This is a genomic window from Paenarthrobacter nitroguajacolicus (assembly GCF_029952445.1).
GTDB classification, from domain to species: Bacteria; Actinomycetota; Actinomycetes; order Actinomycetales; family Micrococcaceae; genus Arthrobacter; species Arthrobacter nitroguajacolicus_B.
Genome location: NZ_JAQPPK010000001.1, coordinates 1 through 230,686 on the forward strand (window position 1 = coordinate 1; position 230,686 = coordinate 230,686).

Genomic DNA, 230,686 nt, shown 5'->3' on the forward strand with positions numbered 1-230,686 from the left:
CGCAGCTTGAGTGCGCCAGCGAAGGCCGACTCGACCAATTTCTGTTCTTTCCACACGGGTTATTCTGCAGCATGGGTACGTCCGAATAACCGAATACGTCCACATCTAATCCGCAGGGACGCCACTAGGATGGCGATCATGCATCTGATGCAGGATCATCTTCCCCTCCGCCCACTGGCACTCGGTGCCGCACCCTTGAAGCGCAAGCGACATAGGGAAACGCCGCACTGCGCGCGCTCGTCAACGGAGCGCCTGGCCGATCCGCTGTCACGTCAATTCCGGCAGCAGGGGTCTCACCATCCCATGTCACGGGAAACCTCTGCTCGTGCGACGTCGATGTCCGTCTGAGTGACCCCAGGTATGTCGGTGTCAGTTTCAATGCAAGACAGGAGATCCGCCAAGGCCTGTTTCTCCGCCGGGTGCGTTATCGGCACCGAGTTCAGATCAACTGACATCAGCCAGTCGTAGAGAACAACAACGTCCGCGCGCCAGAGATTGACGCTAACAGTTGGCATCGAAGGATCCATTTACCGAACTCCCCGGCTCGAGTCCGCCCCAAAATGGGGGACGCTAGAACAGAATAGCCTGGAATCGAAAACGCACGGTTCCCAGCCGTACACTGCGTATCACATCGGATGAATCATTCAGACTGAGATCTCCAGCCAACAAGGCCGTCGGGTCACAGAGTCAAGCGACGGGAACACACCACTTCGATCGACTCGAAGACAATTGCCTCATATCGACGTCGCTCCTAACTCGGTATCGTCCTGCATTCACACGACCTCGCAATTTTGACCAAGTAGTCTGATAAACAATTAGCCGACATTTTGTTTCAAAACTGTAGATATCTGGCCACGCAACTCAGATTGCATTTTCCAAACACCGCCCCTCTCCCCCGCGGCCCAAAAGCCGGTATCCGCCTTCCTCTAGTGGCAACGCAAGGCAGGGTGGGTATTCCCCCAAAGGAAACACCCACCCTGCTACAAAGGCGACGCTTAGTCTGACGGATTTGCGCCGGACCGTCGGCGTGCGACAACAACCGAAGCGGTACCTGCCGCAAGCACGCCGGCACCAACCAGCCCCCAAATCATCAGGCCGGAGTCAGCAGTGATATCCGCAGGCCCCGCTGCCGTACCAGCGTCAGTCACGCTGGAGACAGCAACAAGGTCCGCACCACCCTTGCCATTGCCGGCGCCGTGATTGCCAACGCCGTTCCCGTTATTTCCGCGTCCGTGATTGCCATTGTTGACCGCCACACGCGCGGAGCGGATGTTGCCCGAAGTGGCACCGGTAGCAGCAATCAAGTAGTTTCCAGCGTCTTCGAAGGTGATGCTGGTGGAGATTGCGCCATTGCCGTCCGCGGTAATGCTGAAGTTGGCCGGAGCGCTCCCCTGCGGGCCACCCTTCTTCTCAAAGGTGATGTTGACGGTTTCGCCTGGGATGTATCCACTGCCGGAGAAAGTGATGGATTCGCCACGATCAATAGTGCCGTCCGAAACGGTTCCCTGCTCATTGCCTGGCGCCGGGTAGGTGCCGGCCATGGCCGGCGTTATGCCTGCGAACGTGACTACTCCAGCAAGCATAAGTGTTGCAATGGTTTTTTTCATTGGGTTCCCTTGCGATGAATTAGGAAATTATGCGATATCTGCGGAATAGTCCGCAAATATAATATCCAGCCAAACCCCCCATATGTGCAGCCAGCGAAACGGTATCACTCCCCCTTCGTGAGCAGCAAGACATAAGCGCAACGGTTACACAAGATTAACCAGCGATTTACTTGACAGCATGATCTCAGTTTTTTCACGATCTATACGTCATTTATGACAACATCTACACCATGCATGACAAGCCCGTCAGCAGGCCCTGGACCATAGGTTACGTCAGGGAAACCAAAAAAGGATGCCCATCCGGTGATCCGGACAGGCATCCTTGCAGTGTCTTACGTCGGCCGGACTTTCGGCCGGCCGCTAGATGGGTGTTACTGGGCTTGCTGCTCCCCTGCGATGTTGACCAGCCAGGCAATACCAAATTTATCGACGCACATTCCGAAGGTGTCGCCCCACGGCGCGCTCTCGAGCGGCATGGTGACCGTGCCGCCGTCGGCAAGCTTGTCCCAGTAGCCACGGAGTTCGGCTTCGTCAGAGGCCTCGCCGCTCAGGGATACGGAGATATTGTTGCCCGGGTTGTATTCCATGCCGTTCGGGGTGTCGGCAGCCATAAGAGTCAAGCCATTCGGCGACACAAGCATGCCGTGCATGACCTTGTCGGCCTCGGCTGGATCCTGGCTGGCCTGGTAGTCGCCGAAGGTGCTGATGTTCAACTCCCCGCCGAAGACGGACTCGTAGAAGGTGATGGCGTCCCGGGCATTATCGCGGAACGAGATGTACGGGTTGAGGCGCGATGTCATAACGGTGTTCTCCTCATGGTTGTGGTGGGCGCACATGTCGCCGTGCGGTCATGCTAGCAGCGTCATTGGGGGCGTGTCCCCCAAACTTTTAGTCGCCGTCGTAAGCCTTTTGCAGGGCCACGATGTCCAGCTTCCTCATCTTCATCATCGCTTCCATCGCACGCCGGGAGCCGTCCGGATCCGGTCCGCTGAGGATCTGCGTAAAGCCCTTTGGAATCACCTGCCAGGACAATCCGAACTTGTCCTTCAACCAACCGCACATGCTTTCTTCCCCGCCCACCAGCAGGGCGTCCCAGTAGCGGTCGACTTCTTCCTGGGACTCACAGTTGACCACCAGCGAAACGGCCTCATTGAACTTGAAGGCGGGACCGCCGTTCAACGCCATGAATTGCCGCCCCTCCAGCTCGAACTCCACCGTCAGAGGACTGCCGTCAGGGCCGGGCATGGATCCGCCCAACGACGCATTGTCAAAGGTCGAGGTATAGAACTCGGCCGCCTCGGCCGCCTGGCCGTCAAACCACAAACAGGTCGAAATCTTCTGCATTGTCTCAGTCCTCCACGTTGTCGGGAACCGGTTGTCCCAGAACCGAGGCTAGTGGCCCAGTTGCACCCAGACAACGCCCGACGGCGCGTGGAGGCTGGGCGCCCGATCCCGCCACGCGGCTGCAGCCAAGCGCAGCGCCTCAGTCGCCTGACGCCCGGACCCGGCTGACAAGCCCGACGGTGTTGCCCTCACTGTCCTCGACGAACGCCATCCATTCCTCCGAGTCCGCGGGACCCAGGAGATCGTCTTCATGGGTGTAGATCATTCGGGGTTCAGCAATGACGTGCACACCCCGGCTCCTCAGGCTTGCAACTGTGCCGTGGAGGTCGCCGACCTCCAGATAAAGCAGCGACGACGGCGCTCCCTTCTCAAGAAGGAGCCGCACCCCGCCCACATCGAAGAACAGAAGTCCGGGAGGATCGAAAAGTGCTTGAGGCTCAGCACCCAACAAGGCCGTATAGAAGGCAGCGGCCCGTTGCAGGTCCTCGGCATGCTGGGCCACCTGAACAAATTTCATTCATCCTCCCAGGACTGCCGATGACCGCGGACTGCAGGGACCGCTTCGGCCCCTGTGAGCCATGGTGGCCGCAAGGGAGACCAACCGCAAGAGTCCCGATTTCCGTCAACTTCGCGGCAACCCCTCTGGCCGGATAATGTCAGGATCATGCCTTCACCCTCGAAATCCTGGATTGCAGCCGCTGCCGGAGACCTTGTCCTGATACTTGTCTTTGCCGCAATCGGCCGGGATGCCCATGCCCGCGGAGACATTATCTCCGGTGCCTTCATCACGGCGTGGCCGTTCCTGGCCGGTGCGCTGGTTGGCTGGATAGCCCTTCGGGTGTGGCGTGCGCCCTTTTCCCTCTGGCCATCCGGAGTGGCAGTATGGCTCTCTGCCGTGATCGTTGGGATGTTGTTGCGGGCTGCAACCGGACAAGGCGTTGCCCTCCCGTTCATTATTGTTGCGCTGATAAGCCTGGGCGTTTTCCTGCTCGGCTTCCGGGCAGTGATTGCCTTGGTTCGCCGGATTTCAGCCAGGCGGCAACACCAGGGCTGATCCGATCGGCCAACCCGTGGATGCACTAGGCTGGGAAACGTCCGCAACGCTGCTTTTCCGGAAAGGCCCCACGTGATCACCGCTTTTGTCCTGATCAAGACCGATGCCTCACGCATCCCGGAAACTGCCGAGCAAATTTCGGCCATTCAGGGCATCAGCGAGGTCTATTCAGTCACCGGCGAATGGGACCTGATCGCTGTGGCCCGGGTGTCAAAGCACGAGGACCTCGCAGACGTTATTGCCGACCGCCTGTCGAAAGTGCCCTCCGTGGTGCACACCACCACGCACATCGCTTTCCGCGCCTACTCGCAACATGACCTTGATGCTGCGTTTGCGCTCGGATTTGAATAGAGCCTGGGCGCTCGGGGGCCAAGCCTCCCGGATCAGCTTTGGCTAAGAGCCGTCCATTTGGCCAGCACTTCGGCGGCCTGACCTGAATCTACTGACTCGGTTGCCCTGCCGAGTGCCGAGCGCATGCGATCCAAAAGGCTGCCCTCGGCGTGGAGGTCGAACGCCACCAGGCCTGCGGCCGCGTTGAGGAGAACTGCGTCCCTGACCGGACCACCCTTGCCGTTGAGCACTTCCCGAACAACGCCGGCGTTGACCGTGGCATCTCCGCCTCGGAGATCCGCCACTGTGGACGGTTTGATGCCGAGCTCAGCAGGCGTAAACACCTGTTCAGTCACGGATCCATCCCTGATCTCCCACACCGTGGATGGCCCAGTGGGTGTGAGCTCATCAAGTCCGTCATCACCACGGAACACAAGGCCACGGCTTCCGCGGCGGGCCAGGACCCCGGCAACAAGCGGGGCCATCCGCACGTTCGCCACACCAACAGCGGATGCCTGGACATGTGCCGGATTGGTCATGGGACCCAGGAAATTGAACGCCGTGGGAACAGCCAATTCACGCCGAGGCACTGCAGTATGCCTGAAAGAAGGGTGGAACACCTGGGCGAAGCAGAACGTGATTCCGGCTTCTTCGGCGTTTCGGGCAACCTGCTCGATGGAAAGGTCCAAGCGGACACCAAGCGCTTCCAGCACATCTGCCGAACCCGACGTTGATGAAGCAGCCCTGTTGCCGTGCTTGACAACCTTGGCTCCGGCACCGGCCGCAACAAGGGCTGCCATAGTGGAGATGTTCACCGTATTGAGCCGGTCACCTCCCGTGCCGACGATGTCCAGCTTTTCCCCGGAGATCGAAATCGGATTGGCATGCTGGACCATGGCCTCCACCAGGCCGGCCAACTCCTCCACCGTTTCACCCTTTGAGCGCAGGGCCACCAGGAAGCCTGCGATCTGTGACGGGGTAGCCTCACCGGACATGATCGTGTTCATGGCCCACTCTGTATTGCCCACTGCAAGGTCGTCGCCGTTGATCAGTGCTGAGATGAGCCCTGGCCAGGTGTTGCTGGCTGCAGGTGCCGATGCCGGAGAAGTCACTCCCTGATGCTATCGAGCCAGCCACGCCGATGACCAATGTGAACCCGGCCGGGAACTTTTCCGCGCGATTTCGCGTCTTTGTAGAAAAAGTCTCCCGAATCGGTGGTTTGCATTGGGAACTCTGGACTTTTACAGACATAATGTCCTTGTGACATCTGCGACCCATGCCCCCAGTACCCCGGCGCACCCGACGCTGAACCGCCCCAACCTGGTTTCTGTTGGAACCGTTGTTTGGCTGTCCAGTGAGTTGATGTTCTTCGCCGGTCTCTTTGCCATGTACTTCACCCTTCGCTCCACATCAGGACTGATGTGGGCAGAAGAGACGGCCAAGCTCAACTTCCCGTTTGCGCTCGTCAACACCATCGTCCTTGTGGCAAGTTCGTTTACTTGCCAGATGGGTGTCTTTGCCGCCGAGCGGCTCGAACCGCGCCGCACCGGCGGGCTCTTGCAGTTCACCCGCTGGGGCATGACCGAATGGTTCACCCTCACCTTCATCATGGGTGCCTTCTTCGTTGCCGGGCAGACCACGGAATACGCCATGCTCGTATCCGAGCACGTATCCCTGTCGTCCAACGCCTACGGCTCCGCCTTCTACATGACCACGGGCTTCCACGGCCTCCACGTCATCGGCGGCCTGATCGCTTTCCTCTTCATCATCGGTCGTGCATTTGCGGCCAAGAAGTTCGGACACTTTGAAGCGACGTCGGCAATCGTCACCTCGTACTACTGGCACTTCGTTGACGTTGTTTGGATTGGCCTCTTCCTGGTCATCTACGTCCTCAAGTAAGCCCGGCTTGACTCTTTTTCTACAAGAGGCAGAATTTCAAGAAGCGGCTCGCGGAGCCGACGCAGGATCGAATAAAGGAACCACCACGTGAAGGCACTCTCGCAGAAGCGACGTCACCCACTGGCAGCAATTGCGCTGCTGTTGATGGGCCTCCTCCTCACTGGTGGGCTGTACGCCGTTGCCACATCCGTCAACCAAGCCAAGGCCGACACCACAAGCTACAGCGCCAGTGACGTAGAACAAGGCGGCAAGCTTTTTGCCGCCAACTGCGCCACCTGCCACGGCATGGGTGCCAGCGGATCCCAGGACGGACCCTCGCTGGTCGGTGTGGGTGCTGCCGCCGTTGACTTCCAGGTTGGTACCGGTCGTATGCCCATGCAGATGAATGGCCCGCAGGCCCAGCAGAAGCCCGCCCAGTTCAATGAAGAGCAGACCAAGCAGCTCTCTGCCTATGTCGCATCCCTCGGCGCCGGCCCGGCCATCCCCGAGGAGCACCTCCTCGACGGCAAGGGTGACGCTGCCAAAGGTGGCGAACTCTTCCGGGTCAACTGCGCCATGTGCCACAACGCAGCTGCTGCTGGTGGCGCCCTGACACGAGGCAAGTTCGCCCCGGCCCTTGCAGGCGTAAGCTCACAGCACATCTACGAAGCAATGGCCACGGGTCCCCAGAACATGCCTGTGTTCAACGACTCAAACGTCACCCCTGAAGACAAGCGCGACATCATCACCTTCCTGAAGACCATTGAAGCCAATGGTTCCCCGGGTGGTGCTGACCTTGGATCCCTTGGTCCGGTCTCTGAGGGCCTGTTCGTCTGGGTTGCCGGTCTGGGTGTCATCATCGCGTTCACGATCTGGCTGACGTCCCGTACGTCCTGATCGAGACGCAACAAAAACTTCTGCTGCACGTTCAGCAGTTTGAAACTGAAAATAACTCGGCCCCGGCCGAGACAACGAGAGAAGGATGAGGCGAATTATGGGCAACCATAGTGACGGCAGTCCGAACCACTCGGGCACCGTAGCTACGGCTGGTCAGAATGAGGTGGAGAAGTTCCAGGATCCTGGACTGCCTCCGCATCGTTTGCGCCTGGCTGACACGGACCCGGTAGCCGCGAAGCGCGCCGAGCGTCAGGTAGCCATTCTGTTTGGCACCTCCGTCATCGGAACGCTGGTCTTCCTGGTGGCGTACTTCGCCATCGACCTGGGCGACGACACCACCATTGCGACCATCCGCACCCAGAACCTCCTTTTGGGTCTCGGCACGGCCTTTGCAATGCTCGGTATCGGTACCGGCATCGTGCATTGGGCCAAGGCCCTGATGCCCGACCACGAGGTGTCCGAAGAGCGCCATGCCATCCGTACCGAAGAGGATCGCCAAGCTGCAGTCCGCATCGTCGACGACATCGTCGAGGAAACCGGCATCAAGCGCCGTCCGCTGATCCGCAACACCCTTCTTGGTGCTGTCGCCTTGGCTCCCCTGCCTGCCCTCGCCATCTTTGGCGACCTGGGCCCGCGTCCGGACAAAGCCCTCGCACACACCATGTGGGCTCCCCAGGACGGCAAGCTCAAGCGCCTGACCCGCGACCCCGATGGCACTCCCATCAAGGCCTCGGACGTCACCATCGGCTCTGCCTTCCACGTGATTCCGGAGGGCCTCAACGAGCTCCACGAGGGCAAGTTGAACGAAAAGGCCAAGGCCGTCGTCCTCCTGATGCGCCTGGACCCGAATTCACTGCACCCTTCCGAGGGCCGTGAAAGCTGGAGCTACAACGGAATCGTTGCCTACTCCAAGATCTGCACCCACGTCGGTTGCCCGGTTGCTCTTTACGAGCAGCAGACGCACCACCTTCTGTGCCCGTGCCACCAGTCCACTTTTGACCTTACGCAGGAATGCAAGGTCATCTTCGGGCCGGCAAGCCGTCCGCTTCCTCAGCTGCCCATCGCAGTCGATGCAGAGGGCTACCTCGTCGCTACCAGCGACTTCAGAGAACCTGTAGGACCGAGTTACTGGGAGCGTGACGAGCATGAGCGCCTCATCAACAGCTGAAGCCCCCTTCGTTCCGAAGACCAAGGTTGGTAGTTTCACCAACTTCGTAGACGAGCGTGTGGGCGGCTCCGGCATCCTGCGTGAGTTCGGCCGGAAGGTCTTCCCCGACCACTGGTCGTTCATGTTCGGTGAGGTGGCGCTGTACTCCTTCGTCATCCTGCTGATGTCGGGTACCTTCCTGACCTTCTTCTTCGACCCGTCCATGGCAGAAACCCACTACCAGGGTTCCTACACGCCGTTGTACAACGTCGAAATGTCAGTGGCCTACAACTCATCGCTGAACATCTCCTTCGATGTCCGCGGTGGGCTCTTCATGCGCCAGGTTCACCACTGGGCGGCCTTGCTGTTCGTGGCATCCCTTGGTGTGCACATGCTGCGCGTCTTCTTTACGGGTGCTTTCCGCAAACCCCGTGAAATGAACTGGGTTGTTGGCGGCGTCCTGCTTATCCTGGCCATGGCTGCAGGCTTCACCGGCTACTCACTCCCCGATGACCTGCTTTCCGGCAACGGCCTGCGCATCATCGACGGCGTAATCAAGTCGATTCCGGTCATCGGAACCTACATCTCGTTCTTCCTCTTCGGTGGAGAATTCCCGGGTACGGCCATCATCGGCCGCCTGTACGTGCTGCACATCCTCCTGGTTCCCGCCCTCATCCTCCTGATGATCGTGATCCACCTGTTCATGGTGGTTGTCCACAAGCACACGCAGTACCCCGGCCCGGGCCGCAACGACGGCAACGTCGTCGGTTACCCCCTCGGCCCGGTTTACGCGGCCAAGGCCGGTGGCTTCTTCTTCATCGTGTTCGGTGTCCTGGCGCTCATGGCGGCAGCATTCACCATCAACCCGATTTGGAACTACGGTCCATACGACCCCTCCCCTGTTTCGGCAGGTACCCAGCCTGACTGGTACATCGGATTCGTCGATGGTGCGCTGCGGCTTATGCCTGGCGTGGTCAATAACTTCCACTTCGAATGGATTGTCTTTGGCCACACACTCACGCTGAACGTACTTCTACCGGCTCTCGTGCCGGCTGGAATCATCTTCACCGTCCTGTTCATGTACCCGTGGATCGAACGCTGGGTGACCAAGGACAACCGCGAGCACCACGTTCTGGACCGCCCCCGCAATGCGCCTACCCGCACTGCGATCGGTGTAGCCGGATTCACCTGGTACTGCGTCATGTGGGCCGCTGCAGGCTCGGACCTTATCGCCACCCACTTCCATGTGTCCCTGAATGATGTGACGTACTGGTTGCGGACGCTGTTCTTCATCGGCCCGATCATTGCTTTCATTGTGACGAAGCGAATTGCGCTGGCTCTGCAGCGCAAGGACCGCGAAATTGCACTCCATGGTCGCGAAACCGGACGCATCGTCCGACTCCCGCACGGTGAGTTCATCGAGGTCCACGCTCCCCTGGACGAGTACAAGCGCTACAAGCTCGTAGGCTTCGAGTCACCGGCTCCCCTGCCGGCGCAGCCCAACGAGCACGGCGTTGTCACCCGCAAGGAAAAGCGTCGCGCGGCACTTTCCCGGTGGTTCTTCGAAGACCGCGTTGCTCCGGCAACACCTGCAGAACTCGAAGCAGCACACTCGCATGGCCATCACGAGGCCATCGCAGCTGGCGACGAACAGAAGAGCCTGAGCCACTAACGGCCCGGTCCTCAACGTAAAAGAAGGGGCACAGTCCAAATGGACTGTGCCCCTTCTTTTTTCATTTCCACTATTACTGCGTCCGGTATCCCGACGCATAGTTGCGCGTAGGCCGCACGCCGGGCCGTTGCAGGGGAACCCACAACTTGTACCTGTCCGCCCGATAGTAGGAGACGGAGTAGTCCACCATGGCACGAGCAACAAAGGCGTGCCGCTGGATCTTCAGCAACGGCGAACCCACGTCTACGTTCAGGAGCCTGGCCGTAGATGGCGATGCCGCAGTTGCCTCGATCATGTCCTCGCCCCACTCCATGACCAGGCCATACCGTTCACTCAGTACGTTGTACAAGGACGTTGGGGGCGCTTCATCGAGGAGACCCGGCACACGGTGTGCCGGAATGAAGTTCTCATCCACGCTCATGGGCTCGTTATCGGCCAGCAGGAGGCGGCGGAACCGCACCAAGGGTGTGCCTTCGTCGAGTTGCAGTTCGCGGGCCAGGAACGCACTGGCCGCAATCTGCTCGAAGCTCAGCACTTTAGCTGCAGGGACCATGCCACGACGCTGCATTTCCTCGCTGTAGGACGTCAGCTTCACCTGGAGGTCGAGCTTCGGCTTCCTGACAAAGGTCCCCAGGCCCACAACACGCTCGATGACTTCCTCACCAACCAACGCATCAATGGCCTGTCGGACAGTCATCCGGGCCAGGCCAAAGCGCTCCGAAAGATCCCGCTCAGAAGGAAGGGCCGAGCCAGGCGGACAGGACTGCGCAATGAAGGTCCGAAGGATCTCACGCAGTTGAATGTAGATGGGCGTGCTGCTTGACCGGTCAATCTCGCCGGCGATGCCCGCTGCGTCAGCCACGGCAGAATTCGAGCAATTGAGTCATGGTTCAAATATAAAACAGACGGGCCACAGGTCTAGACCAGCAGCCGGCAACTGGTTACCGTCCCACATTGGCGGCTACTCTTGTAGGGATCAATTTCCGGCGAAGTAACCGCCGTAGCAAAGGAGCTGGCTTGCCGCAGCAGAAAGCGTTAGTAGCCGCCGAGATCGGCCTTCATGCCCGGGCGGCAGCAGTTTTCGTCCGGGCTGTCACCGAGACAGGGCTTCCGGTGACCATCCGCAAGTCGGGCGGACAACGGGTAGATGCCCGCTCACTGTTGGAAGTCATGACAGAAGACTTCGGGCATGGTTGCGAAGTACTCCTGGAGGTCGCTCCTGACGCCCTCACAAGCTCTCAGACACTGGCAGCGGCAAAGAATGCGCTTGCCGTCCTGTCGTCCGTTCTGGAGGCCCCGGAGGCCCGCTGAGGACTGCTCCACGTCCGGACGCCAGCGCACGCTGTACAGCACCGGCTTGGGGCAGTGTGGTTGTATGCAAAATGAGGATGGGCCCCACCTTTCGGTGGGGCCCATCCTCATGTGTATCTAGGTTGTGCTCTGTAGTGCTAGTGGGCGTGATCGCCGCGGCTGTATTCGAAGACCCAGCCAATCAGGGCAACAATCGCCAGGCCACCGGCAACATATGTCACCCAGAAACCAATGGCCAAGCCCAGGAATCCACCTGCGCAGGACAGACCGAGTACCAAGGGCCACCAGCTCCAGGGGCTGAAGTGACCCTGCTCCCCTGCGCCCTCGTGGATCTCGGCGTCAGGACGGTCCTCCGGACGCATTCCGATGCGCCGTCCGGTGAATCCGAGGTAGGCGCCGATCATGCCGGCCAGGCCACCGACGAGCAGGATGCCGAGCACGCCTACCCATTCTTTCCATTCGGTCAGGAAGCCGTACGCAATAGCTACTGGCACGAAGAAGAAGACTCCGGCTCCGAAGAGCCACGATTCAATTTTCATTTGCTGACGTCCCTCTGGTCGGCGTTACCCAAAACTGCTGCTGCGGGTGACGGAGCCTCGGCGGTGTGCACCTGGGCCAACTCCGGGTGGTGGAGATCCAGGGCCGGGCGTTCGGAGCGGATACGGGGCAGGGAGGTGAAGTTGTGGCGAGGCGGCGGGCAGGACGTTGCCCATTCCAGCGAAGCACCGAAGCCCCACGGGTCATCAACTTCAACCTTCTTGTCGCTGCGCCATGTGATGTAGACGTTCCAGAAGAACGGCAGCAACGAGGCGCCCAGGACGAAGGAGGAGATGGTGGAGAACTGGTTCATCCACGTGAAGTTATCCTGCGGCATGTAGTCGGCGTAACGGCGCGGCATACCTTCCACACCCAACCAGTGCTGGATGAGGAACGTGCCGTGGAAGCCGAGGAACAGCAGCCAGAAGTGGATCTTTCCGAGCCGTTCGTTCAGCATCTTGCCGGTCCACTTGGGCCACCAGAAGTAGAACCCGGCGAACATGGCGAATACAACGGTGCCGAACACCACGTAGTGGAAGTGGGCGACCACGAAGTAGGAGTCGGAAACGTGGAAGTCCAGCGGCGGCGATGCCAGGATGATGCCGGTCAGGCCACCGAAGAGGAAGGTCACCAGGAAGCCAATGCTCCACAGCATGGGCGTTTCGAAAGTGATGGATCCCTGCCACAAGGTGCCGATCCAGTTGAAGAACTTCACGCCCGTCGGAACTGCGATCAGCATTGTCATGAACGCGAAGAACGGCAGCAGGACTGAACCGGTCACGTACATGTGGTGCGCCCACACCGTCACGGACAGCGCTGCGATGGCAATGGTTGCGTACACAAGGCCCTTGTAGCCGAAGATCGGCTTCCGGCTGAAGACCGGGAAGATCTCGGAGACAATACCGAAGAACGGCAGGGCGATGATGTACACCTCGGGGTGGCCGAAGAACCAGAACAGGTGCTGCCAGAGGACGGCACCGCCGTTTTCGGGATCGAAGATGTGAGCGCCGAACCGGCGGTCAGCGCCAAGGGCGAACAGGGCAGCAGCCAGCGGCGGGAAGGCCATGAGGACCAGGATCGCCGTCACCAGGGTGTTCCAGGTGAAGATCGGCATACGCCACATGGTCATGCCCGGGGCGCGCATGCAGATGATGGTGGTGATGAAGTTGACGGCACCAAGGATGGTTCCGAAGCCTGAGAGCGCAAGTCCAAAGACCCACAAGTCCCCACCAACGCCAGGGCTGAATGTTGTATTCGACAACGGGGCATAGGCAAACCAACCGAAGCTGGCAGCACCCTGCGGGGTGATGAAGCCGGAGACGGCGATGGTGGAACCGAAGAGGAAGAACCAGAAAGCCAGTGCGTTCAGACGCGGGAATGCAACGTCAGGCGCACCGATCTGCAACGGCATGATCACGTTGGCGAAGCCGGCGAACAGAGGAGTTGCGAACATCAGCAGCATTACTGTGCCGTGCATGGTGAACATCTGGTTGTACTGCTCTTTGGTCTGCAGGATCTGCATACCGGGCTCGAACAGTTCTGCGCGGATCAACAGCGCCATGACGCCACCGAGGCAGAAGAACACGAACGACGCAATGAGGTACATGTACCCGATGGTCTTGTGGTCCGTGGAGGTGATCCAGTTGACGACGATGCGTCCCTTGGATTTAGGAACTACGGGAGCCTCGAGGGTCCCGGCGGATTGAGTGTAAGTAGCCACGTCGCTCCCCTTACTTTTCGTTCAGGTTCGGATTGCGGTCATATTCCGCACCGAGCAGGCCCGTGTTGCCATCCTGGCGGAGCTTGTCCATGTGGGCCTTGAACTCAGACTCAGAGACAACCTTGACGCGGAAAAGCATTTCGGAGTGGTATTCACCGCAAAGTTCAGCGCACTTTCCATCGAAGGTGCCTTCCTTCGTGGGGGTGAAACGGATGTAGTTGGTCTTGCCCGGGATCATGTCGCGCTTCTGGAGGAACGCGGGGACCCAGAAAGAGTGGATGACATCGCGGGAGTTCAGTTCCAGGTCGACTGACTTGTTGACCGGCAAGTAGAGCGTGGGAAGCAGGTCCTTGTCGACCTCGTTGCCGGTCAGGTGAGCCTGAACGCCGGCCTCGTGGAGGTCCTCAGTGATGACCTGGCCCTGCTTGTAGTTGAAGTCCCAGGCCCACTGCTTGCCGCGGACGTCAACAACGACGTCGGCAGGCTGTGAACGATCGTCGATCGCGCGCTGGTCCTGGTCGGTGAAGTAGAAGAACACCAGCACCATGAACAGCGGGATGGTCAAGTAGAAGACCTCGAGCGGCAGGTTGTAGCTGAGCTGCTTGGGGAATCCCGTGGTGCCCTTGCGGCGACGGTAGGCAATGATGCACCAGACCAGGAGGCCCCACGTGATGATACCGACTGCCAAGGCGGCGATCCATGAGTTGACCCAGAGGTCCATGATCCGGTCAGTGTGGTTGGTCGTGCCGCGCTCTGTAGGCAGCCAACCCTTCTCTACCTCTGGTGAACATCCGGTCAAAACCAACGCGCCGGCGAGTGCCAAGCCAGTGATCGAGGTGATCTTTATGCGTCGGCTGCCGGTTCGGTTCTGCGAACTCACAGACGGCCCTTCCTCTTGTTGCTGTCTCCCGGCAGGCCGAAGGCTCACCGGGCACACTAAAAGTTTTACTACCCGATGTAGAGCTTACCGCTATCAGGCGGTTTTCGCGCACATGTCAGCGCCGTGGCTCCGATCGCTTTTAAAGCGGACCGGAGGGGCGCCGACATGCGGCGATGGCTCACATCAGTGGAACGAATCACCGCAGGCGCAAGACCCGCCGGCGTTCGGGTTGTCAATGGTGAAGCCCTGCTTCGAAATGGTGTCCTCAAAGTCGATGCTTGCACCGCTGAGGTAAGGGACACTCATCTTGTCCACGACGACCTCAACACCGTCGTAGTCCCGCACAGCGTCTCCGTCGAGCATCCGCTCGTCGAAGTACAGCTGGTAGATCAAGCCGGAGCATCCGCCAGGCTGGACTGCAACGCGCAACCGAAGATCGGTGCGCCCTTCCTGTTCGAGGAGGCTGCGGACCTTGCCTGCTGCCACGTCGGTCAGATTGACCTCGTGCGTGGGCAGTTCGTCACTTGCGACGACCTGTGCTCCGGTGCTGTTTTCGTTGGTTGCAGTGCTCATTGGCCTACCTTCTTATGAAGCTTCTGGCGGCGGCGCCGGGACGCTGCCTGCCCTTACCCAATTACTTACGGGTTATAGCTAATGCTACGTCGCGCAGACGCTTACCTATAACTCCTGACGTAACCACAGACAGCATTTCGTTGTTCCCGACCCGCTATGCCCCAAGCCCTTCGGCGTTAAGCCTCGCGAGCATCAGCGCTTCGGCCAGCACGGCGTGACGGAAGTCGCCGATGTGGAGTGATTCGTTGGCACTATGTGCCCGGGAATCAGGGTCCTCCACACCTGTTACAAGGATCTGAACGTCCGGATACATCTCCAGGAGGTCGGCAATGAACGGGATGGATCCGCCGATGCCCATCTCCACGGGCTTGACGCCCCACGACTCCTCCAGGGCCCACAAAGCGAGCTTCGCAGCGACAGAAGAGGTGTCGGTGGCGAACGGGTTACCCCGCTCCCCCGGAGTGAACGTCACCTTCGCTCCAAATGGCGCCTTCGATTCGACGTGGCTCTTCAGGGCATCCATCGCAGCATCAGGATCCTGTCCGGGAGCCAGGCGCATGCTGAACTTGGCCCGCGCTGCGGGAATCAAGGTGTTGGAAGCAACGTCGACGGCCGGGACGTCCATGCCGATGATGGACAGTGCAGGCTTGGTCCACAGGCGCGAACCGATGGTCCCGCTGCCGGCGAGACGCACGCCGTCGAGCACCGAAGCATCGGCGCGGTAGTCCTCCTCGGTGAGGTCGACCGCCACGTCGTCACGCCCTACCAGCCCGGCGACCGCCACGTTGCCGTCGTCGTCGTGGAGTGTCGCTATGAGCCGGGACAGAAGAGTGGGGGCGTCCAGCACCGGTCCGCCGAACATACCCGAGTGGACGGCATGGTCCAGTACTCGAACTTCGAACGTGCCATCCACCAGGCCACGAAGGCTGGTTGTCAGGGCCGGCACACCCACTTTCCAGTTGCTGGAGTCCGCCACAACGATCACGTCTGAGCGTAAAAGCTCCTGGTGCTCCTCGAGGAACGCGCGGAAGGTAGGCGAACCGGCTTCTTCCTCGCCCTCGAAGAAGAAGGTCACGCCAAGGCCGAACTCTTCGCCAAGGACTTTGCTGACTGCACTGTAAGCGGCCAAGTGCGCCATGATGCCCGCCTTGTCGTCAGCCGCACCGCGTCCGTACAAGCGGCCGTCCCGCTCTTCGGCAACGAAGGGTTCGGACAGCCAAAGACTCCGGTCCCCAGGCGGCTGCACGTCGTGATGGGCGTACAGCAGGATGGTGGGCTTTCCCGCCGCGGCGGGCCTGCGGGCGACGACGGCGGGACCACCGGGGGTACCGTCGGCTTTGTCGCATCTCAAGACGCGGACGTCCGTCATGCCGGCGGCCTCCACCAGCGAAGATACGGCCTCGGCACTGCGGTCGAGTTCCTTGGGGTCGAAACTGGGCCACGCAATGCCGGGGATGGACACCAGGTTCCTCAGGGATTCCATCGTGGCGTCGAAGGACTCATTGACGGCCATAGTCAGTGCTTCCACCGGGATCCCGCCAGAGTACGGTTGCTTGTTCTGCGGGGTGTCCGCATGTGCTGAAGTCATGGCCCACACTTTACCTCCGGGGAAACGGCCATCCCGGGACGCGCGGCCCGGCAAAGCAGACGCATCACGGGGTCGACGTAACGTACGCCACCTCGCCGAGGGGTATTCTGTATGGGTGTTCGGACGTAAAAAGGAAGAGCCCAGCGCTCAGTCAGTAGTAGACCAGGCCTACGCCACTGCCCCGGGACCGGGTGCCGGCAAGGGCACCCCTACGCCCAAGCGGAAAGCCCAGGAAGCAGCCCGGAAGCGCCCTTTGGTGCCCACCGACCGTAAGGCCTCCAAGGCCGCGGAAAGGGTGGCCATCCAGGACCAGCGCCAAAAAATGCGGCAGGCCCTGGATACCGGTGACGAAAAGTTCCTCCCCTTGCGGGACAAGGGCCCCCAGAAGCGGTACGTGCGTGACTACGTTGACGCCCGATTCAGCCTGGGTGAATACCTCATGTTCGGCGCCCTGCTGTTCGTAGTAATCTCCCTGATCATTCCGCCGACCAGCGCAGGTATCAGCTACGTCCTTGTGGGCTTCTGGATCATGTTCCTTGCCGTCTTCGTGGATGTTTTCATTCTGTCGCGCAAGCTCCGCAAGCAGCTGACCGCAAAGTTCGGCGAGGTTGAGCGCGGATCCGTCTGGTACGGCTGCATGCGTGCCCTGCAATTCCGCAAGCTGCGTTTGCCCAAGCCGCAGGTGAAGCGCGGACAGTACCCGGCCTAGGCGCCACCACCATCCAAAAAGAAGACCCCGGACCATCGGTCCGGGGTCTTCTGTTGTCAGGCCACCTTAGCGCGATGCCCGCTGGCGCAGCTTCACCAAGCCCTTGTTGATGCGGGAAGCCCAGAACGGGCCTTCATAAAGGAACGCGGTGTATCCCTGCACCAAGGTCGCGCCGGCGTCCAGGCGGTCCTGCACGTCGCGGGGGGTTTCCACACCACCAACAGCGATGAGTACCAGCTGATCCCCCACAGCATCCTTGAGCCTGCGAAGGACCTCCAAGGAGCGCTGTTTGAGCGGAGCTCCGGACAATCCACCGGCACCGAGCGCCTCGACCATTGCTGGATCGGACGTGAGGCCGGCTCGTGAAATCGTGGTGTTCGTGGCGATGATTCCGTCGAGCTTAAGGTCCAAGGCCAGACGGGCGACATCGTCCACGTCTTCATCGGACAAGTCCGGAGCAATCTTGACCAGCAGGGGAACGTGCCTTCCCGCAGCCTCGTCCGCAGCGTCCCCGACTGCCCTCAGCAGCGGACGCAGGGTTTCAACGTTCTGAAGCAAGCGGAGTCCGGGCGTGTTCGGCGAGCTCACGTTCACCACAAGATAGTCGGCCGCCGGAGCGAGGCTGCGGGCACTCACAAGGTAGTCGCCTGTGGCCTCATCCAGGTCGACAGCCTTGGTCTTGCCGATGTTGACCCCGATGACCGGCCGGGTGTCAGGGTAAAGCCTTTGCAAAGCAGCCCGCGCCGACTTGAGCCGCGGCGCAACTGCAGCGGCGCCGTCGTTATTGAATCCCATGCGGTTGACGACCGCCCGGTCCTCAACAAGACGGAACAGACGCGGCTTCTCATTGCCCGGTTGTGCCTGGCCGGTGATGGTGCCCACTTCGACGTGGCCAAAACCGAGGTCAGCCAAGGCCTCAATGCCGTGGCCTTCCTTGTCGAATCCGGCCGCCAGTCCGAAGGGCGACGGGAAAGTCAGGCCCAGGGCTTCAGTCCTCAAGGAGGCGTCGGGGGCAGTCAACCTGGCCAGGATCCGGCCGGCACCTGTGCGGTGCGCTGCCCGGATCGCCTGGAAACCGATCTTGTGGGCTTTCTCGGCATCCATCCAGGAGAAGGCCAACTTGAAGAATGTGGGGTAAACACGCATGTTCCTAGTTTTGCTGTTCCGGGACATCTCACCAAACCCATGACTGTGCAAGCCGCTAGCATGTACGCATGCCAACGGAGGATAGTGACGCACATCATGGACATGGGTCGATTTCTGCCGACATCGCAGTAGTTGGTGCCGGCTTGGCCGGGCTGGTGGCGGCAGCCACCGCATACGCGGCGGGCAAGAGCGTTGTTGTGCTCGACCAGGAGCCGGAAGCGTCCGTTGGAGGCCAGGCGCATTGGTCCTTCGGCGGCCTGTTCATGGTGGATACCCCGGAGCAGCGCAGGCTGGGTGTCAGGGACAGCGCAGACCTTGCCTTGTCCGATTGGCTTGCTTCGGCTGCTTTCGACCGGCCCGCCGACGTTCAGGCGCGCGCCTGGGCTGAGGCCTATGTCCATTTCGCGGCGGGCGAGAAACGGAGCTGGCTCAAGAGCCTCGGCGTCGGTATCTTTCCCCTGGTCCAGTGGGCGGAGCGGGGAGGCTACGGGCCACAGGGACATGGCAACACGGTTCCCCGCTTCCACGTGACCTGGGGAACGGGCCCGGCACTCGTAGAACCGTTCCTTGCCAAGGTGCAGGAGGGCGTGGCGGCCGGGCGGGTGCGGATGTGCTTCAGGCACAAAGCGGGATCGTTAACGACGACGGCGGGCAAGGTCACCGGCGTGTCCGGCCAGGTCCTTGAACCGTCGACGGCGGTGCGGGGCCAGGCCTCCTCACGCGTCGCCGTCGCAGATTTCGAGGTGAATGCCGGGGCCGTCGTGGTGACCACCGGCGGGATCGGCGGCAACCACGCACTCGTGCGTCGGCAATGGCCTGGCGGAAACGCCCCCGCGGAGATGCTCAGCGGTGTTCCGGCATCCGTGGACGGTGAATTCCTTCCGGCCGTAGCGGCAGCAGGCGGATCATTGATCAACGGGGATCGGATGTGGCACTACCCCGAGGGCATCCACAATTACGATCCCGTATGGCCCAAGCACGGCATCCGCATTCTGCCTGGCCCATCAGCGCTATGGCTCGACGCCACCGGCTCCCAATTGCCGGCACCGCTCTTTCCCGGCTTCGATTCCCTCGGGGCCTTGCGCCACATTCTCTCGACCAACCACGGATACTCGTGGTTCGTCCTGAACAGGACCATCGCACTCAAGGAACTTGCCCTGTCCGGATCGGAACAGAACCCCGACCTTACCGGCAAGGACGTGCGGCTCCTGGCCTCGCGCCTGAAACCAGGCAGCGACTCCCCCATCCAGCGTTTCATCGAAAGAGGCGAAGACTTCATCCAGGCCGCGTCGGTGCGGAAACTCGCGGCAGGGATGAACCACTTGGCCGAAAACCAGTTGATCGACGCCGGCTCCCTGGAGGCTTTGGTCCAGGCCCGCGACCGCCAGGTATCCAGTGGCTTGGGCAAGGACCCCCAACTTGCCGCCATAAGGTCAGCCAGGCGCTTCGCCACCGACAAACTGATGCGCGTGGCGCCCCCGCACCGCCTGAGCGATCCCGCACACGGACCTTTGATAGCCATCCGCCTGTCGGTTTTGACCAGGAAGAGCCTCGGCGGTCTTCAGACAGACCTGAGATCAAGGGTGCTCGGCGGTGACGGCAAAGCCGTACCTGGTCTTTACGCAGCTGGCGAAGCTGCGGGGTTCGGCGGTGGGGGCATCCACGGATACCGCGCCCTGGAAGGAACGTTCCTCGGTGGTTGCCTCTTTTCCGGACGGGCAGCGGGACGGGACGCCGCTGCCCGTGTCTAAGCTAAAGCCATGGAGTGGACCCATGACATTCTGGGAAAGGACTTTCAGTCCTGCGGCTTCGACGCCGCGGGGCCGGATGGCGTGCTCCGCCACGCCACGCTGATCCGGCATCGAACCGAGACGGCTGCCCGTCCGGAGAGTGGCCAGCCTGTTACTGCGCCGGGAAACGGCACGGGGCCCGATGGAGCCGTACTTTTCCTCCATGGTTGGAGCGATTACTTCTTCAATACGGAACTTGCCAGGTTCTGGGCGGCCCAAGGCTATGACTTCTATGCATTGGACATGCATAACCACGGACGAAGCCTGCAGTCGGACAACCCCGGCGGCTATGTAGCTGATTTGAGCTACTACGACGCTGAAATCAACGGGGCAATGGACCTCATCCGTGCTGACCGGCCCGGTCCGCCGGGCAGCCTCACGTTGATGGGACATTCCACAGGAGGATTGGTGGCCGCCCTGTGGGCAAGCCGGCACCCCGGCGAAATCCAATCCTTGGTCCTGGACAGTCCATGGCTTGAAATGCACGGGAACTCACTGGTCCGCCGCGCCGCCCAAGCCATGGTGGCGCCCCTTGCCAAGCTTCGTCCGGAGACCGTGCTGCGATTGCCCGAGAGGGGTTTCTACTTCCGCAGCATCAGCAGCACCGCCGAAGGAGAATGGGCCTTGGACGAGAAGTACCGGCCCCCGCTTGCCTTTCCCGTGCGGGCAGGGTGGCTGAGCGCCGTCTTCGCGGGCCACTCGCAGGTATCCCGCGGGTTGAACCTTGAGATACCGGTGCTGGTCCTGACCTCAGCGGCCAGCGCCAATGGCATGGTGTGGCAGGAGTCGATGCGTCGCTCCGATGCCGTCCTGGATGTGGGCATCATCGCCCTCCGCGCCATGGCGCTCGGGCGGACAGTCACGTTGGAACGCATTGATGGCGGCCTGCATGATGTTTTCCTTTCCGCCCCGGCGGTGAGGAAGGATGCCTACGCAAGGCTCGCCCGCTGGATCAGCGGATACATGCGCTATGGCGCTACGGACCATCAACAGGAAGGGGATGCATGACGACCACAGGAAAACCCGACGCCGAGTGGAGGCCAGATGTCCTGGGCCATAATTACGAATGTATGGACCTGCCGCTGAAGCCGGACGAAGAAGGGCCGGTCAAAGCCACGCTTGTGCGGCATGCCCCACCCGTGGAGGACGCAGCTCCCCACGGCATCCTCGATTTCCTCACTACCTTCGCCAAGCGAAAGCGACGCACACCCCTTGCACCGGGCGGGGCACCCAGGGTAGTGCTCTACCTCCACGGCTGGGCCGACTACTTCCTCCAGACCGAACTGGCCGAATACCTCACGGCGTCCGGTTTTCTGTTCTATGCGTTGGATTTGCGCAAATTCGGTCGAAGCCTGCTTCCAGGGCAGACACCGGGTTACACCTCCGATCTCGGCGTGTACGACGAAGACCTCTCGGCAGCCCTCAGGGAAATCGAAATCGACGTGGCCTCGCGGACCAGCAACCGGGTTCCGCCCACGGTCCACCTGATTGCCCACTCACTTGGCGGGCTCATCGCGGCGCTCTGGGCCAACCGCAATCCCGGCAAAGTGGGCACCCTGGTTCTCAATTCCCCGTGGCTCGAGCTCCAGGGCAGCAGTTTGGTCCGAAGCATCGCCATGCACTTGGTTGAGCCCTTCGCTCGTACGGACCCGAAACGTCCCTTCCGTTTCCCGGAAATGCCTGCCTACTGGGAGAGCGTCAGTATCGAGGCCCATGGCGAGTGGATGCTGGACCCGGTGTGGCGCCCGCGCGCTTCCTTTCCCATTCGCGCCGGCTGGACCAAGGCCGTCCTGGCAGGGCACGCGGCCGTGGAACGAAAGTTGAACATCGATGCCCCGGTCCTTGTCCTGCTCTCGGGGCGAACCAGGATTCAAGGCGAATGGACGGCGGACCTCATGCGCGCCGATGCCGTCATCGACGTCGAAGAAACCTCTCGACGCGCCCTTGGACTGGCGCGGCGAACCGCCGTCTTCCGGTACCCGGGTGCCCTCCACGACGTCTTCCTGTCCCGTCGCACCGTTCGCCAACAGGCGTACCGTGACGTGGCAGTGTGGCTGGCCGCTTACCCGTACTGAAATAGCACGCGCATGCTATTTCGCGGCAGGGGCTGCGTCCACGGCGCCGCCATAGCGCCTGTCGCGCTTGGCATAGATTTCGACGGCGTCCCACAACGTCCGCCTGTCGACGTCGGGCCACAGGGTGTCCATGAAGACGAATTCCGCGTATGCCGATTGCCACAGCAGGAAATTGGACAGCCGCTGTTCCCCCGAGCTTCGCAGGAAAAGATCGACATCGGGGAGATCGGGCTCGTCCAGGTACCTTTGAATGGTCTTTTCCGAGACAGCCCCGGGCTTCAGGCGCCCCGCCGCGACATCCTGGGCAATGGCGGACACGGCGTCGGCAATCTCGGCGCGGCCACCGTAATTAACACACATGGTCAGATGGCAGGTGTCGTTGGCACGGGTGTACTCCTCCGCCTCTTCCAACTCCTTGATGACCGAACCCCAAAGGCGGGGTCGCCGACCGGCCCACCGGATGCGCACGCCCCATTCGTCGAGCTGGTTCCGCTGCCTTCGAAGCACATCCTTGTTAAAACCCATGAGGAAACGTACTTCTTCGGGTGAACGCCGCCAGTTCTCCGTCGAAAAGGCATATACGCTGACGTACTTGATTCCGAGTTCGATGGCTCCAGCCATCACGTCCAGAAGGGCCGGCTCTCCGGCCTTGTGTCCCTCGATCCGGGGTAATCCGCGCTGGTTGGCCCAACGACCGTTGCCATCCATGACAATTGCCACGTGCTGCGGGATCAGCTCACTGGGAATTCTTGGTGGAACTGCTCCGGAGGGATGGCCATAGGGTGCGATGACGGGGGCAGTCCTTGCCGCTGTTGTCCTGCTCTTCTTACCAAGTGCCACTGTCAGCTTCGCTCCACGTGTTTGAGTGATTTCAAGGCCCGTTCCAAATGCCATTGCAGGTAGCTGGCTACCAGCCCGGCGGCTTCCCTGCGGTGCCGGGGGTCAGAAGCGTCGGCGACCTCCCAGTTTCCGGTCAGCAGGGCCCCCAGCAGCACCACGGTCTCGGCGGCCGGCGCCGGCGAACCCGGCGGCCTGCAGTCCCCGCAGACCATTCCGCCCACCGGAGCGGCGAATGCTGTGTGGGGACCTGGCCGGCCACACCGGGCACAAGCGGTAAAGCTGGGCGCCCAACCGCCAGTGGCCAGCGCACGGAGCAGATAGGAGTCCAGGATCAGCTCCGGCGGATGGTCCGAACGGCTCAGGGCTGCCAGCGCGCCCACAAGAAGGTTGTATTGGGCTGTACCTGATTCGGTGTCAGCATCCGTCAACTTTTCGGCCGTCTCCGTCATGGCGGCAGCCACTGTGAATCTGCCGTAGTCGGCCGCAATACTGCTTCCGTAGGCACCTTTTGCCACTGCCTGGGTGACGATGTCCAAGGTCCGACCCGCAACCAGTTGCAGGTCTGCCACCATGAAGGGCTCAAGCCGGGCTCCGAAGCGGCTGCTTGTCCTCCGGACTCCCTTGGCCACGGCCCGCACCTGCCCATGATGCTTGGTCAGCAAGGTAATGATGCGATCTGCCTCTCCCAGCTTGTGGGTACGGAGAACCACGGCATCGTCCCGGTAGGACCGTGCTGCAAACGATGGATTGGCCACAACTAATCTTCGCACTATGCCTGCACCCGGAACGGTTGCAGGACCGTGTGGTGACAGAGTTTCCTGTCACCACACGGCAGGGTGCTTAGGCCTGGGCGTCCCGGACAGCCCGGTTCACGGCCGAGATCAGTGCTTTGAGTGACGACGTCGTGGTGCTGGGGTCGATGCCCACACCCCACAGGACGCGCTCTCCGACCGCGCATTCAACGTATGCGGCTGCGCTTGCACTGCCGCCCTCGGACAAGGCGTGCTCGCTGTAGTCCAGGACCCGGACATCAACGCCATCCTGGTGCAGGATGTCCAACAGGGCCGCAATTGGCCCATTGCCGTGGCCGGTACGACGAACCTCGGCGCCGTCGATCCGCAGGTTTGCGTTCATGGTCATGGCACCGGCTTCATCAGTCTCGGTGCTCACGCTGCCCAGTGCATAACGGCCCCACTGGGCTTGCTCCTGGTCGGAGGGCAGGTATTCATCCTGGAAGATCTGCCACAACTGTGACCCGCTTACCTCGCCGCCCACGGCATCGGTCCGGCGCTGGATAACTCCCGAGAACTCGATCTGGGCTCGACGCGGCAGGTCCAGGTTGTGCTCATTCTTCAGCAAGTAGGCCACACCGCCCTTGCCGGACTGGGAATTGACCCGGATGACGGCCTCGTAGCTGCGACCCAGGTCCTTGGGGTCGATCGGCAGGTAGGGAACCTGCCAGGTGAAGTCATCCACGGACTTTCCGGCAGCTGCGGCGTCCTTCTCCAGGGCTTCGAAGCCCTTCTTGATGGCGTCCTGGTGCGATCCGGAGAAGGCCGTGAATACCAGGTCACCGCCGTAGGGAGAGCGCTCAGGAACAGGCAACTGGTTGCAGTACTCCACCGTGCGGCGGATTTCGTCGATGTCGGAGAAGTCGATCATGGGGTCCACGCCCTGGACAAACATATTCAGTCCGAGCGTCACCAGGTCCACGTTGCCTGTGCGTTCTCCATTGCCAAAGAGGCAGCCCTCAATGCGGTCCGCGCCGGCCAGGTAGCCTAATTCGGCGGCTGCTACCCCGGTCCCGCGGTCATTGTGCGGGTGCAGGGAAATGATGATGCCCTCGCGGGGATGCAGGTTGCGGTGCATCCATTCGATCGAGTCGGCGTAGACGTTCGGGGTAGCCATTTCAACCGTGGCAGGCAGGTTGATGATGACCTGCTTGTCGGCTGAAGCTTCAAAGACGTCTGCAATGGCGTTGCACACGCGTGCGGCGTACTCGAGCTCAGTTCCCGTGAAGGACTCCGGCGAGTATTCGTAGGTGATGTGTGTGTCCGTGAGGGTTTCTTCGTATTTCTTGCAGAGGCGGGCACCCTGCAGCGCAATGTCCAGAATGCCGTCTTCGTCCTGATTGAACACCACCCGCCGCTGCAACACGGATGTTGAGTTGTACAGGTGGACGATTGCCTGCTTGGCGCCTACCAGGGACTCATAGGTCCGCTCGATCAGGTGTTCGCGCGCCTGGGTCAGAACCTGGATGGTGACGTCGTCGGGAATGTGGCCGCCCTCGATGAGCTGGCGGACAAAGTCGAAGTCTGTCTGCGACGCCGACGGGAAGCCGACTTCGATTTCCTTGTAGCCCATCTTGACCAGCAATTGGAACATCTTCAGCTTGCGGGCCGGGCTCATGGGGTCAATCAGCGCCTGGTTGCCGTCGCGCAGGTCGACCGCGCACCACCGCGGAGCTTTGGTAATGACCTTGTCCGGCCACGTGCGGTCAGGAACCTCGACGTTGATCTGGTCCTGGAACGGCAGGTAGCGGTGAGTAGGCATACCGGAGGGCTTTTGTGCATTACGCATGACGTGTGGCCTTTTCTCTAAGAACTAAATGAAAGCTTAGCCGGACACAACGAAACTCCGCGGCGAGGATGGCCCAGCGTCAGATAGCTTTCAGGCCTCGCCGCGGCAGCTAAGAAGAAGCATTTCCGCACGCACAAAATTACAGTAACACGGTGCGTATGATGACAGTGCAACACCTCATGCAACGTCCACTATGCAGACGCCGCGACGGTGGCAACGCCGGCTGCAGCGTCCACACAAGGAGCCACAGTGCCACAGTCGGGGATCACACTTTCGAATATCGACAACAGCGTCCGGCCCCAGGACGACCTCTATCAACACGTCAACGGCGCGTGGCTCAACAGCACTACGATTCCGGATGACAGGCCGCTGGAAGGTACCTTCACCGCGTTGCGTGACGGGGCCGAGCTCGCCGTCAAGGCGATTATCGAAGAAGCAGCCGGCAAGGGTGAAGCGGCAACCGGCGTCGAACAAAAAGTGGGTGGGCTCTACGCCAGCTTCATGGACGAGGCTGCAGCGGAAACAAAGGGGCTCGATCCCGTGCGGACCCGCCTGGACGAAGTAGCCGCCGTGGATTCGCCCCGGGACCTGGCTGCCCTGATCGGCCGGCTTTTCCGCTCGGATGTGTCCGGGCTCTTTTCGATCTATCCCGCACCGGATGCCGGCAACCCCGAACGAATCCTGCTGTACATCGGGCAGGGGGGCCTGGGGTTGCCCGATGAGTCGTACTACCGGGATGAGAAGTTTGCCGGCATTGTGACTGCCTACAGCGGCTACATCGAAAAGCTGTTCACGCTCGCCGGCATAGCCGATGCCTCCAGTGCTGCACAACGTGTCGTCGCGCTTGAGACTGCACTGGCTTCCCACCATTGGGATAACGTCACGCTTCGGGATCCCCAGAAGACCTACAACCTCAAATCCGCTGAGGAGGCAACTGACCTCTTCCCGTTGCTGGACACGTGGTTCGAGGCGGCACGCGTGGATGCAGCAAAGCGGCGTGAGATTGTCGTGAGCACTCCCGACTTCTTCACGGGTGCCGCCGGATTGCTGGAATCCGAGCCCTTGCAGTCGTGGAAGGACTGGTTGACACTCCGCGTCCTCAGTTCGGCTGCGCCTTACCTGTCCTCCGAATTCGTGGACACGAACTTCGACTTCTACGGCACCACCCTCAGCGGTACGCCGCAAAACAAGGAGCGCTGGAAGCGTGGCGTGGCCGTGGTGGAAGCTGCGCTCGGTGAAGCGGTTGGACAGATTTACGTCGAACGGCATTTCCCTGCAGGCCACAAGGCCCGGATGGAGACCTTGGTAAGCAACTTGATCGAGGCCTACCGCGAAAGCATCTCTTCCCTGGCGTGGATGGGTGAGGAGACCAAGAAGGAAGCCCTCAAGAAGCTGGACGCCTTCCGTCCCAAAATCGGCTTTCCCGAAAAGTGGATCGATTATTCGGCCGTGGAGATCGACCCCAACGATCTTCTTGGCAATGTTGAACGCGCCCACGACGCCGACGTGGACCGGCACCTGGACGAGATCGGCAAGCCCGTTGACCTGACGAAGTGGCTCATGACGCCCCAGACGGTTAACGCCTATTACCACCCGATGTTGAATGAGATTGTTTTCCCGGCCGCCATCCTCCAACCTCCGTTCTTCACCGCGGAGGCCGATGACGCGGTGAACTACGGTGGAATCGGGGCAGTGATCGGACATGAGATCGGCCATGGCTTCGATGATCAGGGATCGCAGTTCGACGGCAGCGGGGCGTTGCGCAACTGGTGGACCGAGGACGATCGCCAGGCCTTCGATGCACTGACCGCCAAGCTCGTCGCCCAATTCGATGCCCTGTCCCCGTATGCGGCTCCGGATCACAAGGTGAACGGCAAACTCACCTTGGGCGAAAACATCGGAGATCTCGGCGGCCTGACCATTGCCTACAAGGCATACCTGTTGAGCCTTGACGGGAAAGAACCCGAAGTCATTGACGGCTTCACCGGACAGCAACGGTTCTTCATGTCGTGGGCTGCGGGATGGCGCCAGGTCATCCGAACGGAAGAAGCCATCCGTAGGCTGGCCACTGACCCCCACTCCCCCAACGAATTCCGCACGAATGCCATAGCCCGGAACCTCGACGCTTTCCATGAAGCCTTCGAAGTGACCGAAGCAGACGGCATGTGGACCGAGCCTGGGGAACGCGTCAGCATCTGGTAACAAACGCTGAGAAAAAGGCTGGGCCGGTCGTAGGACCGGCCCAGCCTTTTCGTTAGCTTTGTTTGTACGTGCTACTGATCAATGTAGAGCGGGTTCACCGATTGGCACACAGCGTCGCTGGCGGTCTGGTTGACCACGTTGGACGGCACCGAAGCTGCTCCGTAAGCTGTGCCCGTTGTGAAGTCCGTGCCCACGTAAAGCTGTACGCCGGCAACCCCCGGGGCTTCCTGGACCTGGGCCGCAGGGATGCCGTAGAGCTTGGCAACGTCGGCGGCTACATCGGCGAAGCCCTGGCCGTAGTAAAGCACCGTTTGGTCGACAGGGTTGGCCAGGTAGGAAACAGCCTGGGTAAAGCCGTTGCCCGTCAGGACGGTCAGCAGCTCCTGGGCCCTGGTGGCCACACCGCTGCCGTTGGCTACGGAGACAGGCTGAATAGCTTTGTCATAGGCAGGCGCTGCCGGCGTCGTGGCTGTTGGCTGGGGCGCCGGAGTCTCTGTGGGGGTGGGCGTGGACGTAGCTCCCGGCGTGGTCAGGTCAAGATCTGCACGCAAGGCGGCGAAGAGCTGGGACGCCTGGGGTTCCACAAGTTCCAGCCGGTTCAGATCAACTGCTGCGGCCTGGGTAGGCACCGCTACGAAAGCCACCTTGGACACATCAATGTCCTTCAGGCGCCCACCAATTGTCAGCAGCGACGGGACCGAGGCAAGGCCCTCATCAACGGTCAAGTTTTGGGTGACGACGTCGGCAATCTGGAGGAGCCGCTGCGGATTGCCCAACGTCCCTTCACTCTTGAGCTTTCGGGTCAACGATGAAAGGAACGCCTGCTGGCCCTTGATGCGGCCCAAGTCGCCTCCGTCGCCGAACGCATGCCTGGTGCGCAGGAAGGCCAAAGCCTGTTCGCCTTCTACAAGGGAGTCGCCCTTGGGCAGGCGCAGTCGGGAATCCGGGTCAAAGACGGGGTCGCTGACGCAGACATTGACGCCGCCCACAGCGTGCGACAGTTCCTTGACAGCATTGAAGTCCGCCATCATGAAGTGGTCGATTTCCAGGCCGGTCAGCTTGTTGACGGTATCCACTGCGCAACCGATACCGGCCTCGGCCATGGCTTCATTGATCATGACGCCGCTTCGGGCAGGAAAGGTCTGGTTGTTGGTGTGGTCGGTGCACTGGGGAACATCCACCAACAAGTCCCGGGGGAAACTGAGGACATTGACCCGCTTGTTGTCGGCGGAGATGTCCAGCAGCATCATGACGTCCGAGTGCCCATAGCCGGAGGAGTCCTCGGACGTACCGTACTCGGAGTTCTTGCCGTCACGGGTATCGGAGCCGAGGATCAGGATCTGCAGGCGGTCGGTCTTGTCATTGGCCAGGGCATCACCGGCATTACGGGTCTCCGCAGCGCTCAAGGGAGCTTTGGTGATGTTGCTCTGCAGCCGGATGAACCAGAAAGCAGCAAAGGCGACGCCAGCGACCAACGCAACGGAGACCACACCCGTGACAATCTTCAGCCAAAGCGGCAGTCCCTTGCGTTCATTCATATGGCGTGGAGTGCCGTCGGCATCCCCTCCATGGCGTGCCGCAACGGGGCCAGCGGTGCCGGTGCCCTGCGGGCGGGCGTCACGACGTCGCACTATTCGGTTTACCTTTCCTTAAACAGCTCGATCCCCGCAATCATAGTTGCCGTTTCTGGGAAGTTCCTTATCGGGCCGGGAGCCACGCCGGATCCAGCCTTGCGGCCTAGAATCCGAGTTTGACCAATTGCTTGGGATCACGCTGCCAGTCCTTGGCCACCTTGACGTGCAAATCGAGGTAGATCCGGGTACCGAGCAGCGTCTCGATGCCCTTGCGCGCGTTGGTTCCCACCTCACGCAGCCGGCTTCCACCCTTGCCGATAATGATCGCTTTCTGTGAGGGCCTCTCCACGTAAAGATTGACCCGTACGTCCAGGAGCGGATTGTCCTCGGTGCGCCCTTCACGGGGAACGATTTCCTCCACCACTACGGCCAGTGAGTGTGGAAGTTCGTCGCGGACACCCTCCAAAGCGGCTTCACGGATGAGTTCTGCGATCATGACCGCTTCCGGCTCATCAGTCAGCTCACCGTCCGGGTATAGGGGCGGCGAAGACGGCATGTGGCTGATCAGCACGTCCGCAACAGTGGAGACCTGGAAACCGTCGGCCGCCGAGACCGGGACAATGTCAGCCCAGCCTTGTTCACCCAGGACCTCCCGGCCCAACGCTGCGACAGCGAGCAACTGCTCAGTCAGTGCCTGACGGTCGACGAGATCGGTCTTGGTCACCAGGGCAACGATCGGCTTACGTCCGACGGCGGCCAGCTGGGCCGCGATGAATTTGTCGCCAGGGCCGATCTTTTCGTTGGCGGGCAGGCAGAATCCGATGGCATCGACTTCGGCCAAAGTGTCTGCAACGAGTTCGTTGAGCCGCTTACCCAAGAGGGTGCGGGGACGATGCAGACCCGGGGTGTCCACAAGGATCAATTGCGCGTCCTCGCGGTGGACGATACCTCGGATGGTGTGACGCGTGGTTTGCGGCTTGGCCGAGGTGATGGCGACCTTCTGGCCCACCAAGGCATTGGTCAGGGTGGATTTACCCGCATTCGGCCGCCCCACAAGCACCGAGAACCCCGCGTGAAAGCCGCCGAAGTCGCTATCGGCGTCGAATTTCTTATTTTGCTTGTTCACGTGGAACTCCCTGTTGCGTTGACTCGGCGTCGTCCAGAAGGTCTTCAAGGTCAGTGTCTTCCTTTGGCATGGCTGCCGCAATGATATGGCTGACCCTGTTTCGGCGACCCTCCAGCCTATCTGCCTTAAGGAACACCCCGTTCACTTCAACGGAGCTTCCAACGATCGGAACCTGGCCCAGGGCCTTGGCGAGGAGGCCACCAACGGTGTCCACCTCGTCGTCGTCGAGGTCGATGTCGAACAGCTCGCCCAGGTCATCGATACTCATGCGTGCGCTGACGCGGAAGTGACCGTCACCCAGATCCACTGCCTCCTCCGCGGCGGCATCGTATTCGTCCACGATTTCACCAACGATCTCCTCGATGAGGTCTTCCAGGGTCACCAAACCGGCGGTTCCACCGTACTCATCAATGACAATGGCCACGTGGGTGGACTCCTGCTGGAGTTCCTTCAGTAGATCGCTCACTGGTTTGGATTCGGGGACATAACGGACATCGCGGGCCAGCGAATCGACGTCGTGCGCCTGCAATCCCGGTTCACCGCGATGCATGGCCGCGGCAACATCCTTGAGGTACAGGATGCCGCGGATTTGATCGGTGTTTTCGCCTATGACGGGAATGCGTGAGTACCCGGACCGGAGGAACAAGCCCATGGCAGTCTCGAGGTCGGCGCCGGTTCCGATGCTGACGATGTCCGTGCGGGGAACCATGACCGAACGCACCAGGGTGTCGCCGAAATCGAAGACTGAATGGATGAGCTCGGCTTCGTTGTCCTCGATCATGTCCGACTCGGCAGCGCGGTCCACGAATTCACGGAACTCTTCTTCGCTGACGAAAGCGTCATCGCCGCTCGGGGCACCGGGGGCCACAGCCTGGCCAAGTGCCACCAACCAGCCCGGGATCGGGCCCAGGATCCAGCAGAGGAACCTGATCAGCGGTGCGGTGAAACGAACCACCGGCCCGGAGTGCGCCCGCCCCAGTTGACGGGGCGAAACCCCTACCAGAACAAAGCCGATGACAGCCATGATCCCTGTTGCGGCGAGCCCGGCAAGCCACACGTTATCCAACAAACTGTGGAGGACAACAGCAACCGCCACTGCCGCCGCCATCTCGAACCACACACGCCAGAAGCGCAATGCGCGCATGTGGGCAATCGGGTTTGCGAGGATGCCGGCCAGGGCTTTGCCTTTGTTCCGGCCAATGGACTGTTCGGCCTCATGCCGGGGCAGGAAGTTGAACGCAGCCTCGGCTGCTGTCAGCAAGGCAACAAAACTGAGGAAAACCAGCGCCATGCCGACCAGGATGATCGAGGTCACTGCATGGTCTCCATGGGGGCATCCTTGCCCAGGAATTCAGACAGCAGTTCCCGCTGCAAGCCAAACATTTCTTCTTTTTCGTCAGGTTCGGCGTGGTCGAAGCCCAGCAGATGGAGAATTCCGTGCGTGGTCAGCAACAACATTTCGTCCTGGGTGGGGTGGCCGGCGTTACGCGCCTGCACCTCAGCCACTTGGGGGCAGATTGCGATGTCCCCTAGCATTCCCTGCGGAGTCGGCTTGTCCGGGGTGCCGGGCGTGAGCTCGTCCATGGGCACGGAGAGCACATCCGTGGCTCCGGGTTCGTCCATCAGCTCAATATGAAGTTTCTCCATGGCCGGCTCGTCCACCAACAGGATGGACAGCTCTGCCTGTGGGTGGATGTACAAGCGCTCAAAGATGAAGCGGGACAACGTCACCAACTGAGCTTCATCCACTTCCACGCCGGACTCGTTGTTGACTTCAATGCTCATTTACGTTCTCCACGTTTATGGGTGTTGGCGGCCTCCGGGCGGTGGGCATCGTCCCATGCGCTGTAGGCGGAGACGATGTCGGCGACCAAGCGGTGGCGCACGACGTCGGCTGCTTCAAGGATCGAGAAATTGACGTCGTCGATGCCGGTCAGGATCTCGCGGACTATCCGCAGCCCCGATGTTGAACCGAAGGGCAGGTCGATCTGCGTAACGTCGCCAGTGACCACCATTTTGGACCCGAACCCGAGCCGGGTCAGAAACATCTTCATCTGTTCGGGAGTGGTGTTCTGGGCCTCGTCAAGGATGATGAAGGCATCGTTCAACGTACGTCCACGCATGTAGGCCAACGGCGCCACTTCGATGGTTCCTGCCGCCATCAAACGCGGAATGGATTCCGGATCCATCATGTCGTGCAGTGCATCGTAAAGGGGCCGCAAATAGGGGTCGATCTTGTCGCTGAGGGTGCCCGGCAGGAATCCCAACCTCTCCCCCGCCTCAACAGCCGGCCGCGTCAGGATGATCCGGCTGACTTCCTTCGTTTGGAGCGCCTGGACAGCCTTAGCCATTGCCAGGTACGTCTTGCCGGTTCCTGCAGGACCGATTCCGAAGATCACCGTGTTGTCGTCAATGGCGTCCACGTAGTTCTTCTGGTTCAGCGTCTTGGGCCTGATGGTCTTGCCCCGGCTGGAGAGGATGTTGTGGGTCAGGACATCCGCAGGATTCTGCACGGATTGGGTCCTCAGGAGGGACACAAGCTGCTGCAGCACGTCCGGCGTGACAACTGTTCCCTTCGCCACAAGGCCGCGCACTTCCTCCAGAAGGCGCATGATGCGGGGAATGACCGTGGAAGGCCCGGTCATGGAAAGCTCGTTGCCCCGGACATGGAAGTTAACGTCCTGGAATTGCTCCTCGATGTACCGCAAGGCTTCGTCGTGGCTGCCCAGCGAGTGAACCATCTGGTCGGAGTTCTCGAAAGTGACAACTTCCGTGCGCGTGCCCGGTAATGTGTGCGGGAACTCGGTGGGCGGTTGGTTCCCGTTGCCGGTCCTGAGCCGCCCGTTCAAAGATTCACTCATAGTGCTGGCCGTACGGCCTGTTCTCCTCCGGTTGATCGTATGACGCAATCCTACGCCAGGGCGGCCCGGGATGAACCTCTCCAAGTGGCCCAAACCGTGCCGGCAAGAGCAGGTCTGACATTTTGTCTCAACTCGGCATCAAGCCGGTATCAATCATGTTTCAGTTGGTCCGCCTCCCCGCAAACCCGGCCGGTCGGCGTCGACGATGTGCCAAGCTGGCAGGGAGGGTGGCTTGAGCCCCCACAGCCCGAACCCAAGCGGCCCACCCCAACAGTGGCCGTCATTTGCATCGTAAGACAGGAAACGCCATCACCAAGCCAGTGAGCAACGGGACTGGCGCACGCAAGCGGACAAGGTCCGCCGTCGCTGCGCCGGCGATGCTTGCTGTCCTGCTGCTGACGGGCTGCATCGCCAACGGCGGCGGAGGAAGCCAGGTTACGACGAGTTCGCCGCCGATGTCCGTCCAGGACGCCCCAGCGAGCAACGCCCCGCTGGAAACCACCCAGGCCTCAACCAAGATCCCGGTTTACTGGATTGGGCGGAGCAAGGAAGAGGTCTACCTCTATCGCGAATTCCGGGACATCTCCGGCGATGGCAACCCTGTGACCACCGCGCTTCGGATCATGATGGCCGAAAAGCCCCTGGATCACGATTTCTTCACGCCTTGGCAGGAACCGGGCAACCTGGCGACCTCGATTTCGGGCAAGAACGTGATCACTGTTGACGTTTCCCGTGACGCCTTCAACTCGAACCTGGACGCCGGGATGGCGCAGCGGGCCATCCAGCAGCTGGTCTACACGGCCACAGCGGCGGCCTCGTCCTCCGGACTTATCAACTCCGGGCAGCAGATCCAGGTAGTCATCCTGGTGGACGGGCACAAGGACTACATGGCATTTGGCCAGGTAAAACTTGGCGAACCCATGACCCGCGACGCCTCGCTGGTGGCGCCGCTGTGGATCATCGATCCCCAGGAAGACGTATCGCTGCCCCCTGGCCTGATTAAGTTCAATGGCCGTATCACGGACAATTCACGACCCATCAGCTGGCAGATCCTCCAGGACAACGGCAAGGGTGAGAAGTCGAGCCTGCTGACGGGCCAAACCAAGGCAACAGGCGAACCAGGGCAGTACGGTCTCTTCAGCTTCGGCGCCACGCTGAAGCCCGGCAAGTACGAGTTGCGTGTGTCAGAGGTGGACGACGCCGGCAAGGCCATCGAATCCAGCACGGACACACGGTTGTTCAACGTGGCCTAAGGCCCTTTGCGCCGGTCGGGGCGCCGGCTACCAGCGTCCGAGGACGTCACTGGCAAGAACGACGGCGGCCGGTCCCGCCGTCGAGGACCGCAGGACGTGGTGACCCAAGAGAGCCGTTACGGCTCCGGCATCGCTGAGCCGCGTCACTTCCCGCGGCGAGATTCCGCCCTCCGGCCCGACTATCAAAAGAACTTCGCGGGGCGAAGCACCATCAACTTCCAGCGTAGCCAGAACGTCCCGCAAGGGGTTCTTGGCATCCTCGTGAAGGATGATCGCCAAGTCGGCATCCGCTACGGCTTTGGCCAGCCCGCTGGAATCAACGATCGGACGGACCGGGGGTATCCAGGCCCGACGCGCCTGTTTGGCTGCCGCAGTGACCACCGACTGCCATTTCGCATGTGCCTTGGCCGCCCTGTCCGCCTTCCAGCGCACGATGGAGCGCTCCGACTGCCAGGGAACAACGGCATCAATTCCGAGCTCGGTAGCCGTCTCGATGGCAAGCTCATCGCGGTCGCCCTTGGCCAAAGCCTGGACCAGCACCAAACGGACCTGCGGCTGCTCTTCGAAAACGACCTCCGCCGCTGTGACCGTCAAGGTGCCGGGTCCGACGTCGGCGACCGTTCCGGTAAGCCTCGCGCCAGCGCCGTCGGCGATGTCAACGGACTCGCCGACGGCCAGGCGCTTAACCGTGACGGCGTGCCTTGCCTCAGACCCCTCCAGGACAAATGCTGACCCAGGGTCCACCTGGCTGAGACTACCGGCCGGTGTGAAGAAAACGGGGTTGCTCACCGCTACAGGTTACCGAGCTTGTCCCGGAGCTTCGCGAACATGCCGCCGCTGGCAACAAGTTTGCCTTCGGTGAACTGCTCCCCGCGAAGCTTCGCGAGCTGCTGCAGGAGTTCTTCCTGGGCATGGTCCAGCTTGGTAGGTGTTTCCACGTGCAGATGCACCTTGAGATCGCCACGTCCGTAGCCCCGGAGGTGCGTCACGCCGAGGCCACGAAGGGTAATGATCTCTCCGGACTGGGTACCGGCCTTCACCTCGATGTCCTGTGCGCCGTCGAAAGTTTCAAGCTGCACCTCGGTACCAAGCGCTGCGGCCGTCATGGGCACGCTCAGGGTGGCGTGAAGGTCATCGCCCTCACGAACGAACGTGGCATCGTTGTTGACGCGGATCTCCACGTAGAGATCACCGGCAGGACCACCCGCGGGACCCGCCTCGCCCTGACCGGACAGCTGAATGCGTGTGCCAGTAGCGACGCCGGCCGGAACCTTGATGGTCAGCGAGCGACGACTCCGGATGCGGCCCTGGCCGTTGCACTCGTTGCAGGGGTCCTTGATGACGGTGCCGAACCCTTCGCAGGAACCGCAAGGGGCTGTGGTGAGGACCTGTCCGAGGATGGAGCGAACGGCACGCTGCACCTGGCCGCTGCCACCACAGATGTCGCAGCGCTCCGGGTGCGTGCCGGGGCGGCAGCAGCTGCCATCGCAGGTGGGGCAGACCACGGCCGTGTCCACTTCAAGCTTCTTGTTGACGCCGAAAACGGCATCCTTGAGGTCAATCCGAACGCTGATGAGGGCGTCCTGGCCCCGCCGGACGCGGGAGGCAGGTCCGGTGTGGCCCCCACCGCCAAAGAAGTTATCGAAGATGTCCTGGAAGGCGAAGCCCTGGCCTGCGTATCCACCGCCGAAGCCGTTGTCAGTCCCATTCTCGTTGCCCGTGGCGTCGTAGACGCGGCGTTTCTGCGGATCTGAGAGGACTTCGTAGGCATGCGTCACGGCCTTGAACTGCTCCGCGACATCTTCACCGGGGTTTACGTCCGGGTGGAGTTTCCGCGCCAACTTGCGGTACGCCTTTTTGATCTCTTCCCCGGTGGCTTCCGGAGAGACTCCCAAAACGTCATAGTGGCTGCTCAAAGTCGGTATCTCTTCCTGGTTGTACTGCGGATGTTTTTTCGGGCCGGTGTTCAGCCGCCGAGAATGCGGGAAAGGTAGCGGGCCACGGCGCGGACTGCGGCCATGGTGGTGGGATAGTCCATGCGGGTTGGTCCGAGGATTCCCACTTTGGCACCAGAGCCATAGCCGGTGGCCACGACAGATGCCTCGGCGAGTCCGTCGTACGGATTCTCCCGGCCGATGCTGACCGTGACGCCCCGGGGATCGTCCCCCATGTCCGACAACAACCGGAGCATGACAACTTGTTCCTCGAGGGCTTCAAGCACAGGTCCGATGCTCAGCGGGAAGTCCACGTTGGAGCGTGCGAGGTTGGCCGTGCCGGCCATGAGGATTCGCTCTTCACGGCTGGTGTCGCTCAATGATTCCAGGCCGTGGGCCAGGGTCTGGGCAAGGGTGCGAAGGTCCGGCGGACAAAGGGCCACCACCGAAGGAAGCACCTGCGGCAACAGGGCCAGCTGGGTGCCGGCAATACTGCCGAGGAAACGCGACCTCAGCAGCATCAGTGCCTCGTTGGCCACCTCCGAGCCGACGTCGATGACTTTCTGCACGACGCTGCCAGTGTCCGCTATCAGGACAACGAGCACTTGCCGTGGTGCCAACAGTACGAACTCGGCGTGGCGGACCAACGCGCGGTTCGAGTGCGGGTACTGCACGACGGCGACCTGGTTGGTCAGCTGCGAAAGGAGCCTGACGGTGCGCTCAAGGATGTCATCGACATCGTCAGGGCCCTCAAGCAATGAATGGATGGCCCGCCGCTCGGCGGCGGACAACGGCTTGACCTGGGAAATGCGGTCAACGAAGAGGCGATAGCCCTTGTCTGTGGGAATCCGGCCCGCGCTGGTATGCGGGGCTGCAATGAGTCCTTCCTCTTCCAGGACGGCCATGTCATTGCGGATGGTGGCGCTGGAGACGCCGAGGTGATGCCTCTCAACGAGGGCTTTGGATCCCACGGGTTCCCGGGAATGCACGTAATCCTCAACGATGGCACGCAGCACTTCCAACTTGCGTGGCTCACTCATTGCTCCACCTCCTGACGACTGCCATGGTCCCTGGGACCGGTCCCCGCGGGACCGTCACGGATCACCGCACTTAGCACTCAACATGCCCAAGTGCTAACAAGTCTAGTATGAGCCACCACGTTGCTAGCATTGAAACCGTCCGCGGACTGCGTACAGGGTTGCACTCGATCACGGGTTGATAGCCGCCGAATCTGTCCCCGGGTCGCTGTCCCTTCGCACATCACCACAGAGGTAGGAATTCCTTGGCTTTTGACAATTGGGGCCCGCAGGACCTGACCGCTCCGGCCAAACGCCAACTCCCTGAGGTGCCCGTCCAACGCGGCATGGTGCTCGAAGACGTCCAGTCCGGTTGGGTGGGCGAAGTCACCCGCGTGGAAAAGACCGGCGGCATGCACATTGTGTCCCTCGAGGACAGGCGGGGAAAGACGAAATCGTTCCAACTCGGGTACGGATTCCTTCTCGAAGGACAGGCCATCCGGTTGATGCCTCCCGCCCCGCGGCAGCCCGCTTCGGGGGTATCGCCCGGCCGCACAGCCTCGGGCTCCGTCAAGGTCCAGGGGCAACGGGCGCAGGTTGCCAAGGCCAGCCGCATCTGGGTGGAAGGCAAGCACGACGCCGAACTCGTGGAGAAGGTCTGGGGTGACGATCTTCGCGTCGAGGGCATCGTGGTGGAACCGCTGCACGGCGTGGATGACCTCAAATCTGCCATTGCGGCCTTCCGCCCGGGCCCGGACCGCCGCTTGGGCATATTGGTGGACCACCTCGTTGCTGGCTCCAAGGAGTCCCGTATCGCAGCCGAGGCCATGACCGTCCCAGGCGCGGCCGGCAATGTCCTGATCGTTGGCCACCCCTATGTGGACGTATGGCAAGCGATCCGGCCCAAGGTCCTCGGCATCGAACAATGGCCCGCCGTGGCGCGCGGCACTGATTGGAAGACCGGAATACTCACCGCCTTCGGGTGGCCCCACGAAACAGCCGAGGACATAGGCTTGGGCTGGCAGCGGCTCCTGGGGGCGGTACGCAGCTATGCGGACCTTGAGGCCTCCTTGCTGGGCCGCGTGGAAGAAGTCATCGACTTCCTGACCGTCCCGTAATCCTCAGGCTGGCACATCAGGATCTCGCACCCTTCCGGGGCGTTGGTCCCGGGAAGGACGTGCGGGCCGGTATTCTTGGACAGCAACACCGCAGCATCTTTAAAGCATTTAAAGCAAAGGGAAGACACCGTGGCAGATAACGCTCCTGAAGAACCGGGCAGCGCCGCAGGCCGGCCCCAGTACCATGGCGCCCCTGCCAACGCGCTCCCATTGACGGCCAGTGAAGACAGGCAGTGGGCCACTTTGGCGCACTTCGGCGGCATCCTGGGATGCTTGCCGGCACTCTTGATCTACTTGATCTTCCGCGACCGTGGCCCGTTCACAGCGCAGGAATCCAAGGAAGCCCTGAACTTCACCCTGCCTCCCACGATCGCCGCCGTCCTGGCCAACATCCTGGTACTGCTGCCTGTTGTGGGAAACATCTTTGCGGTGATCGCCACCGGCATCTGGGTAGCGCTGACGTGCTTCTCTGTCTCCGCGGGTATCCGGGTCAACCACGGCCAGCCGCACCGCTACCGCTTCAACCTTCGCTGGATCAAGTAGGCTCCCGGGCCGCCCGCACGAGCGACGGCGGCCCAGTAAGGCGAGCAGAGCCGGAGTCTTAGTCAGGCAGGATTCTGCGTACTACGGCGTCAGCGAGCAAGCGGCCCTTCAAAGTAAGCACCAGCCGCCCTTTGAACGCCTGAACGGGATCGACCAGTTCATCTGCAATAAGGCCCGCCATCGCGTGGCGGCCAATCGAATCCAGGGCATCCACTGCCAGACCCGTCCCGAGCCGCGCCTCCAGCATGATCCGCTCGACTTCCCGCGTGCCGGCGTCGAGCGTTTCGCGTCCGGCGGCAGGTGAGGTTCCTGCACCCAACCGGGATGCGTACGCCGTGGGGTGCTTAACGTTCCACCACCGGACGCCACCCATGTGGGAGTGCGCACCAGGGCCGATCCCCCACCAATCATCTCCACGCCAATAGGCCAGGTTGTGCCGGCAAGCCTGCTCCGGCGTCCTTGACCAGTTGCTGACCTCGTACCAGTCCAGGCCCGCCGCCGAGATCATCTTGTCCGCCATCTCGTACTTGGCGGCGTGATCGTCGTCGTCGATTCCTGGCACTTGGCCGCGCCTTATCTGCGCGGCAAGCTTGGTGCCGTCCTCCACGATCAGCGCATAGGCGCTGATGTGGTCCGGTCCGTAGGACAGAGCTGTCTTGAGTGAGAACTCCCAGTCCTCCATGGACTCCCCCGGCGTCCCATAAATAAGATCCAGGCTGACAGAGAGTCCCGCCTCGCGGGCCCACTGCACCACGAGGGGTACCCGGCTGGGGGTGTGCGTACGGTCCAGCACTTTTAAAACGTGCGGAACGGCGGACTGCATGCCGAAGGACACGCGGGTAAAGCCGGCCTCTGCCAGTATTTTCAGGGATTCGGGCGTCACGGAGTCCGGATTGGCCTCCGTGGTCACCTCTGCGCCAGGCTCAAGGCCCCAATGCCCGACGGCGGCGCGCAGGATCTGCGCGAGGTCCGCGGCGGGTAGGAGGGTTGGCGTGCCACCGCCGAAGAATACCGTGCTCATAGGCCGGCGCGGAATGCCCGAAGCCTCAAGGGCCGTGGCCGCGAAGCCGAGTTCGGACACGGCAGTGGCAGCGTAGGCGTCCTGGGATGCCCCGCCGCCGAGCTCGGTGGCGGTGTAGGTGTTGAAGTCACAGTATCCGCACCGCACGGCACAAAACGGGATGTGCACGTAGAGCCCGAATTTACGTTGTTCGACGCCCTCCAGCACCTGCGGCGGCAATAATCCATCCGCAGGTGCCGGATCGCCCAAAGGTAGGACGCTGGGCATTTACTTCTTGGCCTTGTCCTTGGACTCGTCAGTGGTCAGCGCTGCGATGAAGGCTTCCTGGGGCACCTCGACGCGGCCCACCATCTTCATACGCTTCTTGCCCTCTTTCTGCTTCTCGAGCAGCTTGCGCTTACGGGTGATGTCACCGCCGTAGCACTTGGCAAGAACGTCCTTGCGGATGGCCCGGATGCTCTCGCGGGCGATGATCCGGGAGCCAATGGCTGCCTGGATGGGCACCTCGAACTGCTGCCGGGGAATGAGCTCGCGGAGCTTTCCGGTCATCATGACACCGTAGGCGTAGGCCTTGTCGCGGTGCGTGATGGCGCTGAAAGCATCCACTTGTTCGCCTTGGAGCAGGATGTCGACCTTGACGAGGTCGGCGACCTGCTCGCCGTCGGCCTTCCAATCCAGCGACGCATAACCGCGCGTCTTGGACTTCAGGAGGTCGAAGAAGTCGAACACGATTTCGGCCAGCGGGATCCAGTACCGGAGCTCGACCCGGTCCTCGGACAGGTAGTCCATGCCCTTCATCTGGCCGCGGCGGCTCTGGCACAGTTCCATGATGGCCCCGACAAACTCGTTGGGCGCCAGGACGGTAGCGGACACCATAGGCTCGCGGACTTCGGAGATCTTTCCCGTGGGGTACTCGCTGGGGTTGGTCACGTGGACAACCCGCTTGTCTTCCAGGGTGACCTCGTACTCCACGTTGGGTGCAGTGGAGATCAGATCCAGGTTGTACTCGCGTTCCAACCGCTCACGGGTGATCTCGAGGTGCAACAACCCAAGGAAGCCCACGCGGAAGCCAAAGCCCAGAGCGGCTGAGGTCTCAGGCTCGTAGACCAAGGCGGCGTCGTTGAGCATCAGCTTCTCCAGCGCATCGCGGAGTACTGGGTAGTCTGTGCCGTCCAAGGGGTAAAGACCGGAGAAGACCATCGGCTTTGCGTCGGCGTAGCCGCTAAGGGATTCCGACGCCGGCTTGGCCAGGTTGGTGACGGTGTCGCCCACCTTGGACTGACGGACATCCTTCACACCCGTGATCAAGTAGCCGACCTCGCCCACGCCCAAGCCCTTCGACGGCGTCGGCTCCGGGGAGCTCACACCGATTTCGAGGAGTTCGTGTGTGGCGCGGGTGGACATCATCTGGATACGTTCGCGGGGATGGAGCATGCCATCCACCACACGAACATAGGTGACGACGCCACGGTAGGTGTCGTACACGGAGTCAAAGATCATGGCCCGGGCAGGAGCATCAGGATCGCCAACAGGTGCCGGAAGGTCGCGGACGATCTTGTCCAGCAGCGCTTCCACGCCAACGCCTGTCTTACCGGAAACCTTGAGCACGTCTTCCGGATCGCCACCGATGAGGTTGGCGAGCTCGGCCGCGTACTTCTCCGGCTGGGCCGCCGGGAGGTCGATCTTGTTCAAGACCGGGATGATGGTGAGGTTGTTTTCCATCGCCAGATACAGGTTGGCCAACGTCTGGGCTTCGATACCTTGCGCCGCGTCCACGAGCAGAACTGCGCCCTCGCAAGCTGCCAGGGATCGGGAAACCTCATAAGTGAAGTCAACGTGGCCCGGAGTGTCGATCATGTTCAAGGCGTAGCTGGCGCCATCAAGTTCCCAAGGCATGCGGACGGCCTGGGATTTGATGGTGATGCCACGCTCGCGTTCAATGTCCATGCGGTCCAGATACTGGGCCTTCATGTCGCGTTGCTGAACGACGCCGGTGAACTGCAGCATGCGGTCGGCCAGGGTGGACTTACCGTGGTCAATGTGGGCAATGATGCAGAAGTTCCGGATGATGGCCGGATCTGTTGCGGCGGGCACCGGTGCGGTGCGGGCCATGGGAGACACGCAGGATCCTTACTGTCGACACTCACACGGCAAATCCCGGAACTGGGCATAAGCCAGCCCGAACACGCCGCGCATCTGATCCTCTAGTCTCCCACGAACCGGCGCTTCGCCGTACATTGCGTACCCTGTTGCTGGCCGGCGACGGATGTAGCGTGTTCTTATGGCTTTCGACGTGCGCCCCCTGGGCAAATTCCTGTTGCGTTCACTCAGGGCATTGGGAGGTGCCGGTTCAAAAACCGCCGCCCCGCAGCCCGTGACGAGGAAGCCCGCCCGGCGTACCGCCGTCGGACAATTACCGGGCGCTTACCCAGGCGACTTTAGTGGGGCCATCAGGCCCAGCTACTCCCCCAAGCCGGATGGCAAGCCGGATCCTGGCGAAATCGTGTGGGGCTGGGTCCCCTATGAAGAGGACCACTCGCAGGGCAAGGACCGGCCCGTGCTTCTGATCGGGCGTGACGGAGAATGGTTGCTTGGGTTGATGTTGACCTCGAAGGACCACGACAACGGGTCAAGGGCGAATAACTACGTCGATATTGGCGCGGGACCATGGGATCGGCAGGGCCGTCCCAGCGAGGTCAATGTGCAACGCATCATCCGACTGGACCCCAAGGCTGTCCGGCGCGAAGGGGCTGTCTTGGGGAAACGGCAATTCCAGGACGTTTGCCGGGGCCTCCAGTCCCAACAAAGCAGGCACTGAGCCCGGGTCTCCGTTCGCCCGCGTTATCTGCTATCCTTTATAGCTGTGTGTCCGTGCAGGTCGACGGCCACTCATGGTTGGCTGCCATAGGCATCCCCACGCCGCTCAGTCGATGGCCAACCTGAAAACCCTCTAGACCATTTCCGCATTAAAAAGAGAGTTCATACGTGGCTAATATCAAGTCCCAGAAGAAGCGCATCCTCACCAACGAGAAGGCTCGCCTGCGTAACAACGCTGTCAAGTCCGAGCTGAAGACGGCCATCCGCGCCGTCAACACCGCCGTTGAGTCTGCTGACAAGGATGCTGCTGGAACTGCGCTTGCTGCTGCCAGCCGCAAGCTGGACAAGGCTGTCAGCAAGGGCGTTATTCACAAGAACAACGCTGCAAACCGCAAGTCGGCGATCTCCAAGAAGGTCAACGCACTCTAAGGTTTTTCCAGTTCGACTGAGCTGATCAAAAGGCCGGCACCCATTGGGTGCCGGCCTTTGGGTTTAACAACCAGTGTTTCCCCGGTCGCTTTCTGCCCGGTCGCTGCCTGCCCGGTCGCATTCTGGCGGTTCAGCGACGACTGGCTGAGGTGGCGATCACCGTCACTGCGTGTTCAACGGCGTAGACCGGATCGCGCGACTCACCTTTGACCTGGGCGTCTGCTTCGGCAATGACCTGGATGGAACGGATCAGGCCCTCGGGTGTCCACCGACGCACGTCGCGTTGGGCCTGCTCCACCAGCCACGGCTGCATTCCCAGGTTCCTGGCGATCGTGGCGGAAGACCCATTCGCCCCGGCAACTTTCGCGAGGGTCCGAAGCTTGGCGGCGAGGGCCGCAACCAGAGGAACGGGATCGACGCCGGTTGCCAGCGCGTGGCGAAGCGTGGACAGGGCCACTGGTCCGTTGCCAGCCATGGCGGCATCGGCGACCTTGAAAGCTGTGGCTTCCACCCGCCCACCGTAGTAGCGCTCCACGGTTTCCGCTGTCACAGCGGTGGTGGCATCGGCAATGAGTTGGCCACACGCTGACGCCAGTTCCGAAAGGTTCGCGCCTACGGCGTTCACCAACGCCTGGACGGCTTCGCCTTCAATCCGGCGGCCGCCGGCCTTGAACTCGGAGACAACGAACGCGGTCTTGTCAGCGTCCTTCTTCAAGGGCTGGCAGTCGATGACCGGCCATCCCCCGGCCTTCACAGCATCCAGCAACTTCTTGCCGCGCACTCCACCGGAGTGGCGGAGGACAAGGACAACATCCTGATCAGGGTGCTGAAGATACGCCAGGCCATCTGCCAGGAACGCATCGTTCATGGCCTCAAGGCCCTCGACCTCAATGAGCTTGCCCTCCCCAAAGAGGGACGGCGTGACAGTCATCGCCAGCGTCCCTGACTCGTAGGGGCCGGCATTGAGACGGCTGAGCTCTACATCCGGCGTGGCGGTCCGCACCTGGGTGCGGATCCGGTCCATGGCGCGGATACCAAGATATTCTTCCGGCCCTGTTATCAGCACTACGGCGGCCGGGTTGGCGTCGCGCCAGCTGACGCTGTTGGCCGCGGTGCTCTTGGCCCGGGTGTTTTGGGCAGCAGCCACTGGTGTTTCCTTCCGGACGATTCCTTGCAGATATCAAGTCTGCCATGCCTGTGCCGGGCCACGTGCTCCAAGATCGAGACCACACGACCATGCAGCAGCATGACGCGCGCCAGTAATGGCTCCGGCTGCAACGACATCCAGACCGCCAGGAGGGTGACTGCGGAGCACACCACCATGGCAGCGATACCGGCCGGGCCTTCGGCCCACGGCAGCGCGGCCCCGGGCAGACCCGCAAAGAACCTGGAGACACCGGCAACAGCCGCTGCACACCCACCGGCGACTGCAACAGGCACCACCGCCAGCCAGGGCGCGAACGCCGTCAACGGCACGGCGATGGTTCCCAGAATGGTCACCGGCGCTACCAAGGGTCCAGCCACCACGTTGGCGATGAATGCGTATGGAGTGAATTGCGGCTGAAGTGCCACGATGACCGGTCCGCAAAAGAGCTGTGCAGACAGAGGGACGGCCACCCCGGCGGCGATCCATCGAGGGACGATTGAAGGTATCCACGATGCAATACGGCTGGCCATCAGCACGATGCCGAGGGTTGCCAGCACCGAAAGGAGAAACCCCACGCTCGCAGCCATGGCCGGGTCCAGCAGCAACAGAATTGCCGTAGCAACACAAAGGAAGGTTAGCGAACGCCCCCGCAAGCCGCCGATCATGGCAGCCAAGCCCACAGCTCCCATGACGGCGGCCCGCAGGACACTCGGGTCCGGACCAACCATGACAACAAATCCCGCCAAACCGCAGGCAGCAAAGACACCAGCCAGCGGGCGGGACAGCCTGAGCAACCGGGCCAGCAAGATGAATCCTCCCAGGACGAGGCTGCAATTGGCACCACTGACAGCCGTCAGGTGTGTGAAGAGCCAAATGTTAGTGTCGTGGTTATGAAGGCTGCCATCTATACGCGTGTCTCTGTCGACCGCACCGCAAATGCGCGCTCAGTCAGCTCCCAGGAGCAAGAGTGCCGCGCCGAGGTAGAGCGCCGAGGATGGGAAGCGGCAGCCATCTACACGGACAATGACAGGTCCGCCTCCCGCTATGCCCGGAAGAACCGCCCGCACTTTGACCAGCTCATGGCGGACATCGCAGTCAAGAAGTTCGACGTCGTTGTGACGTGGGAGGCCTCCCGCGCCACACGCGACCTCGAAGTGTACGTAGCCCTCCGGGCGGTCTGCAGGGCGGCCGGCGTGCAGTGGTGCTACTCCGGGAAACTCTATGACCTCTCCCGGCCCGATGACGCGTTCAGCACCGGCCTGGACGCACTCATCAGTGAGCGGGAGTCGGACCAGACCCGTGAACGGATCATGCGCGCGATGCGGCAGACGGCGGCAACGGGCAAGCCGCACGGGAAGATCCCTTACGGGTATGCCCGTGAGTACGACAACGCCACGGGCGCTTTGATTCGCCAGTACCCGCACCCTGAACAGGCACCGATAATTCAGGAGGCGGCCCGCCGCGTGCTGGCTGGCGAGTCCATGCGGAAGATCGCCCAGCACCTCAGAGCCCTCGGCCTGATGAGCCAATCCACGGCTTGGGCGCCGGCACGCCTCACTGAACTGCTGAAGTCCCCAACCCTCGCCGGGTACCGTGTGTATCAGGGAAAGATCATCGGTGACGCAGCATGGGAGCCTGTGATCGACCGGGAAACGTTCCACGCCCTGCAGGGCATCCTCAACGACCCGGCACGCACGACCCAACGCGGTAGCGACCCGGCGCAGCTGCTGACGGGCATTGCGACTTGTGGCGTCTGTGATGGATCCATGGTCCGGCGGCACACGCGCGGCAAGAACCAGTACCAGTGCCGGGTCAATTACTGCGCATCGAGGAATGTTGAGAAGACGGACTCGTATGTTGTCCATGCCTTACTGGAGAAGCTCCAGGAGAAAGCAGTGATGGACGCAGCGGCGGCCGTCGCCGACGATGACACCTCTCCCCTGCTGGATGAAATCAATGCGCTCGAGGCCCGCCTCAACGGCTTCTACCAGCAGGCCGCTGAGGGATCCCTGACACCCCAGGGCCTTGCTCGCGTGGAAACCTCCATACTTGATCAGGTGCAGTCGAAACGGCAGGCGATTGCGGCAGCCTCAAAGCCCAAGGCAAAAGCCCTTGACGCGGAGCGCATCGTCGCGGGTTGGGATGACTTTGAACTCACCGAACAGCGGGAAATTGTGCGGGCCATGATGAAGGTGCGGATCCTCCGGGCCGGGCGCGGGCACTCGACGTTCGACCCTTCCCTTATAGAGATCACCTGGCTGCCGTAGCCTGTTCCCGGACGATGGCCTCAGGTCTGCGCTTCGACAGTCTTTAGGGTGGCCCATTCTGCTGACGTGAGGGACGTGAGTCTGTCAAGCAGCACTTCCTCGGTTACCCAGAGTTCCTCCGCGAGTTCCGTGAGCGATCCGGACCAGGCGAGTTGCTCGGCAAGGTCATCAAGACGAATCAAGCGCCGAGCTGCTTCCACTCGAACCGCCTTTTCCACGGCGGCCGGTTGGCAGCTGGTATGGCCCCGCTCAATATGGACGAGCTCGTGAGTGAGCGTGCAGCGGCGCTCGACCTGACCGAGGGCACGGTCCAACCAGATAATGTCACGGCCGTTGGTGCGGCCGGGGGCGCCGTCGGGCATGACAACCCATGAAACCTGAATGCCGGGCCTATGCTTCAAAATCTCCCAAGGATGGAACACTCTGAGAAGTGCGTCCCAACAGTGATTTGTGACGCAACTTGGGCCGATTTGCTTGTCTATCCCCAGGAAGATGTTTGGCCGTAGGTGTTGGTGACTAGGTCACGCTGGCCGTCACTTCCCCTGCGGATAAACGCCGAGAGACTCAACTGCTGCTCGAACGACGCGACATGGGCAACTTCGGACAGCCTGTCAATGAGGCCGCGGGCGGCCCGGCGCTGGTTGTCCGTTTTCGGAACGAGATGCTCGACAACAATAAGCCTCGCATCCATGGGCCACTGCTCCGCATTGAGCCCTGTAAAGGCAAAGTACGCGTGTTCAGCCGGTCTCTTCAGATCTTGGACCCCCCGGCCTCCAGCAGCTTGAACCAGTATCTCGCGGTCGGGCGCCTCAACGATGGCCGTGAACTTCTGCTTGTTGCCAAATCGATCGCTCACTGAACTCTCGGTCTTGATGTTGAATCCAGCTTCGTCCTTCAGCCAGGTGCTCAACGTGGAAGCAAATGTCCGACGGGAGCCATCGCTTAGCAGACGCACACTGTCGAGCGCCAAGCAAACATCAGCGATTCGGCCAATGAGATCAGCTGCAGCGGACACAGGTCCGGTCGCATAGATCCGATCCGAGAATTCCAGAACACCGAAGTCCTGAATGATGTCGTCCCAGAGTGATTTGGCCGTCCGGCTTAGCTCTTCGGCGGCGTATAGGGACCTGCGCGAAAAGGTGAGACCGCCGTCGCTGACTGCCAGGCGATCTTTGTCCGGCTGCGGCCTGACATAAACCTCAACTGGATCGCCGTCGGAGTAGTACCGACCTGTAGCGACCACTAGCGTGGTCGAGTCGAAGCTCCGCGAACAGCTGAACTCGGCCCGCAAGGACTCCATAGCGGGGTTGAGAATCGTGCAGTCTGTCACGGTATCTCCTCTCCGTCAGGAAGCTTGAGGAATTCAGGAAACTCGGCCGCGGGTTTTGGCTGCCAGATCGCATCTACGTCACAGGTTACATGCATCATCTGACAGAACTGTTGGAAGATCAATCGAAGGTGATCGTCAGACATCGGGGTCCGGGAGTCGTCCTCCCAACCCATTGGCGGCCACGGCGGGACAAATGGGGCAATGGCCTGCTCATCTCGATGCTCACTGGTCCAACGGTGAAGATGGGTGCCCTCGTGCCGCACTCCGTCGCTTCTCCGATTGCGGTGTCGGTCTCTCACGCAAAGACGGAATAGATTTCCGACGGTACTTTCCGTGCAATGCAGAGCGAACGCGACGGCGTGCGGCTTCTTATGACATTGCTGACCAAGGAGAACGATGCGCCGGCCCATGTCATTCTTGACGTTGAGTGAAAATTCATAAGATGAGGGCTTAGGTCGCCACCGGACGCGGTCATTTACAGCCAGATTTGCGGCGCCAGACGAAATGAGCGCGATCATCCTGTCGTCCATTTAGTCTGCCGGACCTTCCTGTGACCCCTCTCCACGTTCGGACCATTCGCGTTCGCGGTCGCGGTGGCTGGTTGGGCCTTTGTAGGCCGCCATGTCTTCCCAGTTGTCCGGGAGCGGGATGGCTTGGTCGTCCACGGGTGTTAGATGCCGTTTAGCAGGGCTCTCCCCTGCTCGGTTCATGGGGGCGGGATGATCTGCATTGCCCACCACCTCCTGCCGCAGTTCATGAACCAGACGGTTCTGCTTGATGAACACACGGGTCAGATCAATCACCACGCGGCGCTGCTCAGGCGTCAGCGTATCCGCCTCGGGGGGCAGCTGCTGAGCCAAGGAAGCCTGCGGCGGCTCAAGGCCGGCCGCTCGAAACGCTTCCGCAACAGGCACCCCGGCGAGCTTGGCCAAGGCTTCCACAGTCTTGACTCCAGGTCGCGAGGTATAGGTGCCGGCAATGATCTTGTTGACCGTCGTGTAGGAGAGCGTCAGTCCCTTGCTCTTCGCGATGCGGTCGAGTTCTCGACCTTTCGCTCCCCCGTTGTTGTCAGTCGCCATCTGGGCGATCTGACGCAGCGTGAGGTGGGTGCTTTCCATGGCTCAATCCTTGCGGCAGTTGTACTACTTGTTGAAGCTCTAAATAGAGTTTCAGATACAAGTAAACCGTCTAGATTCCCCGCCTCCCAACGCATCCGGGTTGGGCGTGTTGACAAGTAGCTGACAATTGCGGCAAGCTCTACTTGTCAAACGAGTTCTAGGGGAGTAAACATGTACATACATCAAGGAACGGAGCGGTCACCGCTCCCCCACTATCGCCGCCCTAAACAGCGATTGAGGAGGGAAATCTACATGCAACCAATCAGCCGCGAGCGGCTCAAAGAGCGCCGCCTCCGGGAGGGATTCAACCAACGTCAGCTGGCGACGCTTTGCAATTGCAGTCAAGCGGCCATCTCAGCCCTGGAGACGGGAGTCATGCGGCAGTGCTCGGAAGACCTGGCCACGCAGATCTCCAAGTGGCTCAAGCGGGATGTCGACGAGCTCTTCACCCGCAAAGGGGACTCTCGCGTGCATCGAATGACAAACGCGGCAGGCTCCACGCGTCAGATGGCGGTTCTGTAGCCGTGAGCCGCCGGCCATCGCAGGCAATAAGCCGGACATACCGACAGGAGAAAATTCGTGGCACTAGTCAAGCCTTTTAGTTACGGGGAACAGATCGTTCGAACCGTTCTTATCGAGAACGATCCATGGTTTGTGCTCAGCGATCTGTGCAAAGTGCTCGGCTTGGTCCGAGGCGCCGCACAAGTCGGGGATCGTCTCGAAGACGGGGTACGTCAGACGTACCCCATCGCTGACAGCCTTGGGCGCACGCAGCACACGATACTCGTGAGCGAACCCGGCATGTACGAAGTCGTCATCCGATCAGACAAGCCAGAGGCTGTGGCGTTCCGGCGTTGGATCACCGGTGAGGTTCTGCCAGAGATCCGCAAGACGGGCTCATTCGGAGGCAGCCCAGCCCTGACCGGCAAGCAGCTGCTCGCCGCGGCGCTCCTTGAAGCGCAGGCAACCATGGCTGAAAAGGACTTCCAGATCCAAACCCAGGCGCTGCAAATCGAAGCCGCAGCCCCGAAGGTCACCTACGTGGATCAGTTCGTGGCCGAACACGACCTCCTGAGCTTCCGGACCGTCGCGGCGAGTCTCGACGTCGGAGAGCAAGAACTCCGCCAGTACCTGACAGCGAAGAAGTGGATCTACTGCCAAACAGATGAGAGCTGGTCCAGCACCCAGGGCAAGAAGGTCACGCGCAAACGCTACTCGGCCTACGCGGACAAGAAGCCCTACTTCCAGCCCGTGCTCAGTCACGAGGCCCCTCGCTTCCGTGGGGGCGAGGTCATGCACACCCTCAAATTCACCCCGGCCGGCGCGTCCGCCATCACCCGCCTATACGGCGCCAGCACGAAGGAACTCACGGCATGAAAAAGTCACCATTCACCCCGAAGGAACAGGAACTTGTGAACCGTCAGCTGGAGAGGATCCGGAAGGCCGGGTATCCCCCACTGAGTGCGGCCCAAGCACAGGTCATCCGGCGCACGTACGGCCGGCTGGTGGCGGAATGAGACTCCGTCACAAGCTACTGACGGCGAAGCCCCGCATCGTCAAGGAGTACAGGCACTGGTGGGCCGACCGCCTCAACCCGAAAACAGGCAAACCACAGTGCGAGCTTCACGACACGTTCCGTGAGGCCATAGCCACCGTGGACCTCTGGTCGAAGCAGGCCTCATGCTGAACGGCCCATTCCTGGTGGTGTTCGTCGGGGCGATCTTCGCCGGTCTCGCCATCATCCCAGCCCGACACCACGACCGCATGCTCGAACAACCCGATGACATCGACCACGACGCGCTTGCAGACGCTAACGATCAGCGCGCATCTGACGATGCCGATGCCTGGCGCAAGGGAGAGCGCTGATGGTTGCGAAGGAATCAGACCTGGTGCAATTGCCCGATGGGCGCCAGATGCCCGCGGCTGAGTACAACGAACGCCTGGCCCTGCTGTCCAAGCCGTTCACCTCGGATGAGATCGAGAAACTGCCCAAGCAGGTTCGGAAGAACGACGACGACCGAGGCAAGTGTGAACAAGGGTCCCGCTACTCGGCTGACGGTTTCTACTGTGGCGGCTGGCATGCCCGCTCGATGCACCTGGACTACGTAGGGCACGCCGGGATCACTGACCGGCTGAACGCTGTGGATCCGTTGTGGCACTGGGAGCCATTCGCTCTGTCAACCGCTGGCACTCCCCTGCTTTCTGATGGTGGGATGTGGGCGCGCATGACGGTGCTCGGCGTGACGCGTATCGGCTTCGGCGACCCCGGGCGTAACAGCGGCCCGAACGCCATCAAGGAAACCATTGGTGACTTCATCCGTAACGCGGCCATGCGCTTCGGTGTCGGCACTTATCTCTGGTCCAAGTCGGAGGCAGCCGCGGCCAAGAAGATCGCGGAAGAAGACCACGACGTCGAGCTCACCCAGCAGCGCCCCCCACAGCAGCAACCACAACAACAGCCCCCAAGCGTCGACTGGCAGCAGTCACTCATCGACGCCCGGGGCGACGCGGATCGGCTGGCCGCGCTCCGGGCAATGGCCGGGCGAGCCGGAGCCCCACCTCATTACATGGCGGCCGTCGACGCGGCAATTCAAGAATGCACACCTATCGAGGGGACGGTAACCAATGCCTGAACTGACTTTCAAAGAGAAGACCCTGCGCACGGCCGTCATGAACGCTATGACGTCCGTGATCGTGGACGCCAACAAGATCGGACGCGAGACCGCACTGACGGACCTCGTCACCCAGTACAAGGAGACCGGGAACAAGTCCTTCAGCGTGTTCAACCCGGACGGTGACAAGGTTGCCCAGATCACCCTGACCGAGCCCAAAGCCGAGACGGTGGTGACTGACCCCGGCGCGCTCCTGGACTGGTGCCGTAAACACCGGCCGGACCTCATCGAAACGGTGGAGCACCCGCCCGTCGAGGGCTGGACCGAGGTGAGGGTGAAGCCCTCCGCGCTGGAGCACATCGCTACGGACTGCAAGCTCGCCGGCGACGCCTTCATCACCGATGAGGGCGAACTCGTGGACGGCATCGAACACCGCCTGCCTGGCGATCCCACAAAGTTCACCGTCACATACACGGCCAAAGACAAGGGCCTCTCCCTTGTGCAGGCGTGGCGTGACGGCGGGATCCCGCTGCAGCTCGACCCAAACCTCCCGCAGATCGGCGGGCGACCATGAGTAACGAGGTACTGAACCCTGTTGCCATTGAGCAACGCATACGCGAAATCAGCGAGAGGATCGCTAAATCAGCGGCTGTCTGCAACGAGCGGTACATCACCTTCATGACCGCCGACCGGAACCATGACCTGGCCTACGCCGCCGCGTACATGGAGCACAAGGGCGCAGCCCATGAGAAGCGCTACGCAGCCGACTTGGCCACGGCTGAGACTCGCGGCGCCCGGGACGTCGCTGACGCCGCCTACAAATATGCGGACAGGCTGGCCAAGGCTCTGGAATCTGAGCTGCGCGCGTACCAGTCCATCGGCGCCAGCGTCCGGGCCATGTACCAGGTCGCGGGGCGTGGAGAATGAGCGGCCCAACATCGAAGACCCGGCGAATGGTCATAAAACGCGACGAGTCCACCTGCCAGTGGTGCGGCTCCCACGTCGACACCAGCAGCGGCTGGTACTCACTGCAGCACCGGCGGGCGCGCGGCATGGGCGGTTCGAAGCAGGCCTGGATAAACGGCCCCGCCAACTTGATAACCGTATGCGGAACAGGCACCACCCAATGCCACGGATACATGGAGGCCCACCCCATCGAAGCCGCCGGCCGCGGGTTCCGCCTCGGAATCGGGGAACACCCAGACCTCACACCAATTGAGGACTGGTCACGTTGCCGATGGCGACTTGAGGTCGACGGTTCCCGTACGGCGCTGGAGGTGGCACGTTGACCTCAGCGACTAATCCTGGAACTGTCATCAGCCTGTGCGACCTCACAGGCAACATGACCGAACCGTGGGTGGACGCCGGCTACCACGCTTTCCTAGTTGACCCTCAGCACGGAGAAACCAGCACGGAAACGAGACACAACGGCGCCGTCATCACGCGGTTCGCTGGCACTGTGGAAGGAGCCATCCCAGCCATCGCACGCATGATGAGCCGCGGGGCCGGCATTGCAATGGTGTTCGGATTCCCGCCGTGCACTGACATGGCTGTCAGCGGCGCCCGCTGGTTCAAGACAAAGCATGAGGCAGACAAGCTCTTCCAAGCTAAGGCCGTCATGGTGGCTGAACAGTGCCGCACAATCGGGCGGCTTAGCGGTGCTCCCTGGTTCGTCGAGAATCCGGTGTCGGTTCTCGCTTCCGCTTTCGGAAAGCCCCAATACACCTTCCACCCCGCCGACTTCACCGCCTACGAACCGTGCGACAACTACACCAAGAAGACGTGCCTCTGGACTGGAGGGGGATTCATCATGCCAGCTCCGCACAAGGACGAAACCTTAGGGGCTCCGGACAACCGCATCCATTTCGCGAGCCCTGGACCTGACCGCGCCAACTTCCGCAGCGCCACGCCTATGGGCTTTGCCCGGGCCGTCTTCGACGCTAATCGCGAAACATCATTATCCCTAAGGACGGCAGCATGAATTGGGCTAAACCCATCAGTGTGCAGGTCAGTGATTGGCGAGTTCAGCTCTCCGGCTCAGTAGCAACTTCGCTTTTGGCATCGGCTGCCTGCTCAACGTCATCATCCGATTGCCTGCTGCGTTTCTGGAGAACCTCACCCGCATCCTTCAGAACCTTCAGAACCTTGCTCCGCGACTCCTTATGTAGTAGCCACGCAGGCAAGAAGGTATGGAGTTTGGTTGCGGCAGTGTTCATTGCCTGCCAATCTCCACTTGCACGGTGTTGCTCCCGAGCGAAGGCGGAACTAATACAGAGCCGTCCAAGAGCATACGGCCAACTTTCGAGAACATCGCAAAGTTCATTCGTTTCCGGTGATGACATTCGAATCCTCGCCAGCCCGGCACGCAGCTCAGCAATGTGCCCGAAGGTGTCCTGTTCTTCCTTGGCTGGCCGATCCTCGTATACGAGCTTTTCCGTCACCTTGATGAATTCCATTATGGCCTCCGCCTGGCGCGCCCGTGCGGTTTCGGCTTGCTGCTCCTCCAATTGCCGGGTCAGTCCTGCTCGCTGTTCCACGAGCTGTTCAGCGTGCATCCGTTCCTGTGCTGCCAAAGCATTTGCAGCTTGCTTTTCTTGGGCTGACTTAGCAGCCTCAGCAATTTTGGTCTGGTGTTTGTTTGTCATCGTCACCACGAGGAGCGCAACACCCGCGGCGAGTACAGCGCTGATGGCTGCCCCAAAAACGCCGCTCCACAGCTGGAGCAGCCAAATCTCATCACTATTCACGTTTGAATCCTATTTGCAACCGGTGGTGATGCTCTGATGGAAGTCCCACCACCAACATTGTCGAACGGCGTCGTCACCTCGGGCCAAGTGTTGCAAGGCACCTTGCAACAGATCGAAGGAGCGTACCTGCAGCGCACCTCCGAGGAGGTGAAGCGCTGATGGCAAGCGTGATCTTTGCCCACGCCGCTGAGCGCTGGAAAGAGATGCGGGACGCCTATGACTGCTACTTAAAGCGCGCCTACGACCAGGCCTTGGAAGCCACCGGTGGCGTGCTGGTGAACAAGCTCGGACGGTCACTGCACATTGACGGGCTGGACCTCTTCACCGGCTCAGCCCACCGGGCCCGCCGTTATGCGTCCTGGGAGCTCATCGAGCACTGGCAGCACACACCGCGGGTGACGCTCGAAGAGTTCGAGGCCCGTTGGGTTGCTGGGGAGGTGGAATACGTTGGCGCGTGACCGGGCGAACATCAAGACCGCCATCCACACTGACGACGACTGGCGGGCGCTCACGATCATCGAGCAGCACCTGTACTGGCTGCTGATGACTCACCCGAAGCTGAGCTACGTGGGTGTAGCGGACTGGCGGCCGGCGCGCTTGGCAGCGATGACCAGGGACATGACGCCGCAGTCCATTCGGGCAGCAGCTGAGGGGCTCCAGGCTGCTCGGTTCGTGCTTATCGACGATGAGACGGAAGAGATCCTAATCCGGTCCTTCCTCCGCCACGACGGGCTGCTCAAGCAACCGAAGCTGTCCATCTCGATGGTGAATTCTTATGCGGATGTGGCTTCCAAACGCATCCGCGAGGTCATCACCTTTGAGCTGCAGCGCCTCAATGCTGAGTTCCCGGATTGGGCAGCGTTTAGGCAGGACAGAGTCATGTCGTTGGTCAAAGGTAAGGGCACCGACATTTCAGCCTTTACCCAAGGGCTTACCCTTCCGCTTACCCCTGAAGTTACCCCTCTGTTTAGGGTAAACGACGACCAAGCCCAAGGGTTGCCTACATCTACAGCTACTACTACAGCTACCTCACCTAGCGGTGAGGGGGTGCAGGGGGAACGTAAGAAGCAGGAGCGTCCACTCCCTGCCACCTGGCAGCCGAACGACGCGCACAAGAGCTACGCAGCATCTCGGAGCCTCGACTTTTCAGGTGAGGCAGAGAGGTTCAAGCTGCACGCCCAGGCCAATGACCGGCGCCAGCGTGACTGGGACGCGTCGTTCCGGATGTGGCTGAGCAAGGCCAAGCCTGTAGCGGCCACGAACTCGGTGCCCCAGCAGTATGGGTGGGCGAACCAATGACACCGGAGCACTACGTAGTTGGCGCTTGCCTTCTGTCCCGGGATGCTGTCCGGTTCGCTGCCGAGGTTGTCCAGCCGCTGGACTTCCAGACTCACGTCCTTGGTGAGGCGTTTGCAGTCATGCAGGAGATGCACCCGACCCCGGAGCCCATCGAGCCGGGATCGGTTTTCCTGAAGCTGAGGGCGCGCGGCCAGCACACTCTGCAAATCACCGAGGTGTTCGCCTGGATGGAGGGCACGGCCTCGGCTCACACTGTGGAGTTCTACGCCAAGCAGGTCCGGGAGGCGTCCGTGAAGCGGGCGCTCCGGTCTGCCGCGCAGCGGCTCATCCAGCAGGCCACGCAGGAGGGGCTGCCGCCGGCCAAGGCGCTGAGTGATGCGATGGATGACCTGAAGGGCATCCGGGACAACACCCCGGGCCAGGGCATCGAGTCGAAGAAGCTGGGCGATGTGCTGGCTGTCGAGGAGGATCACGACTGGCTGGTGCCGGGACTGTTCGAACGGGGCGACCGGATGGTCATCACCGGCTTCGAGGGGTTCGGTAAGTCCACCTGGATTCGGCAGATGGCGGTCCAGTTCGCCGCGGGTATCAACCCGATCAGCCTCGACCACATCGACCCGCTACGGGTGCAGGTGGTCGACGTTGAGAACACTGAGGGTCAGTGGCGCCGGGAGGTCCGCGGCATGGCAGCCAAGGCTCGCCAATACGGCTCCAATGACCCGTCCAACATCGACCTTGCCTGCACAGGCCGGATCGACATCACCAAGGACGCCGCTCTCGGTGCGATCCACCGCCTGGTGGACCAGAACAGGCCGGACGTCCTGTTCATCGGCCCGATCTACAAGATGGTCCCGAACGGCATCAACAACGACGACGACGCGGCTCCACTGATCACCGCGCTGGACTCATTGCGGGACCGCGGCTTGGTGATGGTCATGGAGGGCCACTCCCCCAAGGGCAACGGCCAGATGGCCCGCGACCTGTCCCCTCGCGGCTCGGCGGCGCTCATGGGCTGGCCGGAGTTCGGGTTCGGGCTCGCCCCGGACACCAACGGCACCAACTCCGCCACCATCCAGCGCTGGCGCGGCGACCGGAACCAACGCAACGACTGGCCCAAACGTCTGGAGCGCGGCGGCCCGTTCCCGTGGACCGCAGAAAACATCCACCCAGAAACCCGCCGCCGGTACTACGGCTGGGACCAACAACCACAGAAAGAGGCGGTCACGTGGTGATCAGCGCCGGATACGTCCCGGAAACCTTCGAGGAATTCACAACTAACCGAAAGGCGGCCTGAGCATGGCAGGCGAAACCACAATCACAATCATCGGGAACCTGACGAACGACCCGGAACTACGGTGGACCAACAGCGGGTCCGCAGTCGCTAACTTCACGATCGCTTCCACGCCTCGGACGTTCGACCGCCAGGCCAACGAATGGAAGGACGGCGAAACCCTGTTCCTCCGGGCCAATGTTTGGCGGGAAACGGCGGAGAACGTGGCCGAGACGCTGAAGAAGGGCATGCGCGTCATCGTGGAAGGCCGTCTGAAGTCCCGTAGCTACGCAACCAAGGAAGGCGAGAAACGCACGGTCATCGAGCTGGAAGTGGACGAGATTGGCGTGTCGCTGAGGAACGCCACAGCAAAGGTGAACCGCACGCAACGGAACGGTGGCGCCCAGGGCGCTGGCGGCTTTGGCGGTCAGTCCAACAACAACTGGGGCCACCAGCCCCCGCAGCAGGAAGACACGTGGGGAGTTCCTGGCCCCACGAGTGAAAGCTGGGGCACCGGCCCAACCGGGCAGGAGCCACCATTCTGATGATCCACACATTCATACCTGGAACCCCTGTCCCGCAGGGCTCAGTGAACAACTACCGCGGCCGGATCGTCGGCGTGACCCCGAAGCTGCGAGACTGGCGCCTGAAGATCCGCACAGCCACCCTGGCCCAGCACAAGGGCAAACCACTGGACGGGCCGATCACCGTGAGCCTCGTGTTCCAGCTCGCACCACCGCAGCGGCCCCGCTGGCCGCTCCCCGCCGTGAAGCCCGACCTGGACAAGCTCATCCGCGCAGTCATGGACTCCCTGTCCACCACCAAGCAGCTCCGCGGTGTCATCACTGACGATGCCCGCGTAGTGCACATCACCGCAGCGAAGACCTACCACGGCAACCCCGGGGTCATGGTCACCATCACACGCTCAGGAGTCACGGAGTGAACGCCCCTCAGCCGCCGCAATCCAGGGCAACCATGGTGAACGGGCTCGCATCGAACGTCCACCAGCTCACCATGGAAACCACGCACAAGCTAGACACCGACAACGGCCCTCAATGGGTGAAGGCACCACCGCTGCTGGACCAGCTGAGGGTAGCCTGCAAGGGCATCAGTGGATCTTCCACCGGTGGCGGATCAGGCACGCCCGCACCGCTGGCACTGTCCGCGTACGACTTGTACCTCCGCATCGAGTCCGTGGTGTTCTTCCAGCACGGCAAGTTCTTCCCGGGCGTCAAGCATGGGTCGCTGGAGGACTCAATGAAGGCGTGGGCCCGGGTGGCGTCTGTCAACGAGGGGCCGCGTAAGGAGGCCGAGCAGTTCACCGCTGAATGGGTGTCAGCCATCGAACAGGTGTTCCAACCAGCTAAACCCCTCGTGATCGACGCGCCCTGCCCACAATGCGGCGAGCTGTTTTACACCGCCGTCGAGGAAGGCGAGTCCCGGTGGAAGCGTTCCCTGACCGGCCACGCGGTCAACGGGCAGGCATGGGTGGAGTGCGGAAACTGCGAATCAGCATGGGTCGGGGCTGAGATGCACCACCTGAACGCAGCAATCAACACACCCACCCCGTGAGCTTTTAATCCTCACCGATCTGAATTAAACTAGTGGTACCGCCGCGGAAGTGTCTCTACTTTCAGGCAGAAGGCCGGACTGTTACCCCCATACAGTCCGGCCTTCGTCGTCCCTGGGGCAGGAGGCGACTTCTCCAACATTTTCGCCAATAAATAGGACCCTTCGGGATGGCGCGTGATCAGCCGGCGCGGGAAGTACCCACGCCCTGTCAAGTCGCCTTAGAATCCACTGGTTCAAAGCCGAGAACTGTAACCAAACCTTGTCATGACGAGTCACTTTTCCTTTCAGTTTCCGATGCTGCACGTCGTACCGTATTCTCCAAACCAGGATCAGGTATGAGCAGGGGGACATTTTGGCAACGCAGTATGGCTTTAAGCTCTGGGAAGTCACGGTTCATGATGGGTTTTCGCGAAGCCCGCTGGACCTCACTGAGGCCCAACTGGACAGCAAGGACACGGCGACCAAGCTTTTTCCTTCACTCCGGGCAATCGCCAAGAGCACTGCAGGCTTGACTCGGACCGAGGTGCTCCGCTATCGGACGTATTCACCCGAGGAAGACGCGGCCGGCGATAAAGAGGACACAACACCTTCGATTCGCCTCTTAAGCCATTCGGTAAGTGGTTCGAATCTCACTTTCGAGTACAGATTCGGACGGCGAGGAAGCCACGACATCGCCATTGCACCTGACGCAGGTCAAGATGCGAGCCTTGCGGATAAGGCTTCCTCAAACCGATTCCGCGCTTATCTGTTCCTACCGACGTCCGGAACCAAAGCTGTCTTTGCATCCGAAGCCCGCAACAGCATGTGCCCAGGCACTGATTTGCTGAAACTCTTGGGTGTCACGTCCAAAGAACAAGATGAAGCTCGGGAGACTAAGGATCAAATCGGGTGGTGGCGATTCCTTCCGAAGCAGGTCACAGATGAAGAGCAGTTGAAAAGCTTCATCCGCAGTGGGCACGCAAACGCAGTGAGACTGGAGAAGATCACTTCCAGCGGTTCTGGTGCGCGGGAACGCAAGGCAATCACTGTCCGTCAGTCAGGCCTAAGTGGAAGCAAGCTGGATCAGGCAAAGATACTCGGCGCTGAATGGTTTGGCGTCAAAGCGAAAGACCTCGGCTTGGACGGGAAACCTCCAAAAGGCAAGGACGACCTGGCCAAACTCGCGGCCCTTGTGGATTTGCAATTGAAGCCTGGACAGTTTGACGACGGCGGCCTTGAGTGGGAGGGACCCGATGGGAGCACACAATTCGTCAAGCCGGACGGCGCGAGAGACGTCTTCACCTACCGCGTAGGCAAACGAGGGTCTGCTCCCACCGACAAGGAACTCGAAAGAGCGATTAAGAATCGCGTGAAGCTTCTAGCGACATCAAGGAAGTGGCATCTGACAATCTAGGCCCGAAAGGAATATGACAGCATGGACCGTCTCTTTCCATGGTTCCTCCTCAAAGGCCACTTTCGGTCCTTATCGATTCGCACCGACACGGAACACCGGCAAAATTGGCCAGTCACGCTCTTGGTGTACGGAGCCCCATTCGTTGCTCTGGTAATTTACTGGGCCTTGGACGCGAACCTTTCCATGCCTGTTGTGATCCAGCGATCAGGTCCTGTCCTCACCGCAGTCGCGCTCCTTGCCGGAGGAACACTTACGGCCTTCACGCACATATCAACACTTCGCCTTAAACTCACCGAGAGAGCTGACTCGAGCGAATTGCCAGTCGAGGGTGAGAGTCTAGACGGAGAAGCTTCAGATAGAGCCATGGTGGATGAGGTGGCAACTCACCTGCTAATGGCATCTTTGTTTTCCACGCTGACAGCGCTGGTCCTCATCCTTGGCATGAACTTTGCGGCGGGCGAGCCGGGTTTGGACGAAATCCGGGGGCCCATGGCATGGATCATCAACGCCCTGTTGATTTTTGACGCAACGCTATATTGGATTGCCATCCCTCGTATCTACCTTGCATACGTGGAACTCAACAAAGTTGATCCCCGCATGGCAGGAAATGCCTCCGGCTACTAGCAGTCCCTAGCCAACCCGTCTAAAAGGCTCCGAATATTCGGAGCCCTTTTGTTGCCCCTCGTCCCTAGAAGGCCAGCATCTCCCGCACCGGTCACGTGCACCACCGCTCGTCGGTGACGAAGCCAGTACGAGGGAGTAGAAGATATGACCTCAGCAGACGCTGGACCTGGTCACCACACTGCGAGGACACATGCCACGAGCACCTAAGCAATGCGCTCAACACGACTGCTCAACACGAGTAACGGGCAAGTCGTACTGCGACGACCACACACCCATGAACTGGAAAGGTGAACGCCGCACAACAACAGCAGCACACAAGACATGGCGTCTCGCTGTGCTCCAACGAGACAACTTCACATGCCAACTCAAGCTCAACGGCTGCACGGTCAAAGCTACACAGGCAGACCACAAGCACAACGTAAAAAGCGGCGGCGCTGAGCACGACGTCAACAACGGGCAAGCAGCATGCACCAACTGCCACAAGCAGAAGACCCAGGCCGAGTCCCTACAAGCCAGACGGCGCCGGGGGCCGGGGACCCCTCCCCCCGGGTCAGCTTCTCTGCCGTAGAGGTGCTGTGGATTTCTCCGTGTACGGTTCCCCACGTTTCGGCGGGAGGCTTCACCTGCGGGCGATTTCTTGACTTTTAGGGCTTTGGCCGAAACGGCCGAGGCCCTTTTACCCGAAACGGGAGGATAGAAGATGCCTGCTGCGAAGAAGGATCCGTCAACGCGTGCCCGGCGGAACACGGCTTCGACGGCGTCCAAGTTGAAGGGTGCGACGGTTGAGGCGCCGAAGCTTCCGAAGCGTCCGAAGGTCTTCGACGATGAGGGCGACTTGCTTGCCGATGATTGGCATCCTGAGACTCTGGCTTGGTGGGAGGATCTTTGGGCTGCCCCGATGGCCGCGGAGTATCACTCTTCCGACCGGCACGCCCTGTTCCTCCTGGCGGTGCTGATGGATGATTTCTGGCTGAATCCGTCAACGAGGTTGGCATCGGAGATCCGATTGCAGCGGCAGGCGTTCGGGTTGACTCCTTACGACCGCCGGCGGCTTGAGTGGACGATTGAGTCCACGGAGGAAGCGAAGGACCGCGGGACGCAGCGGAAGGCCCGGCAGGGCACCCCGCAGCCTAGTCCCTCGGTGGACCCGCGTTCTGTGCTGCGTGCGGTGAACTGACGTGGCGGTCCTGATTGTCCCGGAGTTGGATGATCAGCCGTGGCCGACTCTTGGACCTGCCCTTGTTGAGTTCATTCATGAGCGTTGCGTGTTTGGTCCTGGCTCTTTGGCTGGGCAACCGGCGGTTTTGGATGCTGAGAAGCAGGCGGCTTTGTACCGCTTGTATGAGGTGTTCCCGCAGGGGCATGAGCTTGCTGGCCGTCGTCGTTTCAAACGTGGCGGTATCGAGTGGCGTAAGGGCATGGCTAAGACGGAGTTCATGGCGTGGGTGGGTTTTTGTGAGCTGCACCCGGAGGCGCCTGTCAGGTGTGACGGCTTTGACGCTTACGGGGATCCTGTTGGCCGGCCGGTGATGTTTCCGTACATCCCGTTTATGGCGACGTCGGAAGAGCAGGTTTCGGAGCTCGCTTATGGCGTGTTGAAGTACGTTGTTGAGGAAGGCCCGGACGCTGACCTGTTCGATTCTGGTTTGGACCGAATTATCCGTCTGAATCATCGTGGGCAAGATGAGGGCAGGGCTGTTCCTGTTGCGAACGCCCCGAACTCGCGTGACGGTGCTTTGACGACATTCCAGGCCTTTGATGAGCCCCACCGGCTGTACCTGCCGAATCAGAAGCACGCTCACGAAACCATGCAAGCAAACATGGAGAAGCGTGTACTTGAGGATCCGTGGTCTTTGTACACTTCCACGGCTGGGCAGCCTGGGCAGGGTTCCATTCAGGAGGATCTTCGGAAGGAAGCTGAGGACATTGGGCAGGGTCTGATCCGGGATCCGCAGTTGTTCTTCTTCGCCCGTTGGGCCGGGGATAACCACGTGGATTTGGAGCCTCGGGCGGCAACGCCCGGGAGTCCGGCTGTCACCCCGGAGCAAGCTTTGGAGAACCGCATCGCGGCTGTCGCTGAGGCTACTGGCCCGGTTGGTGAGTACGGGCCGGGGCAGTTCCTTTCCATTGCCCGTCAGTGGGACCGTAAGGGCGCTGACAAGTCGTATCTGGAACGTGTGTGGTTCAACCGTTGGCGCCGTTCCGCTTCCCAGGCGTTTGATATTGAGAAGTGGAAGAACCTCGGCCGGCCCGGCGAGACGATCCCGGCTGGCGCGTTTGTCACGGTTGGCTTCGATGGGGCACGGTTCCGTGATGCAACAGCGTTTGTGGTCACGGACATCCGCACTGGCCTGCAGATGGGCGACCACATGCTTTGGGAGCAGGATCCGTTGGACCCGGATTGGGAAGTTGACGAATCCGAGGTCACGGCAAAGCTCGAAGAGATCATGGAGCGCTTCGACGTCTGGCGTTTGTACGGCGACCCGCCCCACTGGACGGAAACGATGGGCTCATGGTCAGCGAAGTATCCGGACCAGATCGAAGAGTGGTGGACTGCCCGGAAGTCGCCCATGGCTTACGCGCTGCGTGAGTTCACGGAGGCTATTGACTCCGGGTCCGTGACGCATAGCAATTGCGAGGACTACAACCGCCACATTGGCAATGCCGGGCGTAAGGATCTGCGAATCCTTGACGATCACGGGGAGCCGTTGTGGGTGCTGAACAAGATGGAGATGGACCGCAAATTCGACCAGGCCATGGCCGGTGTTCTTTCGTGGAAAGCCTGCCTGGACGCCCGGAAGTCCGGGGCCAAGCCACGTCGGAAGACGCGGAGGGCACCGCGGCGACTTTACTAGGAGGCTGAACTATGCCGGTTACACCGGAGGAATGGCTGCCTGTGCTGGCGAAGCGTCTTGATGCGGCGTACCCGCGGATCGCCCGCCTTCGTCGGTACGCTACGGGTGATTCGGACTTGCCTGAGATGGGCAAGAACTTGAAGGCTTCGTGGCAGGCGTTCCAGAAGAAGGCCCGGACGGACTTCGGCGGCCTTGCTGTTGGTGCACTGGCTAACCGGATCCGGTTGAACGGCATTGCCATCGGCGGGAACCAGAATCACCCGGCCTTGGCTGTTGCCAGGCGCATCGCCCGTGACAACCGCCTAACGAGCCAATTCAAGAAAGCTGTCAAGGACTATCTGACGACGTCGTACGGCTACTTGGTGGTTTCCTCGGACGAGGGCCGGGCTGTGATTACGCGTGAGAAGCCGGAAATGTTCTATGCCGCCACGGATCCCATCCGGACTTGGAAGGCCGTCGCGACGCTGAAGGTGTGGCGGGATGAGTATGCCGGCAAGGATTTCGCCAGAGTGGTTGTCCCCGGCCGCGCAGTCTTGTTTTCCCGGGCTTCGAGGAACACCAACGGCCTGGCTGTGGTGGGCGCCTACAGCGATGACTGGTCTGTGGTCTCTGAACAGGAGTACGACGGCGACGTTCCGTGCATCGTTCTTCGTCGCGATGACGAGATGGGGCTTTTTGAGCCTCACATGGACGTCATCGACCGCATCAACCTGGGAAAGCTTCAGCGGCTCGTGACAACGGCGCTGCAGGCGTACCGGCAGCGGGCGTTGAAGTCCAGTGCCGACAGTCAAGGCCTGCCTGACAAGGACGCTGACGGCAACGACATCGACTTCCGGGCAATGTTTGAACCTTCCCCCGGTGCGATGTGGGAGCTCCCCGAAGGTCTGGACATCTGGGAATCCCAGTACACCGATACAACCCCGATGCTGAACGCTGAGAAGGCTGATGCGAGGGACTTCGCGGCCGTTTCGCGCACTCCGGTGTATGTGTTCACTCCTGAGAGCGCGAATCAGTCCGCAGAGGGCGCGGCAGCAGCCAAAGAGCAGCACGTTGCGCTGGCTGAAGACGAGATCGAGAACATCAAACCTGGTCTTGACGTGCTCATGATCTACGCGCTCCGTGTCGAGGGCGTGATCCTCCACGAGGACGAGACGTTGGACATGCTCTTCGTCCCCGCTGACCGCGTTTCCTTGTCGGAGAAGTACGCGGCCGCCGGGCAAGCGAAGGCGGCCGGCGAATCATGGGATTCCATTGCTCGGAACATTCTTGGCTACTCCCCTGAGCAGATCCGGCAGGACGCTTTGGCGCGGGCCACGGAGCAATTGGCAATCACGGCGTTGATGGGGGCACCGAATGGCGGACCTAACCCCGGCGCAGCGGCTTAGCGCGTACATGACGGCATCCACGCAGGTCCGCGAACGAGTAATGACGTTCGCGGACCTGCTGTGGGGCTCCATGGACTCTTACCGTGACGCCGACATCAACCGTTTGGTTGACGCCATCGTTCCCCGCGTCCAAGCCGGGCAAATCGCCATAGCGAACCTGACCGCAGCCTATGTCGCGGATGCGGCTGGTGCCGCTGGTGTCCCGGTCATCATTGCTGAGGTCACTGACGGCCGAGGTGTTGACCCTAATGTCGTCTACCGGCGCCCGGCCGTGACCGTGTATTCGGAGCTCGCCGCGGGCGCCCAATTCGCTGATGCTGTGAAGGCCGGCGGCCTGCGCCTGACGCAACTGATCGGCATGGACATGCAAATGTCCAAGGTCCGCCAGTTCCGGACCTCTGGAACCGCTGCCGGTTTCGATGGGTTCAGGCGCACCCTGACCGGCCGCGAGAACTGCGCGATGTGCGTCATCGCTTCCACGCAGCGTTACCACATCGGCAATTTGATGCCGATCCACCCGGGTTGTGACTGCGGTGTTACCCCGCTGAAACGCGGGGAAGGCGTCTCCCAGGTCATTGATGAGGCTCTGCTCGAGTCCACTCACGACCATGTGGCGGACTTCGCTGGCGTCGCCAACAGAGGCGGCAGGGCACCCGATTACCGGCAGCTCATCATCACCCAGGACCACGGAGAGTACGGCCCCACGCTGGCTTGGCGCGGGGACGCTTTCACCGGCCCTGATGATCTCTAAATTTCCCTGCTGACAAGCGGCGGGGCTTTGCCCGAAACGGGCAAACATCCAATACCCGAAACGGGAGTAGAAACGAATGTCCAAGACACCGGCACACCACGGCATTGATCTGTTCGCCCCCGGCGGCCTTACCGAACTGTTCGCTTTCCACCGCGCAACCTTTGGTGACGCGGTCATGGAAGGAGACGACGGCGGCGATACGGACAAGGGCAAGGACACCACTGTGGCCGAACTGCTCGCAGAGGTTGACAAGTGGAAGTCCCTGGCCCGCAAGAACGAGGACCGTGCCAAGGAGAACGCGGACAAAGCGAAACGCTTTGACGCGCTGGAAGAGGCGAACAAATCCGACCTCGACAAGGAAAAGGCCCGTGCTGACGCTGCCGAAAAGGCGCTTGCTGATCGCGACACCCAAGACGCCGTCACCAAGGACCGTGATGACGTCGCCAAGGAATTCGGCATCGACGCCGCGCTTCTGCGTGGTGCCAGCCGCGAGGAACTGGAAGATCACGCCAAAGCTCTCCAGCCCCTCTTCAAAAAGGACAACGCGCCCGGTTCTGTGGGCGCCGGCGACGCGGGCAGCTCCGTCCACGACAAGGAAGAGCTGTCAGCGGACGACGTCGTTGCTGCCGCTGTGAAGCGGTAACGAAAACAAACTCCCTAGCATGTCCAGCCACGGACCTGCTGGGCGCACACCCCTAAAGGAGGGACCGTGGCTAACATTTTCGAGAAGGGCACCAAGTTTGCCCAGACCGCACTGGCGCTTCTGCGTCGCGAGGTCAAGACCCCTGGCTTGTTCATTTACAAGTTCGGAAAAGCGGATTTCACGGGCGCTGCTGGTGACACCATCAGCATCAAGCGGCCCCCGCTGCTCCGGGCCCGGGATAAGGGCTGGCGCACGAACAACGCCATCATTGTTGACCAGTTGCAGCAGTCCCGCATTCAGGTCACCCTGAGCCAGCACCCGTACAACGCCGTCGCATTGTCTTCGGAAGAAGAAACCCTCGACGAAGTGGACTATGTCCGCGACGTCCAGGCCCCGCAGGTTCGTTCCGTCCTCGAGTTCTTCGAGGAAGTCATTGTTGCCGTGCTGGCGGCAGTCGAGTTCGCCTTCACCGTGGCCTTCGACCCTGCTGGTACGGGCGCGGTGGCTGATCCCCGCAAGGTGGCGATCAAGGCCCGCAAGCTCTTCCAGAAGGCGCACGTTCCGACCAGTGGCCGGTATTGGCTTGTTGGAGCGAACGTTTCGGAGGCTGTCGCGTCCTACGACAAGCTGCTTGAAGTGGACACGTCGGGACTTCCAGAGGCGCTGCGCGAAGGTGTTGTCGGCAAGCTCGCCGGTTTCGTCATTGTTGAAGTCGACGCGCTCGGCGAAGACGAGTCCTACTTCGTGCACGAGTCGGCAATCGCCATCGCGACTGTGGCTCCCGTTGTTCCCAACGGCGCTTCCAAGGGCGGTGGTGTGGCGGCCGGCAATGGCCTGGCAGTGACCCAGCTCTGGGACTACGACGGCGACCTGCTGTCCGACCGCTCCGTGGTGCACGCCTTCGTTGGCGCGTCAGCCGTTCTTGACCCGCAGGTCGAGGAAGACAAGAGCTCCGAGGACTACGGCCGTATCATCCTCGGTTCGGACGGCAAGCCGGTCATGGATTTCTTCCGCGCCATCAAGGTTGAGTTCGGCGCTGAGGACACAACGGACAGCGCCACGTGGACTATCCAGGTGACAGGCTCCCCGACTGACGGCACTTACCAGCTCTTAGTTGACGGTGAGGCCACGGGCCCGATTGCTTACAACGCCACCAACGGGGCAGTCGCTCAGGCTCTCAACGAGCTTGAGGGCGTAACCGGGGTGAAGGTCACCGGCAGCAGTGCCAAGACGCTGACTTTCCAGGAGGACGTCATCGTCGCGGCGGATGCCGCTGGTTTGGTTGGCGGCACCAGCCCCAACGTGACCGTCACGAAGGTCTAGCCAAGGAGGGAGAGGTCATGCCTGATCTCGCTAACGCGACTGATGTTGAAGCACTGCTTGGGCGTGACCTCTCCGACACTGAGACGCGAAGGGTGGAGGGCATCCTTGCGAAAGCCTCCGCCCTGTTCCGCCTCGAAGCCCGGCAGCAGTTCACTCCGGGCGAGTCGTTGGTGAGGTTGCGCGTCACTTACGGGCGCGTGTACCTGCCGGAGCGGCCCGTGGTGGAGGTTCATTCGGTGACGGATGATGCCGGTGCCGCTGTGGCCTACAAAAGGTTCAAGCAGTGGTTGACGGTCTGCCGTGGCTCCCACGCGTTCGTCACTGTGGCCTACAGCCACGGATCCGACACTGTTCCCGAGCTGGCTAAGTCGACGGTGGCGGACATCGCCCGGAAGGTGCTCAGCATCGCGCCTGAAGCCGTCACGGGTGTCACGCAAATGTCCACGACGTCCGGGCCTTTCACAGATTCGGCAACGTACGCGGCGTGGGCTGTGGGCGGGCAGACGATGCTTTCACCGGATGACCAGGCCACTGCCCGGTCGTTCCGTGCGAGGCCGCCCAAGGTCACGGTGATGGTTCCGTGACGGGCCGTCAGCCCGGCGAGGTGACGGTCCAATTCAAACGCCGGTTGCCGGGAACGGTCGTGGACGGTTTCGAGACGGTGGCGTACGGGCCGTGGTTCGACGTCGAGGGCTGTCTCGTGGAGTACGTGAACGAAGCATCCGAGGATGACCGGGCGGGCCGGGACAAGGTCGTGCACGCGGCCGTTGTTTATGCCCCGCCCCTAGATGACATGCCCCGCGAATACGACATGGCCCGGCTTCCCGACGATATGGCCGAATACGACGTCATCAACCGGCCGGCGCGATGGCGGCGGGTCGGGACTGAGATCCGCTTGGGAAGGGTGGCTGGCTGATGCCGAACATCAAGTTCAACGACAGGGAATTGTCGCGGCTGCTGAAAGAGACGGCAAAGAACGATGTGAAGAAACGCGCCGATCGTATCGCCGCCGCCGCGGGTGATGGCATGGAGTCCTCCGTCGTTATTGGTCGCACCCGCGCCCGGGCGTCAGTCATCACAGCCACCTACGCCGCACGGACAGCTGAGGCGCGTAACGCCGCACTGACCCGGGCAATTGACGCGGGCCGGTGATCGGATGCTTCCTTCGGCTCTTCTCTGGCTGATCCACTACCTGGACCAAAAACTGACGGAAACGGTGCGGGGCGAAGTGCCCCGTGACCGGCCCACCGAGTTCGTCCTCGTGTCAGTGGCTGGTGGTGACAATCGCACCGCCGTTACGGGCGCCGTCCAGGCGCTCATCGAGTCTTGGGCCGGAACCATCCTCGAAGCCGAGGCCTTAGCCCGTGAAGTTGACGGTCTTGTCAGGAAAGCGCCAGGCCAAACCGTTGACGGCATCTACTGCAAGGGCTCACGTGCCTTCGGGCTCCCGTATGAGTCCCCTGATCCAGATTCAGGAGCTGCGCGTTACCGGCAGCTCGTTTCTCTCACTTTCCGCAGAACGGAGTAAACCATGACCCGCGTAACTTTCGCGGTGGACCACGTCACCAGCCGGGGCCGCACCTTCAAACGGGGCAGCACCCATGACGTAAGTCCTGCCGAGGCACGCGAACTCATTTTCAACGCCAAGGCGGTCGCTGCCAGCCCCGCACCGGCGCCCGTCAAACCTGTTGCGGCCAAGCCCGCCGAAAAGTCCAAGGAGGGCTAAGAGCAATGACACTGAACAAGTCAAACGTCCGTATTTTCGGTGACCTCGGCACGGAAGTGTTCCTGGCGCCGAAGGGTTCCGTCCTCCCGGAAGACGTCAACATCGACCCCGACGCCCCGTTCGAGGGGCTTGGCTGGCTCTCGGAAGGCATCGACGTTGATATTTCCGTTGATGTTTACAAAGCCAAAGGTGTTGGTGGGGTGACGCTCCGCACGAAAGTTACAGGCACCGAACGCACCATCAAGTTCCAGTGCCCGGAGGACACGCCCGGCGTTCGTGACCTGTACTACGGCATCACAACCCCTGACGTGGTGACCGGTGCCGGCGCTGCCGCAGTCGCGAAGTCGCAGATCCTTCCCGAGCGTCTGCCCACGATCCAGCGTGCGGCCGTATTCAAGAACGTTGACGAAGGCATCACGGAATACCTGTGCTGCACGAACATCGAGATCACTGACCGCGGCACCCTCAGCTACAAGTCGGATAAGGAAAAGATCTACGAGTTCACGGTGGAACTCGTTGGCGATCTCTACATCCTGACCAACGATCCCGTCTTCACGGGCGTGTAACAGGCCGCTGCGGGGTGGGTTTGCTGACTCCCCACCCCGCAGCTTTCCACACATCAAAAAACAGTCAGCACACCTCTTTCTCAAACACATCCTCAAAGGAGTCAGCAAACTCATGGCTACAGCACGCAAAGAACTGTCCGAAATCAAGCAACCCGAAGACCACAAGGCCAAAGTCGAAGACTTCACCATCGAATTCTCCGGTGAGAAATTCACCGTGAAAGCCAAAGCCGTGAAGGACTACCGGATCCTGATGCTCCTTGCGAAGGTCGAAACTGATGCGTCCGCGCTGCCCGAAGCGCTTACCAAGCTTCTGGGTGCCGAGCAGCACGAGCGCATGATCGATGCCATCGAAGACAACGAAGGCTTCGTTGACATCGAAACGGTGGGCGAGTTCCTGCGTGAACTCATGCAGGCAGGTAACCGAAAAAACTCCTGATCCTCGCCCACTTCCTGGCTAATCACCCGTCCGAGCTACGCGCCGACCTTTATCGGTTCTATGGAATCGATTTGGGCGACATGCACGCTGGGCGGGTTTCTGCCTTAACGGTCGCTGATTGCGCAGCGCATATGCCGCGTGGAGGTGCGATCGGCCAGGCAGTGGGCGGGGCCATGGCCATCACAGGCGAGCAGGAGGCGCTGTGGGGTGTCGAGTACGCCGTGATCATGTCCGCGTGGTCGGCCGGTGGGGGTAAAGGCAAGAAGCCGAAGCCGCGCGACTACCCGGTAGGGACTGCGGCTGAGGAAGCCAAACGCGCACGAGTTCTCTCGCAGGCGAAGGCCTTCCAAGCCAAGCGCCGCTCCAAGACCTGACCCGAAGGAGGGTTCCGTGGCGTCTGAGCTTGCCGCTATGTACGTTTCGATCGCACCGAACATGTCCGGTTTCTTGACTGGGGTGCAGAAAGAACTGAAAGGCGTAGACGGATACGCAAGCGCAACGGGCACCAGCTCGGGCAGCGCATTCTCCAGCGCTTTCGGACGTGCTGTCAGCGGTGCCGGGGAGGCTTTGGCCACGGTCCTGAAGGTTGGCGCGGGCGCGGCCTTGGCAGGTATCGGGGCCGCCGGCGCGGTGGGCGTCAAAACCGCCGCGCAGCTCGAAACCGCGCAGATCAGTTTCACCACCATGCTCGGGTCCGGGGAGAAAGCCCAAGCTTTCCTCCAAGACCTGAGCAATTTCGCAGCGGCAACACCCTTCGAGCTCCCGGGGTTGGAGACTTCCGCGTCGGCGCTGGTTTCCGCTGGCATTGACGCTACCAAAGTCATCCCGATCATGACCAGCCTGGGCAATGCTACTTCCGGCATGGGCACCGGAGCCGAGGGCATTCAGCGGGCCACGGTTGCGCTCCAGCAGATGAACGCGGCGCAGAAGATCAGCGCCGAGGATCTCAATCAGCTCCGGGACGCAGGAATTCCCGTCTATGACCTGCTTGCGGCCGCGACTGGTAAGAGCGCCGTCGAAATCGCGGATATGGCGGCCAATGGCAAGCTGGGTCGCCAGGAGCTTGAACAGCTCATGACCGCCTTGGAAACCGGCAAGGGCTTGGAGCGGTTCAACGGCCTAATGGAGCAGCAGTCCAAGTCGCTGTCGGGCTTGTGGTCCACAGCCAAGGACACCTTCTCGACCGGCCTGGCCGACGTCGTGCAGCCAGCCATCCCCCTCATCAAGGACGGACTTGGCGGCGCCACAGGATTCCTCGCTGACGTTGTTCTCCCGAAAGCCAAAGTCGCACTTGCTGACACGGTGGGTGGTATCTCCGCCTTCCAAAGCGCGTGGACAGTCAACGACGGGATCTCGACGACCAGCGGTTTCCCGGGCCTTATGGAGAAGACTGCGTTCTTTCTTCACTGCGTCAGCGACGGTCTTGGGAAGCTAAACTTTTCCAGCCTTGACGGGTTCCTGTCGTCCGTAAAGAGCACCGGCGGCGAAGTCGGGCCGGTTTTGGCTGACGTGGGCAGCAGCCTTGCTGGGCTGTGGCCCGCTGTGAAGGAATTCTCCGCACAGGCACCCACACTCGCCACAGGCGGCCTGAAGCTCCTTGCCGGGGCGCTCGGATTCCTGTCCGACCATGTGCAAACAATCATCGATTGGATGCCGGCCATTGTGGCGGGCTTCGTCGCGTGGCGGGTGGCTCAGATCGCGCTCAACGCTGCAGCAGCAGTCACACCTGGGATCCAGTTGGCAGTGAACTTGACGCGGATCGCCGCTGCACGCGCTGAGATGGGCTTGACGGCAGCGCACAAAGCCTCGGCCGCGGCGGCCGCACTGTCCAGTGAGGCAACTGCTGTTCAAAGTGCAGTGACTCAGAACGCGACGAGGCAGACCATCGCACAACGGGTCGCCACTGTGGCAGCATCTGTGGCTCAGAAAGCGTCGGCGGCGGCCCAGTGGCTATGGAACGCCGCGATGTCCGCGAACCCGATCGGCATCGTCATCGCTGCCGTCGCAGCCCTCGTGGCTGGCCTTGTGTGGTTCTTCACTCAGACGGAGCTCGGCAAAGAAATCTGGGCGAACGTCTGGGGCTTCATCCAAACCCTCGTGGCCGGGTTCATGGACTGGTGGAACGGCTCCTTCGTTCCAGCGTTCTCCACCGGCGTTCAGGCTGTTGGCGCCTTCTTCACGTGGCTGTGGGAAACCAGTGTGAAGCCAACGATCGACGCCGTCGGCGCGGTCATCATGTGGCTGTGGGACAACGTGATCGTCCCGGCGTTCAACGCCTGGATGACGATCATCGGCGGTTTCATGGCGTTCTTCCAAGCCCTTGGGGAGATCGTCGTTGCCGTGATCCAGCAGTGGATCGCACCGATGTTCGTGTGGTTGTGGGAGCAGGTGATCGTCCCGGCCTGGAACGGGATCATGTCCGTGATTGGTGCGGCGTGGACGTGGATCAACGACAACGTTTTCGCGCCCATCGGTGTTGGCATCAGCGTGATGGGCCAGTTGTGGGACTGGTACTGGAATCAGGTCATTGTCCCGGTGTGGAACGGGATCATGTCCGCTCTGGGCGCTGCATGGGCCTGGATTGACGCCAACGTTTTCCAGCCTATCCGCGTGGGCGTTGATCTGCTCGGTCAGGGCTTCAATTACCTGTGGTCGAACGTGGTCGTGCCGGTGTGGCAGGGCATTCAGGACGCTATCGGTGGGACGTGGAACTGGATCCGGGACACCGTTTTCACTCCCCTGACTGACTTCATTCAGAAGACCATACCGGCGGCTTTCGAGGCCGGTAAGGACGCCATCGGCAGGGCGTGGGAACTGATCCGCGACGTGGTGAAGGCACCGATCGCTTTCGTCATCGACACGGTGATCAACAACGGCATCATCGGAGCGATCAACACCGTTCGTGGCTGGTTCCAGCTGGAAAAGCTCCCGACCGTGGCAATGCCGGCAGGATTCGCGACTGGTGGCTACACGGGCCCCGGCGGCGTAAACGACCCTGCGGGGATCGTCCACGCCGGCGAGATTGTGTGGTCCCAGGCTGACATCAGCCGTTGGGGTGGCGTCGGTGTTGTCGAAGCGCTCCGCAACGCCAAGGGCTACGCAAGCGGTGGGCTGGTCTCGCCGCTGGACAGTTACGTCCTCTCCCAAGGGTTCTCCGGGCTCTCCGGTCACAACGGCTTGGATATGGCGGCACCCACGGGGACGCCCATCCACGCGGCAGGCCCGGGTACGGTGTCGTTCGCTGCCTGGTCCGTTTACGGCGGCGGCAACGAAATCCACATCGATCACCCCAACGGGTTGCAGACGTGGTACGCGCACATGAACGGCTTCAATATCGGTCAGGGCGCACAGGTAAGCCAGGGTCAGACCCTTGGTCCGGTCGGCATGACGGGCCTCGCTACCGGACCCCACCTGCACTACATGGTCCTCGATGGTGGCTGGCCGAACGTGCTCGACCCGACGCCGTACCTGACCGGTGGTGGTTCAGCCGGGTCCGGTGCCGGGGCCGCCATGATCAACCCCTTGGCCGGTTTGCTGGATGGCTTCCTGAGCTCATTGAGCTCAGCGTTCCCCGACGCCGGTCCCATGCTCGAGGTCGCCGTCGGCGCCGTGAAGATGGTCTTCGACGACGCCATGAAAGGCCTCGGTGATCTGATCAGCGGGGCCGGGGACAGGTCCGGGGCTGTCAAAGGCTCCACACGCGGCCCCAGCGTAAGCCCCGTGCTCTTCGACAACGGCGGGTTCCTGGAACAGACAACAGAACCGTTCCTGATCCAGCACAAACGCACACGCCCTGACGCGGTCCTCACCGATTCGCAGTGGAAGATGATGTCGGCCACCAGTGATTCGGTGCGCGATCTGTCCTCCGCGTCCATCGGTGACGCCGTCGGGGCTGCTTTGGAAAACGCACGCATCGAGCTGGGCGGCGTGAATTACCTCGCTAACGCGGTGTCCGCCCGGATCGTGCTCGCGAAACAACGAAGGGTGTGAACATAGGTGGCTGTCTCGATACGGGCTTCGGCCGCATTCGTGGCGAATAACTCGCGCGGCTCGGTATCAATCAACTGGCCTGCCGGAACCGTCGCCGGTGACCTCGCCGTCGCGGAGATCGACTGGGCCAACCCGTCGCCCCCGGGTCCGGGCTGGTTGACGGTGGCTCCGAACATTTTCGCGAAAGTCGTCACTGCTGCTGACCTAAGTGCCGGGTCGTTCCAAGTGAAGACCTCCCTTTATGGGATGGTTGTTTTCGCTGGGGCGGCCCGCGCTGGCAGGGTGACGTGGCAGAACGGCGTGCGTGTCAGCGCTGGCGGCGCTGCAGTGTTCTTTGGCTGGTCCGACCCGTACGACAACGTCTCTGAGATGGGCGCCCCCGCCGGTCAGGTTGGGGCACCCGCGAAGGACTTCACGAACAGGTGGTCGTCGATCGCGGCACGGGCCGGGCTGACGGCTGGTTATGTCCAGTCCACGGCCTCTCCCCCGCATAGCCTTTCGGTGGAGATCATCGCCGCGGCCACCCCTCCCGCTCCTTTGCTGTCGGCTCCGGCCGCCGGCGAGGAAGTGGGCCGCGCTAACCCCATCACGCTTGTGTGGTCCCATCAGGGCCAGGGCACGCAGGAGGGCTACAGGGTTTCGATCCGTCAGGTCGGCGCGAGCGTGTGGTCTTATCTGACATCGGCCGGGGCGTTGTCGGCTTCGTTGCAGACAGTTGCTGGTTCGCAGCAGTCAGCCACGATCACGGCGGCGACGTTGACGGCCGGTGTGGCGTATGAGTGGCAAGTCGCCACACAGGAGAACGGCACTTTTTCGGCCTATTCGGAAGCGCGGCAGTTCATACCTCAGAACCCGCCGTCGGTTACTTCGGTAACGCCTTCGGTGACGGCCGGGCAACTGGCCGGCACGCTGTCATGGGCCGCGACGGCGACGGCCGGGTCTTTGGTGGCCTGGCAGGTCGCGATCACCACAGCGTCCCAGTCAAGCCCCGATTCGCCCATGTTTCTGTCGCCTGTCACCGCTGGAGCGTCCACAACAACGGGTGTGCCCGTGCTGACGTGGACGAACGGGGCATCGTACAAGGCATGGGTCCGTGTCCAGCAAGCGGGTGGTTTGTGGTCGCCGTGGAACAGTGGAACGTTCACCGTGTCATGGACCCCACCAGCGGCCCCGACAAGTGTTGCCGGTGCTAACACGCGGCCAATGCGGGCCAACGTCACCGGAGTCCCTGCCGGTCGGGACGTCGCCGCGCAGTGGTCCCGGGACGGTGGCGCCACGTGGACTGACCTTGGCTACAAGATCGCCCCCGGCACAACCGCCTTCTTTGACCATCCCCTCGCGCCGTTTAACGTCCCCGTCATCTTCAGGGCCAGGTCGTTGGAGATCGTCAACGGCGTTGGCTTGCCCTCAGCGTGGACTGTTTCGGCTGCCGTGGTGTCCACTGACCGGGGAGCGTATTTCGTCGCTGACGATGGGCCATGGGTCGCTGTGACCGTTGCGCAGGTCGGGCCGGTGGAGCACGTCCAGGGGGTTCAGGTGTCTTACGGGATGGGCGCTGACGGTGCTCGCGTGGATCGGTCACCGGTCCAAGGCAAACGCGGCTCCCTGACGCTCGATGTCGGCACACGAGAGGCGAGCACTGCGCTCACCGACTGGATCACCACGCGTGAAGCCTGGACGTTCCGAGGTCATCCGGAAACCGGGGACAACGCAACCGACAGGGACACCGGCACGCAACGCATGTCCCCCGCGAAATCTGTCACGTCCGAACTTCCCGTGCAGGCTCTCATCGAGGACCGGCACATTTCGTTCGACTGGGTCGAAAGGTAACACCATGGCTATCACAGCGGCGGACATCAAGATCCGTCTTTCGGTTACGAGCGGCTCGGCGGGGAACACCTCCACATCGTCGGGACCAGCGTCGTTGGGTAAGTACGTCTCAACGACTGACGTCCCTACGGGAACAAACCAGTTCTTCAACCAGGTCACAGGTACGGAGAATGCCGGGTCAGTCACTAAGTACCGGTGCTTCTTCGTTTACAACGCCCACGCCACCCTCACGCTCATGAACGCCGTTGTGTGGTTGCAGGGCGGTGACCCCGCCGGCGGAACGGCTGTGACGCTGGCTGTTGACTCGACGCCGGCTTCCGCTGTGGGTTCGGCGTCCGCCCAGGCGCTCACGGCAGCGTCGGAAACGGCCCCGGGAGCCCCTGTGACAGGACTGGCATATTCAGCCCCGTCAACCTCCGATGCTGGTCTCTCGCTGGGGAACATCGGGCCCGGACAGGTCCGTGCTGTGTGGATGAAACAGGCCGCACAGAACTCCACGGCCGTCACAGAGGCCGTGACACTAGCGGTCACGGGGTCGACTCTCGCCTAGCAGGGAAAGGGGGCCGCTGTGGCTGTCTCGTTTGTAGGGTCTGCCGCCTCGTCATATACAGGCACAACATCGCCACGAACCGCCACACTGACCGTTTCAGCGGGTGACGTCCTCGTTGTCCTCGGTGGAGGCTCCGATGGAACCACCCTGGGTTCCCCCACCAACACCGGCACGGCACTGGCATGGACCCTGAGGCAGTCATACAGCAACGGGACCAGTTGGGGCACCATCTACCTGTGGACGGCCGCCGCAGCTGAGACCGGTTCGCTCACGGTAACCATCGCCCGTAACACGTCAGGCTCAACCACGAACTACGGGTTCACGGTCCTGGCTTACAGCGGCGTAGGGGCCATCGGGAACACGGCGCTCAACAACAGCAGCTCAGGGGCGCCCGCCCTCTCCATGACTGTAGAGTCCGGCACCTTCGTGGCGTTCGGCGCTACGGACTTTAACGGCCAACCCGGTTCGGCTGCCTGGCTGAACTCCGGCACGACGGTTGTTGACGTGCTCAGCAACAACCACTTCTACGTCGGCCGGTACGGTTCGCAGACGGCGGGAACCCGCAGCTATGGCTTGTCCGGGCCTACGCCGCAGAAATGGGCCGCTGCCGCGGTTGAGCTGCGGCCCATTCTCGACGTATCAGCCACCCGAAATGTTGCTTGGGACGTGCAACAGCAAGTAACCACAACCCGTGACGTTTCGTGGGACGTGACCATGCAAACGGTCACAGCCTCACGCGCCGTGACATGGAACGTTCTCGGCAAAGTCGAGGTCACCCGCCAGGTCCGGTGGGAAACCAAATGGTTGGGCACGTGGCGGGAAATCGTCAACACCCCCGAGTGGTTGGCGATGGTGGACGCACCTTCCCGGACCATATCTTCCCGGGCAGAGCTCGTCGACGCGAACGGCAATTTCGTCCAAGACCTCATCTTCGATACAGCCAGCATCGACTACCGGGGCGAGGCGGCGGAAGCCTGGGCAGGGTCCGTGACTTTCACCGACCCGTCCATGGCCCCGAAGTCCCCCACAGACGTTCTGGATCCTCGGTCGGGGTTGCGGGCGCGGTTCTGGTGGCGGGTGCTTCATGAGGACCAGTGGTTTGAAGTGCCCGTCGGGACGCTCATCCTTGATGACCCGCAGATCGATGATTCGTGGGATTCGTGGGGTATCAGCGTCACAGCCAGGGACATCCTGTCCGTGGTTCGTCGCACGGGTTACGGGCAGGTCATCATCCCGGTGGGTGGGGTGACCGTGGATGTCGCTATCAAGCGCCTGTTCGCGGCCGTTGCCCCGTGGGTCACAGTGAAAGTACCGCCGTCGCCCATTGTGTTGCCGGGCGCCTACCAGCTTGGTCTGGACAACGCGGACCCCGCGAAGGACTGGACGAAACTCGCTGACATGGCCGGCTGGGTTGTCCGCACCGACCGGATGGGGACCGTCATCGTTGGTCCCCGCCCTGAGCGTGCCTGGCTGGTCGCGGACTGGCAGGAAGGCGCCGGCTGCCCCGTGTCGACACTGTCGCGAGGCATCACCCAATCGCAAATGTTTAACCGTGTCCTGGTCCGCTCCACCGCCCAAGACGCGGTGGGCGTGTACGCCGTCGCCGAAGACGATGACCCGGGTTCGCCCTCATGGGTTGGCCGGTTCGGGCCGTTCACGAAAGTCATCGAATCTGACGCGGTCAAAACCACGGAAGCAGCCCTGTCCATGGCAAAAATGCAGCTCGGCAGGTACCTCCGACCGGCCGAGTCCGTGCAAGTCACTGTGCCGCAACGACCCGACCTGGAATACCGCGATCAGATCGCTTTGGCCCGGGCCCGCTCCGGTGTCGCCGGGGTGTTCATGGTGTCCGGATGGACGTTGAAACTCGGACCCGCTGACCACGGCCCGGAACGAATGTCCGTGACCATGATGACCAGGAGCCTGCAATGACCGACGCCGTCGACCAACTAGCCGCGGAGATGGACGACGACGGTAGCCCATCAGGTAACCGGATTGTGAACGGGACGATCGTTGCCCGTACCGGGGATATCGTGAAGGTCGATATCGGCGGCCAAACCGTCGACGCCTATTCTCCGGTCACCGCCGGGCTGCCAGTAGATGCCACTGTCCAGCTAACCGTGCAGGGGGGCACCGCCTCGGTCACGGCTGTCATTAGCGGTCCGTCCGGCGGTGTTCCCGCTGGCGCGGGGGCCATCTGGTTCACCGACACGCCGCCTCCGGGGTGGCTGATCTGCAACGGGGCCACTTTCTCCGCCACGGACTACCCGGCCCTGTACGCGGCGCTCGGCAACGCCAATGTGCTGCCAGACATGCGGGACCGCTTCCCCATTGGAGCGTCGGCCAGCAAGTCGGTGAAGTCCACCGGCGGTGCTGCATCAATCACGCAGACCGTGAACCAAATGCCCTCCCACAACCACAACATCAGCGTGAACAACGCGACAATCCGTGAAGGCACGGCGGCGAACCCAACGACCATCGCCTACCCGGTGGTGAACGGCGCAGTGACAACGAACACCGGCGGCGGGGCACCGATGAACATCCTGAACCCGTACTTCTCCGTGAACTTCATCATCTACGCCGGAGCGGTTGCGGCATGAGACTAGGAGAGACGTGTGGAGCCAGCGCTCATCACTGCCATCGTCGGAGGCCTCGTTGCCTGCGGCGGAGGCGCATGGAGACTCATCGACCGGGCTGACAAGAAGCGTGAACGCAGGGAGGTGGCTGTGGAAGCACTCCTGACAGCCCGGATCGCGGAACTGGTCAAGAGGGTGAAGGCCCTCGCCCGGTACAACTCCCGAATCAAAGCGGCGGCTGGCAAGTGGCGGGAACAGCTGATCGCCAACGACATCCAACCCGATCCCGCGGACTGGCCGGAGGGTGACCATGACGACACTGAATGACCCGGAGCTCGAAGCGGCGCAGGCTGAGGTCGAGAAATCGAGACGAGCCGCAAAGCGCACGATGCTCATCCTGGCGGCGTTGTCGTTGGTGCTACTGGCCGTGGTGGTGTTTTCGGTGTGGCTCGCGTCGGATAATCACAGGCTGGCCGTCGTGAATGCCCAGTACGGCAACGAGCAGCGAACCGAAAAGCAGAACCTGGCGCAGGCGGCCACAGATACCCTGTGCAAGTCTGCGGATCAGACAGCGGCGGAGTCGGAGACGTGCCGCAGCTTGGAGAAGGCAGCGACCGAGCCGAGCACTGGCCCACAAGGCGTTCAAGGTTTGCAGGGCATACCGGGCCCGAAGGGTGACCAGGGTTTGCCGGGTACTCAGGGTGTCCAAGGGACGCAAGGAACCGCCGGACCAAAGGGCGATAAGGGAGACACTGGCACTGTTGGTGCCAGTGGAGCCGCTGGACCCGCCGGCGCCGATTCGAGAGTGTCTGGCCCTCCCGGGCCGCAGGGCGAACAGGGGGCTCCGGGACCGGCAGGACCGGCAGGACCACCCGGAACCAACGGCTCAGACGGAACCGACGGAGCCGACGGCCAAAACGGCACGTCGCCCAGCTCGTTCACGTTCACGGACACTTTCGGCACCACATACACGTGCACACCCAACCCGCCAGGCTCCAGCACCTACACGTGCACAGCAGTCCAACCAGTCCCAGCGACTTAGCAAAGGAAACCAGAATGAGCTACATATGGCCATTGGACGCGACAGTGCCTATCAGTGTCGTCGGCGGGATCGTCCGCGACTTCGGTTCTTCCCCGAACGACGGGATCAACCCTGCAGGCGGTCACACCGGCGACGATTACGCCGCGGTCATCGGCACCCCCGTCCGGGCACCCGGCGACGGCGTTATTGCCTTTGAGGGATGGGTCGAGGGCGAGTACTGGCAGAACCCGTGGTGGCTGGACGGCAAGGGCGGGATTGTCTGCGTGCTGGACTGCGGTGACAACGAACCGACGTTCATCATGGGCCACCTGTCCAGAACCGTGGTGGACAAGGGCCAGTGGGTGAAGAAGGGCGACATCATCGCCTACACGGGCAACACCACCACCATTCCAGGCGGCGTTGGGCCGCACCTCCACTTCGAGGCGCTCCCCCCGGGGTACATCCTGAACGGCCCAACCTACGGGCGCGTGGATCCTGCCCGGTACTGCGCAGGATATTGGGCAGATGCAGCGCCCGACCAGACCACCACATCGTCCGCGTTTGTCTTCGGCATCGACGTCTCCATGCACCAGGCAAGCATCGACATCAGTGCCACGGGCACGCGATGGGTTGCTATCAAAGCCACCGAAGGCATCGGGTACGCCGACACAGCCTTGGACAGCAACCTCGCCTCGGCCCGTGCCGCCGGCGTGCCGGTGTACTTTTACCACTTCGCCCGCCCTACCGCGGATAACGACGCCACGATTGAGGCTGACTGCTTCGTGCGGAACGTCCAACCCCGCTACCAGCCGGGTGACGGGATCGTCCTGGACTGGGAAGCGGAGAACCAGGACGACACCGCGTGGGCGAAGACGTGGCTGGACGCGGCAAGTGCCCGGCTCGGCTTGGACGCATGGATCTACATGAACACCTCCACGGCCACCACCCACGACTGGGCTGCGGTCCAAGCCAAGTACCCGCTGTGGCAGGCCGACTACGGGCCCAACACCGAACACGGATTCGGGACTGCCCGGACCCGGCCGGACGCCCCCGGGTGGAATGTGGCCGCGTGGCAGTACAGCAGCGTTGGACGCCTCCCCGGGTACGCCGGCGACCTTGACCTAAACATCATCTACCGAACGGAGAACAACATGGCCATCACAGAAGCGGACGCCAAGGCGATCGCGCATCAACTCCTGATCAAAGAGGCGTGGACGGGCGGCCCGCAAGTGTCCCTCGTCCTGAAAGCCCTTTACGAGGGGTTCTACGTGGGCGGCGACTCCACTGTTGACGGGGAATCTTTGATGACGACCCTGGGGAAGATCTTGACGAAGTCCGCAGACCCGGCCGCCATCGCGGCCGCCATGCCCACAGCATTGGCTCAGCAGGTCGCTGCTGAGCTCGGCAAGCGACTGCAAGGAGAAGCAGCATGATCATCAAGGACCCCGCCGTGCGGGCATGGATTTACGGCATCCTCGGCGCTGGAGCGGCTGTTGCTGTGACTTACGGGCTGTTGAGTGGTGAGCAGGTCACGGTGTGGCTTGCCCTCGCTGCTGCGGTCCTGGGCAACGGTCTGGCTCTCGCCAACACAGACAAGCCCGGAAAGCACGAGGCCGAATAGCGTATGTCGAGTCACGGCGTGACGGCCTGGCCCCTGGGTAACACCTAACCGTCAGGTCTAGCGGCCGAACCGACGCCGAACGTCATCAGCCTGCTCGCGAGTTAGCAGCCACCGTGGCTCATGCGGCGGAAGTACGCCGTATTTCTCCCGGAGGTAATGACGGATTCGCTTTGGGTTTACTCCGAGCTCACGCTTGAGATCAGCAGGGGTAACTCGAACATCTTCAGCCATGGACGTAAGCGTATCGAAGAACTGCTACAGCGATAGCAGAAGGCCCCCACCCTAGCAACTAGGGTGGGGGCCTTTTGTCGTAGACCGAAATGCTGCCCCATAATAGGGCTCGTGCAAAATCCCACCGCGCCCCCAGAACACCTGACCCAAGAACAGCAGCGGATGATCGTGTCAGCACTCAACGAACGGGGCGCGATGGGCCCATGTTACAGATGCGGTAACCGTTCGCACTCCGTGAATAGCGCGCTCACTAACTTCATATTGAACGGCGCTACTGCAGACCTCGACCTGGGTGGGCAGATCGTACCTGCCGCTATGGTCTTTTGTAACAAATGTGGTCTGATATCCTGCCACGCCCTCGGAACGCTCGACTTGATGGACAATCCCCTGTTTGGATTCCGCAGGGCTCAACCATGAGCGCGCTACAACCTTCACAAGCGCAGGGCGCGCCTGTAACGCTGTTAAACATCAGCGAGCACATGGCGGCTTCTGTCACGGTGACTACAAATCTCCAAACCGATGTGATAGTCACAACAAAGGACAAAGTTTCGCTTGCCCTGCATGACGTTCTTCCGAAATTCCGTCGGAGGGTCGCCTGGGTTGCTCCTGCGACCTTGGTATCGAGTCTGCTGGTGGCGCTCCTCTCCACAGACTTCAATCAAAGGCTTTTGGGAGTCTCCGCGGAGACATGGAAAACTCTTTTCGCTCTGGCAACGGTGGGGTCTGTGGTCTGGCTTGTTTGGGCTACCGCACGCGCTATCTTCAGGTCTGCCGATCATGACAAGGTTGTGGAAGCGATTGTGAAGACTCATCGCGTCGACCGGAGCGCGCCTTTGCAGGGGACCGTGGTCGAAGGCAACACCGAAAGTTAGCCCGACCGCCGCTTTAGTCCCGGCTGAATGACCCATGGGATGACCTCGGAACTTGGGCATGCCTGCAGACACAAAGAATGGGCAATTTTTCGACATTCCGCCCAAAAGTAACCGGTTAGTGCGTTACCAAGTCGTAATGTTGATTCGTCAAGGCCAGGTGCCCCTACGCCGCGAAACGTTCTGGGGCACCCGGCACCAGCGAAGCCATTAATCACGGGTCGCTGACAACAGACTAGCGATGCCGCGCGCCGGAAGGCAACGGTATCGGGCGCCGTGTTGCCGCAGGCCCAGAAGGGACTGGTCAACATGGCCGGTAAGCACTCACCAGATCCGCTCCCACGGCCAGCTTGGAAAGTACGGCTTTCCGAACTATCACTGAGGGTTGCCGCCCGCATCGGGGCGGACCTCTTGTGGGACTGGATCCAGCAGAACTGGCCGTGGCACTAGCGTGGGCATGAGCTGACACGGCAGCCTGCTCCGACAGGATGTCGTCGCGGCCGCCGGTGGCTCCCTTAAGCCAACCGCCACCGGGCATCATATTCGAGATTCAGGTGACAAGATGACTTCGTGGAGTTCATCCCTGCCGGTTTTGCGGGTTTTCCGGAGGACGTTGGAAATGTGGTTCTCGACGGTGCGGATGCTGATGTGTAGGCGTTCGGCTATGTCCCAGTTGGACAGGGTTGCGGTGAGGGCGGCGATTTCAGCTTCACGGGGCGTGAGAAGCGCTGCAGGCCCGTTGTGACCCGTTTCCTGGATCCGGCTAATACCGACAAGCGCTTCCTTCCGCGTGCTGAGGACAGCGAGGTGTTCGGCTGAAAGGTCTGCCTTGTTCGGTATTGTTATGATGACCGGGCTGTCAGTCCGTCGGAGTGCGTCTTCCAGTACTGCCAGAGAATGGGCGTCAACGTGATGGAAATCGTCAACCAACAGCACAGGCCGACCGCCGGCGGTCAATTGCGCCGCTAGGTTATCGGCTAAGCGGATGATTGGGTGGCCATGTCTTGTGGACAAGTCCAGACGACCTATTGCGGCGTAGGGAATGTTCCGGTGGGTGAATAGGGCGCGGATAAGGAAAACTGTGCGCCCGGAACGTTCGAGCCGGGTGAGGACTTCTGTGAGCACCCTTGTCTTACCGCTCCCCGGATCCCCCGTTATGCGTACCCCGCGCCCCGGACTGACGTACTCCAGCACGGCTTCCACGTCCCGCTTTCCGGTTCCAACCACTTCACACCCCACGACATCGAGCATTGGTACTGCCACGAACAGGCAGCAGGCACGTTTCCTATCGCCGTGCTTATTGTCAGTAGGGTCGGACGGCGAATCGTGACGTTTTTGTTGTCCTGCCCGCCCCGGTATGTTTAGTCAGAAACTGACCCGGACATCAAGGAGAAAACATTGGCGAACACAACTTGCGGCCGCTGCGGCCTGCACAGCCACATGACAGTGCTTGGGGCCGGGAACTGGGTCCCAGATGTCCACGGGGTGGGCGACGGATGGTACGAGTCATCCTTTAAGTGCGACAACTGCGGGCGCCTAAATGTAGGTGCAATTCGATATTCAAAGCGACCTACCACAGCTGGCGATGTTGGGAACAACGTAATCTTTTGGGGACAGAATGATCCGATTGAATGGGCCCCAAGGTACGTCCAGGGTCAGGATTTTCCGGATGTTCCTGAAGCTGTGGGGATTCCCGCTTCCGAGGCCCACAAATGTCGCAGCATCGACGCACTCATGTCATCCATCTTGATGGCCCGGGCGGTCATCGAATCCGTTGCGAAAGAGAACGGAATCACGACGGGCAGCCTTTACAACAAAATTGAGGCGATGTTCAAATCTGGACTCATCAACGAGTTCGCCAAGGACACAGCCAACACGGTTCGTGTCTTCGGAAATGATATGGCTCATGGTGATTTCACGACCCCAGTTGACGCTGAGGACGCGGATGGCGTCCTGACGTTCATGGATCTTATCCTTCACGATGTTTACCAGTCGAAGGCTAAGCTACAGCGCCTCAAGGACTCAGCCGCCGCACGGTTGGCCGCCCAGGGAAAATAAGGCCTCAGCGGCTATGCCTTTTCCTCGTGGCCCTTCGTGTGCCAGCTCCCTTGTTCGGTGCGCCACGTTATCAGGTGCTTAACCCCAACGCTGGAAGAGCCGTAGTAGTTGACCCCAATGGCGCGCATTTGCTGCTGGGTATCGCGGTTCCGTAGTGCCTTCGCCTTGGTTATCGCACTTATGTCCACCACTATGTCCTCGCCACCTTGGACACTGGTGGATTCCGAAACGATGCGATGCCCATCCACGTCCAGCACAACATGGGCGTCGTATGCAGTGTCGAGGCCCGTATTGGTTGCGACCCAATTGCCCGCAGCGGACTTACTTGCGATCTTCCACGCAACGTTGTTCCGCTCAATCTGCCGGCCTTCCACGCGTTCGGCGATATCCGCTGAGCGTTTGGCGTCTTTGGCGGACGCCTCCGCTGCAGCTGCCGACTTCTCGGATATGCTGTTTGCACCTCTCGCGAGGTCGTTGGCCTCCTCCGCGATTCCGTTGGCTTTGGTCGCCGTCGTCCGCGCTGACTTGGCGACCTCAACGGCGTTGGCAGCAGTCGCATTGCTTTTTCCAGCCCTTATCCAGGCGGCGACTACTCCCACAGCTGCTATTCCAGCTCCAATGATTTCGACTACATCCGGCCCTTGGGGTTGTTCACTCATTATTTGATCCTAGGCGAATGAAACAAACAATCTGTATTTGTGTTGTGTCATCCCCGTTGCCTTCATATCGGTTTCAAGGCTCTCGGGCAGGGCGCTGGTATCTCCGGTGACCATTCCCGGCAAGAGGCCTGCCGCGTCCGGAGGCAACCACTTTGCGGCGCTCCCGAAGGCAGCCTTGAGATGTCCTGCTGACTGCCGCAGGTCGAATTGGGTGCGGATCAGGACCGGTGCCGACGACGCCGACAAAAGGGCTGCCTGCGTTTGCCCATCACGTACTTCCTTAAGGATCCCGGTAGTCCTGACCAGTTGCCCGGGTTGTACGTCCTTCCACGTTTCGCTGCCGACCACCAGCACGTCTGCCGTCCCGCGAATTACCCTGCCCCTGGAAGTAACTTCCTGCACTGCGGCCGACACGGTCCATCTGTTACCGCCTGAATGGCCGGGGACCGGAATCGCTGTGGGGCTTCCCGTGATCAGGATCTGGATGACGACGCCGTCGTTGTCCGCAACCGCTTGCACCAGTGGTCTTCCCTCGCGATGGGCGGCTACAGCAGCACAATGGACTGCGACGGAAGCTCCCATGAAACAGGCCAAAGCAAGAGTGGCGGGTACTGTCCGGGCCCGCACTCCGGCAGACTGCCGCCGTCGCCCTTTGAGCATGAACAGGGCGCCCACGATCGACAATATGCCTGCCGTCGCCCAGGACCAGGCGGCTGCATTGAAACTGCCCACAAGGGCCGCGCCCCATGCAGTGACCACGGCTGGCACCAGCCTGAGATCGACCCGCTTTGCCGGGACCTTTTCGCTGCCTCCATCAGCCACCCTGCACCGTCACAAGATCCTTCAGTGACTCCATAAGCTTGGGACCGATACCGTCCACGGCATCGAGTTCGTCCACTGACGTGAATGCTCCGTGCTCCTTGCGCCAATCCAGTATCCGTTGTGCGGTGACCGGTCCGATCCGGGGCAAAGTTCCAAGTTCCTCCAAAGACGCTGTGTTGATGTTGACCTTGGCTCCGGCCGCCGCCGGTCCTGACGTTCCGCCAGTGCTCGCGGAACCAGCCCCCGCACCGGCTGTAGACGGCTCCGCGGGAAGGGGTGCTTCTCCTGCAACGGGGATGTAGAGCTTGGTTCCGTCGGTGAGAACCTCGGCCAGATTGAGGGAGGTGAGGTCGGCACCGGGCGCTACACCGCCTACGGCATCGATGGCTTGGAAGACGCGGCTCCCCTGAGGCAGCGAGACCACGCCGGGTTTGTTTACTGCTCCAGCCACGTGGACGACGACCACCCCTGGACCCCCTTCTGCCAGCGGAGCCGAGGAACTTGGAGGCTGCCCAGCGTCAGGACCGGTGGAATCAGAGCCATCTGCACTGCCCGACTCGGCGGAAGCGTTCAATGGCTCTGACGTTGGCTGGCCGTCCGAGAGTTGCCAGAAATACCAGGCAATGAGCACCGCTCCCATCACTGCAAGAAGGGCCGCAACCCGCCATGATGTCCGCCACCGTAGTCTGGCGCCGGACGGGCTTGAAGTTGTCTGCCCTGCGAAGAACGATTCCAGCTCCTCTCCCGCTTCGCCCGGATCTTCAGCATCAGATAACTCAAGCAAAGGCTGACGGGCGTGGTCAGGGATCATGCGGGAGGCAAATCGCTCCCGCGCGGCCCGCGCTGCGGCATCTGGGGATACGTCCCGGTTCCGGCGTGGCATGAATTGAGCCTAGGGCCGCCGCCCCATCACCGGAGCGGGCATTCACTGCTATGTGGATAACCCTGATGACTAGGACGATTTGCCACGAGCCTGCCTTGGTACGGGTGCTATGTGGAAATCAGAAGCGCCGTTCGACCCAGGTCTTGGTCAGGCTCGTTGACACCGGAGAGCAACTTCAAAACGTGGCTTCCTACTTCGCTCGGCTTGCTTTGCTGAGCCAGGATGAGATCTTTGGCAGCAAGCCTCGTTGAATAGTTAGCCTGTTCTGCAAATAGGCGGCGCGTCAGCGCGCCGACAGGTGTACCGGCAAAAACTGCCCGGAGCGTTTCCTCATCCAAGCCCAACGAAAGTCCCACGGCAATGCCCTCCCCGACCGCGATGATGCCAGGAATGACCGCAGACATGACCGCAATTTTTGCTGCTGAGCCGCTGCCTGGTCCGCCAATTCGAGTTGGATTTCCCAGACGCATCAGCACTTCCAGAACTTCCTCGAAGATTCCGTCATCGGCTCCGACCAATAGGCCCAGCGTCCCGGCGCGTGCAGCATCGGCGCTTCCCATGACGGGTGAGTCAATGACCGAGACGCCCTCTGGTACAAGGTGGTGCAAGTTCAGACTGGTTTCAGGATGCACAGTGGACAGGTCGACGACGACCGTGCCTGGCACAAGATCGCCCGCAACCCGCCGAACTACCTCCAGGACTGCAGCGTCATCGGCCAACATCAACAGGACAATCTCCGCCTGCCTCACGGCTTCGACGGGCGTCGAGGCCACGGTCACTCCCGACTCTGCTATTTTTGCGGCCCTCTGCTCTGAGCGGTTCCATACTGTGAGTATTCCGCCGGATGCAGCAAGTCGTTGTGCCATTGCGTAACCCATGACACCCAACCCGAGCAGGGCGATCCTGGGCGAAGCATTACGGACATTCGTATTGGTAGTTTCAGTCATGCAGTAAGCCAACTACCTAGAGCGCACTCTAAGGCAAGCTGCCAGCAGACTCCGGAGAAGGGCCCGGGGCTCAGCCCTGGTAGCCAGGCACAGCGGCGGTCGATTCGTCGTACAGCGAAATCTTCGCATCTACCGCACCAAGATGTTGCCGTATAACTTCCAGCTGCTTTTCGATTCGCTGCCTGTGCGCTTTCAGTAGCTCCACGCGTTGTCGCTCATTGCCATCACCAGCTTGGACAAGCACGATGTAATGTCGCAGGTCCCTAATGGGCATACCGGTTTCCCTCAGACGCCTCAGCATGCGAATCCAGCGAATATCGTGGTCTGAGTACTTTCGTCGCCCGACCGAATCGCGTTGAACAGCGGACACCAGAAGCCCGTCTTTCTCGTAGTACCTCAGCGTGTGCTCCGTCAGTCCAGTGAGCTCTGCAGCACGTGAAATTGAAAATCCCATGGCACCTCGTCACCTCTCCAGCCTTGCTGCTGCAATGCCTTGTTGACCCAATGGTGAAATATCCGTGGATACGGCGTCGATGAAGCGCTCTACGTCAGCGGTTCTCAGTCAACAACTTCTCGGCCGCGTCTACGTACTTAATACTCTGTTGACGAACCTCAGTAAGTGCTGCTTGGTTTGCCTTGATCAGCGGAACTTGAAAACTCGCCTGAATGTCACCGAGTCTTTGGGTAAGGTGCACTTCCTGATTGCATTGCGCTTCCACTGTGGCAATCGAAATTTCTTCCGCCATGCCTGAATCCACCTGATTTCCCGGGGCACGCCCATGCTGAAGGTCAAATCCCTGCTGGCTGGACCACGTCGCGAACCCGGGCATAGGGGTCAGACCTGCGGCCGTGATGCACGCACGCCAGTCTTCGCTGCCCTGCTTCCAGGTGTCTGTCTGCGAGGCTAATGTGAGGCTTCTTTGCGCAAGCCTGAACGCGACTCCACCATTGAACAACTCATCAGAAGGGGTTATTTGGTCCAGCTTGCTCTTCTCCTGGTCCAAGCATGCATATCTGGCGTCCCCCCAAGGCCCTGACTCCTGTTCAGCGCCGGACGTTCCAGAATTTTCGTTCACCAAGTGGAAGCCGAGACGCTTCACCCGTTCAACATTCCACACACCATAGTTCCGATTTTCAAACTGCGGATAGGCGAGGTTGGGGTCATCAATAAAGCCAAACTGCTTCATGCAGTTGGTCATGATGACTTCGCGGGCCAGTAGAATACGAGCTCTTTCCTGCGGCGAAATTCTGTAGGCATCCAAGGGAAAACTGATCAAAGATTTCTCGTAGTCAAGTTGGACCTTAGCTGAAGGATCCGGGGCTACGGCATCAGTCTCAGTCGAGCTGCACGAAGCCAGAAGCAGAGCCAGACACCCCACGAGAATGACGGAATACAAATCCACGCGAGTGCCACGTCGTTGTGGCAAGTTTGAAAACATATCAACTTCTAACATTCGAAGGAATTCAGCGCTCTTGAATTCCTTCAACATAGCTATGCATCATCGCATCAGTCAACACATTCATTGGATTAGCATTGACATTATCAACCAAGAAAAGAAATCTTATTTCACAATTCATGATGCAAGATTTGCCAAAAGTTATAAACTCGTTACGCTCACCTCCAGCAAGGACTCCGCCGTCGCCGATATTTCAACCCACCGGGGTGCTGCTCTCCCCCACGATGACAGCAAGAACGCCGAGCCCGGCATGCGCGGCCAAGACAGCCGGCAAAGCACTGATTTGGGGAGCCGGGCAGTCCGGACATGTCTCATTCAGGCGGGCTGCCAGCGCCTCAGCCTCGATCTGGTTCCCGAAATGGTGCACAGCCAAACGTTGCTGCCCAGCTGGGCGGGACGCCACATCGGCAGCAACGATCTCCTCAAGACGGGCTATGGCGCGCACGGCGGAACGGACCTTTTCAAGCGGCACTATCTTGCCGCCGTCGACCGCCAGAATTGGTTTGATGGCCAGAACCGTACCCAGAAGCGACGCTGCCGCTCCGATCCGTCCGCCGCGCCTCAACTGCTCCAGGCTGGGTACGTAGAAGTACACCTTGGTGCGTTCCATACGCTGTTCCGCGAAGCCACGGACTTCCGCGGCGCCTTGCCCGTCAGCGGCTGCGACCACGGCGCTTTGCACGCCCATCCCCTGTGCCATGCCGACCGTTCGGGAGTCCACGATTTCCACGGGAATCGACACGCGCGCGGCAGCGAGCCTGGCGGCGTCGGCGGTTCCGGAGAGTTCGGACGAAATGTGGATGGAGACCACGGCCTCGAACCCGCGACGTTGGGCGGCCAGGTATGCCTGCTCAAACTGTCCGGGCGAAGGCCGGGAAGTCCGTACGGAGGCACCCGAGGCAAGTGCCAGCGACAACGTTTGGGTGATGTCGTCTTCACCCTCGCCATAAATTTCGTTCCCCACCATCACTGGCATGGGCACAACCGCCAGGCGCCCATCGGCGGTAAAGGCCGACACCCAGTCGGCAGGGAGAGCGGCAGCGGAGTCGGTAACTACAGCAGTTCTTACGACGGCGGCGAGCGGCTCTTCAGCGGCAGGAACCGGCGTTGCTGGTTGCCGAAGGCGCGCGACCCGTTCCTTTAGCCATATCCAGGCGGGTGGTTCTCGCTCAGGCACGCAACCTCCAAAGATGATGGCCGGCCGCCGGCGAAGGGCCGGCGGCCGCACAATCCCTGCTAGGCAGGAACGATGTTCACCAGTTTAGGTGCCCGCACGATCACCGTGCGGATGCCGCGGCCGTCCAAGGCGCGCTGGACGTTCTCCGACGCCAAGGCGAGCTCGCGGAGATCGTCTTCGGCAATCTCCGGGGAGACTTCCAGGCGGTCGCGGACTTTTCCTTGGACCTGGACTACGGCGGTGACAGTGTCCTGGACCAGGAGCGCTTCGTCGTGGGTCGGCCAACCCGCGTTCGCCACGGACGCCGGGTGTCCCAGGGTGTTCCAGAGGTCCTCAGCGGTGTACGGAGCGAACAGGCTCAGGATGACCGCAACAGCCTCCACGGCCTCTCGGACTGCGGGGTCCGCCGCGCCTGCACCGGAGTCGATGGTTTTGCGCGTCGCATTGACCAGCTCCATGAGCCTGGCGACAACGACGTTGAACTTGTTGTTGTCCAGAAGTTCAGCGGCATCGGCGATCGTCTTGTGGGTCACCGTGCGCAAGGCCCGGTCGCCGGTAGCCGGGTCCACACCGGGCTCGCTGCTGACGTCCTGGCCAAGACGCCATGCGCGGGCCAGGAATTTGGCGGATCCCGACGGCGAAACGTCCGCCCAGTCGACGTCGTCTTCCGGTGGGGAGGCAAAGACCATGGTGAGGCGAACGGCGTCGACACCGAACTTATCCAGCTGCTCGCCGAGGTCCACACCGTTACCGAGGGACTTGCTCATGGCTTTTCCGCCGTTGAGCACCTGGCCCTGGTTCAACAACGCCGAGAAAGGCTCGTTCGCCTCAATCAGCCCGATGTCCTTGATGACCTTGGTGAAGAACCGCGCATAGAGCAGGTGCAGGATGGCGTGCTCGACGCCGCCAACATACTGGCCAACCGGCATCCACTCGTTGACCTTTTCAGGATCAAACGGGCCCTCGGTGTAGTCGGGCGACACGAAGCGGAGGAAGTACCAGGAGGAATCCACGAAGGTGTCCATGGTGTCCGTATCGCGCTGGGCAGCCCGGCCACAGTTGGGGCATTCAACGTTGACCCATTCGACGGCGGCGGCCAGCGGCGAGGTCCCCTTCGGGGCCAATGCTTCGCCACGCAGGTTATCGGGAAGCCGGACCGGCAGCTGGTCATCGGGGACGGGCACTTCTCCGCACTCACCACAGTGGATGATCGGGATGGGCGTGCCCCAGAAGCGCTGGCGGCTTAACAACCAGTCGCGCAGTCGGAAGTTGACGAATTTCTCGCCGGTTCCAAGCTTCTCGAGGATCCCGATGGCTGCCGGGATGGCTTCGGCCTTGGACAGCCCGTCCAGTTCGCCGGAGTTCTTGAGCGTGCCTTCGCCGGCGGTTGCAACACCGGTCTCGGCCGGATCTTCGCCTCCGGTCTCCAGCACGGCCCGGACGGGGAGGTCGAAGGCCTTGGCGAAGTCGAGGTCACGCTGATCGTGGGCAGGCACGGCCATGATGGCGCCGGTGCCGTAATCGGCCAGCACGTAGTCGGCAGCCCAGACCGGAAGCTTCTCGCCATTGAGCGGGTTGATGGCGTAGCGGCCGGTGAAGACACCCGTCTTTTCGCGCTCGGTGGACTGCCGCTCGATTTCGGAGAGAGCCTTGACCTTCTCGCGGTAGGCCATCAGTTCGTCGTGCTGTTCGGGGGTGACCAGGTCCAGCGCCAAGTGCGCGTCAGCAGCTACAACGAAGAATGTTGCACCGTGGAGGGTGTCAGGACGCGTGGTGAAGACGGTGACTTCGCGCTCTGCCCGGTCCTGGGTGCCCTCGATGACGAAACGTACGTGTGCGCCCTCGGAACGGCCAATCCAGTTGCGCTGCATGGCCAGCACGCGCTCAGGCCAGTGGCCCTGCAGCTGGTCCATGTCCTCCAACAGGCGATCGGCGTAATCGGTGATCTTGAAGTACCACTGGTTCAGCGACTTCTTGGTGACCGGCGTGCCACAGCGCTCACAGGCACCGTTGACTACCTGCTCGTTGGCCAGGACCGTGAGGTCCTTGGGGCACCAGTTAACCGGGGAGTCCTTGCGGTACGCCAGGCCGCGCTCGTAGAAGCGCTTGAACAGCCACTGGGTCCACCGGTAGTACTCCGGGTCGGAAGTGTGGATTCGCCGCGACCAGTCCGCGGAGATGGCGTAGCGCTTGAACGACGCCGCCTGGGTGTCGATGTTCGCGTACGTCCACTCGCTGGGGTGTGCATTGCGCTTGATGGCGGCATTTTCGGCGGGCAGGCCGAACGAGTCCCAGCCGATCGGGTGCAGGACATCGAAGCCCTTCTGGCGCAGGTAACGCGCGACGACGTCGCCCATGGCAAACGCTTCAGCGTGGCCCATGTGGAGGTCGCCCGAAGGGTAGGGGAACATGTCCAGGACATAGCGGCGTTCGCGCGAACCGTCGTCGGCAGGCGTGAAGACTTTGAGGTCCTCCCAGACCTGCGGCCACTTGGCTTCCATCGCAGCGAAGCTGTAGACGCCTTCTTCAGGCGCTTCGGCTGCGGCTGTCTGTGCTGTTCCGGTCTCTGTCTCCGGCTGAACGCTCACTGCTGCCCTCTTCTGTTCTTCGATGGCGGTATTGCCTCCTGCTGCGGTCCCGGGAAAGCCCCGGACACACAAAAGCCCCTCAACAATGGAGGGGCGGCCGCACGGCTAATAAAGCCGGGCGGCTAGCTAAGCAGAAGGATCGCACGCATAGATCTACAATAGCGCACGATCCAACAGCCCAGTCGCATCGAGCGGCTTAGGGAAGGCCAGCTCACTGACGCCGTGCCGTTATGGGGGCCCGGGAGCGGCTTCGGGCGTCCGCGAAGCGGGCGGGGCCCCCATAACGGCTAAGGCGTCGGGTCGCCGACCTTACTTAACGTCCTCGTCGACCCAGTCCATGGACTTGGTTACTGCCTTCTTCCACAGACGCAGCTGGCGCTCTTGCTCTTCGGCCGGAAGCTGCGGCTCCCAGCGCTTGTCCTCGTTCCAGTTGGCACTAAGCTCGCCCAGGTCCTTCCAGAATCCCACAGCCAGGCCTGCCGCGTAGGCAGCACCCAAGGCAGTGGTTTCGACGACCTTCGGACGCACCACCGGCACACCGAGAATGTCGGCCTGGAACTGCATGAGTGCCTCATTGGCGACCATGCCGCCGTCGACCTTCAACTCGGTGAGCGGTACCCCCGAGTCGGCGTTGACGGCGTCGAGCACCTCGCGGGTCTGGAAGGCGGTAGCTTCCAGGGCGGCACGGGCGATGTGGCCCTTGTTGGCGAACCGCGTGAGGCCGACGATCGCACCGCGGGCGTCCGACCGCCAGTACGGGGCGAAAAGGCCGGAGAATGCGGGAACGATGTATACGCCACCGTTATCTTCCACTGCGGCAGCGAGCTCCTCGACCTCAGGCGCTGAGCTGATCATGCCCAGGTTGTCGCGGAGCCACTGGATCAGGGAACCGGTGACGGCGATGGAGCCTTCAAGGGCGTAGTGCGGCTTGCCATCGCCCAGCTTGTAGCCGAGCGTGGTGAGGAGGCCGTTCTTGGAGTGGACGATTTCCTCGCCGGTGTTGAAGATCAGGAAGCAACCGGTGCCGTAGGTGTTCTTCGCTTCGCCGGGCTGGAAGGCGGCCTGGCCGAAGGTCGCGGCTTGCTGGTCGCCCAGGATGCCGGCCACCGGAGTCTCGCGCAGCAGCTGCGAGGTGTGGACCTGGCCGTAGACCTCGGAGGAGGACTTGATGGAGGGCATCATGGACGCGGGAACACCGAAGACGTCCAGGATTTCCTGGTCCCACTGCAGGGTTTCGAGGTCCATGAACAGGGTCCGCGAAGCGTTGGTGACATCGGTGACGTGAACGCCGCCGTCGACGCCGCCAGTCAGGTTCCAGAGGACCCATGCGTCGGTGTTGCCGAAGAGAAGGTCGCCCGCTTCGGCTTTTTCGCGCGCACCCTCAACGTTGTCCAGGATCCACTTGATCTTGGTTCCGGAGAAGTAGGTGGCCAAGGGAAGGCCCACCTTCTGCTTGAAGCGCTCAAGGCCTCCATCCTGCGCCAACTGGTCGACGATCGGCTGGGTGCGGGTGTCCTGCCACACAATGGCGTTGTAGACAGCCTCGCCGGTGTTCTTATCCCACACAACGGCCGTTTCGCGTTGGTTGGTAATGCCGACGGCGGCAATATCGTGCCGCGTCAGGTTCGCCTTTGACAGTGCAGAGGCAATGACTTCCCGGGTGTTGTTCCAGATCTCAGCGGGGTTGTGCTCAACCCAGCCGGCCTGGGGGAAGATCTGCTCGTGTTCCATCTGGCCGGTAGAGACGATGTTGCCCGAGTGGTCAAAGACGATGGCGCGTGAGCTGGTGGTGCCCTGGTCAATGGCGATGACGTATTGGTTCATGGTGACGTCCTTGTCTGCTGTTGTTGGTTATTCAGGTGATGGTCTGCAGTGCGGATGAGGGAGGTTTTGCAGGCTCAGCCGGCCAGCGCGGGCATGATGCCGGGCACCAGGAGGCCCACGAGTCCGGCGAGGGTACCGCCGACCAACGGACCCACAACGGGGATCCAGGAGTAGGCCCAGTCGCTGGAACCCTTGCCCTTGATGGGCAGGACGGCGTGTGCAATGCGGGGCCCGAGGTCACGAGCCGGGTTGATGGCGTAACCGGTGGGGCCACCGAGGGATACACCGATACCGACAACCAGCAAGGCAACTGCCAGCGGCCCGAGGCCCGAAGGGGTGCCGCCAAAGGTCAGGATGACGAAGACCAGGACAAACGTGCCGATGATTTCAGTGATGAGGTTCCACGGGGTCGAACGGATGGCCGGTCCGGTGGAGAATGTACCCAGCTTGTTTGCTGCCAGGGGCTCGTCATCGAAGTGCTGCTTGTAGGCGAGCCAGCAAACCACTGCGCCAAGGAAGGCACCCAGCAGTTCGCCGCCGAAGTACGTCAGGGTTGAGCCGAAAGTAACGGCAACGTCAGGCGCATACTCGCCCTTTCCGTTGACCAACAGGCCCAAAGTGACCGCCGGGTTCAGGTGCGCACCGGACTTTGCGGCCACGAAAACGCCCGCGAAGACCGCAATACCCCAGCCCCACGTCACCATAAGGAAACCAGCGTTGTTGCCCTTGGTGCCTTTGAGCGCAACGTTGGCCACGACGCCGCAACCCAGCAGGGTCAGCATCATGGTTCCGAATACTTCGGAAAGGAAAACAATTCCAAGAGACATCTTTGACTCCTCTATTTTCTGTTGTCAGCCCCCTCGCGGGTGAAGAGGCTGTTGGGACGGTTCCGTTGTCTCCGGAACCGTCCCGGTGTGGTGGTCCCCTGTCGGGCCCACCTACCCCATTGCGCCCCTGCCGCACGCAGGGACGGTCAAGCTGTTTCGGCTGACGGCCTCAGGCTACGAGGCTGTGCACGTCAACCTTGTGGAACCGTTGCAGGACTTCCTGCGCGTGCCGGATTTCCGCTTCGCGGGTTGCGGCGTCCCAACCGAGGGGTTCTGCCAGCGCCGCGGCGATCTCGTTGAGGAGCTCCCCGGTCACCAGGCCCCGGAAGGCCAGCGATGTCCTGCGGATGAGGACATCGATCAGGTGCCCGATCTGCTCGTGCTCGGCCATGAAAGCCAGTTCCCGGACACTGAGTTCGCGGGTTGAGCGCAAAGGCTGGTCCTGACCGGCGTTGAGGTACTCGATCACAGCTTCCGCACGCGTTCCGTAGCGGGTCAGCAGGACGGCAACACGGTCAGCGTCCAGGCCCGGGCCCATGTGCTTTTTGATCCATTCCTGTTCGCCCTGTTCCGAATCCGGGAACCCTGCGCCGCCCCCGATGGCGAGTTTCGCCGTCGAGACCTTGCGCTCCATGCCGAGCTCGCGCAGGACGTCATTGGTCATGTGTTCTGCCAGCGCGCGGAAGGTTGTCCACTTGCCGCCTACCAGGCTGAGTACGACGGCGGCCTTGCCGCCCGGTGTTGGTACGGCATCGTCTCCGGTGCGGACGCTGCGTTCGATGCGGTAGTCACGGGAGACGAAGCCGGGCTGGGTCTCATCGTGCCGGGGCAAAGGCCGAACACCGGCGAAGCTGTAGACGATCTGGTCACGTTCGACCTTGATGGTGGGGAAGACATGGCCGACGAGATCGAAGAAGTAGTCGATTTCCTCTTCCGTGCAGACGGCGTCTTCGCCCATGTCGGCGTCGACATCCGTGGTGCCCACCAGTACGCGGTCACCCATCGGATAGATCAGCACGATCCGGCCGTCAGTGTGCTCGAAGAAGATCTCCCGGCCGTTGCAGGCGGCGAGCAATTCCGGGTGGTCCAGGACGATGTGGGATCCCTTGGTACCACCCATGAACTTGCTGGCGGCGCCCATGGCCTGGTTGGTCAGATCCACCCAGGCACCTGTGGTGTTGACGATGACATCGGCCTGGAAATCGAATTCCTTGCCGGTCAGTTCGTCCCGGAGCCGGACGCCGTCTGTCCCCATGGACACGAGTGAGACATAGTTGCTGGCACGGGCGCTTCCTCCAGGAAGTCCACCCCCGAGGCCTGCCTTCTCGCCATCCTGCAGGACATCCAGGGTAAGGCGCTCCGGGTTGTGGACGGAGGCATCAAAGTAGGTTGCGGCGTACTTGATGCCGGAGTGCAGCTTGGGCAGCTCGGCAAGTGCTCGGGTCCGGCCACGGAACTGGTGGCGGGGAACGCTGCCACCGTCGCGGGAGAAGAAGTCGTACATGCTCAGGCCCACCTTGATGAGGAACGCGCCGCGTTCCTTGGGCTTGCCCTGCTTGTGGGTCAGGAAGCGGGTGGGAGCGGAAAGGATTCCGGAGAAAGTGCTGAAGATCGGAATGGTGGTCTGCAGCGGCTTCACGTAGTGGGGGGCGATCCGGAGGAGCCTGTTGCGCTCAACCACGGACTCCTGGACCAGGCGGAATTCGCCGTTCTCGAGGTAGCGGATGCCGCCGTGGATCATGTGCGACGAGGCACCACTGGCACCCTGGCAGTAATCGCCGCGCTCCACGAGGGCTACGTCGACGCCCTGCAGGGCCAAATCCCGGAAAGTTCCGACACCGTTGATGCCACCGCCGATGATGAGTACCTTCGCCGTCGGCCGCTCCTGCAGTGCGACGACGGAGTCGCGCTGCTGTGCGTGCTGTGAGGTACCGGAAATCCTGTTGTGTCCCAAAACTGCTCCCTTGGGCTTGGTTCGTGCGCCGCGCCACTCGCTGCTGCACCGTTCACCACTAATCTTGCGAAGGTGGAAAATGGAGTCAAGCTATTTGCACAAACGTGCAGTAAGGAAATGAGATGGGACGATCACGACACTCGGACGCACTCCGGGCTGCACAGATGTATTACTTGCAGGACCTGACCATGGATGCGATCGCCCGCGAACTGCGCACGTCCCGATCCACGGTCTCCAGGCTCCTCTCTTCAGCCCGGGAGACCGGCTTGGTCCAGGTCCAGATCCGCAGTCCATTCGAGACCGGGCCCGAGCTGGAAAGCCAGATCCGGAACCAATACGGGGTGGACGTCCACGTGGTTCCGGTGCTCGATACCCTCAACGAGGCCGAGACCCTGGACCGCGTAGCCATGCAGGCTGCGCGAACCATAGGACCCTTGGTGGACTCGAACGCCATCATCGGCGTTGCCTGGGGTGCGACCCTCAGCGCCGTCAGCCGGCACCTCACCCGGAAGGTGACCCACGACAGCATCGTGGTCCAACTCAACGGTGCAGGAAACATGCAGACCACCGGCATCACCTATGCCAGCGACATCATGCGACGCTTCGGCAGCGCCTACGGAGCACGGGTTGAACAGTTCCCGGTCCCTGCGTTTTTCGATCACGCCGCCACCAAGACGGCAATGTGGAATGAGCGAAGCGTTCAACGGATCCTGGATCTGCAGGCACGCATGAGTATTGCCATTTTCGGTGTGGGATCGGTCGATTCGGACTACCCGAGCCACGTCTATGCCGGCGGCTACCTCGACGAACGGGACCTCGCCATACTGGCAGCCGACGACGTCGTGGGCGACGTCGCAACGGTGTTCTTCCGGAGCGATGGTTCCTCGGACGGCATTACCCTGAACGAACGCTCAACAGGACCCAGCCACGAGCAATTGAGGCAGGTCCGCCGCAGGATCTGCGTGGTGTCCGGAGCCTCCAAAATCAATGGACTGCAGGGAGCGTTGGCTGCCGGGCTGGCCACGGACCTCATTTTGGACGAAGCATCCGCACGACGCTTGGTGAGTTTCAATGGCCACTCCTGAAGCATTCGTGCAGGGAATGGGTAGAGTCGTTGCTATGAGATTCCCGGCCCGGCTGACATTGAACAATGGCGTACAAATGGAACGCTTGGGGTACGGGCTCTACAAAGTGCCTCCCAAAGACGCAGAAGCTTTGGTGGCCACTGCCCTGGGGGAAGGCTACCGTCGCTTCGACACGGCAGCGATGTACGGCAACGAGGTAGGCGTTGGGCGTGCCTTGGGCGGCGCAATCGGAGATGCGGCACGCGCCGACGACGGCACAGGGGGTTCCGGCGAGTCCCTGCACACCCTCGGCAGGGAGGACCTGTTCGTCACCACCAAGGTCTGGAACGAAGACCACGGCTACGACGCCACCCTCCGCGCGTTCGACACCTCCATCTCAAACCTCGGGCTCGACTATGTGGATCTCTACCTCATCCACTGGCCATGCGCAGGACGCGGACTTTTTATGGAGACCTACAAGGCGCTGGAAACCCTCTACCGCGAAGGTAAAGTGCGGGCAATCGGCGTTTCCAACTTCCAACCGGGGCATTTGGACGAGCTGATGCAAAAGGCCGAAGTCGTCCCGGCCGTAAACCAGATCGAGTTGCATCCCTGGTTGCAACAGAGCAGGTTGCGCCTCCTCCACCAACAATTGGGCATAGCCACGGAAGCATGGAGCCCCCTCGGCCGCGGACAGGTGCTAGCGGATCCGGCCATCGTGGAACTGGCCGCGAAGTACAACCGCACGCCCGCGCAGATCATCCTCCGGTGGCACCTGCAGCTCGGCAACCTGGTGATCCCCAAAGCAAGCTCGGCGGACCGGATCAAGGAAAACCACCAAGTCTTCGATTTCGAACTCGACGCAGCTGACATGGACGGTATGGCTGGACTGGAACGCCACCATCGAACCGGATCACACCCGGACAACGTAAATTAGGAACGACCAAATGGACACAGTGGACACCGGGCACTCCCCTGACGGCGCACAGGCCACAGGCGAATTTTTCAGCAAGGAACTGCCGGGGCGGACCCATGCCTCCGACGTGCAGGTGGACGGCAGCAGCGTTGCCTATTGGACCTACGAGCCCGTCTCCGCCACACCGGCCACACGCACCATTCTGGTCATCCATGGTTTCAGGGGCGACCATCACGGTTTGCTGCGGGTAGCCGACCAGCTCCCCGAAATGCGGATCATCATGCCCGACCTTCCCGCGTTTGGAAGTTCAGAGCCCTTCACCCGCGATGAACACACCGTGGCACGGTACGGCGAATTCATCTCCGGCTTCATGGCTGCGCTGGGACTTGGCCCTGACACCGTGTTGCTGGGCCATTCCTTCGGCTCGATCGTCGCCAGCCACTTTGCGGCGACGCATCCAAACGCCATCCATCCCTTGATCCTGATCAACCCCATTGCCGCCCCGGCACTGGAAGGGCCCAAGGGAATCATGACCAAGCTTGCCGTGCTGTATTACCAGGCCTCCGCCAAGCTCCCCCGCCGTGTTGGCCTGGCTGTGCTTCGCAACCGGTCAATTGTTCGGATCATGAGCACCACCATGGCCAAGACAAAGGATAAGAACCTTCGTCGGTTCATCCACAGCCAGCACGACGCCTACTTCAGCGCCTTCGCGGACAGGAAAAGCCTGCTCGAATCCTTCAAGGCCTCAGTGTCGGGAAACGTAGCCGAAGTGGCGGACCAACTGCGCCTACCGGTACTGCTGGTAGCAGGCGAAAAGGATGAAATTGCCACCCTGCCCAGCCAGTACAAACTCATGGAGCGCCTGCCGGAGGCAAAGCTGGAAGTGATTCCCGGCGTCGGTCATTTGATCCACTACGAAACCCCGGTCCCCGCAGCGGCAGCCATCCGCACTTTCCTGGAGGAACACCCCGCGTGAAAATCGTCATCGACGCCCGCTTTACCAGAACGGACCACCACGATGGCATCAGCCGCTACGGTTCCAGCCTCATAGCCGCAGCCTCGAAACTTGCAGACGTCACCATGCTGATCAGCGACAAGCGCCAGCTGGCACTGCTGCCGGACGTCCCGTATGTGATGGTCAACAGTCCACTGTCCCCCCTGGAGTTGTTCGTGGCCCGCAAGGTCAACGCCTTGGGTGCAGACGTGGTGGTGTGCCCCATGCAGACAATGGGCAGCTGGGGCCGGCGGTACGGGTTGGTCCTGACCCTCCACGACCTCATCTACTACGAGCACCCGACTCCCCCAGGCTTCCTCCCCGCGCCCGTGCGCCTGCTGTGGCGGCTCTACCACAAGGCCTTCTGGCCCCAACGGCTCCTGCTGAACCGGGCGGACATCGTGGCCACCATCAGCCACACCACCGAAGCCCTCATGTCCAAATACAGGTTGACCAACCGGCCGGTCCGGATCGTGGGAAATGCTCCGCAGCCGGGGCAAACGCCACGGAATACCGCAGCCGGGGCCGACAAGACCCTGCTGTACATGGGCTCGTTCATGCCCTACAAGAACGTTGAAACCATGATCCGCGGCATGGCCGGACTCCAGGATTTCACCTTGCACCTGTTGAGCCGCATCACTCCGGATCGTCGGGCTGAGCTGGAGGCCATTGTTCCTGAAGGGGCCAAGGTCATCTTCCACAACGGCGTCACCGACGCCGAGTACGACGACCTCCTCCTCCGGGCAACCGCCCTGATCAGCCTGTCCCGCGCAGAGGGCTACGGCCTGCCGCTGGTAGAGGCAATGGCTTTGGGAACCCCGGTGATTGCCAGCGATATCCCGATCTTCAGGGAAGTAGGCGGCGACGCCGTCAGTTATGTTGATCCCGAATCGCCCAAGGACTTTGCCGCTGCGGTGACTGAGCTCGGTGATGAAGCGTTGTGGCAGCAGCGGTCCCGCACCTCAGTGGAGCGTGCGTCCGCCTTCAACTGGGACGAGTCTGCCCGCCAATTGATCGCTGCGGCAGAGGAAGCTGTGGCCCTGCGCCGACGCAAGGCCTAACACCGCCCGGCAGAGGAAGCCTTAAAGGACATCCACCCCGTCGAGGCGCAACTGGACGGGCCCGGCGGTACGCTTGGCCGCGCTGGCAGCCTTGACTGCCCGCATGGCGCGTGTGGCTTCCGCTGCGTCGGCGTAGGGAATGAAGTAGAGCAAGCGGACATCTTCTTCTTCCTGCCGTGAAGAGGCCGAGGGTGCGCCGTTGAACAGTTGCAGCGGTGCGGGCCCGGCTTTGCGCAGTTGCGCGGCCAGGGTTCCGGCGGCTTCCAAGGCCTCGGCGAAATGCCCGACGTCGGCCCTGGCGCCCGTCACCGAAGCGACCCTGACAGCGGGCGGCAGCTGCAGTTCCTTCCGAAGGGCCAACTCACGCGAGGCGTAGCCCGCGGCGTCCCATCGCAACAGCGCGCCCGTCGCAGCGGTGTCGTCCGCAGTAATAACGACGAGGCCGCCCTGCCCGGCAGGCTTGACCAGGGATGCTGCGTTGAACCACCGCCGCACAGTGTCCTCGCCTGCGCGCAGATTCTCGCGTCGAAGCAGTGAATTGCCATCCAACAACAAGGCAGCCGCATAGCCGGACGGCGCCACAGGCTCGGCGCCCACTGTGGCTACAACCAGCGCGGGAGCATCCGGAACCGAAGCCTTGACGTGTTCACCGGAAGAAGTCACCACCGCTTTTCCGGGAAAGGCGCGGCCAAGTTCCTCGGCCGTCCTCATGACCCCCACGGCTCCCCTGCGCAGCCGGGTGCCACTGCAATGCGAACACCGCCACTGGGGGGCCGGTGTGGAGCACCATCGGCACGCCGGGATCGCCGAGCTGCCGGAGACCGCAAGGGGCCCCTGGCAAGCATTGCAGCGGGCCAACTCCCTGCACGTCTCACACACCAGGGAAGGTGCGTACCCGGCGCGGGCCACCTGCACCAGCACGGGGCCGCGTTCGAGGCCCTCTTTGGCCGCACGCCAGGCGGCGCCGGGCAGACGGGCAATACGTGCCAACGGGTCACGTTCCTGCTCGAAACTGTCGGCCGTGTTGAGAACGCGCGGCACGATGGAACGGACGACGCTGCGTGGCGCCTCGATGGGCACTGCCCACTTCAGCTCCACAAGGCGTTGAAGTTCGGTGCTCCGGTTGTGCGACGCCAGCAGGCACGCCGCGTTCTCCTGTTCGGCCCGGAGCAACAACACTTCACGGGAATGGGCGTAGGGAGCGCGTTGCTCGATGTGGAGGTCATCGCCGTCGTCCCAACAGACCACCAGGCCCAGGTCCCTGACGGGGGCGAACGCAGCGGAGCGGGTGCCAATGGCCACCCCGGCCGCACCGCTCAGGAGCCGCAGGAAATTTCGGTAACGGGGCGTCTGCCCATCGTCCGCGGTGAGCCGGGCAACGTCCGACGACGGCAGGACCTTGGCCAGGGCAGACTCCAACTGCTCAAGGTCACGGTAATCCGGAACTACCACCACTGCGCCCCGCCCTGAGGAGCGGACTGTGGCCACGGCTGATGCCACGAGAGCCGCCCAGCTGGCCGGGCCGAAGCCCTGGAGGGCTGTGAGTACAGCTTTCGGCGAACCGCCGGCGGCGAGGTGCTGCAGATAGGACTTGCCGTTGGAGTAGGACGCCCAGGTGTGGGAATCCGTGAACGGCTTCAACTCCGCGACATCGGCGTCCAGATCCCCGGCCAGCAGTTCCTTCTCCACCTTGGCAACCCGTGGGGGAATCGCCGAGCGCAGGACATCGCTCAGGGTCCCGGCGTAGCGGGCTGCGACATGGCCGGCCAGCGTGGCGATCGCAGGGGTCAGGACGACAACCGGGGAAACCACCTTGTACAAGGGCGTTAGTGGCGAAGCTGCATCCGAGGCCTCGCGCCGTTCAAGAATGTACCCATTGAGTTCCTGGCCGTTGAATTTCACTTTCACGCGGACACCCGCAGCGGCATCATCAGCGAGTTCTGCCGGGACGCTGTAATCAAAGGGCCTGTCCAAATGTGGCAGGGACGACTCAAGCACCACACGGGCTACAGGGAGTTGGGCAGCCAAGGGTGGCCCGTGGATAGGCGCGCGGTCCGGAAAGCCCTGCAACAGCGAAGGTTGAAGCAGTGAAGGCTGAGCCTCGTGGCCTGCCATGTCCTTCACCTCCATCTCGTCGCGGGAAATCAACGCACCATCAAACGCAGATGCCCGCAGCGGGATCGACCCGCTGCGGGCATCTCTCTGGCTAAAGCCAACCATGAACCACCGACAAAACAACATCGGGCAGTTCGCGGAACAAATAATCAGGCGTTGAAGTATTCCTTCAGGTCCGCCACCCGGTCCAAACGCTCCCACGTGAAGTCCGGCTCATCGCGACCGAAGTGCCCGTGCGCGGCTGTCTTGGCGTAGATGGGGCGCTTGAGGTCCAGGGCATCGATGATCGCGCGCGGACGGAGATCGAAGAGTTCATCGATCGCTTCGCTGATGCGTGCCGGGTCAACGGTTTCCGTGCCGAAGGTCTCCACGTACGTTCCCACGGGCCGGGCCTGGCCGATGGCGTAGGCGATCTGAATCTCGGCACGCTTGGCAAGGCCGGCGGCAACTACGTTCTTGGCGACCCACCGCATGGCGTAGGCAGCCGAACGGTCCACCTTGGACGGATCCTTGCCGGAGAACGCACCACCGCCGTGCCGGGAGAATCCGCCATAGGTATCGACGATGATCTTGCGTCCGGTGAGCCCGGCATCCCCTACCGGTCCACCGATGACGAAGGCGCCGGCGGGGTTCAGGATGTTTGCCGTGCGGGAAAGGTCCAGGTTTGATGCGGCCAGCACGGGGTCGATCACGTAGCTTGCGAGGTCAGCGCGGAGCTGTTCGAGGCTGGCTTCCTCTGCGTGCTGACTTGAGATGACCACCGTTTCCACCGAAACCGGACGGTCGCCGTCGTACCCTACCGTTACCTGCGTCTTGCCGTCCGGCCGAAGGTACGCAAGTTCGCCGTTCTTGCGGACTTCGGTGAGGCGTTCCGACAGGCGGTGCGCCAACCAGATGGGCGTAGGCATGTATGACGCCGTTTCATCACTGGCATAGCCAAACATGATGCCCTGATCGCCGGCGCCCTGGAGGTCGTAGTCGTCCTCCTGGCGGCCCTCGCGGGCCTCAAGTGAATTGAAAACCCCGCCTGCGATGTCGTTGGACTGTTGGCCGATGGATACCGACACACCGCAGCGGGCGCCGTCGAATCCATTTGCAGAGGAGTCATAGCCGATTCCAAGGATGGTCTCGCGGACGATCTGCGGAATCTCGACGTAAGCGTCGGTGGTGACCTCACCGGCTACATGCACCAGGCCGGTTGTGGCCATGGTCTCAACGGCAACGCGCGATTCAGGATCCGCGGCCAGCAACGCATCAAGAATGGAGTCGCTGATCTGGTCGCAGATCTTGTCAGGGTGCCCTTCGGTCACCGACTCGGAAGTGAAGAGCCGGAGCTTGGACGGGGTGCCATGGTGTTCATGGTGCAGCGGTAAAGTCACTCGACCACCTTACTGGGTTGCGGGATCACGGTATCGGCCGTGTGTCCCTTTGCTAAGAATTCAGGGGTGGCCTCAGTCACGTGGCGGGAAAAACCCTCGCGAGCTCTGCGCCCACACGATCGACCACCGCGGCGGCAACATCCGCCTTGGACCCGGCGGCTGACTGCGGTTCAGCCCCGTGCCCGGACAGGATAACCACCGAGTTGTCGTCCTGCCCGAAGACCCGGCCAACACCCACCTGGTTGACGACAAGAAGATCGCAGCCCTTGCGTTTGAGCTTGGCCGTTGCGTGCTCCAGGACATCGCCCTGGGCGTCCCCGGTTTCTGCCGCAAATCCGACAATCAGCTGCTGGCCGCCCTCGGCATTCCGCCGCTCGACCAGCTCATGGAGGATGTCAGGATTCCGGACCAGCCGCACCAACGGTGCGTCCTCGCCGTCGACCTTTTTGATCTTGGTGTCCGAAACCTCTGCCGGACGAAAGTCCGCCACGGCAGCTGCCATGATGACGACGTCGGAATCGGCCGCCGCTTCCAGCGCCGCCTGGCGCAGTTCCAAGGCAGACTCGACGCGGACAAGCTCGACGCCGGCGGGCGGCTCGACGTCCATATGCGCGGCCAGGAAGCGGACAGTTGCGCCGGCGGCCAGGGCTGCTGCGGCCAACGCCGCACCCTGTTTGCCGGAAGACCGGTTTCCGAGGAACCGGACGGGGTCCAGGGCTTCCCTGGTACCTCCGGCGGAAATGGTCACGACACGGCCGGCAAGCGGACCCGCCTGGCTCGTAGCCGGCAAGGTTTCCACGCCGGCGAGGGCAATGGCCGCTGCAAAGATTGCCTCCGGTTCAGGCAGGCGTCCCGGACCCGAGTCGGCTCCGGTGAGGCGGCCTGAAGCTGGCTCCAACACCGTAACGCCACGGCCGCGCAACGTTTCGACGTTGGCCTGGGTTGCTGCGTGCTGCCACATTTCGGTGTGCATCGCGGGCGCGAAAAGCACGGGCCCATGGGCCATCAGCAGGGTGTTGGTGAGAAGGTCGTTCGCCTGTCCAGTGGCGGCCTTGGCCAGGAGATCAGCAGTGGCGGGAGCAATGACGATCAGGTCGGCCTGATGGCCCAAACGGACATGGTTGACCTTGTCGACGTCGTCGAAGACGCTGTTGCTCACCGGATTGCCGGAGAGCGCCTCCCACGTGGCAACACCGACAAACCGGGTTGCTGCCTCTGTGGGAATGACCGTCACCTGATGGCCGGCTTCAGTAAAAAGCCGGAGGAGCGATGCAACCTTGTAGGCTGCAATCCCTCCCCCGACTCCGAGGACTATGCGCACGTGACCTCCGTCAACAGGCAGTCTGCTTTATTCTGCGGGCTCGATCGGCGTGGAGACCAGGAGGCCTTCGTTGATCTCGCGGAGGGCGATCGAGAGCGACTTCTCGTTCAGCTTGGTGTCAACCAACGGACCGACGTACTCGAACAGGCCCTCGTGCAGCTGGGCGTAGTAAGCGTTGATCTGGCGGGCACGCTTGGCGCCGAAGATCACCAGGCCGTACTTGGAATCGGCAGCCTCAAGCAGCGAATCGATCGGCGGGTTGATGATGCCTTCAAGGTTCGTGGACACGAATTCTCCAAATTCTAGCGGGCCAACAAACAGGCGTTTTAGCGCCCGTGCGGGGTAAGCCCCATGAGTGAAACAAGCTCGTCCGCTGCCCGGCGAACGTCGTCATTAATGACGGTGTGGTCAAACTCCGGTTCAGCAGCAAGTTCCAGTTTAGCGGTTTCCAGCCTGCGCTGCTGTTCCTCGGCAGTTTCGGTGCCACGGCCAACCAAGCGGCGCACCATTTCGTCCCAGCTGGGCGGGGCCAGGAAGACGAAATTTGCGTCCGGGACAGCTGCCTTGACCTGCCGCGCGCCCTGAAGATCGATTTCCAGGAGCACGGACTTACCCTCGGCAATCGCAGCATTGACCGTGCTGCGGAGCGTGCCGTAGCGGTTCTGGCCGTGAACCACGGCCCACTCCAGCAATTCGCCGTCTGCCACCAGGGCATCGAACTCTTCGGCAGACTTGAAGAAGTAGTGCACACCATCCTTTTCACCCGGACGGGCCGCCCTGGTGGTGGCCGAAACCGAAAGCCAAACCTCTGGATAGTTGTCCCTGATGTAGGTGGATACGGTTCCCTTGCCAACGGCAGTGGGGCCTGCAAGGACGGTCAGTCCAGGATTCTTGCTCACGGATTCCTTCGGGGAGATGCGTCAAACGCTTTGTTGAGTATCCATAAAATCTACCAGCGCCTGGGCCTGGTGGATTCCCAGGCCCCTGATGCGCCGGGATCCGGCGATACCGATATCCGCCATGATCCCGGCTGCCCGGACAGGGCCGATACCCGGCAAAGCTTCCAACAACTCCACCACCCGCATGCGCGCAATTGCGTCATCAGTAGCGCCCGACGAGATCAACTCCGCGATGGTCACTTCTCCACGCTTGAGCCGCTCCTTGGCCGCAGCCCGCACGGCGCGGGCCTTCGCAGCCTTCTCCAACGCATCGGCACGTTCTTGCGGTGTCAGCTCTTTAAGGCCCACTGCCGAACCCCTGTCAGATCGAGTTTGTGATGCAGATCACGCGACTGATCCTGAACCTACCGGCAGGGGCGCAGTTGCGCAATGAGTTGAACCAACGCGGGGTCACATATGGCCGTTTGGAAGCGCCAACATGGGCCATAAGTGACCCCGCGTTGCTCTTAGGAACGGAGTCCTGCCAGTGTCTCCTCAGCTGCAGCGCGCAAGGCCGCGACGGAAGGACCGGCCGCCAGGATACCCCGACTGGAGGTCGCGAGGACCTGCGGGTAGGCACCGCCGAACGTCGCACGGAGGTCGGCCGGCGTAGCCCCTTGGGCACCAAGGCCCGGCGCAAGGATGGCTCCCCGGACCGGGCCAAGTTCGATGTCCAGGTCCTTCAGTGCCGAGCCGATCGTGGCTCCCACCACCAAGCCGACTGATCCCAGGGCACCGTCGTAGCGCTGGTTCTCGGCCGCGGCCGCGGCAACGATCCTGCGCGCAACGGAGTCATCGCCGCCGACGTGCTGAACGGACTTGCCTTCAGGGTTCGAAGTCAGGGCAAGGACAAACACGCCCCGGCCGTAGTGGGCGGCAAGATCCAAGGCCGGACGCAGTGACTCGAATCCCAGGTAGGGGCTCAAGGTCACCGAGTCGGCGGCCAGCGAGGATCCATCGCGCAACCACGCATCCGCGTAGGCAGCCATCGTGGAGCCAATATCGCCGCGCTTCGCATCCGCAATACTGAGCACGCCCGCCTCGGCGGAAGCGGCCAACGTCCGCTCCAGCACAGCCATGCCGGCGGATCCGTGGCGTTCGTACAGCGCCACCTGCGGCTTGACCGCGGCAGCGAGGGAACCCACCGCCTCCACCACCGTGAGGGAGAAACGTTCCAGGCCGGCGGCGTCGTCGTTCAATCCCCAATCAGCCAACAACCCGGGGTGGGGATCGATCCCGACGCACAGCGGACCGCGTTCCACCATGGCCGCAGCCAGCCGGGAGCCAAAGGACTCCCGGACCGGCTGCTGCGTTTGCCGCGTCGCGGCAGACTCAGGCATTGGCTGCTTCCGTTGCCGCTGCCAGGTTGGCTGCGTGCTCCTGCAGGCTGGTGACCGACCACTCGTACGTGCGGAGGGCCTCGATGGCCTGGACGGCAGCGTTGAACTCGGCCACCGTGGTGATGCAGGGAATCCCGATCGACGTTGCGGCTGCACGGAGTTCGTATCCGTCGCTGCGGGCCTCGCCGCCGGAGGGTGTGTTGAAGACCATGTCGATCTCGCCGGCAATGACCAGGTCCGCGATGGTCCCTTCGCCTTCGGCACTGCTGCCCTCGGCTACCTTGCGGACCGGAGTCGCCTGGATGCCATTGCGGCGCAGGACGTCGGCAGTGCCGCCAGTGGAAACGATCTCGAAGCCGAGGTCGGAGAGCCGCTTCACACCCATGATCACCGAACGCTTGTCGCGGTTGGCCACGGAGACGAAGATCTTCCCCTCGGTGGGCAAGGCGTTGTTGGCAGCTGCCTGGCTCTTGGCAAAGGCGGTGTCGAAGTGTTTGTCGATGCCCATGACTTCGCCGGTGGAGCGCATTTCCGGGCCAAGCAGCGAGTCGACGACCTTGCCCTCCGGGGTGCGGAAGCGGCTGAACGGCAGGACGGCTTCCTTCACGGCAACCGGTGCATCCAAAGGCAGCGTGGAACCGTCGCCGGCCTCCGGAAGCATCTTGTAGGCGCTTCGGAGCTGGTTGATGGTGACGCCGGTACCGATGAGCGCGGCGGCCTTTGCCATCTGCACGCCCGTCGCCTTGGAGACGAACGGAACCGTCCGCGAGGCGCGGGGGTTGGCTTCCAGGACATAAAGGACATCGGAAGCCAGCGCGAACTGGATGTTGATCAGGCCACGGACGCCCACGCCCTCAGCGATGGCGCGGGTTGCGGTCCGGACGCGCTCGATCACGTTGTTGCCCAGCGTGATCGGAGGCAGGACGCAGGCGGAGTCGCCGGAGTGGATACCGGCCTCTTCGATGTGCTCCATGATGCCGCCGAGGTACATGTCAGTGCCGTCAAAGAGTGCGTCGACATCGATTTCGACGGCGTCCTCGAGGAAGCGGTCGATCAGCACCGGGTGGTCCTGGGTGATTTCAGTGGCGTTGGCGATGTAGCGCGAAAGGTTGGCTTCGTCGTAGACGATCTCCATGCCACGTCCGCCAAGGACATACGACGGGCGGACGAGGACGGGGTAGCCGATTTCGTCGGCAATCTTCTTGGCGTCCTCGAACGAGACCGCAGTGCCGTTCTTCGGAGACGTCAGACCGGCTTCGTCGAGGACGCGGGCAAAAGCGCCGCGGTGCTCGGCGAGGTCGATCGCTTCCGGGGAGGTACCCAGGATGGGCACGCCGGCGTCGGCAAGCTGCTGCGCCAGCTTCAGAGGCGTCTGGCCACCGAGCTGCACGAAGACACCCATGACGCCACCGGTGCGCTCCTCCGCGGCGATGACCTCGAGGACGTCCTCAAGGGTCAGCGGCTCGAAGTACAGGCGGGTGGAAACGTCGTAGTCCGTGGAGACGGTCTCGGGGTTGCAGTTGACCATGACGGTCTCATACCCGGCCTTGCGCAGTGCCATGGAGGCGTGGACGCAGGAGTAGTCGAACTCGATGCCCTGTCCGATGCGGTTGGGCCCGGAGCCGAGGATGATCACCGACGGCTTTGCATGCAGGCCTACCTCGTCTTCCTCGTCATAGGAGGAGTAGTGGTAGGGCGTGTACGCGGCGAACTCGGCTGCGCAGGTGTCCACCGTCTTGTAGACCGGGCGGATGCCCAGGGCCTGGCGGACCCCGCGGACGACGGCCTCGTTGTTGTGCGTGAGGGCACCGATCTGCTCATCAGAGAAACCGTGGCGCTTGCCGTTGCGAAGCATTTCCTCCGTGAGGACACCGGCCTTGCGGATCTCCTGGGCGGTCTCGTTGAGCAGCTGCAGCTGGTCCAGGAACCACGGGTCGATCTTGGTGGCCTCAAAGAGGTCCTCCACGGTGGCGCCGCCCAGGAGGGCGCGCTGCACCTGGTACAAGCGATCCGTGGTGGGTCGTTTTGCCTTCTCGATAAGCTCGGCCACTTCGTACTCAGGCACGGAGCTGAAGTCCAGCTGTGAACCCTTTTGCTCCAGGGAGCGCAGGGCCTTCTGCAGGGCTTCGGTGAAGTTGCGGCCCATGGCCATGGCTTCGCCCACCGACTTCATGGTGGTAGTCAGCGTGTTGTCCGCAGCAGGGAACTTCTCGAAAGCGAAGCGCGGAACCTTGACCACAACGTAGTCGAGGGTCGGCTCGAAGGATGCCGGAGTTTTCTGGGTGATGTCGTTCGGGATCTCGTCCAAGGTGTAGCCAAGGGAGAGCTTGGTTGCGATCTTGGCGATGGCGAAGCCGGTTGCCTTGGACGCAAGCGCCGAGGAACGGGACACGCGCGGGTTCATCTCGATGACCACCACGCGGCCGGTGGCGGGGTCGATGGCGAACTGGATGTTGCAGCCACCGGTGTCGACGCCGACTTCGCGGATGACCGCGATGGAGACGTCGCGCAGCTTCTGGTATTCACGGTCCGTGAGGGTCAGCGCAGGAGCAACCGTGATGGAGTCGCCGGTGTGCACACCCACGGGATCGAAGTTCTCGATGGAGCAGACAACAACGACGTTGTCGTTCTTGTCGCGCATCATCTCAAGTTCGTATTCCTTCCACCCGAGGATGCTCTCTTCAAGCAGGACCTCAGTGGTGGGGCTGTACTGCAGGCCCTGTCCCACGATGCGGCGGAGATCGTCCTCGTTGTACGCCAGGCCGGAGCCGAGGCCGCCCATGGTGAAGGAGGGACGGACAACCATCGGGTAGCCAAGGTCCTCAGCGGCCTTGAAGGCCTCGTCCATGGTGTGGATGATGTGGCTGCGTGCCGATTCAGCGCCACAACGCTCCACGACGCCCTTGAACTTCTCACGGTCTTCGCCAAGTTCGATGGCCGCGATGTTGGCACCGATGAGTTCGACGTTGTACTTCTCCAGGACGCCGTTCTTGTCGAGGGCAATGGCGGTGTTCAAAGCCGTCTGGCCACCGAGGGTAGGCAGGATGGCATCCGGGCGCTCCTTGGCGATGATCTTCTCCACCACCTCGGGGGTGATGGGCTCAACGTAGGTGGCATCGGCGAATTCGGGGTCCGTCATGATGGTGGCCGGGTTGGAGTTCACCAGGATGACGCGCAGGCCCTCCTCCTTCAGGACCCGGAGGGCCTGGGTGCCGGAGTAGTCGAACTCGGCCGCCTGGCCAATGACGATGGGACCGGAACCGATGACAAGGACGCTCTTGAGATCTGTACGCTTGGGCATTACTTCTTGTCCTCAGTCTTGGAATCGTTGGAGTCGGTGGCGGCTTTGGCATCGGCCATGAGGTCGATGAAGCGGTCGAAGAGGTACGCGGCGTCGTGCGGGCCGGCAGCAGCCTCGGGGTGGTACTGGACCGAGAAGGCGGGGATGTCGAGGCAGGCGAGGCCTTCAACGACGTCGTCATTCAAGGAGACGTGGCTGACCTCAACCCGGCCGTAGCGCTCCTCGGGAGCCACGGTGGAGCCGTTCAACGGCGCGTCCACGGCGAAGCCGTGGTTCTGGGAGGTGATTTCCACCTTCCCTGTGCGGCGGTCCATGACGGGCTGGTTGATACCGCGGTGGCCGTAGCGGAGCTTGTACGTGCCAAAGCCCAGTGCGCGGCCCAGGATCTGGTTGCCGAAGCAGATGCCGAAGTAGGGCAGCTTCTCATCGAGCACTGAACGCAGCAGGGAAACCTGGTGGTCTGCAGTGGCGGGGTCGCCAGGGCCGTTGGACATAAAGAAGCCATCCGGCTTGACCGCGTTGACGTCCTCAAGGGAGGAGGTGGCAGGCAGGACGTGGACGCGCACGCCGCGCTCAGCGAAACGCACAGGAGTCATGGCCTTGATGCCGAGGTCGACGGCGGCGATGGAGAAGCGTGGTTCGCCGTCCCAGCCGTGGTCCTTCGGTTCCACGACATAGGCCTCGTCGATGGAGACTTCCTCGGCCAGAGCCGCGCCCTCCATGGGCGCGCTGGCCAGGACAGCGTCCAGCAGTTCCTTGTCCGATGCCTGTGCGGCCTCACCGGAGAAGATGCCCGCGCGCATGGTCTTGTGCTCGCGGAGGTGGCGGGTGATGGCGCGGGTGTCGACGCCCTGGATGCCCACGACTCCCTGATCGAGCAGTTCCTCGTCGAGGCTGCGTTCGGAGCGCCAGTTTGAGGGACGGCGGGCGGCGTCGCGCACGATGTACCCGGCCACCCAGATGCGGCGGGATTCAGCGTCTTCGCTGTTGACGCCCGTGTTGCCGATGTGCGGGGCGGTCTGGACGACCAGCTGGCGGGCGTAGGAGGGGTCGGTGATGGTCTCCTGGTAGCCGGTCATGCCGGTGGCGAAGACGGCCTCACCGAGTGCGGTTCCCTGGGCGCCGTAGCTGCGGCCGCGGAACATCCGGCCGTCTTCGAGCACCAGCACTGCTGTTGAGGGGGTGGTTTTGGTGGCTGCGTTACTTTCCGTCACTTTATTACTTTCCACTATCGGCATCTGCCTGAGGGGCTGCGGAGATCAATTCCTGGAGGGCTTCGAGGAGGAGCTTCTTGTCTGCTGAGTGTCGGGACCGGAATCCGGTGTCGAGTTCCCGGGTGCCAAGTCTCCAGCTGATGACCAGGAGTCCGTCCTTTTCGACGAACTTTCCGGCCATGCCGTTGGCTTCCCGGCTCTCCACCAGGGCCCGGCGCGGGATGAAGACGGGGGCGGCACCGTTGCGGTCGAACAGCACGCCTTCAGCGTGGATGCTCAATTCCGCATTGGTCCGGATGCCCAGGCCCTGGACCGCGATGCGGTCGAGCCAGTCCCCCGCCGTCGTGGTGGTTACGTACTGGCCATCGGCGACGACGCTGGCCGGCGTGAGCTGTTCGGGCACCGCGGGAAGACGTTCGACGTCGGATTGTCGCCTGAGACGGTTCCGCCACCCCAACCAGATCAACGCCAGTACGACGACGATCAACGGCACCGTGATGAGCACGGTAAGAGTTTGGTTGTTCATCAGTTGCTGCTGACTGCCGGATGCTTGTACGGCGTGTTGAGCCGGCCTTCGAGGACCGTGGGGTGGCCCTTGAAGAAGGTGGCCACCACGGATCCGGGCAGCTCCTTGCCCTTGAATGGTGAATTGCGGCCCATGGTTGCCATTTTATGGGGGTCGACCGTCCAACGCGCAGCGGGGTCCACCAGGATGACGTTGGCGGGCTCGCCAACCTCCAGTGGACGGCCCTGGTCAGCCACGCGGCCGATGACTGCGGGAGTGAAGGAGGTGACCCTGGCGAAGTCGGCCCAGGTCATGAGGCCGGTTTCGATCATGGTTTCCTGGACCACCGAGAGCGCGGTTTCAAGACCGGTCATGCCCATGGCCGCTTGCGCCCACTCGCATTCCTTATGCTCGCTGGGGTGCGGGGCGTGGTCGGTTCCGACGACGTCGATGGTGCCGTCAGCCAGGCCTTCACGCAGGGCCTGCACGTCTGCGTCGGTACGCAGGGGCGGGTTGACCTTGTACACGGGATCGTAGCTGCGGACCAGCTCGTCCGTCAGCAGAAGGTGGTGCGGGGTCACTTCGGCAGTGACGTTGATTCCGCGGGCTTTCGCCCAGCGCACGATCTCGACGGAACCGGCGGTGGAAACGTGGCAGACGTGCAGCCGTGATCCGACGTGCTGGGTAAGCAGGACATCCCGGGCAATGATGCTTTCCTCGGCGACAGCCGGCCAACCGGTCAATCCCAGAACTGCGGAGACTGTGCCTTCGTTCATCTGGGCCCCTGCGGTAAGGCGGGGTTCCTGCGCGTGCTGGGCAACCACGCCGTCGAACGCTTTGACGTACTCAAGCGCGCGTCGCATCAGTACCGGATCGTGGACGCAGATGCCGTCGTCGGAGAACATCCGCACTTGGGCACGGGAGTCGGCCATGGCACCGAGCTCGGCGAGCTGCTCACCGGCCAATCCAACGGTAACCGCGCCGACCGGACGAACATCCACCCAACCGGACGCGCGGCCCAGGCTGTGGACCTGCTCGACGACGCCGGCGGTGTCCGCGACAGGGTTGCTGTTGGCCATGGCGTGGACGGCAGTGAAGCCACCAAGCGCGGCGGCGCGGGTACCGGTCTCGACTGTCTCGGCGTCCTCGCGTCCAGGCTCGCGGAGGTGTGTGTGGACGTCCACCATGCCCGGCAGGGCGATCAGGCCCTTGCCCTCGATGACGGTGGCGCCTTCATCGGCGAGGTCCGTTCCCAGGGCGGCGATGACGCCGTCGCGGATCAGCAGGTCCTGGACTTCGCCGCCGAGGATGGCGGCCCCGCGGATCAGGTAAGTGTTCTCGGCCATCAGTTGCTCTCCTTGCTGGACGGGCTCGCGAAAGCCGGTGTGGCTGTGTTGATTGGGGCTGCTTCGCGGGAATCGCCGGACAGCAGCAGGTAAAGGGCGGCCATGCGAACGGAAACGCCGTTCCGCACCTGGGCAAGAACCGTGGAGCGTGGTGAATCCGCGGCCGCCGAAGAGATCTCCAGGCCGCGGTTCATGGGCCCGGGGTGCATGATGATGGTCTCTTTCATGCCCAGTTCGTCCAAGGCCCGAAGCCGGGCGTCGTCGAAGCCCCATCGCCGCGAGTACTCACGGGTGGACGGGAAGAAGGAGGCGTTCATGCGCTCACCCTGGACGCGCAGCATCATCATGGCGTCGATGCCGCCTGCCAGCGTTTCGTCCAGGTTGTAGCTCACCTTGCAGGGCCAGTGCTCGACGCCGATGGGCAGCAAGGTCGGTGGCGCCACCAACGTGACCTCTGCGCCAAGGGTCTTCAGCAGCCACACGTTGGAGCGGGCCACGCGGGAGTGCAGGACATCACCTGCGATGGCGACGCGCATGCCCTTGAGGTCTGCTCCGGTGGATGCCACGCCGCTGAGCCTGGACCAGTGCCGGCGCATGGTGAAGGCGTCCAGGAGCGCCTGGGTGGGGTGCTCATGCGTACCGTCCCCGGCATTGATGACGGCTGCGTCGATCCAGTCCGTGGCGGCGAGGCGGTGCGGCGCGCCGGAGGCCCAGTGGCGGATGACAACGGCGTCCGCCCCCATGGCTGCCAGGGTCTGGGCAGTGTCCTTGAGGCTTTCACCCTTGGACACCGAGGATCCCTTGGCCGCGAAATTGATGACATCGGCGGACAGTCGCTTGGCTGCGGCTTCGAAGGAGATCCGGGTGCGTGTGGAGTCCTCGAAGAAGAGGTTCACTACTGTACGGCCGCGAAGCGCGGGGAGCTTCTTGACCTCGCGGTCCCCTACTGCGGACATTTCCTCGGCGGTGTCCAGGATTCGGATGGCGTCCGTTGCCGCCAGGTTTTCCGTGGAAAGAAGATGCTTCACTTACCAGCCTCGATAACTACCTCGTTGATGGGACGGCCATCGATGGAATCCGTTTCCTCGAGGTGCACCCGGACCTTTTCCACTGAGGAGGTGGGAAGGTTCTTGCCCACGTGGTCTGCCCGGATGGGGAGTTCGCGGTGGCCCCTGTCCACCAGGACGGCGAGGCGGACGATGCGGGGACGCCCCAAGTCCACCAGGGCATCCAAGGCCGCCCGGATGGTGCGTCCCGAATAGAGGACATCGTCAATGAGTACCACGACTTTATTGTCGATGCCGGACAGCGGAAGCCGGGTGTGGTGCGGCGGGCGCGTGGGCTGGTGCGAGAGGTCGTCACGGAACATGGTGACGTCCAGCTGGCCGACAATGGCCCCGGCGTTTACCGTGGGGTCGGCCGCTGCGATCTTGTTGGCGAGCCGCACGGCCAGTGGGTAGCCGCGGCTGGGAATGCCCAACAGGACCAGATCCTGGGAGCCTTTGTTGGCTTCGAGGATCTCGTGGGCGATACGAGTAAGCGCACGATCGATATCCGCCTGGTTGAGGACAACCCGCGACGGCACGTGCGCAGAAGTGACTTCAGTCATCGCTCGTCTCCCCTTTCCCCGCCTCACGGGACGGAATTAAAAAAGGAATATTTGCTCTTCAAAACTATCACAGGGTGTTTGCACCCACCGTGCCGCACTGTGAGGGCGAGGTGAGTTTAAGCTCACATTTCCCCGCGTGGAATAGGCTCTTCCCCATGAGCATGAACCACCCCGGCCAGCACGGCGGACACCCTTATCCGCGGCCCTACCTGGAACCCGGCGCCAACCCAACGTGGATCGGCCGCGTTCAGCCGGGCAACTACCAGGCGGCACCCGGAAACCCGGCGTCGCTGCCCCGGCAAACCTGGGCCGTTCCAACGGCGCCTCGTCCGCGCCGCAGCTGGGGCACGCTCCCCCTGCTGCTTGTGGGGGCCGTTCTGGTACTGGGGAGCCTGTTGTTGGTGGTCCCGTTCCTTTTGGGCAATACGGGCGTCGCCGGATTCATTATCGGTTTCCTGGTCTCGCTGATCCCACTGTCCGTGGTCCTGTTGACGGTACGCATCATTGACCGATGGGAGCCGGAGCCACCACGCCTGCTGTGGTTTGCCTTTACCTGGGGTGCCGCTGTGTCCATTGCCGGAACGCTGTTGATACAGCCACTCTTCGCACTGGCAGCGCCCACGTACAGCGAAGAAGCGTTCTCCTACTTCATGGCCACGGTCCAGGCCCCCATCGTGGAGGAATTCACCAAGTCGTTGGGCCTGCTGGTCCTGATCCTGGCGGCCCGGAAGTACTTCGATGGTCCAGTGGATGGCGTGGTCTTCGCTTTCACCATAGCCGCCGGGTTCGCCTTCACTGAGAACATCCTCTACTTCGGGCGCGAGATTGCCTCGTCCAGTGACCCCGGCACTGACTTGGTGCGCATCTTCATTCTTCGGGGCGTCATGTCGCCGTTTGCCCACGCAGTGTTCACGGGAACAACGGGGCTGGTCATGGGGTTCGCTGCCCGGAAGTGGCATCCGGGGTATGCGGTCCTGGCCTTCTTCATCGGATTGCTTCCGGCAATGTTCCTGCACAACCGGTGGAACAGCATGGGCCAGGATTTCCTGGTGGACTACTTCGTGGTCCAGGTGCCCATTTTCCTGGTCGCAGCCGTTGGCATCATCCTGCTCCGCCTGGCCGAGGGCAAGCTGACCCGGCAACGGCTTCTTGAATATGCCCGCGCCGGTTGGTTCACGCCAGCGGAGGTGGAGATGCTGGCAACCTCCAGGGGGCGGCGCCAAGCACTTCGCTGGGCAGCAGCCAGGGGGCGCGGCCCGCAGATGAAAGCCTTCATCAAGGGAGCCACGGCTTTGGCCTTCACACGCCAACGGATCCTCAGCGGCCGCGACGTCCCCGCACACCAGCACGACGAGCTCGAAAATCTTCGCGCCATCCCTGCGCTGAGGACTGCGGTCCTGCAGTAGTTGCCGGGATGCTGGAGCACATAAAAATGGACCCTTCACCCGGTTTCCCGGGGCGAAGGGTCCATTTTTGGATCGTGTCCTGTCAGCTATGCCAGCAGTGACGGCTTGAGCTTTTGGAGACGGCCAAGCAATCCGTTGATGAAGGCCGGCGACTCGTCGGTGGACATCGTCTTGGCAAGGGCCACGGCTTCGCTCACGGCCACTCCGTCCGGAACTTCGTCATTGTAGAGAAGTTCCCAGGCGCCGATGCGAAGAATGATGCGGTCCACGGACGGCATGCGCTCCAAGGTCCAGCCTTGTGCATAGGTCTCCAGGAACTCATCAATCGTTGACTGCATGGACACAACGCCTTCGACGATTTCCACCGTGTAGGGGTTGATGACGAGGTCCGTTTTCTCCCGACGCGCTGTCATCGCGTCAAAGGCCGAAACAGAGCGCTGCTCCGCTTCGAAAAGTACTTCCAAGGCCCTGCTACGGGCTTTACCGCGTGCGCTCACTAGTCGTTGACCCGGCCCAGGTAGCTGCCATCGCGGGTGTCGACCTTGACCTTGGTGCCCTGCTCAACGAAGAGGGGTACCTGGATCTCGTAGCCGGTCTCCACCGTAGCCGGCTTGGTTCCGGCGGAGGAGCGGTCGCCCTGCAGGCCAGGCTCCGTGTAGGTGATTTCGAGCACGACGCTCGGGGGCAGCTCGATGTACAACGGGGTGCCCTCGTGGATGGCGATGTTCACCATCTGGTTTTCGAGCATGAAGTTTGTGGCGTCGCCAACGGTCGCACCGGACACGGTGATCTGGTCGTAGTCCTGGGTGTCCATGAAGACGAAGTCTTCGCCGTCCTGGTACAGGTACTGGTAGTCGCGGCGGTCAACCGTAGCGGTTTCGATCTTCAGGCCGGCGTTGAAGGTCTTGTCGACCACCTTGCCGGACATGACGTTGCGCATTTTGGTGCGGACGAAGGCGCCGCCCTTGCCCGGCTTGACGTGCTGGAACTCGATGATGTTCCAGAGCTGGCCCTCGAGCTTCAGTACGGTCCCGTTCTTGATGTCGTTTGTGGTTGCCACTCGTATCCTCTGGTTAATCGCACTGGTTTCCAGCTGCCAGCTATCTATGCCAAGCAGGCGTGCCAATCGGCGCGCCAGCGCGTATTTATCAAAAATCCAAGAACCATTCTACCGGCAAAAGCGCCACGGCCTTGCGAACAGCGTTTCGCGCTGTGTTCAGGAAGCAAGTTCCATGACATCCCGGGCCCGTTGCAGGGCTACAGCGGAAGAGTAGATCAACGCGGCATCGGCGGCCATGGCCACCCGAAGGTCCAGTGCCTTGGAGAACTCCTCGGACGCCGCCAGGGCGTTGCCGCTCACGAAATAGGCACGACCAAGATACTGGCGTACTACTGCTTCCTTGGAACTTCCCTGGACCTCATGCAACAGGTGCCGGAACAACTGCACGGCCCTGTCCAGCCGGTTGGTGGCACGGTGGACTTCAGCCTCGAAGATCCTGAGCCGGAACGACTCTGGATCCTTGTACCGGGCCTCTGCCAGAAGCTCGGCCGCTTCCTTTGGCTGGTTCTCAAGCAACAGTGCCATGATGCGGTCTGCGGGGTCTTCGGACGCTGCAAGGGCGGTCTCCATGACTTCCTCGTTGACCACCACGGGCAGGAGCGTATCCGGATTCATCCGGACACCGGGAAAGCCGGCAGTAGGCCAGTCGCTGACTCCTTCGCGCAAGGCAATCGTCATGATGCGATCTCCTGATAAGCGGCAAAGAGAAGGGAAGTGTCAGGAACATCCAGAATCCCTGGCTTGGCTACCCCGTCCAGGACGACGAAGCGGAGAAGGTCGCCACGGGACTTCTTGTCCCGGCGCATACCGTCCAGCAGGCCCTGCCAGCGGTCCCGGCGGTACGTAATGGGCAGGCCGAGGCTTTCCAGGATGGTGCGGTGCCGGTCAGCATCGGCGTCGGACAAGCGGCCTACGCTGCGGGACAACTCGGCTGCGAACATCATGCCCACGGACACTGCCGCACCGTGGCGCCAGGAGTAGCGCTCCACCAGTTCAATGGCATGGCCCAGGGTGTGGCCGTAGTTCAGGATTTCGCGCAGCCCGGATTCCTTGAGGTCCTGGGACACGACGTCGGCCTTGACCGCGATGGCACGCTCAATGAGTTCGCGGACGACGTCCGAGCCGGGATCCATGACGGCGTCGGTGTTCTTTTCGATCAGTTCGAGAATCGCCGGATCAGCAATGAATCCGCACTTGATGACCTCCGCCATCCCGGAGATGAGCTCATTCTTCGGCAGGGTCTGGAGCGTATCCAGGTCGGCAAGGACAGCCGCCGGCGGATGGAAGGAACCCACCAGGTTCTTGCCCTCGGCCGTATTGATGCCTGTTTTTCCGCCGACCGAGGCATCCACCATGCCCAGGAGGCTCGTGGGCATGTGGATGACTTTGACGCCGCGAAGCCACGTGGCTGCCACGAAGCCGGCAAGGTCAGTGACAGCGCCGCCGCCTACAGCAACAATGGCGTCCGACCGCGTGAAATCATTCTGGCCCAGTACTTGCCAACAGAACGCGGCAACCTGGATGTGCTTGCCTTCTTCGGCGTCCGGGATTTCGGCTGTGAGGGCGGTAAATCCAGCACTCTCAAGCTCGTCGCGAACGGTGTCGCCCGTCAGCCGCAGGGCCCGGGGGTGGATTACCAGGACGCGCCGGACACGTTCGCCGAGTTTTTCGGGGAGGGACTGCAAGAGACCCCTGCCCACCACGACGTCGTAGTTTTCATTGACTGACTGGCCGGTCACCTTGATGACAGTTGCTTCGTTGCTCACTTTTCAACTTCCTCTTTCAAGGCTGCATGCTGGCGCAGCCGTTCCTCCAAGTGGAGGCCGATTTCCGCCACGGATCCAGTACGGACATCCATGACGATGTCGGCGAGCCGTTCATAGACGGGACGCCGGGTGGCGAACAGCGCTTCCCACCGGGCCATGGCGTCGCCCTGCAGCAGGGGCCTTCCGGTGTTGCGGGCAATCCTGTCAGCGACAGTTTCCGCGTCACACTCGAGATAAACCACTATGCAGTCAGCCAGCAATTGTTGGGTCCCGGAGTCCAGGACCGCTCCCCCGCCGAGCGAAATAATGGCGGGCTCAACCTTGGCACTTTCTATGGACTTCGCAACAGCCCGGGCCTCGATCTCGCGGAAGGCGTGCTCGCCGCGTCCTGCGAAAATATCTGCGATGCTGCCGTGCGCGGCCACAACCACGACGTCAGTGTCCACAAACGGCAGACCAAGCTGCTGGGCCAACTGCTGGCCTATGGCCGACTTGCCAACAGCCATAGGGCCCACCAGGACAACGGGACGGGTGGGGCAGCCATCCTGGACAGAGCGAATCACTACCGGCCGACCGAGTCCAAGGTGGCGGGGATGCTGTCGAGGTAGCTTTGCAGGTTCCTCTGGGTCTCCGCCACGGAATCGCCGCCGAACTTCTCGGCAACGGCCTCAGCCAGAACCAGGGCAACCATGGCTTCGGCAACAACACCGGCAGCGGGAACCGCGCAAACATCGGAACGCTGGTGGTGTGCCTTGGCAGGCTCGCCGGTGCTCACGTCAATAGTCCGAAGGGCACGCGGAACCGTAGCGATCGGTTTCATGGCCGCACGAACCCGCAGGACCTCGCCAATGCTCATGCCACCTTCGATGCCGCCGGCACGGTTGGTCTGGCGGACAATCCTGCCGGAGTCGTCCTTGAGGATTTCGTCGTGTGCAGCCGAACCGCGGCGCGCAGCAGTAAGGAACCCGTCACCGACTTCCACGCCCTTGATGGCCTGGATGCCCATGAGGGCAGCGGCAAGACGGGAGTCGAGGCGGCGGTCCCAGTGAACGTAGCTGCCCAGTCCCGGCGGCAGACCGTACGCCAGCACTTCAACCACGCCACCGAGCGTTTCGCCTTCCTTGTGCGCAGCGTCCACCTCGGCAACCATGGCGTCCGAGGTCTCGCGGTCGAAGCAGCGCAAGGGGTCTGCATCAAGGGCCAGGACATCCTGGGGCAGGGGCAAAGGCCTGCCCTCGGGAACGGTAACGCTGGCAATGGATACGGTGTGGCTCACCAGTTCCACGCCCAGCTGCTTCAGGAACTGCGCTGCAACGGTTCCCAAGGCCACGCGCGTAGCGGTCTCGCGTGCGCTGGCACGCTCGAGCACCGGACGGGCCTCATCGAAGCCGTACTTCTGCATGCCTGTGAAATCCGCGTGGCCTGGGCGGGGCCGGGTCAGGGGCGCGTTGCGGGCCTGGTCGGCAAGGATCTCAGGATCCACGGGGTCCGCAGACATGATCTGCTCCCACTTGGGCCACTCGGTATTACCCACCTGGATGGCAACCGGACCGCCCTGAGTGATTCCATGCCGGACGCCACCCATGATGGTGACTTCGTCCTGCTCAAACTTCATGCGGGCGCCACGCCCATAGCCCAGGCGGCGACGCGCCAACGCATCACGAATTTGCCCGCTGGTGAGTTCAACACCGGCGGGCACGCCTTCAACAATTCCGATCAGGGCCGGACCATGGGATTCACCGGCAGTCAACCAACGCAACATATAACCAATCCTGCCATGTAGGGTCTCTAGAACACCCGCCGGGGAAGCCCGACTGAGTCGCACATCACATCTATGACGGCGGTATCAACGTCACAGCCACTGAAGAGCCGTATCTGCTCTGCCGCCTGGTACATCAGCATCTCCAAGCCGGGGACAACTGCTCCCCCGTGACCGCTCCACACTTCCGCGATCCGGCTCGGCCAAGGATCGTAGGCGACGTCCAGCAGGACGCCCGCCCCGGTTGCCGGCAAAGCCGCCAGCTCTTCGGCCAAATCATCAGCGGCGCGCGGCGGGAAGGTCGAGATCACCAGATCCGTGCCCGCTACAGCCGTAGCGGCTTGCGTCAGCGGCCTGACGGTGAGGGAGATCCCGACGGCGGCCGCGGCGGCTTCCGCGTCTCCGGCACGGGCTGCGTCGCGGACAAAAACGTCAACGTGGCTTGCGCCGAGTTCACGAACTGCGGCGACCGCCGCGGCGGAGGTGCCTCCGCCGCCAAGGATGGCCGCGTGGGGAGTCGATGCCACGCCGGCATACCGGACCGATTCCACGATGCCCGCGACGTCAGTGTTGTATCCCGACCGACGCACCGTGCCGCCGTCGTGCTCGAAAACCACGGTGTTGATGACGCCCAGCTGCGCACCGGCGCCGCGGACTTCATCGACTTCACGGACCATGGCCGACTTCAACGGCATGGTGACCGACAAGCCGCACCAGGATCCGTCCCCGCGCAGCGATTCCATGAATGCCGGGAGGCCGGCAACAGTGACATCGATCGCGGAGTAGCCTATGTCAACGCCGAGCTTGGCGTAGGCAGCAGTATGCAGCGCCGGGGACTTCGAGTGGGAGATCGGATGACCCAGGACCGCGGCCCGACGACTCACACACACCGTCCCGCATTGGCCTGGCACCAAGCGTTGTATTGCTCAACGTACGTGTTGTGCTCAGCCAACGTCTTGGAGAACTTGGTCTCCTTGGTGTCCAGGTTGATGGTCACCCAGTACATGTAGTCGTTGGGAGTCGGCTTTGCAGCGGCATCGATCGCGGTCTTGCCCGGTGAACCGATGGGACCCACGGGCAGTCCGACATTCGCGTACGTGTTGTACGGATTGGACTTGTCGGCTTTTTCCTCTTCCGTGACGTGGAAGGACTTCCTGCCGAGCCCATACGTCACCGTGGCGTCGGACTGGATGAGTCCGCTGGTTTCGACGTTGTTGGGCTTGAGCCTGTTGTAGATGGCGCCGGCAACGTTTCCGTAGTCCGCTTGCCCGCCTTCGGCCTGCACGATGCTGGCGATGGTCACGGTGTCGTATTGCTTGGCGGGATCGGTGATTCCCTGCGATTTGAGCTCATCCAGCGTGGTGGTGACGAGCTTCTGGATGATGTCCTTGGCAGGGGTCCCGAGATCGAAGCGGTACTCCCCTGGCGCCAGGAATCCTTCAAGGTTCTTGGCCTTGGCCGGAAGGCCGAACTGGCCAGGCGCCTGATTGAGGGCATTGAGTTGCTCCAGTGGAATACCCGAACCCTTGGCGATGGCATCCAGGGACTCGTTGACCCGCAGGCCCGCGCTCAGCGCGAAGTACATGACCTTGGACGTGTCCTTATTCACCAGGACCGCCACGGCGTCCGAATTCTTCATCTCCGTGCGGAACGTGAAATCACCGGGCGACAATTCGCCGCCCTGGCTGACGAACTCCTTGACGAAGGAATCGGCATCGGCCACAACGTGCTTCTGCACGAGTTCGGTTGCCACTGCCTTGGGCCCTGAGCCCTGGGCCACGGTGACGTTGACGGAGCCCGTGCCGGGTCCCGGGTAGTCCGTGACCTTGTCCATGCCCAGCAAGGGCTTCAGGAACTGCGCTCCGACAGCGATCGCAGCGACGAACACCACCAGCGTCAGCAGAAGGGCAAGGACACGACGGCGGCGGCGCGCCTTTTTCGCGGCAGCTTTGGAAGCGGGGGACGCCACAGGCGCCAGGAGTTCGTGGGGATGGTCGTCATGGTGCAACTCATCGGGGTGGAGTTCGTCATGGAGGAGGGCATCGTGGTGCAACTCATCCGGGTGGAGTTCGTCATGGAGGAGAGCATCGTGATGCAGCTCATCGGGGTGAACCCCGTCATGCGCGGCAACGCCGTAGTGCGCATCATGCTCAGCGTACCCATGGGCTTCCAACGGCGCCCCGACGTACTCGGCGTGGACCAGGTCCTCATCGCCGTGCCCGGCGTGGGAGTGGTCAAATTCTTCATGCCCGGCTTCGGCAGCAGGCTCAACATCGGCATGCGGAGCGTCGGCACGCGCACCGCGGTCAACGGAAGTTGCCTCGTCTTCGTGCGCTGGGGTTGGTTCTGCACTGGCGCGGGGCGCCTCGGCAGCCGGCGTCGCGGCGGGAACCGGTGGTGTTTCGGAGACCGGTGGAGCTGCGGGCACAGGTGGAGCTGCGGGCACAGGCGGCGCCGCCGATACCGGCGGTGCTTGCGGCACCGGCGGGGCCGGAACAGCAGGAACGGGGCGCGGAAGTTCGGCCTCAGCCTCTTCCGGCGAGGAATCTTCCCCTGGAGTCGCTTCGGGAACGGGTACGACATTGTGGTTCTGCGTGGCGAGGAATCGTTCCCGCGCCCGCAGCTCTTTGCGGGTCAGCGGCATGCCGCCGCCGGCGGTACCGCTGGAGGGGTCGTTGTTGACCGGGCTCACAGTTGCAGTCCCCTCGTAGAAGAATCAGGTTCACTGCCGGAGGCAGCCTGCAGCGTTGGGGCACTGCTGGGCTTTTCGGACTCCGCCGGTGCCTGCACTCGGCGGCCAACGTCCGTTCCTCTGGCTTTTTGCATGTCGATCGCGTGCTGAAGTATTCCAGCAGCAGCAACCTGATCAACCACTTTACGGTGATTCCTGCTGCTCATGCCAGCTTCGTGCAGGTTGCGGTGTGCCGTAACGGTGGAAAGCCGCTCATCGACGAGGTTCACGGGAATGTCCAAACCGGCGCGGGCGAGCTCGGCCACAAGGAGCCGGGCGTACTCGACGGCCATGGCTGCGGAACCGCGTTCGTCGCCCTTCATGGTTCGTGGGAGGCCAACAAATACCTGCACGGCAGGCAACTCCGCGGCGTGTTTGACCACCACACGGACATCGGAGTTCTTCTTGGCATCGCGCCCTACCGTCTTGAATGGTGTGGCAAGGATTCCGTCGGGATCGCACTGGGCAAGGCCAACCCTAACGGTACCGACGTCTACCCCCAGTTTGATGCCATGGGGGTAGACGTCATGGTTAGTACGTGTGGACACTGTCAGCGCTTGGCTATCGCGTCCACCACCGCTGTGAGGGCCTCAGGGACCTTCGCAGCGTCGGTTCCGCCACCTTGGGCGACATCGTCCTTGCCGCCGCCACCGCCACCAAGGATTCCCGCGGCGAGCCGGACCAGCGCACCGGCCTTGACCCCGGCCTCGCGTGCGGCTTCGTTGGTGGCGATCAGGACCACCGGGCGATCGTTGCTGACGCCGGCAACGGCCACAGCAGCGGCCTCGGAACCGAGGCGGTTGCGCAGGTCAAGGGCAAGGTTCCGCAAGTCGTCGGCGCCACCCACCTGGCCGGCGTCGTGGGCTACGACACGGACGCCAGCGGCATCCTTGGCAGTGCCCACGAGGTTCGCGGCCGCGGCAGCGAGCTGTTCCTTACGGAGACGGTCGAGTTCCTTCTCGGTGGCCTTGAGCTTGTTCAGCGTGCTGGAGATGCGATCGGCAAGCTGGCCGGATGGAACCTTCAGCAGCTCCGTCAGTTCAGTGACCAGCGCGCGCTCGGCGGCGAGGTGACGGAACGCGTCCAGGCCCACGAACGCCTCAACGCGCCGGTTTCCCGAACCAACGGACTGCTCACCAAGCAGCGAGAGGCTGCCGATGAGCGAGGTGTTGGACACGTGCGTGCCGCCGCAGAGCTCGCGCGACCATGCGCCGTCGATCTCGACGACCCGGACTTCGCTGCCGTAGTTTTCGCCGAAGAGCGCCATGGCACCCAGTGCCTTGGCCTCTGCCAGCCCCATCACCTTGGTGTCCACCCGGTAGTTGTTCCGGATGGCAATGTTGGAGACTTCTTCGATCTCGGAGCGCGTGGCGGGGCTCAGGCCCTCACCCCAGGCGAAGTCGAAGCGCAGGTAGCCGGCCTTGTTATAGGAACCGCGCTGGGTAGCTTCAGGCCCGAGGATCTGGTGCAGTGCGGCGTGGACAATGTGCGTTCCCGTGTGGGCTTGTTCTGCGGCATGCCGGCGTTCGCGGTCGACGGCGGCGCGCACCAGGGCGTCGGAGGCGATCTCGCCTTCGCGGACGATCGCCTTGTGCACGCTCAGGCCCTTGATGGGGCGCTGAACGTCCAGGACCTCGACGACGAAACCGTCACCGGTGATGAGGCCGGTATCAGCGGACTGGCCACCGGCTTCGGCGTAGAACGGAGTTTCGTTCAGGACAAGCTCGATCTCATCGCCGGTAGAGGCATGTGCCACCGCGCGGCCGCCGTTGACGATGCCGCGGACCTTGGCTTCACCCTCAAGTTCGTCGTAGCCGGTGAAGACGGTCTCGCCCTTGCCCAGGAGTTCCTGGTAGGCGCTGAGGTCGGCGTGGCCGCCCTTCTTGCCCTTGGCATCGGCCTGTGCCCGCTGGCGCTGCTCGAGCATCAGTGAGCGGAAGCCTGCCTCATCAACCTTGAGGCCGGCTTCCTCTGCCATTTCCAAAGTGAGGTCGATCGGGAAACCGTAGGTGTCGTGCAGGGCAAAGGCGTCGGCGCCGGAGAGTGGAACTCCTGCAGCCTTCGACTCAGCTACAGCATCCTCCAGGCGGGCGGTGCCCGAAGCGATGGTGCGCAGGAACGCCTTTTCCTCGGCGTAGGCGATCCGGCTGATGCGGGCAAAGTCCGTCTCAACTACCGGGTAGACGCCCTTCATGGCGTCGCGGGAGGCGGGAAGAAGGTCCGGCAGGCAGGCCTTTTCGACACCCAGCAGTCGCATGGCACGCACGGCACGGCGGATGAGGCGGCGGAGCACATAGCCACGGCCCTCGTTGGACGGTGCCACGCCATCGGCAATGAGCATCAAGGCTGACCGGATGTGGTCGGCGACGACCCGCATACGGACGTCGTCAGTGTGGTGCGGATCTTCGGGCGACTCAGCCGAGGTGTACTCGCGACCGGAGAGTTCGGCAGCCTTGTCGATAACGGGACGGACCTGGTCGGTCTCATACATGTTCTCGACGCCCTGGAGGATCATCGCCAGGCGCTCCATGCCAAGGCCGGTGTCGATGTTCTTCTTCGGGAGTTCGCCCACGATGTCGAAATCCACCTTCGAGCGGACGTTCTCGATCTGGTACTGCATGAACACCAGGTTCCAGATTTCGATGTACCGGGTCTCGTCGGCGAGGGGGCCGCCTTCGATGCCGTAGGCAGGGCCGCGGTCATAGTAGATTTCCGAGCAGGGGCCGGCCGGACCGGGCTGGCCGGTGGACCAGTAGTTGTCAGCTTTGCCCATCCGCTGGATGCGCTCGGCCGGAATACCGGTGTTTTTGAGCCACAGTTCCTTGGCTTCGTCGTCCTCTTCGTAAACCGTCACCCAGAGACGCTCGGCAGGAAGTCCGTAACCGCCGTCGTCCACGCTGGTGGTGAGCAGTTCGAAGGCGAACTTGATGGCGTCTTCCTTGAAGTAATCGCCGAAGGAGAAGTTGCCGCACATTTGGAAGAACGTTCCATGGCGGGCAGTCTTGCCGACTTCCTCAATGTCGCCGGTGCGGATGCACTTCTGGACGCTGGTGGCACGGCTGTAGGGCGGCTCTTCGCGGGCCGTGAGGTAAGGAATGAACGGCACCATTCCGGCCACAGTGAAGAGAAGGGACGGGTCGCTGGAAACGAGCGACGCGGAGGGAACGGCGGTGTGGCCCTTGCTGACAAAAAAGTCCACCCAGCGCTTGGTGATCTCCTGCGACTTCATTAGCTGATTACTTACCCTTCTCAATTCACTGCACACGATGTGCGCGGTACCGGCTGGTGCCGTTCCGCAGCTTTCCATTCTGCCCTGTTGAGGGCTTGGGAGCGAACCGCTCCAGTTACCGTCCGCCTGCTGCGGCGTCGTCGATCCCAAGCGCAGCCCGGAGATCCTCTTCCCGCTGGTGCATGCCCGAGCGCACGGCGTCGGCAAAGTCGAACAGCCCATCAGCCATCCGGCCAACAGCCCGGTTCAAACCTTCGGGCCCCAGGTTGGCCTGTGCCTCGGTGATCTTACGTAACGCGATGACGCCGATTGCGACGCCAATGCCCATCCAGACAATTCTCTTCATCGGTTTATGGTCTCCCGGATATTCAGCGGCTGCGACGGCCGGAGGAAGGGGTGCGGCGTGCGGCGAAAGCCGAGCGGACGCCGTAGCTGAAAGCAGCCACCTTGATCAGCGGTGAACCTACCGTCGCCGCCACGAGCGAGGACAGGGCTGAGATGTTGGCGGACGCATCCGAAACGTTGGAGGCGATGCCGTCCACCTTCTTCAACTGCTGGTTGGTGGTGGTGACCGTAGCGGTCACCTCGTCCATCAGGGGCGTGGCGCCGTCGCTGATGGAACGGATGGAGGTGCGGACCTCGTCGAAAACCCCGCCCAACTTCAAAATGGGCACAGCCAACAGCAGGACCAGGAGCGCGAAGACTCCCGCTGCGATGAGACCGGCAATGTCGCCACCAGACATAGAACACTTCTCCTAGGATCGTTGCGCTGCCTTGCACCTGCCGCGTCGCGGTTTGGCCAAGGCCTCCCCCAGTACCTTACCTATAGTGGCCCGGTACCTTATAGACAAAGAAGCCCGCGGCGGATGCCACGGGCTTCTTTGTTTGCGCTGCTTGAAATTAGCGAGCGTAGAATTCGACGACGAGCTGCTCTTCGCAGATCACGGGGACCTCGGAGCGCTTCGGGCGACGAACCAGGCGGGCCTGGAGGGCGTCGATCTTGACGTCCAGGTACGGCGGCACGTTGTTCAGGACGTGTGCACCGGCAGCAGCGACCTGGAACGGAGGCATGACCTCGGAGCGGCTGTGAACGTGGATGAGCTGGCCTTCGCCAACGCGGAACGACGGGCGGTCAACGCGGATGCCGTCAACCATGATGTGGCGGTGCACAACAAGCTGGCGGGCCTGTGCGATGGTGCGGGCGAAGCCTGCACGGAGCACGAGGGCGTCCAGACGCATTTCGAGCAGCTCAACCAGGTTTTCACCGGTGAGGCCCTTGGTGCGGCGTGCTTCTTCGAAGGCACGGGTCATCTGTGCTTCGCGGATGCCGTACTGGGCGCGCAGACGCTGCTTTTCGCGCAGACGTACGGCGTAGTCGGAGTCCTGCTTCTTGCGGGCACGGCCATGCTCGCCGGGGCCGTACGGACGGCGCTCCATGTACTTGGCGGCCTTGGGGGTCAGAGCAATGCCGAGTGCACGCGAAAGGCGTGCGGTACGGCGAGCACGAGTGTTGTTAGCCACTTGTGTCCTTCCAATTACTGCGGTGTGTCAGTGTTACTGGCCTCCATCAGGGAGAGCATCGGCCAACCGCTGCCTCTTGCTACTAACCCGGGCGCGCAGCACCATTGAAGGAAATCTTCAAGGGATTTGGCGTCGGGTCATGCCAGACAAGGATCAATCCTACCACGCGGGCTTTGCAGCGTTCACCCGGACTACTCGCCGCGGACGATCTTCCGGAGCCGCTCCAGCCGTGCCGCGATGTCCCGCTCCGCACCGTTGTTGGTGGGCTCGTAGTAGTCCTTGCCGACGAGGTCGTCCGGGGGGTACTGCTGGGTGGCAACTCCGTGCGGCTCGTCATGGGCGTACTTGTAGCTCGTCCCGTGGCCCAACTGTTTGGCGCCGGGATAGTGGGCATCGCGCAGGTGCATGGGAATGCCGCCACCGTAGCCGGCCCGCACATCCGCCACTGCCTTGTTCAAGCCCATGTAGGCGGCATTTGATTTAGGGGCCGTGGCCAGGTGCACCACAGCTTCGGCCAACACAATTCGGCCCTCGGGCATGCCGATCAGCTGCACGGCCTGCGCCGCGGCCACGGCTGTCTGCAACGCCGTGGGGTCCGCCATGCCAATATCCTCGGCGGCGGAGATCACGATCCTTCGGGCTACGAACCGCGGATCTTCCCCGGCTTCGAGCATCCGCGCCAGATAGTGCAAGGCGGCATCGACGTCGGAGCCACGGATGGATTTGATGAAGGCGCTGGCTACGTCGTAATGCTGGTCCCCGGCACGGTCGTAGCGGACGGCGGCGGCGTCCAGGGCGCGTTCTGTGTGTCGCAGTTCCAGCATCACCGGCGCGTCCGATCCGTCATCCTCGACGTCGTCGATGTCGCCGAACGCTACCCCGGCGGCGGCTTCCAGGGCCGTCAACGCCCGCCGCGCATCCCCACCGGACAAACGGACGAGGTGTTCCAGCGCCTCAGGACTGAGTTCCACCCGACCGGCGAGGCCACGGGCATCGGCGACTGCACGCTGCAGCAGGCCTGAGATGTCGTCTTCGGTCAGCGGCTTCAAAGTCAGGAGAAGCGAGCGTGACAACAACGGCGAGACCACCGAAAAAGACGGGTTCTCCGTGGTGGCCGCAACCAACACAACCCACCGGTTCTCGACGCCGGGCAAAAGGGCATCCTGCTGCGCCTTGTTGAAGCGGTGGATCTCGTCCAGGAAAAGCACCGTGGTCTTCTTGTACAAATCACGGGCCGTCAAGGCTTCGTCCATGACCCTGCGCACGTCCTTGACACCGGCGGTGATAGCCGACAATTCAACGAACTTCCGGCCCGGGCCGCGGGCGATCACATGGGCAAGGGTGGTCTTGCCCGTCCCCGGCGGCCCCCAGAGGATCAGAGAGCTGGGACCGGCCGGACCTGCGGCTTCAGCCCCCGCCGCGAGTTGCCGGAGCGGAGACCCCTGACCCAGCAAGTGCTGCTGGCCCACCACATCGTCCAAGGTCCGCGGACGCATCCGCACGGCCAAGGGGCTGCGCTGGGACGCCATCCAGTTGGCATCCGATGGCCCTCCGGCGGCAGGCAGTTCCTCCGACTCGTCGTCGTTGTCTGCACCGGCACCAAAGAGATCTTCCACATGGATAGGCTACTCATAGTTCCAGCAAAGGAGACATTGAGTGCACCGCCCAACCCCAGCCCCGGCGCCGCGAAGGCGAACAGGCAGCCGCACCGCCTTGGTGCCCGCAGCGAGGCTGCAGGGATGGGTGGACCGGTTTGCCGCCGGCCACGGCGCCCTCGTGGTAGACCTCGACGACGGCGGGCTGGTGCTGCGTGCCGCCGATGGCGCAACTGCGTCCCTCAAGGCCCCCTGGCCAGCGGACGGGCGTCCGGGACGCGGAGCAACCGAGCTGGAACGCCTGGCCTCCCTGGCTACGCAGGAACGGGCGCTTGGCCTGCTGCTGATCCGCCGGGGTGGCTACGCCATAGCTGCTGCCAGCGGGTCCACCATCCTGGCCTCGAAGAGCGGGAACCGCTTCGTCGAAGCCAGGGCGACGGCAGAACACGCATTCCGGATCTTCAGTGAATACCGCGTTGAGTACATCGTCCCGGGCGGAGACCGGACCTTGGTCAATCAGCTTCTTGCCCACCCGGCACTTAAATCCGTAGCGGGGCGGACGCGGCTGGCCTTCCTGGATGTCCAGGAACCGAGGTCGGCCGTCCTTCCAAAAGCTGCCGCGGACGCCTGCTCCATCCGGATTACCGTCTCCGATGGGCCCGTTCAGCAACCACCCGGGGCACGTTTCAGCGGAGCCTGACGGTAGAAGTAACCGCCCTGGTTCGTAAAGCCTGCCTGCGAGTAGAGCGCCTGCGCTCCCTGGTTGGCCATGGTGACCAGAAGCCAGAAGCCCTTGAGGTTCCGTTGGCTTCCGGACTGCAACAACGCTGACAGCACCCTCGTGGCGTATCCGCGCCTGCGGTGTTCGGGCGAGGTCGCCATGGCGTAAATGCCGCCCCAGCCGTCCACCAAGGCCAGACGCCCGACGGCGGCAGGTACGCCGTCGTCGTCCCGCACCAGGGCGTACAGCGAGGGGCACGAGGTGAGGATATTGCGGGCGACGGACAGTTCGGCCTCGCCGCCGCGGCCGTCCACGGACCACCACAGATCAAGCCATTCACGGGAGGGATCATCGCTGAGTTCAACACCCTGCGCGGGAGTTGCGTCGCGAAGGTCATCGACGCCCCGGACCATGATCCTTGTTTCGGACTGCCTGGTGAAGCGCTGGCCGTCCAGTACGGCGTTGAGGCCGGCGGTGCGGGGGTCATCGAAGATTTGGAAAATCAGGGGCAAGCGGCGGCTGCGGTACCACAGCGCAGCCGAGTCAACCGAGCGTGCGATGCTGTCCTGCCCATCCTGGGAGGGAAACCTGGGCCAGACAGAATTGGCCCGCTGCGTCACGCCTTCGGAGGCGCGAAGCACCCACTCCCCCGATTCCTCGCGCTCCAGGGCAGGCCAGGCCTTGTCCATGAGGTCTTCCAGGAGTGACTGCTCCAGCACGTGCGGCACCTTTCTGTGGCTTGAAAAACTCTGTGGCTTGAATGCCAAAAGGCCCCCCACCACAGTGGAGAGCCTTTTGGCAACGGCGTTACTCGGACTTTGTTTCGGGCTTGGCAGCGGGCTTTGACTCCGACTTAACCTCAGGCTTGAAGTCGACGCCTGCTTCCTTGCGCTGCTGCGGCGTGATCGGGGCAGGAGCGGCCGTCAGGGGGTCATAGCCGTTGCCCGACTTCGGGAAGGCAATGACATCGCGGATCGACTCCACGCCCGCGAGCAGCGCCACCACGCGGTCCCAGCCGAGGGCCATGCCGCCATGGGGAGGCGCGCCATACTTGAAGCCCTCCAGCAGGAAGCCGAACTTCGTTTCGGCGTCTTCCTTGTCCAGGCCCATGAGCTGGAACACGCGTTCCTGCACTTCGCGGTCGTGGATACGAATCGAACCGCCGCCGATTTCGTTGCCATTGCAGACGATGTCGTAGGCGTAGGACAGGGCCGACTCGGGGTCCTTGTCGAACGTGTCCAGGAATTCGGGCTTGGGCGAGGTGAACGCGTGGTGCACAGCCGTCCACTGGCCGGCACCCACTGCGACGTCACCCGAAGCGACGGCAGCCGCGGCGGGCTCGAACATCGGGGCGTCCACGATCCATACGAAGGCCCAATCGTTGGGATCGATCAGGCCCGTGCGGTGACCGATTTCAACGCGGGCAGCACCGAGCAGTGCACGGGCTGCGGACTTCTCACCGGCGGCGAAGAAGATGCAATCGCCCGGCTTGGCACCGACGGCGTCGGCCAGGCCTTCACGTTCGGCGTCGGTCAGGTTCTTGGCGACCGGGCCAGCCAGTTCGCCGTCTTCCTTGAAGAGCACGTAGGCCAGGCCCTTGTGCCCGCGCTGCTTGGCGAATTCCTGCCAGCCGTCCAGGGTGCGGCGCGGCTGGGAAGCGCCGCCCGGCATCACAACTGCGCCCACGTAAGGGGCCTTGAAGACGCCGAAGTTGGTGTCCTTGAAGAATTCGGTCAGTTCGGTCAGCTCGACACCGAAACGCAGGTCCGGCTTGTCGGAGCCGTACTTGGCCATGGCGTCCAGGTACGTCATGCGGCGGATCGGCGTGGGGATCTCGACGTCGATCAGCTGCCAGAGCGCCTTGACGATTGCTTCGCCGAGTTCAATGACGTCGTCCTGGTCCACGAAGCTGGCTTCGATGTCCAGCTGGGTGAATTCCGGCTGGCGGTCGGCACGGAAATCCTCATCGCGGTAGCAGCGTGCGATCTGGTAGTACTTCTCGAAGCCGCCCACTTGGAGGAGCTGCTTGAAAAGCTGCGGCGACTGCGGGAGGGCGTACCAGGATCCCGGGGCCAAGCGGGCCGGGACAACGAAGTCGCGGGCGCCTTCCGGCGTCGAACGCGTCAGCGTTGGGGTCTCGATCTCGACGTAGCCGCGCTGGTGCAGCAGCTCGCGGGCCACTCGGTTGGCTTCCGAACGAAGCCGCATGTTGCGTGCGGGGCCGGGGCGGCGAAGGTCGAGGTAGCGGTGCTTCAGGCGTGCTTCCTCGCCAACCTCGACGTGTTCGTCGATCTGGAACGGCAGCGGCTCGGAAGTGTTGAGGATGACCACCTTGTCGGCGATGACCTCAATCTCCCCCGTTGCCAGGGCCGGGTTCTCGTTGCCTTCAGGACGCTTGTTGACCGTGCCTGTGACCTGCAGGACGTACTCGTTCCGGAGGCCGTGGAAGACCTCTTCCTCACGGACAACCACCTGGGCCACGCCGGACGCGTCGCGCAGGTCAACGAATGCAACGCCACCGTGATCACGGCGCCGGCCCACCCAGCCGGCCAGGGTAACGGTTTGTCCAATGTGCTCGGAACGAAGGGATCCGAGGTCATGTGTGCGCAGCACAGCATTCCTTTCAGCATGAAATTTAGAGGGACCGCTGCAAGGCGGTCCCGTCCGAGTTTACCCGCCCCGGCCGCGGCTCCCGCCAAAGGGCGGGACAAGCATTGTTCTGGTCAGGCCGTGGTGACGCGGACGTGGAGGTCTTCCTCGGGCGGCGTCCAGCTCATGGGATCGGCATCGACCTGCTCACCGGAGCGGATGTCCTTGACCTGGTGCTTTCCGTCGTCGTCGGTGAACCACACAAACGGAATGCCGCGCCGGTCGGCAAACTTGATCTGCTTGCCGAACTTATCTGCCTTCGCGGCAACCTCGGTAGCAATGCCGCGGCCACGCAACGAGGCTGCGATGTCCTGGGCGGCCGACCAGCTGTCGTCGGTATTCAGGGCGACCAGAACGGCCGTAGGCACGGCGCGGGAGGCCGACGCCAGTTCCTGGCTGAGGATGCGTGAGACAAGGCGCGTCACGCCGATGGAAAGCCCGACGCCGGGGAACTTGCGGTTGCCCTTGCTGGCCAGCGCGTCGTAGCGCCCGCCGGAACAGATCGAACCGAGCTGCTCGTGCCCCACGAGCACGGTTTCGACAACCGTGCCCGTGTAGTAATCGAGGCCGCGGGCGATGCTCAGGTCGGCAACAACCTTGCCCGGCGCACGCTGCACGGCAGCCTCGATGACCTGCTGAAGCTCACTCAGGCCTTCGTCGAGGAGGGCATCCTTCACGCCGAGTGCGCGGACCTGGTCCACGAACGATGTGTCTTCCGTTCGGATCGTGGCAAGCTGAAGGGCAAGGGCTGCCTGCTCGTCGGTGGCACCGAGCTCTGACTTGAGCAACCCGGCTACCTTGTCGGCACCGATTTTTTCGAGTTTGTCGATGCTCCGCAGCACGCCGGCCGTATCCGTCAGGCCAATGCCGCGATAGAAGCCCTCGGCCAGCTTCCTGTTGTTGATCCGGAGCCGGAAATCCGGAATCGGAAGGGCGCTCAGGGCTTCTGCGATAACCAGCGCGATCTCCACGTCGTAGCGGAACGGCAGTTCGCCGTCACCGACGACGTCAATGTCGGCCTGGGTGAACTCGCGCGCGCGGCCTTCCTGGGGGCGTTCGCCACGCCACACCTTCTGGATCTGGTAGCGGCGGAACGGAAATGCCAGGTAGCCCGCGTTTTCCACAACGTAGCGCGCAAAAGGAACCGTCAGGTCGAAGTGCAGTGCGAGGGCGTTGGGATCCGACTTGTCCGAACCGTTCTGCTTGGCGGCCTCGGCTTCCTCATCCTGGAGCCGGCTGAGGCCATAGACCTCTTTATCGATCTCGCCCTTGCGAAGCAACTGGCCCACCGTTTCGACGGCACGGGTCTCAATGGAGGAAAAGCCATGCAGCTCAAACGTTTTCCGGAGCGTATCCAGCACGTGGAGCTCCACCAACCGCTCCTCGGGAAGCCACTCGGGGAATCCGGACAGGGAGGCGGTACGTGCCATGGTGGAATTGTCTCCTCGAAGAAAGCTGACGCAGGCTTCGGCGCCGCAGCTTTAAACGTCCGTTCGGCGTTTACAGGGCGGGCGTCCAGCCGGTCATGCATAAACTATGTGCGGCAGCCAGTTTATGCTTTCCGCGCGTGCACATCTAATGCAGCATGCCCGGGTTCCTGTTGGCGGCCATCCAAAGTGCACATCATCAGGAGGACTCTTGGCAACAAGGTCGCGGGATGACCGCGAAGCGAAAAGGCGCATCAGGCAGATGGAAGCCAAGCGCGCCCTGCGGCAGGAACAGGGAAAGCGCCGCAAACGCGACAACACCATCGCCATCGGTGCGGGTGCTGCGGCGGTTGTGCTCGCCGTCGTCCTCCAGCTCACCGTGTTCAGTTCCAACCCCACTGAAGACGAATTCGCCGCTGCCGAAGCCGGACTCACGTCGCCTTCGGCCTCACCCACCGCCTCCAACAGTGCCGATGTCCCCAGCGCCGACACCGCAGCAGGCAAGACCTTCACCGGCGAGCTCTCCCTGAACGGCGGTGTCGTAGGCGTCGAATTGAATGGCACTGCCGCTCCGCAGGCGGCCGCGGTCCTGAAGTCACTGAGCGACGCCGGCTATTACAGCGGGGCGAACTGCCACCGGCTTACCACCTCCGAGACGTTCGGCCTCCTGCAGTGTGGCGCGAAATCCGAGGACGGCGCCGATGATCCCAACTACCGCTGGGGTCCCCTGGAAAACACTCCCGCGGACAACAACTACCCTGCCGGAACCATCGCCATTGCCCGCAGCGGCAATAATGCCTATGGCAACGGCCACCAGTTCTTCATTGTCTACAAGGACACCACTATCCCGGCGGATACTGCCGGTGGGTACACAGTGGTGGGCAAGGTGACAAGCGGACTGGACGTAGTCACCAAGATCGCCGCGGCCGGCCTCAAACCCGGCGAAAACACCACCGACGGCGCCCCTGTGGCACCTGTCACGATAGACTCGTTTTCTCTGAAGTAACCAGCTCCAGGCCCCGGCCCGGGGTGCATTGCCTTAGCAGTCCCTCCAAGCGAAAGACTTTTAGCGGTGACAGACAGTCAGAAATCCGACGAAACAGCAGCAGTGGCCAACGATGAAGCGGTCGAGGTGATCGAAGCAAACGGGGCCGAGGCACCGTCCGAAGCTGCCCCTGCACCGGCTGCCGCCGAACCCCCGGCACCACGTCCGGCACCGTCCGCGGCCCCGTCCCCCGCGGCCTTTGCGGCACGCCCCAAGGCGCCCGCCCCTGTTGTTCCTGCCGCCCCGGCAGTATCTGCCGCATCGCTCGCCGAAGCTGCCAAGTGGGGGCGCGCTGAAGGAGACGGCCACGTCTTCCTGACGCTGGATGGCGAGGAGATCGCCGTCGGGCAATACCCGGGAGTCAGCCCCGACGAAGCCTTGGGCTATTTCGCCCGGAAGTTCGACGACGTCATCGCCCAGGTGGTCCTGCTGGAACACCGGGTGGAATCCAAGGCTCCGGCAACAGATATGCAGAAGACCGTCACCCATCTGCGTGAGCAACTGGCCGAGCGCAACATGGTCGGTGACATCCGTTCCGCCGAGGCCCGGTTGGACACCCTGTCCACGCAAATTCTCGAGCTGGAGAAGTCCGAAAAAGCCGCCCACGACGCCGTGCGGGCCAGCGAACTCGCTGCCCGCGAGGCAATCGTCTCTGAAGCGGAGTCCATTGCCGGCCAGGATCCCGCACAGATCCAGTGGAAAACTTCCAGCGCGCGCATGAACGAACTCTTTGAGTCCTGGAAGGCCGCACAGAAGAGCGGCGTCCGGCTGGGACGCAGCAACGAGGACGCCTTGTGGAAGCGGTTCCGCTCGGCCCGCACGGTGTTTGACCGGCACCGCCGCGCCTACTTCTCGCAGCTGGACAGCAATAACTCCGCCGCGAAGTCCGCCAAGGAGGCCCTGATCGCAGAGGCCGAGGCACTTTCCTCGTCGACTGACTGGGGCTACGCCGCCGGTGAATACCGCAGGCTCATGGATCAGTGGAAGGCCACCCCCCGGGCCAGCCGCAAGGATGATGACGCATTGTGGGGCCGGTTCCGCGCCGCACAGGACGTCTTCTTCAGCAACCGACAGGCTGCCAACGAACAGATCGACCAGGAATACACTGCGAACCTGGCCGTCAAGGAGCAACTGGTTGCCGAGGCCCAGGCATTGCTGCCCATCAAGGACCTCAACGCCGCCAAGAAGGCACTGCAGTCCATTCGTGATCGTTGGGAAGATGCCGGCAAGGTCCCGCGTGCCGACATGGGCCGGATCGAGGCAGGCCTTCGCAAGGTCGAAGATGCTGTCCGCGAAGCCGAAGAAGAGAAGTGGCGCCGGAGCAACCCGGAAACCAAGGCACGCACCAACAGTGCCTTGACCCAACTCGAAGCCGCAATTGCGGGCCTCAAGGACGATCTCGACAAGGCAGAGAAAGCTGGCGACCAGCGCCGTATCAAGGCTGCCCGTGAAGCCCTGGAAGCCCGCCAGGCCTGGCTTGACCAGATCCAGCGTTCGGCCAGCGATCTCGCCTGACCATATCTGACGTTGCCGCAGGCTCCGTACCGGTTATCCACATAGCCGGGACGGAGCCTGTACTCGTTAGGCGGCCCCGCGGAATGATCGAGTGATGGTCCCCGCTGTCACCGCCCCGCAATTACTCGAGCCGGTCATTCCCGAGCTCTACTCCCCTGGCCGCATCTTTAGCTGGAACGAGCTCCAGGGGATGGCCTTCGATGGCATCCTGCTGCCCCTGTACGGGAAGAATTACTCCTCGCCTGGCGTGGCCATCACCCACAGGCTCCGCGCCCGGGCAGCAGCCCTGAGCGTACCGGAGCGGATCCGCACCAAAGTGGTGGCAGGCAGACTCACCGCCGCCTGGATTTACGGCTGCGCCAAACCGCCCGAAAAGTTGTCGCTCCTGGTTGATGCCAAGCACCGGATCTCAAGCCTTCGCGGCACCATGGGCTGCAGCCTGCACGAAGTACGGCTGGGGCAGATGGATGTCGTGAGCCTTGGCGGCATGCTGGTGAGCACTCCGCTCAGGACAGCGGCCGACATCGCCCTCCACGTTGAAATGGAGCGTGCATTGCCAGTACTGAAGCGGCTCCTGGACAGGCCGGAACTTGGCATCAGGCTACGGCTTCTGATCCTGGCCGTGGAAGCCGCTCCTCGGGTGCCCCACAAGAAACGCGCCTTGGCCACCCTGGCCCAACTCATGCCGGCGACCACGCAGCCCTAGTTCCGGCGGCGGTTTCCTGTGGTGCGGTAGACGTCAAAGACACCATCGATGCGGCGCACTGCGTTCAAAACGTGGTGCAGGTACTTGGGATCGCCCATTTCGAACGCAAACTTGGAGATTGCAACCCTGTCACTGGAGGTGTGAACGGATGCCGCAAGGATGTTGACGTGGTTTTCCGACAGGATGCGGGTCACGTCGGACAGCAGCGATTTCCGGTCCAGTGCTTCCACCTGGATTTCCACCAGGAACACGCTGGACTGCGTAGGCGCCCATTCGACGTCGACAATCCTGTCAGGCTGGTCCCGCAACCCCGAGACATTGGTGCAGTCAGTCCGGTGCACGGACACACCGGAACCGCGCGTTACAAAGCCAAGGATGGGGTCAGGCGGTACAGGTGTGCAGCACCGGGCAAGCTTGACCCACACATCGCCCACGCCCCTGACAATCACGCCCGAATCCGAGAACTTGGACTTGGCTACCTGGGTGGGGATGCTGACCTCGTCCAGGTCCTCATCCGGGGTCTCGTGCCCGCCGAGGTGCTCCATGAGCTTTTCCATGACGGACTGCGCGGATGTGTGCCCGTCGCCGACCCCTGCGTAGAGTCCGGAGATGTCGACGTAATGGAAATCCTCAGCAACCGCCGACAGGGCATCGTGGGTCATGAGCCGCTGCAGCGGCAAGTTCTGCTTGCGCATGGCACGAGTCAGCATGTCCTTGCCACGGTCGATCGCTTCTTCGCGACGCTCCTTGGTGAACCACTGCCTGATCTTGTTCCGCGCCCGGGCCGACTTGACGAAGTGTTGCCAGTCCTGGCTGGGGCCTGCGCCTTCGGCCTTGGAGGTGAAAATTTCCACCCAGTCGCCATGGTTCAGTTCGCTGTTCAGCGGGACGAGCTTGCCGTTGACGCGTGCGCCGATGGTCCGGTGCCCCACTTCGGTGTGCACAGCGTAGGCGAAGTCCACCGGGGTGGACCCGGCGGGAAGCGCCATGACCTCACCCTTGGGCGTGAAGACGAAGACTTCCCGGGCGTTGATCTCGTAACGCAGGGAATCCAGGAACTCGCCTGGGTCGGACGTTTCCTGCTGCCAGTCGACCAGGGACCGCAGCCAACCCATATCGCCGTCCCGGGGGCTGCCCGGACCTTGTGCCGTCCGGTTTGGCTGGTCTTTGTACTTCCAGTGGGCGGCCACACCATACTCTGCCCGCCGGTGCATCTCGTGCGTCCGGATCTGGATCTCGACAGGTTTGCCGCCAGGCCCGATCACCGTTGTATGCAGCGATTGGTACATGTTGAACTTCGGCATCGCGATGTAGTCCTTGAACCTGCCCGGCAGGGGGTTCCATCGCGAGTGGAGGGTGCCAAGTGCCGCATAACAGTCACGGACGGAGTCAACCAGAACCCGGACACCCATGAGGTCATTGATGTCGTCGAAATCCTTATCCCGGACGATCATCTTCTGGTAGATGGAGTAGTAATGCTTCGGGCGGCCCGTGATGGTGGCCTTGATCCGGGCAGTCCGGAGATCGTCCGCTATCTGGTTGCGGATGACGCTCAGGCTCTTTTCGCGCTCCGGCGTCCGATCCCCCACCATCCGGACGATTTCTTCGTACACCTTGGGGTAGAGGGCTGCGAAGGACAGGTCCTCCAGCTCCCATTTGATGGTGTTCATGCCCAGTCGGTGGGCCAGTGGCGCGAAGATCTCCAGGGTTTCACGCGCCTTGCGCGAGGAGGATTCGGCAGAGACGAACCGCCAGGTGCGCGCGTTGTGCAAGCGGTCGGCCAGTTTGATCATGAGGACGCGGATGTCCTTGGCCATGGCAACGACCATTTTGCGGACGGTTTCGGACTGTGCCGCTTCACCGAAGCTGACCTTGTCCAGCTTGGTGACGCCGTCCACCAGCATTGCAACTTCCGGCCCGAAATCACGCGTCAGGTCCGCCAGGGTGTAGGGGGTGTCCTCCACGGTGTCGTGCAGCAATGCAGCGGCCAGGGTGGTGCCCGTCATGCCAAGTTCGGCCAGGATGGTGGCCACGGCAACCGGGTGCGTGATGTAGGGATCGCCGCTCTTGCGTTTCTGCCCCTGGTGGCTCCGCTCGGCCACGGCAAACGCGCGCTGGATCAGGTCGAAATCTTCTTTGGGGTTGTTTGCCCTGACCGTCCGCAGCAAAGGCTCGAGGATCGGCGAGTACGGGGCGACGCCTCGTCCGGTCAGTCGCGCGAGCCGGGAACGCGTGCGTTCCCTTCGGCCGGGGAACGTCGGACGGGCTCCGGGCATGTCCACCGGAACCGCGCTTGAAGCCCGGCCGGGCACGCCTGTTGCTGGGACCGCCACTGCATTGCGGTCGTCTTCCCCGCCCGCCGGTGGTGCCGACGTCGCACGTTCTTCCACAGAAGTACCCCTCACAACCGATTTAATTCTTCCAGTCTATTCCCGCAACTGAATGCTTCTGCAACTGGACAGCACATGACGATCGCAGCGGCAAGTCAAAGAGCCGTCCACCGCACGGTTGCGGTGGACGGCTCTTTGGACAATAACGGGTCCGTTGGCCCCTTATACGGTGGCTTCTGCCCTGCGCTGGCTTACCTTCTTGGCCTGCTTGAGGAGGTCCGGCTCCCCCTGGCGCAGCCAAGCGTAAAGCGGGGCCGCGATGAAGATCGTGGCAGCAGTTCCGATCAGGATACCCACGAACAACGCAAGCGACAGGTCACGCAAGGTACCAGCTCCGAGGAGCCCTGCACCGATGAAGAGGATCGCCGCCACCGGAAGCACCGCCACCATCATGGTGTTGATGGAACGCACCAACGTCTGGTTGACGGCCAGGTTGACTTCCTCGCCAAAGGTACGGCGCGAGGACGTGTAGATGTCCGAAGTGTTTTCACGGATCTTGTCGAAGACCACCACGGTGTCGTACAGCGAATAACTCAGGACGGTCAGGAAGCCGATGATGGCCGACGGCGTTACTTCGAAATCGCTCAAGGCGTAGACGCCCGCGGTGGTAAACATGGTGACGAGCATGCCAACAAGGGCTGACAGCGACATCTTCCAGGTCCTGAAGTACAACGCCATGAGGACTGCCGCCAAACCAACGAACACCACCAGGCCGATGAGGGCCTGCCGGGTAACGTCCTGGCCCCAGGTCGGTCCGACGAAGTTGGAGGTCACCTCGTTCTCCGTGACGCCATAGGCGCTGGTGAGTCCGTCCTTGATGCGGTTGGTCTCGTCGTCGGTCAACTGGTCCGTCTGGATCCGCATGGTGTTGCCCGCCACGTTGGCGACGCGCGGAATGGCGTTGGGGACGACGTCGTGGACAGCCTTCTCCCCAAGGGCTGCGTCGGTGGAGCTCACGTTGGACACTGTGAACTCCGAGCCGCCGCGGAACTCGATGCCGAGGTTGAAGCCGCCCTTGACCACAGGGATCAGGATGGACAACGCGACGGCAACGGCCGCGATGGTGAACCAGATCTTCTTGGACTTGACGAAGTTGTAGGAGCGTTTGCCCGTGTACAGCTCATGGCCGAAGGTTGCGAAGCTCGTAGTCATTACTTCTCCTCCTTGCTGCCGTTGGAAGTACCAGTCAACTGGCCCTTCGCGGCAAGGCGCCGTTCGGCGATGGTCATGCGTCGTTCCGCTTCAGCGGCTGCTCCGGCATTGCGGGGACGGACCGCCGTCGGCTTTTCATCCGGGGTCCGGAGCCGTCCGGCTCCGCGATACAGCGGTACCGCGCCCAGGCGGTCCGGTGACAATCCGGAGAAGCGGTGCCCTTCGCCGAAGAACTTGGTGCGGGCAAGGACCTGAAGCATCGGGTGCGTGAACATGAACACCACGAGGAGGTCGGCCAGCGCCGTCAAGCCCAGCGTGAAGGCAAAGCCACGGACGTTTCCGACAGCCACGAAGTACAGGACCAGTGCGGCCAGGAGGTTCACGGCCTTGGAGGCCAGGACGGTTCGCTTGGCGCGCTTCCAGCCGTTCTCGACGGCGGATACCAGTCCGCGTCCCTCGCGCAGTTCGTCACGGATACGTTCGAAGTAGACGATGAAGGAGTCTGCGGTCTGGCCAATGGCCACAATCAAACCTGCCACGCCGGCCAGCGACAACCTGTAGTTCTCAGTCCAGCCGAGGATGGCAATGGCCAGATAGGTCAGCAACCCGGCGACTACAAGGGAAGCGATGGTGACGAATCCCAAAGCCCGGTACTGGAAGAGGGAGTAGATCACAACCAGCACCAGGCCGATCATGCCGGCCAAAAGTCCGAGTCGGAGCTGGTCGCCACCGAGCGTCGCGGAGATCTGTTCCTGGGACTGGATTTCGAAACTGATCGGCAGGGCGCCATAGCGCAACTGGTCGGACAATGCCTTGGCGCTGGCTTGGGTGAAGTTGCCGGTGATCTGCGGCTTGCCGTCCGTGATGACGGCAAGTGCGCGCGGTGCGGAGAGCACTTTGTCGTCAAGGACAATGGCGAACTGGGACTTCGGATCCTCGGTGCCCTGGGCCTGTGCGGCTACATAGAACTGGTTGAGCCGTTCGGTAACAGCTTTGAACTTTGCCGTGGCATCGCCGTTGAAGACGATGTTCACGCCCCAGGCGTTGGTGACCGAACCCTGTGCGCCCTGGACCTGGGAGAACGTGGAATCGCTGATGTCCTGGCCCTTGACCTCTACCGGACCAAGAATGTACTTGGTCGCAGGAGTCTTGTCTGTAGCGGGCTCACATGCCACCAGTGGTTTGGCAGGATCCGAGCGGTCGCGTTTCTCCGCTGACGGATTGACGCAATCCAGTGCCTCGAATTCCTTTTGAACGTCCGGGGTTACCCAGTTGATGTCGCTGGCGTTCGCAGGCTCGGCAGTCGGCTTGTTCAACTGGTCATCCGGGGTCCGCTGTTCTGCGGGGATGGCGGCAGGGTCGCCGGCGGCGATAACAGGCCGGAAGTTCATGTCAGCAGAAGCCTGGATAAGGTCCCGGGTTTCCTTGGAAGGTGTTCCCGGCAGGCTGACAACGACGTTGCGGCCGGACTGCGTGCTGATTTCGGCCTCGGCGACGCCGGAACCGTCCACGCGCTGGCGGATGATCGCCACTGCCTGGTTGAGTTGCTCCTCATTGATGTCGGATGCACCCTCCACACGGGGGGCCAGGATCATCTGGGTTCCACCCTCGAGGTCCAGTGCAAGCTTGGGCGCCCAGCTCGCATGGCCAGTCATCACACCGCCAGCCAGGACAGCAGTGAGTACAACGAATATTGCTCCAAGCCAGGTCAGCACCCTGCGGGCTGAATTTTTGGGGCCGGTCCGTGCCATTATCGATCTTCCTGTTATCGCCGGACAGCCGCCGGCGGGCGCTGGTAAGCGTCTGCCGGCGGCTCTCCGCTGCCGTAGAAGTTGCCTTGCGCGGTGATGCCGCGACTGACGATGCTAGTTGTCCTTCTTGTCCTCTTTGTTGAGGCGCGCAATGGTCTCTTCCGGCGTCTCGCCGGCCGCAGGGGTTTCCGTACCCGTAACGGTCAAAGAAGAAGCGTCGTCGGGAACCACGGGGGCTTCCTCGGGGGCAGCCTCAACCACCTTGGTGACAGCCTGGCGGTGAACGGTGGCCAGGTTGCCCGGCGAGAGTTCGATAACGACCTTGTTTTCGGCTTCATCGATGGACACGATCCGGCCGAAGAGGCCGAAGCTGGTCATGACGTCGACTCCCGGAGCGAACTTGGACTGCATCTCAGCCTGCTGCTGCTGGGTCTTCTTGTTGCGGCGGAACATCATGAAGACAAAGAGTCCAAGCATGACGAACAGCAATATGGTCATTGGATCCACAGGGAAGTTCCGTTCTGTACTTACGTTTTGGTTCACGGCAACGTCCCTGGCAGATCCGCGAGGCTGGCGCATGGATCAAGGACTCGAACGTGCCGAGCGTCATACCAGTCTAGAGGGAAAAGCTGAACACAGCGTGTTAACCGGCAGTATCTACGCTTTCGGCGTGGTTTTCGTCCTCTTCAAACAGTGCGAGCGTCTCCTGGCCGAATACTCCCGCCGGTACGGCATACCCCAGATGGGTCCAGGCAGAAGCCATCGCTATCCGGCCCCGGGGCGTCCGTCCGAGCAATCCTTCGCGCACGAGGAAGGGCTCAGCCACCGTTTCGACGGTCTCAGGCTCTTCACCCACAGCAATCGCCAGGGTGGACAGCCCCACGGGACCACCATTGAACTTGGTGATCAAGGCTTCCAGGACGGAACGGTCCAGCCGGTCAAGACCCCGCTGGTCTACTTCGTACATGTCCAAAGCAGCCGACGCAGACCTCGCGTCGATCTGGTCAATGCCGTGGACCAAGGCCCAGTCACGAACACGGCGAAGCAGGCGGTTGGCAATACGCGGCGTGCCACGCGACCGACCGGCAATCTCCGTGAATCCGGCCGAGTTGACCTTCAAATCCAAGAGGCCCGCCGAACGGCGAAGGACCAGTTCAAGTTCGGCAACCGAGTAGAACTCAAGATGGCCGGTGAAGCCGAAGCGGTCGCGCAAGGGTCCGGGGAGGAGCCCGGCCCGGGTTGTGGCTCCCACCAGGGTGAAGGGCGGAAGTTCAAGGGGAATGGCCGTTGCACCGGCCCCCTTGCCCACCACGATGTCCACCCGGAAGTCTTCCATGGCCATATACAGCATTTCTTCCGCCGGCCGGGACATCCGGTGGATCTCGTCAAGGAACAGGACCTCGCCCTCCGAGAGGGAAGAGAGTATCGCGGCAAGGTCTCCGGCATGCTGGATGGCCGGACCGCTGCTGATACGCAGCGGAGCGTTCATTTCCGCGGCAATGATCATGGCCAGAGTGGTCTTGCCAAGTCCTGGCGGCCCGGACATGAGCACATGGTCCGCGCTGCGCCCACGCATTTTCGACGCCTCGAGTACCAGGGCAAGCTGCTTGCGGACCCGGTGCTGGCCCACGAAGTCGTGCAGGTTCTTCGGGCGAAGGGCAGCCTCAATGACCCGCTCCTCCGGCTCCTCTCCCCCGCTGACCAGTGACTGCTCAGCCACGGGTGCCTACGCGGTTGCCGGCGCGCGCGCCGTCCTGGCCAAGCCAACGCAGGGTGGCGCGGAGAATCTGTGCCACGTTTCCTGCATCGACCAGTTCGGGCGAATCCGCCATGGCTTTGTCGATGCTTCCGGTGGCGTCCTTCTCCGACCATCCGAGGCTGGTCATGGCGGCGACGACCTGCGGTTTCCATTCGGCCTTGATCGCGGCTTCTGGTGCGGTTGTGCTCCCGGTGCCATGGGGGACCAATTTCCCTGCGAGTTCAAGGACGATCCTGCCGGCAACCTTGGGCCCGATGCCTGGCACCTTCGTGAAGGCCTTGCCGTCTCCGGTGTGTGCTGCCACGCGTATGGCCTCCGGTTCGTGCACTGCGAGCACGGCCAAGGCCAGCCGCGGTCCCACGCCGCTGACACTGAGCAGGACGTCGAAAACTTCCCGTTCGTCGTCGTTGGCGAATCCAAAGAGGGTGAGGGAATCCTCGCGGACGATCATGGAGGTGAAAAGCTTGGCTTCAGTTCCCACCTTGAGGTGGCTCAAGGTCTGTGGCGTTGCGAACACACTCATGCCTGCACCGTTGAGGTCGATGACGGCGGTGGACAAGCCAACGTGGGCTACGGTTCCACGGAGAAAACTGATCAAGACCCGGCTCCTGAAGTACTGCCTGCCCCGGTGGCACCAATTGCGGCCGAAGCGGACTATCCGAACATATCTACGAATACCCTAGCAAGGGCGGCCGACAATCACCGCGCGCGGCGCGCTTTTGCTTCGGCTTCGGCCCACGCCTTTTGCGCCGGCGTGAGGGAACCAGCCCCCGACGCTCCCCCGGCAGCGCCCATCCCGCTTCCGGCCCGCCAGGCGTGTGTCAAAGCCAAGGCAAGGGCATCGGCGGCATCTGCGGGCTTGGGCGGTGAATCCAACCTCAGGATCTTGGTCACCAGCTTTGTCACGGCATCCTTGTTGGCCGTCCCGCTGCCGGTCACCGCAGCTTTGACCTCGGACGGGGTGTGCAGCGCCACCGGAATCCCACGGCGTGCCGCCGCGGCTATGACGACGCCCGAGGCCTGGGCAACGCCCATCACCGTGCTCACATTCATCTGGGAGAAAACGCGTTCGACGGCGACGACGTCCGGTTTGTGGAGGTCAAGCCACTCATCGATGGCCTGGGCTATCACCAGCAGGCGCTTGTCCAGGGTCAGTTCCGCCGAAGTTCCCACTACGCCGACCGCAACCATGGTGGCACGGCGGTTCCGCTCAATGTCCACAACGCCAATGCCGCAACGGGTAAGGCCCGGATCGACTCCCAATACGCGAAGAGTCAAGTCCGGGCCTTCCTGTTTGTTATCAAAATCGGGTGCTGCCGCGCCTACTCGGCGTCGAGGGCAGCCTGCACTTCCTCGCTGAAGTCCGCATTGCTGTAGACGTTCTGGACGTCGTCCAGGTCTTCAAGCGCATCGACGAGCTTCATGAACTTCTTGGCGCCATCGATGTCCAGGTCCACCTGCATGGAGGGAACAAATTCTGCTTCGTCGGTTTCGTACTCGATCCCGGCTTCCTTGAGGGCATCCCGGATGGCCTGGAGATCCGATGGCTCAGAGTGGATCTCCCAGTTCTCGCCGCTGTCCTTGACTTCCTCGGCACCGGCGTCCAGGACGGCCATGAGGATGTCGTCTTCGCTGAGGCCGTTCTTGGGCAGAACCACGACGCCCTTCCGGGCGAACAGGTAGCTGACAGAGCCGGGGTCGGCGATGGTGCCGCCGTTGCGCGAGATCGCCAGGCGCACCTCGGAGGCAGCACGGTTCTTGTTGTCGGTAAGGCATTCGATCAACAAGGCCGAGCCCTGCGGACCGCGGGCTTCGTACATGATCTCGGTGTAGTCCACTACCTCACCGGTGAGGCCGGCACCACGCTTGATGGCGCGGTCGATGTTGTCGTTGGGGACCGAAGTCTTCTTGGCCTTGGTGACGGCAAGTTCCAGGCCCGGGTTGCCGGCCAGGTCCGGTCCACCCATGCGGGCAGCGACTTCGATGTTCTTGATCAGTTTTGCGAACGACTTTGCACGCCTGCTGTCAATGATGGCTTTTTTGTGCTTGGTGGTCGCCCATTTGGAGTGGCCTGACATGCTTTACGCTTCTCCTCTGATCATTCGAATAAAGAGTTCATGCACACGCTTCTCCCCTGTCACTTCCGGATGGAAGGAGGTGGCCAGCAAACGGCCTGAGCGCACTGCAACAATTCTAGCCACTCCATGCAAAGCATCCGTGTGGCTGGCGTGGCCCGGATCGACTTGTGCCAGGACTTCCACCTCCGGGCCTACCCACTCAACCCAGGGTCCGCGGATAAACACGGCGTGAACAGGGTCCACACCGTCCTGCCCGGCGCTGAAGTCAAGGCCCTTGAAATCAAGGTCCGTTTCGAAAGACTCCCGCTGGCGCCCGAAGGCATTGCGGCGGACGGTGATGTCCAGTCCACCGAAGGTCTGTTGCGGATTGCCTTGGAGGTCGGTGGCCGGGTCAGCAATCTCGTTGGCCAGGAGGATCATGCCTGCGCATGAACCATAGACCGGAAGGCCGCCGTCGATCCGTTGTTGAATGGGTTCGCGGAGTTCGAAGATGCGGGACAACTTGTCAATGGTGGTGGATTCGCCACCCGGGATGATCAGGCCGTCGATTTCGTCCAGCTCGGAGGGCCGGCGGATTCCCACGCCTGTTGCTCCCGCAGACTCCACTGCGTGGATGTGCTCACGGAAGTCGCCCTGGAGTGCCAGGACACCGATCCGGAGGCCTGAACCCACGCGTGATGAAGCGTCGGAAAGGGGGTTGGTCATTGGACCATCATAATGCTCCCGGCGCTTCGGACCGTTTTGGGCAAGGGCTTGCCTCCCGCCGCGACCGGGGTTCCATGCCTTGACTGGGATATATTACAGAGCATGCTTTCCTTCAGCGTTCCCCTCGGCAAGCTGGTCCGTACACTGTCCCGGCTTCGGGGTGGAGGGTCAGCGTTTCCCGGCCTGGTGGTCGAAAAAATCGATCCCCGCTTCATGCAGCGCACGCTGGCCTCACTGCCCCACGGCGTGGCCGTGGTCAGCGGCACCAACGGCAAGACCACCACTACCAAGATGGTGGTCGAACTCCTGGAAAGCCAGGGCCTGAAGGTGTTCACCAACCGCTCCGGCAGCAACTTCACGCGCGGCGTTGCCGCCTCATTGCTGGGTGAGGTGGATTGGCGGGGCCGCCTCGACGCCGACATCGCAATCCTGGAACTCGATGAAGCCCACGCCGTACATTTCGTCAACAAAGTGGCGCCCCGCTTCAGTCTCCTTCTGAACGTCCTCCGGGATCAGCTGGACCGTTTCGGTGAAATCGACAAAACCGCCCGGCTCCTGGAGCACATCGCTTCGAAGACAACGGATACCGTCGTCCTGAACCGCGAGGATCCGCGCGTCGCGCGCATCGCCAACACCATCAACGGCCTCGACGCCGTTCACCACCCCAGCGTCCGGTACTTCGGACTGGACGAATCGCTCCGCAGCACTTTCCCGAACGACGACGAGATGCGGACCGGAAGCGGCCCCTCACCGTCCGGGACCTCAGTAGCCGCAGCGCCCGGTGAGGCAGTCGAACTGCCCGATGCCGACGTCGTGCTCCGACGGGTAGGCGCCCAGGATGCCGACTTTGAATTCGACGGCGAGACCGTCACCACCACCATGAAGCTGCGCGGCGTCTACAACATCTTCAACGCCGCTGCGGCGTTGTCGCTTACGCGCGCGGTCCTGGGGACCGGACCCGTTGACACTCCGGGACTCGTCAAGGCCCTGGGCGATGTGGCTCCGGCGTTCGGCCGCGGCGAAAGCCTGACCGTTGACGGGCAACCGCTTGAATTGGTGCTGGTCAAGAACCCGAGCGGCTTCCGGCTTGGCCTCAAATCGTTCCCGGCCGGCGGCTACGCAACCATGATCGCGATCAATGACAACTACGCCGACGGCAGGGATATGTCATGGCTGTGGGACGTGGAATTCGAATCCCTGCGTGAGGACGGAGTTGAGGTCCTCACGGGTGTCCGGGCCTACGACATGGCCCTTCGCCTGCAGTACGACGACGTCCCCTTCGGCGTGGTGGAACCGGACATCACAGCCGCCCTGCGCACGTTCATCGACGGCTCGCGGGGTAAGCCCAAGCGCATTTTCTGCACCTACACATCAATGCTGGCCATCCGCCGCGAACTTGCCAAAATCACCATAGTTGAGGTGGTCTCATGACCTCGGAACCCCAGTCCCCGACCACACAGTCCACGGCATCACAGCCCAGCAAAGGCACCATCCGCGTTCTCCAGCTCTATCCGCGGGAAATGAACATCTACGGCGACTGGGGCAATGCCCTGGTCCTCAAGCAGCGGATCAAGTGGCACGGCTACACTCCGGAGCTGCTGGAGTACAACGTGGGCGACGATTTCCCGGACGACGTGGATATCGTGGTGGGCGGTGGCGGCCAGGACAGCGGTCAGCTGGTGATCCAGGATGACCTCCAGGCGCGTGCGGAACAGTTGCGGGAACTCGCCGAAAACGGCGCGCCCATGCTGGTGATCTGCGGCCTCTACCAGCTTTTCGGAAAGTTCTTCAAGACCAGCACGGGACCCACCATTCCCGGCATCGGCATCCTGGATGTTGAAACCCACGGTACGGATGAACGCCTGATCGGCAACGTGATCATGAAGTCCGACGAGTTTGGCGACATCATGGGCTACGAGAACCACAGCGGCCAGACCACCTTGGGTCCCGGCGTCGAACCTCTTGGCACCGTCACCAAAGGTGCGGGCAACAACAGCAAGGACGGCCATGAAGGCGCCCGCTACAACAACGTTGTAGCCAGCTACCTGCACGGTTCGCTGCTGCCGAAGAATCCGGCTATTGCAGACTTCCTGATCCGCACGGCCGCGGAACGCAAGTTCGGTACGTTCGTGCCGGGAGCTCCCGACGACGACTACGCCCGCCTCGCGCGCGAACACGCTGCCCGGCGTCCGCGCTAGGGGGTTACTTCTCCTTGGTGATCAGCAGTTCATGGGCGCCCGCCGTGGCGGCGCCCATGGACTCGACCACGGATTGGGTCCTCTGGCGGGTTTCCGCGTCCGCCGCGGGTGTGGCACACACGCCCTGCGGTGCGTCGCTGGCTACTGAACACCAGCGGTAAGGATCACGGACAATCACCGACGGCGCCCATGCCAGGTCCGAGGCAGTCCAGGTCCCTGCAGCATTTTGGCTGAACTGCGCCCTGACCAGCAGCCCTTCGTTGTTGACCACGTACCACGGCGACAACTCCGTGATGCCGTTCCCGAGTCCGTAGACGATCCACGTGCCTTTGTAGTTCTCGATGGGCAGCACCGAGTGGGTGTGGTGCCCATAGATCATGGTGAACTGGCCACTGTCCACAAGGGCGTGGGCCACCTCCTGCTGCTGGGCATTGGGTTCACTGGCGTATTCCTCGCCCGCATGCATGACGCCCAGGACGATGTCTGCGCCAAGCGCCTTCGCCTGGGTCGCTTTGGCAATCATGGTTGCGGGGTCCAGTTCGTCCACAAGCCACGGATACTCCGGAATCTGTCCGTTGTGTCCGTAGGTGCCCTCGATGACCGCCACTTTGGCCGACTCCGTTTGGAGCATCAGGATTTCCTTGGAGGCCGCTTCGGTCCGGTAGGAGCCGGTGTGCTTGAGCCCGGCAGCATCAAGGGCGTCCAGGGTCCTGAGCAGCCCTTCGGTGCCGCGGTCAATGGTGTGGTTGCTGGCGGTAGTGCAGGCTTGGTAGCCGATGTCCTTGGACGCTGTGACAATCTGCGGCGGAACGTTGAACGACGGGTACGCAGAGAAGGGCCCTTCCGGCGTGGCCACCGGGGTTTCCTGATGGCAGATGGCGAGGTCGCTGTTTCGGACGTAGCGCCGCTGGCCTTCGAGGAGAGGTACGAACGTGTACCCGGGCAGGCCGGCTGCAGCAGCGTCGGCGCGGGCCTGTTGCCATAACTGCGTATGGACCAGCATGTCTCCCGTCACCATGATCGAAGTGCAGCGGAGTTCCGCGCAGGCCGGCCCCTTACCCGGGGTCGGATTGGGTGCGGGCGTCCGTGTGGGCGTAGGTTCCGGTTGCACCGGGGCCGGGGCGGCACTGCTGCGGTTGGCGTCATCGTTCTCGGCGATGACGCCGCAGGCCCCCAGCGTCATCGCAAGGGCCAACGCCAGCGCAGGCAATGCCGCCCGCCGTGGGCGGATTGATCTCGTCGCAGATGTGAGATTCCCCATGATTTTCATCCTACGGCGAAGTCATGCTGAACCAGGCGTGCCGCTCTTGAGGACACGATTCTTACGTGAAAGAGTCACTTCATGACCAATCCCCTGCTTAGCCCCAGCCCTCTGCCATACGGCCTGCCGCCCTTTGGCGAAATTTCCTCCGGTCACTACGCCGAAGCTGTGGACAAGGGCCTGGCCGCGCAGTTGGAGGAGATCGGGGTCATCGTCGGAAACCCGGAGCCTGCGAATTTCGAGAACACCGCCGTGGCCATGGAGCGGTCGGGGCTTCTCCTGAACAGGGCTGCCGCGGCCTTCTTCACCCTGGTGTCGGCCGACGCAAACGAGGACATCAAAGCGCTCGAAACGGAACTCTCACCCAAGTTCTCAGCGCACCAGGATGCCGTGTACATGAACCGCGCCCTGTACGAACGCTTCGCAGCCATCGAGGTGGACGGCCTCGACGACGAATCTGCCCGCTTGGTGGAGGAGTACCTGAAGGAATTCCGCCAGTCGGGCGTTCAGCTCGACGACGCCGGACAAGACCGGCTTCGGGACATCAACGCCGAACTCTCACGGTTGGGAACCGCGTTTGGCCAGCAGGTCAAGGAGGCCATGAAGTCCTCGGCACTGCTTCTGGACGACGCCGCGGAGCTCGCCGGCATGACGGAGGAAGACATCGCAGGCGCTGCTGAAGCCGCCAACGCTGCGGGCCATGAAGGCAAATACCTGCTCACGTTAATCCAACCCAGCAACCAGCCTGCCCTCGCTGCCCTCGAGAATCCGGCCGTCCGGCGTCGCTTGTACGAGGCCTCCCTGGCCCGTGGCACCGATGGCGGCCCCTTGGACGTGCGGGATTTGGTGCTGGCCACGGTCCGGTTACGGGCAGAAAAGGCCGCGTTGTTGGGCTTCGCGAATTTTGCCGAGCTGGTGGTTGACCAACAAACCGCTCCAGGTTTCAGCGACGTGCAGGCGATGCTTGGCCGGTTGGCCCCCGCCGCAGTCCGCAATGCACAGCGCGAGGCCGAGGCCCTTGCCGGGTCAGCGGGGCGGGAACTGCAACCGTGGGACTGGGCCTACTATTCAGCCCGGGTCCGCAAGGAAAAGTTCGACGTGGATGTCCAAGCCCTGCGTCCGTACTTCTCATTGGACAACGTACTGCAGAACGGCGTCTTCCATGCCGCTACCGGACTCTATGGGATCACCTTCCATGAACGCGCCGACCTTCAGGGTTACCATCCCGACGTACGCGTGTGGGAGGTCCGCGGCGAAGATGGAAGTGCTCTGGGCCTCTTCCTCGGGGACTATTACACCAGGGAGACAAAGCGCGGAGGGGCCTGGATGAACTCCCTGGTGGAACAGTCCACCCTGCTGGACACCCGTCCGGTGGTGATCAACAACCTCAACATCACCAAACCCGCTCCCGGGGAGCCCACGCTTTTGACCCTGGACGAGGTCCGGACGGTATTCCACGAATTCGGCCATGCCCTGCACGGTCTTTTTTCCAATGTCAGGTATCCGCGGTTCTCAGGTACCTCAGTTCCCCGGGACTTCGTGGAGTACCCCTCACAGGTCAACGAAATGTGGATCATGTGGCCGGAGGTACTTGCCAACTACGCCAAGCATCACGCTACCGGGGAGCCCCTTCCCCAGGAGGTGGTAGGGAAGCTGAACGCCTCACACCTGTGGGGCGAAGGATTCGCGACCACCGAATACCTGGGAGCTGCACTGCTGGACCTGGCGTGGCACGTGCTGTCCCCGGAGGATGTGCCGGCGGATGTCCTGGCTTTCGAGGCTGCGGCGCTGGCTGGGGCCGGGATTGACCATCCGCTGGTGCCGCCGCGCTACCGCACTGGCTACTTCCAGCACATCTTCGCCGGAGCGGGCTACGCAGCCGGCTACTACTCCTATATTTGGAGCGAAGTGCTGGACGCCGACACAGTGGAGTGGTTCAAGGAAATCGGCGGACTGACCCGCGCCAACGGCGACCGCTTCAGGTTCGAACTGCTCTCACGGGGCAACAGCCGGGATCCCTTGGAGTCCTTCCGGCAGTTCCGCGGCCGCGACGCACGCCTGGAACCGCTGCTCAAGCGCCGGGGTTTGGAGTAACAACGACGCCGGGCCGGTCACCCCTGAAGGTAACCGGCCCGGCGTCGAACTGCTTTTGCTGCTACCAGCCGCGCTCTGCGAGGCGGTGGGGCTGCGGGATTTCGTCGACGTTGATGCCGACCATTGCCTCGCCCAGGCCGCGGGAGACCTTGGCGATAACGTCAGGATCGTCGTAGAACGTGGTGGCCTTGACGACGGCGGCGGCGCGCTCTGCGGGGTTGCCGGACTTGAAGATACCGGAACCGACGAACACGCCATCGGCGCCGAGCTGCATCATCATCGCAGCATCAGCCGGGGTTGCGATGCCACCGGCGGTGAACAGCACTACCGGCAGCTTGCCCGTGGCGGCGATTTCCTTGACGAGTTCGTACGGGGCCTGCAGTTCCTTGGCCGCGACATACAGCTCGTCCTCGGGAAGGGCAGCGAGCTTGGCGATCTCAGCGCGGATCTTGCGCATGTGACCGGTCGCGTTGGACACATCGCCGGTACCGGCCTCGCCCTTGGAACGGATCATGGCCGCGCCCTCGTTGATGCGGCGCAACGCCTCACCAAGGTTCGTGGCACCACACACGAACGGAACGGTGAAGTTCCACTTGTCGATGTGGTTGACGTAGTCGGCCGGGGTCAGGACCTCGGACTCGTCGATGTAGTCAACACCGAGGGACTGCAGAACCTGCGCCTCGACGAAGTGGCCGATGCGGGCCTTGGCCATCACCGGGATGGACACAGCGGCAATGATCTGATCGATCATGTCGGGATCGGACATGCGGGACACGCCACCCTGGGCGCGGATGTCGGCCGGAACACGCTCGAGGGCCATCACGGCGACAGCACCGGCGTCCTCGGCGATGCGGGCCTGCTCGACGTTAACGACGTCCATAATGACGCCGCCCTTGAGCATCTCAGCCATGCCCCGCTTGACGCGGCTGCTGCCCGTGACGCTGTTCGCGGACGAACCGGCGTCGTTGCTTACATCTGGTGTAGACACAAAAACCCCTATGGGTAGATAAACGACCTTACTGCCGGAGGCACACGCAGCCACACGACCGCAATCAGCGCACACCGGGTTTTCAGGTCAAGGTGACCAAGTACTAGTAATAGTAGTCGCAGGTTGCAGGGCGGCAGTACATTCATTACTGCCCCGAAGGGCAACAAACCCGGTTGTGGTAGGACAGCTGCACAATCGGCGGCACCCGAATCTGGTCAGATGCCAGTTCCCTCGGCTTCAGCCATGGCCTGCCTGTGCACGGTGGCCATTCTTTGGACTACCGTGACCACACTGGCCAGGGCCAGCAGAACCAACGTTGCGAACAGCACCACTGGTGGAAGTCCCAATCCCGTAAGCCCGGTAATCAGCAACACCGACGCCAGCCGCTCGGCGCGTTCGGCAAGTCCGACGCTGGCGTGGTAGCCGAGCGATTCCGCTTTCGCCCGCGCATAGGACACCACCATGCCCAGGACCAGGCAAACCACGGCCGCAGCCCCGATTGCAGTGTCCCGGCCCCCGGTAAAGAACCAAATGGTGAGGCCCGCAAAGATTGCGCCGTCGGCCAACCGGTCCAGCGTCGAATCGAGGAAATTTCCCCACCCTCCGCTGCGTCCCTGCAGCCGTGCCATGATTCCATCCACCACATCAGAGAACGCGAAGAAGGCAACAACCACCGAACCCCACCACAGATGGCCCAAGGGGTAGAGGATGAGGCCACCGAGGATGACACCCGCAGTTCCCGCTATGGTGACGGCGTCAGGTGACACGCCGATCCGCAGGAGCCAACGCGCCAACGGGGTAAAGAGTGAGGTGAAGAAGCCGCGCGCATGCTTATTGAGCATTCGACTCCCCCGGCCAGGCTTCGGCCACGAGCTTGCGGACCTCGTCAAGGGTCTGCGTAATGGCTTTGGTCTGGGCGATGATGGGAAAGAAATTGCCGTCCCCGCCCCAGCGCGGAACTACGTGCTGGTGGAGGTGGGCTGCGATGCCCGCGCCGCCTGTGACGCCTTGGTTCATACCCAGGTTGAAGCCGCTCGGGTTCGAAACCTTCCGGAGCACGCGCATGGCCGTCTGGGTGAGATCAGCGAACTCTGCCGTCTCTTCGACCGTGATGTCCGTGTAATCGGGAACGTGGCGGTAGGGGCAGATCAGCAGGTGGCCCGGGTTGTAGGGGAAAAGATTGAGCACCACATAGCAGGTCTTTCCCCGGTAGACGATCAACGATTCCTCGTCCGAGCGGGTGGGTCCTACGCAGAACGGGCAGTCATCCTTGTTCTTGAATTGATCCTGCCCACCCTTGATGTAGGCCATCCGGTGCGGAGTCCACAGGCGCTGAAACGCATCCGGAACGCCTGCGAGTCCGAAATCATCGGTTACGTCTGCGTCGCCCGGAAAGTCAGCTGCCGCGCCTGTGTTCTCCTGCACCGTCACTGTTTCCGTTCCGTCAGCTCTCGCGGTTCTTCACGGCGTCGACGATCCGGCGGACCGCCTCGGCTACAGGGACACCGTTGTCTTGGCTGCCATCGCGGAAGCGGAATGATACGGCGCCTGCTTCGGCGTCTTCACCACCGGCAATAAGCACAAAGGGAATCTTGTCCTTGCTTGCGGTACGGATCTTCTTGGGGAAACGATCCGAGGAGATGTCCACCTCGGCGCGGATGCCTGCAGCCTTAAGCTGCCCGACGACGTCGAACATGTAGTCGTTGAACGCCTCAGCTACGGGGATGCCCACCACCTGGACGGGGGCAAGCCATGCCGGGAAAGCCCCGGCATAGTGCTCCGTGAGGACGCCCATGAAGCGTTCCACCGAGCCGAAGAGGGCCCGGTGGATCATCACGGGGCGTTGACGCGTTCCGTCGGCCGCCTGGTACTCCAGTTCGAAGCGCTCGGGCAGGTTGAAGTCCAGCTGGATGGTGGACATTTGCCAGGTCCGTCCCAGGGCATCCTTGGCCTGAACCGAGATCTTGGGGCCATAGAAGGCTGCTCCACCCGGATCCGGAACCAGCTCCAGCCCGGAAGCGGCCGCAACTTCGGAAAGGGTGCGGGTGGCTTCTTCCCAAGCGGCATCATCACCAACGAACTTCTCTTCGTTCTTGGTGGAGAGCTCCAGGTAGAAGTCATCCAGGCCGTAGTCCTTGAGCAGACCGAGGACGAAGTTCAGCGTAGTGGTGAGCTCGTCCTTCATCTGCTCGCGGGTGCAGTAGATGTGGGCATCGTCCTGTGTCATGCCACGCACGCGTGTCAGCCCGTGCACAACGCCGGACTTCTCGTAGCGGTACACCGAGCCGAATTCGAAAAGGCGCAGGGGAAGCTCGCGGTAGGACCGGCCTCGTGAGCGGAAGATCAGGTTGTGCATGGGGCAGTTCATGGGCTTCAGGTAGTAATCCTGGGCCGGCTTGCGCACTGTGCCGTCTTCGTTGAATTCGGCATCCACCTGCATGGCGGGGAACATGCCGTCCTTGTACCAGTCAAGGTGGCCGGAAACCTCGTAGAGGTGCCCCTTGGTGATGTGCGGCGTGTAGACAAACTCGTAGCCGGCGTCCACGTGGCGCTGGCGCGAGTAGTCCTCCATCTCCTTGCGGATGATGCCACCCTTGGGGTGGAACACCGGAAGGCCGGAACCAAGTTCATCCGGGAAGGAGAAGAGGTCCAGCTCGACACCAAGCTTGCGGTGGTCGCGGCGCTCAGCTTCTGCGATGCGCTCCTGGTAAGCCTTGAGGGCTTCCTTGGTGGGCCACGCGGTTCCATAAATGCGCTGCAGCTGCTGGTTGTTCTGGTTGCCCAACCAGTAGGCAGACGAGGAACGGGTCAGCGCGAAGGCGTTGGAGATGATCTTGGTGTTGGGCAGGTGCGGGCCACGGCAAAGATCGCACCAGACGCTGTCTCCGCTCTTGCGGTCGACGTTGTCGTAGATAGTGATGTCGCCTGCGCCGACTTCAACGTTGACGCCTTCAGCAGCGTCGGCGGCGTCGTTCTTCTTGCCGAGCAGTTCGAGCTTGTAGGGCTCGTTGGCCATGGCGTGGCGGGCTTCTTCTTCAGTGACCACGCGGCGGACGAACTTCTGGTTCTGGTTGATGATTTTCTGCATCATCTTTTCCAGTTGGCGCAGGTCTTCCGGGGTGAATGGCTCAGCGACGTCGAAGTCGAAGTAGAAACCGTCAGTGATGTAGGGGCCGATACCAAGCTTGGCGTCGGGGCGCAATTGCTGCACGGCCTGTGCCATGACGTGTGCGGTGGAGTGGCGGAGCACGTTGAGTCCATCGGGAGATTCGATGGTGACGCCTTCGACGTCGGCGTCTGCCGGGAGAACCTGGTCCAGGTCCTTCAGTTCGCCATTGACGCGGGCTACAACAACGTCGCGGCGCTCGAAGAAGAGTTCCGCGCCGGTAGTCCCTTCCGTCACCTTTGTCTCTTCGCCATCGACGATGAGGGTGATCTGTTGGGCATCTGACACGGGTGTCTCCTATTCATGGTTGAGGCTTCATAGCTTGTGGCGTACGGGGACCACAGCCAGCCACCGTCAATCGTATCCGTTCCAGCGAGGGCGGCCAAAGCAGCGCGCCGGGCCACGATCCCGGGGCGTTCAGCTTCCAAGACCAGTTATGGCAAGGTTCCTTGCAATGCCATGAAGAGGTCCGTGATGCGTGTACTCGTCAGGTGGCATCTCTTCGCCACGGATGATTTCCGAGTAAGGCAACGTTTCAGGCCGGCCCAGGTCCCATGCCTTGCTTGCACTGAGGCTGATGCCTTTGGGACCTGTCCTCCTGGTGGTTCCACGGATCAGCAGCAGGCGGGTACCGAACAGCAGCGGCCCTGACTCTTCCTGGGCTTCGTGGAAGAAAACCGAGTCCACGCACCCAGTGCCGTCGTCGATGCTGATGAAGACAACCCGCCGGCCACCGCGCATGGGCGGGGTTTGGGTGGCAATGCGCACCCCGGCCACCAGGACCTCCGTTCCGTTGCGCAGCCCAAGGAGCTTGTCGGCCGTTGTGACCCCCAATTTTGCCAACAGGGGACGGTGGCTCTCCATCAGGTGCTCACTGACATCCACGGCCATGAGATCCAACTCTGCCCTGACATTTTCGACCATCGTGGGTGGAGGAAGCTCTGGGGCAATGTTCCTTAGCTCGACATCGCCCAGCGCAAACGACAACTGCCCTTCAATGATGCCGTTCGGTTTCTTCGAAGGACTGCTTTGCAGTGCTTGAAGATGCTGGACAAGGTCTGCCCTGTTGGCTTTTCCGCCAGAGTCTTTATGCAGGGCATCGAAGGCACCCAGTTGGGCAAGTCTTTTGATGTTTGGCTTGCTCACTCTGGCCCGTGTCCGGAGATCGGCCAAGGAATCGAATGGCTGGCCCGCAACGATTCTCTTCAGTTCAGCCCCTGAGAGCCCATATATCCCCGACAGGCTCAACCTGATGCCAAGCCTGCCACTGTCAGGTCCTTCAAGGATCTTCTCCACCCTGTACTCAGCCTGGCTCCGGTTGATGTCCAGGGGCAGGATGGGAATGCCGAGCCGCCGGGCTTCAGCCACCAGTAAGCGCTTCGGGTACATTCCGGGATCGTGCTCCCATAACCCTGCAAGGAAGGCTTCCGGATGGTGGGCTTTGAGCCACGCCGACTGGTAGGTGGGAACAGCAAAAGCAGCCCCGTGGGCCTTGCAAAAGCCAAAGCTGCCGAAGGCCTTCAGGGTCCCCCATACCTTGTCCACCACCTCGGGCGAGTAGTTCCTAATGGCTTTACTACGAAAGTATTTCTCCACCTCGGGTTCACGGATTTCATCCCCGAGTGCCCTCCGGAATTCATCCGCCCTTGCCAGTCCGCAACCGGTCATGACATCGAAGGTCTTGAGTATCTGTTCATGGAAAACTGTCACGCCATGGGTTTCCTGCAACACGGGCTTGAGATCCGGATGCGGATATACCTCCGGCGCAAAACCATGCCTGTGCTCAAGGAAGGGGCGCACCATATCGGACTTCATGGGCCCGGGGCGGAACAACGAAATATCGATGATGAGGTCGTTGAATTCGCGTGGGGCCATTTTCCCAATGAGCTCCCGCTGGCCGGGAGACTCAATCTGGAAACACCCCAAGGTATGGGTACTTCGAATCAGCTCAAAAGTGGGCTCGTCGTCGAAAGGAACGGCGTTGAGGTCAATCCTTCCGTCGTCGGCGATGTAATCAGGCCCCGAGCCATTTGGTCCCACCGCGTGATTTCCTGCTGTAACCACCTCCGCCTTGGATGGATGCAGCCGGATCACTTCCCGTACCGCGAAGGCCATCGCGCTTTGCATCCGTACGCCCAGGACATCCAGCTTGAGCATGCCCATGGGATCCATGTCATGTTTGTCGAACTGGCTCATGGGCAACCCAAGGCCACTGGGCTGGACCGGAGTCCGGTCAAGGAGGGTGGTGTCCCCGAGGATCACCCCACAGGGGTGCATGGAGATATGTCTGGGTAATCTGTCCAGCCGTTCGGTCAGGTCCACCAGAAGATCGAGCTGCTGGTTTTCCTCCATTCCTCCACGCTCCACCCGGCCGGCAAAGTCACGTAGTTCCGGCTTCTCCACCAGCGCTTCACGGAACTTCCTTGCCGAGAACCGCCAGAGCTGCTTGGCGATATCGCTGACTTCCCCTTCGTCCATTCCCAAGGCCATGCCGGCATCCCTGACAGCACCGCGGGCACGGTACCCGTTTTGCATGCTCATGAGGGTGACCCGTTCGGCCCCGAACCGGTCGAAGATCTTCCGGTAGACATTGTGGCGTTCCGCGCTTTCGACGTCGATGTCAATGTCAGGAAGCGTGGAACGGCGTCCGGAAAGAAACCGCTCAAAAATAAGATCGTGGCGGATGGGATCAACCTGGCTGATATCGATCAGATAATTGACCAGGCTTGAGGCGCCTGAGCCGCGCGCCGCAACCCTGACCCCCATATCAAGGATCATCCTTGATACTTCAGCCACAGTGAGGAAGTAGGAGCCAAAGCCGAGCCTGCCGATGATTCCCAGTTCGTGGTCCAGCCGCGAGCGCATCCGGGTTTCCTCGTCGCCGGTGATGCCGGGGAACCGTTTGGTGATTCCTGCTTGGCAGCGTTGGGCAAGTTCCATCATGGGGTCGTTGTCGATGCCGATGATGGAGGCCTCGGGAACCACGGGTTTTTTCCATCCCATGTCCAGGATGGGGTCGATGCGGCATTTGTCTGCGAGCGCTTCTGTGTTGGCCAGCAGCTTGTTGAGGTCGGCTTGGCCCAGGCCTGCGGCGTTGATGATTTCCTTGCCGAGCTGGAGCATGTGGCGGGGACTCTTCAACCAGCCCTGCCCTGTTGGTTGGAGAAGGCCGGTTGGTTGAAGCATGGGGGCGTTCGAGAGTTCAGGGAGTGATTTCAGGGTTCGTGCTGAGTCCAGGACGTCGGCTGTTGCCGCTCCGTCCTGGGCGCAGTAGCGCACGGCGTTGCTGAGGATGGCCGGAACGTTGTACTCGAGGGCGAGCTTCAGCATGCGGACCGCATGGGCTGTACTGAGGGGCTCTCCAGGGGCGCTGAGGTGGGAAACGGTCTCGGCCACGATGGTCCCTGGCGGCATGGCGTCGATCCATTGCTTGAAGAGGGTCCTTGGCCGCAAGTATTTGCGTCCGCCCATGGCCCTGCCTACATCCGAGTCAGGTCCGATCATCACGGTGAGAACAGGTTTGAGGGTCTTTGGGTCCAGGGTTCTGGAGGCCAATTCCCCTCGGGTTACGGCAACGGGGATTGCTCCACCGGCTTTTCCCGAGGTGCGCGCATGGGCATCTGACACCAAGCGGCACAGTGCCCGGTAGCCGGCGCCGTTGTTATGGCCGTGGGCCAGTACGACGACGCGGCCCGCGACTTGGGTGCGGTGGTCGCCGTCGTCGTCGAAGACTGCCAGGTCAACGCCGACGACGGGGTCGATACCAGCGTCCATGCAGGCTTTGAGGTGCTTGACGGTCCCGTAGAGGCCGTCGCGGTCCGTGCAGGCGAGCGCCGTGGCTCCATCTGATGCGGCGGTTTGGGCCAGCTCGTCGGGCCAGGAGACACCGTAGTGTGCGCTGAAGGCTGTTGAAACGTGCAGGTGGGTAAAGCTCAAGGTTCACGCTGCTTCGTCGGGCTCGACGGCACGGGCCGGTGCGGCGTCGTGGATTCGAAGAAGCCTCCACCGCCCACTGCCTACATGCCTGACAAGGTCAAGGGTGATGGTTTCGCCGGCATTGTGCTCCGACTGCTGTGGCTGAAGCTGTACGCGCCAGATCTCGTGGTCTACCAGGCCGGCACCGGCGCCGATGGGTGCACGGTTTTCTTCCACCCACCATTGGCGCCGTTCGAACCAACGCACGGGTTCATCGGTGACGGTGTAGTGCGTCCCTTTCCAATGGACTGCTTGTGGCTGGCCTGTTTCCGTGCAGATCACTCCGACGGACTCGCTGAACAGCCCCATTTCACACCTCATTACGCCGGTCCGGATTGATTCGAAAGTATGTTCGAATAAATCCAGTTTACGCCGACGTCCGGGCAAAACCTACTTCGAAGTTCCTGCCTGTGCAGAAGCCTTCGACACCCGCTTTCCGACCTGCCTGAGCAGGCCATCACGCCAAGGCTGCATGCCTTGGGCCAGTGCAATGCTCCCCATAAGGGACGAGGCGAGCCGGAGCTGCTGGGTGCGCAGGACGCGCTTTTTGTTGTAGGCGGCAAGCGCTTCATCCAGGGGCTGATCATTGAGCAGGTTCCCCAATGCCACTGCGTCGATAAGTGCTTCGCAGGCACCCCTGCCCAGATTGGGCGTCATGGCGTGGCCGGCATCCCCTACCAGCACCACATTGCCGCGTGAGTAGCGGGCAAGGGGCGGGGTGGTCCAGATGCGCTGCGCCAAGGACTTCTCCGGTGAGGCCTGGGCCAGTACGTTCTTCACGGCTTCGGAGTATCCGGCATAGCGGCGGCGGGTCACTTCAAGCGCTTCGGAGACATCTACCTTCCCAGGCCCAAGGTCGGAGCGGTAGGAGGCATACCAATTGCTTCCCCCTCCGGCCGGCGCAAGGCCGAAGATTTCTCCGCGACCCCAGTATTCGCCAACGTCCCCGGGAGCAGGCGAACCCGGCACGACTCCCCTGACAGCGAGGAACGGGGTGGGCCGGGCGGCGCTCCGCTGCCCCCAATGCGCCCGCCGGACCACGCTGTTGACCCCGTCCGCCCCCACGGTGAGCCATGCGCCATCCGGGGCATGGTCAACCCTTCCAAGCACACGCGTCACCGAACCCGGCACCGCAGTGTCAAGAAGCCTCAACAGTTCGGGCCGGGACACGCCAACAAGACCTCGCCCTTCCATGGCCAACTGCGCTTCACCCGCGGGGCTTCGCAGCGCTCCGGCTGTGATGATGGATCCCCGGCTCCGCACGGCACCCAGGATCCCAATTTCGGACAAGGCGCGTTGGGCCCCGGGCCACATGGCCAGCGTCGTTCCCACCGCGGGAAGTTCGGGCCTCTGCTCATACACAGTGACGTCGAATTGCCCGGGATCCAGCCGTGCTGCGAGCGCCAGGCCTGCAATACCACCGCCGATGATGTTCACCTTTTTCATGCCCACACTGTACTACTACATTTGTAGTAACGATAGGGAGTGAAGCTAGACTTTGGCCATGCCCGACCGCCGAACCCAGTTGGCCGACGCCGCTCTCGCCGTCGTCGCTGCCCAGGGCCTAAAAGGACTTACCCACCGTGCCGTCGACGCCCAGGCCGGTGTCGCCGTCGGAACCACCTCCAACTACTTCCGTAACCGCGCCGCACTGGTAGCTGCCGCCGTCGACCGCGTTGAAGAGCTGGACACCCTCCTGCTTCAGGAGGGTCGGATGGAACTGCCGACGTCGGTGGCATCCTTGGCGGAGCAGATCGCCGGAGCGGTCATGGGCCTCGCGAAGGAAAACGCAGGACTGACCCGGGCGCGTTTCGTCTTCGCCCTCGACCAGCCTGCAGTGGTGGCTGCCGGCCATGAAAGGCTGGTCTCAGCGTTGGCGCAGCTTCTCGAAAGCATGGGAGTACCCGAGTCCAGGGCACGCGCAGAAGCCGTATCGGACTACTGCGACGGCCTTGTCCTGCACCTGCTGACCGCCCGGCAAGGACAGGATTTCGACAAGGCAGCGGTGGCACGCAGCATCCAACGACTCCTGGAAGGATGAACGCGGATCATTGAAGGATCACCAGCAGGGGTGGACGGCGGCGGGTCGGCAGAGCAGGATTGTCGCATGAGCACCAATGACGCACTCCTCAAGCAGGTCAACATCTCCGCCGCCGACGACAACCTCGTGGCACGATTCGAAATTGACGGCAACATCCCAGGCTCCGGCGCTTACGTCGTGGGCCTTGTTGCTGCCAGCGAAGACTATTCCTCGCAACGCAGGCTCGGCATCGAGTTCATGAACGGCGAGGCGATCTCGTTCTATTCCTTCAACCATTCCCTCAGCGCGGAGGAAAACTACGACATCAAGGGCGTGGAACACTCCGGCAACGTCATCACCGGCAACTTCCCCATTTCCGCCATCCACGGACTGAGCAAAGGCCACGTCATGACCGCCTTCAGCGAAGCTGACGGCCGTGAGTTCCAGTCCGGCGTTCCGGTCAACGAAGCGCTCTGACGCTCAGAAGAGTCCTTCCACCGGTTCGATCAGTTCCGGTGAGTTGTTACGGACATTACCGACGGCGGCCCCCACCGGGTCCAGCGTCCAATCGGCAGCAGCGTCGTGCGCCCTGGAACGGACCATGTCCACGAGCCCGGCAGCGTCCTTCTCGCGCGGGTCCAGCCATGCTTCCATCGTCTCCGTGCTCATGGGCAGGGGAACACGGTCATGGAGCGCCGTCAGTTCATCGAACACCGAAGCACTGCGCCTGGTCCTGGCCGCATCCGCCGCGGGAGTGTCCGCCGTAATGATGGACATCGAGAGCAACCAGCGGCCGGGATCGTCCTCAGCGGCCGACTGATCCCGCCACCATTCATACAAACCGGCGAACACCAGCCCGTGGCCGTCGCCGGGATGCACGTAGTAGGGCTGCTTGTTTTTGCCCTCGCCCTTCTTCCACTCGTAATAGCCATCCGCCGGCACCGCACAACGGCGGGCAACGGCAGCTTTCTTGAAGGAAGGCTTCTCCAGGAGGGTTTCACTGCGGGCGTTGATCAGCCGCGCACCTCCCTTGGGATCCTTGGCCCAGGACGGCACCAGCCCCCATTTGGCGACATGGAGCTGCCTCTTGACGTTGTCATCGACCAGCCGCTCCAACACGATCGGAACCGCGTCTGTCGGGGCAACATTCCACGACTTCTCCAGGGCAATCTCATTCTCAAGCTCAGCGTCGAAGTCGGCGAGCAGGTCTCCCACCGCACGGGCCATCACGTAACGTCCACACATGCCAACAGTCTGCCCTTTCGCCCAACAACACACCAGCGCACACGCTCCACGTAACCCGGGTTCGCAGCCGGACGGGAATTATTCGGCACCGGGTTACCGTTGTTAGGAACGAACCACCCCGTGCAAACGACAAATACTGAGGAGAGCTCTGTGGACTTTACTCCCGACTCCGGCACCATCACCATGTTCTCGACCACCTGGTGCGGTTACTGCAACCGCCTGAAGAAGCAGCTGGATGCCAAGGGCATCGGCTACACCGAGATCAACATCGAAGAAGTGGATGGCACCGCCGAACTCGTCGAGCAGCTCAACGGAGGCAACCGCACCGTCCCCACCGTGCTCTTCCCCGACGGAACGGCTGCTACCAACCCCTCCGCCTCCGAGGTGGAGAGCCGCCTCGCCGCCTAAGCACCAGCCGTAACCGGCAAGGGGCCCGCACGGAACAAACCACACACTGTCTGCCACCTGTGATAGACAGAATGGGAATCCGTAGCGGGCCCTGTTTCATTAACCGGGCCCGCCCTCCGCGAGCCCGAAGGGAACCACTCCAATGGTCCACGCAGTCAAAGGCGTCGTCGTCCGCTCCAAAGGCGCACCCGCAACCCTCGAAACCATCCTCGTTCCCGAACCCGGTCCCGGCGAAGCCCTGGTGGACATCCTCACCAGCGGCGTCTGCCACACCGACCTCCACTACAAACTGGGCGGCATCAGCGACGACTTCCCGTTCCTGCTCGGCCACGAAGCAACCGGCGTGGTCAGCGCAGTCGGCCCCGACGTCACCGATGTAGCGCCCGGGGACCGCGTTGTCCTGAACTGGCGTGCGGTCTGCGGCAACTGCCGCGCCTGTAACCGCGGACAGGCCCAGTACTGCTTCAACACCCACAACGCCACCCAAAAGATGACACTCGAAGACGGCACAGTACTGTCCCCTGCGTTGGGCATCGGGGCGTTCATCGAAAAGACCCTGGTGGCTGCCGGACAGTGCACCAAAGTAGACCCCGACGCCGATGCCGCCGCCGTGGGCCTGCTCGGCTGCGGCGTCATGGCAGGTCTCGGCGCTGCCCTGAACACCGGGGGCGTCAAGCGCGGCGACTCAGTGGCCGTCATCGGCTGCGGTGGTGTTGGAGTAGCAGCAATCGCAGGTGCGGCACTGGCCGGCGCCACCACCATCATCGCCGTGGACATCGACGCCAAGAAGCTCGAGCGCGCCAAGGAACTCGGCGCCACCCACACCGTGGACTCTTCGGGCAACGACCCCATCGAAGCCATCCGGGCACTCACCGGCGGTTTCGGCGCAGACGTGGTGATTGACGCCGTCGGACGTCCCGAAACCTACAAGCAGGCGTTCTACGCGCGCGACCTCGCCGGAACCGTCGTCCTGGTTGGCGTCCCCACGCCGGAGATGACCCTGGAACTTCCGTTGCTGGACGTGTTCGGCCGCGGCGGCTCCCTCAAGTCGTCCTGGTACGGCGACTGCCTGCCCTCCCGCGATTTCCCGATGCTGGTGGACCTCTACAAGCAGGGCAAGCTGGACCTCGACGCCTTCGTTACCGAACGCATCACCATCAACCAGGTGGAAGAAGCCTTCGACAAGATGCACCACGGCGCAGTCCTCCGATCGGTGGTGGAACTGTGAGCACCCACAGCAACCCTGCGATCGAGCGCGTCGTCACCTCCGGGACGTTTTCCCTGGACGGAGGCACCTGGGACGTGGACAACAACGTATGGATCATCGGCGATGACACCGAGTGCATCGTCATTGACCCCGCCCACAACCCAGCAGCGATCATGGACGCCGTGAACGGCCGGACAGTGACAGCCATCCTGCTTACCCACGGACACGACGACCACATCCGTTACGCCGGCGAATTCCGGGAGCTCGCCAAGGCACCGGTCTTCCTCCACAAGGACGACTGGATGCTCTGGCACGACGTCTTCCCCGGGGTGGATCCGGACAACTCCATCTCGGACGGAGACACCTTCACCGTTGCCGGGGCAACACTGGAAGCCATCCATACCCCCGGTCACTCACCGGGCTCGGTGTCGTTCCACCTGTCCGGCGAAGGGACGCTCTTCAGCGGCGACACGCTCTTCCAGGGTGGACCCGGCGCTACAGGCCGTTCCTACAGTGACTTCCCCACCATCATCGAGTCCATCAGGACCAAGCTCCTGACGCTGCCGGAACACACAGTGGTCCGCACCGGCCATGGAGACAGCACCACCATCGGCGCCGAGAAGCCACAGCTCGATGAATGGATAGCACGCGGCCACTAAGCGCAATCCCAGTTCGCCTGTAGCCTCCAGCTTTGGCCGGCTGCCGCCTCAAAACACCGGGGCGGCGGCCGGCTCCAGACGAATAATCACCGATTTGGACGCAGGGGTATTGCTTTCCTCAGCCGTCGAATCCAGCGGAACCAGGACGTTCGCTTCCGGATAATACGCAGCGGCGCAGCCTCTGGCGGTCGGGTACGAGACCAAACGCAACTGGGGCAGGACGCGATCCACGCCGTCGTCGGCCTCGCTGTGGACATCCACGTACATGCCGTCCTGATAACCCAACCCGCCAAGATCCTGCGGATTGACCAACAGAACCATCCGGCCCTTCTTGATTCCCCGGTACCTGTCGTTCAACGAATACATGGTGGTGTTGAACTGATCATGGGATCGGATGGTCTGCAAGAGCAGCCGCCCCTTGGGGACATCGATGGTCTCCAGTTCATTGACCGTGAACAGGGCCTTCCCGGAAGGGGTGGGGAAAGTCCGGCTGTCCCGGGGACCGTGCGGCAGGACGAAACCGTCCCGGGCCCGGATACGTGCATTGAAATCCTCGAAGCCCGGCACCACGTGTTCGATGTGTTCGCGGATGGCATCATAATCGGACCGCAGGCCCGCCCAATCGACCGGCACCTTGCTGCCAAGGACTGCCTGGGCCAAGCGGGTAACAATCGCCACCTCGGACAACACCCCAGGTGCGATCGGCTCCAAAGTACCCGCCGAACTGTGCACTGCACAGACGGTGTCCTCTACGGTGACGAACTGGGGAACCCCGCCTTGCCGGTCTATCTCGGTGCGTCCCAGGGCCGGCAGGATCAGTGCCTGCTCGCCGACCACCGCATGCGAACGGTTCAGCTTGGTGGAGACTTGCACGGACAACTTCGTCCGCCGGACAGCTTCCTCAGCCACCGCGGTATCGGAGATCGCATGGACCAGGTTGCCACCCAACGCAACCAACACTTTGATCCTGCCATCACGCATACCGCGGATACTGTCCACTGCGTCAACGCCGGCATGCCGCGGCGGATCGAAACCAAACTCGTGCCGCAGGGCATCAAGGAATTTGGGAGGCATCTTCTCCCAAATGCCCATGGTCCTGTCGCCTTGGACATTGCTGTGGCCCCTGATCGGCGAAGGCCCCGCCCCAGGCTTGCCGATGTTGCCACGAAGCAGCAGGAGGTTGATGATTTCCTTGATGGTGGCCACAGCCTTCTTGTGCTGGGTCAGCCCCATGGCCCACGTAATGATGACCTTCCCCGCGCCCAAGTAAGCGTCAGCAAGGTCATCAATATCCTTGCCCGTCAGCCCCGTGGCCGCCAGAACCTCGCGTTCACTGAGTGTCGCCAAATGCGCCGCGAAACCAACAAAGCCCTGGCAGTGGGTATCAATGAAGGCCCGGTCCAGGACAGTTCCCGGCGCGGCGCTTTCGGCATCAAGAACCCGCTTGGAAACAGCCTGCAACAACGCCATGTCTCCAGCGAGCCGGATCTGAAGGAATTGGTCCGCGAGGTCCGTCCCTTTGCCCACCAAGCCCCGGGGACGCTGCGGATTCCGGAAGTTGATCAGGCCTGCTTCCGGAAGAGGATTCACCGCAACGATCCTCGCCCCGGCCTCTTTGGCTTCTTCCAAAGCGGTCAGCATCCGGGGATGGCAGGTGCCCGGGTTCTGTCCCATGATGATGATCAAGTCAGAGGCAGCGAAGTCCTTGTAGGTAATGGCGGATTTGCCCACGCCGATGGTTTCTCCCATGGCAACGCCCGTGGACTCATGGCACATGTTCGAACAGTCCGGGAGGTTGTTGGTCCCGAATGAGCGGACGAAGAGCTGGTACAGGAAGGCGGCCTCATTGGAGGTCCGGCCACTGGTGTAAAACGTGGCCTCGTCCGGCGAATCAAGGGCATTGAGCTCCTGCGCGATGATCCTGAAGGCCTCATCCCAGCCAATGGGCGCGTACCGGTCCGCGCCCGCGGCTTTGTACACGGGTTCCACCAGCCGGCCCTGCTGTCCAAGCCAATACTCCGGCCGTTGCCGCAATGACGCCAGTGTGTTTTCTGCCCAGAAGCCGGCCGGGATCCGCAGCGGCTCGGCTTCCCATCCGATGGCTTTGGCGCCGTTCTCACAAAATTCAGCGGCCTTGCGATCCGGAGGATCGGGCCACGCGCAGCTCATGCAGTCAAAGCCGTCCTTTTGGTTGACGGCACTGAGTGTTTTCCAGGCCCGGGCAGGACCCATGGATGCCAAGGCGTGCGGCAGCGTCTCGGTCAAGCTCGGCAGGCCACCGGCGGAGCGTTTGGGCGTGCCAACACTGAGTTCAGCGTCGGAATCCTCTATTGGATGCTGCTTCCGGCCCATCGTTACACCGCGATTCGCGTGATTGGGTAACTGATTCCCCCAGCCTAAACCCGGTGTGCGGCAGGCTCAACGGAGCTGCTGTGGCTGGCTCAAAGCAGCTGGGGCGAGCTGCCCACAAGAGTGCGGAAGTCGCCGTCGGCCACGTCCGCGTAGGCGCGGTAAGCCTCGATGACTGCTGCCTGAACGGTGGCTACATCCAAGTGGGGCAGCAAGTCGTTGGCAGCTCCGGCCGTCGCAGGGTCCCAGTCCAGGCCGAGCGCCCCGTAACTGGCCGCCAGGACATCACGGATGGGCCCGGAGTTCTCAACCACGATCACGGAGCTGAACAGCCAACCGCCCGAAACAACCCGCTGGGCAGTGCCGATCAGTTTGATGCGGTGCGCGGGAAAATCGGGGTCCTCACCGTGCACACTGAACTCACCGGGGCAGTACTCCCCCGGGATTTCGCCGACGGCGGCATGGACACCGACGCTGCGAAGAGCACCAGCGAGGAACTCGCCAAATTCGGAGAAGCGTGCCTTGGCCCTGACAATGGCGTCCGGATGGGGCTCAATGTGGTCTATCACCAAAGTGCCTTGGTGATAGGCAGCTGCGCGGCCTCCTGCCTTCCGGATCAGCGGCTCGAAACCACGCTCCCGGCAGGCTTCTTCGGCGGCGGCGAATCCGGGCAGGTTCGCATCCCGCTGGCCAAACGCCACGGTAGGTTGAGGACGATACAAGCGAAGGGACGGACCCAACTGACCACTGCGGGCGCGCTTGAGCAGCTCCAAGGCGAAGTCGAGGTCACCGGCTGCTCCCAGGGATTCTTCCTGCCGGTACACGGTGAGCTGCTTCTGCGATCCAGCGGCTCCGGTCATCAGCTCTTCCTCAGCGTGAGGATCTGCTCGGCCCGGCCGAACGGTCCGTCAATGTCATGAAGCACGGTTGAGGTCAAACCGATGCCGTCGGCGCCAAAGGAGACCTTATTGTCCAGGCCCAGCCATTCGCCCGAAGGCGGGCGGTACATGTGGATCTGCAGATCCACGTTCGGGAAGATGTAGCTGTTTTCACCCGGGGGAACACGTGCCGCGATGCCGTTGGCGGTGTCCACGAGGCCCATCAACCGGGCGAGGTCAGTACTGTCAGCTTTATCCGTCAACGGATGGGATGTCCGGATCCACACCCTGCCCGAACCTGGGCGGTGGCCTTCGGCAATCCGCATTTCCAGGGAGCGGATATAGCCGCCGGGCCAAACACTTGCGCCATCCCAGGGTTTGCATTCGTCCGGTGCCGGCATGGACTCGTCCTCCACAGCGGCGACCGCACTGGTATCACTGGTGATCATGCGCCAGGCAGAGGCCCGGATGGCTACGCGCCCTCCCGCGGAAAGTTCGGCCTGGATCAGTTCGATGGTCTTTCCCGGCCTCAGCGTCGAAGTGGTGATGTGGAACTCACCACCGGGAATCAGTCCCAGGATTTCATAGCTGATCCTGGCCATGCGGACGTCGTCCCTGGGCTCGTGGCGCACGAGGGCGTCGGCGAGGATGCCAGAGGCCGGCGCCATATGTTGTTCGTGTGGATTCCAGGCGCCCTGGGCGTGGATCGTCGAGCGGAAACGGCCGCCACCCAGCGATTCGTAGTAGAAAACACCGTCCGCCAGTTCCGGTAATGCAGTAGTCAACCCAAGCCTTTCGCCGATCCAGCTGTAGAACTCAGACCACTGTATCCGCTGATTCGCTTGCTGCCCGACGCCGGCGGATCACAACAATCCAGACAACCGCGGCGGCCACCGCTGCCACACCCAACGCCGCCCCGACCGGCGACGCCGCGGCAACGGCAAGCCACGCTTCCAGCGCGGCAAGTCCGATGGTCGCATATAGGAGCGCCCACATGACCGAACCCACGATCGCCGCCGGGAGGTATCGCCGCAGGGGCAGCCGCGCGGCACCAGCTGCCAGGTTGATGGCCGTCTGGAGGCCAATGGTCAAAAAGGAAAGTACGACGGCGTACGGTCCCCACCGCTGGATCAGGGCTTGGGCGCGTGCTGCTTTGGGGCGCTGCAACGAATTGCCGAAGCGGGTATGGGCGAACCCGGCGACGGCCCCACGGCCAATCCAGTACGTGACGTTGACACGGATCATGACAATGGCGAAAAGCGCCGTGAGGGCGACGCCAAAGGGCAAACTCATGATCTGGTCCACTCGACTTAGGCTACCCTAAGCCGAGGTGCATTGAAGATTCGCTCCCGGCAACGGCGGCTGGTGAACCATAGGATGGGTTCATGGATCTCCGCGAGGCCGCCCAGGAGCTGTACGCCGTGCTGCCGCGGGACTTCACCTCCGAGCGGACTTCCTTGGTGCGCCTGGCAAAAGAAGCAGGGCAGAAGGACCTCGCCCAAGAGATCGGCCGCCTGCCCAAGCCGGCCGCGGGGGCCTGGGCCATCAACATGCTTTCAGTCCACAAGCCCGAGGTGATTGACGGCGTCGTACGTTTCGGTGCTTCACTGCGGGCCGCGCAGGACCAATCAGATGCCGGGGCGTTCCGGGAACTCAGCCAGCAGCGGCAGGGTCAACTCAGCACAGCCGTTCATGCCGCCAAGGACCTGGCAGACGAGCTGGGAGCACCCCTGAGCGCGGCAGCCGCCTCCGATGTGGAACAAACCCTGAGGGCCGCGATGGCCGACGCCGGAGCCGCGGGCGCGGTATCCACCGGGCGGCTGGTACGGGGACTGAGCGGCAGCGGCTTCGAGTCCGTGGACTTGACCGACGCCGTGGCTGCAGCCGGGCCCGAAGACGCCGCCAGTCCTGCCGGGCAGGTGGCCAAGCAGACCAGGAAAAAAGCATTGGCTCCTGAGGAGGCGGCTCGTTCGAAGGACGCAGCCCCATCAGAGGGCACCAACCTCACCAGGGAAGAAAGCCCCAAGGAACAGGCCACGTCCCTGGCGGATCGCCGCGCCGCAAAACGCCAGGCCGCGTTGCAGGAAGCCCAGGACGAGTTCCACGCTGCCGACAGGGAGGCACTGGACGCCGAAAAACAGGCATCCGCGGCATGGGACGTTGTCAACGAACTCGCACGACGGCGCTCGGATGTCGAGGCGGAAATTGCCGAGGTGAAGAAGCAATTGGCAGCCTTGGAGGCAGAGCTCATTGGCATCACCCGGGACGCGGAATCCGCCGAATCCGACAAGAAGCTCGCAGTCAGGGCAGCAACACAGCTCCGACGCAGCGCCGACCAGGCACAGCGGCGGGTCGACCGGCTCAGCTAGTCCTTCTTCTTACCCACCGTCCTTTGCAGGTGATGGGTTGCGGGTCCCTCAAGATACTTGCCCTCCGGCGTGAACCTGGAGCCGTGCAGCGGGCAGTCCCACGACTTCTCGGCATCATTCCACGTCAACAACCCACCCAAGTGGGCACAACTGGCGGAGACCATGCAAACGTTGCCGTCGACCGTGGATACTGCCGCGGGTTCACCCTTGTACAGGCCTACGACGCCGGAGCCTTCCGGCGGGCGGGTTTCGTCGGTTATCTCAGGGTTGCTCCGGACTTTGGCCTTGTCCTCGATCATCCTCCGGGCCGTGCCGGCATTGAGCCGGACAGCCTGCAACGCGCCCTGCGGCGAGGTAACGCGGTGATGGATGACCCTGGCCCAGTCGGATTGCCCTCCCAGGATGTCCGAGGTGATGGACAACGCGGCGGCGACCCCGTTGCTCATCCCCCACTTGTTGTAGCCGGTGGCGAAGAAGATCCGGCCGTGCCCCCGCGGCAACTTGCCAAAGAACGGCATGAGGTTGGTGGCCTGATAGTCCTGGGCCGACCACGTGTGGGTCACTTCCGAACCGGGGTAGTGCTGGTTGGCCCATCCGAGGAGATCGTTCAGGTGCTGTTGCGGTGAGACGGCCCGCCCACCGGCATGCCCGTAACCGCCGACCAGGAGCAGCTCGCCGTCGGCTGTTGGGCGCGTGCGTTGCGAGCGGGTGGGCGCATCAATGGACAGGTACATTGCCTGCGGAAGCTGCGTGCCGGCCGGCGGGCGTAGTGCCGCCGCATAGGAACGGTTGGGTTCCAGTTTGGCGAAGTACAGGCCGCGGTCAAGGATGGGAGTGCCCGTGGCCACCACTACGGTGTCGGCAGTGAACGTGCCTTTGCGGGTGGAAACTTCAACGGGCAACCCGGAGCCGACGTTCTGTACCTGGACGCCCTCGACGATCAGGCCCCCGTGTTCCCGGATATCCCCAGCCAGAGTGTCCAGGACCTCCATCGGGTGAATCTGCGCCTGGCCTTCCAATTCCAACGCCTCAGCCTCTGGAAACGGCAGCCCCGGGTCACGGCTGAAGTGAACGTCCAAACCTGCGTCCCGCGATACCGCAGCTTCCTTGCGGAGCCGCTGGGCGCCGTCGTCCGAGGTGGCGAAGGTAACCGCCGTCCGGCGCTGGAACGCCACACCCTGCTGCTCCATGTACTGGGTGAGCCACGCTTGTCCGGTCTTGTTGGCTTCCACATAAGCCTGGACAACTTTGAGGGAATACTGGCCGCGCAGTGCCGACAACGCTCCGCCTTGCAGGAGGCTCAGCTTGCCCGTGGTGTTGCCGGTGGTCACAGCACCCAAGGTGCGCGCCTCAAAGAGGACCACACGCTGACCGGAGCGGGACAGCAGCAGCGCCGTCACCATTCCCGTCAGCCCGGCACCCACAACGATCGTGTCAAAGTGCTTTTCGTCAGGGACGGCATCAGAGGTAAAGCGGGACTCCCTGTCCAACCACAGCGATTTCATCGATCAACCCTGCCTCTCAATCAACTGGCCACCGGTAGGGAAACGCTAGGCCGGTCGGTGATGCTTATCAAGGGGTGGCAGCGCCAGTGGCCAACGCCGCGGCGCGGCGAAGTTCAGGGTCCGGGTCCTCGGCCCATCGTTCAAGTACCCGATCTGCACGATCCTTTGCCCTGCCTTCCAGCCGTGCCAGCAGTGGACGCACTACATCCGTGGCCAGAGGGTTTACCAGCTCCTTGGTTCCGGCCTGCCTGATGAAGCCTTCGATGCGGGTGAGGTCCGTGCTGACCAGGACGCCCACTTTGGTCTGCAGCAAGACGACGGCGGCCAGTCGCCGCTCAAACACCGGCTGCGCCCACAGTTCCGAACTCAGTGCGGTGATGTCGTCATGGTCCAGGTTCTTGTACCGCTTCAAGGCATCACGCACTGTTCCACGAACGGCCCCCACTGACGCGCCATAGACCTTCAAGGCTGCGCCAAGACGTTCACTGGCCTCCGCAGCTTTTTCCCACGTCGATTCCATTTGCAGGGTGTAGTCCACGAATTCACCGGCTTCACTCACCCGTCTATTTTGTCAGTGCCTGCTCCTAGCGTGATGCCAACAGCAATCGACAGGAGCATCATGCCGTCCAAAGAGCTCGCAACCGAGGCCTCGTTTCCAGGCGTCCCGGCCGCTTCCTCCATGCCCGACTGGTACCCCGCTTTGCTCAACACCGTGGCGCGGGAGGTTCGCACCGGGCGGACCCGCGCCATGGCGGCAGCCAACAGTGAGCTTTTGAATTCTTACTGGACCATTGGCCGCCAGCTGGCGGAGCGTGAATCCGAACAAGGCTGGGGCGCCAAAGTAGTCACCCGCTTGTCAGCCGACATCCGGACCCGTTTCCCAGAGGCCAAAGGCTTCTCCCCCAGGAACCTGCGCTATATGAAGAGCTTCGCCCAAGCATGGCCCGACCTTCCAATGTTGCAAGCGCCGCTTGCAACATTGCCGTGGTACCACCAGATCGCCCTGCTGGAAAAGCTCGACGACGCCGCCACGCGGCTCTGGTACGCAGCGGCGGCGGCACAGCACGGCTGGTCGCGTAACGTCTTGGTGCACCAGATCTCCACGCGCCTGCACGAGCGTTCCGGACAGGCGATTACCAATTTCAAGGCCACCATGGTCCCGGCGGACTCGGACCTCGCCCAGCAGGCCACCAAGGATCCCTACGTCTTTGACTTCCTGTCCATGAGTGACCGTCACACCGAACGCGACTTGGAGCTGCAGCTGGTCAAGCACGTCGAAAAATTCCTTTTGGAACTGGGCCAGGGTTTTGCTTTTGTCGGTGAGCAGGTTCGGCTGGAAATCGCCGGCGACGAATTCTTCGCAGACCTGCTCTTCTACCATCTGAGGTTGCGCTGCTACATGGTGATCGAACTGAAGGCCGTGAAGTTCGAACCCGGTTTCCTTGGCCAGCTGGGCATGTACATGGCCGCGGTGGACGACCTCCTGGCACACCCTGACGACAAGCCCACCATCGGCCTGCTGCTGTGCAAGGAGAAGAACAGCGTCGTGGCGGAATACGCTTTGCGGGGGTTCCATGCACCGGTGGGTATCGCGGAGTGGCGGACTTCCCTTGCCGACTCGTTGCCCGAGGAGTTGGTTGCGAGCCTGCCGAGCATCGAGACCCTGGAAGCTGAGCTGGCAAGTGAAGCGGCTCGGCTGCAGGGCTAGTTTCAGATGTTGGCCTTGAACCAGGAACAAACATTTTGAGCGGCCAGTTCGGAGGTCACACGCTCGTTTCAGGTGGACTTGTAGCGTTTAGGCACCTTCATCGGGGATTCGAGGGCGGGTCTTAGGGAATACGTGCACTGAGGAACGCAGGGAGTTCTGAGTCGCGTTAAGTGGGTCCGGAAGGCGATCGGTTGAGGATCGGCTTACGGGCGAGGTAATCGGGAGCTCCGGACACGACTGGGATGCAGTATTTGCCATGTTGCTAGGCAGCGGCTGGAGGCTGACAACCAGTGATGGCCATTCCCTCCTGCCGTCCAGCAGACGTGGTCTTGCCAAATTTGAGGTCTTTGCTGTCTGGCCTGTCGATGGAGTACGCATCAACTTCTTCACCGGCCCGGATGGGGTGTTTTTCGACCTCGACCTCCGCGAGTTCATCAACCAAGCAACAGTGGACGGCATAGCCCACGCGTTGAGGAAGCTCGGAGCCACACTTCTTCGAGACGTTGTGATTAGAGATGAGGGTTCGAGCGGGGCGCCAGTCATTCGCTACACGGTTGCAACTGACCAGTTTGCACTGAGTTGAATGCGAGGCCACTTTTATGTGAGGCCGGCCAAAACAACCCCGGCCCCTCCGGTAGAGAATCCCTCGCCGGGTCATGGGAGACTGAGCCGATGATCAATACTCGACGCGGAATGATCGTTGCTGCTTTGAAGTCATATGGGGAAGAATCCACGGCCGAATGGGCCCGATCAGCTCCAGGGGACGCGCTTCAAACGACTTTGACCGTTGCGTCTTGGATTCTGAATTTCGGGCCAACCCAACCCAGCGGCGCAAGCATACTCATCGACAAAGCAATCGCCCTGGCGGGGGTTTGCATACACGAAGAGCATCCCCGGGACCTGGCTCAGAAGCGAAGCGACCTCAAAGTATGGAGGGAGATCGCAGCGGAAGACTCGCACACAGCAAATGAAGTCTTGCAAGGTTTATCCAGCTACGACGTGGTCAGTGATGAGATAAGGGACTTCTGGGCCGAGAAATCCAGCTAGCGACATGGTATGACTCCCCTTCGCTTCGCGAACTGGCAGGCCTTCCGAAAGGAGACCAGTCCGGCGCGGTGGACATGTGGACAACTGTCCGCCTTGAACTCAGCCACCCACACGAAAACGATGAAGACGCGGCGAAGTTTCTCCTCAAATACTGGGCCCGTGAAATCGTCGAAGGGCGAATTGACGTCCTCCCCGGGTCGCGATTCATGTACCGAGTCGGCGGGTTCCCACTGGGACAGCCAACGGAGCTGAACGAGCTCGTGTACCTTCTGGGGGTCTGGGACGAAATGCCCCTGCGCCGCGAGCGAACTTCCTCCGAGCTCCTCGGCTTTGCCCGGACACTTTTGGCCTGCTGAACCTGATCGAGGCCGCTCGTTGGACCATCGGCTTACTTGCACAACAAATTTGATAAGCGGGCCCCCGCTGGCACCACCTCGTCGTCCAAGGGAACCCCTGCTACTCCGAGAGGTCCACTCCTTCGGCTTCAAAGTGCTGCGCAAGGGTCTTTCCTCGCGGCGTTAGACGCAGCCAAAAGCCTTCACCCATTGGTCGCCACTCTAGAGCGTCGAGTGCCATCTCCGACCGGATAACCCATGTTTCTGGCGGGGGCGCCCAATCCTTAAACCCCGTCTCCCCGAGCTCTCCAGGCACCAGGAGCCCCTCCGACTAAACGAAGTGAAGGACCTCCAGAACTACCTGCTTCGTATCTGGGGTAATTGTGCCTCTAGTTCCCCACCATACGAAGCCATGGCGCACGATCTACTTGTGACTCGGTAGTTGTGTTCGTCCAGTCTCGTAATGAAGGACGCTGTTGTTTTGCAGCGTGAACAGTTGGTCGGCGACGTCCTGGGATAAGGTTTCGCTGCAGGATATGGCCAAGAATCGCGGTGACATGACATCGACGATGCATCCGAGCCTGGCGAGCTCAGTGGCCAACGGCTGCCAGGCATTCGGCTCATCCGAGTTCAGCAGGACTCTGAAAGTGAAGTTCAGAGCGTCGTGGTTCAGGCCCGTGGCAACGAGGGCGTTCTCTTCTGATCGCATCACGTTTACCCGGTCGCCAAAGTTGATGTTGTAGAGATAGGCAGGCACGGCGAGAACAGTCGCAGTGCCGTCTGTTTCGACGCGTCCGCGCAGTCCTTCCCACATTTGCTCAGCGCCTGGTTCAGGGGGCAGTGCAAACCATAGAGTCTCCGGCGCTTCTAAGGCTTCGGGAAGAGGCTGCAGCGAGCCGCCAAGCCAGTGTGCCACCACGCTGGGGTGTTGCCGATAATCAGTCACTAGCTGAGACTACCGAACAAAGGTTTGCAAGAAGCCCTGGCGCGTCGACGCGGAAAGGTTCAGCGTGGGGCATCGCTACCTCGTCCGTCTGCTAATAATGTCAGTGCCTCCTGCCAGAGTTAGTACATGGAACGGAATCGGGAAAGGCAGGCAAGTGCAGCACTGACGGCTGCACTCGTAGCTGCTGATCCTGTGACTCCCAGCACGGTAAGCAGGGATCTCATCAACCAGTTGCGCGTGCTGGAGGACATGAAGTCGGCCATCACAGGTTTGCAGGCCAAGATCACTGTGGCCTTTGACATGGCCCAAAGGGCTGAACAGGCTGAGGCAGGGGTACCGGCATCCGAGCGCGGCAAGGGTGTCGGAGCTCAGGTCGCCTTGGCCCGGCGGGAATCCCCGAACCGGGGCTCCAGGCTTCTTGGTTTTGCCAAGGCACTGGTCACCGAAATGCCGCACACCATGGCCGCTCTGGACGCGGGCCTGTTGAATGAGTGGCGGGCCACGCTGCTCGTCAAAGAAACAGCCTGCTTGTCTGTTGAGGACCGGGGCGCGGTTGATGCAGAACTGGCAGCCGACACCGGGACTTTCGACGACGCCGGGGACAAGGCCATCATCGCCGCCGCAAAGGCCGCGGCATATCGGCGTGATCCGCGCTCGGTAACCCAGCGGGCGGCCCATGCCGCGGAGGAGCGAAGAGTGAGTCTCCGTCCTGCACCGGACACCATGACGATCCTTACCGCCCTGCTCCCGGTCGCCCAAGGTGTTGCAGCCTACGCGGCACTGACTCGCGCCGCTGACTCGGCGCGCTCCCGCCCCGGTGGGGAGGAACGTGGACGGGGTCAGATTATGGCTGACACCCTCGTTGAACGGATCACTGGTTCTTCCGCGGGCTATTCAGGAATAGACCTGCAACTCGTGATGACAGACCGCTCCCTCTTCGCGGGTGATCCCGAACCGGCGCGTCTGACCGGCTACGGGATTGTTCCTGCTGAATGGGCCCGGAACCTCGTGGCCCAAGGTAAGGAAGCGAGTGCTCCCGCGGACTTCTACCAGGACTTCAATGTCTGGCTTCGTCGTCTCTACACGGCCCCTGGAACTGGTGAACTGCTGGCTGTGGACTCCCGGGCCCGCTTCTTTCCCCCGGGTATGCGCCGCTTCATAGAAGCACGCGACAACCTATGCCGCACGGCTTACTGCGATGCGCCCATCCGCCACATCGACCACATTGTCCCGTGGCACCAGGGCGGACCCACCAGGCTGGACAACGGCGCCGGGCTCTGCGAAGCCTGCAACCACACCAAAGAGCGCCCCGGCTGGGCCAGCAGGACAATCCCTGGTGCCGTCCATAGCCTGGAGCTCACGACGCCCACCGGCCATAGCTACCGCTCTCAGGCTCCTCCCCTGCCCGGGCACCGGCATGTCGCCTCGGACAGCCCCTGAGCTCATCAACAACGCTCCCGCCAACTGCGGAGCGCTACTCACCGGCTGGAAATGCCACGCCTTCCCCCACCACGCGAAGGCAGAGTTCTGTGCCCGGTTTGGTGATCGACGCATTCCAGTGCCTGATGGTGATGATCTCGCCGCCACCCGGGTAACGGTGGCGTTGCCCCTGCCCCGCGCCATCCTGGGCTGTGTATGCACCCAGCTTGATGCGGACCGTTGTTTCCGGACCAAAGTAGTCAGTATCGACTACCACACCGCGGATGGGGCCGTCCGGTGCAATCCGGATTTGTTCCGGGCGCAGCATGAGCTGCACTTTGCCTTGCGCAGGTGGTCGACGCACGGCAATGCCACCAAGGGAGCACGTCGCCAGCGAGCCCTCCATCCAGGCATCAAGAATCACGGCTTCGCCAAGGAACTCGGCCGTCGCCCGGTCGGCCGGACGTGTGTAGACCACAAACGGATTACCTATCTGTGCCAGGCGCCCGCCACGCATGATGGCCACCTGATCCGCGAAAGACAACGCTTCAGCCTGATCGTGGGTGACCAGGATGGTGGTCACCCCGGCCGCGTTTAGGACTTTCGCTACGGCACGGCGCGTGGCAACCCGCAAGCCGGCATCCAGTGCCGAGAACGGCTCATCCAAGAGCATCAGTTCCGGCTCCCGGGCCAGCGCGCGGGCAAGGGCAACACGCTGCTGTTGGCCACCGGACAGCTGATGCGGGCGACGCTTCGCCATGGACGGGTCCAGGGACACCATCTCCAGCAGTTCCTCGACGCGCGACTTCACGGCGCGGCGGCCGCCGTCGAGCTTGCCGGAATCCAACCCGAAGGCGACGTTCTGGCCGACCGTCAGGTGCGGGAACAGTGCACCGTCCTGGGCGACGTACCCCACGTGGCGCTTGTGCGCGGGGACCTGGACCCCGTCGCCTGCCACGGGGGTCCCGTTCAGGCTGATGGTCCCGGTGTTGGGGTGTTCGAAGCCTGCAATGAGCCGCAGCAGAGTAGTTTTTCCGGAGCCTGAAGGCCCCACGATGGCAGTGGTTCCACCGCGTGCGACGGAGAGGTTGACTCCCTTGAGCACGGCCTGTGCCCCGAAGTTCTTAGTGACTTCGGAGATATCCAGGTGCGAATTCGTGGTCGGGGCCACGGAGGGGGCTACCCGCGGGGACGGGAGCCTGGAAGGGGCTTGTTCTGTCACTGTCCGGCTACTTTCTTGGACTGTTGGAAGAGCAGGTATGTCATGGGGGCCGAGAGCAGGATCATGAGCAGGGCGTATGGGGCGGCCCCGGTGTAGTCGATTTCGCTGCTCTTGCTCCAGAACTCCGTTGCCAGGGTTCGCGTGCCGTTGGGCGCCAAAAGGAGTGTGGCTGTGAGTTCATTGACAATTGCGAGGAAGACCAGTGCCGCTCCCCCGGCCGCGGCCGGGGCTGTCAGGCGCAACGTCACCCGGAAGAATGACACCAAAGGAGCCTTACCCAGGGACTGGGCGGCCTCATCAAGTTCCTTGGGGGCCTGGGCAAGGCCCGAGCGAAGGTTAACCAGGGCCCGGGGAAGGAACAGCAAAACATAGGCGGCCACCAGGACTCCGGCCGTCTGGTAAACCCCCGGTACCACCCGGATGCTGACGGTTACGAAGGCCAGGCCAACCACTATCCCCGGCAGCGAACTGGTGACGTAATTGGATAGTTCCAGCAGCTTGCTGAACCAGCTTGGGTGCCTGACAGCGAGGTAGGCCATGGGGAACGCGACCACGATGGTCACTGCCGCCCCGATGGCCCCGTACAGAAGAGTCTGCAGGAGGGCGGGCATGAATTCCTCGGCAGCCCAGACCTCCGAGCCGCCTGCCATCACCCATTTCAGGACGAACCAGAGCGGCAGGCCAAACGCCAGTGCCGTCAGCGCCAGAAGGCCCAGTTGGGCCGGCAGTTGGTAACCGCCCAGTGGCAACTGCGTGGTCTTGCCCTGCGCACCCGATCCGATACGGGCATAGCGCGCACTGCCGCGGCTTTTCACTTCGGCAAGGAGCAGGAAAAGGCAGAGCACAACCAGGACGCTGGCCAGCATGTTTCCGGCCGTTCCGTTGAACGTCGACTGGAATTGGACCATGATCGCCGTCGTGAAGGTGTCGAAACGGATCATGGCGAAGGCGCCGTATTCGGCCAAAAGGTGCAGTCCTACGAGCAGCGCCCCGCCGGTCATGGCGATACGCAGTTGCGGCAGCACCACCCGGAAGAAAACGGCCCACGGACCAAGTCCCAGGGAGGCGGCAGATTGTTCGATCGCGGGGTCCAGGCGGCCAAGGGTGGCAGCGGCCGGTATGTACACCAGGGGAAAGTAGGAAAGGGTCGAAATCAGCACCCCGGACCAGAGGCCCTCAAGTGATGGCACGGCCGAAACCCATGAATAGCTGTTGACGAAGGCCGGGATGGCCAGCGGAGCGGCCAGAGCAACGGCCCACCAGCGGCGTCCGCGCAAGGTGGTCCGTTCTACAAGCCAGGCGCCCCCAACGCCGAACAGCAGGCAAAGCGGGATGGTGATCAGCGTCAGCAGGACGGTATTGAGCAGCAGCTCGCCAACGCGCGGGCGAACAATAAGTTCGACGGCGGTATCCCACCCTGTCGTGACGGTCATGTAGACCACGTAGCCCAGGGGAAGAAGGGAAAACAGGGCGATCAATACGGCCAGGAGGGACACAGTGGAAACGCCGAAAGGCGGGCGAGGGCGCTTGTCCCTGCCCGCCGTCGTCGTGCTTTCCGTTCCTTGTGGTCGGGAAGCCGATAGGTCAGTGCTCACAGAACTAGAGGAGTCCTGCCTTGGTCATCAGCTCGGTGACCTTGGCGGAGTTCAGCTTGGCCGGGTCCACGGTGGGAGCCTGCAGGTCCTTGATCGGAGTGAGCTTGGCGTTGGCATCAACCTGCGAGGCGATGGCGTACTCGAAGGAGGTGCCGTTCTTCAAGACTTCCTGGCCCTGCTTGCCCGTGATGAACTTCAGGAAAGCCTGTGCTGCGGCCGCGTTCTTCGCGGACTTGAGCACACCGCCACCGGAGACGGAGAGGAAAGCTCCCGGGTCCTGGTTCTTGAAGAAGTACGGCGTGACGTTCTTGGAGTTCTCGCCGGTCTTGGCCTGGTCGCCGTAGTAGTAGTAGTGGTAGATCAGTGCGGCGTCGACTTCACCGGCATTGACTGCCTTCATGGCGGTGCTGTTGCCCTTGTAGGCCTTGAAGTTTTCCTTCATGCCCTTGAGCCATTCCTCGGTTGCTGCTTCGCCCTTAAGCTCAAGCAGCGCGGCGACAATCGCCTGGAAGTCGGCGCCGGACGGCGACGCTGCCCACTTGCCCTTCCACTCCGGCTTGGCCAAATCGAGCATCGACTTGGGCAGCTGGTCGTCGCTGATCTTGTTCTTGTCGTACACCAGGACGGTGGAGCGGGCGGCGATGCCCGTCCACTTGCCGGTGGACGGACGGAACTCGGCGGGGACCTGGTCCAGGGTTGCCTTGTCCACATCCGCGAAAAGTCCTGCGTTCTCTACCTGCGCCATTGCCGGTGAGTTCTCAGTCAGGAAGACGTCAACCGGTGAAGCCTGGCCTTCCTGGACGATCTGGTTGGACAGTTCGGTATCCGACCCTTGGCGAATGGTGACCTTGACCCCGGTCTCCTTGGTGAAAGCATCCACCCATTCCTTGGTCAGGGTGTCGTGCTGGGCGTTGTAAACCGTGATTTCGCCGGACACTTCACCTGCAGAGGCGGAACCGGAGGCAGCGGGGGCATTGCCGGCGTTGGAGCCACAGGCCGTGAGGCCGAGTGCTGCCGTGGCGGCGAGGGCGATCCCAGCCAGCGCTTTTTTGGGGATGTTCATTGGAGGGCTACTTTCTGCGAACAAATCTCTTGGGGGACCTTCGTCCGTGCAGGCCTGAGTGTTGGGAAGGCTTGCTTCTGTAAGAGTAGGTAAGGCTTGCCTATGCGCAAAGCTGGATGAGCCGAAAGTGACAAGGATCACGATAATTACGCAAATCTTGCGTGACGTAATAGCCGGCGCCTTGACAGGCGACTGGACTTTAAAGGCAAAAGCCCGGGATCAGCCGCACGCTGCGACTAATCCCGAGCTGGTGGCAGTTGCCTCCGATAGGACGGCGACTAGAACTCCCAGTCTTCGTCCTCCGTGTTGACGGCCTTGCCGATCACATAGGAGGAGCCCGAGCCGGAGAAGAAGTCGTGGTTCTCGTCGGCGTTCGGGGACAGGGCCGACAGGATGGCCGGGTTCACGTCGGTGACCGATGCCGGGAACATGGCCTCGTAGCCAAGGTTCATGAGGGCCTTGTTGGCGTTGTAGTGCAGGAACTTCTTGACGTCCTCGGCCAGGCCAACGCCGTCGTAGAGATCGTGCGTGTACTGGACTTCGTTTTCGTACAGCTCAAAGAGCAACTCGAAGGTGTAGTCCTTGATTTCCTGCTTGCGGGCCTCCGAAACCTTCTCCAGGCCCTTCTGGAATTTGTAGCCGATGTAGTAACCGTGCACGGCCTCGTCGCGGATGATGAGGCGGATGAGGTCGGCCGTGTTCGTGAGCTTGGCGCGTGAGGACCAGTACATGGGCAGGTAGAAGCCCGAGTAGAACAGGAAGCTTTCCAGCAGTGTGGAGGCCACCTTGCGCTTGAGGGGATCGTCGCCCTGGTAGTAGTCCATGACGATCTGGGCCTTCTTCTGCAGGTTCTCGTTTTCGAGCGACCAGCGGAAGGCGTCGTCAATCTCCTTGGTGGAGCACAGGGTGGAGAAGATGGACGAGTACGACTTCGCGTGCACGGACTCCATGAACGCGATGTTGGTGTACACGGCCTCTTCATGCGGCGTGATCGCATCCGGAATCAGCGAGACGGCGCCCACTGTCCCCTGGATGGTGTCCAGCAGGGTGAGTCCGGTGAAAACGCGCATGGTGAGCTGCTGCTCGTCCGGCGTCAGCGTGTGCCACGACTGAACGTCGTTGGACAGCGGCACCTTCTCCGGCAGCCAGAAGTTGTTGACCAGTCGGTTCCAGACTTCCACGTCCTTGTCGTCCTGGATCTTGTTCCAGTTGATGGCTTCGACGTGGCTCAGCAGCTTGACCTTCTCGGTCATGTCATCCCCTTTAGCGATGGGTAGTTCTTAAGGTAAGCGTACGACGGCGGGTGGAGACCCGCCGTCGTACTCTTTAGTTATGTGCGTGGTTGGCTACAGCATGCAGCTGACGCAGCCTTCCACCTCAGTCCCTTCCAGCGCGAGCTGGCGGAGACGGATGTAGTAGAGGGTCTTGATGCCCTTGCGCCATGCGTAGATCTGCGCCTTGTTGATGTCGCGCGTGGTGGCGGTGTCCTTGAAGAACAGCGTCAGGGACAGGCCCTGGTCCACGTGCTGCGTGGCAGCGGCGTAGGTGTCGATGATCTTCTCGTAGCCGATCTCGTAGGCATCCTGGTAGTACTCCAGGTTGTCATTGGTCAGGTACGGAGCCGGGTAGTAGACGCGGCCGATCTTGCCTTCCTTGCGGATTTCGATCTTGGCGGCCACCGGGTGGATCGAGGACGTGGAGTTGTTGATGTAGCTGATGGAACCGGTAGGCGGCACGGCCTGGAGGTTCTGGTTGTAAATGCCGTGCTCCATGACCGAAGCCTTCAGCTCGCGCCAGTCATCCTGGGTGGGGATGTGGTGGCCGGCAAAAAGTTCCTGGACGCGCTCCGTTGCCGGAACCCATTCCTGCTCGGTGTACTTGTCGAAGAATTCACCGGAGGCGTAGGTGGACTTCTCGAAGCCGCCGAACTTCTGGCCGGTCTCGATGGCCAGGCGGTTGGAAGCGCGCAAGGCGTGGAACAGCACCGTGTAGAAGTAGATGTTGGTAAAGTCCAGGCCCTCTTCGGAACCGTAGTGGACGTGCTCGCGGGCAAGGTAGCCATGAAGGTTCATCTGCCCGAGGCCAATTGCGTGGCTCTGGGCGTTGCCTTGGGCGATCGACGGCACGGAGTTGATGTAGGACATGTCGGACACAGCGCTCAGGGCGCGGATGGACGTCTCGATGGAGAGCCCGAAGTCCGGCGAATCCATGGTCTTGGCAATGTTCATCGAACCGAGGTTGCAGGAAATGTCCTTGCCCACGGTCTCGTAGCTGAGGTCCTCGGCGTAGATGGAAGGCGAGGATACCTGCAGGATCTCCGAGCACAGGTTGCTCATGGTGATCTTGCCGTCGATCGGGTTGGCGCGGTTCACGGTGTCCTCGAACATGATGTACGGGTAGCCGGACTCGAACTGGATCTCCGCGAGGGTCTGGAAGAACTCGCGGGCGCTGATCTTGGTCTTCTTGATCCGGGAATCGTCAACCATCTCGTAGTACTTCTCGGTCACCGAAATATCGGAGAACGGAACACCGTAGACCTTCTCCACGTCATACGGGGAGAAGAGGTACATGTCCTCGTTCTTCTTGGCGAGCTCGAACGTGATGTCCGGAACCACGACGCCCAGGGACAGGGTCTTGATGCGGATCTTCTCATCAGCGTTCTCGCGCTTGGTGTCCAGGAAGCGGTGGATGTCGGGGTGGTGTGCGTGCAGGTACACAGCACCTGCACCCTGGCGGGCACCAAGCTGGTTGGCGTAGGAGAAGCTGTCTTCGAGGAGCTTCATCACGGGGATGACGCCGGAGGACTGGTTTTCGATCTGCTTGATCGGGGCACCGTGCTCACGGATGTTGGTGAGCGAGAGGGCTACGCCACCGCCACGCTTGGACAACTGGAGGGCGGAGTTGATGGCGCGGGCAATCGACTCCATGTTGTCTTCGATGCGCAGGAGGAAGCAGGAGACGAGCTCGCCACGCTGCGCCTTGCCGGCATTCAGGAACGTGGGAGTGGCCGGCTGGAAGCGGCCGTCGATGATCTCGTCAACGAGGCGGTTGGCCAGATCTTCGTTTCCACGGGCAAGGTGAAGGGCAACCATGCAGACACGGTCCTCGTACCGCTCCAGGAAGCGCTTGCCGTCAAAAGTCTTCAGCGTGTAGGACGTGTAGAACTTGAAGGCACCGAGGAAGGTCTCGAAGCGGAACTTCTTCTTGTACGCGCGGTTGAAGAGCTCGCGGATGAAGTTCATCGTGTACTGGTCAAGGGTCTCGCGCTCGTAGTACTGGTTCTTGACCAGGTAGTCGAGCTTCTCTTCGAGATCGTGGAAGAACACAGTGTTGTTGTTCACGTGCTGCAGGAAGTACTGGTGCGCAGCTTCGCGATCGGCTTCGAACTGGATCTCGCCGTTCGGGCCATACAGGTTAAGCATGGCGTTGAGCTCGTGATAGCCCAGGCCCTTATAAGCCTCAGGCAGCGGCTTCTTGGCCGTGTCCACAGCGCCCCCGGTTACTTCTGTTTCTGCGACAGTTGTGTCCAAAACTTTTCCAGCCCTTCGTTGACCCGTTGGACGTCTTCCGGCGTCCCCATGAGTTCAAATTTGTAAAGATGCGGCACTCTGCACTTGACGGAGATGATGTCTCCCGCTGCGCAATAGTTGTCCGCGAAATTGGTGTTCCCTGCTCCGATAACACCGCGGATCAGTTCCCTGTTCCGGGGATCGTTCAGAAACCTGATGACCTGCTTGGGAACCGACCCTTCACCGTTGGTGCCCCCATAAGTGGGAAGTACCAGGACAAAGGGTTCAAGTGCTTGAAGCGGAGCGTCCTGGGCATAGAGCGGGATGCGCGCTGCGTCCCTGCCCAGTTTCTGGACGAATCTTTTGGTGTTCTCGGATGTCGAGGAAAAGTAGATGAGGTGACTCCTGGTGGTGACAGCTTCCGTCACATCACGTACGGTTGCCGCTGCCAGCGGTGCCATGGGAGTCACCTCAACTACATAGGAATTCTTGGTGTGCTGTGGTGGCGAAGTTTGAATGGAAACTTAGGCCACGGAAGAAGCGGCCTGGGCCAGTTCCTCGATCTTGTCCGGGCGGAATCCAGACCAGTGGTCCTGCTCGGTCACGACAACCGGAGCCTGCATGTAACCCAGTGCCTTGAGGCGCTCGAGGGCCTCGGCGTCCTGGGAAATGTCGACACTCTGGTAGGCGATGCCCTTCTTATCGAGTGCCCGGTAGGTTGCGTTGCACTGAACACAGGCCGGCTTCGTGTAAACCGTTACGGTCATGATCCCTGTCCCCTAAGTTGAAGTCTGGTTCTCTTCGTATCTGGCGGGCTCAACCGGAACTAACTACTGAATCCGATACCGGCCCGCGGGCTGCCGTGACAGCCAACACGCTCTTATTTAGTCTTGTGCTGGTTTCCCGCTCAATCCGTAAATCGATACTACATGTAGTGCAAGCGCCTCGCCGGGACCCCAAGATGATGTATTACAAGTATGTCATTCAATCCACCGCTCGTCCACAGGGCAGGGGCTTCAAAATGTCCGCGATTCCGCCAAAATGAGATATGTCATCCACACCCTGTGGACTACTTAGCCACATTTAATCTTCAGCGTGTCGCCCCCGTACGGCGTGTCGTGACACTTTGAAAATGTGGCGTGGCGAACAGCTAAAATCTGCTGATGGTCAACCTTCTCCACCTCCGGACGCTGATGGAGGTAACCCGGCTGGGTTCCTTTGCCGCCGCCGCCGCCCAACTGGGCTACACAGCCTCGGCAGTCTCCCAACAGATGGCTGCGCTGGAACGCGACACCGGCGTCGAGCTTTTCCAGCGTTCGGCGCGGAGCGTGGTGCCGACCGAAGCCGCCGTGACCATGACCCGGCACGCATCGAAAGTACTGACGGACGTCGAAGCCCTCATGGCCGCAGCCTCCAGGACCAGCGACTCCCCCGCCCAGGAACTGCGCCTGGGCATCTTCCCCAGCTTGGCAACGTACGTGCTGCCGGACATTCTGCGCAATGAACGGTGGAACGGACTGGGCATAGAGTTGAAGGTTTCCGTAGCCGAACCCGCCCAAACCATCCAAGGACTACGCAGCGGCGGTGAACTGGACGTAGCACTGGTCTATCAGGTGGGGCAGTCGGGTCTGGCGTGGCCCCATTCGCTGGAGCGGCAGTGGATCGGCGACGACGACTTCCGCGTGGTCCTCCCGGCTTCCTGGAAAATCCGCGAGGACGCCGAGATCGAGGCCGCGCATCTGTCCGACATGCCGTGGATCGTCCACCACCCCGGCACCAGTGATGCCTTAGTGATCGAGCGCCTGTTCGCCAGCTGCAACCTCCACCCCAGGGTGGTGGCCTACAGCGACGACTTCCACGCGAGCCTGGAGATGACGGCCGCCGGTCTTGGCGCCTCGCTTGTACCGGAACTTGCGCTGCGGAACCGGCCACCCGGCGTCGTGGTCCTCGACGTGCCGGACATCCGGCTGGCAAGGAACGTCTTCGCCTTGCTGATCAATGAGAAGCGGACTGCCCAGGTTCAACTTTTCACCCAACTGCTGGCAGACACCCTCCGGGCCACGTCGGGCAAGAGCGGCCTCCACCCCCTCAAAACAGTTCCTGTCAAGGGCCCGCAGCGGCGCAGGTGAAATATCCCCAAGTGCTGGAACCCGCTGGATGTAGGGGTTAGATTGATCACATGGGCAAGGTAGCGAGCAAACATTTTGGGGACATCGAGCTCAACCACGGGCGTGAACATTGCTTCGTCGCCAGACACGAGCTCGGCGGCAACCAACTTGAGCTGGACCTGAATGTCGCCGCGCACGACCACTTTGACGAGGCGGCCATGCGCAAGGTGGACTACCGCTTGCGTTTTCTCCCTGAGCTGGTGGACCAGGTCAGGGAAATGATCGCCGATGAACTTGGCCAGGATGGCACCAATCCCCAACAATTCCTGCACTTCCACAGTTCGCAGCTCAAGGAAGAACAGCTCGAGTCCGTCTTTGGTGTCAGGGACAAGGACCAACTCACCAACGATGTCTTCCTCAAAGCCCTCAAACTCGGCCATGTGGCCATCTATCCCGGCCAGCCGGAACGCTACTTCGTCCTCGACTTCACCCTGGGCTCGCACTTCACCGACGAATTGCTGGTTGCCGCCGCGGATGAGGATGGCGTGGTGGATGACGAAATCCTGTGGGAGTAGCACAACAGTTTTAAGCCCGACGGCGGCCGGTCACCACGGCTTGTCAACGCCGGCACTATCGTCTGGCCCTCGCAGGTATTTGTCGCGTTCCTGGCCTTCACCGCGCTCCAGCTGCGCTTTCCGGGCGCTCTCTTCGAGCTGTTGGAGTTGATCCTCCTGCGGGCTGGTGGATGATTGCCCGGCGTCGTCCGGTTTCTCTCCACCCTGGGCCCGTTTTCCGTTGAGCCGGTCCTTGGCCGCATCAAGGGTGGTCCCCTCCCCTGCTGCGTTTGCGGGTCCGGGTTGGTGGCACTGAACGGGCGCTGCCTGGATGACGTCAAGGGCTTCCCGAACCAACCGGTCCTTGGTGTGCGGCTCCTTTTCGGAATCCGCCAGTTTCTCCACGCTGAGGGCCAGGTTCACGCGGATCCTGCACTCGTCAACGCCGCTTCCAATCCTCAGGGCGGCCTCGAAATCCGCGCGGGCTGCGGCAAAATCACCAGCCAAGGCCTCAGCGTCACCGGATGCAAACGGGGCTTTGTGGGGTTCGAGGACGTTGACTGCCCCGAGCCACGTCGCGGCCTGCGCCACTCCCTCGTGGTTTCCGGCCGTGAAGGAGCTCTCAGCGGTTCCTCCCAACGGGCCCACGCTCAGGAGTTTCGCCGTGGCGGCGAGCGCCAGGAGGGCAGCAGGCGCTGACCAGAGCGCCAGGCGACGGCGTCGTCGTCGTGGAAATGTGGTGGTCATCCCCGGTGTCCCTTCGGCTGTGTACGGGCGGTGGCCTGCAGTGCCCTGAGCTGCCTGAGCGGTTCGGGGATGGCAAGGAGGAAAGCCGCCATGGCCAGCAGCCAGTAGAGCTCGATCCTGCCGGGTACATCCGCCGCGCTTGCGGACACAGAGCCCGGTTGGGCTTTGGTGAGCATCCCGGAGGCGGGTTCGCTGCCGGTCCGGTGGGAGTAGGGGACGTTGAGTTGGCTGGCGATGCTGCGGAGCTGTGCTTCATCGATGGTCGAGATGGCGTCCTGGCCACCTCCTGAGCGATCCTGCACATAACCGTTGGCGTTCCGGGATGGGTCCTTCATCCGCCCGCCGGCTTCTGTCCCGTAACCGAGGACGGCTCCCCCGGCCACATTGGCGCCATCCATCGGTGCCGGCGCCTCCGCACTGGTGTTCTCGCCGTCGCCGGCATAGAAAACCAGCGCCGGCCTGCCCGGGTGTTGTTCGCGGGCAGCGGCCAGCCTTTCCTTCAGGAGTTGCCCTGCTCCCGTGACGCCGCTGCCCTTGGCGTAGCGGGGATTCTGGGGCTGCAGGGTGGCAATGCTGGCTTGCAGCGCGTTGGCGTCCTGGGACAGCGGCATCCGAACTGTTGCTTTGTCATCAAAGGTGATCAGCGAAAACTTGGCTCCCGCAAGCTCCTTCGCAACCTCCATGACGTCCTGCTGGACTCCCGCCATGCGGGTACCGGTCCCGTTGTAGTCTTCGGCTGCCATGCTGGTGCTTGTATCCACAACGAAGAAGATGTCGAGGTCCGCGGTGGTGGCGCTGGCCTGTCCCCCGGCCCAGCCGGGCCGCAAAGCGGCGACCAGCAGGAGCACGACGACGACACAACGGATCACTGCGGCCCTCTGGTACCGCTGCGGCGGGCGTGCTCGTTCCTGACTGCCGCGGCCCTTGGTGAAGGCGAGGACAGTCCAGAGGGTGAACGCAATTGCACCGAGGCAGGCTACAGCGAGGAGGGGCCACGGCAGGATCGGTGCGAGGGTCAGGGCGGTAGTCGTCATTGCTCCAGCCGCCGTCCCAGTACCAACATTCCCAGCCCGGCCAGCAGCGCTACACCCAGGGGCAAGGCCGGCGCGTCGGCGACGACTGCCTGCGGCGCCGACAGGTAGCTCGTGGCTTCGGTTTCCTGTACTTTCCGGACGATGCCCGGAACGGCCTGGGGGCTGTCCGGGCTGGAATACGTACCGCCCGTTCCCTCCGCGGCTGCCTTGAGTTGGGCGCCCGGCTGGTCGGCCTGATCCCCGTAGTCCATGTCGCTGGGATTCAGGACATGCACCTTGACGTTCTTGCTGCCGGCCAGTGCGCCGGCCTCGGGCAGGGTGAAGATGGGCGCTCCGGAAACAAAGTTATCGGTGGCCAGCACAATGGACCGCGAGCGCTGGGTGCCTGCCGAACCGGTGCCGCTGCCATCTGTGTCCGGGAAACTCTGGACGCAGGATGCCAGGCCGTCACCGATGAGTGATGAGCCCTCCCTGTTCCACGTGCCGTCGAAGAACGATCCCGCGCCGTCCCTTAAGGCCTTCTCGGCGTTGGTGAGTTGCTCCTGGACGTAGTCGTAGTCATCGGTGAGTGGAAAGAGCTGCACGCTGCTGCTGTCGAAGATGACCATGCCGATCCTCTCGCCGTCGAACTCCTTGGCAAGGTCCTTGAACACAGCAACCAGGGCGGCGTCGGTGCTGGCCATGGACCCCGAGACATCCAAGCACAGCACGATGTCCCGGTTGCGGATCTCCGGTTGTTCGGTGGACCGCAGGGTCGGACGGGCAGCGGTCACCGCGGTGGCAAGCAGGAAGACCGCTCCCAGGACTGCTGCGAGGACAAGCCGCCTCCGGTAGCGGCGAAGGGCATGTTGGTATTCGGGCAGGTCAGTGAGCCGGTCGCCGTGGGCTACGGCCCGGGTCTGCAGTGGACGCCGACGCCGGAGGTACAGCCACGCACTGGCCGCCACTATCGCCGCTGCCAGCGGGAGAACCCACCAGTAGGTCAGTTCCATGACTGGACCACCCGCCGGGCTATCTCTGCGGAGTTTTGAACGGGCATGATGTTCGCGGCGGAGAATTCGCTGGGGTAGATGCCGGCTATTCCTTCGGCCAAGCCGTCCAGGCCTTCGCGGCGCAGCTCGTCCAGGGTCATGGAAGTAACGGGAAGCCCCGTGGCCGCGCCGGCGAACTCCCGCACGAGGAAGCTCAGCCTCTGGTGGGCCTCGCGCTCCGGTACCCGGCCGGCGTCGGCGTCCCTGGCAGTGGTCTCTATCGCTGCAAGGCAGTGCGACCGCAGTGTCTCCACGTCTGGCAGTTTGGCCTCCGTCCCGGCGGGCAGGCGTTTGCGCTGGGGGCGGAAGAGCCACGCATACCATCCGGCAACAACCACAATGAGGACAATCCCCAGCCACATCCAGAGGGACTGGTACTGGAGGGGTGCATAGAAAGTGGGATCATCCGCCACGCTGGCCCCTTGCCGCCCCGGCCCGGGAGGTGCGGGCTCCCGAACGGTGCTTTTCCAGCAAGGCGAAAACCGCTGTCAGGACGTCGTCGCTGCCCGTGGCCTGTTCCTCGGCGATACCAAGGCGGCGGAAAAGCCCCTCACGCCGGTCTGCTCGCAGGATCATTGCGTGCTCGTAGGCCGCCCGGACTGCCCTGTCCGAGGACAACGCCATAGGTATGCCGTTGCCGGTGGCCACATCGGTGCTGCCCTGTAGCCTGCTTGAATCCGTGGCGGGTGCATCCATGCCCGGTGCGAGTTCAGCGTCACGGACAGTGAGCCAGAGAAGTTCATGACGTGCCCGCAGCCTGCGCATCAGGTCCTCGGTCCTGGCGTCGGGCAGGAATTCGTCGGCAACAACGACCACCAGCATTCGTCTTTTGATGAACCGCAGGACGTAGTCGAGCAGCCCTGCCAGGTCACTGGGTTGGGAGTCCAACGTGATGCTCGAGTCGATCTCCCGGAGCAGCCGCTCAAGATATTCCTCGCCGTTTTTGGCAGGCCTGTACCTGGGGGCGCTCGCATTTCCGTGCACGAGGCCAACGTCATCACCGTGGCGGCAGGCCAGGTATCCCACCACTCCGGCGGCGTGCACGGCGATATCCTTCTTGCTTTCGCCCGAGAATGCCTCTGCTGCCATGTTCCTGCCGGTATCAACCAGCAACAACACTGAGTGGCGTCGAACCGCGACGTAGCGTTTGACCAGGGGCGAGCCGTGCCGTGCGGTGGCTTTCCAGTCGATGTCCCTGACTTCGTCGCCAGGGACATAGGTGCGCAGCTCATCGAAATCCAGGCTGCGGCCCTTGAAGACAGAACCGTATTCACCGTCGAGCAGGGTGAGGGTCCTGCGGTGGGCGAAGATGAACATCTTCGACTTAACGGCTCTGATGAGGCTGGGCACCTGCCGGCCCCGCTACGGCGTTTGGACGGACGCCAGGACGGCATCGATGACGGTCTCCACGGCAACGCCCTCCACGACGGCGTCGAAGCCGAGGATGATGCGGTGGCGCAGGACCCGGTGTGCCAGGTTCTTCACGTCCTCGGGAATCACGTGGTCACGCCCGTTGAGCAGGGCCAAAGCCCGGGCCGCCTGGCTGAAGGCGATGCTGGCCCGGGGGCTTGCCCCGAACTCCACGAGGTTGGCCAGGTGCGGTTCCAGATACTGTGCAGCATTGCGGGTGACGTAGGCGAGGCCGACGATGTAGCGCACAATGGCCGGGTCGATATACACGCGGCGAACGAGTTCCTGCACCTGGACCACCGCGTCCAGGGAGGCGGCCGCCGGCGGCTTCTGCCCCGCACTGAACACACCGGCGTCGATCCGCCTGATGACCTCGGCTTCTTCGGCCGGGCTGGGGTAATCCAGGACATCCTTGAGCATGAACCTGTCCATCTGCGCTTCAGGGAGGCGATAAGTGCCCTCCTGCTCAATCGGGTTCTGCGTGGCAAGCACCAGGAACGGTTCAGGCAAAGGATAGGACTCGCCGCCGATGGAGGTCTGCCGTTCCTGCATGGCTTCGAGCATGGCGCTCTGCGTTTTTGCACTGGAGCGGTTGATCTCATCGAGCAACACGATGTTGGCGTGGACAGGACCCAACTGCGTGACAAAGGTGCCCTTGGCGGCGTCGAAGATCTGGGTGCCGGCGATGTCGCTGGGCAGCAGGTCAGGCGTGCACTGGATCCGGCGGAAATCGGCGCTGACGGATTCCGCGATCGCCTGGGCAGCCGTGGTCTTGGCAAGTCCAGGAACACTCTCCAGCAGCACATGGCCCCCGGTGAGCAATCCAATGACCAGGGTCTCCCGCAGCCGGGTTTGGCCCACTACCTTGTTTTCGAAACTGCGGACTATGCTTCCCACCAGTTGCTGGGCGCGCGCCATGTCCGGTGCATCGATTCCGGCCGTGGCTGTGATCTGGTGCACTCGGGTCCCCTCGCTGGCGTTATGAGTCGTGCCGCAAGCGATGGGCAGAGTTTCCGCTTGCATTGGCCACTCTATCCAAACGGCACCCGCTCACGGCCGCAATGGGTACCCCTCCCCATGTGGGCGCCTGAGGTCTATCCTTTTGCCATGCATCAGCTACCAGCCGCCTATCAGAGTTACCTTGCATCCCAGGACCAGCACGTCATCGACGCCGTACGCCCCGTCCTTCTCCAGTCAGCAGCAGACCAGCGCCACGGCGTCCGCATCACTTTCAACCGGGGACCGACAGGGCACCAGGCCCACGTGGACGAGTCCATCCCCTTTGGCGAGATCATCGAAGACATCGACTGATCGCTTGGCCCGACGCTGGCGCTTTAGCCTTTCATGGCGCCGGACATGGCAAACGAGTTCCCCATGCCCCGGGACACCACCGCGTAAAGCACCAACACCGGGACGGAATAGAGGATGGAGAACGCAGCCAGCTGACCGTAGGCGATCGCACCGTGCTGGCCGAAGAAGCTGAAGATGGACACCGCCGCAGGCTGCTTGCCCGTGGACAGCAAAAGGATGAAGGGAACGAAGAAGTTCCCCCACGCCTGGATAAAAACGAAGATGAAGACCACTCCAAGGCCTTGCCCCATGAGGGGCAGGACAATACTGCGCAGCGTCGCCATGGACGATGCCCCGTCCATCCACGCTGCTTCCTCCAGTTCCAAGGGAACCGAGTCCATGAAGTTCTTTGCCATCCAGATCGCCATGGGCAAAGTGGTGGTGGCCATGAAGAAGATGGTGGCAGCCATGGAATCCAGGAGCTGCAATTGAACGAACAAACCGTAGACCGGGACCATGATGGCTGTCACCGGCAATGATGTACCGAAAAGAACCGTGTACATGAACGGCTTGTTGAACCGGGACTGGTACCTGGACAGCGGGTAGGCGGCAAGCACCGCCGCCAGGACGTTCACCAGCGCCGTACCGGCGGACAGCAGGAAACTGTTGAGCAGTGGGCGTCCCAACAGCTCCGGGGTCATGACGGCCGCGAAGTTGATTATCGACGGCGCCGAAGGCACCTTGGTCTGGTAGCCCGCTTGAGGGTCGACGGCGGCAAGCACCAACCACAGCAACGGCGCCGCAAAGCACACGCCGATCAGCAGCAAGGCAATGTCGACACCAAGCCTGGCCCTGGAACGGCTCATGGGCGCCGCTCCCGCAACAGGCGCACGTACACAGCCCCGAAGACCATTCCCAGCAGGATCAGAACCGACGCCACAGCCGTACCGTATCCAATATCGCCGAACTTGAACGCCTCCTGGTAAGCGAGGACTGGCAGGGTGGTGCTGGCGTTTGCGGGCCCACCCGCCGTCATCACCCAGATAAGGGTGAATACTGCCAGCGTCTGGAGGGTGATCAGCATCAGGTTGGTGGCGATGCTGTTCCTGATCAATGGCAACGTAATGAACCCGAGTCGCTGCCATCCCCGGGCCCCATCCATGAGTGCGGCCTCGGAAACATCCCGGGGAACATCTGCCAGTGCCGCCCGGTAGACCAGCATGGAGAAGGCCGTCCCCCGCCAGGTATTGGCCAGGATGATGGCAACCAGCGGGAACGAATACAACCAATCCAGGCCGTGGGTCCCCAGGACTGCCAATAGCTGGTTCAGGGTGCCGTCCCGGTTGAAATACGCGTACGCCGCGAAGGCCGCCACGATTTCCGGCAGTACCCAGGCAGCTACTACGGCCGTTCCCACCCAGTCCGACACCATCTTGCGTGAACGCGTCATGAGCAACGCGATCAGCAAACCAAGAAGGTTCTGGCCCAGCACGGCGGAAGCCGCGACAAAAACCACAGTGAGCCACGTGGCCATGGGAAAGGAGTCATCGGAAAACATACGGACGTAGTTCTCCGCACCCACCCACTGAGGATCCTTGGCCGCTTTCCCGGACAACGCCGCATCAGTAAAGGATGCGTAAAAGGACCACACAACGGGAGCCAGAAGGAAGACAAGGAGCAGCAGAATGGCCGGGGTTATCGGCAGGAGCCGCAAGAGGCGGCGTGGATTCATTTCTGCAGGACCTTGTCCTCACCAACCAGCTTGCGGACGGTGGCATCGTATTCCGCAGCGGAATCCTGGGGGCTTTGCTTGCCCGTGATGACCGCTTCGGTAGCAACCTGCACCGCCGTGGAAATCCTGGGGTAATCAGCCGTGGCCGGACGATAGTGTGTTACCTCCACCAGGTCCGATACGTCTTTCACGAAAGGATTGGCAGCGAGATAGCCAGGCTCGGCGGCCACGTCGGTCCGAACGGCGATTTGCGAGTTGTTGATGTCGTACGCCAACGCGTTCTTCTTGTTCAGTGCGGTGGCGAGGAACTGGAAGGAAAGCTCGGGGTTCTGAGTGTTGGCGCCCACCGCCAGGGTCCAACCACCGGACATGCTGACACTGCCTGGTTGCTGGCCTTTCTGGGTGGGGAACGCGGCCACAGCCATGTCCTGTTCGTAGGCCCCCCATTCGTAAGCGCCGCCCTTTTTCCAGAACGACGGCGCGTAGGAACCTTCCACGGTGGCCGCCAGTTTGCCCTGCGGGAACCACTCCCCGAAGACCTTCTTCCAGACATTCGCATCCAGGGCCTCTGCGGGGCTGACGGCCAGTTTCTCGTCATAGAGCGTTTTCAGGAAGGCCAGGGAATCGGTGAAGCCTTGGGAACCCACCACCCATTTCTTCTGGTCTTCGTCGTAAAGGGTGCTGCCCGTGCCGTAGAGGAGCTCGTAGAAACTCTGCATTACGGTGCCTTCGCCGGTGCCCTTGCCGGCGTACATGGTGAAAGGGATCACGCTGGAGTCGGCGGCCTTGACCTTGCGTGCCATCGCCAGGATGTCCTCCCAGCTTTCCGGCTGCCAAGGGACGGCGATCCCGGCCTTCTGCAGGACGGCCTTGTTGTACCAAATGGCACGGGTGTCAGTCCCCAACGGCACTGCGTAAATTCCGCCGTCGTCCGCGCGGCCGGCCGCCTTTGCGGCTTCGCTGAACTTCGACCAGTCGTCCCATTTCCCAAGGTAACTGTCCAGCTTGAGCAAGTACCCGGCGTCGACGTCGGAACGGACCTTGAACGTGTCCTCGTAGAAGACATCCGGTGCCGTGTCCCGGGACCGCTGCGCCAGCGCCAGCTTGGTCCCGTAGTCGTCATCGTTGGCCTGGATGGGCTGAAGGTCCACCTTTACGCCTGAATGGGCGGCCTCGAATTCCTTCTTGGCATCCTGCATCACCGAATCGAGCGCTGTGAAGGCATCGGTTTTTTGGTACACGATCTTCAGGGTTTTGTCCTGGGCTGCATCCGGAGCCGAGGAACACGATGTCACTCCAACAAGAACCGCGGCAACGGCAAATGCGGCTGCCATCTTTACGGGGCGCATGGTCTTTATTGGGCGCATGGTCTTCATTGGGCGCATGGTGCTCCAATCACTCAATCGTGCTGCTTGATCAGCCCTCCAGCAGGAGCCGTTGGGCGCGGGGGGCCAGCATGTGCTCCAGGACCAGGCAAGCAGCACCAATGGCGCCGACATCTTCACCCACCCCTGTGCCCACGACTTCGAGTCCGTGGATCATGCGGGCAGCATTGTTCTTGTCCAGGAGGCCGGGAACGCGGTCAAGGAAATACGGTGCCATGCGGCCCCAGAACGGGCCACCGAAGACCACGCGCTCCACGTCCAACGCGTTCGTCACCACGGACACGGCCCGGGCCACGAGCGTAGCCGACTTGTCCAGGATCGCAATGGCCTGTTCGTCACCCGCGTCGGCTTTATCGCACAACTCGGCGAAGCGTTCCTGTACTTCGGGACCATCGGCTCCATGCCGGCTCCCGTCCAGGACGCCCGCAGCTTCGGCCTCGGCCACCAAGACTTGCGGGATACAGGACGACTTGACGCATCCACTGAGCCCGCAATCACAGAGCGGACCCTCCGGGTCAACAACGATGTGGCCTATTTCGCCGGCGTTGCCGGAAGTTCCGCGCACCACCTCGTCGTTGAGCACGATGCCGCAACCGATACCGGTTCCCATATACATGAAAACGAAGCTGCCGGCGCCGCTCGCGCCACCCGCCCAGGTCTCTGCCACAGCAGCACTGGTCACGTCTTTGTCCACCAGCGTCTCCAGGCCCGTGGCCTCGGCCAATGCCTCCCTGATGCGCACCCTGTTCCACCGTGTCAGAAGCGGCGGCTCAACCACGGACCCTTCGTCCAGGTCGATCGGGCCGGGAACGGCGACACCGAGCCCCGCAATCTTGGCTGCATCAACGCCTGATTCTTCGACCAGCGCCTGGATCTGTTCGGCGATGCTGGTGATCACTCCGGCGGGGTCGCCCCCCGGAGTAGCCATCCGGGAATGCTTGACGACGTCGCCCAGCAAATCCAGGACCACGAACGTAATAACGGCAGGGTCCAGGTGCACCCCCACGGCGTACATTCCCGCAGGGTTGAGGCGCAGGATGGTGCGCGGCTTCCCTGGACCGGACCCTTCCTTGCCGGCCTCGACGATGAGCTGCTGGTCAAGGAGGCGCCGGGAGATGTTCGAAATCGTTTGCGGCGAAAGCCCCACGATCTGTGCCAGTTCAACGCGACTGAGCCCGCCCGAGGACCGCCGGATCGCCTCCAAAATGACGGTCAGGTTGAAGTCCCCCATGCGGGGAAGGTTGGTTCCGCGCCTCGGTGTCGGCTGCCGGATCTCAGTCACTGATGCCCCTAGTCATTCGGAAATGTTCTACGAATTCGGTCTGTGTTTGCATCGTACGACACCACTGCCCCCACGGATATGAGCACACGCTGGCTCCGAAGTCAGGGCTTGGTAACGATGACACTGAATTGTATGCGAGCAGCGACCGGGAACGCGGCCCGGCGGGCCGTTCAGGACTTTTTGCTGCGCGTCACGGTGAACTTCGGATTCCGGCCTTCTTCGGAGGTCGGACCTACGAACCGTTCAAGAGTGGGCCGGTATTGCAAGTGGCTGTTGTACACGGTCCACAGTTCCCCTCCCGGCGCAAGGACACGGGCTGCAGCCTCAATCATCTTCAGTCCGGCACCGGCATGAACACTGGCACCCAGATGGAAGGGCGGGTTCAGCAGGATGAGGTCGACGCTGGAAGCTGGGAGCGATGACATGGCGTCATCGTGGAGTACGGTGATCCGGCCCGCGAGCCCGCTGGCCAGTGCGGTGCCCCTGGCGGAGGCTACGGCTGCGGCTGACTGGTCAGTGGCGATGACCTGGGCTTTCGGTTGCTTCCTGGCGATCATCGTGGCGAGGATGCCTGTTCCGCACCCCAGATCCACAACACGACTGGCCTCAGGCATGCGGTCAAGGAACGTCAGCAGGTAGCGTGTCCCAATATCCAGTCGTGCACCGGCGAAGACAGCGCCTTGGGCACTGACGGTGATCCCCAGTTCCGGCAAGGGCTCAACAACCGGGAAAGGCGGCTCGGAAAGGATCCTCTTTGGATCCCGCGCTATCAACACGCGGGACTTTTGCCTGGCCAGCTGGGGTTGAACCGAGGCGAAGTATTTCTCCAGCACACTGTTCATGCCAACGGACATGTGCTTGACGCGGCCGCCGGCCAGCAGGACCGCACCCGGGGCAGCAAAGCGGGCAACGGCGTCGGCGATTTCCTCCAACTCCGCCAAAGACTTCGGCAACTGCAACAGCACCAGTTCGGCGTCCTCCAGCAGTTCCCTTCCGAGCTCGTGGGGACTGTAGCGGCCTTCTCCCAAGGTCCCCCGCGCGTTACGCTGCAGCGCCAGCCTTCCGGTGAACAGATCCTGGTGCACGCGGACATGTCCGACGCCGAGCCCCGCCAGGGTGCCCAGCGTCAACGCGCCGTAGCGGTCGCCGATGACGACAATCCTGGAGTCGGGAGAACAGAAGTCCACTGCCGTTTCCAACAGGAGCTTGTCCGTGGCATCGAAGGCATGCAGGTTGTCGGCTTCGACGTCGGGCAACCTGCTCAACGAGCCGAAGAGCGCCCCAAGATCCAGTACCGCCACTATGAGGTTCCCGCTTTCCTTGCTTCAGTAACCGGGCGCAGCCGGTGTCTCGACTTTATGGGTGCTTCGGAGGAAGCTTAAGCTTGCATCACGCAAACACCTGACCCCCTCCGAACGGTGAGTTGATCCCGAAGGTGGCCGGCATACGTCACGGCGACCCCAGGAGCCAGGCGCCGGGACCCACCGTCGTTGGGCTCCCCGACCCTTTGCGAGAAGCCATGAGTGTCAATGTTGTCACGAACCTTGAAGTAAAGTCCCACAACTCCCCCGACGAAACCCGCCACGCGGACAAAACCGTGCTGGACCTGGTCACCGTGGGAGATTACACCATCGCCCGCATGACGTTTGAACCAGGCTGGACCTGGGCAGACTGCATCAAACCGGCGGTAGGCACCGATTCCTGCCAGCTGAGCCATGTTGGATTCTGCGTCTCCGGCGCCTTGGAAGTGGAGACAGACGACGGCGGGAAAATCAGCATCTCCCCCGGCGCCTCGTATTCCATTCCTCCCGGACACAACGCATGGGTCGTCGGGGACCAGCCGTTCCAGGGGGTTGAGTTCGTCAGCGGAGCCGAATTTGCCCAGGCACTGAAGTAACGGCCACCCCTTGATGGGAAAGCAAAAGACCCCGCTCAATTGAGCGGGGTCTTTTCCGTAAGTGGAGCTGAGGGGACTCGAACCCCTGACCCCCTGCATGCCATGCAGGTGCGCTACCAGCTGCGCCACAGCCCCGGATTTGCAGCCTTCGGCTGGAAGATTTTCTCTTCCCGTCGAAGCAACTCGTCAATACTAACCACAATCCCACCGGAAGAGAAATCGCCCGAAGGTGAGGTGCATCACGCTGCGCAATCACCTTTCAGGAGGCCCGCATGGCCGAGGTGCGTGGATCAGACCACCGCACCTCCCCCCAAAACCCGCCGCACGGACCTCCCGGAAGACGTGCTCTTTGGAAGTCTAGGATCTGGACGCCGGAAAAACAAAACCGTCCAGTCGGTTTCCCCGCATTTCGGGGTCCATGCGGTGATAGCGTTGTGAAGTCTCGACGGCGGCCCACCCTCCGTCATCCCTATGGTTCGAGAGGTTCACCCTTGCCAATGCAGCAACGTGCGAAGGAAACCCGGCTTGCCGTGATCGAAGGGGCCGCCAAGGTCTTCGCCGCTACCGGCTACGGAAACGCGAGCCTGTCGGACATCATCAGTCAGGCCGCGGTGACGAAGGGGGCCTTGTACTTCCACTTCACGTCAAAGCGGGAGTTGGCGTTGGCAGTCATCGAAGAACAGCACTCCATAGTCCTTGCCGCGGGAGCGGGTATCCTCGGCTCGAAATCGCCCGCGTTGGATAAAATCATCGGCCTCTGCAGGATGTTCGGCCGGCAATTACTGGACGAGCCAATCGTCCAGGCCGGCATTCGGCTCACTTTTGAAGCCTCCGCGTTCCAAGCGGACGTATCAGGCCGTTATGAGGACTGGATCCGAACCGTGGAGCATCTCCTCGTGGAAGCCAAAGCTGAGGGAACAGTGCGGCCGGACCTGGATCCCGCCGACTTCGGCCGGTTTTTGGTTGCGTCTTTCACCGGCGTCCAGATGGTGTCCGATGTGCTGACCGGACGCGGAGACGTGCTCGCACGGATAGAACAAATGTGGGAGTTCATGCTGCCCGCCATTGGAGTCCGGGACAGGTAATCCGGTCATGAAAAAGGCCCCGCCCTCTTCCGGATGATCCAGGAAGAGAAGCGGAGCCTCACAGGGTGGAGCTGAGGGGACTCGAACCCCTGACCCCCTGCATGCCATGCAGGTGCGCTACCAGCTGCGCCACAGCCCCATATCCTCGCCGCTCAACGCCTGACCTTGAGGCCATCCGCGCCGAAGCAACTCAAATATCTTAGAACAGCAATTCCGAAAATTCCAAATCGGGCATATTCGATTGCCGGGCTGCTCCTAGGCTTCGGACTCTTCCGAGGTTACGGCCTTGGCGGAGGCATCGTCACCCAACTCAAGGTCTACTACCGGGCAGTCCTTCCACAGGCGCTCCAAGGCGTAGAAGACGCGGTCTTCTGCGTGCTGGACGTGGATTACGATGTCTGCGTAGTCCAAGAGGACCCAGCGGCCTTCGGAGCGGCCTTCGCGGCGAACCGGACGAAGGTCCTGCTTCAGCAGTTCTTCTTCGATCCCGTCGACGATGGCGTTGACCTGGCGCTCCGTGGGAGCAGAGGCAATGAGGAAGATATCGGTCAGTGCCAAACGCTCGCTGACATCAAGCGCGACGATGTCTTCTGCCAGCTTGTCCGCCGCGGCACGTGCAGCGTGGCGGGCGAGAGTGATGGATTGTTCGTGTGCAGACAAGGGAACTCCTAGTTGTGGCGCGTGGCCGGGATATGGCGTGAGCCGAGTGGGGCGGAACTAACCGCTGGTAATCATGATGATGCCGACAATCAAGGCCACGAGGCCCAGAGCCAGCACGCCGTATTGCAGGAGCCGGCTGCGCTGTGCCCTGGCCAGGCCGGCAGTGTTCGCATCCAAGGGATCCAGCCCGTAGGCGGTGCTGGCCGAAACCGGGGGCCGTTGTGTTTCTTCACTGGGCGCAGCCGCGGGGACGGTCTTGTTCCGGGCTGACCTCGCTACTGCCTCGGCCCTGGCCAGGACTCCGGCGCGTCCACGCGGAGCACGCTCTTTCGCCGGCGCCTGTCCGGAATCGAGCTTCGGCGCGGAGGAGGTGACCAACGGCACGAAGGTAGTACTGGGACGCTTCATGACCGGGCGCTCGACACCAGGGACCTTCACGAACTCCAGCGGAGTCACCATGGCCAGGTTATTGGCCGTTGAAGGACCGGACGTTGAAGGCGACTTGGCCTGCCCCGTTTGGTTCTGCCCCGCTTGGTTCTGCCCCGCTTGGTTCTGTTCAGCCTGGTTCTTCTCGGCGAGTTTCTGCTTGGCAGCGGCCCGCTTGTTCAGCACTGCGGCGCGCTCAGCCAAAGCAATCTGTTGGGCCAGGACATCGGGATCAACAGCCAGCGGATCCTGCTCAGCGATATGTTCGAGCTTGGAGGTCTGGTTCTGGACCTGGGCGGCGATCAGTTCGCGAACGGCAAGAGCCTGTTCCACGGACATCTCCGATTCCGTGGGACCGCTGACTGCGTTGGGATCATCGGAGGAAGCAGCCTTCTGCTTGCTACCATCCTTGTCCCCGACCATTTCCGCAGCTTCCGGCTTGGTACCGGGCAAGGGAACGATGGGGTTCATGGACGTGGCAACTTCTGCCTGAAGCTGCTGAAGCCGGAGCTGGCGTCTCGTGGGTGGGCCGCCGCCTGAAAGCTGCTCTTCCTTGTCGGCGAGCTCCTTGATGGTGCGCAGGGCGGCGCGGTCGCGGGCGCGGATCTGGGACGAACGTTCTTGGGCCGCAGCGCCAACAGCGTCTACAGGGGCATCTGCCGCACGACGATTGCGCGCGTTTGAACGCTCTGCGTCTCCAGCAGACTCCGGTTCCGCGGGTGCAGTCGCCGCCGCCGGTGGGGTTGCCTCCGGCTGGATCTCAGGGTTCTCTTCCCGGGCACGACGAAGTTCGCGCCTGCTGCGGATGGGTCGCTGTTCCTGGCTGCTCATATTACAAACTCATTCAGTACGTGCTTGGTCGTCTGATCCGGAAAGTGCCGGTGACAGTACTCCGGGTTCGGAGCCTGGTGCATACAGTCCATATTTTGCGATGTACTGCACCACACCATCGGGCACCAGGTACCACACCGGGTTGCCTGCCCCCACGCGGATACGGCAGTCCGTGGAAGAAATCGCCATGGCCGGAACTTCCAGCAGGCTGACATCGTCAGTCCGTCCGAGGTCGTTCAGTTCGTGTCCGGGGCGGGTCACCCCCACGAAGTGCGCCAAGGACCAGAGCTCGTCCACATCTTTCCAGGACAGGATCTGGGCCAAGGCATCTGCACCGGTAATAAAGAACAGGTCGGCGTCAGGGCGCTGGGCCCGGAGATCCCGCAAGGTATCTATGGTGAAGGTCGGGCCCGGCCGGTCCACGTCTACGCGGCTGACGGTAAACCGCGGGTTTGAAGCGGTGGCGATCACCGTCATCAGGTACCGATGCTCAGGTTCGCTGACCAGCTTGTGCGACTTCTGCCATGGCTGACCCGTGGGTACGAAAACCACTTCGTCGAGGTCAAACTTGGCTGCGACTTCACTTGCAGCCACAAGGTGGCCGTGATGGATGGGGTCAAAGGTTCCACCCATCACGCCCAGCCGAAGCCTGCGCTCCGACTCCCCGCGAGGTGTTGCGGCAATAATGTTAGTGGCCCTGGCCGTGGGTGTGCTTGTTCGGGTGCTGGCGGTGCGGATCAGCGTGCTCTTCCACGGCCTCGTGGCGGTTGCCCAGGTTGGTGTAGGACAAGGTTACGAACATGAGAACCAGCAGGAGGGCGAACATGGAGACGCCGAAGACCCACGGCTCGGCCCACAACGGGGCGAGTTCCTCGTGGCCGCCTTCTGTCTCGGCGGCAATGGACGTGGCGATCTGCTGAAACAGCATCTTCTCCCCTAGTTGGTTCTCAAAGGATTTCGACGGCGGGGCTCCCCGCCGTTCCGGACTTCTGTTCTATGTTACCGCGTTGCTAGCTGCGGACTTGGCCTTCGCCTTGCACGATCCACTTTGTGGTGGTCAGTTCTGTGAGGCCCATGGGACCACGCGCGTGAAGCTTCTGCGTGGAGATACCAACCTCAGCACCAAGGCCAAGCTCGCCGCCGTCGGTGAACCGTGTTGAGGCATTGACGATCACGGCAGCGGAGTCGATTTCGGCGATGAACCTCTCAGCGTTGGCGAGGTTGTTCGTCAGGATCGCTTCGGTATGCCCCGTGGTCCACTTCCGGATGTGCTTCACCGCGTCATCAAGGCTGTCCACCATCGCTACGGCGAGGTCCAGGTCCATGTACTCGGTGGCCCAGTCGTCGTCGTCCGCGGGAACCGTTTCAACACTGCTGCCCAGGGCTGCCGCTATCCGGTCATCAACGTGCAGTCTCACGCCAGCCTTGCGCAAGGCAGCGGCAACGGCAGGCAGCGTTGTGGACCCTGAGTGCACCAGGAGTGTCTCCACCGTGTTGCAGACGCTGGGACGCTGTGTCTTGGCATTGAGGAGTATCTCAACGGCCATCTCTTCACTTGCCGACTCGTCAATGAAGATGTGGACGTTGCCCTCCCCCGTTTCGATGACGGGCACCGAGGAGTTGGTGACAACGGTCTGGATAAGCTCGCGCCCGCCACGGGGAATCAAGACATCCACACGTCCCCGGGCACGCATTAGGACGTTTGCACCTTCACGGCCGTACTGGTCCACGGTCTGGACGGCATCAGCAGGAAGTCCTACCGAATCCAATGCATCGCGAAGGATCCGGACCAACGCCTCATTGGTATTGGCGGCAGCCGAACCGCCGCGAAGGATCACCGCGTTGCCGCTCTTGAGGGCAAGTCCGGCGATGTCAACAGTGACGTTGGGGCGGGCTTCGTAGATGGCGGCAACGACGCCCATGGGCACATTAACCTGGCGCAGGCGCAGGCCGTTGGGTAGTGTCTGCCCACGGACCACGTTGCCCACGGGATCCGGCAGCCCGGCCAGGTTCTCGAGTGCGGCCACCAAGCCGTCGATGCGCTCAGGCGTCAGGGTAAGCCGGTCCAGGAGTGCTGCGGAGGTGCCATTGGCGCGGCCTACGGCAACATCCTTTGCGTTGGCCTCCAGGACCTGCTTCCTGTTCTCGAGCAAAGCTGAGCCGATGGCACGCAGAGCACGGTCCTTCCACGCACGGTTCGCCTGCCCCAACCGACGTGCGGCTTTCCGGGAACGGTCGGCAATGGCGTGGACAGCAGCTTCAAGTTCTTCCGGCGACAACGGAAGGCGTCCGGCCACAGGGGTCTCAGGCGCGTTGCCGGCGGTGCCGGTAACGTCGGAGATCACGGGGGCGTCAGGGGTCAGCGCTTCAGTCATGCACCCAGTTTAGATGAGCGCGGCCCCCGCAGGAGTACCAGATCGTCAACATGAACAACTTCGCGGTCGTAGCCCCGGCCCAGCGACTGGCCCAGCTCCTGGGTAGTCCGGCCCAGCATGCGGGGAAGTTCCTGGGACGAGTAGTTCACCAGGCCCCGGGCAACGATGCTTCCGTCCAGTGCCACCATCTCCACCGGATCCCCGGCCTCGAAGTCGCCACTGACCTCCGAAATACCGGCGGGAAGCAGTGACCGGTGCCTGTCGCGCACGGCTTTCACTGCGCCGTCGTCGAGAGTCAACCGTCCCTGGACGCTGGCCAGGTGGGCCAGCCACAGGAGGCGGACGGGCTTGCGGTTGCCATTGACGGCGAACCAGGTTCCCACGTCCTCCCCCGCAAGTGCTGCTGCGGCGTTGGCGGTGGAGGTCACCAAAGCATGAATACCGGACCCAGCGGCAATTGAAGCGGCCTCGACCTTGGTCATCATGCCACCAGTTCCCACACCGGCCTTGCCGGCTTTGCCGATGGTCACTTCCTCCAGGTCCCCGGGTCCGCGGACCAGCGGAATGCGGCGGGCACCCTGGGAGGGCGGGCCGTCATAGACGGCGTCGACGTCGGATAGAAGCACCAGCGCGTCGGCGCGTACCAGGTGCGCCACCAGGGCCGCCAGACGGTCGTTGTCGCCGAACCTGATCTCGTGGGTGGCGACGGTGTCATTCTCGTTGACAACCGGCACGACGCCGAGGTTCAGCAACCGGTCCAAGGCCCGGAACGCATTGGTGTGCTGTGTCCGGCGCATCAGGTCATCGGCAGTCAGCAGAACCTGGCTCACGGTCACGCCGTGCGCATTGAAGGCCTGTGTGTAGCGTGCCATCAGCAGACCCTGGCCAACACTCGCCGCCGCCTGCTGCGTGGCAAGATCCTTGGGCCGTTTGGCCAGGCCCAAAGGCGCCAAGCCGGCAGCTATGGCACCCGAGGACACCAGGATGATCTCAGTCCCCGCGTTTCGTTTAGCGGCTAGGGCATTGACCAGTTGGGTCAACGATTTCTCGGAAATGCCACCCTTGATGCTGGTCAGCGAGGAAGAACCCACCTTGACCACGATCCGTTTGGCGGCAGCTATCCCCTGGCGTTCCAGTCCTGCAGCGTCCTCGGAAGCTTCGACGGTCCTAGTCGTCATCACCGGAATCCAGGGCGCTTTCCTTTACCGTCCGGGCACGCCGACCACTGACGGATTCGGTCCAGATGCCGGCTTTGCGCTCGGCCTCGAGCTCAGCGCGGGCTGCAGCCTTGGCCTCGCGGCGCTCGATTTGCTCTTCACGCTTCTGCGAACGGGTGGGGCGGTCACCGATGTCAGCGACACGGATGTCTGTGCCTCGAGGCGTCGCCAGGAGTTCGGCACCGGCCATCATGGTGGGCTCCCAGTCGAAGACGACGCCGTCGTCCTCACCGATGACCACGGTATCGCCAGGCTTGGCGCCGACCTTGAACAGCTCTGTCTCCACACCAAGCTTGGCCAGGCGGTCTGCGAGGTAGCCGATGGCTTCCTCGTTGGTGAAGTCCGTCTGCTTGACCCAGCGCACGGGCTTCTCGCCCAGGACGCGGAACAGCGGTTCGAGGTTCTTTTCCTCGCGACGGATCCTGAAGCCGGACTCGTTGACGGCGCGCGGGCGAAGGACAGGTGCGGCCACCTTGGGCGGGGCAGCCTGGACAGCGTCACGGGCAGCTTTGACGATCTCAGCCATGGCGAATCCAAGCTGGCGCAGGCCCTCGTGGCTGGTGGCGGATACTTCGAAGACGCGGTATCCGCGTGCCTCGAGGTCCGGACGAACGAACTCAGCCATGTCCTTGCCGTCGGGAAGGTCCACCTTGTTCAGGACAACCAGCTTGGGGCGCTCGTTCAACGGAACAACTTCGCCGTCAACGCCGGCATAGCTCATGTCGACGGCGTACTTCTCAAGTTCCGCTTCGATGATGGCCAGGTCCGACAAAGGATCGCGGTCTGATTCCAAGGTGCCGCAGTCAAGGACGTGGACCAAGGCAGCGCAGCGCTCAACGTGACGCAGGAAGTTGTGTCCGAGGCCCTTGCCTTCACTGGCACCTTCGATAAGGCCCGGAACGTCGGCGATGGTGAAACGGACGTCGCCGGCCTCCACAACCCCGAGGTTGGGAATGAGCGTCGTAAAGGGATAGTCGGCAATCTTTGGGCGTGCGGCAGACATCGCAGCAATCAGGCTGGACTTGCCCGCAGAGGGGAAACCAACGAGCGCGATGTCGGCGATGGATTTCAGTTCCAGGACGATGTCGCTGGATTCACCCTCGATGCCGAGCAGTGCAAAGCCGGGAGCACGGCGCTTCTGCGACGACAAGGAGGCGTTGCCGAGGCCTCCCTGGCCACCGGCAGCTGCAATGTACTCGGTACCCTCGCCCACGAGGTCGGCCAGGACTTCGCCGTCCTTTGTCTTGACCACGGTGCCGTCGGGTACGGGAAGAATCAGGGTTTCGCCGTTCTTGCCACCGCGCCAGTCACCCATGCCCGGGCCACCGTTGGTGGCGTGGCGGTGGGGAGCGTGGTGGTAGTCCAGCAGAGTGGTGGTTTGGGCCGACACACGAAGGATGACGTCGCCGCCATTGCCGCCGTTGCCGCCGTCGGGTCCGCCGAGCGGCTTGAACTTCTCCCGCTTTACGGAGACACAGCCGTGGCCGCCGGTTCCGCCGGATACGTGCAGTACTACCCGGTCTACAAAGCTCGCCACGTGGATCTCCTCAGTTGCTGTTTTCCAGCGTTGTTGCTGTTGCCAGCGCTGTTGCAAAACCAGCGCGCCTGGGGCGCCCTAGTCGATTGTAATGCGGTTAAAAGAACGGTGGAGCGGGCCGTTTGGCCCGCTCCACCGGTTCAGAACTTGTTGTTACTCTGCAGCTGCAGCAGCAACGATGTTCACTACGCGACGGCCGCGGCGAGTACCAAACTCAACCGCACCGGCCTGCAGGGCGAACAGGGTGTCGTCGCCACCGCGACCGACGCCTGCACCGGGGTGGAAGTGGGTTCCACGCTGGCGGACGATGATCTCGCCGGCGGAAACTACCTGACCGCCGAAGCGCTTGACGCCCAGGTACTGAGCGTTGGAGTCACGACCGTTGCGAGTGGAACTCGCGCCTTTTTTGTGTGCCATGTGAAATGCCTGCCTCTAAATTTCTGGGGAAACTGAAAAACCTGAACAGCGGGTAACGAAAGTTACGCGATGCTGGTGATCTTGATCTTGGTCAGTTCCTGACGGTGACCCTGACGCTTCCGGTAGCCGGTCTTGTTCTTGAACTTCTGGATGACGATCTTCGGACCACGGAGGTCTTCGAGGATCTCAGCCGTAACCTTGACGTTGGCCAGTTCCGCTGCTGCGGAGGTGACCTTCTCGCCGTCAACCAGGAGCAAGGCGGGCAGCTCAAGCGTGCTGCCGGCTCCACCGGGGACGCGGTTGAGCGTTACGTAGTCTCCAACGGAAACTTTTTCTTGGCGGCCGCCTGCGCGGACAATCGCGTACACCACTTGGGTACTCACTTCTCTCGACGTTTATAACTAAATTTGCGTGCGGAACCTGTCACCGGAATCAGGCTTGGTTCGCGCTGTGCCTCAACGCCGTGGACTTCTGTTCGAAGTCCGCGAGTCATCCCATGAACAATTCCAAGGGGCATAACCCAAGTGTTGGCGTAAGCACCGAAGATCAAGATTACGCTAGTTTGACCCTCAGCTGCAAATGAGGCCGGGTCCGGAGGCTACCACGTGACTTGCATCACGAGTCGTAACGGACTCTCCCGGCACCGTGCCCATACAGCCTACAGGGTTTGCCGGCAAATAACGTGATCCGGGCCGCGACGCGCGGAACCGGCCATATTTTGCCGCCGTCCGGGCAGTTCCTGTAACGCCTAGGCGTAAAGCCTGGGAGCGTCGAAGAATGCCGTTTCATAACGGCAGGACTGGCTGAATGCCTGAAGCATCTCCACGCGTTCACGCCCCGAAGCTGCGATCGCCGCGGCATCTGTGAACTTGATCGCAGCCCGGGTGGCAGAGGCAAACTCTTCGTCGGCATACGTCCGCAGCCACTCCGCGTAAGGGTGGTCAGTGGAGGCGCCGGCATCGACGAAAGCTGCGTGGAGCTTTTGTCCCACTTCCGCGTACAACCAATAGCAAGGCAGGATCGCCGCAAGGACAACTGCATAGCTTCCGGACGCGGAGGTGGCCAGCAGATGGTCCACGTAGGCCTTGGTCACCGGCCCGGTCCCTCCCGATGCCTCACGGGTGCTCAGCCAGTTCCTGTGCAATTCCGACTCCACTTCAAGGCACTGCCGTGAACCCATGGCCCAGAACAGCTGTTCCTCTTCCGTCGGGGCCAGTGCACCTGCCCGGGCCAGCACCCTGGAGTAGCCGTTCAGGTAGATGGCATCCTGCGCGAGGTAGTAACTGAACGCAGACTCGGGCAGCTGCCCCGACTGCAACTCCTGGATGAAGTCGAGCTCGTGGATCTTCTCGAGTTCCGGGACGGCTTCCTTCCACATGGTGGCTGCGAAACCGCCAGGCCGGAGGCTGCGCTGGTGGTGGAAATGGTCTACGGGGCCGTTGCCGCTGCCAACCTCCAACTTGCTTGAATCCACCAGGGCCTGGAGCAACCACGGCTTCACCTCGCGCAGCGAGGCCTCCCAGTCACCCGTGCGCGCCTGAACGGTTGCCAACGCCGACGAAAGCGAGCACCCGGTGCCATGGCTGTTCTTCGTCGCTATCCTGGGGCCCGCGACCTCCACGACGTCCTGCCGCAACAGCCCGCTGGTGTTGACCAGCGCATCAGGACACTCCGAGCCAGCCAGGTGGCCGCCCTTCACCAGCACAGTGTTCCCGTACTCGGCCGCAAGGCGCTTGCCCTGGTCCAACGCCGACGCCCAATCGGCTGCCTCGGGCTCGCCCAGCAACATGGCAAGTTCGGGCAGGTTCGGCGTGATCAGGTCTGCAAGGGGCAGCAGGGACCGCAGCGCCTCCCCTGCGGACTCCGTCAGCAGCCGGTCACCACTGGTGGCTACCATCACCGGGTCCAGGACCACGACGGCGGGACGCACCTCTTCGAGCCACTCGCGGACCACAAGGATGACCCCGGCGTCGCCAAGCATGCCGATCTTGACAGCATCAATGGCGATATCGCTGCTGATCGCGTTCAACTGCTGGCGCAGGAACTCCACCGGCGGCACATGCACAGCGCTGACGCCGAGGGTGTTCTGGGCTGTCAAAGCCGTAATGGCAGCCATGCCATATCCGCCGTGGGCGGAGATGCTCTTCAGATCAGCCTGTATTCCGGCTCCTCCTGAGGGGTCCGATCCCGCAATGCTCAGAACGCGCGGGGCATCCCTCCCCGCGGCCAACGGATACACAGAGGAGGAAGACAAAGATGGGTATGACAACGCGGGCATGAGGACATCCCTTCGCCGGTGCTAACCGGACAGGTTCAACGGGTTTGGATCTCAGCCCGGCCCGACGCCTGGCACCCCGTGTCAGTCCCCCAGCCTAACGCACCCGGGCACGGCAAAGGCCCTGCAATTCCCGCTTGCAGCGGATATTGCAGGGCCCTTGAAACCGCTATGGACGGTTAGAGCTCGGAAGCCGGCACTCCGACGCCCAGGATGATGGGTTCATCCGCGGCCGGTTTCTTTGCCGGTTCCGCAGGCGCCTTGGACTCGTGCGCCGATCCCCGTGGGGTGGCGGCCTCTTCATGATGCTCAACGCTGGTCTCGTTGGCCGCGCCCTGGGCCCTGCTGGCACTGCGGTTCCGGCGCCCACGGCGACTCCGCGAAGCCGACGGGGCTTCCCCTGCAGCCGACGCCTGGGCTGCCTTCGGTGCCTCAACAGCTTCCTCCTCCACAGGGGCCGGAGCGGCGCCAAGGTGGGAGAAAGCTTCGGCCAAACGATCCAGGCTCATGGCCGGCTCCGCTGCCTGTGGTTCATCGTGGTGTTCAACGAACGGCAAGGCAACCTCTTCGCCGCCAAAGCGCAGCACCGGGGTGGAACGTGCTTCACGCACTGCGGCGTCATGGGCAGTTTCCTGTTCCACAGGGGCATTCGTTGCTGCAGCGGGAACTGCTCCGGCCGCGTGCTGTCCGGCTGCCCGGGCTTGCTCTTCGGCCTTGTGGATCTCGTCGTCGTGCAGGTGGGCAGCATGTGCCGCGGCGGCAATCGTTGCCAGGGCCGCCCTTGTTGCTTCAGCTTTAGCCTGGCGTGCGGGATCCTGGGTTTCCGGGTGCGAGGCCGGGGCCGCCGGAGCGGACGGGGCCGAATGGACCTGGGCGGGTGCTTCCACCGCTCCCTGGGTTCCGCCCTTGCCGCGGCGCCGCTTGCGCTCCGTGCGGGCTGTGGGTTGCTGTGCCTCGGTGTGCGGGCGGTGCTGCTCTGCTGCCACGACGTTGGCACGGCGGTGCTCAACGGGCTCGTCATGGGTCACGACGCCGCGGCCCGCACAGTGCTCGCACTGCTCGCCGAAGACCTCGAGGAGGCCGGTGCCCATGCGCTTGCGGGTCATCTGGACAAGGCCCAGCGACGTCACTTCAGCTACCTGGTGCTTGGTCCGGTCGCGGCCCAAGCACTCCACCATGCGGCGGAGAACGAGGTCGCGGTTGGATTCCAGGACCATGTCGATGAAGTCGATGACGATGATGCCGCCGATGTCACGCAGGCGCAGTTGCCGGACTACTTCCTCGGCAGCTTCAAGGTTGTTCTTGGTGACGGTCTCTTCCAGGTTTCCACCGCTGCCGGTGAACTTCCCGGTGTTGACGTCCACCACGGTCATGGCTTCGGTGCGGTCGATGACCAGCGAACCACCGGACGGCAGGAAGACCTTGCGCTCCAAGGCCTTGTGGATCTGCTCATCGATGCGCCAGGCGGCGAAGATGTCCTGGTCCTTGGTCCACTTCTCAAGGCGGCCCACCAGGTCCGGGGCAACATAGGTTACGTAGGCCTCGATGGTGTCCCAGGCGTCGTCACCGGAGACAATCAGCTTGGAGAAGTCCTCGTTGAAGACGTCGCGGACCACCTTGATGGTGAGGTCCGGTTCGCCGTAGAGCAGCTCAGGTGCCAGCACCTTGGTGGAGGAAGCCTGACCTTCGATGCCCTCCCACTGCGCGCGAAGACGGTTGATGTCGTGGGTCAGCTCTTCTTCCGAAGCACCTTCGGCGGCGGTGCGGACAATGACCCCGGCGTTTTCCGGCAGGCGGTCCTTCAGGATCCGCTTGAGGCGGTTGCGTTCCACATCGGGCAGCTTGCGTGAGATGCCGGTCATGGACCCGCCCGGCACGTACACAAGGTAGCGGCCCGGAAGGGAAATCTGGCTTGTGAGGCGGGCACCCTTGTGGCCCACGGGGTCCTTGGTGACCTGGACCAGGACGGAATCGCCTGACTTCAGTGCGTTCTCGATCCGGCGCGGCTGGCCTTCAAGGTTGACCGCGTCCCAGTTCACTTCACCGGCGTAGAGCACAGCGTTACGGCCGCGTCCGATATCGACGAAGGCAGCTTCCATGGACGGCAGGACGTTCTGGACCTTGCCCAGGTAAACGTTGCCGATCAGGGAGTCCTGCTGGGTCTTGGACACAAAGTGCTCGGCCAGCACGCCGTCCTCAAGGACACCGATCTGGATTCTGTCGTCGCGCTGGCGGACGATCATTTGCCGGTCCACTGACTCGCGGCGCGCCAGGAACTCAGCTTCCGTGATCACCTGGCGGCGACGACCGGTCTCGCGGGACTCGCGACGACGCTGCTTCTTGGCCTCGAGCCTGGTGGAACCCTTGACGCTGGCAACACGGTTGGAAGGCGCCGTTTCCGTGATGGGCCGGGGAGCCCGCACACGTGTCACCGTGTTGGGCGGGTCGTCGTCGGTGCCACCGGTCAGTTCAAGATCCTGGTCCCCACGGCGGCGGCGGCGACGACGACGCGAAGTAACGCCTTCGTCAAGCGTTTCAGCCGCGGGAGATTCTTCGTCTCCGGACTCGTTGCTGTCTTCGGTGTCGTTCTCGTCGCGCTCGGTTCCGCGGCGGCCGCGGCGTCCACGGCTCCGACGGCGGCGACGACTGCCGCCCTCGTCCAACTCGCCTTCGGCACCTGATTCGGCGTCTTCTTCGGGCTCGTCGTCCTTCTCTTCGACAGCCGCAACGCGCGGAACCGTGGTGAGGTCCGGAGCCTGGAAGATCATGGACGTGATGGAAACGGGTTCCATGAACAGCGACGTGGCGGCGGACGGAGCTTCCTCGGCGGGAACCTCTTCCTGAGGAGCAGCCTCTTCCGCGGGAACAGTCTCCTTCGCAGGAACAGTCTCTTCCGCGGGAACAGTCTCTTTCGCAGTAGCAGGTGCGTCGGGCTGGGAGCCGGCCTCCGGCGTCGTGGTTTCTGCCGCAGCTTCCGCAGCGACAGGCGCTTCTTCAGCCTCGACCTTGGGCTTGGCCGTACGACGACGGCGGACCGGCTTTTCGGGGGCCGCCTCGGCGATGGCGTCGGGCTGGGTTTCAGCAGCGGCTTCCGGGCTTACCGGGGTTTCCTCGCCAAGGCCGGGCAGGGGCTCGGCGGGTTCCACCTTCTTGCGGGCCCGGGTACGGCGTACCGGCTTCTCAGCGACTTCCGGAGTTTCTTCCACGGCGGGAGCTTCAGCGGCAGGCGTCTCTACGTCCGCAGCTGCCTTTGGCGCGGCCTTGCGCCGGGTCCGGGTGGTTTTCTTTGGCGCTTCCGCAGTTTCCGCGGGAGCTGCCTGATCATTAACGGCTACAACCTGGTCATTATCCATATATGGCAACACTCCTGCCCCAGCGACGCCGCCACATCCGGCGCCCAGTGGGGCAAATATTGTCAAAACCCGCAGGCGTTGACAGAAGTCGGTAGTATGCCTTCCGGTTCGCACCATCATTGGGGTGCGGCAGCCCTGGAAGGCCGGCGGCTTGGTTCTGAAACCCGTTGTTCTGCTGCCACAACCAGGTGCCGTCCATTGTTATGGCGGGCCTACCGAGGATCGACGTGATCCGGGCATGCCCAGCTCATACTGGCGGTCTTGGGAACAAGTCACCGGACCGGAATCCGAATGTGGGTCGGCTTCCAGCCATGTTCATTCTCTCACACCTGCACGACTTCGCCTGTTAGGACGCTGTGTCGTCCGGTTCAGGGTCAAGCTGGGGGCAGCGCCCAGCCTCCGGCGTTAGAATCCTCCCAAGAGCCCCTCCCGGCCCGCCGGGCACAATGTCGAAAAGGATCAGATCCGCGATGCCGAGCACCGCCAGGGAAAACCTGGCCAACAAATCCTCCACAGCGGAGGAATCGACCACGCACCAGGAAACGTTGCCGAGGACTGTCCGCGACAAGCCGTTCGCCTGGCTGCTGCTGATTACCGGGGTCATCGGCTGGCTGGCCTCCGGAGCCCTGGTCCTGGAGAAGCTCCAGGTACTCCAGGACCCCAACCACGTCACTGCCTGCGACGTGAACCCTTGGGTTTCCTGCGGAACCGTGATGAAGACATGGCAAAGCTCCCTTTTCGGGTTCCCCAACATGTTCATCGGCATTGTCGCCTTCGCCATCATCATCACCACTGCGATGGGATTACTCTCCGGGGCGAAGTTCTCGCGTGGCTATTGGCTGGGCCTGCAGGCCGGCGTGACCCTGGGCTTCGCGTTCGTTGTCTGGCTATGGTCGCAAGCCCTCTACGTCATCAACGTGCTGTGCCCGTTCTGCATGGTGGTGTGGGCGGTCATGATCCCCCTCTTTGTGTGGGTGACCATCCGGAACATCTCCACCGGGGTCATCAAGGCGCCACCTGGATTGACCAAGCTCCTGGGTGAATCCGGCTGGATCATCGTGGCGCTGCTCTATGTCGCGGTGATCGCAACCATCTTCTTCGCCTTCCTCCACGTCTTCGCAGGCACTTCGGGCTACTAAAGCCACGCCGCCAAAGGAAAGGTCCCGTGTTCAAACGAACACGGGACCTTTCGGCTGTCTATGCCTGGATCAGTTAAACCAGATCTTGATCTCGCGCTCGGCCGAATCAACGGAGTCTGAGCCGTGGACCAGGTTCTGCTGGACTGCCAGGCCCCAGTCGCGGCCGAAGTCACCGCGGATGGTACCCGGGGCGGCCGTCGTCGGATCGGTGGTCCCGGCCAGGGAACGGAAGCCCTCGATGACGCGGTGGCCCTCAAAGACGGCAGCGATGACCGGACCGCTCAGCATGAACTCAACCAGCGGTTCGTAGAAAGGCTTGCCCACGTGTTCCTCGTAGTGCTGTTCCAGCAGCTCACGGGTGGCGTTGACCTTCTTCAGTTCAGCCAGGGTGTACCCCTTGGCTTCGATGCGGGCCAGGATGCTGCCGCCCAGGTTGCGGGCGACGCCGTCGGGCTTGACCAGGACGAGGGTCCGTTCAATGCTCACAGTTGCTCCAATGTGATGTGTTCGGTGGTTTTCCCAGCCAGTTTACGGGGTTTGCGGGCCGGCTTCGTCACTGTGGGCTGCGTCCCATTCCGCCTGCTCGCGGTCGCGTTGGGCCACTTCCCGGTCAATCCTCATGCCGGCCCGGAGACCGTACCACCAGCAGATGGCAAACAGGATGCCGACGATGAACATCATGGGCTCGGCCAAGCCAGTCAGAATAAGCACCAGTTGCAGCCCCCACCCCAAGGCGATGCCCCAAGGTTTGGACAACACTGCACATGCCAGGACCAGCACCACGCTCAAGGCAATACCGACGCCAAGGATGATCCCGGGGTCCACCTCACCGCGCTTCAAGCCAAATACTGCAAGCGTGCCGAAGAACGCCACAAAGGCTTCGAGCAGCAGCACCGTGGAAGCGAACATCACTTTGGTGGACCGGCGCTTCTTGGGCATACCGGGGCGCCATTCGCGCTGCGCTTTGGTCATTTTAGCCATGCTAGGCACTCGCCTTTCCCAGCAGGATGCGGGCCTCGGCCACCACTGTGATGGAACCAGTCACCAACACCCCGCCGGCGAGGTCGTCGTTTGATTCGGCACGCTCAACGGCCCACTCAATGGCGTCATCGAGCTTCTCGGCGATGTGGACGTTCTCCTCGCCGAAACCGAGGTCGACGGCGAGTTCAGCCAGATCCGCTGCCGGAACGGCGCGGGCAGAGTTTGACTGCGTGAAGCAGAATTCCTCGGCGAGTCCTCCGAGGGATTCCTTGAGGGTCTTCAGTATTTCCTCGGCGTCTTTCTCCCGCAGGACTCCCACCACAACCACCAGCTTGCTGAACGTGAATGCTTCCTGGATCGCTTCGGCGGTAACCCGGATCCCGTCGGGGTTGTGGGCAGCATCCACCACCACGGTCGGCGCCGTCCGCACTACTTCCAACCTGCCCGGTGATGTCACCGTGCCGAATGCTTCCTTGAGCACTTCGGCGTCGAGTTCCTTCTCTCCCCCACCGAAGAAGGCCTCCAGGGCGGCGACCGCTACGGCCGCGTTTTCCGCCTGGTGGGCGCCGTGCAACGGAAGCAGCAGGTCTTCGTAGCGTCCGGCGAGTCCCTGGATGGTCACTACCTGGCCACCTACGGCCACGCTGCGGGACTCCACGCCGAATTCGACGCCCTCAAAGCGGAACGGCACATCGACTTCCCGGGCTTTCTCCAACAGCACCTGCGCCGCATCCACGGGCTGGGCGGCACTGACCAGGAAGCCCCCGGGCTTGATGATGCCGGCTTTTTCGTAGGCAATGTCCTCGGTGGTGTCGCCCAGGAGGTCAGTGTGGTCCAGCGAGATCGGAGTAATGACCGAAACCTGGCCGTCGCCCACGTTGGTGGCATCCGTGATGCCTCCCAATCCAACTTCAATCACTGCGACGTCCACCGGCTGGTCCGCGAAGACCGCGAAGCCAAGGATGGTCAAGCACTCGAAGTACGTCAGCTTCGGCTGGTTGTCGGCAACGAGCTCGGTATCGACGATTTCCAGGTACGGGCGGATTTCGTCCCAGATGCGCACGAACGTTGCGTCCGGCACGGGCTCGCCGTCAATGCTGACGCGCTCCGTGACCTTGGACAGGTGCGGACTGGTGTACCGGCCGGTGCTCAGTCCATGGGCGCGCAAACCGGCTTCGATCATGCGGGCCGTAGAGGTCTTGCCGTTGGTGCCGGTGATGTGGATGATCGGGAAGGCCTTGTTCGGCTCCCCCAGCACATCCATGGCACGGAACAGCGGAGCAAGGCGCGGCTCCATCTTGTTCTCGGGCGCACGGCCCAGGAGTTCGGCGTAGACGCTCTCAACCGAGAATTCGTCACTCATGGATCAGGCTCCTGTCTTCGCGACGGTGACCAGAGGTTCTTCGACATCTGCCAAAAGAACCTCCAGTTCCAGGGTGAGGGTTTCGGTCTTGACGAGGTCGGCGTTGGCCTGCAGGGCGTCGATGACGTCCTGCGCAGCCTCGACCGAAGTCCGGATGCGGTCGCTGACATTGAGTCCAGCGTCCTTGCGGGCCTGCTGGATAGCGCGGACCATGTCACGGGCCAAGCCCTCGGCAGCAAGTTCCGGCGTGACCTCTGTGTTCAGGACCACGAAGCCGCCGCCGGGCAGAACAGCAACAGCCGAGCTACCGCCGTCGGCAGATTCGGACACCACGGTTTCCAGCGTGTATTCCTGGGGTTCGAGCTCGAGGCCACCTGCTACCACCACGCCGGCCTCGTTCACGGACCAATCTCCCGACTTGGAGCCCTTGATGGCCTGCTGGACGTTCTTGCCCAGGCGCGGGCCAGCGGCCCGGGCGTTGACCACGAGTTTCTGCTCGATGCCGAACTCCTCGGGCGAGGCCGTGGCGGCGTCCAGCAGACGCACCGAACGCAGGTTCAGTTCATCGGCGACGACGGCGGCGAAACCTTCCAGCGTGTCTGCACCAGGTGCCACAACAGTCAGTTCCTGCAATGGCAGTCGGACACGCAGGTTCGCGGCCTTGCGGAGGCTGGAACCGGTGGAGCAGATCTGCTGCACGCGGTCCATGGCTTCGACGAGTTCCGAGTTCGACGGGAAGAGTGCAGCGTCCGGCCAGTCAGCCAGGTGGACAGAACGCCCTCCGGTCAAGCCGCGCCAGATCTCTTCGGTCACCAGCGGCAGCAACGATGCCGACACACGGCACACTGCCTCCAAGGCGGTGTACAAGGCATCAAAAGCGTCCACATTCTCGTCGAAGAAGCGCTGCCGGCTGCGACGGACGTACCAGTTGGTGAGCATGTCCAGGTAGCTGCGGAGTTCATCACAGGCGCCGGAGATGTCGTAGCTGTCCAGGTTCGCGGTGACCTTGCGGACCAGATCACCGGTGTTCGCCATCAGGTACTGGTCCAGGGTATCGGCGTAGCCGTCATAGCGCAGCCTGGCCTCGTACCCCTCCCCTGCGTTGGCCGCATTGGTGTACAGCGTGAAGAAGCTGTACACGTTCCACAGCGGCAGGATGACCTGGCGGACGCCGTCACGGATGCCCTGCTCGGTGACGATCAGGTTTCCGCCACGAAGGATCGGGCTGGACATGAGGAACCAGCGCATGGCGTCCGAGCCGTCGCGGTCCAGGACTTCGGAGACGTCCGGGTAGTTACGGAGGCTCTTGGACATCTTCTGGCCGTCTGAGCCCAACACGATGCCATGGCTGATGACGTTGCGGAACGCCGGGCGGTCAAACAACGCCGTTGACAGGATGTGGAGCATGTAGAACCAGCCACGCGTCTGGCCGATGTACTCCACGATGAAGTCGGCCGGGTTGTGGGTATTGAACCAATCCTCGTTCTGGAACGGGTAGTGCACCTGGCCATACGGCATGGAGCCGGAGTCGAACCAGACATCCAGGACATCCTCAACACGGCGCATGGTGGACTGGCCCTCTGCCGGAGAACGCGGGTCGTCCGGGTTGGGCCGCGTCAGCTCATCGATGAAAGGCCGGTGCAGGTCAACCTGTCCTTCGTTGTTCACCGGCAGGCGGCCGAAATCAGCTTCGAGGTCTGCGAGGGAACCGTAGACGTCCGTGCGGGGGTACTCGGGGTCGTCGGACTGCCACACCGGGATGGGCGAGCCCCAGTAACGGTTGCGGCTGATGGACCAGTCGCGGGCGTTCTCCAGCCACTTGCCGAACTGGCCGTCCTTGACGTTCCCCGGGATCCAGTTGATCTCCTGGTTCAGTTCGGACATGCGGTCCTTGAACTTGGTGACCTCTACGTACCAGGAGGAAACAGCGCGATAGATCAAGGGGTTGCGGCAGCGCCAGCAGTGCGGGTAGCTGTGCTCGTAGCTGGCTTGGCGGACCAGTCGGCCATCGGCGCGCAGGACCTGCGTGATGGGCTTGTTGGCTTCGAAGACCTGCAAGCCAACGATCGAGGCCAACTCACCGTGGGCGAACAGCGGCAGGAACTTCGCGCCTTCGTCCACGGACAGGACCACCGGGATCCCAGCCTCTTCGCAGACCTTTTGGTCATCTTCACCGTAGGCAGGAGCCTGGTGCACGATTCCCGTGCCGTCAGTGGTGGTGACGTACTCCGCTACGAGGACGCGCCAGGCGTTCTGCGTACCGTACTTCTCCGTGTCGGCGAAGTCGTTCCACAGCGGTTCGTATTCGAGGCCCTCCAACTGGGAGCCCGTGTAAGTGGCAGTGACCGCGGCGGTTGCGGCAGCGCCGTCGTCGTACCCCAGGTCCTTGGCGTAGGTCCCAATAAGGTCCGCTGCCAGCAGGAAGCTGCCAGTCACCGGCGCCTCTGCGGAAGCGGCCTTGACGCCGTTGGGTCCAGCGGGCAGGACGGCGTAACTGATGTCAGGCCCGACGGCGAGCGCAGCGTTGGTGGGCAGCGTCCAGGGCGTGGTGGTCCAGGCGAGCGCCTGGACGCCTTCGAGTTCCTTGGACAGTTCGGAATCCCCGGCTTTGATGGGGAAGGTTACCGTGACCGTCTGGTCCTGGCGGTTCTTGTAGACGTCGTCGTCCATCCGCAGTTCGTGGTTGGACAGAGGTGTCTCGTCCTTCCAGCAGTACGGCAGGACGCGGTAGCCGTTGTAGGTCAGGCCCTTCTCGTGCAACTGCTTGAAGGCCCAGAGGACGGACTCCATGTACTCGACGTTGAGGGTCTTGTAATCGTTCTCGAAGTCCACCCAGCGGGCCTGGCGGGTGACGTAGGCCTTCCACTCATTGGCGTACTTCATCACGGAGGCCCGGCAGGCGTCGTTGAACTTGTCGATGCCCATGGCTTCGATCTGGGTCTTGTCGGTCATGCCCAGTTGCTTCATGGCTTCAAGCTCTGCGGGGAGGCCGTGGGTGTCCCAACCAAAGCGGCGTTCCACACGCTTGCCGCGCTGGGTCTGGTAGCGGCCGACGAGGTCCTTGGCATAGCCGGTCAGCAGGTGGCCGTAGTGCGGCAGTCCGTTGGCGAAGGGAGGACCGTCGTAGAAGACGAACTCGTTGCTGCCGGCTGTCCCACCGGGAAGATCGCTGTCGCGTTGGTCGATGCTGGCCTGGAAGGTGCCGTCTTCATCCCAGTATTTGAGGATGCGCTCTTCGATTTCCGGGAACTTCACGGAGGCAGACACGCCGTGCGTGCCGGACGAAGACGCTGAGGCCTTGGGGTAGTGGGTCATCTCATATCCTGTGATAGCTGGTTGACTGTCAGGATGCGAGGACGGCGTCTGTGCTGCCTGTCGGCTGCGCAGGTACCGCGGTACCACCTCACTTACCGGAACGGACGTTCCGGCCTCTCATTACTGCTGTGACGGGCTTACCCGTCCGGTTCTACTGGGCACCTGTTGCCGTAGCGGGCATTCAATGCTGTTCTTCCGGAAGCTCACCGGTGATGGCCGGGTCAACGCTGGTCCCTTCAGTCTAGCGGCAGCCTTGGCCTTGGCTCTACTTCAGAGTTCATCCCTGAGGAGGACGGTCCGGAGCGGCGGGGCTGCATAGACTCGGGTCCATGTCCAACCCCGCTCCCACCCTGCAGGCCGACCGCCAGGCAAAACGCCGGCCTTCCCTTGCCTGGACAGTGTTCGCGCTGCTCTTTTTGGTGCCAACTGCGGGCATGTCGCTGTTCCGTGCGATTCCCGCGGTGTGGCCTTTGCCCGTGGTCCAGCTGCTCTCGTTCACTCCTTGGCTGGTCATCCCGGCCGCCATGGCACTGCTTCTCGCCCTGATCGGGCGCAGGCTGTGGGTCATCATCACGACGGCGGCCCTGCTCGCGGCCCAGCTGTTCTGGCTGTTTCCGTTGGACGCCGGCAAGCCGGAAGTGCTGCCTGCCGGGACGGCCACCGTTTCGTTGAAGGTGATGAGCCTGAACACGCAATTCGGCGAGGCCGATGCGGCGACCATCGTAAAGCTGGTCCGGGAGAACGGTGTCCAGCTCCTGGCGCTGCAGGAACACACCCAGGGGTTGGAGGACCGTCTCCGTGCGGAAGGCCTGGAGGATCTCCTTCCACATCGTCTCAGCGAGCCCCATGACGACGCATCCGGTGGTGCGGTCTACTCCGTCTTCCCACTTGAAGCCGATGGCCTTCTGCCGGATACTCCCTTCCGCATGGCGGTCACGAGGGTAGTGGTAGCGGATCCAAAGACTGGCGACAAATCGGCGCTGAACGTTACCAATGTCCACGCACTGCCTCCGATCGACGAGCGGATCGAACAGTGGCGAAGCGACCTCGTCAAGATCGGCCGGCAAGCCTCAAGCCCGGGCAACCAGCTGCTGATGGGTGACTTCAATTCTTCCTACGACCATTCGGAGTTCCGCGCGATGCTGGGCTCCGGACCCGACGACACCACGTTGGTCGACGTTGGAACGGCATCGGTGGGGCGCTTCTCCCCCACCTGGCCCATGGAAGGGCCGCCGCTTCCGGGAACCGTGTTGGACCATCTGGTCACTTCGCCTCGGGTAGGGTGCAGCGACTACCTGGTTCAGAAGGTTCCTGGCTCCGACCATGCAGCCGTGCTCGCCACGCTGGATATTCCGGCAGGCCAGTCCAGCTAGTCCTGTTTGCGGATCAGTTTGTGGTTGGCCGCCTGGGCTACGGGTCGCACCACGATTTGGTCCAGGTTGATGTGATGCGGCAGGGAAACAGCGTATTTGACGACGTCGGCAACGTCACCGGCCGTCAGGGGCTTCTCCACACCGGCGTAGACCTTGGCCGCAGCGTCTTTGTCGCCAAGCCTGTTGAGCGCGAATTCCTCCGTGTACACCAGGCCGGGTGCCACCTCGATGACCCGGACATTGTTGCCCACCTCTTCGAGCCGAAGCGCGTTGGTCATGGCGTGCTGGGCGAACTTTGCCGCGTTGTAGCCTCCGCCACCCTCATAGGCGGACAATCCGGCAGTGGAAGTGAGGTTGAGGACTGTACCTTCACCGTTGCTTCGCAGCATGGGCAAGAAGGCGCGGGTGATCTTCATGGTGCCCAGGACGTTCACTTGGTACATCCAGTCCCAGTCTTCGGTGTCGGCGTTCGCAATGGTGTCGGCACCCCTGGCACCGCCGGCGATGTTGATCAGGGTGTCAGCACCTCCCGCCTTGGTGACAGCCGCAAGCAGGGCCGCGACGTCGTCGTCGTTGGTGATATCTGCCGGGAACGGCACCGCGCCGGTTTCGGCACCGAGGGCACCGAGCCGCTCCGCGCGGCGGGCGACGGCAAAAACCTTCCATCCCTCGGATGCCAGGGCCTTTACGGTCGCCTCACCGATGCCGGTGCTGGCGCCCGTTACGACGGCCGTCTTGTTCTGGATTGCGGGGGTGTTGTGCTCTGCCAAAGTCATGGCACCAGCCTATCGGGAGTGCGGGAACAGCCGGCGGCGGGTTGTAACGCCAGGCCATGAAACAATTGGTCCATGGCTGAATCAACGCAGGGTACAGACACGCCCGCCACCGCCCCCATCAACGTCCCCGACAAGCCGGCCCTCGAGGGCCTTGAAGCTGCTTTGACGCAGCGCTGGCTTGAGGAGGGAACCTACAAGTTCAATCCTGACACCACCCGGGAGCAGGTCTACTCGATCGACACTCCCCCGCCCACGGCGTCGGGCTCGCTCCACGTGGGCCACATGTTCTCCTTCACCCAGACCGACGTCCAGGCGCGCTACATGCGCATGACGGGCAAGAACGTCTTCTACCCCATGGGTTGGGACGACAACGGCCTGCCCACCGAGCGCCGCGTCCAGAACTACTACGGTGTGCGCTGCGATCCCGCCATTCCTTATAAGGCTGATTACGCTCCCCCTGCCCAGCCGGCCAAGAACCAGCGCGATTTCGACGTCGTTTCGCGCCAGAACTTCATCGAGCTGTGCGAGGAACTCGCCGTTGAGGACGAGAAAGTCTTCGAAAACCTGTTCCAGACCCTTGGCCTCTCCGTGGACTGGGACCTGACCTACCGCACCATCGACGACACGTCCCGTGCGGTATCCCAGCGGGCCTTCCTGGCCAACCTGGCCGCGGGCGACGCCTACATGGCCGAGGCACCCACCCTCTGGGATGTCACGTTCCGCACCGCTGTTGCGCAGGCCGAGCTTGAGGACCGCGAAGTCGCCGGCGCCTACTACCGCTACCCGTTCTTCGCCGAAGACGGCACGAAGATCTACATCGAGACCACGCGCCCGGAGCTGCTTGCTGCCTGTGCCGCGCTGGTTGCGAACCCCGACGACGAGCGCTACCAGCCGCTGTTCGGCAAGACCGTGAAGTCCCCGCTGTTCGACGTCGAGCTTGAGGTCAAGGCCCACCCGCTCGCCAAGGCGGACAAGGGCTCCGGCATCGCCATGGTGTGTACGTTCGGTGACCTGACCGACGTCACTTGGTGGCGCGAACTGCAACTGCCCACGCGCGCCATCATGGGCCGCGACGGCCGTATCATCGCCGACACCCCGGACTGGATCACTACCGACGCCGGCAAGGAAGCCTACGCCGCGATCGCCGGCAAGACGGCCTTCTCCGCCAAGGAAGCCGTGGTCGAACTCCTCAAGGCCGCCGAGCTGCTTGATGGCGAACCCAAGAAGATCACCCACCCGGTGAACTTCTTCGAGAAGGGCGACAAACCCCTCGAAGTGGTCACCTCGCGTCAGTGGTACATCCGCAACGGTGGCCGCGACGAGGAACGCCGCCAGCGCCTGATCGCCCGTGGGCAGGAAATCAACTTCCACCCCTCGTTCATGCGCTCCCGGTATGAGAACTGGATCGCAGGCCTCAACGGTGACTGGCTCGTATCCCGCCAGCGCTTCTTCGGCGTGCCCATCCCGGTCTGGTACCCGCTGGACGCCCAGGGCAACCCGGATTACGACAACCCCATCCTGCCTTCGGACGAAATGCTGCCCGTTGACCCCGCCGCTGACGCTGCTCCCGGTTTCGAGGAGACCCAGCGTGACCAGGCCAACGGCTTCACCGGAGACGCGGACGTCCTGGACACCTGGGCAACGTCATCGCTGACCCCGCAGATCGTGGGCGGTTGGAGCCGGGACGAAGAACTGTTCTCCAAGGTCTACCCCTTCGACCTCCGCCCGCAGGGCCACGACATCATCCGCACGTGGTTGTTCTCCTCGGCGGTCCGCGCAGACGCACTGCAGGACAGCGCACCCTGGAAGCACGCAGCGATCTCCGGCTGGATCCTTGACCCGGACCGCAAGAAGATGTCCAAGTCCAAGGGCAACGTTGTTGTCCCCACGGACGTGCTGAACGAATTCGGTTCAGATGCCGTACGTTACTGGGCAGCATCGGCCAAGCTCGGTGCGGACACCGCGTACGAGATTGCGCAAATGAAGATCGGCCGGCGCCTGGCCATCAAGCTTCTGAACGCTTCGAAGTTCGTGCTGAACCTTGGCGCCACCGAGAACTCCGTGGTGACCACTGACCTCTCGGTGCTGACCAACCCGCTGGACCGTGCGCTGCTGGCGCAACTGTCCGACGTCGTTGCCCAGTCCACCAAGGCGTTCGAGAACTATGACTACGCCCGGGCGCTGCAGATCACGGAATCCTTCTTCTGGCAGTTCACCGACGACTACGTCGAACTCATCAAGGACCGTGCCTACGGGGCTGCCGGTGAGACCGAACAGGCTTCGGTGCTGGCCGCCCTGGCCACCACGCTTGATTCACTCCTGCGCCTGTTCGCGCCGTTCCTGCCCTTCGCCACCGAAGAGGTTTGGGGCTGGTGGCGTACAGGTTCGGTGCACCGCGCTGAATGGCCGGCGGCGCTGGAAATCACCGACGGCGACACCACCATGCTTGGTACGGTCGGGATCGCTTTGAGCGGCATCCGCAAGGCGAAATCCGAGGCCAAGGTCAAGCAGCGCACTGCGGTTCTCTCCGCATCAATCACGGCTTCGGAGGTACTGGTCTCGCAGCTGAAAGCCGGACTGGGTGACTTGAAGGCGGCAGCGAACGCGCAGGAAATCACGTTGCAGTCCGGCGAAGGTGAACTGACGGTCAGCGATGTAGTCCTGGCGCCTGCCGAAGAGACGCCCGCGTCTTAGGCACCAGGTGCGCCCAGCAGCTTTTGGGCAAAGGGGAAGCCCCATCAGCGTTTTGCCGTTGGTGGGGCTTCGACTTTTCGGCTGTCTGGTGACGACTTGACAGTCTGGCGGAATCCTTGGAATTTCAGGTCTTCCTACCTCGTCACTGGTAGCTTGCTTCCAACTGTGCCAAAGGCTGCGTTGGATGCATATCACTGAATCTTTGGTTTCCGTGTCCCTCTTCTTTCGAAGTGGGTAAGAACCATTGTTGTCCCGTAAAAAGCAATGCACAAGGCCTCCAGGATAACTACAAACCTGTAGTTATCCTGCCGATCCGGAACCACCTGTGGCAAAGTAATGTCCATGCCGGAACTGCCCGAAGTGCACGGCCTGTGCATGTACCTGGACACCCAACTCCATGGAGCCACGCTGACCGAGGTCCGCATCAACTCCTTCTCGGCACTCAAGACCGCCGACCCTCCCTACAGCGCCTTGGAGGGCAGGACAGTCCAAGGGGCGCGACGGATAGGAAAGTTCGTCTGCCTTGACCTGGATGGAATCTTCTTCGTCTTCCACTTGGCCAAGGCAGGCTGGGTCCGCTATACCGAGCACCCGTCCTCGGCTGGTTTGCGAATGGGGAAGAGCAATATCTCAGCGAGGCTGCTG

The 230,686-nt window shown here is 62.2% G+C and carries 226 protein-coding genes, 2 tRNA genes and 1 riboswitch (1 of these 229 cut by a window edge); of the genes, 93 read left to right on the forward strand and 135 right to left on the reverse strand.

The features are described 5' to 3' along the window. Nucleotides 1-293 precede the first annotated feature (293 nt). From PJL15_RS00005 to PJL15_RS00025, 5 genes are all read right to left on the reverse strand, one after another. On the reverse strand, nt 294-515 hold the full coding sequence (locus PJL15_RS00005) for a hypothetical protein (protein WP_281449182.1): 222 nt from the start codon (nt 513-515) through the stop codon (nt 294-296). A gap of 480 nt (nt 516-995) precedes the next feature. After that, nucleotides 996-1,607 (reverse strand): hypothetical protein, encoded by a 612-nt coding sequence (locus PJL15_RS00010; RefSeq protein WP_281449183.1) that lies wholly within the window; start codon nt 1,605-1,607, stop codon nt 996-998. 371 nt (nt 1,608-1,978) lie between these two features. After that, on the reverse strand, nt 1,979-2,407 hold the full coding sequence (locus tag PJL15_RS00015) for a VOC family protein (protein WP_281449184.1): 429 nt from the start codon (nt 2,405-2,407) through the stop codon (nt 1,979-1,981). 88 nt (nt 2,408-2,495) lie between these two features. Then, nucleotides 2,496-2,951, reverse strand: coding sequence for a VOC family protein (locus tag PJL15_RS00020; protein WP_281449185.1), 456 nt, complete (start codon nt 2,949-2,951; stop codon nt 2,496-2,498). Between the two features lie 139 nt (nt 2,952-3,090). Next, nucleotides 3,091-3,468 (reverse strand): VOC family protein, encoded by a 378-nt coding sequence (locus PJL15_RS00025; RefSeq protein WP_281449186.1) that lies wholly within the window; start codon nt 3,466-3,468, stop codon nt 3,091-3,093. A gap of 147 nt (nt 3,469-3,615) precedes the next feature. Between PJL15_RS00025 and PJL15_RS00030 the strand changes: the two genes are divergently transcribed. Together PJL15_RS00030 and PJL15_RS00035 are read left to right on the forward strand one after the other, a co-directional pair. Continuing rightward, nucleotides 3,616-4,005: a DUF3054 domain-containing protein gene (locus tag PJL15_RS00030; protein WP_281449187.1), complete on the forward strand. Its 390-nt coding sequence runs from the start codon at nt 3,616-3,618 to the stop codon at nt 4,003-4,005. A 72-nt stretch (nt 4,006-4,077) separates the two neighbouring features. After that, nucleotides 4,078-4,356, forward strand: coding sequence for an Lrp/AsnC family transcriptional regulator (locus tag PJL15_RS00035; RefSeq protein ID WP_018777675.1), 279 nt, complete (start codon nt 4,078-4,080; stop codon nt 4,354-4,356). Between the two features lie 32 nt (nt 4,357-4,388). On the opposite strand, the gene trpD is transcribed toward PJL15_RS00035, so the two are convergent. Next, nucleotides 4,389-5,447 carry an anthranilate phosphoribosyltransferase gene (trpD, locus tag PJL15_RS00040; protein ID WP_281449188.1) on the reverse strand — a complete coding sequence of 353 codons (1,059 nt, stop codon included), beginning with the start codon at nt 5,445-5,447 and terminating at the stop codon, nt 4,389-4,391. Nucleotides 5,448-5,595: 148 nt separating this feature from the next. Here trpD and ctaE point away from each other — a divergent pair, with 148 nt between their 5' ends. From ctaE to qcrB, 4 genes are all read left to right on the forward strand, one after another. Next, a complete protein-coding gene (gene ctaE / locus PJL15_RS00045) occupies nt 5,596-6,234 on the forward strand; it encodes an aa3-type cytochrome oxidase subunit III (protein WP_079581410.1) in 639 nt (212 codons plus the stop codon). Nucleotides 6,235-6,321: 87 nt separating this feature from the next. Then, nucleotides 6,322-7,110: a cytochrome bc1 complex diheme cytochrome c subunit gene (gene qcrC, locus PJL15_RS00050; RefSeq protein WP_281449189.1), complete on the forward strand. Its 789-nt coding sequence runs from the start codon at nt 6,322-6,324 to the stop codon at nt 7,108-7,110. Nucleotides 7,111-7,207: 97 nt separating this feature from the next. Beyond that, a complete protein-coding gene (gene qcrA, locus PJL15_RS00055) occupies nt 7,208-8,278 on the forward strand; it encodes a cytochrome bc1 complex Rieske iron-sulfur subunit (protein ID WP_281449190.1) in 1,071 nt (356 codons plus the stop codon). Further along, on the forward strand, nt 8,256-9,929 hold the full coding sequence (gene qcrB, locus PJL15_RS00060) for a cytochrome bc1 complex cytochrome b subunit (RefSeq protein WP_281449191.1): 1,674 nt from the start codon (nt 8,256-8,258) through the stop codon (nt 9,927-9,929). The genes qcrA and qcrB overlap by 23 nt, the downstream gene beginning before the upstream one ends. Before the next feature lie 73 nt (nt 9,930-10,002). On the opposite strand, the gene PJL15_RS00065 is transcribed toward qcrB, so the two are convergent. Then, a complete protein-coding gene (locus tag PJL15_RS00065; RefSeq protein WP_281449192.1) occupies nt 10,003-10,791 on the reverse strand; it encodes a GntR family transcriptional regulator in 789 nt (262 codons plus the stop codon). A gap of 155 nt (nt 10,792-10,946) precedes the next feature. Here PJL15_RS00065 and PJL15_RS00070 point away from each other — a divergent pair, with 155 nt between their 5' ends. Continuing rightward, the gene (locus PJL15_RS00070) at nt 10,947-11,240 is read left to right on the forward strand and encodes an HPr family phosphocarrier protein (RefSeq protein ID WP_281449193.1); all 294 of its coding nucleotides are present in this window, start codon (nt 10,947-10,949) and stop codon (nt 11,238-11,240) included. Nucleotides 11,241-11,377: 137 nt separating this feature from the next. Here the strand turns inward: PJL15_RS00070 and PJL15_RS00075 are convergent, their stop codons facing one another. The 5 genes from PJL15_RS00075 to PJL15_RS00095 all read right to left on the reverse strand — a co-directional run bounded on the left by PJL15_RS00075 (nt 11,378) and on the right by PJL15_RS00095 (nt 16,538). Further along, on the reverse strand, nt 11,378-11,779 hold the full coding sequence (locus PJL15_RS00075; RefSeq protein WP_281449194.1) for a cytochrome c oxidase subunit 4: 402 nt from the start codon (nt 11,777-11,779) through the stop codon (nt 11,378-11,380). Then, the gene (gene ctaD / locus PJL15_RS00080; RefSeq protein ID WP_189017820.1) at nt 11,776-13,497 is read right to left on the reverse strand and encodes an aa3-type cytochrome oxidase subunit I; all 1,722 of its coding nucleotides are present in this window, start codon (nt 13,495-13,497) and stop codon (nt 11,776-11,778) included. Before ctaD ends, PJL15_RS00075 begins: the two co-directional genes overlap by 4 nt. Nucleotides 13,498-13,507: 10 nt before the next feature. Then, on the reverse strand, nt 13,508-14,377 hold the full coding sequence (ctaC, locus tag PJL15_RS00085) for an aa3-type cytochrome oxidase subunit II (protein ID WP_281449195.1): 870 nt from the start codon (nt 14,375-14,377) through the stop codon (nt 13,508-13,510). 183 nt (nt 14,378-14,560) lie between these two features. Next, the gene (locus tag PJL15_RS00090) at nt 14,561-14,950 is read right to left on the reverse strand and encodes a HesB/IscA family protein (protein WP_281449196.1); all 390 of its coding nucleotides are present in this window, start codon (nt 14,948-14,950) and stop codon (nt 14,561-14,563) included. Between the two features lie 154 nt (nt 14,951-15,104). Beyond that, nucleotides 15,105-16,538 (reverse strand): dipeptidase, encoded by a 1,434-nt coding sequence (locus PJL15_RS00095; protein ID WP_281449197.1) that lies wholly within the window; start codon nt 16,536-16,538, stop codon nt 15,105-15,107. A 115-nt stretch (nt 16,539-16,653) separates the two neighbouring features. Between PJL15_RS00095 and PJL15_RS00100 the strand changes: the two genes are divergently transcribed. Then, nucleotides 16,654-17,247, forward strand: a complete 594-nt coding sequence (locus tag PJL15_RS00100; RefSeq protein WP_039241322.1) for a DUF3043 domain-containing protein — start codon at nt 16,654-16,656, stop codon at nt 17,245-17,247. A gap of 66 nt (nt 17,248-17,313) precedes the next feature. Here the strand turns inward: PJL15_RS00100 and PJL15_RS00105 are convergent, their stop codons facing one another. Next, entirely contained in the window at nt 17,314-18,393 is a 1,080-nt protein-coding gene (locus PJL15_RS00105; protein WP_281449198.1) for a quinone-dependent dihydroorotate dehydrogenase, read from the reverse strand. 68 nt (nt 18,394-18,461) lie between these two features. Between PJL15_RS00105 and PJL15_RS00110 the strand changes: the two genes are divergently transcribed. From PJL15_RS00110 to PJL15_RS00120, 3 genes are read left to right on the forward strand one after another with little or no spacing between them, the layout of a single operon-like run. Next, a complete protein-coding gene (locus tag PJL15_RS00110) occupies nt 18,462-20,144 on the forward strand; it encodes an FAD-binding dehydrogenase (protein WP_281449199.1) in 1,683 nt (560 codons plus the stop codon). A gap of 9 nt (nt 20,145-20,153) precedes the next feature. Continuing rightward, nucleotides 20,154-21,191, forward strand: a complete 1,038-nt coding sequence (locus tag PJL15_RS00115) for an alpha/beta hydrolase (RefSeq protein WP_281449200.1) — start codon at nt 20,154-20,156, stop codon at nt 21,189-21,191. After that, a complete protein-coding gene (locus PJL15_RS00120; protein WP_281449201.1) occupies nt 21,188-22,258 on the forward strand; it encodes an alpha/beta hydrolase in 1,071 nt (356 codons plus the stop codon). The genes PJL15_RS00115 and PJL15_RS00120 overlap by 4 nt, the downstream gene beginning before the upstream one ends. Before the next feature lie 15 nt (nt 22,259-22,273). Here PJL15_RS00120 and PJL15_RS00125 read toward each other — a convergent pair whose 3' ends face one another. From PJL15_RS00125 to leuA, 3 genes are all read right to left on the reverse strand, one after another. Continuing rightward, nucleotides 22,274-23,098: an isoprenyl transferase gene (locus tag PJL15_RS00125; RefSeq protein WP_281449417.1), complete on the reverse strand. Its 825-nt coding sequence runs from the start codon at nt 23,096-23,098 to the stop codon at nt 22,274-22,276. Between the two features lie 2 nt (nt 23,099-23,100). Further along, the gene (gene recO, locus PJL15_RS00130; RefSeq protein ID WP_281449202.1) at nt 23,101-23,853 is read right to left on the reverse strand and encodes a DNA repair protein RecO; all 753 of its coding nucleotides are present in this window, start codon (nt 23,851-23,853) and stop codon (nt 23,101-23,103) included. Between the two features lie 85 nt (nt 23,854-23,938). After that, complete coding sequence (gene leuA / locus PJL15_RS00135; RefSeq protein WP_281449203.1) at nt 23,939-25,678, reverse strand: 2-isopropylmalate synthase; 1,740 nt, start codon at nt 25,676-25,678, stop codon at nt 23,939-23,941. Nucleotides 25,679-25,927: 249 nt separating this feature from the next. Between leuA and PJL15_RS00140 the strand changes: the two genes are divergently transcribed. Then, nucleotides 25,928-27,880, forward strand: coding sequence for a M13 family metallopeptidase (locus tag PJL15_RS00140; protein ID WP_281449204.1), 1,953 nt, complete (start codon nt 25,928-25,930; stop codon nt 27,878-27,880). Nucleotides 27,881-27,951: 71 nt separating this feature from the next. On the opposite strand, the gene PJL15_RS00145 is transcribed toward PJL15_RS00140, so the two are convergent. The 5 genes from PJL15_RS00145 to PJL15_RS00165 form a co-directional block, all read right to left on the reverse strand. Beyond that, nucleotides 27,952-29,511 carry an LCP family protein gene (locus tag PJL15_RS00145; RefSeq protein WP_281449205.1) on the reverse strand — a complete coding sequence of 520 codons (1,560 nt, stop codon included), beginning with the start codon at nt 29,509-29,511 and terminating at the stop codon, nt 27,952-27,954. 106 nt (nt 29,512-29,617) lie between these two features. Further along, nucleotides 29,618-30,580, reverse strand: a complete 963-nt coding sequence (era, locus tag PJL15_RS00150; RefSeq protein WP_281449206.1) for a GTPase Era — start codon at nt 30,578-30,580, stop codon at nt 29,618-29,620. Continuing rightward, nucleotides 30,564-31,895 carry a hemolysin family protein gene (locus PJL15_RS00155; protein WP_281449207.1) on the reverse strand — a complete coding sequence of 444 codons (1,332 nt, stop codon included), beginning with the start codon at nt 31,893-31,895 and terminating at the stop codon, nt 30,564-30,566. The genes era and PJL15_RS00155 overlap by 17 nt, the downstream gene beginning before the upstream one ends. Further along, the gene (ybeY, locus tag PJL15_RS00160) at nt 31,892-32,365 is read right to left on the reverse strand and encodes an rRNA maturation RNase YbeY (RefSeq protein ID WP_281449208.1); all 474 of its coding nucleotides are present in this window, start codon (nt 32,363-32,365) and stop codon (nt 31,892-31,894) included. The genes PJL15_RS00155 and ybeY overlap by 4 nt, the downstream gene beginning before the upstream one ends. Then, entirely contained in the window at nt 32,362-33,441 is a 1,080-nt protein-coding gene (locus tag PJL15_RS00165) for a PhoH family protein (RefSeq protein WP_281449209.1), read from the reverse strand. The genes ybeY and PJL15_RS00165 overlap by 4 nt, the downstream gene beginning before the upstream one ends. A 377-nt stretch (nt 33,442-33,818) precedes the next feature. Here PJL15_RS00165 and PJL15_RS00170 point away from each other — a divergent pair, with 377 nt between their 5' ends. Continuing rightward, the gene (locus tag PJL15_RS00170; protein ID WP_281449418.1) at nt 33,819-34,694 is read left to right on the forward strand and encodes a GerMN domain-containing protein; all 876 of its coding nucleotides are present in this window, start codon (nt 33,819-33,821) and stop codon (nt 34,692-34,694) included. Nucleotides 34,695-34,721: 27 nt separating this feature from the next. On the opposite strand, the gene PJL15_RS00175 is transcribed toward PJL15_RS00170, so the two are convergent. The 3 genes from PJL15_RS00175 to hrcA are packed head-to-tail and all read right to left on the reverse strand — an operon-like array spanning nt 34,722 to nt 37,668. Beyond that, nucleotides 34,722-35,483 (reverse strand): 16S rRNA (uracil(1498)-N(3))-methyltransferase, encoded by a 762-nt coding sequence (locus PJL15_RS00175; protein ID WP_281449210.1) that lies wholly within the window; start codon nt 35,481-35,483, stop codon nt 34,722-34,724. Nucleotides 35,484-35,485: 2 nt separating this feature from the next. Continuing rightward, nucleotides 35,486-36,610, reverse strand: coding sequence for a molecular chaperone DnaJ (gene dnaJ, locus PJL15_RS00180; RefSeq protein WP_281449211.1), 1,125 nt, complete (start codon nt 36,608-36,610; stop codon nt 35,486-35,488). Nucleotides 36,611-36,660: 50 nt separating this feature from the next. Continuing rightward, a complete protein-coding gene (gene hrcA / locus PJL15_RS00185) occupies nt 36,661-37,668 on the reverse strand; it encodes a heat-inducible transcriptional repressor HrcA (protein WP_281449212.1) in 1,008 nt (335 codons plus the stop codon). A 242-nt stretch (nt 37,669-37,910) separates the two neighbouring features. On the opposite strand from hrcA, the gene PJL15_RS00190 reads away from it, so the two are divergent. After that, nucleotides 37,911-38,762 carry a DUF3097 domain-containing protein gene (locus tag PJL15_RS00190; protein WP_281449213.1) on the forward strand — a complete coding sequence of 284 codons (852 nt, stop codon included), beginning with the start codon at nt 37,911-37,913 and terminating at the stop codon, nt 38,760-38,762. Between the two features lie 129 nt (nt 38,763-38,891). Beyond that, a complete protein-coding gene (locus PJL15_RS00195; RefSeq protein ID WP_018777707.1) occupies nt 38,892-39,305 on the forward strand; it encodes a DUF4870 domain-containing protein in 414 nt (137 codons plus the stop codon). 58 nt (nt 39,306-39,363) lie between these two features. Here the strand turns inward: PJL15_RS00195 and hemW are convergent, their stop codons facing one another. Then, nucleotides 39,364-40,593 carry a radical SAM family heme chaperone HemW gene (gene hemW / locus PJL15_RS00200; protein ID WP_281449214.1) on the reverse strand — a complete coding sequence of 410 codons (1,230 nt, stop codon included), beginning with the start codon at nt 40,591-40,593 and terminating at the stop codon, nt 39,364-39,366. Beyond that, nucleotides 40,594-42,447 (reverse strand): translation elongation factor 4, encoded by a 1,854-nt coding sequence (gene lepA, locus PJL15_RS00205; protein WP_281449215.1) that lies wholly within the window; start codon nt 42,445-42,447, stop codon nt 40,594-40,596. Nucleotides 42,448-42,607: 160 nt separating this feature from the next. Between lepA and PJL15_RS00210 the strand changes: the two genes are divergently transcribed. Further along, nucleotides 42,608-43,144: a type II toxin-antitoxin system PemK/MazF family toxin gene (locus PJL15_RS00210; protein ID WP_281449216.1), complete on the forward strand. Its 537-nt coding sequence runs from the start codon at nt 42,608-42,610 to the stop codon at nt 43,142-43,144. Between the two features lie 167 nt (nt 43,145-43,311). Beyond that, entirely contained in the window at nt 43,312-43,572 is a 261-nt protein-coding gene (rpsT, locus tag PJL15_RS00215) for a 30S ribosomal protein S20 (protein WP_207593645.1), read from the forward strand. Between the two features lie 130 nt (nt 43,573-43,702). Here the strand turns inward: rpsT and holA are convergent, their stop codons facing one another. Together holA and PJL15_RS00225 are read right to left on the reverse strand one after the other, a co-directional pair. Continuing rightward, complete coding sequence (gene holA / locus PJL15_RS00220; RefSeq protein WP_281449217.1) at nt 43,703-44,719, reverse strand: DNA polymerase III subunit delta; 1,017 nt, start codon at nt 44,717-44,719, stop codon at nt 43,703-43,705. Further along, the gene (locus PJL15_RS00225) at nt 44,638-45,525 is read right to left on the reverse strand and encodes a ComEC/Rec2 family competence protein (protein WP_432443778.1); all 888 of its coding nucleotides are present in this window, start codon (nt 45,523-45,525) and stop codon (nt 44,638-44,640) included. The genes holA and PJL15_RS00225 overlap by 82 nt, the downstream gene beginning before the upstream one ends. An 84-nt stretch (nt 45,526-45,609) precedes the next feature. Here PJL15_RS00225 and PJL15_RS00230 point away from each other — a divergent pair, with 84 nt between their 5' ends. After that, nucleotides 45,610-46,986: a recombinase family protein gene (locus tag PJL15_RS00230; RefSeq protein ID WP_281449218.1), complete on the forward strand. Its 1,377-nt coding sequence runs from the start codon at nt 45,610-45,612 to the stop codon at nt 46,984-46,986. Nucleotides 46,987-47,006: 20 nt separating this feature from the next. Here PJL15_RS00230 and PJL15_RS00235 read toward each other — a convergent pair whose 3' ends face one another. The 3 genes from PJL15_RS00235 to PJL15_RS00245 all read right to left on the reverse strand — a co-directional run bounded on the left by PJL15_RS00235 (nt 47,007) and on the right by PJL15_RS00245 (nt 49,434). Beyond that, on the reverse strand, nt 47,007-47,300 hold the full coding sequence (locus PJL15_RS00235) for a hypothetical protein (protein ID WP_281449420.1): 294 nt from the start codon (nt 47,298-47,300) through the stop codon (nt 47,007-47,009). 164 nt (nt 47,301-47,464) lie between these two features. Further along, nucleotides 47,465-48,316: a DUF1828 domain-containing protein gene (locus tag PJL15_RS00240; protein WP_281449219.1), complete on the reverse strand. Its 852-nt coding sequence runs from the start codon at nt 48,314-48,316 to the stop codon at nt 47,465-47,467. A gap of 530 nt (nt 48,317-48,846) precedes the next feature. Beyond that, on the reverse strand, nt 48,847-49,434 hold the full coding sequence (locus PJL15_RS00245) for a hypothetical protein (protein WP_281449220.1): 588 nt from the start codon (nt 49,432-49,434) through the stop codon (nt 48,847-48,849). Between the two features lie 252 nt (nt 49,435-49,686). Between PJL15_RS00245 and PJL15_RS00250 the strand changes: the two genes are divergently transcribed. The 9 genes from PJL15_RS00250 to PJL15_RS00290 all read left to right on the forward strand — a co-directional run bounded on the left by PJL15_RS00250 (nt 49,687) and on the right by PJL15_RS00290 (nt 54,027). Further along, entirely contained in the window at nt 49,687-49,956 is a 270-nt protein-coding gene (locus PJL15_RS00250; protein WP_281449221.1) for a helix-turn-helix domain-containing protein, read from the forward strand. A gap of 57 nt (nt 49,957-50,013) precedes the next feature. After that, entirely contained in the window at nt 50,014-50,811 is a 798-nt protein-coding gene (locus PJL15_RS00255; RefSeq protein ID WP_281449222.1) for a BRO family protein, read from the forward strand. After that, the gene (locus PJL15_RS00260; RefSeq protein ID WP_281449223.1) at nt 50,808-50,951 is read left to right on the forward strand and encodes a hypothetical protein; all 144 of its coding nucleotides are present in this window, start codon (nt 50,808-50,810) and stop codon (nt 50,949-50,951) included. The genes PJL15_RS00255 and PJL15_RS00260 overlap by 4 nt, the downstream gene beginning before the upstream one ends. Beyond that, the gene (locus tag PJL15_RS00265) at nt 50,948-51,121 is read left to right on the forward strand and encodes a hypothetical protein (RefSeq protein WP_281449224.1); all 174 of its coding nucleotides are present in this window, start codon (nt 50,948-50,950) and stop codon (nt 51,119-51,121) included. Before PJL15_RS00260 ends, PJL15_RS00265 begins: the two co-directional genes overlap by 4 nt. Further along, a complete protein-coding gene (locus PJL15_RS00270) occupies nt 51,115-51,300 on the forward strand; it encodes a hypothetical protein (protein ID WP_281449225.1) in 186 nt (61 codons plus the stop codon). The genes PJL15_RS00265 and PJL15_RS00270 overlap by 7 nt, the downstream gene beginning before the upstream one ends. After that, complete coding sequence (locus PJL15_RS00275) at nt 51,300-52,067, forward strand: hypothetical protein (protein WP_281449226.1); 768 nt, start codon at nt 51,300-51,302, stop codon at nt 52,065-52,067. The genes PJL15_RS00270 and PJL15_RS00275 overlap by 1 nt, the downstream gene beginning before the upstream one ends. Continuing rightward, nucleotides 52,060-52,620: a hypothetical protein gene (locus PJL15_RS00280; protein ID WP_281449227.1), complete on the forward strand. Its 561-nt coding sequence runs from the start codon at nt 52,060-52,062 to the stop codon at nt 52,618-52,620. Before PJL15_RS00275 ends, PJL15_RS00280 begins: the two co-directional genes overlap by 8 nt. After that, nucleotides 52,617-52,973 carry a hypothetical protein gene (locus PJL15_RS00285; protein WP_281449228.1) on the forward strand — a complete coding sequence of 119 codons (357 nt, stop codon included), beginning with the start codon at nt 52,617-52,619 and terminating at the stop codon, nt 52,971-52,973. The genes PJL15_RS00280 and PJL15_RS00285 overlap by 4 nt, the downstream gene beginning before the upstream one ends. A 358-nt stretch (nt 52,974-53,331) precedes the next feature. Next, nucleotides 53,332-54,027, forward strand: a complete 696-nt coding sequence (locus tag PJL15_RS00290; RefSeq protein WP_281449229.1) for a hypothetical protein — start codon at nt 53,332-53,334, stop codon at nt 54,025-54,027. A 43-nt stretch (nt 54,028-54,070) separates the two neighbouring features. Here PJL15_RS00290 and PJL15_RS00295 read toward each other — a convergent pair whose 3' ends face one another. After that, a complete protein-coding gene (locus PJL15_RS00295; RefSeq protein ID WP_281449230.1) occupies nt 54,071-54,793 on the reverse strand; it encodes a hypothetical protein in 723 nt (240 codons plus the stop codon). Nucleotides 54,794-54,951: 158 nt separating this feature from the next. On the opposite strand from PJL15_RS00295, the gene PJL15_RS00300 reads away from it, so the two are divergent. The 33 genes from PJL15_RS00300 to PJL15_RS00455 all read left to right on the forward strand — a co-directional run bounded on the left by PJL15_RS00300 (nt 54,952) and on the right by PJL15_RS00455 (nt 83,327). Then, nucleotides 54,952-55,251, forward strand: a complete 300-nt coding sequence (locus PJL15_RS00300; protein WP_281449231.1) for a hypothetical protein — start codon at nt 54,952-54,954, stop codon at nt 55,249-55,251. Continuing rightward, a complete protein-coding gene (locus tag PJL15_RS00305) occupies nt 55,241-56,092 on the forward strand; it encodes a hypothetical protein (RefSeq protein ID WP_281449232.1) in 852 nt (283 codons plus the stop codon). Before PJL15_RS00300 ends, PJL15_RS00305 begins: the two co-directional genes overlap by 11 nt. Continuing rightward, nucleotides 56,089-57,324, forward strand: coding sequence for an AAA family ATPase (locus PJL15_RS00310; RefSeq protein WP_281449233.1), 1,236 nt, complete (start codon nt 56,089-56,091; stop codon nt 57,322-57,324). The genes PJL15_RS00305 and PJL15_RS00310 overlap by 4 nt, the downstream gene beginning before the upstream one ends. 64 nt (nt 57,325-57,388) lie before the next feature. Beyond that, complete coding sequence (locus PJL15_RS00315) at nt 57,389-57,907, forward strand: single-stranded DNA-binding protein (protein ID WP_281449234.1); 519 nt, start codon at nt 57,389-57,391, stop codon at nt 57,905-57,907. Continuing rightward, on the forward strand, nt 57,907-58,305 hold the full coding sequence (locus PJL15_RS00320) for a RusA family crossover junction endodeoxyribonuclease (RefSeq protein WP_281449235.1): 399 nt from the start codon (nt 57,907-57,909) through the stop codon (nt 58,303-58,305). The genes PJL15_RS00315 and PJL15_RS00320 overlap by 1 nt, the downstream gene beginning before the upstream one ends. Next, a complete protein-coding gene (locus tag PJL15_RS00325; protein ID WP_281449236.1) occupies nt 58,302-58,934 on the forward strand; it encodes a DUF7341 domain-containing protein in 633 nt (210 codons plus the stop codon). The genes PJL15_RS00320 and PJL15_RS00325 overlap by 4 nt, the downstream gene beginning before the upstream one ends. 352 nt (nt 58,935-59,286) lie before the next feature. Then, on the forward strand, nt 59,287-60,327 hold the full coding sequence (locus tag PJL15_RS00330) for a hypothetical protein (protein WP_281449237.1): 1,041 nt from the start codon (nt 59,287-59,289) through the stop codon (nt 60,325-60,327). A gap of 393 nt (nt 60,328-60,720) precedes the next feature. Continuing rightward, entirely contained in the window at nt 60,721-60,951 is a 231-nt protein-coding gene (locus PJL15_RS00335) for a hypothetical protein (RefSeq protein ID WP_281449238.1), read from the forward strand. Between the two features lie 274 nt (nt 60,952-61,225). Further along, nucleotides 61,226-61,519 carry an HNH endonuclease gene (locus PJL15_RS22670; RefSeq protein WP_432443779.1) on the forward strand — a complete coding sequence of 98 codons (294 nt, stop codon included), beginning with the start codon at nt 61,226-61,228 and terminating at the stop codon, nt 61,517-61,519. Nucleotides 61,520-61,651: 132 nt separating this feature from the next. After that, nucleotides 61,652-62,128 (forward strand): hypothetical protein, encoded by a 477-nt coding sequence (locus tag PJL15_RS00340; protein ID WP_281449239.1) that lies wholly within the window; start codon nt 61,652-61,654, stop codon nt 62,126-62,128. A gap of 241 nt (nt 62,129-62,369) precedes the next feature. Further along, nucleotides 62,370-63,806, forward strand: coding sequence for a hypothetical protein (locus PJL15_RS00345; RefSeq protein ID WP_281449240.1), 1,437 nt, complete (start codon nt 62,370-62,372; stop codon nt 63,804-63,806). 11 nt (nt 63,807-63,817) lie between these two features. Then, nucleotides 63,818-65,191: a phage portal protein gene (locus PJL15_RS00350; RefSeq protein WP_281449241.1), complete on the forward strand. Its 1,374-nt coding sequence runs from the start codon at nt 63,818-63,820 to the stop codon at nt 65,189-65,191. After that, complete coding sequence (locus PJL15_RS00355; RefSeq protein ID WP_281449242.1) at nt 65,160-65,942, forward strand: hypothetical protein; 783 nt, start codon at nt 65,160-65,162, stop codon at nt 65,940-65,942. Before PJL15_RS00350 ends, PJL15_RS00355 begins: the two co-directional genes overlap by 32 nt. Nucleotides 65,943-66,018: 76 nt before the next feature. Further along, nucleotides 66,019-66,585, forward strand: coding sequence for a hypothetical protein (locus PJL15_RS00360; RefSeq protein WP_281449243.1), 567 nt, complete (start codon nt 66,019-66,021; stop codon nt 66,583-66,585). 66 nt (nt 66,586-66,651) lie between these two features. Then, nucleotides 66,652-67,908, forward strand: coding sequence for a P22 phage major capsid protein family protein (locus PJL15_RS00365; RefSeq protein WP_281449244.1), 1,257 nt, complete (start codon nt 66,652-66,654; stop codon nt 67,906-67,908). Between the two features lie 17 nt (nt 67,909-67,925). Beyond that, nucleotides 67,926-68,492 (forward strand): hypothetical protein, encoded by a 567-nt coding sequence (locus PJL15_RS00370; RefSeq protein ID WP_281449245.1) that lies wholly within the window; start codon nt 67,926-67,928, stop codon nt 68,490-68,492. Nucleotides 68,493-68,512: 20 nt separating this feature from the next. After that, on the forward strand, nt 68,513-68,824 hold the full coding sequence (locus tag PJL15_RS00375) for a hypothetical protein (protein WP_281449246.1): 312 nt from the start codon (nt 68,513-68,515) through the stop codon (nt 68,822-68,824). Next, nucleotides 68,824-69,060, forward strand: coding sequence for a hypothetical protein (locus tag PJL15_RS00380; protein WP_281449247.1), 237 nt, complete (start codon nt 68,824-68,826; stop codon nt 69,058-69,060). Before PJL15_RS00375 ends, PJL15_RS00380 begins: the two co-directional genes overlap by 1 nt. A gap of 4 nt (nt 69,061-69,064) precedes the next feature. Next, a complete protein-coding gene (locus PJL15_RS00385; protein ID WP_281449248.1) occupies nt 69,065-69,436 on the forward strand; it encodes a hypothetical protein in 372 nt (123 codons plus the stop codon). A gap of 3 nt (nt 69,437-69,439) precedes the next feature. Then, nucleotides 69,440-69,634, forward strand: a complete 195-nt coding sequence (locus tag PJL15_RS00390; protein ID WP_281449249.1) for a hypothetical protein — start codon at nt 69,440-69,442, stop codon at nt 69,632-69,634. A 5-nt stretch (nt 69,635-69,639) separates the two neighbouring features. Then, nucleotides 69,640-70,200: a hypothetical protein gene (locus tag PJL15_RS00395; RefSeq protein ID WP_281449250.1), complete on the forward strand. Its 561-nt coding sequence runs from the start codon at nt 69,640-69,642 to the stop codon at nt 70,198-70,200. 112 nt (nt 70,201-70,312) lie between these two features. Continuing rightward, entirely contained in the window at nt 70,313-70,636 is a 324-nt protein-coding gene (locus PJL15_RS00400) for a hypothetical protein (RefSeq protein WP_281449251.1), read from the forward strand. Nucleotides 70,637-70,767: 131 nt separating this feature from the next. Further along, entirely contained in the window at nt 70,768-71,010 is a 243-nt protein-coding gene (locus PJL15_RS00405; protein WP_281449252.1) for a hypothetical protein, read from the forward strand. Between the two features lie 16 nt (nt 71,011-71,026). Continuing rightward, nucleotides 71,027-74,626, forward strand: a complete 3,600-nt coding sequence (locus tag PJL15_RS00410; RefSeq protein WP_281449253.1) for a peptidoglycan DD-metalloendopeptidase family protein — start codon at nt 71,027-71,029, stop codon at nt 74,624-74,626. 6 nt (nt 74,627-74,632) lie between these two features. Further along, nucleotides 74,633-76,456 carry a hypothetical protein gene (locus tag PJL15_RS00415; protein WP_281449254.1) on the forward strand — a complete coding sequence of 608 codons (1,824 nt, stop codon included), beginning with the start codon at nt 74,633-74,635 and terminating at the stop codon, nt 76,454-76,456. 4 nt (nt 76,457-76,460) lie between these two features. Continuing rightward, on the forward strand, nt 76,461-77,006 hold the full coding sequence (locus PJL15_RS00420) for a hypothetical protein (protein WP_281449255.1): 546 nt from the start codon (nt 76,461-76,463) through the stop codon (nt 77,004-77,006). An 18-nt stretch (nt 77,007-77,024) separates the two neighbouring features. Beyond that, nucleotides 77,025-78,938 carry a hypothetical protein gene (locus PJL15_RS00425; RefSeq protein WP_281449256.1) on the forward strand — a complete coding sequence of 638 codons (1,914 nt, stop codon included), beginning with the start codon at nt 77,025-77,027 and terminating at the stop codon, nt 78,936-78,938. Continuing rightward, entirely contained in the window at nt 78,935-79,606 is a 672-nt protein-coding gene (locus tag PJL15_RS00430) for a phage tail protein (protein ID WP_281449257.1), read from the forward strand. The genes PJL15_RS00425 and PJL15_RS00430 overlap by 4 nt, the downstream gene beginning before the upstream one ends. A gap of 15 nt (nt 79,607-79,621) precedes the next feature. After that, nucleotides 79,622-79,909 carry a hypothetical protein gene (locus PJL15_RS00435; RefSeq protein WP_281449258.1) on the forward strand — a complete coding sequence of 96 codons (288 nt, stop codon included), beginning with the start codon at nt 79,622-79,624 and terminating at the stop codon, nt 79,907-79,909. Continuing rightward, nucleotides 79,893-80,624 (forward strand): hypothetical protein, encoded by a 732-nt coding sequence (locus tag PJL15_RS00440; protein WP_281449259.1) that lies wholly within the window; start codon nt 79,893-79,895, stop codon nt 80,622-80,624. The genes PJL15_RS00435 and PJL15_RS00440 overlap by 17 nt, the downstream gene beginning before the upstream one ends. A 14-nt stretch (nt 80,625-80,638) precedes the next feature. Beyond that, nucleotides 80,639-82,036, forward strand: coding sequence for a GH25 family lysozyme (locus PJL15_RS00445; protein ID WP_281449260.1), 1,398 nt, complete (start codon nt 80,639-80,641; stop codon nt 82,034-82,036). Next, a complete protein-coding gene (locus PJL15_RS00450) occupies nt 82,033-82,224 on the forward strand; it encodes a phage holin (RefSeq protein ID WP_281449261.1) in 192 nt (63 codons plus the stop codon). The genes PJL15_RS00445 and PJL15_RS00450 overlap by 4 nt, the downstream gene beginning before the upstream one ends. A 644-nt stretch (nt 82,225-82,868) precedes the next feature. Beyond that, on the forward strand, nt 82,869-83,327 hold the full coding sequence (locus tag PJL15_RS00455) for a hypothetical protein (RefSeq protein WP_281449262.1): 459 nt from the start codon (nt 82,869-82,871) through the stop codon (nt 83,325-83,327). A 534-nt stretch (nt 83,328-83,861) separates the two neighbouring features. On the opposite strand, the gene PJL15_RS00460 is transcribed toward PJL15_RS00455, so the two are convergent. Beyond that, nucleotides 83,862-84,575: a LuxR family transcriptional regulator gene (locus PJL15_RS00460; RefSeq protein ID WP_281449263.1), complete on the reverse strand. Its 714-nt coding sequence runs from the start codon at nt 84,573-84,575 to the stop codon at nt 83,862-83,864. A 147-nt stretch (nt 84,576-84,722) separates the two neighbouring features. Between PJL15_RS00460 and PJL15_RS00465 the strand changes: the two genes are divergently transcribed. Next, nucleotides 84,723-85,382 (forward strand): DUF4145 domain-containing protein, encoded by a 660-nt coding sequence (locus PJL15_RS00465; RefSeq protein ID WP_281449264.1) that lies wholly within the window; start codon nt 84,723-84,725, stop codon nt 85,380-85,382. Between the two features lie 11 nt (nt 85,383-85,393). On the opposite strand, the gene PJL15_RS00470 is transcribed toward PJL15_RS00465, so the two are convergent. From PJL15_RS00470 to PJL15_RS00520, 11 genes are all read right to left on the reverse strand, one after another. Continuing rightward, nucleotides 85,394-86,041: a hypothetical protein gene (locus tag PJL15_RS00470; protein ID WP_281449265.1), complete on the reverse strand. Its 648-nt coding sequence runs from the start codon at nt 86,039-86,041 to the stop codon at nt 85,394-85,396. A gap of 9 nt (nt 86,042-86,050) precedes the next feature. Beyond that, nucleotides 86,051-86,863, reverse strand: coding sequence for a hypothetical protein (locus tag PJL15_RS00475; protein WP_281449266.1), 813 nt, complete (start codon nt 86,861-86,863; stop codon nt 86,051-86,053). Continuing rightward, nucleotides 86,856-87,746 (reverse strand): helix-hairpin-helix domain-containing protein, encoded by an 891-nt coding sequence (locus PJL15_RS00480; RefSeq protein WP_281449267.1) that lies wholly within the window; start codon nt 87,744-87,746, stop codon nt 86,856-86,858. Before PJL15_RS00480 ends, PJL15_RS00475 begins: the two co-directional genes overlap by 8 nt. Before the next feature lie 107 nt (nt 87,747-87,853). Beyond that, entirely contained in the window at nt 87,854-88,693 is an 840-nt protein-coding gene (locus PJL15_RS00485; RefSeq protein ID WP_281449268.1) for an NAD(P)-dependent oxidoreductase, read from the reverse strand. Nucleotides 88,694-88,763: 70 nt separating this feature from the next. Further along, nucleotides 88,764-89,147 (reverse strand): MerR family transcriptional regulator, encoded by a 384-nt coding sequence (locus tag PJL15_RS00490; protein WP_281449269.1) that lies wholly within the window; start codon nt 89,145-89,147, stop codon nt 88,764-88,766. Between the two features lie 94 nt (nt 89,148-89,241). Continuing rightward, complete coding sequence (locus tag PJL15_RS00495) at nt 89,242-90,183, reverse strand: hypothetical protein (protein ID WP_281449270.1); 942 nt, start codon at nt 90,181-90,183, stop codon at nt 89,242-89,244. A gap of 160 nt (nt 90,184-90,343) precedes the next feature. Next, nucleotides 90,344-91,327, reverse strand: a complete 984-nt coding sequence (locus PJL15_RS00500; RefSeq protein WP_281449271.1) for a DegV family protein — start codon at nt 91,325-91,327, stop codon at nt 90,344-90,346. Between the two features lie 59 nt (nt 91,328-91,386). Further along, a complete protein-coding gene (leuS, locus tag PJL15_RS00505; RefSeq protein WP_281449272.1) occupies nt 91,387-93,915 on the reverse strand; it encodes a leucine--tRNA ligase in 2,529 nt (842 codons plus the stop codon). A 309-nt stretch (nt 93,916-94,224) separates the two neighbouring features. After that, nucleotides 94,225-95,739, reverse strand: coding sequence for a glycerol kinase GlpK (gene glpK, locus PJL15_RS00510; protein WP_281449273.1), 1,515 nt, complete (start codon nt 95,737-95,739; stop codon nt 94,225-94,227). Between the two features lie 74 nt (nt 95,740-95,813). Further along, on the reverse strand, nt 95,814-96,566 hold the full coding sequence (locus PJL15_RS00515; protein ID WP_281449274.1) for an MIP/aquaporin family protein: 753 nt from the start codon (nt 96,564-96,566) through the stop codon (nt 95,814-95,816). A gap of 169 nt (nt 96,567-96,735) precedes the next feature. Then, complete coding sequence (locus PJL15_RS00520) at nt 96,736-98,520, reverse strand: glycerol-3-phosphate dehydrogenase/oxidase (protein WP_281449275.1); 1,785 nt, start codon at nt 98,518-98,520, stop codon at nt 96,736-96,738. A gap of 122 nt (nt 98,521-98,642) precedes the next feature. Here PJL15_RS00520 and PJL15_RS00525 point away from each other — a divergent pair, with 122 nt between their 5' ends. Genes PJL15_RS00525 through PJL15_RS00540 form a run of 4 tightly spaced genes read left to right on the forward strand, consistent with a single transcriptional unit; the run spans nt 98,643 to nt 102,555 of the window. Next, entirely contained in the window at nt 98,643-99,605 is a 963-nt protein-coding gene (locus tag PJL15_RS00525; protein ID WP_281449276.1) for a sugar-binding transcriptional regulator, read from the forward strand. 34 nt (nt 99,606-99,639) lie between these two features. Then, nucleotides 99,640-100,521, forward strand: coding sequence for an aldo/keto reductase (locus tag PJL15_RS00530; protein ID WP_281449277.1), 882 nt, complete (start codon nt 99,640-99,642; stop codon nt 100,519-100,521). Between the two features lie 10 nt (nt 100,522-100,531). Next, nucleotides 100,532-101,476, forward strand: coding sequence for an alpha/beta fold hydrolase (locus PJL15_RS00535; protein WP_281449278.1), 945 nt, complete (start codon nt 100,532-100,534; stop codon nt 101,474-101,476). After that, nucleotides 101,473-102,555, forward strand: coding sequence for a glycosyltransferase family 4 protein (locus tag PJL15_RS00540; protein ID WP_281449279.1), 1,083 nt, complete (start codon nt 101,473-101,475; stop codon nt 102,553-102,555). The genes PJL15_RS00535 and PJL15_RS00540 overlap by 4 nt, the downstream gene beginning before the upstream one ends. A gap of 21 nt (nt 102,556-102,576) precedes the next feature. Here the strand turns inward: PJL15_RS00540 and PJL15_RS00545 are convergent, their stop codons facing one another. The 13 genes from PJL15_RS00545 to pyrR form a co-directional block, all read right to left on the reverse strand. Beyond that, nucleotides 102,577-104,670 carry a primosomal protein N' gene (locus PJL15_RS00545; RefSeq protein WP_281449421.1) on the reverse strand — a complete coding sequence of 698 codons (2,094 nt, stop codon included), beginning with the start codon at nt 104,668-104,670 and terminating at the stop codon, nt 102,577-102,579. A 149-nt stretch (nt 104,671-104,819) separates the two neighbouring features. Continuing rightward, entirely contained in the window at nt 104,820-106,049 is a 1,230-nt protein-coding gene (metK, locus tag PJL15_RS00550; RefSeq protein WP_172323244.1) for a methionine adenosyltransferase, read from the reverse strand. A 76-nt stretch (nt 106,050-106,125) separates the two neighbouring features. After that, complete coding sequence (coaBC, locus tag PJL15_RS00555) at nt 106,126-107,370, reverse strand: bifunctional phosphopantothenoylcysteine decarboxylase/phosphopantothenate--cysteine ligase CoaBC (protein ID WP_281449280.1); 1,245 nt, start codon at nt 107,368-107,370, stop codon at nt 106,126-106,128. A 27-nt stretch (nt 107,371-107,397) separates the two neighbouring features. Beyond that, nucleotides 107,398-107,658 (reverse strand): DNA-directed RNA polymerase subunit omega, encoded by a 261-nt coding sequence (rpoZ, locus tag PJL15_RS00560; RefSeq protein ID WP_017197559.1) that lies wholly within the window; start codon nt 107,656-107,658, stop codon nt 107,398-107,400. A 38-nt stretch (nt 107,659-107,696) separates the two neighbouring features. Next, nucleotides 107,697-108,269, reverse strand: a complete 573-nt coding sequence (gene gmk / locus PJL15_RS00565) for a guanylate kinase (protein ID WP_018777725.1) — start codon at nt 108,267-108,269, stop codon at nt 107,697-107,699. Nucleotides 108,270-108,290: 21 nt separating this feature from the next. Next, nucleotides 108,291-108,617: an integration host factor, actinobacterial type gene (gene mihF, locus PJL15_RS00570; protein WP_281449281.1), complete on the reverse strand. Its 327-nt coding sequence runs from the start codon at nt 108,615-108,617 to the stop codon at nt 108,291-108,293. A 158-nt stretch (nt 108,618-108,775) separates the two neighbouring features. Beyond that, entirely contained in the window at nt 108,776-109,648 is an 873-nt protein-coding gene (gene pyrF / locus PJL15_RS00575) for an orotidine-5'-phosphate decarboxylase (RefSeq protein WP_281449282.1), read from the reverse strand. Next, on the reverse strand, nt 109,641-112,949 hold the full coding sequence (gene carB, locus PJL15_RS00580) for a carbamoyl-phosphate synthase large subunit (protein WP_281449283.1): 3,309 nt from the start codon (nt 112,947-112,949) through the stop codon (nt 109,641-109,643). Before carB ends, pyrF begins: the two co-directional genes overlap by 8 nt. Next, nucleotides 112,949-114,187, reverse strand: a complete 1,239-nt coding sequence (gene carA / locus PJL15_RS00585) for a glutamine-hydrolyzing carbamoyl-phosphate synthase small subunit (RefSeq protein WP_281449284.1) — start codon at nt 114,185-114,187, stop codon at nt 112,949-112,951. The genes carB and carA overlap by 1 nt, the downstream gene beginning before the upstream one ends. Next, the gene (locus PJL15_RS00590; protein ID WP_281449285.1) at nt 114,168-114,689 is read right to left on the reverse strand and encodes a hypothetical protein; all 522 of its coding nucleotides are present in this window, start codon (nt 114,687-114,689) and stop codon (nt 114,168-114,170) included. Before PJL15_RS00590 ends, carA begins: the two co-directional genes overlap by 20 nt. Continuing rightward, a complete protein-coding gene (locus PJL15_RS00595; protein ID WP_281449286.1) occupies nt 114,689-116,014 on the reverse strand; it encodes a dihydroorotase in 1,326 nt (441 codons plus the stop codon). Before PJL15_RS00595 ends, PJL15_RS00590 begins: the two co-directional genes overlap by 1 nt. Next, on the reverse strand, nt 116,014-117,042 hold the full coding sequence (locus tag PJL15_RS00600) for an aspartate carbamoyltransferase catalytic subunit (protein WP_281449287.1): 1,029 nt from the start codon (nt 117,040-117,042) through the stop codon (nt 116,014-116,016). The genes PJL15_RS00595 and PJL15_RS00600 overlap by 1 nt, the downstream gene beginning before the upstream one ends. After that, on the reverse strand, nt 117,039-117,623 hold the full coding sequence (gene pyrR / locus PJL15_RS00605; RefSeq protein WP_281449288.1) for a bifunctional pyr operon transcriptional regulator/uracil phosphoribosyltransferase PyrR: 585 nt from the start codon (nt 117,621-117,623) through the stop codon (nt 117,039-117,041). Before pyrR ends, PJL15_RS00600 begins: the two co-directional genes overlap by 4 nt. Before the next feature lie 110 nt (nt 117,624-117,733). On the opposite strand from pyrR, the gene PJL15_RS00610 reads away from it, so the two are divergent. Further along, a complete protein-coding gene (locus tag PJL15_RS00610; RefSeq protein WP_281449289.1) occupies nt 117,734-119,029 on the forward strand; it encodes a PrsW family intramembrane metalloprotease in 1,296 nt (431 codons plus the stop codon). An 86-nt stretch (nt 119,030-119,115) separates the two neighbouring features. Here PJL15_RS00610 and nusB read toward each other — a convergent pair whose 3' ends face one another. The 14 genes from nusB to PJL15_RS00680 all read right to left on the reverse strand — a co-directional run bounded on the left by nusB (nt 119,116) and on the right by PJL15_RS00680 (nt 132,711). Beyond that, the gene (gene nusB, locus PJL15_RS00615) at nt 119,116-119,526 is read right to left on the reverse strand and encodes a transcription antitermination factor NusB (protein ID WP_189017693.1); all 411 of its coding nucleotides are present in this window, start codon (nt 119,524-119,526) and stop codon (nt 119,116-119,118) included. Next, on the reverse strand, nt 119,526-120,089 hold the full coding sequence (efp, locus tag PJL15_RS00620; RefSeq protein WP_011774957.1) for an elongation factor P: 564 nt from the start codon (nt 120,087-120,089) through the stop codon (nt 119,526-119,528). The genes nusB and efp overlap by 1 nt, the downstream gene beginning before the upstream one ends. A gap of 156 nt (nt 120,090-120,245) precedes the next feature. Further along, nucleotides 120,246-120,767, reverse strand: coding sequence for a tetratricopeptide repeat protein (locus PJL15_RS00625; RefSeq protein ID WP_281449290.1), 522 nt, complete (start codon nt 120,765-120,767; stop codon nt 120,246-120,248). Further along, nucleotides 120,764-121,855 carry a 3-dehydroquinate synthase gene (aroB, locus tag PJL15_RS00630; RefSeq protein WP_281449291.1) on the reverse strand — a complete coding sequence of 364 codons (1,092 nt, stop codon included), beginning with the start codon at nt 121,853-121,855 and terminating at the stop codon, nt 120,764-120,766. The genes PJL15_RS00625 and aroB overlap by 4 nt, the downstream gene beginning before the upstream one ends. Next, nucleotides 121,852-122,418, reverse strand: coding sequence for a shikimate kinase (locus PJL15_RS00635; RefSeq protein ID WP_281449292.1), 567 nt, complete (start codon nt 122,416-122,418; stop codon nt 121,852-121,854). The genes aroB and PJL15_RS00635 overlap by 4 nt, the downstream gene beginning before the upstream one ends. Next, nucleotides 122,418-123,617: a chorismate synthase gene (gene aroC / locus PJL15_RS00640; protein ID WP_281449293.1), complete on the reverse strand. Its 1,200-nt coding sequence runs from the start codon at nt 123,615-123,617 to the stop codon at nt 122,418-122,420. Before aroC ends, PJL15_RS00635 begins: the two co-directional genes overlap by 1 nt. A gap of 26 nt (nt 123,618-123,643) precedes the next feature. Further along, the gene (locus PJL15_RS00645) at nt 123,644-124,498 is read right to left on the reverse strand and encodes a shikimate dehydrogenase family protein (protein ID WP_281449294.1); all 855 of its coding nucleotides are present in this window, start codon (nt 124,496-124,498) and stop codon (nt 123,644-123,646) included. Further along, entirely contained in the window at nt 124,495-126,306 is a 1,812-nt protein-coding gene (gene mltG, locus PJL15_RS00650; protein WP_281449295.1) for an endolytic transglycosylase MltG, read from the reverse strand. Before mltG ends, PJL15_RS00645 begins: the two co-directional genes overlap by 4 nt. Next, the gene (ruvX, locus tag PJL15_RS00655) at nt 126,303-126,893 is read right to left on the reverse strand and encodes a Holliday junction resolvase RuvX (protein WP_281449296.1); all 591 of its coding nucleotides are present in this window, start codon (nt 126,891-126,893) and stop codon (nt 126,303-126,305) included. The genes mltG and ruvX overlap by 4 nt, the downstream gene beginning before the upstream one ends. A 2-nt stretch (nt 126,894-126,895) precedes the next feature. Further along, the gene (gene alaS, locus PJL15_RS00660; RefSeq protein WP_281449297.1) at nt 126,896-129,574 is read right to left on the reverse strand and encodes an alanine--tRNA ligase; all 2,679 of its coding nucleotides are present in this window, start codon (nt 129,572-129,574) and stop codon (nt 126,896-126,898) included. Between the two features lie 115 nt (nt 129,575-129,689). After that, nucleotides 129,690-129,920, reverse strand: coding sequence for a hypothetical protein (locus PJL15_RS00665; protein WP_281449298.1), 231 nt, complete (start codon nt 129,918-129,920; stop codon nt 129,690-129,692). Between the two features lie 22 nt (nt 129,921-129,942). After that, nucleotides 129,943-130,317, reverse strand: a complete 375-nt coding sequence (locus tag PJL15_RS00670; protein WP_018777745.1) for a DUF948 domain-containing protein — start codon at nt 130,315-130,317, stop codon at nt 129,943-129,945. 157 nt (nt 130,318-130,474) lie between these two features. After that, nucleotides 130,475-131,095, reverse strand: a complete 621-nt coding sequence (gene rpsD, locus PJL15_RS00675; RefSeq protein ID WP_026540819.1) for a 30S ribosomal protein S4 — start codon at nt 131,093-131,095, stop codon at nt 130,475-130,477. Between the two features lie 191 nt (nt 131,096-131,286). Continuing rightward, nucleotides 131,287-132,711, reverse strand: coding sequence for a replication-associated recombination protein A (locus tag PJL15_RS00680; RefSeq protein WP_281449299.1), 1,425 nt, complete (start codon nt 132,709-132,711; stop codon nt 131,287-131,289). 40 nt (nt 132,712-132,751) lie between these two features. On the opposite strand from PJL15_RS00680, the gene PJL15_RS00685 reads away from it, so the two are divergent. Further along, nucleotides 132,752-133,390, forward strand: a complete 639-nt coding sequence (locus tag PJL15_RS00685) for a Vms1/Ankzf1 family peptidyl-tRNA hydrolase (protein WP_281449300.1) — start codon at nt 132,752-132,754, stop codon at nt 133,388-133,390. Here PJL15_RS00685 and PJL15_RS00690 read toward each other — a convergent pair. From PJL15_RS00690 to hisS, 3 genes are all read right to left on the reverse strand, one after another. Continuing rightward, complete coding sequence (locus tag PJL15_RS00690; RefSeq protein WP_281449301.1) at nt 133,354-134,130, reverse strand: GNAT family N-acetyltransferase; 777 nt, start codon at nt 134,128-134,130, stop codon at nt 133,354-133,356. The genes PJL15_RS00685 and PJL15_RS00690 overlap by 37 nt on opposite strands. Nucleotides 134,131-134,218: 88 nt before the next feature. Then, a complete protein-coding gene (gene aspS, locus PJL15_RS00695) occupies nt 134,219-136,024 on the reverse strand; it encodes an aspartate--tRNA ligase (protein WP_281449302.1) in 1,806 nt (601 codons plus the stop codon). Between the two features lie 110 nt (nt 136,025-136,134). Continuing rightward, nucleotides 136,135-137,490 carry a histidine--tRNA ligase gene (hisS, locus tag PJL15_RS00700; protein ID WP_281449303.1) on the reverse strand — a complete coding sequence of 452 codons (1,356 nt, stop codon included), beginning with the start codon at nt 137,488-137,490 and terminating at the stop codon, nt 136,135-136,137. A 208-nt stretch (nt 137,491-137,698) separates the two neighbouring features. Here hisS and PJL15_RS00705 point away from each other — a divergent pair, with 208 nt between their 5' ends. From PJL15_RS00705 to PJL15_RS00715, 3 genes are all read left to right on the forward strand, one after another. Next, nucleotides 137,699-138,493 (forward strand): peptidylprolyl isomerase, encoded by a 795-nt coding sequence (locus PJL15_RS00705; protein WP_281449304.1) that lies wholly within the window; start codon nt 137,699-137,701, stop codon nt 138,491-138,493. Nucleotides 138,494-138,559: 66 nt separating this feature from the next. Continuing rightward, nucleotides 138,560-140,047 carry a DUF349 domain-containing protein gene (locus PJL15_RS00710; RefSeq protein ID WP_281449305.1) on the forward strand — a complete coding sequence of 496 codons (1,488 nt, stop codon included), beginning with the start codon at nt 138,560-138,562 and terminating at the stop codon, nt 140,045-140,047. Between the two features lie 94 nt (nt 140,048-140,141). Further along, nucleotides 140,142-140,753 carry a hypothetical protein gene (locus tag PJL15_RS00715; protein WP_281449306.1) on the forward strand — a complete coding sequence of 204 codons (612 nt, stop codon included), beginning with the start codon at nt 140,142-140,144 and terminating at the stop codon, nt 140,751-140,753. Here PJL15_RS00715 and PJL15_RS00720 read toward each other — a convergent pair. From PJL15_RS00720 to pdxT, 9 genes are all read right to left on the reverse strand, one after another. Then, complete coding sequence (locus tag PJL15_RS00720; protein ID WP_281449422.1) at nt 140,750-143,143, reverse strand: RelA/SpoT family protein; 2,394 nt, start codon at nt 143,141-143,143, stop codon at nt 140,750-140,752. The two genes, PJL15_RS00715 and PJL15_RS00720, sit on opposite strands and share 4 nt — an antisense overlap. 162 nt (nt 143,144-143,305) lie before the next feature. Next, a complete protein-coding gene (gene secF / locus PJL15_RS00725; protein ID WP_281449307.1) occupies nt 143,306-144,295 on the reverse strand; it encodes a protein translocase subunit SecF in 990 nt (329 codons plus the stop codon). Next, nucleotides 144,295-146,046 carry a protein translocase subunit SecD gene (gene secD / locus PJL15_RS00730; RefSeq protein WP_281449308.1) on the reverse strand — a complete coding sequence of 584 codons (1,752 nt, stop codon included), beginning with the start codon at nt 146,044-146,046 and terminating at the stop codon, nt 144,295-144,297. Before secD ends, secF begins: the two co-directional genes overlap by 1 nt. 114 nt (nt 146,047-146,160) lie before the next feature. After that, nucleotides 146,161-146,544, reverse strand: a complete 384-nt coding sequence (gene yajC, locus PJL15_RS00735) for a preprotein translocase subunit YajC (RefSeq protein ID WP_281449423.1) — start codon at nt 146,542-146,544, stop codon at nt 146,161-146,163. A 145-nt stretch (nt 146,545-146,689) separates the two neighbouring features. After that, nucleotides 146,690-147,766, reverse strand: coding sequence for a Holliday junction branch migration DNA helicase RuvB (gene ruvB, locus PJL15_RS00740; protein WP_281449309.1), 1,077 nt, complete (start codon nt 147,764-147,766; stop codon nt 146,690-146,692). Beyond that, nucleotides 147,759-148,403 carry a Holliday junction branch migration protein RuvA gene (gene ruvA, locus PJL15_RS00745; protein WP_281449310.1) on the reverse strand — a complete coding sequence of 215 codons (645 nt, stop codon included), beginning with the start codon at nt 148,401-148,403 and terminating at the stop codon, nt 147,759-147,761. The genes ruvB and ruvA overlap by 8 nt, the downstream gene beginning before the upstream one ends. 101 nt (nt 148,404-148,504) lie before the next feature. Then, complete coding sequence (gene ruvC / locus PJL15_RS00750) at nt 148,505-149,083, reverse strand: crossover junction endodeoxyribonuclease RuvC (protein ID WP_281449311.1); 579 nt, start codon at nt 149,081-149,083, stop codon at nt 148,505-148,507. A 44-nt stretch (nt 149,084-149,127) separates the two neighbouring features. Further along, complete coding sequence (locus PJL15_RS00755; protein ID WP_262275139.1) at nt 149,128-149,883, reverse strand: YebC/PmpR family DNA-binding transcriptional regulator; 756 nt, start codon at nt 149,881-149,883, stop codon at nt 149,128-149,130. Between the two features lie 3 nt (nt 149,884-149,886). After that, a complete protein-coding gene (gene pdxT, locus PJL15_RS00760) occupies nt 149,887-150,588 on the reverse strand; it encodes a pyridoxal 5'-phosphate synthase glutaminase subunit PdxT (RefSeq protein WP_281449312.1) in 702 nt (233 codons plus the stop codon). Between the two features lie 102 nt (nt 150,589-150,690). Between pdxT and PJL15_RS00765 the strand changes: the two genes are divergently transcribed. Continuing rightward, complete coding sequence (locus tag PJL15_RS00765) at nt 150,691-152,019, forward strand: Mur ligase family protein (RefSeq protein WP_281449313.1); 1,329 nt, start codon at nt 150,691-150,693, stop codon at nt 152,017-152,019. After that, nucleotides 152,016-152,786: a type 1 glutamine amidotransferase gene (locus PJL15_RS00770; RefSeq protein WP_281449314.1), complete on the forward strand. Its 771-nt coding sequence runs from the start codon at nt 152,016-152,018 to the stop codon at nt 152,784-152,786. Before PJL15_RS00765 ends, PJL15_RS00770 begins: the two co-directional genes overlap by 4 nt. Before the next feature lie 4 nt (nt 152,787-152,790). Here PJL15_RS00770 and PJL15_RS00775 read toward each other — a convergent pair whose 3' ends face one another. Then, entirely contained in the window at nt 152,791-154,056 is a 1,266-nt protein-coding gene (locus PJL15_RS00775) for a CapA family protein (RefSeq protein ID WP_281449315.1), read from the reverse strand. A gap of 72 nt (nt 154,057-154,128) precedes the next feature. Between PJL15_RS00775 and PJL15_RS00780 the strand changes: the two genes are divergently transcribed. Next, on the forward strand, nt 154,129-156,141 hold the full coding sequence (locus PJL15_RS00780; protein WP_281449316.1) for a M3 family metallopeptidase: 2,013 nt from the start codon (nt 154,129-154,131) through the stop codon (nt 156,139-156,141). 61 nt (nt 156,142-156,202) lie between these two features. Here the strand turns inward: PJL15_RS00780 and pdxS are convergent, their stop codons facing one another. The 7 genes from pdxS to PJL15_RS00815 form a co-directional block, all read right to left on the reverse strand. Beyond that, nucleotides 156,203-157,129: a pyridoxal 5'-phosphate synthase lyase subunit PdxS gene (pdxS, locus tag PJL15_RS00785; RefSeq protein WP_281449317.1), complete on the reverse strand. Its 927-nt coding sequence runs from the start codon at nt 157,127-157,129 to the stop codon at nt 156,203-156,205. Nucleotides 157,130-157,344: 215 nt separating this feature from the next. Further along, nucleotides 157,345-157,971 carry a phosphatidylinositol phosphate synthase gene (pgsA, locus tag PJL15_RS00790; RefSeq protein WP_281449318.1) on the reverse strand — a complete coding sequence of 209 codons (627 nt, stop codon included), beginning with the start codon at nt 157,969-157,971 and terminating at the stop codon, nt 157,345-157,347. Further along, a complete protein-coding gene (locus PJL15_RS00795; protein ID WP_281449319.1) occupies nt 157,961-158,554 on the reverse strand; it encodes an HIT family protein in 594 nt (197 codons plus the stop codon). The genes pgsA and PJL15_RS00795 overlap by 11 nt, the downstream gene beginning before the upstream one ends. 19 nt (nt 158,555-158,573) lie before the next feature. Continuing rightward, a complete protein-coding gene (thrS, locus tag PJL15_RS00800) occupies nt 158,574-160,583 on the reverse strand; it encodes a threonine--tRNA ligase (protein WP_281449320.1) in 2,010 nt (669 codons plus the stop codon). 129 nt (nt 160,584-160,712) lie between these two features. Beyond that, nucleotides 160,713-164,231 carry a DNA polymerase III subunit alpha gene (locus PJL15_RS00805; protein WP_281449321.1) on the reverse strand — a complete coding sequence of 1,173 codons (3,519 nt, stop codon included), beginning with the start codon at nt 164,229-164,231 and terminating at the stop codon, nt 160,713-160,715. Nucleotides 164,232-164,234: 3 nt separating this feature from the next. Continuing rightward, nucleotides 164,235-164,579: a DUF6504 family protein gene (locus tag PJL15_RS00810; RefSeq protein WP_281449322.1), complete on the reverse strand. Its 345-nt coding sequence runs from the start codon at nt 164,577-164,579 to the stop codon at nt 164,235-164,237. Between the two features lie 81 nt (nt 164,580-164,660). Next, nucleotides 164,661-165,716: an FAD-dependent monooxygenase gene (locus tag PJL15_RS00815; RefSeq protein ID WP_281449323.1), complete on the reverse strand. Its 1,056-nt coding sequence runs from the start codon at nt 165,714-165,716 to the stop codon at nt 164,661-164,663. Nucleotides 165,717-165,774: 58 nt separating this feature from the next. On the opposite strand from PJL15_RS00815, the gene PJL15_RS00820 reads away from it, so the two are divergent. After that, nucleotides 165,775-166,311, forward strand: coding sequence for a TetR/AcrR family transcriptional regulator (locus PJL15_RS00820; protein ID WP_281449324.1), 537 nt, complete (start codon nt 165,775-165,777; stop codon nt 166,309-166,311). A 66-nt stretch (nt 166,312-166,377) separates the two neighbouring features. Further along, complete coding sequence (locus PJL15_RS00825; protein ID WP_281449325.1) at nt 166,378-166,767, forward strand: hypothetical protein; 390 nt, start codon at nt 166,378-166,380, stop codon at nt 166,765-166,767. Between the two features lie 3 nt (nt 166,768-166,770). Here PJL15_RS00825 and PJL15_RS00830 read toward each other — a convergent pair whose 3' ends face one another. Then, nucleotides 166,771-167,517: an SOS response-associated peptidase gene (locus PJL15_RS00830; RefSeq protein WP_281449424.1), complete on the reverse strand. Its 747-nt coding sequence runs from the start codon at nt 167,515-167,517 to the stop codon at nt 166,771-166,773. 168 nt (nt 167,518-167,685) lie between these two features. Here PJL15_RS00830 and PJL15_RS00835 point away from each other — a divergent pair, with 168 nt between their 5' ends. From PJL15_RS00835 to PJL15_RS00845, 3 genes are all read left to right on the forward strand, one after another. Then, nucleotides 167,686-167,943 (forward strand): mycoredoxin, encoded by a 258-nt coding sequence (locus PJL15_RS00835; protein WP_018777778.1) that lies wholly within the window; start codon nt 167,686-167,688, stop codon nt 167,941-167,943. Nucleotides 167,944-168,085: 142 nt separating this feature from the next. Then, the gene (locus PJL15_RS00840; protein ID WP_281449326.1) at nt 168,086-169,171 is read left to right on the forward strand and encodes an S-(hydroxymethyl)mycothiol dehydrogenase; all 1,086 of its coding nucleotides are present in this window, start codon (nt 168,086-168,088) and stop codon (nt 169,169-169,171) included. Beyond that, a complete protein-coding gene (locus tag PJL15_RS00845) occupies nt 169,168-169,809 on the forward strand; it encodes an MBL fold metallo-hydrolase (RefSeq protein ID WP_281449327.1) in 642 nt (213 codons plus the stop codon). The genes PJL15_RS00840 and PJL15_RS00845 overlap by 4 nt, the downstream gene beginning before the upstream one ends. Nucleotides 169,810-169,857: 48 nt before the next feature. Here the strand turns inward: PJL15_RS00845 and PJL15_RS00850 are convergent, their stop codons facing one another. The 4 genes from PJL15_RS00850 to PJL15_RS00865 form a co-directional block, all read right to left on the reverse strand. Beyond that, on the reverse strand, nt 169,858-172,161 hold the full coding sequence (locus PJL15_RS00850) for an FdhF/YdeP family oxidoreductase (RefSeq protein WP_281449328.1): 2,304 nt from the start codon (nt 172,159-172,161) through the stop codon (nt 169,858-169,860). An 89-nt stretch (nt 172,162-172,250) separates the two neighbouring features. Further along, nucleotides 172,251-173,018, reverse strand: a complete 768-nt coding sequence (locus PJL15_RS00855; RefSeq protein WP_281449329.1) for a lipoate--protein ligase family protein — start codon at nt 173,016-173,018, stop codon at nt 172,251-172,253. Continuing rightward, on the reverse strand, nt 173,018-173,821 hold the full coding sequence (locus tag PJL15_RS00860; RefSeq protein ID WP_281449330.1) for a thioesterase family protein: 804 nt from the start codon (nt 173,819-173,821) through the stop codon (nt 173,018-173,020). Before PJL15_RS00860 ends, PJL15_RS00855 begins: the two co-directional genes overlap by 1 nt. A gap of 31 nt (nt 173,822-173,852) precedes the next feature. Next, complete coding sequence (locus tag PJL15_RS00865; RefSeq protein ID WP_348651464.1) at nt 173,853-174,341, reverse strand: DedA family protein; 489 nt, start codon at nt 174,339-174,341, stop codon at nt 173,853-173,855. Between the two features lie 80 nt (nt 174,342-174,421). Here PJL15_RS00865 and PJL15_RS00870 point away from each other — a divergent pair, with 80 nt between their 5' ends. Beyond that, complete coding sequence (locus tag PJL15_RS00870; RefSeq protein WP_281449332.1) at nt 174,422-175,405, forward strand: hypothetical protein; 984 nt, start codon at nt 174,422-174,424, stop codon at nt 175,403-175,405. Here PJL15_RS00870 and PJL15_RS00875 read toward each other — a convergent pair. After that, a complete protein-coding gene (locus PJL15_RS00875) occupies nt 175,402-176,910 on the reverse strand; it encodes an FAD-dependent oxidoreductase (protein ID WP_281449333.1) in 1,509 nt (502 codons plus the stop codon). The genes PJL15_RS00870 and PJL15_RS00875 overlap by 4 nt on opposite strands. Before the next feature lie 67 nt (nt 176,911-176,977). Beyond that, complete coding sequence (locus PJL15_RS00880; RefSeq protein ID WP_281449334.1) at nt 176,978-177,469, reverse strand: DNA alkylation repair protein; 492 nt, start codon at nt 177,467-177,469, stop codon at nt 176,978-176,980. Nucleotides 177,470-177,529: 60 nt separating this feature from the next. On the opposite strand from PJL15_RS00880, the gene PJL15_RS00885 reads away from it, so the two are divergent. The 4 genes from PJL15_RS00885 (at nt 177,530) to PJL15_RS00900 (ending at nt 180,021) form a co-directional block, all read left to right on the forward strand. After that, on the forward strand, nt 177,530-178,618 hold the full coding sequence (locus PJL15_RS00885; protein WP_281449335.1) for a PDDEXK nuclease domain-containing protein: 1,089 nt from the start codon (nt 177,530-177,532) through the stop codon (nt 178,616-178,618). A 256-nt stretch (nt 178,619-178,874) separates the two neighbouring features. Further along, entirely contained in the window at nt 178,875-179,201 is a 327-nt protein-coding gene (locus PJL15_RS00890; protein WP_281449336.1) for a hypothetical protein, read from the forward strand. Nucleotides 179,202-179,290: 89 nt separating this feature from the next. Next, nucleotides 179,291-179,665: a hypothetical protein gene (locus PJL15_RS00895; protein ID WP_281449337.1), complete on the forward strand. Its 375-nt coding sequence runs from the start codon at nt 179,291-179,293 to the stop codon at nt 179,663-179,665. 68 nt (nt 179,666-179,733) lie between these two features. Beyond that, nucleotides 179,734-180,021: a hypothetical protein gene (locus PJL15_RS00900; protein WP_281449338.1), complete on the forward strand. Its 288-nt coding sequence runs from the start codon at nt 179,734-179,736 to the stop codon at nt 180,019-180,021. Between the two features lie 403 nt (nt 180,022-180,424). Here the strand turns inward: PJL15_RS00900 and PJL15_RS00905 are convergent, their stop codons facing one another. Beyond that, nucleotides 180,425-180,946: a DUF4265 domain-containing protein gene (locus PJL15_RS00905; protein ID WP_281449339.1), complete on the reverse strand. Its 522-nt coding sequence runs from the start codon at nt 180,944-180,946 to the stop codon at nt 180,425-180,427. Nucleotides 180,947-181,072: 126 nt separating this feature from the next. On the opposite strand from PJL15_RS00905, the gene PJL15_RS00910 reads away from it, so the two are divergent. After that, the gene (locus tag PJL15_RS00910) at nt 181,073-182,386 is read left to right on the forward strand and encodes an HNH endonuclease (RefSeq protein WP_281449340.1); all 1,314 of its coding nucleotides are present in this window, start codon (nt 181,073-181,075) and stop codon (nt 182,384-182,386) included. A 34-nt stretch (nt 182,387-182,420) separates the two neighbouring features. Here PJL15_RS00910 and PJL15_RS00915 read toward each other — a convergent pair whose 3' ends face one another. From PJL15_RS00915 to nrdH, 7 genes are all read right to left on the reverse strand, one after another. After that, nucleotides 182,421-183,587 (reverse strand): ABC transporter ATP-binding protein, encoded by a 1,167-nt coding sequence (locus tag PJL15_RS00915; protein WP_281449341.1) that lies wholly within the window; start codon nt 183,585-183,587, stop codon nt 182,421-182,423. After that, a complete protein-coding gene (locus PJL15_RS00920) occupies nt 183,584-185,182 on the reverse strand; it encodes an ABC transporter permease (RefSeq protein WP_281449342.1) in 1,599 nt (532 codons plus the stop codon). Before PJL15_RS00920 ends, PJL15_RS00915 begins: the two co-directional genes overlap by 4 nt. A gap of 4 nt (nt 185,183-185,186) precedes the next feature. Continuing rightward, a complete protein-coding gene (locus PJL15_RS00925) occupies nt 185,187-186,245 on the reverse strand; it encodes an iron ABC transporter substrate-binding protein (RefSeq protein WP_281449343.1) in 1,059 nt (352 codons plus the stop codon). A 278-nt stretch (nt 186,246-186,523) separates the two neighbouring features. Further along, on the reverse strand, nt 186,524-187,498 hold the full coding sequence (gene nrdF, locus PJL15_RS00930; RefSeq protein WP_090825132.1) for a class 1b ribonucleoside-diphosphate reductase subunit beta: 975 nt from the start codon (nt 187,496-187,498) through the stop codon (nt 186,524-186,526). Between the two features lie 93 nt (nt 187,499-187,591). Continuing rightward, nucleotides 187,592-189,733, reverse strand: coding sequence for a class 1b ribonucleoside-diphosphate reductase subunit alpha (gene nrdE / locus PJL15_RS00935; protein WP_281449425.1), 2,142 nt, complete (start codon nt 189,731-189,733; stop codon nt 187,592-187,594). Nucleotides 189,734-189,744: 11 nt separating this feature from the next. Continuing rightward, on the reverse strand, nt 189,745-190,215 hold the full coding sequence (gene nrdI / locus PJL15_RS00940; protein ID WP_281449344.1) for a class Ib ribonucleoside-diphosphate reductase assembly flavoprotein NrdI: 471 nt from the start codon (nt 190,213-190,215) through the stop codon (nt 189,745-189,747). 63 nt (nt 190,216-190,278) lie between these two features. Further along, on the reverse strand, nt 190,279-190,521 hold the full coding sequence (gene nrdH / locus PJL15_RS00945; protein WP_144658986.1) for a glutaredoxin-like protein NrdH: 243 nt from the start codon (nt 190,519-190,521) through the stop codon (nt 190,279-190,281). Nucleotides 190,522-190,917: 396 nt separating this feature from the next. Between nrdH and PJL15_RS00950 the strand changes: the two genes are divergently transcribed. Next, complete coding sequence (locus PJL15_RS00950; RefSeq protein ID WP_281449345.1) at nt 190,918-191,883, forward strand: LysR family transcriptional regulator; 966 nt, start codon at nt 190,918-190,920, stop codon at nt 191,881-191,883. A 50-nt stretch (nt 191,884-191,933) separates the two neighbouring features. After that, nucleotides 191,934-192,437 (forward strand): DUF2004 domain-containing protein, encoded by a 504-nt coding sequence (locus PJL15_RS00955; RefSeq protein ID WP_281449346.1) that lies wholly within the window; start codon nt 191,934-191,936, stop codon nt 192,435-192,437. A 30-nt stretch (nt 192,438-192,467) separates the two neighbouring features. Here PJL15_RS00955 and PJL15_RS00960 read toward each other — a convergent pair whose 3' ends face one another. The 6 genes from PJL15_RS00960 to PJL15_RS00985 are packed head-to-tail and all read right to left on the reverse strand — an operon-like array spanning nt 192,468 to nt 197,598. Further along, a complete protein-coding gene (locus PJL15_RS00960; RefSeq protein ID WP_281449347.1) occupies nt 192,468-193,163 on the reverse strand; it encodes a hypothetical protein in 696 nt (231 codons plus the stop codon). Beyond that, nucleotides 193,160-194,197 carry a VWA domain-containing protein gene (locus PJL15_RS00965; RefSeq protein WP_281449348.1) on the reverse strand — a complete coding sequence of 346 codons (1,038 nt, stop codon included), beginning with the start codon at nt 194,195-194,197 and terminating at the stop codon, nt 193,160-193,162. The genes PJL15_RS00960 and PJL15_RS00965 overlap by 4 nt, the downstream gene beginning before the upstream one ends. Further along, a complete protein-coding gene (locus PJL15_RS00970; protein WP_281449349.1) occupies nt 194,194-195,189 on the reverse strand; it encodes a vWA domain-containing protein in 996 nt (331 codons plus the stop codon). Before PJL15_RS00970 ends, PJL15_RS00965 begins: the two co-directional genes overlap by 4 nt. Next, nucleotides 195,180-195,641: a hypothetical protein gene (locus PJL15_RS00975; protein WP_281449350.1), complete on the reverse strand. Its 462-nt coding sequence runs from the start codon at nt 195,639-195,641 to the stop codon at nt 195,180-195,182. The genes PJL15_RS00970 and PJL15_RS00975 overlap by 10 nt, the downstream gene beginning before the upstream one ends. After that, a complete protein-coding gene (locus PJL15_RS00980) occupies nt 195,631-196,578 on the reverse strand; it encodes a DUF58 domain-containing protein (protein WP_281449351.1) in 948 nt (315 codons plus the stop codon). The genes PJL15_RS00975 and PJL15_RS00980 overlap by 11 nt, the downstream gene beginning before the upstream one ends. 12 nt (nt 196,579-196,590) lie before the next feature. Next, nucleotides 196,591-197,598 carry an AAA family ATPase gene (locus PJL15_RS00985; RefSeq protein WP_281449352.1) on the reverse strand — a complete coding sequence of 336 codons (1,008 nt, stop codon included), beginning with the start codon at nt 197,596-197,598 and terminating at the stop codon, nt 196,591-196,593. A 117-nt stretch (nt 197,599-197,715) separates the two neighbouring features. Here PJL15_RS00985 and PJL15_RS00990 point away from each other — a divergent pair, with 117 nt between their 5' ends. Continuing rightward, nucleotides 197,716-197,949 (forward strand): hypothetical protein, encoded by a 234-nt coding sequence (locus PJL15_RS00990; protein WP_281449426.1) that lies wholly within the window; start codon nt 197,716-197,718, stop codon nt 197,947-197,949. 23 nt (nt 197,950-197,972) lie between these two features. Here the strand turns inward: PJL15_RS00990 and PJL15_RS00995 are convergent, their stop codons facing one another. From PJL15_RS00995 to PJL15_RS01015, 5 genes are all read right to left on the reverse strand, one after another. Then, a complete protein-coding gene (locus tag PJL15_RS00995) occupies nt 197,973-198,794 on the reverse strand; it encodes a carbohydrate ABC transporter permease (RefSeq protein WP_281449353.1) in 822 nt (273 codons plus the stop codon). Continuing rightward, nucleotides 198,791-199,660, reverse strand: a complete 870-nt coding sequence (locus tag PJL15_RS01000; protein ID WP_281449354.1) for a carbohydrate ABC transporter permease — start codon at nt 199,658-199,660, stop codon at nt 198,791-198,793. The genes PJL15_RS00995 and PJL15_RS01000 overlap by 4 nt, the downstream gene beginning before the upstream one ends. Beyond that, nucleotides 199,657-201,027, reverse strand: a complete 1,371-nt coding sequence (locus tag PJL15_RS01005; protein WP_281449427.1) for an extracellular solute-binding protein — start codon at nt 201,025-201,027, stop codon at nt 199,657-199,659. The genes PJL15_RS01000 and PJL15_RS01005 overlap by 4 nt, the downstream gene beginning before the upstream one ends. A gap of 49 nt (nt 201,028-201,076) precedes the next feature. Continuing rightward, on the reverse strand, nt 201,077-202,327 hold the full coding sequence (locus tag PJL15_RS01010) for an ROK family transcriptional regulator (protein WP_281449355.1): 1,251 nt from the start codon (nt 202,325-202,327) through the stop codon (nt 201,077-201,079). A 170-nt stretch (nt 202,328-202,497) separates the two neighbouring features. After that, complete coding sequence (locus PJL15_RS01015; protein ID WP_281449356.1) at nt 202,498-203,628, reverse strand: class I SAM-dependent methyltransferase; 1,131 nt, start codon at nt 203,626-203,628, stop codon at nt 202,498-202,500. A gap of 218 nt (nt 203,629-203,846) precedes the next feature. Between PJL15_RS01015 and PJL15_RS01020 the strand changes: the two genes are divergently transcribed. Further along, on the forward strand, nt 203,847-204,224 hold the full coding sequence (locus PJL15_RS01020; protein ID WP_281449357.1) for a cupin domain-containing protein: 378 nt from the start codon (nt 203,847-203,849) through the stop codon (nt 204,222-204,224). Nucleotides 204,225-204,286: 62 nt separating this feature from the next. Here PJL15_RS01020 and PJL15_RS01025 read toward each other — a convergent pair. Then, nucleotides 204,287-204,359 (reverse strand) — tRNA-Ala (locus PJL15_RS01025). A 362-nt stretch (nt 204,360-204,721) separates the two neighbouring features. Here PJL15_RS01025 and PJL15_RS01030 point away from each other — a divergent pair. Beyond that, nucleotides 204,722-205,309 (forward strand): ScbR family autoregulator-binding transcription factor, encoded by a 588-nt coding sequence (locus PJL15_RS01030; RefSeq protein ID WP_281449358.1) that lies wholly within the window; start codon nt 204,722-204,724, stop codon nt 205,307-205,309. 66 nt (nt 205,310-205,375) lie between these two features. Here PJL15_RS01030 and PJL15_RS01035 read toward each other — a convergent pair. The 12 genes from PJL15_RS01035 to PJL15_RS01090 all read right to left on the reverse strand — a co-directional run bounded on the left by PJL15_RS01035 (nt 205,376) and on the right by PJL15_RS01090 (nt 218,400). Then, a tRNA-Ala gene (locus PJL15_RS01035) sits at nt 205,376-205,448 on the reverse strand. Between the two features lie 116 nt (nt 205,449-205,564). After that, nucleotides 205,565-205,969 (reverse strand): ribosome silencing factor, encoded by a 405-nt coding sequence (gene rsfS, locus PJL15_RS01040; protein ID WP_281449359.1) that lies wholly within the window; start codon nt 205,967-205,969, stop codon nt 205,565-205,567. A gap of 57 nt (nt 205,970-206,026) precedes the next feature. Next, nucleotides 206,027-207,226, reverse strand: coding sequence for a hypothetical protein (locus tag PJL15_RS01045; RefSeq protein WP_281449360.1), 1,200 nt, complete (start codon nt 207,224-207,226; stop codon nt 206,027-206,029). 9 nt (nt 207,227-207,235) lie between these two features. Continuing rightward, nucleotides 207,236-207,913, reverse strand: coding sequence for a nicotinate-nucleotide adenylyltransferase (gene nadD, locus PJL15_RS01050; RefSeq protein ID WP_432443782.1), 678 nt, complete (start codon nt 207,911-207,913; stop codon nt 207,236-207,238). A gap of 1 nt (nt 207,914) precedes the next feature. After that, the gene (locus tag PJL15_RS01055) at nt 207,915-208,154 is read right to left on the reverse strand and encodes a hypothetical protein (RefSeq protein WP_018777814.1); all 240 of its coding nucleotides are present in this window, start codon (nt 208,152-208,154) and stop codon (nt 207,915-207,917) included. 82 nt (nt 208,155-208,236) lie between these two features. Then, nucleotides 208,237-209,601, reverse strand: a complete 1,365-nt coding sequence (locus PJL15_RS01060; RefSeq protein WP_281449361.1) for a glutamate-5-semialdehyde dehydrogenase — start codon at nt 209,599-209,601, stop codon at nt 208,237-208,239. Continuing rightward, on the reverse strand, nt 209,598-210,779 hold the full coding sequence (proB, locus tag PJL15_RS01065) for a glutamate 5-kinase (protein WP_281449362.1): 1,182 nt from the start codon (nt 210,777-210,779) through the stop codon (nt 209,598-209,600). The genes PJL15_RS01060 and proB overlap by 4 nt, the downstream gene beginning before the upstream one ends. After that, a complete protein-coding gene (gene obgE, locus PJL15_RS01070) occupies nt 210,769-212,355 on the reverse strand; it encodes a GTPase ObgE (RefSeq protein ID WP_281449363.1) in 1,587 nt (528 codons plus the stop codon). Before obgE ends, proB begins: the two co-directional genes overlap by 11 nt. A 153-nt stretch (nt 212,356-212,508) precedes the next feature. Continuing rightward, a complete protein-coding gene (gene rpmA / locus PJL15_RS01075; RefSeq protein WP_003803426.1) occupies nt 212,509-212,772 on the reverse strand; it encodes a 50S ribosomal protein L27 in 264 nt (87 codons plus the stop codon). Between the two features lie 62 nt (nt 212,773-212,834). Further along, a complete protein-coding gene (gene rplU, locus PJL15_RS01080) occupies nt 212,835-213,143 on the reverse strand; it encodes a 50S ribosomal protein L21 (protein WP_024816904.1) in 309 nt (102 codons plus the stop codon). Between the two features lie 377 nt (nt 213,144-213,520). Then, nucleotides 213,521-215,050 (reverse strand): bifunctional hydroxymethylpyrimidine kinase/phosphomethylpyrimidine kinase, encoded by a 1,530-nt coding sequence (gene thiD / locus PJL15_RS01085; protein WP_281449364.1) that lies wholly within the window; start codon nt 215,048-215,050, stop codon nt 213,521-213,523. Further along, a riboswitch (TPP riboswitch) is annotated at nt 215,041-215,139 on the reverse strand. Its footprint overlaps the gene before it by 10 nt. Before the next feature lie 87 nt (nt 215,140-215,226). Then, nucleotides 215,227-218,400 carry an Rne/Rng family ribonuclease gene (locus tag PJL15_RS01090; protein ID WP_281449365.1) on the reverse strand — a complete coding sequence of 1,058 codons (3,174 nt, stop codon included), beginning with the start codon at nt 218,398-218,400 and terminating at the stop codon, nt 215,227-215,229. A gap of 470 nt (nt 218,401-218,870) precedes the next feature. Here PJL15_RS01090 and PJL15_RS01095 point away from each other — a divergent pair, with 470 nt between their 5' ends. Further along, on the forward strand, nt 218,871-219,539 hold the full coding sequence (locus PJL15_RS01095) for a vitamin K epoxide reductase family protein (RefSeq protein ID WP_281449366.1): 669 nt from the start codon (nt 218,871-218,873) through the stop codon (nt 219,537-219,539). A gap of 69 nt (nt 219,540-219,608) precedes the next feature. Here PJL15_RS01095 and ndk read toward each other — a convergent pair whose 3' ends face one another. The 4 genes from ndk to ileS are packed head-to-tail and all read right to left on the reverse strand — an operon-like array spanning nt 219,609 to nt 225,198. Beyond that, on the reverse strand, nt 219,609-220,025 hold the full coding sequence (gene ndk / locus PJL15_RS01100) for a nucleoside-diphosphate kinase (protein ID WP_144659015.1): 417 nt from the start codon (nt 220,023-220,025) through the stop codon (nt 219,609-219,611). Between the two features lie 42 nt (nt 220,026-220,067). Further along, nucleotides 220,068-220,520 carry a DUF4233 domain-containing protein gene (locus PJL15_RS01105; RefSeq protein WP_281449367.1) on the reverse strand — a complete coding sequence of 151 codons (453 nt, stop codon included), beginning with the start codon at nt 220,518-220,520 and terminating at the stop codon, nt 220,068-220,070. A gap of 1 nt (nt 220,521) precedes the next feature. Beyond that, nucleotides 220,522-221,883: a bifunctional folylpolyglutamate synthase/dihydrofolate synthase gene (locus PJL15_RS01110; protein ID WP_281449368.1), complete on the reverse strand. Its 1,362-nt coding sequence runs from the start codon at nt 221,881-221,883 to the stop codon at nt 220,522-220,524. Nucleotides 221,884-221,886: 3 nt separating this feature from the next. Beyond that, nucleotides 221,887-225,198 (reverse strand): isoleucine--tRNA ligase, encoded by a 3,312-nt coding sequence (gene ileS, locus PJL15_RS01115; RefSeq protein WP_281449369.1) that lies wholly within the window; start codon nt 225,196-225,198, stop codon nt 221,887-221,889. A gap of 329 nt (nt 225,199-225,527) precedes the next feature. Here ileS and PJL15_RS01120 point away from each other — a divergent pair, with 329 nt between their 5' ends. After that, a complete protein-coding gene (locus tag PJL15_RS01120; RefSeq protein WP_281449370.1) occupies nt 225,528-226,571 on the forward strand; it encodes an endonuclease/exonuclease/phosphatase family protein in 1,044 nt (347 codons plus the stop codon). Here the strand turns inward: PJL15_RS01120 and PJL15_RS01125 are convergent. Next, entirely contained in the window at nt 226,568-227,347 is a 780-nt protein-coding gene (locus tag PJL15_RS01125; protein ID WP_281449371.1) for an SDR family oxidoreductase, read from the reverse strand. The genes PJL15_RS01120 and PJL15_RS01125 overlap by 4 nt on opposite strands. A 72-nt stretch (nt 227,348-227,419) precedes the next feature. Here PJL15_RS01125 and valS point away from each other — a divergent pair, with 72 nt between their 5' ends. Then, nucleotides 227,420-230,041 (forward strand): valine--tRNA ligase, encoded by a 2,622-nt coding sequence (valS, locus tag PJL15_RS01130; RefSeq protein ID WP_281449372.1) that lies wholly within the window; start codon nt 227,420-227,422, stop codon nt 230,039-230,041. Between the two features lie 342 nt (nt 230,042-230,383). Further along, on the forward strand, nt 230,384-230,686 hold the beginning of the coding sequence (locus tag PJL15_RS01135; protein ID WP_281449373.1) for an Fpg/Nei family DNA glycosylase. Its footprint extends 573 nt past the window's final position; 303 of the gene's 876 nt are visible here — the first part of the coding sequence; the start codon lies at nt 230,384-230,386; its stop codon lies beyond the right edge, outside the window.

Excerpts from the sequence above, each read along its gene's own strand:
- PJL15_RS00005 (WP_281449182.1), bottom strand. The coding sequence starts at position 515 with ATGCCAACTGTTAGCGTCAATCTCTGGCGCGCGGACGTTGTTGTTCTC.
- PJL15_RS00010 (WP_281449183.1), bottom strand. The coding sequence starts at position 1,607 with ATGAAAAAAACCATTGCAACACTTATGCTTGCTGGAGTAGTCACGTTC.
- PJL15_RS00015 (WP_281449184.1), bottom strand. The coding sequence starts at position 2,407 with ATGACATCGCGCCTCAACCCGTACATCTCGTTCCGCGATAATGCCCGG.
- PJL15_RS00020 (WP_281449185.1), bottom strand. The coding sequence starts at position 2,951 with ATGCAGAAGATTTCGACCTGTTTGTGGTTTGACGGCCAGGCGGCCGAG.
- PJL15_RS00025 (WP_281449186.1), bottom strand. The coding sequence starts at position 3,468 with ATGAAATTTGTTCAGGTGGCCCAGCATGCCGAGGACCTGCAACGGGCC.
- PJL15_RS00030 (WP_281449187.1), top strand. The coding sequence starts at position 3,616 with ATGCCTTCACCCTCGAAATCCTGGATTGCAGCCGCTGCCGGAGACCTT.
- qcrA (WP_281449190.1), top strand. The coding sequence starts at position 7,208 with ATGGGCAACCATAGTGACGGCAGTCCGAACCACTCGGGCACCGTAGCT.
- qcrB (WP_281449191.1), top strand. The coding sequence starts at position 8,256 with ATGAGCGCCTCATCAACAGCTGAAGCCCCCTTCGTTCCGAAGACCAAG.
- PJL15_RS00075 (WP_281449194.1), bottom strand. The coding sequence starts at position 11,779 with ATGAAAATTGAATCGTGGCTCTTCGGAGCCGGAGTCTTCTTCTTCGTG.
- PJL15_RS00090 (WP_281449196.1), bottom strand. The coding sequence starts at position 14,950 with ATGAGCACTGCAACCAACGAAAACAGCACCGGAGCACAGGTCGTCGCA.
- PJL15_RS00095 (WP_281449197.1), bottom strand. The coding sequence starts at position 16,538 with ATGACTTCAGCACATGCGGACACCCCGCAGAACAAGCAACCGTACTCT.
- PJL15_RS00105 (WP_281449198.1), bottom strand. The coding sequence starts at position 18,393 with ATGCGTGTTTACCCCACATTCTTCAAGTTGGCCTTCTCCTGGATGGAT.
- PJL15_RS00110 (WP_281449199.1), top strand. The coding sequence starts at position 18,462 with ATGCCAACGGAGGATAGTGACGCACATCATGGACATGGGTCGATTTCT.
- PJL15_RS00115 (WP_281449200.1), top strand. The coding sequence starts at position 20,154 with ATGGAGTGGACCCATGACATTCTGGGAAAGGACTTTCAGTCCTGCGGC.
- PJL15_RS00120 (WP_281449201.1), top strand. The coding sequence starts at position 21,188 with ATGACGACCACAGGAAAACCCGACGCCGAGTGGAGGCCAGATGTCCTG.
- leuA (WP_281449203.1), bottom strand. The coding sequence starts at position 25,678 with ATGCGTAATGCACAAAAGCCCTCCGGTATGCCTACTCACCGCTACCTG.
- ybeY (WP_281449208.1), bottom strand. The coding sequence starts at position 32,365 with ATGAGCATTGAAGTCAACAACGAGTCCGGCGTGGAAGTGGATGAAGCT.
- PJL15_RS00165 (WP_281449209.1), bottom strand. The coding sequence starts at position 33,441 with ATGAGTGAATCTTTGAACGGGCGGCTCAGGACCGGCAACGGGAACCAA.
- PJL15_RS00170 (WP_281449418.1), top strand. The coding sequence starts at position 33,819 with ATGCTTGCTGTCCTGCTGCTGACGGGCTGCATCGCCAACGGCGGCGGA.
- hrcA (WP_281449212.1), bottom strand. The coding sequence starts at position 37,668 with ATGAGTGAGCCACGCAAGTTGGAAGTGCTGCGTGCCATCGTTGAGGAT.
- hemW (WP_281449214.1), bottom strand. The coding sequence starts at position 40,593 with ATGCCCAGCGTCCTACCTTTGGGCGATCCGGCACCTGCGGATGGATTA.
- PJL15_RS00210 (WP_281449216.1), top strand. The coding sequence starts at position 42,608 with ATGGCTTTCGACGTGCGCCCCCTGGGCAAATTCCTGTTGCGTTCACTC.
- PJL15_RS00230 (WP_281449218.1), top strand. The coding sequence starts at position 45,610 with ATGAAGGCTGCCATCTATACGCGTGTCTCTGTCGACCGCACCGCAAAT.
- PJL15_RS00245 (WP_281449220.1), bottom strand. The coding sequence starts at position 49,434 with ATGGAAAGCACCCACCTCACGCTGCGTCAGATCGCCCAGATGGCGACT.
- PJL15_RS00250 (WP_281449221.1), top strand. The coding sequence starts at position 49,687 with ATGCAACCAATCAGCCGCGAGCGGCTCAAAGAGCGCCGCCTCCGGGAG.
- PJL15_RS00260 (WP_281449223.1), top strand. The coding sequence starts at position 50,808 with ATGAAAAAGTCACCATTCACCCCGAAGGAACAGGAACTTGTGAACCGT.
- PJL15_RS00265 (WP_281449224.1), top strand. The coding sequence starts at position 50,948 with ATGAGACTCCGTCACAAGCTACTGACGGCGAAGCCCCGCATCGTCAAG.
- PJL15_RS00270 (WP_281449225.1), top strand. The coding sequence starts at position 51,115 with ATGCTGAACGGCCCATTCCTGGTGGTGTTCGTCGGGGCGATCTTCGCC.
- PJL15_RS00275 (WP_281449226.1), top strand. The coding sequence starts at position 51,300 with ATGGTTGCGAAGGAATCAGACCTGGTGCAATTGCCCGATGGGCGCCAG.
- PJL15_RS00280 (WP_281449227.1), top strand. The coding sequence starts at position 52,060 with ATGCCTGAACTGACTTTCAAAGAGAAGACCCTGCGCACGGCCGTCATG.
- PJL15_RS00285 (WP_281449228.1), top strand. The coding sequence starts at position 52,617 with ATGAGTAACGAGGTACTGAACCCTGTTGCCATTGAGCAACGCATACGC.
- PJL15_RS00300 (WP_281449231.1), top strand. The coding sequence starts at position 54,952 with ATGGCAAGCGTGATCTTTGCCCACGCCGCTGAGCGCTGGAAAGAGATG.
- PJL15_RS00310 (WP_281449233.1), top strand. The coding sequence starts at position 56,089 with ATGACACCGGAGCACTACGTAGTTGGCGCTTGCCTTCTGTCCCGGGAT.
- PJL15_RS00315 (WP_281449234.1), top strand. The coding sequence starts at position 57,389 with ATGGCAGGCGAAACCACAATCACAATCATCGGGAACCTGACGAACGAC.
- PJL15_RS00320 (WP_281449235.1), top strand. The coding sequence starts at position 57,907 with ATGATCCACACATTCATACCTGGAACCCCTGTCCCGCAGGGCTCAGTG.
- PJL15_RS00335 (WP_281449238.1), top strand. The coding sequence starts at position 60,721 with ATGGCATCTTTGTTTTCCACGCTGACAGCGCTGGTCCTCATCCTTGGC.
- PJL15_RS22670 (WP_432443779.1), top strand. The coding sequence starts at position 61,226 with ATGAACTGGAAAGGTGAACGCCGCACAACAACAGCAGCACACAAGACA.
- PJL15_RS00340 (WP_281449239.1), top strand. The coding sequence starts at position 61,652 with ATGCCTGCTGCGAAGAAGGATCCGTCAACGCGTGCCCGGCGGAACACG.
- PJL15_RS00345 (WP_281449240.1), top strand. The coding sequence starts at position 62,370 with ATGGCTAAGACGGAGTTCATGGCGTGGGTGGGTTTTTGTGAGCTGCAC.
- PJL15_RS00350 (WP_281449241.1), top strand. The coding sequence starts at position 63,818 with ATGCCGGTTACACCGGAGGAATGGCTGCCTGTGCTGGCGAAGCGTCTT.
- PJL15_RS00355 (WP_281449242.1), top strand. The coding sequence starts at position 65,160 with ATGGCGGACCTAACCCCGGCGCAGCGGCTTAGCGCGTACATGACGGCA.
- PJL15_RS00360 (WP_281449243.1), top strand. The coding sequence starts at position 66,019 with ATGTCCAAGACACCGGCACACCACGGCATTGATCTGTTCGCCCCCGGC.
- PJL15_RS00370 (WP_281449245.1), top strand. The coding sequence starts at position 67,926 with ATGCCTGATCTCGCTAACGCGACTGATGTTGAAGCACTGCTTGGGCGT.
- PJL15_RS00380 (WP_281449247.1), top strand. The coding sequence starts at position 68,824 with ATGCCGAACATCAAGTTCAACGACAGGGAATTGTCGCGGCTGCTGAAA.
- PJL15_RS00385 (WP_281449248.1), top strand. The coding sequence starts at position 69,065 with ATGCTTCCTTCGGCTCTTCTCTGGCTGATCCACTACCTGGACCAAAAA.
- PJL15_RS00390 (WP_281449249.1), top strand. The coding sequence starts at position 69,440 with ATGACCCGCGTAACTTTCGCGGTGGACCACGTCACCAGCCGGGGCCGC.
- PJL15_RS00395 (WP_281449250.1), top strand. The coding sequence starts at position 69,640 with ATGACACTGAACAAGTCAAACGTCCGTATTTTCGGTGACCTCGGCACG.
- PJL15_RS00400 (WP_281449251.1), top strand. The coding sequence starts at position 70,313 with ATGGCTACAGCACGCAAAGAACTGTCCGAAATCAAGCAACCCGAAGAC.
- PJL15_RS00405 (WP_281449252.1), top strand. The coding sequence starts at position 70,768 with ATGCCGCGTGGAGGTGCGATCGGCCAGGCAGTGGGCGGGGCCATGGCC.
- PJL15_RS00420 (WP_281449255.1), top strand. The coding sequence starts at position 76,461 with ATGGCTATCACAGCGGCGGACATCAAGATCCGTCTTTCGGTTACGAGC.
- PJL15_RS00430 (WP_281449257.1), top strand. The coding sequence starts at position 78,935 with ATGACCGACGCCGTCGACCAACTAGCCGCGGAGATGGACGACGACGGT.
- PJL15_RS00440 (WP_281449259.1), top strand. The coding sequence starts at position 79,893 with ATGACGACACTGAATGACCCGGAGCTCGAAGCGGCGCAGGCTGAGGTC.
- PJL15_RS00445 (WP_281449260.1), top strand. The coding sequence starts at position 80,639 with ATGAGCTACATATGGCCATTGGACGCGACAGTGCCTATCAGTGTCGTC.
- PJL15_RS00450 (WP_281449261.1), top strand. The coding sequence starts at position 82,033 with ATGATCATCAAGGACCCCGCCGTGCGGGCATGGATTTACGGCATCCTC.
- PJL15_RS00455 (WP_281449262.1), top strand. The coding sequence starts at position 82,869 with ATGAGCGCGCTACAACCTTCACAAGCGCAGGGCGCGCCTGTAACGCTG.
- PJL15_RS00460 (WP_281449263.1), bottom strand. The coding sequence starts at position 84,575 with ATGCTCGATGTCGTGGGGTGTGAAGTGGTTGGAACCGGAAAGCGGGAC.
- PJL15_RS00470 (WP_281449265.1), bottom strand. The coding sequence starts at position 86,041 with ATGAGTGAACAACCCCAAGGGCCGGATGTAGTCGAAATCATTGGAGCT.
- PJL15_RS00480 (WP_281449267.1), bottom strand. The coding sequence starts at position 87,746 with ATGCCACGCCGGAACCGGGACGTATCCCCAGATGCCGCAGCGCGGGCC.
- PJL15_RS00485 (WP_281449268.1), bottom strand. The coding sequence starts at position 88,693 with ATGACTGAAACTACCAATACGAATGTCCGTAATGCTTCGCCCAGGATC.
- PJL15_RS00490 (WP_281449269.1), bottom strand. The coding sequence starts at position 89,147 with ATGGGATTTTCAATTTCACGTGCTGCAGAGCTCACTGGACTGACGGAG.
- PJL15_RS00495 (WP_281449270.1), bottom strand. The coding sequence starts at position 90,183 with ATGTTGAAGGAATTCAAGAGCGCTGAATTCCTTCGAATGTTAGAAGTT.
- glpK (WP_281449273.1), bottom strand. The coding sequence starts at position 95,739 with ATGAACCAATACGTCATCGCCATTGACCAGGGCACCACCAGCTCACGC.
- PJL15_RS00515 (WP_281449274.1), bottom strand. The coding sequence starts at position 96,566 with ATGTCTCTTGGAATTGTTTTCCTTTCCGAAGTATTCGGAACCATGATG.
- PJL15_RS00525 (WP_281449276.1), top strand. The coding sequence starts at position 98,643 with ATGGGACGATCACGACACTCGGACGCACTCCGGGCTGCACAGATGTAT.
- PJL15_RS00530 (WP_281449277.1), top strand. The coding sequence starts at position 99,640 with ATGAGATTCCCGGCCCGGCTGACATTGAACAATGGCGTACAAATGGAA.
- PJL15_RS00535 (WP_281449278.1), top strand. The coding sequence starts at position 100,532 with ATGGACACAGTGGACACCGGGCACTCCCCTGACGGCGCACAGGCCACA.
- PJL15_RS00545 (WP_281449421.1), bottom strand. The coding sequence starts at position 104,670 with ATGGCAGGCCACGAGGCTCAGCCTTCACTGCTTCAACCTTCGCTGTTG.
- pyrF (WP_281449282.1), bottom strand. The coding sequence starts at position 109,648 with ATGCCTGAGTCTGCCGCGACGCGGCAAACGCAGCAGCCGGTCCGGGAG.
- carB (WP_281449283.1), bottom strand. The coding sequence starts at position 112,949 with ATGCCCAAGCGTACAGATCTCAAGAGCGTCCTTGTCATCGGTTCCGGT.
- carA (WP_281449284.1), bottom strand. The coding sequence starts at position 114,187 with ATGCCGATAGTGGAAAGTAATAAAGTGACGGAAAGTAACGCAGCCACC.
- PJL15_RS00590 (WP_281449285.1), bottom strand. The coding sequence starts at position 114,689 with ATGAACAACCAAACTCTTACCGTGCTCATCACGGTGCCGTTGATCGTC.
- PJL15_RS00595 (WP_281449286.1), bottom strand. The coding sequence starts at position 116,014 with ATGGCCGAGAACACTTACCTGATCCGCGGGGCCGCCATCCTCGGCGGC.
- pyrR (WP_281449288.1), bottom strand. The coding sequence starts at position 117,623 with ATGACTGAAGTCACTTCTGCGCACGTGCCGTCGCGGGTTGTCCTCAAC.
- PJL15_RS00625 (WP_281449290.1), bottom strand. The coding sequence starts at position 120,767 with ATGACGATTGCCTTGCGCGAAGGAGTCAGCGACTGGCCTACTGCCGGC.
- aroC (WP_281449293.1), bottom strand. The coding sequence starts at position 123,617 with ATGTTGCGTTGGTTGACTGCCGGTGAATCCCATGGTCCGGCCCTGATC.
- alaS (WP_281449297.1), bottom strand. The coding sequence starts at position 129,574 with ATGAAGTCGCAGGAGATCACCAAGCGCTGGGTGGACTTTTTTGTCAGC.
- PJL15_RS00665 (WP_281449298.1), bottom strand. The coding sequence starts at position 129,920 with ATGAAGAGAATTGTCTGGATGGGCATTGGCGTCGCAATCGGCGTCATC.
- PJL15_RS00670 (WP_018777745.1), bottom strand. The coding sequence starts at position 130,317 with ATGTCTGGTGGCGACATTGCCGGTCTCATCGCAGCGGGAGTCTTCGCG.
- hisS (WP_281449303.1), bottom strand. The coding sequence starts at position 137,490 with ATGGCACGTACCGCCTCCCTGTCCGGATTCCCCGAGTGGCTTCCCGAG.
- PJL15_RS00715 (WP_281449306.1), top strand. The coding sequence starts at position 140,142 with ATGGTCCCCGCTGTCACCGCCCCGCAATTACTCGAGCCGGTCATTCCC.
- secF (WP_281449307.1), bottom strand. The coding sequence starts at position 144,295 with ATGACTACGAGCTTCGCAACCTTCGGCCATGAGCTGTACACGGGCAAA.
- secD (WP_281449308.1), bottom strand. The coding sequence starts at position 146,046 with ATGGCACGGACCGGCCCCAAAAATTCAGCCCGCAGGGTGCTGACCTGG.
- yajC (WP_281449423.1), bottom strand. The coding sequence starts at position 146,544 with ATGACCATATTGCTGTTCGTCATGCTTGGACTCTTTGTCTTCATGATG.
- PJL15_RS00755 (WP_262275139.1), bottom strand. The coding sequence starts at position 149,883 with ATGTCAGGCCACTCCAAATGGGCGACCACCAAGCACAAAAAAGCCATC.
- pdxT (WP_281449312.1), bottom strand. The coding sequence starts at position 150,588 with ATGACCAACCCCCTTTCCGACGCTTCATCACGCGTGGGTTCAGGCCTC.
- PJL15_RS00765 (WP_281449313.1), top strand. The coding sequence starts at position 150,691 with ATGCTTTCCTTCAGCGTTCCCCTCGGCAAGCTGGTCCGTACACTGTCC.
- PJL15_RS00770 (WP_281449314.1), top strand. The coding sequence starts at position 152,016 with ATGACCTCGGAACCCCAGTCCCCGACCACACAGTCCACGGCATCACAG.
- PJL15_RS00775 (WP_281449315.1), bottom strand. The coding sequence starts at position 154,056 with ATGAAAATCATGGGGAATCTCACATCTGCGACGAGATCAATCCGCCCA.
- PJL15_RS00780 (WP_281449316.1), top strand. The coding sequence starts at position 154,129 with ATGACCAATCCCCTGCTTAGCCCCAGCCCTCTGCCATACGGCCTGCCG.
- pgsA (WP_281449318.1), bottom strand. The coding sequence starts at position 157,971 with ATGCTCAATAAGCATGCGCGCGGCTTCTTCACCTCACTCTTTACCCCG.
- PJL15_RS00810 (WP_281449322.1), bottom strand. The coding sequence starts at position 164,579 with ATGGGGCTGTTCAGCGAGTCCGTCGGAGTGATCTGCACGGAAACAGGC.
- PJL15_RS00815 (WP_281449323.1), bottom strand. The coding sequence starts at position 165,716 with ATGAAAAAGGTGAACATCATCGGCGGTGGTATTGCAGGCCTGGCGCTC.
- PJL15_RS00820 (WP_281449324.1), top strand. The coding sequence starts at position 165,775 with ATGCCCGACCGCCGAACCCAGTTGGCCGACGCCGCTCTCGCCGTCGTC.
- PJL15_RS00825 (WP_281449325.1), top strand. The coding sequence starts at position 166,378 with ATGAGCACCAATGACGCACTCCTCAAGCAGGTCAACATCTCCGCCGCC.
- PJL15_RS00830 (WP_281449424.1), bottom strand. The coding sequence starts at position 167,517 with ATGGCCCGTGCGGTGGGAGACCTGCTCGCCGACTTCGACGCTGAGCTT.
- PJL15_RS00840 (WP_281449326.1), top strand. The coding sequence starts at position 168,086 with ATGGTCCACGCAGTCAAAGGCGTCGTCGTCCGCTCCAAAGGCGCACCC.
- PJL15_RS00850 (WP_281449328.1), bottom strand. The coding sequence starts at position 172,161 with ATGGGCCGGAAGCAGCATCCAATAGAGGATTCCGACGCTGAACTCAGT.
- PJL15_RS00855 (WP_281449329.1), bottom strand. The coding sequence starts at position 173,018 with ATGACCGGAGCCGCTGGATCGCAGAAGCAGCTCACCGTGTACCGGCAG.
- PJL15_RS00870 (WP_281449332.1), top strand. The coding sequence starts at position 174,422 with ATGGATCTCCGCGAGGCCGCCCAGGAGCTGTACGCCGTGCTGCCGCGG.
- PJL15_RS00875 (WP_281449333.1), bottom strand. The coding sequence starts at position 176,910 with ATGAAATCGCTGTGGTTGGACAGGGAGTCCCGCTTTACCTCTGATGCC.
- PJL15_RS00885 (WP_281449335.1), top strand. The coding sequence starts at position 177,530 with ATGCCGTCCAAAGAGCTCGCAACCGAGGCCTCGTTTCCAGGCGTCCCG.
- PJL15_RS00890 (WP_281449336.1), top strand. The coding sequence starts at position 178,875 with ATGTTGCTAGGCAGCGGCTGGAGGCTGACAACCAGTGATGGCCATTCC.
- PJL15_RS00895 (WP_281449337.1), top strand. The coding sequence starts at position 179,291 with ATGATCAATACTCGACGCGGAATGATCGTTGCTGCTTTGAAGTCATAT.
- PJL15_RS00910 (WP_281449340.1), top strand. The coding sequence starts at position 181,073 with ATGGAACGGAATCGGGAAAGGCAGGCAAGTGCAGCACTGACGGCTGCA.
- PJL15_RS00925 (WP_281449343.1), bottom strand. The coding sequence starts at position 186,245 with ATGAACATCCCCAAAAAAGCGCTGGCTGGGATCGCCCTCGCCGCCACG.
- nrdF (WP_090825132.1), bottom strand. The coding sequence starts at position 187,498 with ATGACCGAGAAGGTCAAGCTGCTGAGCCACGTCGAAGCCATCAACTGG.
- nrdI (WP_281449344.1), bottom strand. The coding sequence starts at position 190,215 with ATGGCACCGCTGGCAGCGGCAACCGTACGTGATGTGACGGAAGCTGTC.
- nrdH (WP_144658986.1), bottom strand. The coding sequence starts at position 190,521 with ATGACCGTAACGGTTTACACGAAGCCGGCCTGTGTTCAGTGCAACGCA.
- PJL15_RS00950 (WP_281449345.1), top strand. The coding sequence starts at position 190,918 with ATGGTCAACCTTCTCCACCTCCGGACGCTGATGGAGGTAACCCGGCTG.
- PJL15_RS00955 (WP_281449346.1), top strand. The coding sequence starts at position 191,934 with ATGGGCAAGGTAGCGAGCAAACATTTTGGGGACATCGAGCTCAACCAC.
- PJL15_RS00960 (WP_281449347.1), bottom strand. The coding sequence starts at position 193,163 with ATGACCACCACATTTCCACGACGACGACGCCGTCGCCTGGCGCTCTGG.
- PJL15_RS00965 (WP_281449348.1), bottom strand. The coding sequence starts at position 194,197 with ATGACGACTACCGCCCTGACCCTCGCACCGATCCTGCCGTGGCCCCTC.
- PJL15_RS00970 (WP_281449349.1), bottom strand. The coding sequence starts at position 195,189 with ATGGAACTGACCTACTGGTGGGTTCTCCCGCTGGCAGCGGCGATAGTG.
- PJL15_RS00990 (WP_281449426.1), top strand. The coding sequence starts at position 197,716 with ATGTGGGCGCCTGAGGTCTATCCTTTTGCCATGCATCAGCTACCAGCC.
- PJL15_RS00995 (WP_281449353.1), bottom strand. The coding sequence starts at position 198,794 with ATGAGCCGTTCCAGGGCCAGGCTTGGTGTCGACATTGCCTTGCTGCTG.
- PJL15_RS01000 (WP_281449354.1), bottom strand. The coding sequence starts at position 199,660 with ATGAATCCACGCCGCCTCTTGCGGCTCCTGCCGATAACCCCGGCCATT.
- PJL15_RS01005 (WP_281449427.1), bottom strand. The coding sequence starts at position 201,027 with ATGCGCCCAATAAAGACCATGCGCCCCGTAAAGATGGCAGCCGCATTT.
- PJL15_RS01020 (WP_281449357.1), top strand. The coding sequence starts at position 203,847 with ATGAGTGTCAATGTTGTCACGAACCTTGAAGTAAAGTCCCACAACTCC.
- PJL15_RS01030 (WP_281449358.1), top strand. The coding sequence starts at position 204,722 with ATGCAGCAACGTGCGAAGGAAACCCGGCTTGCCGTGATCGAAGGGGCC.
- PJL15_RS01045 (WP_281449360.1), bottom strand. The coding sequence starts at position 207,226 with ATGAGCAGCCAGGAACAGCGACCCATCCGCAGCAGGCGCGAACTTCGT.
- PJL15_RS01055 (WP_018777814.1), bottom strand. The coding sequence starts at position 208,154 with ATGCTGTTTCAGCAGATCGCCACGTCCATTGCCGCCGAGACAGAAGGC.
- PJL15_RS01060 (WP_281449361.1), bottom strand. The coding sequence starts at position 209,601 with ATGACTGAAGCGCTGACCCCTGACGCCCCCGTGATCTCCGACGTTACC.
- proB (WP_281449362.1), bottom strand. The coding sequence starts at position 210,779 with ATGACGACTAGGACCGTCGAAGCTTCCGAGGACGCTGCAGGACTGGAA.
- rpmA (WP_003803426.1), bottom strand. The coding sequence starts at position 212,772 with ATGGCACACAAAAAAGGCGCGAGTTCCACTCGCAACGGTCGTGACTCC.
- thiD (WP_281449364.1), bottom strand. The coding sequence starts at position 215,050 with ATGCCCGCGTTGTCATACCCATCTTTGTCTTCCTCCTCTGTGTATCCG.
- PJL15_RS01090 (WP_281449365.1), bottom strand. The coding sequence starts at position 218,400 with ATGGATAATGACCAGGTTGTAGCCGTTAATGATCAGGCAGCTCCCGCG.
- PJL15_RS01095 (WP_281449366.1), top strand. The coding sequence starts at position 218,871 with ATGCCGAGCACCGCCAGGGAAAACCTGGCCAACAAATCCTCCACAGCG.
- PJL15_RS01105 (WP_281449367.1), bottom strand. The coding sequence starts at position 220,520 with ATGGCTAAAATGACCAAAGCGCAGCGCGAATGGCGCCCCGGTATGCCC.
- PJL15_RS01110 (WP_281449368.1), bottom strand. The coding sequence starts at position 221,883 with ATGAGTGACGAATTCTCGGTTGAGAGCGTCTACGCCGAACTCCTGGGC.
- ileS (WP_281449369.1), bottom strand. The coding sequence starts at position 225,198 with ATGACCCACTACCCCAAGGCCTCAGCGTCTTCGTCCGGCACGCACGGC.
- PJL15_RS01120 (WP_281449370.1), top strand. The coding sequence starts at position 225,528 with ATGTCCAACCCCGCTCCCACCCTGCAGGCCGACCGCCAGGCAAAACGC.
- PJL15_RS01125 (WP_281449371.1), bottom strand. The coding sequence starts at position 227,347 with ATGACTTTGGCAGAGCACAACACCCCCGCAATCCAGAACAAGACGGCC.
- valS (WP_281449372.1), top strand. The coding sequence starts at position 227,420 with ATGGCTGAATCAACGCAGGGTACAGACACGCCCGCCACCGCCCCCATC.